Annotated in this window: 197 protein-coding genes and 3 pseudogenes (2 of these 200 only partly in view); 118 read left to right on the plus strand and 82 right to left on the minus strand. The window is 58.5% G+C overall.

The window, feature by feature from the left end; all coding sequences use genetic code 11:
* The 7 genes in view from ACM6IV_RS25945 to ACM6IV_RS25975 are tightly spaced (at most 45 nt apart) and all read left to right on the plus strand, a layout consistent with a single transcriptional unit that may run on beyond the window.
* Nucleotides 1–97: the end of an efflux RND transporter permease subunit gene (locus ACM6IV_RS25945; protein ID WP_414872217.1), read on the plus strand. It extends 2378 nt beyond the left edge of the window; only the last 97 of its 2475 coding nucleotides appear in the window; its start codon lies beyond the left edge, outside the window; its stop codon occupies nucleotides 95–97.
* On the plus strand, nucleotides 87–1328 hold the full coding sequence (locus ACM6IV_RS25950) for an MFS transporter (protein ID WP_414872218.1): 1242 nt from the start codon (nucleotides 87–89) through the stop codon (nucleotides 1326–1328). Before ACM6IV_RS25945 ends, ACM6IV_RS25950 begins: the two co-directional genes overlap by 11 nt.
* A gap of 13 nt (nucleotides 1329–1341) precedes the next feature.
* On the plus strand, nucleotides 1342–1923 hold the full coding sequence (locus ACM6IV_RS25955; RefSeq protein WP_414872219.1) for a cupin domain-containing protein: 582 nt from the start codon (nucleotides 1342–1344) through the stop codon (nucleotides 1921–1923).
* The gene (locus ACM6IV_RS25960) at nucleotides 1920–2903 is read left to right on the plus strand and encodes a fumarylacetoacetate hydrolase family protein (RefSeq protein WP_414872220.1); all 984 of its coding nucleotides are present in this window, start codon (nucleotides 1920–1922) and stop codon (nucleotides 2901–2903) included. The genes ACM6IV_RS25955 and ACM6IV_RS25960 overlap by 4 nt, the downstream gene beginning before the upstream one ends.
* A gap of 9 nt (nucleotides 2904–2912) precedes the next feature.
* Nucleotides 2913–3914, plus strand: coding sequence for an NAD-dependent epimerase/dehydratase family protein (locus tag ACM6IV_RS25965; RefSeq protein ID WP_414872221.1), 1002 nt, complete (start codon nucleotides 2913–2915; stop codon nucleotides 3912–3914).
* Nucleotides 3892–4686, plus strand: coding sequence for a cyclase family protein (locus ACM6IV_RS25970; RefSeq protein ID WP_414872222.1), 795 nt, complete (start codon nucleotides 3892–3894; stop codon nucleotides 4684–4686). The genes ACM6IV_RS25965 and ACM6IV_RS25970 overlap by 23 nt, the downstream gene beginning before the upstream one ends.
* Nucleotides 4687–4731: 45 nt before the next feature.
* Nucleotides 4732–6363 (plus strand): arylsulfatase, encoded by a 1632-nt coding sequence (locus ACM6IV_RS25975; protein ID WP_414872223.1) that lies wholly within the window; start codon nucleotides 4732–4734, stop codon nucleotides 6361–6363.
* Between the two features lie 59 nt (nucleotides 6364–6422).
* Here the strand turns inward: ACM6IV_RS25975 and ACM6IV_RS25980 are convergent, their stop codons facing one another.
* A complete protein-coding gene (locus ACM6IV_RS25980) occupies nucleotides 6423–7496 on the minus strand; it encodes a Rieske 2Fe-2S domain-containing protein (protein ID WP_414872224.1) in 1074 nt (357 codons plus the stop codon).
* Nucleotides 7497–7532: 36 nt separating this feature from the next.
* Complete coding sequence (locus tag ACM6IV_RS25985) at nucleotides 7533–8486, minus strand: PDR/VanB family oxidoreductase (protein WP_414872225.1); 954 nt, start codon at nucleotides 8484–8486, stop codon at nucleotides 7533–7535.
* Nucleotides 8487–8779: 293 nt separating this feature from the next.
* Between ACM6IV_RS25985 and ACM6IV_RS25990 the strand changes: the two genes are divergently transcribed.
* Entirely contained in the window at nucleotides 8780–9250 is a 471-nt protein-coding gene (locus ACM6IV_RS25990; protein WP_122692564.1) for a MarR family winged helix-turn-helix transcriptional regulator, read from the plus strand.
* A gap of 135 nt (nucleotides 9251–9385) precedes the next feature.
* Nucleotides 9386–10126, plus strand: a complete 741-nt coding sequence (locus tag ACM6IV_RS25995; protein ID WP_414872226.1) for an NAD-dependent epimerase/dehydratase family protein — start codon at nucleotides 9386–9388, stop codon at nucleotides 10124–10126.
* Between the two features lie 53 nt (nucleotides 10127–10179).
* On the opposite strand, the pseudogene ACM6IV_RS26000 reads toward ACM6IV_RS25995, so the two are convergent.
* A pseudogene (locus tag ACM6IV_RS26000) lies at nucleotides 10180–10293 on the minus strand (MerR family transcriptional regulator); the annotation flags it as partial.
* A gap of 127 nt (nucleotides 10294–10420) precedes the next feature.
* Entirely contained in the window at nucleotides 10421–10813 is a 393-nt protein-coding gene (locus ACM6IV_RS26005) for a tautomerase family protein (RefSeq protein WP_414872227.1), read from the minus strand.
* Between the two features lie 110 nt (nucleotides 10814–10923).
* Here ACM6IV_RS26005 and ACM6IV_RS26010 point away from each other — a divergent pair, with 110 nt between their 5' ends.
* On the plus strand, nucleotides 10924–11790 hold the full coding sequence (locus ACM6IV_RS26010) for a LysR family transcriptional regulator (protein WP_414872228.1): 867 nt from the start codon (nucleotides 10924–10926) through the stop codon (nucleotides 11788–11790).
* A gap of 142 nt (nucleotides 11791–11932) precedes the next feature.
* Here ACM6IV_RS26010 and ACM6IV_RS26015 read toward each other — a convergent pair.
* Nucleotides 11933–12114 (minus strand): annotated as a pseudogene (locus tag ACM6IV_RS26015) (oxaloacetate decarboxylase); the annotation flags it as partial.
* A gap of 363 nt (nucleotides 12115–12477) precedes the next feature.
* Between ACM6IV_RS26015 and ACM6IV_RS26020 the strand changes: the two are divergent.
* A complete protein-coding gene (locus ACM6IV_RS26020) occupies nucleotides 12478–13002 on the plus strand; it encodes a hypothetical protein (RefSeq protein WP_414872229.1) in 525 nt (174 codons plus the stop codon).
* An 82-nt stretch (nucleotides 13003–13084) separates the two neighbouring features.
* On the opposite strand, the gene ACM6IV_RS26025 is transcribed toward ACM6IV_RS26020, so the two are convergent.
* Genes ACM6IV_RS26025 through ACM6IV_RS26035 form a run of 3 tightly spaced genes read right to left on the minus strand, consistent with a single transcriptional unit; the run spans nucleotide 13085 to nucleotide 15742 of the window.
* The gene (locus ACM6IV_RS26025) at nucleotides 13085–13702 is read right to left on the minus strand and encodes a hypothetical protein (protein ID WP_414872230.1); all 618 of its coding nucleotides are present in this window, start codon (nucleotides 13700–13702) and stop codon (nucleotides 13085–13087) included.
* A gap of 5 nt (nucleotides 13703–13707) precedes the next feature.
* A complete protein-coding gene (locus tag ACM6IV_RS26030; protein WP_414872231.1) occupies nucleotides 13708–14523 on the minus strand; it encodes a hypothetical protein in 816 nt (271 codons plus the stop codon).
* Between the two features lie 49 nt (nucleotides 14524–14572).
* Entirely contained in the window at nucleotides 14573–15742 is a 1170-nt protein-coding gene (locus ACM6IV_RS26035; RefSeq protein WP_414872232.1) for a PD-(D/E)XK nuclease family protein, read from the minus strand.
* A 353-nt stretch (nucleotides 15743–16095) separates the two neighbouring features.
* Between ACM6IV_RS26035 and ACM6IV_RS26040 the strand changes: the two genes are divergently transcribed.
* From ACM6IV_RS26040 to ACM6IV_RS26050, 3 genes are read left to right on the plus strand one after another with little or no spacing between them, the layout of a single operon-like run.
* The gene (locus tag ACM6IV_RS26040) at nucleotides 16096–18345 is read left to right on the plus strand and encodes a sugar kinase (protein WP_414872233.1); all 2250 of its coding nucleotides are present in this window, start codon (nucleotides 16096–16098) and stop codon (nucleotides 18343–18345) included.
* A 1-nt stretch (nucleotide 18346) separates the two neighbouring features.
* The gene (locus ACM6IV_RS26045) at nucleotides 18347–20311 is read left to right on the plus strand and encodes a hypothetical protein (protein ID WP_414872234.1); all 1965 of its coding nucleotides are present in this window, start codon (nucleotides 18347–18349) and stop codon (nucleotides 20309–20311) included.
* A 54-nt stretch (nucleotides 20312–20365) separates the two neighbouring features.
* Complete coding sequence (locus ACM6IV_RS26050; protein ID WP_414872235.1) at nucleotides 20366–21313, plus strand: hypothetical protein; 948 nt, start codon at nucleotides 20366–20368, stop codon at nucleotides 21311–21313.
* Between the two features lie 745 nt (nucleotides 21314–22058).
* Here ACM6IV_RS26050 and ACM6IV_RS26055 read toward each other — a convergent pair.
* Complete coding sequence (locus tag ACM6IV_RS26055; protein WP_414872236.1) at nucleotides 22059–22931, minus strand: WYL domain-containing protein; 873 nt, start codon at nucleotides 22929–22931, stop codon at nucleotides 22059–22061.
* 249 nt (nucleotides 22932–23180) lie between these two features.
* Between ACM6IV_RS26055 and ACM6IV_RS26060 the strand changes: the two genes are divergently transcribed.
* Genes ACM6IV_RS26060 through ACM6IV_RS26075 form a run of 4 tightly spaced genes read left to right on the plus strand, consistent with a single transcriptional unit; the run spans nucleotide 23181 to nucleotide 29664 of the window.
* Nucleotides 23181–26906: an ATP-binding protein gene (locus tag ACM6IV_RS26060; protein ID WP_414872237.1), complete on the plus strand. Its 3726-nt coding sequence runs from the start codon at nucleotides 23181–23183 to the stop codon at nucleotides 26904–26906.
* On the plus strand, nucleotides 26903–27565 hold the full coding sequence (locus tag ACM6IV_RS26065; RefSeq protein WP_414872238.1) for a hypothetical protein: 663 nt from the start codon (nucleotides 26903–26905) through the stop codon (nucleotides 27563–27565). Before ACM6IV_RS26060 ends, ACM6IV_RS26065 begins: the two co-directional genes overlap by 4 nt.
* Nucleotides 27562–28809, plus strand: a complete 1248-nt coding sequence (locus ACM6IV_RS26070; protein ID WP_414872239.1) for a hypothetical protein — start codon at nucleotides 27562–27564, stop codon at nucleotides 28807–28809. The genes ACM6IV_RS26065 and ACM6IV_RS26070 overlap by 4 nt, the downstream gene beginning before the upstream one ends.
* Nucleotides 28810–28812: 3 nt before the next feature.
* Complete coding sequence (locus ACM6IV_RS26075) at nucleotides 28813–29664, plus strand: hypothetical protein (protein ID WP_414872240.1); 852 nt, start codon at nucleotides 28813–28815, stop codon at nucleotides 29662–29664.
* Nucleotides 29665–30073: 409 nt separating this feature from the next.
* On the opposite strand, the gene ACM6IV_RS26080 is transcribed toward ACM6IV_RS26075, so the two are convergent.
* Both ACM6IV_RS26080 and ACM6IV_RS26085 read right to left on the minus strand, forming a co-directional pair.
* Nucleotides 30074–30307, minus strand: a complete 234-nt coding sequence (locus tag ACM6IV_RS26080) for a hypothetical protein (RefSeq protein ID WP_414872241.1) — start codon at nucleotides 30305–30307, stop codon at nucleotides 30074–30076.
* Nucleotides 30300–31001 carry a hypothetical protein gene (locus ACM6IV_RS26085; RefSeq protein WP_414872242.1) on the minus strand — a complete coding sequence of 234 codons (702 nt, stop codon included), beginning with the start codon at nucleotides 30999–31001 and terminating at the stop codon, nucleotides 30300–30302. The genes ACM6IV_RS26080 and ACM6IV_RS26085 overlap by 8 nt, the downstream gene beginning before the upstream one ends.
* Before the next feature lie 1261 nt (nucleotides 31002–32262).
* Here ACM6IV_RS26085 and ACM6IV_RS26090 point away from each other — a divergent pair.
* Together ACM6IV_RS26090 and ACM6IV_RS26095 are read left to right on the plus strand one after the other, a co-directional pair.
* Entirely contained in the window at nucleotides 32263–33957 is a 1695-nt protein-coding gene (locus tag ACM6IV_RS26090) for an Eco57I restriction-modification methylase domain-containing protein (protein ID WP_414872243.1), read from the plus strand.
* Nucleotides 33947–34975, plus strand: a complete 1029-nt coding sequence (locus tag ACM6IV_RS26095) for a hypothetical protein (protein ID WP_414872244.1) — start codon at nucleotides 33947–33949, stop codon at nucleotides 34973–34975. The genes ACM6IV_RS26090 and ACM6IV_RS26095 overlap by 11 nt, the downstream gene beginning before the upstream one ends.
* A 419-nt stretch (nucleotides 34976–35394) precedes the next feature.
* Here the strand turns inward: ACM6IV_RS26095 and ACM6IV_RS26100 are convergent.
* From ACM6IV_RS26100 to ACM6IV_RS26110, 3 genes and pseudogenes are all read right to left on the minus strand, one after another.
* Nucleotides 35395–36133 (minus strand): annotated as a pseudogene (locus tag ACM6IV_RS26100) (helix-turn-helix domain-containing protein); the annotation flags it as partial.
* Nucleotides 36134–36217: 84 nt separating this feature from the next.
* The gene (locus ACM6IV_RS26105) at nucleotides 36218–42439 is read right to left on the minus strand and encodes a DEAD/DEAH box helicase (protein ID WP_414872245.1); all 6222 of its coding nucleotides are present in this window, start codon (nucleotides 42437–42439) and stop codon (nucleotides 36218–36220) included.
* Nucleotides 42440–42464: 25 nt separating this feature from the next.
* Nucleotides 42465–45851 carry an STY4851/ECs_5259 family protein gene (locus ACM6IV_RS26110; RefSeq protein WP_414872246.1) on the minus strand — a complete coding sequence of 1129 codons (3387 nt, stop codon included), beginning with the start codon at nucleotides 45849–45851 and terminating at the stop codon, nucleotides 42465–42467.
* 1160 nt (nucleotides 45852–47011) lie between these two features.
* On the opposite strand from ACM6IV_RS26110, the gene ACM6IV_RS26115 reads away from it, so the two are divergent.
* The 4 genes from ACM6IV_RS26115 (at nucleotide 47012) to ACM6IV_RS26130 (ending at nucleotide 51966) form a co-directional block, all read left to right on the plus strand.
* Nucleotides 47012–47479, plus strand: coding sequence for a M15 family metallopeptidase (locus ACM6IV_RS26115; protein ID WP_414872247.1), 468 nt, complete (start codon nucleotides 47012–47014; stop codon nucleotides 47477–47479).
* Between the two features lie 317 nt (nucleotides 47480–47796).
* Nucleotides 47797–48930 carry a hypothetical protein gene (locus tag ACM6IV_RS26120; RefSeq protein WP_414872248.1) on the plus strand — a complete coding sequence of 378 codons (1134 nt, stop codon included), beginning with the start codon at nucleotides 47797–47799 and terminating at the stop codon, nucleotides 48928–48930.
* Nucleotides 48931–48940: 10 nt separating this feature from the next.
* On the plus strand, nucleotides 48941–50104 hold the full coding sequence (locus ACM6IV_RS26125; protein ID WP_414872249.1) for a hypothetical protein: 1164 nt from the start codon (nucleotides 48941–48943) through the stop codon (nucleotides 50102–50104).
* A complete protein-coding gene (locus ACM6IV_RS26130) occupies nucleotides 50101–51966 on the plus strand; it encodes a pYEATS domain-containing protein (RefSeq protein ID WP_414872250.1) in 1866 nt (621 codons plus the stop codon). Before ACM6IV_RS26125 ends, ACM6IV_RS26130 begins: the two co-directional genes overlap by 4 nt.
* Nucleotides 51967–52674: 708 nt before the next feature.
* Here ACM6IV_RS26130 and ACM6IV_RS26135 read toward each other — a convergent pair.
* The 4 genes from ACM6IV_RS26135 to ACM6IV_RS26150 all read right to left on the minus strand — a co-directional run bounded on the left by ACM6IV_RS26135 (nucleotide 52675) and on the right by ACM6IV_RS26150 (nucleotide 56824).
* A complete protein-coding gene (locus tag ACM6IV_RS26135) occupies nucleotides 52675–54105 on the minus strand; it encodes an IS1182 family transposase (RefSeq protein ID WP_414872251.1) in 1431 nt (476 codons plus the stop codon).
* Nucleotides 54106–54250: 145 nt separating this feature from the next.
* Entirely contained in the window at nucleotides 54251–54466 is a 216-nt protein-coding gene (locus tag ACM6IV_RS26140; protein ID WP_414872252.1) for a hypothetical protein, read from the minus strand.
* Nucleotides 54467–54766: 300 nt separating this feature from the next.
* Nucleotides 54767–55819 (minus strand): AraC family transcriptional regulator ligand-binding domain-containing protein, encoded by a 1053-nt coding sequence (locus tag ACM6IV_RS26145; RefSeq protein ID WP_414872253.1) that lies wholly within the window; start codon nucleotides 55817–55819, stop codon nucleotides 54767–54769.
* A 6-nt stretch (nucleotides 55820–55825) separates the two neighbouring features.
* Entirely contained in the window at nucleotides 55826–56824 is a 999-nt protein-coding gene (locus ACM6IV_RS26150; protein WP_414872254.1) for an AraC family transcriptional regulator, read from the minus strand.
* A 167-nt stretch (nucleotides 56825–56991) separates the two neighbouring features.
* Here ACM6IV_RS26150 and ACM6IV_RS26155 point away from each other — a divergent pair, with 167 nt between their 5' ends.
* Nucleotides 56992–57138 carry a hypothetical protein gene (locus ACM6IV_RS26155; RefSeq protein WP_401206220.1) on the plus strand — a complete coding sequence of 49 codons (147 nt, stop codon included), beginning with the start codon at nucleotides 56992–56994 and terminating at the stop codon, nucleotides 57136–57138.
* A 3-nt stretch (nucleotides 57139–57141) separates the two neighbouring features.
* Here the strand turns inward: ACM6IV_RS26155 and ACM6IV_RS26160 are convergent, their stop codons facing one another.
* Complete coding sequence (locus tag ACM6IV_RS26160; protein WP_414872255.1) at nucleotides 57142–57738, minus strand: TetR/AcrR family transcriptional regulator; 597 nt, start codon at nucleotides 57736–57738, stop codon at nucleotides 57142–57144.
* A 117-nt stretch (nucleotides 57739–57855) separates the two neighbouring features.
* Here ACM6IV_RS26160 and ACM6IV_RS26165 point away from each other — a divergent pair, with 117 nt between their 5' ends.
* From ACM6IV_RS26165 to ACM6IV_RS26175, 3 genes are read left to right on the plus strand one after another with little or no spacing between them, the layout of a single operon-like run.
* Nucleotides 57856–59013: a MexC family multidrug efflux RND transporter periplasmic adaptor subunit gene (locus ACM6IV_RS26165; protein WP_414872256.1), complete on the plus strand. Its 1158-nt coding sequence runs from the start codon at nucleotides 57856–57858 to the stop codon at nucleotides 59011–59013.
* Between the two features lie 27 nt (nucleotides 59014–59040).
* The gene (locus tag ACM6IV_RS26170; RefSeq protein ID WP_414872257.1) at nucleotides 59041–62172 is read left to right on the plus strand and encodes a multidrug efflux RND transporter permease subunit; all 3132 of its coding nucleotides are present in this window, start codon (nucleotides 59041–59043) and stop codon (nucleotides 62170–62172) included.
* Between the two features lie 3 nt (nucleotides 62173–62175).
* On the plus strand, nucleotides 62176–63585 hold the full coding sequence (locus ACM6IV_RS26175; RefSeq protein WP_414872258.1) for an efflux transporter outer membrane subunit: 1410 nt from the start codon (nucleotides 62176–62178) through the stop codon (nucleotides 63583–63585).
* 96 nt (nucleotides 63586–63681) lie between these two features.
* Here the strand turns inward: ACM6IV_RS26175 and ACM6IV_RS26180 are convergent, their stop codons facing one another.
* Complete coding sequence (locus tag ACM6IV_RS26180) at nucleotides 63682–64248, minus strand: TetR/AcrR family transcriptional regulator (protein WP_122609297.1); 567 nt, start codon at nucleotides 64246–64248, stop codon at nucleotides 63682–63684.
* A gap of 267 nt (nucleotides 64249–64515) precedes the next feature.
* On the opposite strand from ACM6IV_RS26180, the gene ACM6IV_RS26185 reads away from it, so the two are divergent.
* From ACM6IV_RS26185 to ACM6IV_RS26195, 3 genes are read left to right on the plus strand one after another with little or no spacing between them, the layout of a single operon-like run.
* Nucleotides 64516–64698, plus strand: coding sequence for a hypothetical protein (locus tag ACM6IV_RS26185; protein ID WP_414872259.1), 183 nt, complete (start codon nucleotides 64516–64518; stop codon nucleotides 64696–64698).
* Nucleotides 64699–64706: 8 nt separating this feature from the next.
* Nucleotides 64707–65354, plus strand: a complete 648-nt coding sequence (locus ACM6IV_RS26190) for a 3-hydroxyacyl-CoA dehydrogenase family protein (protein WP_414872260.1) — start codon at nucleotides 64707–64709, stop codon at nucleotides 65352–65354.
* Complete coding sequence (locus ACM6IV_RS26195) at nucleotides 65354–66136, plus strand: SDR family NAD(P)-dependent oxidoreductase (protein WP_414872261.1); 783 nt, start codon at nucleotides 65354–65356, stop codon at nucleotides 66134–66136. Before ACM6IV_RS26190 ends, ACM6IV_RS26195 begins: the two co-directional genes overlap by 1 nt.
* 8 nt (nucleotides 66137–66144) lie before the next feature.
* Here the strand turns inward: ACM6IV_RS26195 and ACM6IV_RS26200 are convergent, their stop codons facing one another.
* Nucleotides 66145–66726: a TetR/AcrR family transcriptional regulator gene (locus tag ACM6IV_RS26200; RefSeq protein ID WP_205993942.1), complete on the minus strand. Its 582-nt coding sequence runs from the start codon at nucleotides 66724–66726 to the stop codon at nucleotides 66145–66147.
* Nucleotides 66727–67131: 405 nt separating this feature from the next.
* On the opposite strand from ACM6IV_RS26200, the gene ACM6IV_RS26205 reads away from it, so the two are divergent.
* The 12 genes from ACM6IV_RS26205 to ACM6IV_RS26260 all read left to right on the plus strand — a co-directional run bounded on the left by ACM6IV_RS26205 (nucleotide 67132) and on the right by ACM6IV_RS26260 (nucleotide 83534).
* Nucleotides 67132–68556: a DUF1329 domain-containing protein gene (locus ACM6IV_RS26205; RefSeq protein WP_414872262.1), complete on the plus strand. Its 1425-nt coding sequence runs from the start codon at nucleotides 67132–67134 to the stop codon at nucleotides 68554–68556.
* 21 nt (nucleotides 68557–68577) lie between these two features.
* On the plus strand, nucleotides 68578–70221 hold the full coding sequence (locus ACM6IV_RS26210; protein ID WP_414872263.1) for a DUF1302 domain-containing protein: 1644 nt from the start codon (nucleotides 68578–68580) through the stop codon (nucleotides 70219–70221).
* Between the two features lie 8 nt (nucleotides 70222–70229).
* Nucleotides 70230–72632: an efflux RND transporter permease subunit gene (locus ACM6IV_RS26215; RefSeq protein ID WP_414872264.1), complete on the plus strand. Its 2403-nt coding sequence runs from the start codon at nucleotides 70230–70232 to the stop codon at nucleotides 72630–72632.
* A gap of 10 nt (nucleotides 72633–72642) precedes the next feature.
* Nucleotides 72643–73587 (plus strand): WD40/YVTN/BNR-like repeat-containing protein, encoded by a 945-nt coding sequence (locus ACM6IV_RS26220; protein WP_414872265.1) that lies wholly within the window; start codon nucleotides 72643–72645, stop codon nucleotides 73585–73587.
* A 242-nt stretch (nucleotides 73588–73829) separates the two neighbouring features.
* On the plus strand, nucleotides 73830–75113 hold the full coding sequence (locus ACM6IV_RS26225; protein ID WP_150370571.1) for an acyl-CoA dehydrogenase family protein: 1284 nt from the start codon (nucleotides 73830–73832) through the stop codon (nucleotides 75111–75113).
* Nucleotides 75114–75167: 54 nt separating this feature from the next.
* Complete coding sequence (locus tag ACM6IV_RS26230; RefSeq protein WP_122607415.1) at nucleotides 75168–76301, plus strand: saccharopine dehydrogenase family protein; 1134 nt, start codon at nucleotides 75168–75170, stop codon at nucleotides 76299–76301.
* Nucleotides 76302–76311: 10 nt separating this feature from the next.
* Nucleotides 76312–77871, plus strand: a complete 1560-nt coding sequence (locus ACM6IV_RS26235) for an AMP-binding protein (protein ID WP_414872266.1) — start codon at nucleotides 76312–76314, stop codon at nucleotides 77869–77871.
* Nucleotides 77872–77884: 13 nt separating this feature from the next.
* Nucleotides 77885–79123: a thiolase family protein gene (locus tag ACM6IV_RS26240; protein ID WP_414872267.1), complete on the plus strand. Its 1239-nt coding sequence runs from the start codon at nucleotides 77885–77887 to the stop codon at nucleotides 79121–79123.
* A gap of 11 nt (nucleotides 79124–79134) precedes the next feature.
* A complete protein-coding gene (locus ACM6IV_RS26245; protein ID WP_150370568.1) occupies nucleotides 79135–80502 on the plus strand; it encodes an NAD(P)/FAD-dependent oxidoreductase in 1368 nt (455 codons plus the stop codon).
* A 191-nt stretch (nucleotides 80503–80693) separates the two neighbouring features.
* A complete protein-coding gene (locus ACM6IV_RS26250) occupies nucleotides 80694–82166 on the plus strand; it encodes a flavin monoamine oxidase family protein (RefSeq protein ID WP_414872268.1) in 1473 nt (490 codons plus the stop codon).
* Between the two features lie 9 nt (nucleotides 82167–82175).
* Nucleotides 82176–82832 carry a c-type cytochrome gene (locus ACM6IV_RS26255; RefSeq protein WP_414872269.1) on the plus strand — a complete coding sequence of 219 codons (657 nt, stop codon included), beginning with the start codon at nucleotides 82176–82178 and terminating at the stop codon, nucleotides 82830–82832.
* A gap of 39 nt (nucleotides 82833–82871) precedes the next feature.
* Nucleotides 82872–83534: a hypothetical protein gene (locus tag ACM6IV_RS26260; RefSeq protein ID WP_122607410.1), complete on the plus strand. Its 663-nt coding sequence runs from the start codon at nucleotides 82872–82874 to the stop codon at nucleotides 83532–83534.
* A gap of 88 nt (nucleotides 83535–83622) precedes the next feature.
* Here ACM6IV_RS26260 and ACM6IV_RS26265 read toward each other — a convergent pair whose 3' ends face one another.
* The 5 genes from ACM6IV_RS26265 to ACM6IV_RS26285 form a co-directional block, all read right to left on the minus strand.
* Complete coding sequence (locus tag ACM6IV_RS26265) at nucleotides 83623–84279, minus strand: c-type cytochrome (RefSeq protein ID WP_122843982.1); 657 nt, start codon at nucleotides 84277–84279, stop codon at nucleotides 83623–83625.
* Nucleotides 84279–85763: a flavin monoamine oxidase family protein gene (locus tag ACM6IV_RS26270; RefSeq protein ID WP_414872270.1), complete on the minus strand. Its 1485-nt coding sequence runs from the start codon at nucleotides 85761–85763 to the stop codon at nucleotides 84279–84281. The genes ACM6IV_RS26265 and ACM6IV_RS26270 overlap by 1 nt, the downstream gene beginning before the upstream one ends.
* A gap of 187 nt (nucleotides 85764–85950) precedes the next feature.
* Nucleotides 85951–86613 carry a TetR/AcrR family transcriptional regulator gene (locus tag ACM6IV_RS26275; RefSeq protein ID WP_414872271.1) on the minus strand — a complete coding sequence of 221 codons (663 nt, stop codon included), beginning with the start codon at nucleotides 86611–86613 and terminating at the stop codon, nucleotides 85951–85953.
* Between the two features lie 90 nt (nucleotides 86614–86703).
* A complete protein-coding gene (locus tag ACM6IV_RS26280) occupies nucleotides 86704–87120 on the minus strand; it encodes a RidA family protein (RefSeq protein ID WP_414872272.1) in 417 nt (138 codons plus the stop codon).
* Between the two features lie 13 nt (nucleotides 87121–87133).
* Entirely contained in the window at nucleotides 87134–87967 is an 834-nt protein-coding gene (locus tag ACM6IV_RS26285) for a phytanoyl-CoA dioxygenase family protein (protein WP_122843979.1), read from the minus strand.
* Nucleotides 87968–88342: 375 nt separating this feature from the next.
* On the opposite strand from ACM6IV_RS26285, the gene ACM6IV_RS26290 reads away from it, so the two are divergent.
* Nucleotides 88343–89056, plus strand: coding sequence for a winged helix-turn-helix domain-containing protein (locus tag ACM6IV_RS26290; RefSeq protein ID WP_414872273.1), 714 nt, complete (start codon nucleotides 88343–88345; stop codon nucleotides 89054–89056).
* A gap of 486 nt (nucleotides 89057–89542) precedes the next feature.
* A complete protein-coding gene (locus ACM6IV_RS26295) occupies nucleotides 89543–89908 on the plus strand; it encodes a histone-like nucleoid-structuring protein, MvaT/MvaU family (RefSeq protein ID WP_122607403.1) in 366 nt (121 codons plus the stop codon).
* A gap of 1339 nt (nucleotides 89909–91247) precedes the next feature.
* Here ACM6IV_RS26295 and ACM6IV_RS26300 read toward each other — a convergent pair.
* Nucleotides 91248–91859 carry a dTMP kinase gene (locus tag ACM6IV_RS26300; RefSeq protein WP_414872274.1) on the minus strand — a complete coding sequence of 204 codons (612 nt, stop codon included), beginning with the start codon at nucleotides 91857–91859 and terminating at the stop codon, nucleotides 91248–91250.
* A 43-nt stretch (nucleotides 91860–91902) separates the two neighbouring features.
* Nucleotides 91903–93084: a XylR family transcriptional regulator gene (locus ACM6IV_RS26305; RefSeq protein WP_414872275.1), complete on the minus strand. Its 1182-nt coding sequence runs from the start codon at nucleotides 93082–93084 to the stop codon at nucleotides 91903–91905.
* Nucleotides 93085–93259: 175 nt separating this feature from the next.
* Between ACM6IV_RS26305 and xylA the strand changes: the two genes are divergently transcribed.
* The 4 genes from xylA to ACM6IV_RS26325 all read left to right on the plus strand — a co-directional run bounded on the left by xylA (nucleotide 93260) and on the right by ACM6IV_RS26325 (nucleotide 98585).
* On the plus strand, nucleotides 93260–94576 hold the full coding sequence (gene xylA, locus ACM6IV_RS26310; RefSeq protein WP_414872276.1) for a xylose isomerase: 1317 nt from the start codon (nucleotides 93260–93262) through the stop codon (nucleotides 94574–94576).
* Nucleotides 94577–94725: 149 nt separating this feature from the next.
* On the plus strand, nucleotides 94726–95727 hold the full coding sequence (gene xylF / locus ACM6IV_RS26315) for a D-xylose ABC transporter substrate-binding protein (protein ID WP_102899781.1): 1002 nt from the start codon (nucleotides 94726–94728) through the stop codon (nucleotides 95725–95727).
* A gap of 164 nt (nucleotides 95728–95891) precedes the next feature.
* Nucleotides 95892–97448 (plus strand): D-xylose ABC transporter ATP-binding protein, encoded by a 1557-nt coding sequence (xylG, locus tag ACM6IV_RS26320; protein ID WP_414872277.1) that lies wholly within the window; start codon nucleotides 95892–95894, stop codon nucleotides 97446–97448.
* A complete protein-coding gene (locus ACM6IV_RS26325; RefSeq protein ID WP_414872278.1) occupies nucleotides 97449–98585 on the plus strand; it encodes a sugar ABC transporter permease in 1137 nt (378 codons plus the stop codon).
* A gap of 10 nt (nucleotides 98586–98595) precedes the next feature.
* On the opposite strand, the gene ACM6IV_RS26330 is transcribed toward ACM6IV_RS26325, so the two are convergent.
* Nucleotides 98596–99513 carry a LysR family transcriptional regulator gene (locus ACM6IV_RS26330; protein WP_414872279.1) on the minus strand — a complete coding sequence of 306 codons (918 nt, stop codon included), beginning with the start codon at nucleotides 99511–99513 and terminating at the stop codon, nucleotides 98596–98598.
* A gap of 279 nt (nucleotides 99514–99792) precedes the next feature.
* On the opposite strand from ACM6IV_RS26330, the gene ACM6IV_RS26335 reads away from it, so the two are divergent.
* The 5 genes from ACM6IV_RS26335 to ACM6IV_RS26355 all read left to right on the plus strand — a co-directional run bounded on the left by ACM6IV_RS26335 (nucleotide 99793) and on the right by ACM6IV_RS26355 (nucleotide 106284).
* Nucleotides 99793–101073, plus strand: a complete 1281-nt coding sequence (locus ACM6IV_RS26335; protein ID WP_414872280.1) for a c-type cytochrome — start codon at nucleotides 99793–99795, stop codon at nucleotides 101071–101073.
* On the plus strand, nucleotides 101070–101543 hold the full coding sequence (locus ACM6IV_RS26340; RefSeq protein WP_093431633.1) for a (2Fe-2S)-binding protein: 474 nt from the start codon (nucleotides 101070–101072) through the stop codon (nucleotides 101541–101543). The genes ACM6IV_RS26335 and ACM6IV_RS26340 overlap by 4 nt, the downstream gene beginning before the upstream one ends.
* Nucleotides 101540–103774 carry a molybdopterin cofactor-binding domain-containing protein gene (locus tag ACM6IV_RS26345; protein WP_414872281.1) on the plus strand — a complete coding sequence of 745 codons (2235 nt, stop codon included), beginning with the start codon at nucleotides 101540–101542 and terminating at the stop codon, nucleotides 103772–103774. Before ACM6IV_RS26340 ends, ACM6IV_RS26345 begins: the two co-directional genes overlap by 4 nt.
* Before the next feature lie 170 nt (nucleotides 103775–103944).
* Nucleotides 103945–105057 (plus strand): alkene reductase, encoded by a 1113-nt coding sequence (locus ACM6IV_RS26350; RefSeq protein ID WP_414872282.1) that lies wholly within the window; start codon nucleotides 103945–103947, stop codon nucleotides 105055–105057.
* Nucleotides 105058–105324: 267 nt separating this feature from the next.
* Nucleotides 105325–106284, plus strand: coding sequence for an EamA family transporter (locus ACM6IV_RS26355; RefSeq protein ID WP_414872283.1), 960 nt, complete (start codon nucleotides 105325–105327; stop codon nucleotides 106282–106284).
* Nucleotides 106285–106374: 90 nt separating this feature from the next.
* Here ACM6IV_RS26355 and ACM6IV_RS26360 read toward each other — a convergent pair whose 3' ends face one another.
* A complete protein-coding gene (locus ACM6IV_RS26360) occupies nucleotides 106375–107292 on the minus strand; it encodes a LysR family transcriptional regulator (protein WP_414872284.1) in 918 nt (305 codons plus the stop codon).
* A 157-nt stretch (nucleotides 107293–107449) separates the two neighbouring features.
* Between ACM6IV_RS26360 and ACM6IV_RS26365 the strand changes: the two genes are divergently transcribed.
* Nucleotides 107450–108460, plus strand: coding sequence for a zinc-dependent alcohol dehydrogenase family protein (locus tag ACM6IV_RS26365; RefSeq protein ID WP_414872285.1), 1011 nt, complete (start codon nucleotides 107450–107452; stop codon nucleotides 108458–108460).
* Between the two features lie 89 nt (nucleotides 108461–108549).
* Here ACM6IV_RS26365 and ACM6IV_RS26370 read toward each other — a convergent pair whose 3' ends face one another.
* The 7 genes from ACM6IV_RS26370 to ACM6IV_RS26400 all read right to left on the minus strand — a co-directional run bounded on the left by ACM6IV_RS26370 (nucleotide 108550) and on the right by ACM6IV_RS26400 (nucleotide 112712).
* Complete coding sequence (locus tag ACM6IV_RS26370; RefSeq protein WP_414872286.1) at nucleotides 108550–109050, minus strand: ferritin-like domain-containing protein; 501 nt, start codon at nucleotides 109048–109050, stop codon at nucleotides 108550–108552.
* A 216-nt stretch (nucleotides 109051–109266) separates the two neighbouring features.
* Entirely contained in the window at nucleotides 109267–109713 is a 447-nt protein-coding gene (locus ACM6IV_RS26375) for a DUF421 domain-containing protein (protein WP_414872287.1), read from the minus strand.
* A 7-nt stretch (nucleotides 109714–109720) separates the two neighbouring features.
* The gene (locus ACM6IV_RS26380) at nucleotides 109721–110239 is read right to left on the minus strand and encodes a hypothetical protein (protein ID WP_414872288.1); all 519 of its coding nucleotides are present in this window, start codon (nucleotides 110237–110239) and stop codon (nucleotides 109721–109723) included.
* Complete coding sequence (locus ACM6IV_RS26385) at nucleotides 110239–110745, minus strand: CinA family protein (RefSeq protein ID WP_414872289.1); 507 nt, start codon at nucleotides 110743–110745, stop codon at nucleotides 110239–110241. The genes ACM6IV_RS26380 and ACM6IV_RS26385 overlap by 1 nt, the downstream gene beginning before the upstream one ends.
* A 70-nt stretch (nucleotides 110746–110815) precedes the next feature.
* Complete coding sequence (locus ACM6IV_RS26390; RefSeq protein ID WP_414872290.1) at nucleotides 110816–111637, minus strand: DUF3618 domain-containing protein; 822 nt, start codon at nucleotides 111635–111637, stop codon at nucleotides 110816–110818.
* Nucleotides 111634–112062 (minus strand): phage holin family protein, encoded by a 429-nt coding sequence (locus tag ACM6IV_RS26395; protein ID WP_414872291.1) that lies wholly within the window; start codon nucleotides 112060–112062, stop codon nucleotides 111634–111636. Before ACM6IV_RS26395 ends, ACM6IV_RS26390 begins: the two co-directional genes overlap by 4 nt.
* Nucleotides 112059–112712, minus strand: a complete 654-nt coding sequence (locus ACM6IV_RS26400) for a hypothetical protein (protein ID WP_414872292.1) — start codon at nucleotides 112710–112712, stop codon at nucleotides 112059–112061. Before ACM6IV_RS26400 ends, ACM6IV_RS26395 begins: the two co-directional genes overlap by 4 nt.
* 308 nt (nucleotides 112713–113020) lie before the next feature.
* On the opposite strand from ACM6IV_RS26400, the gene ACM6IV_RS26405 reads away from it, so the two are divergent.
* The gene (locus tag ACM6IV_RS26405) at nucleotides 113021–113458 is read left to right on the plus strand and encodes a low affinity iron permease family protein (protein ID WP_414872293.1); all 438 of its coding nucleotides are present in this window, start codon (nucleotides 113021–113023) and stop codon (nucleotides 113456–113458) included.
* Nucleotides 113459–113562: 104 nt separating this feature from the next.
* Here ACM6IV_RS26405 and ACM6IV_RS26410 read toward each other — a convergent pair whose 3' ends face one another.
* From ACM6IV_RS26410 to ACM6IV_RS26440, 7 genes are all read right to left on the minus strand, one after another.
* Nucleotides 113563–115053 (minus strand): aldehyde dehydrogenase, encoded by a 1491-nt coding sequence (locus tag ACM6IV_RS26410; RefSeq protein WP_414872294.1) that lies wholly within the window; start codon nucleotides 115051–115053, stop codon nucleotides 113563–113565.
* A 1-nt stretch (nucleotide 115054) separates the two neighbouring features.
* Nucleotides 115055–115957: a dihydrodipicolinate synthase family protein gene (locus tag ACM6IV_RS26415; RefSeq protein ID WP_414872295.1), complete on the minus strand. Its 903-nt coding sequence runs from the start codon at nucleotides 115955–115957 to the stop codon at nucleotides 115055–115057.
* A 71-nt stretch (nucleotides 115958–116028) separates the two neighbouring features.
* Nucleotides 116029–117345 carry an NAD(P)/FAD-dependent oxidoreductase gene (locus tag ACM6IV_RS26420; protein WP_414872296.1) on the minus strand — a complete coding sequence of 439 codons (1317 nt, stop codon included), beginning with the start codon at nucleotides 117343–117345 and terminating at the stop codon, nucleotides 116029–116031.
* 125 nt (nucleotides 117346–117470) lie between these two features.
* Complete coding sequence (locus ACM6IV_RS26425; protein WP_414872297.1) at nucleotides 117471–118529, minus strand: GlxA family transcriptional regulator; 1059 nt, start codon at nucleotides 118527–118529, stop codon at nucleotides 117471–117473.
* An 87-nt stretch (nucleotides 118530–118616) separates the two neighbouring features.
* The gene (gene proX / locus ACM6IV_RS26430; RefSeq protein ID WP_414872298.1) at nucleotides 118617–119639 is read right to left on the minus strand and encodes a glycine betaine/L-proline ABC transporter substrate-binding protein ProX; all 1023 of its coding nucleotides are present in this window, start codon (nucleotides 119637–119639) and stop codon (nucleotides 118617–118619) included.
* 43 nt (nucleotides 119640–119682) lie between these two features.
* Nucleotides 119683–120636 carry a glycine betaine/L-proline ABC transporter permease ProW gene (gene proW / locus ACM6IV_RS26435; RefSeq protein ID WP_414872299.1) on the minus strand — a complete coding sequence of 318 codons (954 nt, stop codon included), beginning with the start codon at nucleotides 120634–120636 and terminating at the stop codon, nucleotides 119683–119685.
* Between the two features lie 50 nt (nucleotides 120637–120686).
* Nucleotides 120687–121721 carry a quaternary amine ABC transporter ATP-binding protein gene (locus tag ACM6IV_RS26440; protein ID WP_414872300.1) on the minus strand — a complete coding sequence of 345 codons (1035 nt, stop codon included), beginning with the start codon at nucleotides 121719–121721 and terminating at the stop codon, nucleotides 120687–120689.
* A 367-nt stretch (nucleotides 121722–122088) separates the two neighbouring features.
* Here ACM6IV_RS26440 and ACM6IV_RS26445 point away from each other — a divergent pair, with 367 nt between their 5' ends.
* The 4 genes from ACM6IV_RS26445 to ACM6IV_RS26460 all read left to right on the plus strand — a co-directional run bounded on the left by ACM6IV_RS26445 (nucleotide 122089) and on the right by ACM6IV_RS26460 (nucleotide 127170).
* Entirely contained in the window at nucleotides 122089–123048 is a 960-nt protein-coding gene (locus tag ACM6IV_RS26445) for a LysR family transcriptional regulator (protein ID WP_034154055.1), read from the plus strand.
* A gap of 141 nt (nucleotides 123049–123189) precedes the next feature.
* Nucleotides 123190–124536, plus strand: a complete 1347-nt coding sequence (locus ACM6IV_RS26450) for an MmgE/PrpD family protein (RefSeq protein WP_414872301.1) — start codon at nucleotides 123190–123192, stop codon at nucleotides 124534–124536.
* A 109-nt stretch (nucleotides 124537–124645) separates the two neighbouring features.
* Nucleotides 124646–125878 (plus strand): aromatic ring-hydroxylating oxygenase subunit alpha, encoded by a 1233-nt coding sequence (locus ACM6IV_RS26455; protein ID WP_414872302.1) that lies wholly within the window; start codon nucleotides 124646–124648, stop codon nucleotides 125876–125878.
* Between the two features lie 140 nt (nucleotides 125879–126018).
* Entirely contained in the window at nucleotides 126019–127170 is a 1152-nt protein-coding gene (locus tag ACM6IV_RS26460; protein ID WP_414872303.1) for an MFS transporter, read from the plus strand.
* Between the two features lie 16 nt (nucleotides 127171–127186).
* Here ACM6IV_RS26460 and ACM6IV_RS26465 read toward each other — a convergent pair whose 3' ends face one another.
* Both ACM6IV_RS26465 and yddG read right to left on the minus strand, forming a co-directional pair.
* Nucleotides 127187–127741 carry a hypothetical protein gene (locus tag ACM6IV_RS26465; RefSeq protein ID WP_414872304.1) on the minus strand — a complete coding sequence of 185 codons (555 nt, stop codon included), beginning with the start codon at nucleotides 127739–127741 and terminating at the stop codon, nucleotides 127187–127189.
* 185 nt (nucleotides 127742–127926) lie between these two features.
* Entirely contained in the window at nucleotides 127927–128865 is a 939-nt protein-coding gene (gene yddG, locus ACM6IV_RS26470) for an aromatic amino acid DMT transporter YddG (RefSeq protein ID WP_414872305.1), read from the minus strand.
* Nucleotides 128866–129176: 311 nt separating this feature from the next.
* On the opposite strand from yddG, the gene ACM6IV_RS26475 reads away from it, so the two are divergent.
* Together ACM6IV_RS26475 and ACM6IV_RS26480 are read left to right on the plus strand one after the other, a co-directional pair.
* Complete coding sequence (locus tag ACM6IV_RS26475; RefSeq protein WP_414872406.1) at nucleotides 129177–130520, plus strand: MFS transporter; 1344 nt, start codon at nucleotides 129177–129179, stop codon at nucleotides 130518–130520.
* An 87-nt stretch (nucleotides 130521–130607) separates the two neighbouring features.
* Complete coding sequence (locus ACM6IV_RS26480) at nucleotides 130608–131741, plus strand: aminotransferase class V-fold PLP-dependent enzyme (RefSeq protein WP_414872306.1); 1134 nt, start codon at nucleotides 130608–130610, stop codon at nucleotides 131739–131741.
* A gap of 101 nt (nucleotides 131742–131842) precedes the next feature.
* Here the strand turns inward: ACM6IV_RS26480 and ACM6IV_RS26485 are convergent, their stop codons facing one another.
* Nucleotides 131843–132538 carry a B3/4 domain-containing protein gene (locus tag ACM6IV_RS26485; protein ID WP_414872307.1) on the minus strand — a complete coding sequence of 232 codons (696 nt, stop codon included), beginning with the start codon at nucleotides 132536–132538 and terminating at the stop codon, nucleotides 131843–131845.
* A 153-nt stretch (nucleotides 132539–132691) separates the two neighbouring features.
* Between ACM6IV_RS26485 and ACM6IV_RS26490 the strand changes: the two genes are divergently transcribed.
* Nucleotides 132692–133288 (plus strand): XRE family transcriptional regulator, encoded by a 597-nt coding sequence (locus ACM6IV_RS26490; RefSeq protein WP_414872308.1) that lies wholly within the window; start codon nucleotides 132692–132694, stop codon nucleotides 133286–133288.
* A gap of 38 nt (nucleotides 133289–133326) precedes the next feature.
* Here the strand turns inward: ACM6IV_RS26490 and ACM6IV_RS26495 are convergent, their stop codons facing one another.
* Complete coding sequence (locus ACM6IV_RS26495) at nucleotides 133327–134241, minus strand: LysR substrate-binding domain-containing protein (RefSeq protein ID WP_414872309.1); 915 nt, start codon at nucleotides 134239–134241, stop codon at nucleotides 133327–133329.
* A 198-nt stretch (nucleotides 134242–134439) separates the two neighbouring features.
* Here ACM6IV_RS26495 and ACM6IV_RS26500 point away from each other — a divergent pair, with 198 nt between their 5' ends.
* The 6 genes from ACM6IV_RS26500 (at nucleotide 134440) to ACM6IV_RS26525 (ending at nucleotide 140231) form a co-directional block, all read left to right on the plus strand.
* Nucleotides 134440–135189 carry an SDR family NAD(P)-dependent oxidoreductase gene (locus ACM6IV_RS26500; RefSeq protein WP_414872310.1) on the plus strand — a complete coding sequence of 250 codons (750 nt, stop codon included), beginning with the start codon at nucleotides 134440–134442 and terminating at the stop codon, nucleotides 135187–135189.
* A 100-nt stretch (nucleotides 135190–135289) separates the two neighbouring features.
* Complete coding sequence (locus ACM6IV_RS26505) at nucleotides 135290–136588, plus strand: MFS transporter (protein ID WP_414872311.1); 1299 nt, start codon at nucleotides 135290–135292, stop codon at nucleotides 136586–136588.
* A 17-nt stretch (nucleotides 136589–136605) separates the two neighbouring features.
* Nucleotides 136606–137454, plus strand: coding sequence for a transketolase (locus tag ACM6IV_RS26510; protein ID WP_414872312.1), 849 nt, complete (start codon nucleotides 136606–136608; stop codon nucleotides 137452–137454).
* A complete protein-coding gene (locus ACM6IV_RS26515; protein WP_414872313.1) occupies nucleotides 137451–138479 on the plus strand; it encodes a transketolase family protein in 1029 nt (342 codons plus the stop codon). Before ACM6IV_RS26510 ends, ACM6IV_RS26515 begins: the two co-directional genes overlap by 4 nt.
* Before the next feature lie 123 nt (nucleotides 138480–138602).
* A complete protein-coding gene (locus tag ACM6IV_RS26520; protein ID WP_414872314.1) occupies nucleotides 138603–139724 on the plus strand; it encodes an SMP-30/gluconolactonase/LRE family protein in 1122 nt (373 codons plus the stop codon).
* Between the two features lie 255 nt (nucleotides 139725–139979).
* The gene (locus ACM6IV_RS26525) at nucleotides 139980–140231 is read left to right on the plus strand and encodes a DUF2790 domain-containing protein (protein WP_414872315.1); all 252 of its coding nucleotides are present in this window, start codon (nucleotides 139980–139982) and stop codon (nucleotides 140229–140231) included.
* A 76-nt stretch (nucleotides 140232–140307) separates the two neighbouring features.
* On the opposite strand, the gene ACM6IV_RS26530 is transcribed toward ACM6IV_RS26525, so the two are convergent.
* Nucleotides 140308–141234, minus strand: coding sequence for a LysR family transcriptional regulator (locus tag ACM6IV_RS26530; protein WP_414872316.1), 927 nt, complete (start codon nucleotides 141232–141234; stop codon nucleotides 140308–140310).
* A 221-nt stretch (nucleotides 141235–141455) separates the two neighbouring features.
* Here ACM6IV_RS26530 and ACM6IV_RS26535 point away from each other — a divergent pair, with 221 nt between their 5' ends.
* From ACM6IV_RS26535 to ACM6IV_RS26545, 3 genes are read left to right on the plus strand one after another with little or no spacing between them, the layout of a single operon-like run.
* Entirely contained in the window at nucleotides 141456–142892 is a 1437-nt protein-coding gene (locus ACM6IV_RS26535; protein WP_414872317.1) for an NAD-dependent succinate-semialdehyde dehydrogenase, read from the plus strand.
* 11 nt (nucleotides 142893–142903) lie between these two features.
* Nucleotides 142904–143236 (plus strand): carboxymuconolactone decarboxylase family protein, encoded by a 333-nt coding sequence (locus tag ACM6IV_RS26540; RefSeq protein WP_414872318.1) that lies wholly within the window; start codon nucleotides 142904–142906, stop codon nucleotides 143234–143236.
* Nucleotides 143237–144238: an NAD(P)H-quinone oxidoreductase gene (locus tag ACM6IV_RS26545; RefSeq protein WP_414872319.1), complete on the plus strand. Its 1002-nt coding sequence runs from the start codon at nucleotides 143237–143239 to the stop codon at nucleotides 144236–144238.
* 75 nt (nucleotides 144239–144313) lie between these two features.
* Here ACM6IV_RS26545 and ACM6IV_RS26550 read toward each other — a convergent pair whose 3' ends face one another.
* Nucleotides 144314–144823, minus strand: coding sequence for a nucleoside deaminase (locus ACM6IV_RS26550; RefSeq protein WP_414872320.1), 510 nt, complete (start codon nucleotides 144821–144823; stop codon nucleotides 144314–144316).
* Between the two features lie 31 nt (nucleotides 144824–144854).
* Nucleotides 144855–146186: a nucleobase:cation symporter-2 family protein gene (locus ACM6IV_RS26555; protein ID WP_414872321.1), complete on the minus strand. Its 1332-nt coding sequence runs from the start codon at nucleotides 146184–146186 to the stop codon at nucleotides 144855–144857.
* Nucleotides 146187–146411: 225 nt separating this feature from the next.
* On the opposite strand from ACM6IV_RS26555, the gene ACM6IV_RS26560 reads away from it, so the two are divergent.
* Nucleotides 146412–147326, plus strand: coding sequence for a LysR family transcriptional regulator (locus tag ACM6IV_RS26560; protein WP_414872322.1), 915 nt, complete (start codon nucleotides 146412–146414; stop codon nucleotides 147324–147326).
* A gap of 52 nt (nucleotides 147327–147378) precedes the next feature.
* On the opposite strand, the gene ACM6IV_RS26565 is transcribed toward ACM6IV_RS26560, so the two are convergent.
* From ACM6IV_RS26565 to ACM6IV_RS26585, 5 genes are all read right to left on the minus strand, one after another.
* Entirely contained in the window at nucleotides 147379–150468 is a 3090-nt protein-coding gene (locus ACM6IV_RS26565; protein ID WP_414872323.1) for an efflux RND transporter permease subunit, read from the minus strand.
* On the minus strand, nucleotides 150465–151574 hold the full coding sequence (locus tag ACM6IV_RS26570) for an efflux RND transporter periplasmic adaptor subunit (protein WP_414872324.1): 1110 nt from the start codon (nucleotides 151572–151574) through the stop codon (nucleotides 150465–150467). The genes ACM6IV_RS26565 and ACM6IV_RS26570 overlap by 4 nt, the downstream gene beginning before the upstream one ends.
* 136 nt (nucleotides 151575–151710) lie before the next feature.
* Nucleotides 151711–152982, minus strand: a complete 1272-nt coding sequence (locus ACM6IV_RS26575; RefSeq protein WP_414872325.1) for an OmpP1/FadL family transporter — start codon at nucleotides 152980–152982, stop codon at nucleotides 151711–151713.
* Between the two features lie 198 nt (nucleotides 152983–153180).
* Nucleotides 153181–153807: a TetR/AcrR family transcriptional regulator gene (locus ACM6IV_RS26580; RefSeq protein WP_414872326.1), complete on the minus strand. Its 627-nt coding sequence runs from the start codon at nucleotides 153805–153807 to the stop codon at nucleotides 153181–153183.
* Nucleotides 153808–153869: 62 nt separating this feature from the next.
* The gene (locus ACM6IV_RS26585; protein WP_414872327.1) at nucleotides 153870–154754 is read right to left on the minus strand and encodes a LysR family transcriptional regulator; all 885 of its coding nucleotides are present in this window, start codon (nucleotides 154752–154754) and stop codon (nucleotides 153870–153872) included.
* A gap of 167 nt (nucleotides 154755–154921) precedes the next feature.
* Between ACM6IV_RS26585 and ACM6IV_RS26590 the strand changes: the two genes are divergently transcribed.
* Together ACM6IV_RS26590 and ACM6IV_RS26595 are read left to right on the plus strand one after the other, a co-directional pair.
* Complete coding sequence (locus tag ACM6IV_RS26590) at nucleotides 154922–156277, plus strand: MFS transporter (RefSeq protein WP_414872328.1); 1356 nt, start codon at nucleotides 154922–154924, stop codon at nucleotides 156275–156277.
* Nucleotides 156278–156292: 15 nt separating this feature from the next.
* Nucleotides 156293–156748 carry a type II 3-dehydroquinate dehydratase gene (locus ACM6IV_RS26595; protein ID WP_414872329.1) on the plus strand — a complete coding sequence of 152 codons (456 nt, stop codon included), beginning with the start codon at nucleotides 156293–156295 and terminating at the stop codon, nucleotides 156746–156748.
* 36 nt (nucleotides 156749–156784) lie between these two features.
* Here the strand turns inward: ACM6IV_RS26595 and ACM6IV_RS26600 are convergent, their stop codons facing one another.
* Complete coding sequence (locus ACM6IV_RS26600) at nucleotides 156785–157951, minus strand: MFS transporter (RefSeq protein ID WP_414872330.1); 1167 nt, start codon at nucleotides 157949–157951, stop codon at nucleotides 156785–156787.
* Between the two features lie 94 nt (nucleotides 157952–158045).
* Here ACM6IV_RS26600 and ACM6IV_RS26605 point away from each other — a divergent pair, with 94 nt between their 5' ends.
* Nucleotides 158046–158951 carry a LysR family transcriptional regulator gene (locus ACM6IV_RS26605; protein WP_414872331.1) on the plus strand — a complete coding sequence of 302 codons (906 nt, stop codon included), beginning with the start codon at nucleotides 158046–158048 and terminating at the stop codon, nucleotides 158949–158951.
* An 87-nt stretch (nucleotides 158952–159038) separates the two neighbouring features.
* Nucleotides 159039–160292 (plus strand): MFS transporter, encoded by a 1254-nt coding sequence (locus ACM6IV_RS26610; RefSeq protein ID WP_414872332.1) that lies wholly within the window; start codon nucleotides 159039–159041, stop codon nucleotides 160290–160292.
* 71 nt (nucleotides 160293–160363) lie between these two features.
* Here ACM6IV_RS26610 and ACM6IV_RS26615 read toward each other — a convergent pair whose 3' ends face one another.
* Nucleotides 160364–161794, minus strand: coding sequence for an aldehyde dehydrogenase family protein (locus ACM6IV_RS26615; protein WP_414872333.1), 1431 nt, complete (start codon nucleotides 161792–161794; stop codon nucleotides 160364–160366).
* 123 nt (nucleotides 161795–161917) lie between these two features.
* On the opposite strand from ACM6IV_RS26615, the gene ACM6IV_RS26620 reads away from it, so the two are divergent.
* The 4 genes from ACM6IV_RS26620 (at nucleotide 161918) to ACM6IV_RS26635 (ending at nucleotide 164888) form a co-directional block, all read left to right on the plus strand.
* A complete protein-coding gene (locus ACM6IV_RS26620) occupies nucleotides 161918–162820 on the plus strand; it encodes a LysR family transcriptional regulator (RefSeq protein WP_414872334.1) in 903 nt (300 codons plus the stop codon).
* A 125-nt stretch (nucleotides 162821–162945) separates the two neighbouring features.
* On the plus strand, nucleotides 162946–163770 hold the full coding sequence (locus tag ACM6IV_RS26625; protein WP_414872407.1) for an AraC family transcriptional regulator: 825 nt from the start codon (nucleotides 162946–162948) through the stop codon (nucleotides 163768–163770).
* Between the two features lie 72 nt (nucleotides 163771–163842).
* Nucleotides 163843–164229: a cupin domain-containing protein gene (locus tag ACM6IV_RS26630; protein WP_414872335.1), complete on the plus strand. Its 387-nt coding sequence runs from the start codon at nucleotides 163843–163845 to the stop codon at nucleotides 164227–164229.
* 176 nt (nucleotides 164230–164405) lie between these two features.
* Nucleotides 164406–164888: a GNAT family N-acetyltransferase gene (locus tag ACM6IV_RS26635; RefSeq protein WP_414872336.1), complete on the plus strand. Its 483-nt coding sequence runs from the start codon at nucleotides 164406–164408 to the stop codon at nucleotides 164886–164888.
* A gap of 100 nt (nucleotides 164889–164988) precedes the next feature.
* Here ACM6IV_RS26635 and ACM6IV_RS26640 read toward each other — a convergent pair whose 3' ends face one another.
* Nucleotides 164989–165996 carry an AraC family transcriptional regulator ligand-binding domain-containing protein gene (locus ACM6IV_RS26640; protein WP_414872337.1) on the minus strand — a complete coding sequence of 336 codons (1008 nt, stop codon included), beginning with the start codon at nucleotides 165994–165996 and terminating at the stop codon, nucleotides 164989–164991.
* A gap of 228 nt (nucleotides 165997–166224) precedes the next feature.
* Between ACM6IV_RS26640 and ACM6IV_RS26645 the strand changes: the two genes are divergently transcribed.
* Together ACM6IV_RS26645 and ACM6IV_RS26650 are read left to right on the plus strand one after the other, a co-directional pair.
* On the plus strand, nucleotides 166225–166821 hold the full coding sequence (locus ACM6IV_RS26645; RefSeq protein ID WP_414872338.1) for a glutathione S-transferase family protein: 597 nt from the start codon (nucleotides 166225–166227) through the stop codon (nucleotides 166819–166821).
* A gap of 149 nt (nucleotides 166822–166970) precedes the next feature.
* Nucleotides 166971–167726: a methyltransferase domain-containing protein gene (locus ACM6IV_RS26650; protein WP_414872339.1), complete on the plus strand. Its 756-nt coding sequence runs from the start codon at nucleotides 166971–166973 to the stop codon at nucleotides 167724–167726.
* Nucleotides 167727–167792: 66 nt separating this feature from the next.
* On the opposite strand, the gene ACM6IV_RS26655 is transcribed toward ACM6IV_RS26650, so the two are convergent.
* Entirely contained in the window at nucleotides 167793–168743 is a 951-nt protein-coding gene (locus tag ACM6IV_RS26655; protein ID WP_414872340.1) for a DMT family transporter, read from the minus strand.
* A 76-nt stretch (nucleotides 168744–168819) separates the two neighbouring features.
* Between ACM6IV_RS26655 and ACM6IV_RS26660 the strand changes: the two genes are divergently transcribed.
* Nucleotides 168820–169701: a LysR family transcriptional regulator gene (locus ACM6IV_RS26660; protein ID WP_414872408.1), complete on the plus strand. Its 882-nt coding sequence runs from the start codon at nucleotides 168820–168822 to the stop codon at nucleotides 169699–169701.
* 91 nt (nucleotides 169702–169792) lie between these two features.
* Here ACM6IV_RS26660 and ACM6IV_RS26665 read toward each other — a convergent pair whose 3' ends face one another.
* Nucleotides 169793–171001, minus strand: a complete 1209-nt coding sequence (locus tag ACM6IV_RS26665) for an MFS transporter (RefSeq protein ID WP_414872341.1) — start codon at nucleotides 170999–171001, stop codon at nucleotides 169793–169795.
* A gap of 229 nt (nucleotides 171002–171230) precedes the next feature.
* Here ACM6IV_RS26665 and ACM6IV_RS26670 point away from each other — a divergent pair, with 229 nt between their 5' ends.
* The 5 genes from ACM6IV_RS26670 to ACM6IV_RS26690 all read left to right on the plus strand — a co-directional run bounded on the left by ACM6IV_RS26670 (nucleotide 171231) and on the right by ACM6IV_RS26690 (nucleotide 177335).
* On the plus strand, nucleotides 171231–172163 hold the full coding sequence (locus ACM6IV_RS26670; protein ID WP_414872342.1) for an AraC family transcriptional regulator N-terminal domain-containing protein: 933 nt from the start codon (nucleotides 171231–171233) through the stop codon (nucleotides 172161–172163).
* Nucleotides 172164–172240: 77 nt separating this feature from the next.
* Nucleotides 172241–172696, plus strand: coding sequence for a (2Fe-2S)-binding protein (locus tag ACM6IV_RS26675; protein WP_027613020.1), 456 nt, complete (start codon nucleotides 172241–172243; stop codon nucleotides 172694–172696).
* Nucleotides 172696–174948 (plus strand): molybdopterin cofactor-binding domain-containing protein, encoded by a 2253-nt coding sequence (locus ACM6IV_RS26680; RefSeq protein ID WP_414872343.1) that lies wholly within the window; start codon nucleotides 172696–172698, stop codon nucleotides 174946–174948. Before ACM6IV_RS26675 ends, ACM6IV_RS26680 begins: the two co-directional genes overlap by 1 nt.
* Before the next feature lie 17 nt (nucleotides 174949–174965).
* Entirely contained in the window at nucleotides 174966–176318 is a 1353-nt protein-coding gene (locus ACM6IV_RS26685; RefSeq protein ID WP_414872344.1) for a c-type cytochrome, read from the plus strand.
* Between the two features lie 12 nt (nucleotides 176319–176330).
* The gene (locus ACM6IV_RS26690; protein WP_414872345.1) at nucleotides 176331–177335 is read left to right on the plus strand and encodes an XdhC family protein; all 1005 of its coding nucleotides are present in this window, start codon (nucleotides 176331–176333) and stop codon (nucleotides 177333–177335) included.
* A 9-nt stretch (nucleotides 177336–177344) separates the two neighbouring features.
* On the opposite strand, the gene ACM6IV_RS26695 is transcribed toward ACM6IV_RS26690, so the two are convergent.
* Nucleotides 177345–177932, minus strand: coding sequence for a TetR family transcriptional regulator (locus tag ACM6IV_RS26695; protein WP_414872346.1), 588 nt, complete (start codon nucleotides 177930–177932; stop codon nucleotides 177345–177347).
* Between the two features lie 149 nt (nucleotides 177933–178081).
* On the opposite strand from ACM6IV_RS26695, the gene ACM6IV_RS26700 reads away from it, so the two are divergent.
* The 4 genes from ACM6IV_RS26700 (at nucleotide 178082) to ACM6IV_RS26715 (ending at nucleotide 182006) form a co-directional block, all read left to right on the plus strand.
* Complete coding sequence (locus tag ACM6IV_RS26700; RefSeq protein WP_414872347.1) at nucleotides 178082–179182, plus strand: alkene reductase; 1101 nt, start codon at nucleotides 178082–178084, stop codon at nucleotides 179180–179182.
* A gap of 38 nt (nucleotides 179183–179220) precedes the next feature.
* A complete protein-coding gene (locus ACM6IV_RS26705) occupies nucleotides 179221–180009 on the plus strand; it encodes an SDR family NAD(P)-dependent oxidoreductase (protein ID WP_414872348.1) in 789 nt (262 codons plus the stop codon).
* A gap of 82 nt (nucleotides 180010–180091) precedes the next feature.
* Entirely contained in the window at nucleotides 180092–180961 is an 870-nt protein-coding gene (locus ACM6IV_RS26710; protein ID WP_414872349.1) for an alpha/beta fold hydrolase, read from the plus strand.
* Nucleotides 180962–181007: 46 nt separating this feature from the next.
* Nucleotides 181008–182006, plus strand: a complete 999-nt coding sequence (locus ACM6IV_RS26715) for an NADP-dependent oxidoreductase (RefSeq protein ID WP_414872350.1) — start codon at nucleotides 181008–181010, stop codon at nucleotides 182004–182006.
* A 119-nt stretch (nucleotides 182007–182125) separates the two neighbouring features.
* On the opposite strand, the gene ACM6IV_RS26720 is transcribed toward ACM6IV_RS26715, so the two are convergent.
* On the minus strand, nucleotides 182126–182641 hold the full coding sequence (locus tag ACM6IV_RS26720) for a hypothetical protein (protein WP_414872351.1): 516 nt from the start codon (nucleotides 182639–182641) through the stop codon (nucleotides 182126–182128).
* Between the two features lie 200 nt (nucleotides 182642–182841).
* Between ACM6IV_RS26720 and ACM6IV_RS26725 the strand changes: the two genes are divergently transcribed.
* A complete protein-coding gene (locus tag ACM6IV_RS26725; RefSeq protein ID WP_414872352.1) occupies nucleotides 182842–183654 on the plus strand; it encodes a DUF1206 domain-containing protein in 813 nt (270 codons plus the stop codon).
* Between the two features lie 21 nt (nucleotides 183655–183675).
* Here ACM6IV_RS26725 and ACM6IV_RS26730 read toward each other — a convergent pair whose 3' ends face one another.
* The 3 genes from ACM6IV_RS26730 to ACM6IV_RS26740 form a co-directional block, all read right to left on the minus strand.
* The gene (locus tag ACM6IV_RS26730; protein WP_414872353.1) at nucleotides 183676–184461 is read right to left on the minus strand and encodes an alpha/beta fold hydrolase; all 786 of its coding nucleotides are present in this window, start codon (nucleotides 184459–184461) and stop codon (nucleotides 183676–183678) included.
* Nucleotides 184462–184497: 36 nt separating this feature from the next.
* The gene (locus ACM6IV_RS26735) at nucleotides 184498–184737 is read right to left on the minus strand and encodes a hypothetical protein (protein WP_414872354.1); all 240 of its coding nucleotides are present in this window, start codon (nucleotides 184735–184737) and stop codon (nucleotides 184498–184500) included.
* A gap of 78 nt (nucleotides 184738–184815) precedes the next feature.
* Nucleotides 184816–185811: an NAD-dependent epimerase gene (locus ACM6IV_RS26740; protein ID WP_414872355.1), complete on the minus strand. Its 996-nt coding sequence runs from the start codon at nucleotides 185809–185811 to the stop codon at nucleotides 184816–184818.
* Nucleotides 185812–186416: 605 nt separating this feature from the next.
* Between ACM6IV_RS26740 and rfaH the strand changes: the two genes are divergently transcribed.
* From rfaH to ACM6IV_RS26820, 16 genes are all read left to right on the plus strand, one after another.
* Nucleotides 186417–186953, plus strand: a complete 537-nt coding sequence (rfaH, locus tag ACM6IV_RS26745; protein WP_414872356.1) for a transcription/translation regulatory transformer protein RfaH — start codon at nucleotides 186417–186419, stop codon at nucleotides 186951–186953.
* A gap of 37 nt (nucleotides 186954–186990) precedes the next feature.
* A complete protein-coding gene (locus ACM6IV_RS26750) occupies nucleotides 186991–188151 on the plus strand; it encodes an outer membrane beta-barrel protein (RefSeq protein ID WP_414872357.1) in 1161 nt (386 codons plus the stop codon).
* 12 nt (nucleotides 188152–188163) lie between these two features.
* Nucleotides 188164–188697, plus strand: coding sequence for a polysaccharide biosynthesis/export family protein (locus tag ACM6IV_RS26755; protein WP_414872358.1), 534 nt, complete (start codon nucleotides 188164–188166; stop codon nucleotides 188695–188697).
* Nucleotides 188698–188699: 2 nt separating this feature from the next.
* Nucleotides 188700–191012 carry a GumC family protein gene (locus ACM6IV_RS26760; RefSeq protein ID WP_414872359.1) on the plus strand — a complete coding sequence of 771 codons (2313 nt, stop codon included), beginning with the start codon at nucleotides 188700–188702 and terminating at the stop codon, nucleotides 191010–191012.
* Nucleotides 191013–191158: 146 nt separating this feature from the next.
* Nucleotides 191159–192550 (plus strand): undecaprenyl-phosphate glucose phosphotransferase, encoded by a 1392-nt coding sequence (locus ACM6IV_RS26765; protein WP_414872360.1) that lies wholly within the window; start codon nucleotides 191159–191161, stop codon nucleotides 192548–192550.
* A 58-nt stretch (nucleotides 192551–192608) separates the two neighbouring features.
* On the plus strand, nucleotides 192609–193949 hold the full coding sequence (locus ACM6IV_RS26770; protein ID WP_414872361.1) for a UDP-glucose dehydrogenase family protein: 1341 nt from the start codon (nucleotides 192609–192611) through the stop codon (nucleotides 193947–193949).
* Between the two features lie 13 nt (nucleotides 193950–193962).
* Nucleotides 193963–194667 carry a WecB/TagA/CpsF family glycosyltransferase gene (locus tag ACM6IV_RS26775; protein WP_414872362.1) on the plus strand — a complete coding sequence of 235 codons (705 nt, stop codon included), beginning with the start codon at nucleotides 193963–193965 and terminating at the stop codon, nucleotides 194665–194667.
* 2 nt (nucleotides 194668–194669) lie between these two features.
* Nucleotides 194670–195749 carry a glycosyltransferase gene (locus ACM6IV_RS26780; RefSeq protein WP_414872363.1) on the plus strand — a complete coding sequence of 360 codons (1080 nt, stop codon included), beginning with the start codon at nucleotides 194670–194672 and terminating at the stop codon, nucleotides 195747–195749.
* Nucleotides 195746–196858, plus strand: a complete 1113-nt coding sequence (locus ACM6IV_RS26785) for a glycosyltransferase (RefSeq protein WP_414872364.1) — start codon at nucleotides 195746–195748, stop codon at nucleotides 196856–196858. The genes ACM6IV_RS26780 and ACM6IV_RS26785 overlap by 4 nt, the downstream gene beginning before the upstream one ends.
* Nucleotides 196855–198168 (plus strand): O-antigen ligase family protein, encoded by a 1314-nt coding sequence (locus ACM6IV_RS26790; protein ID WP_414872365.1) that lies wholly within the window; start codon nucleotides 196855–196857, stop codon nucleotides 198166–198168. Before ACM6IV_RS26785 ends, ACM6IV_RS26790 begins: the two co-directional genes overlap by 4 nt.
* 17 nt (nucleotides 198169–198185) lie before the next feature.
* Nucleotides 198186–199139 carry a glycosyltransferase family 2 protein gene (locus ACM6IV_RS26795; protein WP_414872366.1) on the plus strand — a complete coding sequence of 318 codons (954 nt, stop codon included), beginning with the start codon at nucleotides 198186–198188 and terminating at the stop codon, nucleotides 199137–199139.
* A gap of 13 nt (nucleotides 199140–199152) precedes the next feature.
* A complete protein-coding gene (locus ACM6IV_RS26800; protein WP_414872367.1) occupies nucleotides 199153–200571 on the plus strand; it encodes an oligosaccharide flippase family protein in 1419 nt (472 codons plus the stop codon).
* A 30-nt stretch (nucleotides 200572–200601) separates the two neighbouring features.
* On the plus strand, nucleotides 200602–201657 hold the full coding sequence (gene galE / locus ACM6IV_RS26805) for a UDP-glucose 4-epimerase GalE (RefSeq protein WP_414872368.1): 1056 nt from the start codon (nucleotides 200602–200604) through the stop codon (nucleotides 201655–201657).
* Nucleotides 201657–203135, plus strand: coding sequence for a family 16 glycosylhydrolase (locus ACM6IV_RS26810; RefSeq protein WP_414872369.1), 1479 nt, complete (start codon nucleotides 201657–201659; stop codon nucleotides 203133–203135). Before galE ends, ACM6IV_RS26810 begins: the two co-directional genes overlap by 1 nt.
* A gap of 126 nt (nucleotides 203136–203261) precedes the next feature.
* Nucleotides 203262–204311, plus strand: coding sequence for an acyltransferase family protein (locus ACM6IV_RS26815; protein ID WP_414872370.1), 1050 nt, complete (start codon nucleotides 203262–203264; stop codon nucleotides 204309–204311).
* Between the two features lie 89 nt (nucleotides 204312–204400).
* Nucleotides 204401–205303, plus strand: a complete 903-nt coding sequence (locus ACM6IV_RS26820) for a bestrophin family protein (RefSeq protein ID WP_414872371.1) — start codon at nucleotides 204401–204403, stop codon at nucleotides 205301–205303.
* Between the two features lie 44 nt (nucleotides 205304–205347).
* Here the strand turns inward: ACM6IV_RS26820 and ACM6IV_RS26825 are convergent, their stop codons facing one another.
* Both ACM6IV_RS26825 and solA read right to left on the minus strand, forming a co-directional pair.
* The gene (locus ACM6IV_RS26825) at nucleotides 205348–206127 is read right to left on the minus strand and encodes a MetQ/NlpA family ABC transporter substrate-binding protein (RefSeq protein WP_414872372.1); all 780 of its coding nucleotides are present in this window, start codon (nucleotides 206125–206127) and stop codon (nucleotides 205348–205350) included.
* Nucleotides 206124–207302 carry an N-methyl-L-tryptophan oxidase gene (gene solA, locus ACM6IV_RS26830; protein ID WP_414872373.1) on the minus strand — a complete coding sequence of 393 codons (1179 nt, stop codon included), beginning with the start codon at nucleotides 207300–207302 and terminating at the stop codon, nucleotides 206124–206126. Before solA ends, ACM6IV_RS26825 begins: the two co-directional genes overlap by 4 nt.
* Before the next feature lie 373 nt (nucleotides 207303–207675).
* Here solA and ACM6IV_RS26835 point away from each other — a divergent pair, with 373 nt between their 5' ends.
* Both ACM6IV_RS26835 and ACM6IV_RS26840 read left to right on the plus strand, forming a co-directional pair.
* Nucleotides 207676–210081 carry a glucose/quinate/shikimate family membrane-bound PQQ-dependent dehydrogenase gene (locus tag ACM6IV_RS26835; protein ID WP_414872374.1) on the plus strand — a complete coding sequence of 802 codons (2406 nt, stop codon included), beginning with the start codon at nucleotides 207676–207678 and terminating at the stop codon, nucleotides 210079–210081.
* A gap of 104 nt (nucleotides 210082–210185) precedes the next feature.
* Entirely contained in the window at nucleotides 210186–211484 is a 1299-nt protein-coding gene (locus ACM6IV_RS26840) for a carbohydrate porin (protein WP_414872375.1), read from the plus strand.
* 61 nt (nucleotides 211485–211545) lie between these two features.
* Here ACM6IV_RS26840 and ACM6IV_RS26845 read toward each other — a convergent pair whose 3' ends face one another.
* The 9 genes from ACM6IV_RS26845 to ACM6IV_RS26885 all read right to left on the minus strand — a co-directional run bounded on the left by ACM6IV_RS26845 (nucleotide 211546) and on the right by ACM6IV_RS26885 (nucleotide 221035).
* Nucleotides 211546–211746 carry a hypothetical protein gene (locus tag ACM6IV_RS26845; RefSeq protein ID WP_414872376.1) on the minus strand — a complete coding sequence of 67 codons (201 nt, stop codon included), beginning with the start codon at nucleotides 211744–211746 and terminating at the stop codon, nucleotides 211546–211548.
* Nucleotides 211747–211925: 179 nt separating this feature from the next.
* Nucleotides 211926–212180: a hypothetical protein gene (locus ACM6IV_RS26850; RefSeq protein WP_414872377.1), complete on the minus strand. Its 255-nt coding sequence runs from the start codon at nucleotides 212178–212180 to the stop codon at nucleotides 211926–211928.
* 249 nt (nucleotides 212181–212429) lie between these two features.
* Entirely contained in the window at nucleotides 212430–213089 is a 660-nt protein-coding gene (locus ACM6IV_RS26855) for a carbonic anhydrase (RefSeq protein ID WP_414872378.1), read from the minus strand.
* A 121-nt stretch (nucleotides 213090–213210) separates the two neighbouring features.
* Nucleotides 213211–213777, minus strand: a complete 567-nt coding sequence (locus ACM6IV_RS26860) for a hypothetical protein (protein WP_414872379.1) — start codon at nucleotides 213775–213777, stop codon at nucleotides 213211–213213.
* 130 nt (nucleotides 213778–213907) lie between these two features.
* Entirely contained in the window at nucleotides 213908–216613 is a 2706-nt protein-coding gene (locus tag ACM6IV_RS26865; RefSeq protein WP_414872380.1) for an AAA domain-containing protein, read from the minus strand.
* Nucleotides 216614–216777: 164 nt separating this feature from the next.
* Nucleotides 216778–217155 carry a DUF5329 domain-containing protein gene (locus ACM6IV_RS26870; protein ID WP_414872381.1) on the minus strand — a complete coding sequence of 126 codons (378 nt, stop codon included), beginning with the start codon at nucleotides 217153–217155 and terminating at the stop codon, nucleotides 216778–216780.
* A gap of 86 nt (nucleotides 217156–217241) precedes the next feature.
* Nucleotides 217242–218816 (minus strand): phospholipase D family protein, encoded by a 1575-nt coding sequence (locus ACM6IV_RS26875; RefSeq protein ID WP_414872382.1) that lies wholly within the window; start codon nucleotides 218814–218816, stop codon nucleotides 217242–217244.
* A 356-nt stretch (nucleotides 218817–219172) separates the two neighbouring features.
* Nucleotides 219173–219907, minus strand: coding sequence for an SDR family oxidoreductase (locus tag ACM6IV_RS26880; RefSeq protein ID WP_414872383.1), 735 nt, complete (start codon nucleotides 219905–219907; stop codon nucleotides 219173–219175).
* 183 nt (nucleotides 219908–220090) lie between these two features.
* The gene (locus ACM6IV_RS26885) at nucleotides 220091–221035 is read right to left on the minus strand and encodes a helix-turn-helix domain-containing protein (protein ID WP_414872384.1); all 945 of its coding nucleotides are present in this window, start codon (nucleotides 221033–221035) and stop codon (nucleotides 220091–220093) included.
* Between the two features lie 218 nt (nucleotides 221036–221253).
* Here ACM6IV_RS26885 and ACM6IV_RS26890 point away from each other — a divergent pair, with 218 nt between their 5' ends.
* From ACM6IV_RS26890 to ACM6IV_RS26900, 3 genes are all read left to right on the plus strand, one after another.
* On the plus strand, nucleotides 221254–222018 hold the full coding sequence (locus tag ACM6IV_RS26890; RefSeq protein ID WP_414872385.1) for an SDR family NAD(P)-dependent oxidoreductase: 765 nt from the start codon (nucleotides 221254–221256) through the stop codon (nucleotides 222016–222018).
* Nucleotides 222019–222185: 167 nt separating this feature from the next.
* A complete protein-coding gene (locus ACM6IV_RS26895; RefSeq protein WP_414872386.1) occupies nucleotides 222186–222443 on the plus strand; it encodes an Atu4866 domain-containing protein in 258 nt (85 codons plus the stop codon).
* A gap of 81 nt (nucleotides 222444–222524) precedes the next feature.
* The gene (locus tag ACM6IV_RS26900; RefSeq protein WP_414872409.1) at nucleotides 222525–223442 is read left to right on the plus strand and encodes an AraC family transcriptional regulator N-terminal domain-containing protein; all 918 of its coding nucleotides are present in this window, start codon (nucleotides 222525–222527) and stop codon (nucleotides 223440–223442) included.
* Nucleotides 223443–223453: 11 nt separating this feature from the next.
* On the opposite strand, the gene ACM6IV_RS26905 is transcribed toward ACM6IV_RS26900, so the two are convergent.
* Genes ACM6IV_RS26905 through ACM6IV_RS26925 form a run of 5 tightly spaced genes read right to left on the minus strand, consistent with a single transcriptional unit; the run spans nucleotide 223454 to nucleotide 228783 of the window.
* Nucleotides 223454–224800, minus strand: coding sequence for a glutamine synthetase family protein (locus ACM6IV_RS26905; protein ID WP_414872387.1), 1347 nt, complete (start codon nucleotides 224798–224800; stop codon nucleotides 223454–223456).
* A 21-nt stretch (nucleotides 224801–224821) separates the two neighbouring features.
* Nucleotides 224822–225379 carry a helix-turn-helix domain-containing protein gene (locus ACM6IV_RS26910; RefSeq protein WP_007913292.1) on the minus strand — a complete coding sequence of 186 codons (558 nt, stop codon included), beginning with the start codon at nucleotides 225377–225379 and terminating at the stop codon, nucleotides 224822–224824.
* 25 nt (nucleotides 225380–225404) lie between these two features.
* Nucleotides 225405–226694 (minus strand): NAD(P)/FAD-dependent oxidoreductase, encoded by a 1290-nt coding sequence (locus ACM6IV_RS26915; RefSeq protein WP_414872388.1) that lies wholly within the window; start codon nucleotides 226692–226694, stop codon nucleotides 225405–225407.
* Between the two features lie 56 nt (nucleotides 226695–226750).
* Entirely contained in the window at nucleotides 226751–228079 is a 1329-nt protein-coding gene (locus ACM6IV_RS26920) for an ATP-binding protein (protein ID WP_414872389.1), read from the minus strand.
* Entirely contained in the window at nucleotides 228076–228783 is a 708-nt protein-coding gene (locus ACM6IV_RS26925; RefSeq protein ID WP_414872390.1) for a response regulator, read from the minus strand. Before ACM6IV_RS26925 ends, ACM6IV_RS26920 begins: the two co-directional genes overlap by 4 nt.
* A 162-nt stretch (nucleotides 228784–228945) precedes the next feature.
* Here ACM6IV_RS26925 and ACM6IV_RS26930 point away from each other — a divergent pair, with 162 nt between their 5' ends.
* The 3 genes from ACM6IV_RS26930 to proP all read left to right on the plus strand — a co-directional run.
* Complete coding sequence (locus ACM6IV_RS26930) at nucleotides 228946–229263, plus strand: hypothetical protein (RefSeq protein WP_414872391.1); 318 nt, start codon at nucleotides 228946–228948, stop codon at nucleotides 229261–229263.
* Nucleotides 229263–229922, plus strand: a complete 660-nt coding sequence (locus tag ACM6IV_RS26935; RefSeq protein ID WP_414872392.1) for a DUF3313 domain-containing protein — start codon at nucleotides 229263–229265, stop codon at nucleotides 229920–229922. Before ACM6IV_RS26930 ends, ACM6IV_RS26935 begins: the two co-directional genes overlap by 1 nt.
* 137 nt (nucleotides 229923–230059) lie before the next feature.
* Nucleotides 230060–230686 carry the start of a glycine betaine/L-proline transporter ProP gene (proP, locus tag ACM6IV_RS26940; RefSeq protein WP_414872393.1) on the plus strand. The gene runs 876 nt beyond the window's last position, so 627 of the gene's 1503 nt are visible here — the first part of the coding sequence; the start codon lies at nucleotides 230060–230062; its stop codon lies off the right edge, out of view.

The raw sequence follows: 230686 nt of genomic DNA on the forward strand, positions 1-230686 counted from the left end.
GACGCCGGAGGAGGCCATCAATCTGGCCGTGCCGGCGCGAGCCGTGGCGGTAGATGTTCATCAAGCACGTCATCGGGAGACCTGTCATGGCCGTTGAGTCCTCATTGGAAAACAGCGGCCGCCACGCTGGCTTGACGCAATCGTTGCTGTTGCTGCTCGGCAGCTGTCTGCCAGTGCTTGGCGCGGTATTGCTCGCGCCGGTATTGCCGCGCATGCAGGCCCATTTTGCCGAGGTCGCGGGCAGTACGGTGCTGGTGCCGATCGTGCTGACCTTGCCGGCCCTGATGATTGCATTGCTGGCGCCGTTTGCCGGGGTCATTGCCGACCGGCTCGGACGCAAACCGCTGTTGTTGGCGAGCATGGCCCTGTACACGCTCTGCGGTGTGTTGCCGCTGTGGCTGGATTCGCTGCCGGCGATTGTCGCCAGCCGGGCGGGGATCGGTCTGGCGGAGGCGGGGATTATGACCTGCTGCACCACGCTGATGGGCGACTACTACAGCGGCGCGCGCCGTGAACGCCTGTTTGCGCTGCAGATGGTCGCGACCTCGCTGTCCGCTGCGGTGTTTATCGCCCTGGGTGGTTTTCTCGGACAGGACGACTGGCGCACACCGTTCGCGCTGTACGCGGTCGGGCTGATCTTCCTGCCGCTGATGGCGTGGAAACTCTGGGAACCGCAATCCCGCGTGCAACCGGCAGCGCCGGTGCCAGTCCAGCGCCTGTTTCCGTGGCGCGCACTGACGCCCCTGTATGCGTTGTCGCTGCTTGCGGGCCTGAGCCTGTTCATCGTGCCGGTGCAGGCCGGCTATTTGCTCAACCTGTTGCACGTGGATGCTCCGCAGCAGATCGGCATGACCATGGGCGCCAATCAACTCGGCGTGCTCGTCGGGGCGTTGAGTTTCCGTTTGTTGAGCGGTCTGCGCAGCCAGCATCTGTTGCTGATTGCCTATGGCCTGGCCGGCATCGGCGGCCTGTTGATGGCCGCCGCCGGCAGTCACGCGCAAGTGGTGGTCGCGGTGCTGGTCAACGGTCTGGGCATCGGCCTGATGTTGCCAACGTTGATCACCTGGATCATGGCGCAAGTCGGTTTTGCTCAGCGCGGGCGAGCGGCGGGGTGTTTCACCGCAGCGATTTTTGCCGGCGAGTTCATCAGTCCGCTGGTGGTGCTCGCCATCACCTCCGGGGTTTCCACGGCGTTGCCGCAGGCCTTGACCATGATTGGTTGGCTGCAACTGCTCGTGGCGCTGTTTTGTCTGTCCGTGCCGAGGCTCGGTGGACTGTTGACCCGCACCAATGTCGGCGGGCACGACTCCATCAGCAATGGCCATTGAACGAGGAATTTCCATGCAAGCGCTTCCCCCCTTCAAACGCGTGGTCACCGGGCATGATGCCCAGGGCCGCGCGGTCGTCGCCAGTCACGCAGCAACCGCAAACGTCTTCGCACTGCAAGCGGTGCCAGGCACGGTATTTCATGAAATATGGAACAGCAGCGGCAGTCCGGCAATGCTGGACAATGCCGATGATCCAACCCGCAAACCCTTGCAGCTGAGCCCCGACCCGCTGGGCAGTGTGATTCGTGTCGTCGACATTCCGCCAGACAGCGTGCAGAACCAGGTCAGCGAGGCCGATGCAGCGGCTGCATTCGCCGAGATAGGCCAGGCGCATGCCGGCACCGGCCAGGCGAACTCGCGGCACAAACTGATGCACCGCACCGAAACCCTTGATTACGGCATCGTCACCGAAGGCGAAGTCTGGCTGGTGCTCGACGATGAAGAAATCCACCTCAAACGCGGCGACGTGGTGGTTCAGCGCGGCACGAATCACGCGTGGAGCAACCGTACCGAGGCCATGGCGCGCATGGTCTTCATCCTGCTGGACGGGCGTTTCGCCGCTGAACTGCAAGATTGCACGGGAGAAAAAGCATGAAGCTCGCAACCCTGAAAAACGGCAGCCGTGACGGCCAGTTGGTGGTGGTTTCGCGCGACATGGCCCAAGCGCTGGACGCCCGCTCGGTCGCGCCGACCTTGCAGCAGGCCATCGAAAACTGGCGCGAAGCCGAGCCGCGTTTGCAAGCCCTGGCGCGTCAGCTTGAAAACCACGATTGCCGTGAGGCCTTCGCCTTCGACCCCGCACAGGCCATGGCGCCGTTGCCGCGTGCTTATCAATGGTGCGACGGTTCGGCGTTTCTCAGTCACGGCGCACTGATGCAGAAGGCGTTCAACCTCGACCCGATCGAAGGCGCCGACCGTACGCCGTTGATGTACCAGGGCGCCGGTGATGACTTTATCGGCGCACACGATGACATCGAATTGCCGAGCGAAAGTCAGGGCATCGATTTCGAAGGTGAATTTGTCGTGCTGGTCGATGATGTGCCGATGGGCTGTTCGGCCGAAAGCGCGTTGCAGCACATCAAGCTGATCCTGCAGATCAACGATGTCAGCCTGCGTGCACTGGCTCCGCGGGAAATGCGCACCGGGTTCGGATTTCTGCAAGCCAAACCGTCCTCCAGCTTTGCCCCGTTGGCGATTACCCCGGATGAACTCGGCGAAGCCTGGCGAGACGGTCGCGTCAATCTGCCCCTGCAAGTGCAGTGGAACGGCGAGTGGTTTGGCCAGCCGCAAGGCGCGCAGATGAACTTTCATTTTGGTGAGCTGATCGCCCACGCGGCCCTGACCCGTCGCCTGCGCGCCGGTGCGCTGATCGGTTCCGGCACGGTGTCGAACGCCGAGCGCAACGTCGGCTCGGCGTGCATCGCCGAACGTCGGGCCATTGAGATGATCGAGCAGGGCGCGCCGGTGACAGGCTTCATGCGTTTCGGCGATCGCGTGCGCATGGACGTCACCGGCAGCGATGGTCGGTCGCTATTCGGTGCGATCGATCAACGCGTCGTCAAGGCCCACGGCTAAGGAACGCCCATGCGTGTACTGATTACCGGAGCCAATGGCTTTGTCGGTCGCGAACTGCTGCGTTGTCTGCTTGCGCGCGGCAGTCTGCGCGGGCAAGTCATTCGTTCGTTGCTGGTGCTGGACACCGATGTCGAAGGCCTGCCCGACGACCCGCGTCTGCGTCGGCACAGCGGCAGCGTGACGGATGCGGCGTTGATGCGCCGTGTCCTGGCCGATGGCATCGATGTGGTGTTTCACTTGGTCAGCATCCCCGGCGGAGCGGCGGAGGCGCATTACGAATCGGGTTATCAGGTCAACCTGCTGGCCAGCCTCGAACTGCTCGATCAACTGCGCAACAAGGCACGTCCACCGGTGCTGGTGTATGCCAGCAGCGTTGCGGTGTACGGCGCCGATCTGCCGGCAAAAATGAGCGAGCAGGCTGAATTGCACCCGCAATTGTCGTACGGCACACACAAGGCGATGGTCGAGCGCGCGCTGATCGATCTGGGTCGGCGCGCTGAAGTCGATGGCCGCGCGGTGCGCCTGCCGGGGATTGTCGCGCGCCCGAGTGAACCCAACGGCTTGCGCTCGGCCTTCATGAGCGACTTGATGCGTGCATTTGCCGAGGGCGCTGAGTATTGCTGCCCGGTATCACCGCAGGCGACGGCGTGGTGGATGTCCGCGCGCTGCTGCGTGAACAACCTGATCCACGCCGCCGAACTGGATGACGCCGCCGCGCAACAGCGGGTCTGGCAACTGCCGGTGCTGCGTTTGTCCATCGCCCAGGTCATTGATGCGCTGGCGGCGAATTACGGCGAGCAACGGCGTGCGCTGATCAGTTTCGCCGCGGACCTTGATCTGGAAACCCTGTTCGGGCGCATGCCGCCCATGAAAACCCCGCAGGCCCGCGCTGCCGGCTTCAGCCATGACGGCAATGTCGCCACGCTTGTTCGCAACGCCCTCAACCCAGCCCCTTATCGGCCTCTGCCGTTGAACGGAGATACGCCCCATGTCACAACCCATCCAGCGTAAACGTCGTCTGGTCGACCTTTCGGTGACCCTCGATAACAACCCGTACACAGACCCGCCACCGCTGTTGCCGAAAATCGATTACATGGATCACCAGCAAGGCTGGCCGGAGATGGCGGCAATGTTCCCGGGTTTGCAGCTTGAGCAGATGCCCGGCAATGAATCGTGGGCCGCCGAGCGCTTGCAGATCACCACCCACAGCGGCACCCATATGGATGCGCCGTGGCATTACGCCTCGACCACCGATGGCGGCGAGCCGGCGTTTGGCATTGACGAGTTGCCGCTCGACTGGTGTTTGCAACCGGGGGTCAAACTGGATTTTCGCCATTTGCCCGACGGTCACGTGGTGACGGCTGAAGAGGTCGAAGCGGAACTGGCACGTATCTCGTACGTGCTGCAACCGCTGGATATCGTGCTGATCAACACACGCGCCGGCGCGCTGTTCGGTCAGCCGGGGTATCTCGATGCGGGAATCGGCATGGGGCGCGAAGCGACGATGTATCTGCTGGAGCGCGGCGTGCGCGTGGTCGGCACGGATGCCTGGAGCTGGGACGCGCCGTTCAAATACACCCGTGAACGGTTTGCTGCCAGCGGCGATGCCTCGATCATCTGGGAAGGGCACAAGGCCGGGCGCGATATCGGCTACGGGCAGATGGAGAAACTGGCCAACCTCGAATCCCTGCCAGCGAGCGGCTTCACGGTGTCGTGCTTTCCCTACAAGATCCGCCGTGCGTCTGCAGGTTTTGTGCGTGCGGTGGCTATTTTCGAAGAGTGACCGGGCTGTTCGAGACATTCCTTCAACAACAATAAGAGAACACCGATGGCACTCACGCGAATTCCGCTGACGGCACTGTTTTGCGCCCTGGCAATGGGCGGCGGCGCGGCCATGGCGGCCAGCCAACCGAATATTCTGCTGATCGTGGCGGACGATCTCGGGTACTCGGATCTGGGCAGCTACGGCGGCGAGATTCACACCCCCAGGCTGGATGAACTGGCGCAACAGGGCGTGCAATTCACCAGCATGTACGCGGCGCCGACCTGTTCCATCACCCGCTCGATGTTGCTGTCCGGCACTGACAATCACCTTGTCGGGCTGGGCACCATGGCCGAAGCATTGCAACCGTTTCAACAGGGTAAACCGGGGTATGAGGGGTACCTGAATGGGCGGGCCTACTCGGTTGCCGAGCTACTTAAAGCGGGCGGCTACAACACGCTGATGGTCGGCAAATGGCACTTGGGGCTGGAAACCGACCAAGGCCCGGATCGGCGCGGTTTCGCGCAGTCGTTCACGTTGCTGGAAGGCGGGGCGACGCACTTCAAGCCCGCCAGTGTTGCACCCACACCGTTGGAGCAAGTGCATTACCGTGAAAACGGCCAGCCGGTTGAGGTGCCCGACGCGTTCTACTCCACAGACTTTTACACCGACAAGCTGATTGGCTATCTGCAAAACACCCAGCGCCAAGGCAAACCGTTTTTTGCCTATGCCGCCTACACATCACCGCACTGGCCATTGCAAGCGCCCAAGGAATACCTGGACAAATACCGCGGCCGCTTCGATCAGGGCTACGACACCGTGCGCTCGTCGCGCATTGAGCGGCTGAAAAAGCTCGGCTTGCTGGACAAGGACTTTCAGCCCGCGCAACCGTTGCCCGTTAACCCGAGACTGCCCGGTTGGCAGCAACTCACGGCTGAGCAGCAGAAAGTCGAAGCGCGGAAAATGGAAATCTACGCGGCAATGGTCGATAACCTCGACCACAACATTGGCCGGGTGATCGACTACCTGCGCCAAAGTGGCCAGTACGACAACACGATGATCGTGTTCATGTCCGACAACGGCGCGGCGGCGGAAAACCATGCGCAGTTCTATCCACCCGGCGCGAACACCGATAACAGCCTGGCCAATCTGGGCCAGCGCGGCTCGCAGATCGACTATGGATTGCGCTGGGCGGAAGTCAGTGCCGCGCCTTTTCACTTGTTCAAGGGCACCACGGCCGAAGGCGGAATCAGTGTGCCGGCGATCATTCAACTGCCCAAGACACTGCGTCGTCAGGGCGTAGAAAGGGGCGTGGCGCGGGTGGATGATCTGGCACCGACATTCCTTGATTTGGCGGGCATCGCTTTGCCGAGCGAAGCGGACAAACTGCCGATTACCGGCCGATCCATCCTGCCCATGCTTGAAGGCAAAGGCAGCCCCCACGACGCTGAGAGTCTGGCCGGCGAGTTGTTCGGCAATGCTTATTATCGTGAGGGCAGTCTCAAATTGTTGGGCATGCGCCCGCCAGCAGGTTTTGGCGATCACACGCAGCCGCCGCAATGGCAGTTGTTTGATGTTGCGCAGGATCGTGGTGAAACCCATGACCTGGCGGCTGCCCAGCCGCAGACGGTCGAACGGCTCAAGGCCGCATGGCTGAAGTATGCCGAGCGCGTCGGCGTAGTTTTTCCGCCGCGTTAGCAGGGCAGAGGCTTTGTACACAGTGGGCGGCGTTTGCCGCCGCCACTGTTTTAAGGCCTTCAACTCGTCGGGTTGCGCAGTCGTTCGATGATTCTGCGGGCACGATTGGCGCCGACGTCGACGTGAATATCAATCATCGGGCGTGTACCGAACCGGCACATGTTCTGGTACTGCGCTTCGATCACCACTTTGTCTTCGTCGAACGTCAATCGCGTCTGGTGCAGAACTTTGGCTGTGACGGCCTCGGGATCATGTTCAGGGTTGGTGGCCATGGTCCAGAAATAGTGGCTTGTGGTGTCTGTCTCCGGTGTCACGCCGTGAAAACCACGCATATGAAAACCGCCTCGATCCGGGTTGTTCAGATCGTCCGTGCCCGCGTCTATCGCGCCAGTCCAGATGCGCAGGTGATTGAAGTGAAATTCGATTTCCTGCCAGCGGTCGATGTTGCCTTTGAACGGGTAGGCCGCGGTGTAGGTCGGCGGCGGAACGGAGTCGGGCATGTGGCGAACCACGCGAACCATCGAGTCGTCGCCGTCCACGCTCATCTGCGCATTCATGTGAATGCTGGCGTTGCCGCCAATGGTGTGCAGATGGACATAACCCAGGTGGCTGAGATCCATAAGATTGTCGTGGATGAGTTGATAGGGCGCGTCGTAGTGATAGACATCACCGTCGAACAGGTATTTACCGCTGCTGTGCACGTCGTAGACCGGTGGTGCGAATGTCGGCTCTGGATGCTCAGCGCTGCCAAACCAGATCCAGATGATCTGATCCTGCTCCCGGACGGTGTAGGCAGGGACTTTGGCTTTGCTCGGGATCTTGTCCTGGCCAGGAATTTCGATGCATTTGCCGCCTTCATCAAATAACAGACCGTGATAACCGCAGCGCAAACCGCGTTCCTCTACCGTGCCGCCGGACAGCGGCAGTGCCCGATGGCAGCAACGGTCCTCCAGCGCGGCGACCTGGTTATCCGCCGTGCGGAAAAGCACCACCGGTTTATTCAGCAACGTACGGCCAAGGGGCTGGTCATTCAGCTCCCGGCTCAAGGCCGCGACGTACCATTGATCGAGCGGGAAACTTGGCGCATTGGCCGGGGCAATTTCGTGTGCGAGAGGTTGGGCTGCGGTCGTCATGATGTTCTCCAGCGAGCGTTCGATGCTCGGTTCAGGTCAAAGATCCAATACCAGGCGGGGCGATTTGGCACGTGAACAGCACGGGGTGAAACGGTCATTGGCTGCGTGTTCTGCAGCCGTCATGAACTGGTCACGATGATCAGCAAAGCCTTCGAGCAAAACCGTGACACAGGTGCCGCAGACGCCTTGCTCGCACGATGACTCGATGGCGATCCCGGCCTCATCGAGCACTTCGAAGACCGTGCGATCGGCGGGGATGTAAAAAATCTGCCCGCTGCTGGCGAGCTGAACTTCGAACGGCGTATCCGCGCTGTCATCGACGGGAGCTGCGGCGAAGAACTCTCTGTGCACGCGGTCTTCCGGCCAGCCAGCGATCTGCGCGGTGTCGAGGATGAAATTCATGAAACCGGCGGGGCCGCACACGTAAAGGTGAGTAGTGGTATCTGGCGCGGCGAGGAGGGCGGTTGCATCGAGTTTCTGTTCGGGCGATCCGCTGTCGTCATGCAAGTGCACGTGGCTGGCGAACGGCGCTTGCCTCAGGTATTGGATAAACGCGGCACGCTCGCTGGATCGAAAGCTGTAATGCAGCTCGAAATCCGCGCTTTGATGATGAAGTTCGTGGGCCATTGCCAGCATCGGCGTAATGCCAATACCACCGCCAAACAGCAGGTGACGCTTGGCTGAGTTCGCGAGTGGAAAGAGGTTGCGGGGTTCGCTGATGCTGAGAATCTGCCCCTGGCTGATGGTGTCGTGCATCGCAGCAGAACCGCCGCGCGAGGCAGGATCCTTCAGCACACTGATCACGTAGCGATGACGCTCTCTGGGGTCATTGCACAGTGAGTATTGGCGGATGAGACCTGCGCCGATGTGGATGTCGATGTGTGCACCGGCGTCGAACGGTGGTAACGGCTGATCGTCCACTGCGCACAGCTCGAAACTGCAAATACCCTCGGCCTCGACGACCTTGCGGGTGACGTTGACTTGAAGCATGACTTCTCCCTCCACATCGAAGTGGCTGCTGAAAAACGAACGGCAAAAAGGGGGGCGAGCGGGTGACGAATCAGCCGGGCGCGAAGAAGTAGAAACGGTAGGTATTCATGGGCGCCACGGAAGGGCACGGCTGGCGAGGGTTCATAAGCAAGACCTGTTAATTATTTTTTTGAGGTGGTGCTACGGCGTATCATGCGGCGCATTGTCCGCAATGATTGGCTGAGTGAATCCTCAGATAAATTGGTTGCGGTGTCAACCAAATTGCAGGATCTTCGATCTACGGTGTTTTATCGATGGCTACCGATACACAACTGAACCTGTCGCGTTATGTACCTGGCCTGGTGACGTTCCTCGCGAACAAGCTCGCCACCGGGGCTTCCCAGTGTTATCGCAAACACTTCGGCATCGGCGTGGTTGAATGGCGCATGCTTTCCATGCTCGCCGTTGAATCCGACATCACCGCCAATCGAATCTGTCAGGCGATCGGTCTCGACAAGAGCGCCGTCAGTCGTTCATTGCAGACGTTGGAAGCGGCGGGGCGGATCACCAGTCAGCTGGATCCCAAGGACGCGCGGCGTTACACCGTGCGATTGACGGCCAGCGGCAAAGAACTGCATGACCGCGTGCTCAAAGTTGCACTTGAGCGAGAATCGCGTCTGCTCAGCGGACTGACCCCGGCGGAGGTCGACACGTTGATTGACTTGCTTGGGCGCCTGCATCTGCAAGTGCCTAATGTGAACAGTTACGACCCGAGTGAGGAGTAAGTCGCGGCAGACTGCAGCGTGAAATTGAGGGCTGCAGCCCGACGCGAGCTGGCGGGCTGCTGATTGGATCAGGGGTTGTAGACCGTCCAAAAGGCTGGGAGGCTAGCGTGACATCTACCATAAGGACATGCCGGAATGAGCTCAGGAAAAATCCTCGTCACAGGTGCGGCAGGAAAGATCGGCGCTGCTTTTTGGCAAGAGCGCGATGATCAATCCGATTTGCGTTTGGCCGATTTAGACGTAACTCAACTTCCGGAATCGGCACAGCGTTTCGCTCTGGATGTCACGGATCAAGCCAGTTGCCTTCGAGCTTGCGAAGGTATCCATACCGTCATCCATCTAGCTGCTGACCCAAATCCAGACGCCGATTTCATGGCCTCACTGCTTCCAGTGAACATCGTGGGCACTTACAACATGCTATTCGCCGCAAAGGCACAAGGCTGCAAGCGTTTCATATTTGCGAGCAGTGCCCAAGTGATCGAAGGATATCCAACGGATGTTCAGGTACAGGAATGCATGGCCCCTAAACCAGGCAATCTTTACGGCGTCAGCAAGGCGTTTGGAGAAGCTTTGGCTTCGATGTATGCAAACGATGGACAGATGACAACCATCGCAGTCCGTATTGCCAACGTAGCCAAATTTCAACAAGGGCAGACCCACAGCCCCAGAGACGTCGCGGCCTTCATCAGTTTTAGAGATGTTGTCGCGCTACTCAATAATTGCGTTGAAGCCCAGCTGAAGGGTTTTCACGTTATCCATGGGGTCTCAGATAACCGCTATAAGCGTCTCTCTATTGATCAGAGCAGAAAAGTTGTCGGATATGCTCCCATTGATGATGGGTTCGAGATTCTGGAAGGAGGCGCTCAATCTGAGTGAACGCAAACTTCCTCTGAGAAGGTCACCTTGATGCGCCGGGAAAACGTGCTGGTTTAATGATTGGAAGCGTTGCTCAGTTGCTGAAGCTCAAGTTGCCTGGCGGCACTGGCTTCCAGAGTGGCGCGCTCTTCATCCAGATACCGATAAATGCTTTGGAGGTTGGCGATTGTCAGACAGGCCGAAGCTGACGCTCATGACGACCGCTTCCGATCCATAGCGGTCATCCCACTGAAGTCGCCACGCTGGTTCGATACCTATGTGAAGTCTAACAACACCAACGCGGCGGACGGGCTCTCAAGGGTGGTGGAGTTTGTACTCCTGGCTCAAACCGCCATAGCCGTAGGCGCTGGCGCGGCAGTCGATCACATGTATGTTTGAGTGCGGGTGTACATTTCCTATTGCTTTGGCCAGCAACTCGAAAGCCTCATGTTGATAGCGCGCTTTCTGGGCCTTGGTATTGCTTTCATCCGTGATGGTGACCTCCAGACGGAACGAGTTGCGTCCTTGTTCGGCCAGTGAAAGGTTATCGATGAACCAAAGTTCATGAGGCAGGAACTGCACCATCACCAGTGTCTGTTCCGGTCGCTTTTCCAGTACTTCACAGGTCAAGGCAGTGAGTTTGGGGACGATGCTATGGACCAGTTCAAGGTTCGGATCGCCAGAAATCTTGAGTGTAATACCGGGCATGTTGAACTCCTTTTTCGGGCAATGAATGTCAAGCGAAGAGTAAGAAGTTGCGTTGATGCTGAAAAGCCGGAAGATATGCATTCATCTATCGGAAAAACGGCAGGATCAACATGCGCCCCTTTGACCTGGATCTCTTGCGTTCCTTCACCGTTGCCATGGCTTCCGGTAGTCTTTCGGAGGCCGCGCCGCACCTGTGCCGGTCGCAATCAGCGTTGAGCGAACAATTACGCAAGCTGGAAGCATTCGCCGGTGTAACGCTACTGGAGCGGGGCAAAAAAGGTGTCCGGCCTACGCCCGCGGGGGAGCGATTGATGGTGCATGCACGAGAACTGTTGGCCATGAGTGATCGCGCTCTTGAAGACGTACGCGGAGTGACGTTTGCCGGCGAATTGAGATTGGCGATCACCGACTACTTCTTGCCCGTTTCGATTGCGGAGTTGTTGAAGCAACTGCGCCTGAGATATCCACGCCTTCGACTGCATGTGTCGGTGCGAAAGAGTATGCAGATAGAAAGCGGTGCAGATGCAGGCGACTTCGATATCGGCCTTTCAATGCGCATACTTGATGGCCGCAGCGTTCCCGAGGGCATTCCGGTACGTCGGGAAGCATTGCATTGGGTATCAGCCATGGGGTCTGAGCCGAGGAACGAAGAGGATGGCGCGTTGCCGCTATTGGTGCTACCGCAGGGGTGCAGTCTCCAACGTTTTACCCGAGAGACGCTGGACGCACATAAGGTGCCTTATGTGATTGCCCATTCAGCATCCGGAGTAGCAGGGCTGCAATCAGCACTGATGGCGGGGCTGGGCGTCGCTTGCCTGAATGCCTCGGCTGTGCCGGTGGGCGCAGAGATATGCCGGCCAGCCTTCCCGTTACCGGCTTTGCCCGACGTTGAGTTCAGCCTGTTGCCTGCGCGCACTGGCGAGTCTGATTTGGTCGGTGCTGTCCGGGAAATGCTTGCCAGCAAATTTGGGGGATGAGTGACAAATCCTTGAAGTGAAAACGCCGGTTTTGGACGCAATGGGGGCACAGAGAAGAGGCTGCTTTTGGCCGATTGCTTCCCTCACCGCCAAGCAAAAATCAAGCAGGGGAGTTCTCATGTCCACACTCACGCTGACCTCACAGCGTCAGTAGCACGATATCGGGTGCCCCTAATACTTGAAGCGAAGCGAAGGAACCTCTCTGGATGGCAACTTCAAATATCACCGATATGAGGTCGACTACGGAAGCGGCGAATTTGCAGACGGCTCCCTGGAGCAATCACCAAACGCCTTGCGCAACTCATGATGAGATCGCTCGATCATTTTTCGACTCCATCAAATTCATTCAGGTAGATTGCCGAGGCATGCCACTTAGATAAGCCGATTAGTCGTATCGGCTTTCTGCTGCCCCGCAGAACTACCTAAAAGTGTTCTCAATCCCGACATGGATTTTGAGCTTGTCGCCGAGGAACGGAACCAAGTGTCTGTTCATGACGAAGACTCTGTCATTGTGCCCCCAACATTGCGTCGCTTGGGCTGGCCAATACGAAGTTACGTGCACTCCTACCCAATTCGCTGACTCTTCCTACTTTTTTTCGGCCATGTCTTTGCTAGCGTAGCTGTCGCATTTGTTGGGTTCACGACAGCAAAGCATTCGGACTGGGACTCGTAGGGTAGGAGATGGGATTGAAGGATCACTTGAGCACTTCAGGGATCAAAGATTCGAAAGGGTATGAAGCGCTACGCACGCGGCTGGATGATTTAGGCTGTTCGGTTGAGTTTTTGGTCATGGACGTCGCTAGCCATGTCTCAGTGGATGAGACATTGCATCGACGGGTCCTTTCTGAACTCTATGACCGGATTATAGATGATCAGCGTAAGTGGCACAGAAAGGTCTTCGAAGCTTTACCACCAGCAAATTACTCAGAACCCACCATGCTTTGGAATGTTGCGCGCGCGTCTGGTCATGCCCTGAGTTCGGATGCGATTCTTAGTTTCCATCAGACTGAGTCCCTGTCCGATGCAAGGCCCTCGCTCTACGAAGATTTTTGTAACTCTCTGTACTTGGGGAAGCAAAGGATCGAGAGGGCTGAAATTCAGTCGCTATTCTCGAATTGGTTAGATGGACTGGGAATCAGAGATCAAAGCGGTATTGTTGTATTGAACTGGACCGACGCATTTGAGCTTCCTGCGTCGAATGACACCGCGTGACCGGAGCTCTTCCGATCTTGGTACGTTTTGGCTTCAACGGAGAAATCAGGGAGGGTAGGATTAATTAGCCCAAGTTCAGAAATCAAATTTGCTGATCAAGCTTCTCCGACGCACGTTTTCTCAGCCCGTTCAAAGCGGTACGGGTGGCGTTCTCATCGGTGCATACAGATAAGTCCAAAGCCTCTGCGTAGGCTCGATAGCCAGGATTGCCATCACATTCGAGTACCTCTCCCATTGCTGGATAGTACGTCAGGTCCCACACCTGGCTACGCCAGTTGTATGGCCCTTTGTGGGGGGCCACGCATTGGAAGATATAGATGCGCAACTCGCTGCGGCTGTTCTCGACGATTGATGCTTCTTCGGCGTTTTCACCATTGCCGGTGTCGTTGCGGACCCAAACGTCGAATAACAGATCCCCCTTCTCATGGCAGTGCACAGGATCTTCCTGCCCGCCGTTACGAAGCCATAGCACGGAGATGTCATTGAACGGCAGAAAACGTTGCCCCGCGCTGTTGCTGACCTCTAGCCCATCCAAGCTCCGGGGCACACGATTTCGCGGTATCTGAGAGTAGTAATCGGCGCTCAGCTCTTCACGTATGAAGCCCAGTAGCTCAAGAATCCGCTGTTGATAATCTGCCAGCAGGCGATAGGCCTTGCGAACATCCAGAAGCGCGTTGTCGATTGAGGTTGCAGTGGTCAAGTTAGTCAGCTCCAACGTGCAATGGGGAATTGGGTAATTTGAATAGAAGGTGCAGAAAGGTTGGTTAGGAAGCTGGATGTCGCTCCGCGGCTCGGGACTCGCTTGGCGCTAACGGTTGCGGGCGCGAAGATAGGCGCGCGCGTGGAGTTGATCGATACCGGGGCCAGTTGACCCAACCAGCGCCGGGGAAGAATGCGCAGCCCATGCCATTCGTAAGCGGCGGCAATATCATCCAGCAGACGCTGAAGGCCTGGCGATGAGTCCGTCGATGCATTGGAAATCGTTGCCTCTAGAGCCTGGAACAACTGATACCAACTGCAGCACGCCAACTCGTAATCTAAGCCTGCCCCGCACAGTTCTCTCTCGATTAGGGATCCCAGCTCAGAAGTGCTTTTCTGCGTGTAGCTGTGTAGGCCACCAATGGTAAGGAGTATCGGGTCTTCACCCAGATTTTCGCCTGCCCAACCAGCCCGCAACTGATTTGCCAGTTGTACAGCGTATTGCTGTTGCAGATCGTCGTGGCGCTTGGCCTCAATCAGCAGCGTACGCTCCGAGCCATACAGCACAACATCGGGTTCGACACGTCGGTCGTCCAGCCACCATGATGGCCAGAACTTGAAATTCTCCAAGGTGCCAATTGATCTGTCTGGCCCTAATAATTGGACGAAGAAGCTATCCCGAACAGATTCGGGAAGATAAATCAGGCGCTCGAATATGGTGGCGGTAAGGATGTCTTCCGCCCCAGTGGCATTTCCCAGGTTTGAATGCTTACCTTCAACGCCGCTACCTCGGCGCTTGCCGTTCAATATTGCAGCGAGCATGTTACCTCCAGGCTAAAGCGCCAAGGAGTTTCATCGTGCGATGTGAGCATCAGCGCAATCCTGGTAGGGTAGGGTCTAGAGCGCGGTCGATCTCTTCAATGCAGTCCCGGATTTTGCTCAGCGCTTGGTTGTAATGTGTATCTGTCGCTTCGTCACCCAAGTCAAAAATGCACCGTTCATGTTTAATTTGGTAGCCGCTTGAAGCCACATAATGCCCAGCCCAGTCAGGTACTTCCCGCGGGCTGGAGGTGAAGTCGGGTAGATGTTTTGCCAGCTCGGTGGTATCAGCGGCACGGAAGTAAGGAAAAACGCCAAGCCAGGTGTGCTTGTAGAGTTTGATCCAGAGACCATCGGGCCATTCTTTTACCCGCACGTCCAAGTCATACCGCTTTTTGTCGACATTGCATGTCGGCCTAGTTTCGATCTTACCGACCCAGTCGGCAAACATAGGCGCGGTTTTAACCTGGGTTTCCAGCCATTCGAAGCGCTCTTGTAGCTTGCGATTCTGGCAATAAACGAAATGTTCGTGGATATGACGATACGCCTCTTCGTTTTGCTGGAAGATCTCCCAGCACAGCTGTTTGAGCTCGGTGTTTCCCGACATGGTCTTCTCGATATGAGTGACAAACTGATGGATAAACAGGAGGACCCGCGGATCCACGCTCGTCTGTTGACGTAGAAGCTCGGCCAGCTGTCCATAAGATTGGTAATAGACGGGCGTCGGGGAGTCTGGATCGATCGTCGGAGACGCCCGGCCTTTGGGCGTCAGATACACCAGCGCCCTGTGGGTATAGTGGGGAAACAGTTCCTGCAATGCTTTCTGGTAACGGGCAACCTGACGGCTCTGGTCCAAGGCCCATATCTTGTTCTCGATTGCGATCACGAGTTTGAGGGATGGGTAATCGAGCAAGATATCGATATGTTCGAGTTCGCGCGCTACGTTCGCTCGCACGCCAACAGTGCTTGATAGTACGGCTTCCGGTAGCGGGCTCCGCTCGCAACGGCAGCCGAGAAGCGACCTTACGTAATCATCTCTGAAGGCGCTGCCCATGCCATGGGCTTCCCGGTCGTTCAAGAGGGAAGCAATGATGTTTGAGTGGACCAGCTCCTTTGTGCTCACACCCATGGCTTTGAAAAGATCAAAAGCCTTGGTATAGCCCGCCAGGTTATTAAACGCTGCAGATACGGACATTGCTGCTAGTTGTTCACGGGCATCCATGTCGATCTTCTCTCTAGATAATGCTTGTGCAGTCCGTTTTGCCTGCGCTTACATTTTCAATGTGTCTTCGTGCAAATGACGGTGGTTGACCATTGGAGCAGCGCGAGCTGTAGAATCCTGCCTGACCCCGAGGCAAATGGCCAGTATCTCGGTAGTGCTCTCCCTAAGCAAATTCATTGGTCCCAGATGAGAACGATGGGCTGGGAGAGACCTACGCAATGGACAAGTTCATAACTTTATGACTCGGAGCTTCTGCCAGTCATGTTTCTCGCCAGTCCGCCGATACCTCGGTAGACATATGTCCGCCGCAAGGGTCTGGCATCTAATTTCAAAGATGAACCGAGGAAGAAACAATGGCGATGGAATCACCCGCGCTCCTGCTGACCGATCTGAACAAGGCACTGCGTCGTCTACGCGGTGCCTGCACCGACCTTGGTAACGAGGAAATCGACGAAAAGCTGCTTGAGGTGATGCGCCGCCTGCTACTCGCCGAGGTGCTGGGTAATACCTGGATCGTTGTGATGGGCGGCTCTCAAGGCGCGGGCAAGACGACGCTGATGGCGAGCATCTATGACCTGCGCGGCGATGGGCCGAGGTGGCTGCAGAGCAATGAGGGCCGTGGCGAGAAAATGCCGGTACTCATCATCGAGGTAGAGGGCCTCGATCGCGCTCATGGATATGTTCGCAGGCTGGTTCCGGACTCGGCGGCGCAGGGCTACAGGCTGGATGACTTCGAAGTGGATGTTCCGGAGTTCCAGCGCGCCATCTGCGACCCCAATGCCGAGGATCTGCTGCCGATCCTGAAAGTGCCTCGCCGCTATTTCAAACGCGATAACCAGGCGTGGTTGCTGCTTCCAGGGTACGAAAAGCAGGAGCGCGACAACCGCGCATGGCAAGAGCTGATGCGCCAGGCGATGATCGCCGCAGGTGGCTGCATCATCGTGACCGATGAGACGCGCATGGCCAATCAGCAGCAGCTCGAGATCGTTCAGGACATGCTGAAGAACGAGCTTAAGGGCTGTAAGCCGTACGTTGTGGTCTCCAAGACCGAGTCCCATCGCAACGATCCCAAGCGCCAGGCCGATCTGCGCTCAAGCGCCCAGGCGACGTTCCAAGTGGCGCCCGAGCTGGCCGAAAAGAACATCATTCTGAGTGGTACCGACGACGTCGAGTACGTTGAACAGTGGATGCCCCACCTTCGTCGCGCCATTGACGACCTCAACTTCACCGGGGAATCGGATCGCCACTTCCAGATGAGTCATCTCTCTGAAATCGTGGGTAAGGATTTGACACGGGTGTTGAATGCGATCCGCAGCAAGGCGCGGCTGTATTTCACGAGCGATCAGGCGAGTGGGATTGATGGCGCTGAAGTGCTGGAGGAGGTTTTGGGCAGGTTTGATGAGGCAGCAGCGGAGCTTCGGAGCCAGCATAATCGGCTTGTGAGCGAGTTGGCTGGGCAGGCGTTTTCAAAAGCGTCGGATTCAATGAGCGCTCGGCTCATCGCCGATCACGAAGGTTTCGGCAACTGGTTTTCGAATGTCTTCGATACCACCAGCCAGACCAGAATGAAAATGCAGGATCTCGTCCAAGGGGCATGGCGCGAAGCGGCGCCGACGTTTTTTCATAATTACTCTCAAGGCGTATCGTCGTTAACAGCGAGTAAGCTTGAGCGAGTGCCCGAAGAGAAATCGGGGGAGGGCTCTCCCGCGCGCGTGCCACAGGCGAAATCTGAGAATCTGATCCAGATGGGCTTTGTGCACGCATCGGGGCAACCCGTTCGTTTCGCGAAGCTAACCCCTGAAGCGGTCAGTGATATCAGCATCCTTCTGGGCAATGGCCGCCGGGAGGAATGGCAGGCTAACCAGGATGTCAGCAAACAGGTGGGTACCAGTGCCGAGCTGATACCGGCGATGTCGCTGGAATACACCCGGCTTCTCTTCGCTGTGCCTGAGGTCGTTGGCGTCAAGCAGGACTTCGTGCCCACCGACAACACTTCTGGCGCGAATGCCGTCTCAGCGAGTGTCGAGAATCTCAGAATAGGCGTCGAGCTTGGCAAAACTACTATTCGTTCGCTTGCCACTGTACTGGCGGTAGACGTGGTCAGCGATGGAGACTCCGACATACTGGGTGCGCTCTTCGGCAAGACGACCGACGCTGATGCGGCCGATGCTGCGGATGCAGGCGATTCCAGCAATTCAGACAATTCAGGATCGGAGACCAAGCTCCCTATGCCGCTCACGCTGCACCCCGCTGCAGTAGCGGCCACCGCAGTCGTCGCAGCTGCGTATCTGACCGGCGTGGCGGTAACGCGGATTCGCAGCATCGAGAAAGCAGCAAGCGCCCAGGCGAGAGTCATGCTCGGCACGGTCCATGACCACCATGTTGAAAATCTTCGCACGTCTTTCGATGAGACCATGGCCGTGGCGCGTGCGCGCGTCTGCGCGAGGTTGCGTGCCCGCTATCGCATGGACGAACTGCTGATGCGCAAGGACCGCCTTGCCAAAGCCATCGCTGATGTCACCTCGATCACCAGTGACTTGCGCTATGAGTTGGACTCGTCGGCTTCTGGCTTGCAGCTGTTCATCGCTGACCGTGGTGTCTGACATGGTCAAGCAAGACGTGATGGACCATTGGCACGCTCTGCAGGCACATCAGTCGGACTGGGCGTTTCGTGCCTATGCACGGTTGATCAAGACGTTGAGCAAAGACGTCCAGGAAAAGCTGCAGCTCAAGGAGGAAGTGGCCGAGCCCTATGTGGTCATATTCGGCAAGACCCAAGTCGGTAAGACCACGTTGCTGCTCGACCTGATGGGCATTGACCCGGCTCAGTTGGGAAGGATTTCGCAGGTCATGCGTGGCGGGCGCGAGGCGGGCAAGTCGGCAACGGCCACCGCCATGGAGTATTGCCGCTCGGTCGACGGCCGCTGGGGACTGACTCTGCGCTCGAAAACGCATTGGTTCGAGGCCGAAGCCGATGTTACCCGGGCGCTTGGCCAGCTCAGGGAAGACATGGAGGCCGGGCAACTGGTTGCCGAGTCGCCCTGTGTGGTGCATATCCCAACGTCTTTCTTTGCCAGCCAGGCCGCCGAGGGGCCGAGCATTCGCATTTTGGACCTTCCGGGCGATAACCCTGCCAATGCCGCAGAGCAGGCGCATGTGAACCTTATGGCGAAGACTTATCTACCCTTCGCTGACCTGGTGTTGCTGGTTGGCCGGGGCGATGACCTGGTGTTCCTGAGGCCTGAGGCGCTGACGTTGCCTGGAATCGAAGACTGGCAGGCCATGCCGCACCGTTTTCGCATTGTCACAACCTATTCGTACTTCGCACAGTCGATCAAGGACGCTGCTCGAGAGGATGCGAGATTCGATGCTTCTAAATCTCGGCGCCGTCTCATCCAGCAGATCGAGCTCTTCGGTCGCCTAAGCGATCAGGCTCGGGATGAGCACCTGTACTTTCCGCTGGAATTCGGCACCAGTTGGATGAGCATGCAACAGAATGAGCCGGAACTGCATGCCCGGATAGCGCCGTTGATTGCCGGACTGCGCAGCGAGTTGCTGGAGCAGATCTCGCAATCCACAAGTCCGGTTGGCCGTCTGCGTAGTACGCTCGATAGTCATTTGGGCGTCGGGTATATCCAGAAAAAGAAGACAGAGGCTGTTGAACAGGCCATTAAACAACTGGAAAGCAAAAACACGACGCTTGTGCGCGAGATCGCCACCTGGACCGCAGCGATCAAGAAGGCGCAGGATAAGTTGAAAACGGCATTGCAAGACCTGCAAACCAATACATTGGAAGATGGCATGCAACTGATCGAGCACGCAGGCTCGCGCCCAATGTTCACTGTCTCCGGTAGCTATCCTCCCAAAGCGGGTGCGGTTAACGATGACTGCCAGACACTCAGGATTTTGGTTAACGACTATTACAGGCTACTCAAGGGGATGCGCCTGGAGGTCAAGGGCAATCCCCGATTGTCGAAGTCCTGCGCTTATTGGGAAGGTGTGCGTAGGCTCGTGAATGAGCCTGGCTCGGGGGTAATCGAGGATATTATCGACGACGCGTTCAGTTCCATTCGCTACATACTCGCGGACTACACCTTCGATACCTATCTGTTCTCATCAAACTATCAAGAAGACTTGAGGAAGGTTCACAACGCAGGCAACGAAGCCCTGCACGAATTGGTTCGCTTGTGGAAAAATCGTTTGCTCGGGGCACTGACGGTGCTTGATCAAGAGTTCAAGCGCGACATGAAGGCGCTCGAAACCAGCCTCGAACTGCAGCAGCATGAGCAGATGCTTCTGATCAAGGAACGCGAGCGAGTCGAGCACGAGATCGCCCTCAAGTACGGCGAGTTGAAGCGCATTGCCCATAACTCGCAACAAGACCTCGATCGTTGCAAACGCTTTACTCACTTGCTCGACGAGGAATACCTTGCCGAACTCGGCCAGCGGATGAGTTCGGCGATGAACGAGCAAGATGATTTTGACGCGTTAATGCAACTGCTGGCCTGTGTGCAATTGAGCAACCAGCGGGTTGAACTGATGAGACTAAGCCAAGATGGCCGGGCCTGAAAAATGAGTACAGCTACAGAGATTCACAATAAAGAAAGGACCCTTGCCGAGTTGATGATCAAGATCCTGAAGGAGCCTCTCAAACCACTCGAAGTCTCGATCAAGGCAATGAGTGGTGACCTTGCGGACACAAGAGATTCCATCACTGAGATCAACGACACCTTGGGCGCTTCTGCGGGCGATGCGGAAAAAGCAACGAAGTCGTTGCTACAGGCGTTGCGCAAGATGCGCGAAGAAGATGTCCCTTCGTTGCTCACCAAGCTTCAGAAACACATCACAGACCAGAGCGCGAGTGACGCTCGTGCAGTCGAGGCCTTGCTCGTGCGATCTACGGCCGTTCACACCTCTAGCCTGAGGTCGACTGAGGCGGTGCTGCTCGAAGCACTCGCTGGTGCGACCCGCCACCAAGGGGATCTGGCACAGTCTATCGAGGCGTTACGTCCGCACATCGAAAGCTCGGCTGCTGAAGTGGCGCGTCAGTTGTCGTCATCGCACAGCTCAAGTGTCATCGATTTCAAGGCAGTGGTCGTTGACGTCGGCGTTCGCATCGCCGAGCAGCAGCAAGCTTCGCAGGAAACGCTCCTGGCCGGGCTTGAAGCACTCGGGCGTGAAGACCAAGCGGCCAAGGTCGAGCGCGCCGAGGTGGTGGAAAAGGTCTTGAAAGAAATTGCGTTGAACCGGGAATTCAGCAAGAGGTTAAACTCGGTCTTGGCGACGCAAGTCACCACCCTAGGCACGGACATGGCAGGTGTATTCACCCAGCTGTCGGCGCAGGTCGAGGCCGTGGCGGCTGAAAACAAACGCTTTGTGCAACAGCTCTCGGCAGCGGCTACGAGCGAGCAAACCGCACTGGTCACGCTGCTGACCCAGCAGAATGCGGGCCTAGCTGCGCAGCTCTCAGCCAGCCAGCTTCATATGAAAAGACTGACAGTCATCACGGGCGTGTTTCTCGGATCGATGCTGCTATATGCGGGGTATGACATCTGGCGAACTTTGCTCTGAATGAACATGTAGCAATAGTGACCCTTTGGCTGCGAGCAGCCCACCGTGGGAAGCTGCTCGCGGCCAAAAGCACTTGCTAATGCCCGAATCAAGCCTTGCCGGGAAGCGGCTTCAGCCTGATGGAATTGAAAGTGCCCACCACCGACTATTAGGCAGGTTAGGAGGTCCGCGCGTACTGAACTATCACAGTTCCCTTTTACTCGTTGTGTTCTGGTTAAGCTCACCGCCTCCAGTGAGTATGCCCACTTCTAGATGCCTACCCGCAGCCTCAACTCAAGTAACAAATCTTCCCTTGAGCGGTGCACCAGGTTCGTATTCCAAAATAGCTCTGGCGTCTCAGAACCACTGAACTATGAGCTGTCACGTCCGAATTTTGACCTAACGCCGCCCCTTCATAGCTCTTCCGTTATCGCTCAAAGCGTCCCAGACAGAGTTATGAGCACGCCTTTAGTACTAAAGGCCGCCGTAACCAGCCGAACAGTCCTTGCGGACAATGCACATCTTAGCGGCAGCGGAGCTGCTTGCACCTGGGTCGCTCTTGATTTTGCGGCTGCATTTCACTGGCCGCACTTGTCTGGTTGAGCTCTGTCAGCAGGGAGACGGATCTGCCATAAGGGAAGGAGCATAACCGTTCATTTTGTTTACATATGGTTGCCTGACGGTAGCGATGGGTCACCAGACGCTGCACGTTGATCACCGTAATTTTTCTTGAATTTTGCCAGTCCGATCGCGCTGGCAACACCGACTAATACAACCAAGGCTGAAGCTCTTCCAAGTTGGAGACTACCAACTGCTGTGCACTCGGCTTGGTATGCACCTTCGTCGTATCGATCTGGTATCTCTGTAACACGTACTGCACCAGAGCACCGCGCGTTCGAATCACGAGCTGGCCGTTCTGCATCCCATAATCCGCGGCCAGAATTTCCCGCTGCTCAGGCTTGAGGCGAGAGTCAGGTTCAAGGATGACGGTAATTGAGGCATTCCATCCTGCATCCAGCTCGCGGCTGTGTTCTGACGGCTCATCCATGAGTTCAGGAATCCCCCGAAAGCGGCTGAGCACAAAATCACGGTATTCGCCGTTTTTTTCGCAGTAAGCCCTCACATGCCAGCGCATCCCGCTGTAGATCAGCGTGTGAGGGGCGATCAGGCGTGTTTCGCCACCTGGTGTCCTGAAAGACACGTATTCGACCTCAAATCTCAATCGCTCGCGACAAGCCTTGAGCAGCGGGCGCAGCACTTCTGGCCTGATTGACCTATCCGGTACATCCAGCACTTCTATGTGCGCGTACGCAAGGCTCAGGCCCTCGATATGCGGAGCACGTTCGTGGTTTTGGTTCAGCAGCTGCAGATAAGCATTAGCGCTGTCGGAAATGAACAGCGGGACGAAGCTACGCGTCGGTACATAGCCTTTGAGGTGCTTATCGTATGACAGGTTCTTCGGCGCATGCTCGTTGATGTAGGTGTTGATGTCCTTGGACGCTTGTTGCCGACTAATACCGAAACTCTGCATTAGATGATTCGTGGTCAAACGACCTTCCCACCATGCCACCGTTTCAATCAGCCGGTAGCGCAACGCTAAATCCCAACGTACAGATTCGATTGTTTGCCTACGCTTCATTGAAACCTCACCTGCTTGAAAAGTTTACCTGTACAGGTAAACACTCTAGATATGTCGACTGACTTTACATACCGTTGATTTCAGGCGCAAGCATACGAACGGCGGTGTAAGACCTCGACGTCGGCAGCGAAATCAAGCCTCTGATAGTAAAACTGCCCTGAGTTAGGTGCGAACCCCCTAGCTTGGTGATGCCCCATCGACGGTAGAGCGGATTCACGTTTAGAAGTCATTTCAACTTTGGGAAAAAATATGTCTCAGCTCATAAGAATCATATTGATTGACTCGCTTTGTGCAGGCGCCAAGGCTGAGCTCGCCATGGACAGTAATACCAGCGTCACTGGCACAAACGGTATCGGCAAATCTTCGTTCATGAAGCTGATTCCAGTGTTCTACGGCGCGGCACCGGGTCGATTGGTGAAAGCGAGCAGCAACCGGGAGAGCTTTGCCAACTGGTACCTACCCAATCTCTCCAGCTTCATCGTGTTTGAATACACCAATTACATGAGCGCTGCTCGTTGCGCGGTCATGCATCGCAGTGGGGAAGGCTACGCATACAGGCTGATCAACGCGGCCTGGCGTCCTGAGCTGCTTTACCGCGATTACGAAGCCGGAGAGCTGGTGCTGCCTGGCGAGCTGAATCGTCATCTTGCCGCCCAAGGCGCGCAGTGCTCACCCGAGCTGCAACCGATTCATTACCGGCGGATCATTCAGTTCAACAGCGGAACTGCTCACCTAGAGGATGTGAAGGACACCGCGAGGCGCAAGATGATCACCGCACTTCGCCCACAGTACTCACTAGCGCCCCGGCGCAAGGACTTCAATGGGATCGATAACGTGACGCTCGCACTTCTGGAGAGCGGCGGCACATTTGATACGATGAAGGCGACAATGGCGGAAATTCTTCAGCAAGAGAATGCTGATCCTAGCCGTACTTTGTTGATGCTCAACGCCCAGCTATTTAAAAATGTGATCGACAACCGCGCGGGCTATCTTTTGATGGACGCTCTCAAGTCGACTATCCAGCAAATGAATCAGGTCCGCCTGGAAGTTCATGCAGTTGTCCGGCAGCTTTGTCTGCAAAAACGCAAAGCGATGCTCTTAGATGATCATTTAAAGAAACGCGAGATAGAGCGCGATGAAGCCTTGGCGGCTCTTAGTCTCGAGCAAACCGCTTTGGGTGAGGCCAGCCTTGGAAAGCGTTCCACACTCGTCCATAAACGAATGGATTTAGAGGCTTCCCTAAAAACCGAACACGAATGGATTTCAAAGGTTGAAACCCAGCGGGATGAACATGCTGAAAAACGCATGGCTACGCTGTCGGAGCGCCTTGACCGGCTGCCGGCAATGCAAAGTCAGCGCGATCTGAAGCAAAACCATCTCGATCAACTCAGTCGCAACGGACTCGATATCCGTCGGGTTTATGAACAGTCGACTAAGCTGGCGGAAGAGGCTGCTTACGCTCAACGGGAGACAACGCGCGAACAAAGTGAGGCCTCCATTTTTCTTCTTCAACTGCGAAAAGAGGAGTTTGATGCGCGTCAAACCGCGCTGTACGACCAAGCACGAGAGCAGCAGTCATCTGAAATGGACAAGCAGCAAGTTCAGTTAAATGCCGCTCTCACGCAGCGGGTGAAAGAGATGAACACCCTGACTCATTTGCAGTCGAGCGCGGTGTTGCCGACTGATCAGGCATTGCTGAACCAGGCAAGACAGGAGATCGATGAGCAGCTCGGAATATTCAAGGAACACCAGAGCGGTATCGGCTCGCTTGAAGACGCTGAGCAAGCACTGCACACCGAGCAAGCAAAACTGGCTGCTGAATTTCAAGGCATTCAGAACCAGATCGAAGTCCTGCAGGACAGCCGCGAAGAGTTAAAGATCCAGCTCAATGCCAGTGCCGAAACCTTCCTTGGATTCCTACGCCGCCACCATCCGGATTGGTCGAGCAATATCGCGCGACTGGTACCGGCAGACATCTTGATGCGTACAGACCTCAATCCTGCGCTGCTCAACGTCACACAAAATAGCCTGTATGGCGTTGAGTTGTCTCTCAACGTGCTTCCTGCTGCGACCATTGCAAGCGTGAGCGAGATTGAAAGCGAAATTGCTTCGCTAAGCTCGCGGATCGACTCCTTAAATAATGAGCTCGAAAGTGTGCGCAGGCGGACGCGGAATCTGGAAGAGCGGGTCAGAATACAGTCAGCAACGCTAACATTGGCCCGAAATGATGAGCGACATGCGCACGCCGAACTGCTTTCTCGCCGGAGCGTTTTTGAAGGATTGCAGTCGCGGGCACTGGAAAATCACTCGCTTCAAATCGAATTGCAGACTCAACTGGTACAAGAAGCCAATGAACGATTCGACGTCATGAACGAGCGGCTTGATGCGCTCAAGGATGAGCACAAACGTTATCTGAGGGATCTGACATCAGCGTCTGAGCAGGCGAAGCACAACTTAAAACTGGAGATCAGCAGTGTCCAGGTTGCGCGCGATGCATCGCTTGCCCGCATCTCTGAAACCCTGACAGCGCAGTTACGTGAGATCAACGATGAGTTGATCGCTCGATTGCATGACGCCGGTATCGACGACCGCGTGAACCAGCGGCTGGCGGCGGAAATCGAAACGCTGAAGTTGGAAATCAAAGACGTAGAGGCCCTACGTTCGAAGATTGAAAGCTATCGACATTGGGCGTCGGATATTTACCCCCAACTCGCGCAACGCATCGAACGGAAAAATCTCCTGCAAGGTGATCTGGATCGCCAAAACCGTCTCATTAACGAACATGACCTAGAAACCAAAGAGGCGCAGGGCGTGCTCAGTAGCCGCCGCAGCAAGCTGGTAAAGGAAGGCGGGGAGGATGCTGATCAACAACGAACTTTGCGTAATATCCTTCACCCATTGGCGCCCTATGAGCCTGCAGAAACGGGTGCATGGAACCCCAATCTCAACGCGGCGGACATCGAAGTCGAGGTCAATGGGCTAATACGTCGGCGTAACGACTTCCAGCGACAAGGGAGCAATCTTTACCGGGTTGTGCGTGCGCGATTTCGTGAGGATTCGCTGTTGCACACTCCACAGGGGGCCGCCATCGAACAGATCGTCGCTCAGGCGAGCAACTCGGCACACGAACCTGAATTCGCCTGGCTGGACGCGGCGCCTCATTTGTATGAGTACATCGAGGTGTCGCACCCCGATCAAAAACTCAAATTGATCATCCAAGCCAAGAATCTTTCAGACGAACTCTGCGATAGTCGCGCCAAGCTTCAGCAACTGCACAAAAGCATTCAAAAGCTCGGGCGCGATGCGACCGAAAAGGCTGGCGAGGTACTAGGCGCCTTCGAGCAAATCCGTCAGTTTGAATTCAAGGTCACCTCGCGAATTCACAGCCTGACATTCTGGGATGATCTTTCCAACTACGAAACGCAATATCGCCGTTGGACAGCCGTGAACGACACGCAGTTGCCTTCAGATGCCTTCATGGACGCACTACGCAGCATCGCCCGACAAATCACGGAGGGCGCCTTCTCGTCTAACCTTTCAGATTGCTTTGACGTCAGCGTCTCATGCAACGATCAAGGTCGGCTTAAGGTGGCGACCAACAACGCTGACCTCATCGGTATGAGCAGCACTGGGCTGACAAAAATCATCGTAGCGATGATCTATGTCTCATTGTTCGAGCTGTTGCGCCAGGACGCAGACTTCCGCATGTCCATTCCCATAGACGAAGCATTAGAGCTGTCTGCTGAAAACTACGTCGCACTGGTCAATTATTTTAACGAACGTGGTCTTTCCATGCTTGCTTGTTTCCCAGGAGGGGCACCGGAGCTGCTGCGTCAGTTTGCCAACCGCTACACCCTCGAACGACGTGCTGATACGGGTGCCATTATCGTCAAGGAATACGCAGAAGAGGGTGATGACGAACTGGATGATCTGAATGAGGCGCTGGCGCCTGACCAAGCGGAATTTGCACTGTGACCCCTATCAGAGAAGTTTTGGAGGTCCTGCTTGGCGGCGGGTTCATTTGCCAGTACGCCTATCCCGAATTGCATCGGCGGATGAGGGTGCCAGAATTTACGCAAGAAATATCTGCCGCCCTCGCGCCTCTGGGGCGCGCATTAGGCACGATAGGCGAGGTCGAGACGCCCGACACTTATTTTGCGCGGTACGTCGATCTGAAAGAGCCCATGGACCGCAATGCTGCATCCTCTCAATTGGTCGTCATACGGGATCAACTGCGACCGTGCCTTGAGTTTATTCGATTGATCAGCCGGGCAGGGCGTAGCGATATTTGCCTGGCCCCCGGGGACGTCGTGTCTTTCGCAGACCTGTTGGACGCTATAGAAGGGCACATTACCTATCGGGATCAACTATGGGATCTCAGTGCGCACGAATTTTTCAGCAAGTCGAAGAACGCAAAAACCATCAAGGATCGCCTGACACTCGTTCTTCGCGCGCTGGAAGATACTGGCTATCTCGTAAAACGCAGCAGCGAATCTGCGAATTTCGTGGCCACCGGCAAAATGGGATACATCTACATGTTGCTGACTTGGCTGATCGAGTTCAATCACATTGATCTCGATATCGATGCGAATGGGGACTTTGGTGCCGATCAACAAGGAGGCCTGAATCTGTGAAAGCAGCGGATTGGGAAGAGTTGGGTAAGCATCTGCAGGCAAACGCAGCTTTCCTTGAAGAGCTTGCAACCGCGGACGAGACAGGAGTGCCTACACCGGACCGGATGACCAAAGGCATCTCGTGGATGATGTCCAAGGGTTTGGTAGAGGAAGACGGTGAATTATTTCATCTGAGCAGCTTACTGCTGGATGTGGGCGCGCAGATTTCCATTCAGGGGTTCGAGCGGGTTTCACCGGATTTGCAAGAGAGCCTCATCGTCATGGAGCAACTGTGCGAGGCGTATCACGATGCTAAGACAGCCAACCTCGTCAGCGAGACCGAGCGACATCTGAAAAGGCTGATGCACACCTCCCGGCAAGTGATCAACCACCTGCGCAATGAGCACAGCCAAACCCGCGCTTTCATCGAGGGCGGGTATGGTTACTCGCCACGACTGTCCGATCGCTTGAGAGAAATCAAAAACGCAATCAACCGCTTGAAGCGGCTGGACGATAAGCTGAGACTTTTCTCCCATGTCGGCTTGCTGAAGCTCAGCCGTAGCGATCGTGTGCTGCGCCGCGTGCTCATCGAGGGCCTGCTCGCGGCGGTGTCGAGGAATCGGTTGGCGCTTGATGAAATGATCGGCCGGCTGGATCGATTGAGTCTAGCGGTGCGAAAACGCAACAAGATGCGCCAAGTGGCACATGCGATGGACACGTTCCTGCAGGCCGGCAATGCGATAGATCTGGAGCCGTTGCTTGACAGACCTGACGGTGCTCAATGGGCCGGTGCGTCCTCTATGCCACTTAATGGTCATGTTTACTGCGATCTTCAGGCTGGCGAAAGCCTCGAAGAGCTGGAACTGCTAATCGGTGAGCTACCTGCGCCGAAAACAAGACCACCCGCCAACGAGCCTTCCCAAGCGCGCGGTTCCCGAGCCGTGCCGGCCCAAGCCAGCGAAACGCTGGAAATGGAAAAGCCTTTTGCCCGCGATTATTTGAAAGCCATGTTGAAGAAGCTGGGCGAGACAAGAGAACCTCAATCCGCTGTCGAGTTCTGGAAAACACATGGCGATCCTGAGGTAAGCATGGGTATATGGCTGTACGCGTTGGATGGTTACGTGCAGCTACAGGTCGCCTTGAGCAAAACTCAGGGAAAGAAACTTTTCTTCCGACTCAGCCCCACCTTTGAGCCCTTCTCACGAACGTCGGCGAACCGACGAGTGCTTGATCTAATATTGGAGCAGGCCAAACGGCCTAACTGACGCATGTTGACTAACAAACGATCCATCGAGACTGTGACTGTTGCATTGAGGCGGCACAGCAGCAAAGTCCAGCTTAATGCCACGTGGAAGCAGCTGAACACAGAACACGGCATTGGCACCCTCATCGGCAGCAGTGCATTGCAACTGAGCGACGCTGATCATGTTGAATTAAGAGCGATGTTGAAAAGAGACATGACGTTCGACCCTTTGGCTGAGGGTATGGATGCTTTTGAAGGTGACCGACTGAAGCGTGCTAAAAATACTAGGGATGAAAAAGTCGGTGGCGGAACGGTTGCAGACCACGTTGTGATGGTGGCGAGCTTATCGGGTGAATTGGATCTTGCGTCAGGAACGTACCGGCACCCTGTAGGCGGCACGCTCAGCGTGCCAGCTGACGAGCTCCATGGGCTTAAACAAGTACTCCTGATCGAAAACCTCCATGTCATGTTTGCGCTACATCATTACTGCTGGCCACAAGAGGTCATGCGCATACCCATGCTTTTTCGTGGCAGTCCCCAAATCACCCCGAGAGCTGTAAAGACTGCATTAAGCGGAATCGAGGAAATGATCAGTTTTCCGGATTACGACCCTCAAGGCTGGATGAACACGCTGACTGCTAAAGCACGAGCAATCATCGTGCCTACACCTGAAACGGTGAGTTGCATTGTTGGTGCAAAGCTAGACAAACCTAAAGATTTTGAGACACAAGTTGATGCACGGCTATGGCTTGCAAAGTCTAAGATAGAGCAGGTGCAGACTATGCTGCGCGACGAGCTCGCTATCTCGCAGGAGTCGATTGCAGGTATGCCGTTGGAAATTTTGCAACTGGGGCCCGCTGTCCTATCTACAGAGTAGAGGTTTTAGATGATCTTTCAGGCCGCGTGCGTGCTGCTTTCTTTCCACGGGCGCCACTACAATCGAACACCTCAGCCTGACACCTGGAAACATCTTGAGCTGCGTGCGGATTTAACATTCGCTGAGTATTCAGACGCCCTGTACCCGTGCTCTCTGTCGCAGAGCCGGCGACTTATTTCACCGACAAATCCGCCTACTTAATCCAGAAGGTTGGAATCTTTAATAAAAATTATTATGTGGCCGGTGATGCGTTCATCGAGTTGGCCAGATAATGCTGTTGCTTCGCCATGACCTTCTGCGTGTAGTCCCCCAAATCAAGGAATGGTCATTGCCATTGACCACGTTCCAGCGTCGAGTTTCACGATCAAGCACCATGCCCCGACGCTTTGCTTGCTGAATGATTGCGATGTCACCGAAGGAACAACCCTGAAAGTTTGGTGTTCTCGGGGTCGTGTTCACGGCTAAGGTCGAACCAATGGAAGGAGAGATCTAAAAGAATGTCGCTGTTGATGTGAGTTGTTATCTGTTGTGGAATCCATTTCAAGCCGTTGCCTTCACGGTATTTTCCAGAAGTGTCCAAAACCAGTCTTGAATTTGAGTTTTTGTCTATACGGTTGGCGTCAATATCCGCAAATTTAGACATCGATCTCCGTTCGCAAATTCTTGATTAAGTCTTTATCCGGTACGTCTGAATAAGCGAAATCACCAGCGAGAAAGAATTTGCGAAGCGGAACGTATTCTATGCCTTCGCGCTTTATTAACTGTCGCAATGACGCTACTCCTTCAATTTCCCCTTTAATCTCAATACCCTCAGCATTACCAATCATTTCGAAAGCCAAATAGTTCGGCCCCCAGTTGATCCACGGTGTTATATTTGGAGTTGGATCATATATTGCGCATTGAAGCACAGTCTGCCGAAACACTCGGTGCGTTAGCTCGACAAAGAGAATAGTTGTATCGACTGCTAGCTCAGCTTGTTCTCGGGTCGGATTGACGAAGTCATGCTCAATCGCATTTCGCAATTTGTTGATTTTTTCTAAAATACGTGGAGCCACCAGACCGATCTTTCGGATTGCGGCTAACCTGGACGGGAAGCTCTTACCGCCGGGAAGCCCAAGTGTCTCCATGACCGCTTCAATTTGGCAGTCGATTGCTCTCTTTGCATTTGCCACTGCTTCACGGTCACCTCCGAGAGTCAACCTCGATAACGATGCCTCTGCTTCGCTCAAATAGTTGTGAGGGGTTACTTCGTAGGGAAATACGAAGTCGCGAAATGCACAGCGCTCATACTCCGTCAACAAAGGGTGGAATTCATTCAGGAAGCGTTTCAAATCCATGGTGTGCTACCTAAAGCATAGTTAATTTGCGCCTATGAATGCACAGACGTATTTCGATATTCAGCGTTTCCGCGCATGCGACATAAGCTCATGCCCAGTCATTCGACTCTTAGAATCGGCACCTAAAACAATGCCGCTGAGTGCTGGTGAGCAAACCTCATACTACGTTGGTCTTTATAATAACGCATGATGGGTCACGGCCATATTGCGAGGCAAGATTTCCGCTAACGTCAGTCCGATACCAATGGATATGATCAGGGGGAGTACGTCGGTGGAGCTGCGCAAGCCGGAACTCAAGAAATCGGGCATCGGATCATAGTCGCCCAAGGAAATTCTTTCATCAAAGAACTACTATGCGACAGCGGCACCAAGAATCGGAGTAACTAGGGAGATTTCGCGAACAATTTAGATGCTGCCTTTGATGAACAAGTCATCACCAAGGGAAAGCTGGAAGCCTAGCTTGCAAAGGTAGAAGGCTGAGGCGATCAGCACTTCCACTTATTCCAACCTCCAGAAGGCGATGCTGCCGCGCTTGCCAATGGCATCGCCACTAGTCCTCATGGTAGCGTTCTTGGCTCCCAGAGCTAGCCTCTATTTTCCCGATGTACTTGAACTCAAGCATATCGGTTCGGATACGCCGGATTATCGATGAATGGCACCAGTGCAAAGAACGATGGAATCGCTGGAAGCCGAAGGGTCTTATCGTGGAAAAGAGCACGAACGGTTTCGATTCGATGCCTATGGTCAAAGCTTCGATCATAGTGTTAGTCGATACGAATGGCGTTTCGGTGATAGCTACTCGCGTTCTTGATTCACCGTAACCCGCAGAGCGACGACGATGAAGTTCTCCCCGATACCCATGACGTATTGGTGGGCATTGGCTGCCCCAATATTCCTCGGAAGATAACGCTCAGCCAAGCGGAAGGTGAACGTCAGGGATGAAAGGGGCGTGCAATCGACTAGGTTCGAGCTACACAGAGGCGATGTGGAGATGGTGTGAACTCTGGCTGAAGGGGGAATCGAATCCGTGGAAGCAGTTTGGGCGTGTACTCCATGCAATGCATGCGGGCCAATCCGGTGCTGTGAAGTGTCTATACCTCGGCCCATGCTGAGTCCACATACCTCTCGTGGCGTGTGGCAAACTCGACTTGAGCTTGGCGAACCGGATAGACTCGTATCAATCTGAAAAGTCTCAGGTTTGGATCCTCGTCTAGAGCTATCCTCCATCGTACTCTCTGCGCCAAGCCTTTTGGTTTGACTTATGCATGCTGTTTTCCAGGATTCGCCATTGACGCCCGTACCTTCTATTGATTCAGCTGATACCCCCGCCCTGCGCAAGGAGCGAGGAGCATTCTTCACACCTGAGGAAATCACTCAGTTTGTATCCCTGTGGGCTATTCGCAAGCCGGATGACTTGGTTATGGAGCCTTCAGCTGGCGATGCTGCGTTTCTGGTAGCTGCAGTGACGCGGCTCAAAGATCTAAGCTTAAGAGACGATGTTCGACCAATAGTCGATGGCGTAGAGATCCACGAGCACAGTGCTAAGGTCGCAATTCAGCGTGTGCTTGACGCTGGCGGTGAGGCCAAAATTAGGCACAGCGACTTCTTTGAAGTGGAACCTGAGTCCCTATACGACACTGTTATTGGAAACCCACCGTATATTCGCTATCAAGACTTTTCTGGGAGCGCCCGCGCCCGCTCTCGCGAGGCCGCTCTCAGAGCCGGCGTGTCCCTGACGGGCCTTGCGTCCAGCTGGGCTGCCTTTACCCTGCACTCTGCAATGTTCTTGAAGCGAGGAGGGCGCCTCGGGCTGGTTCTTCCTGCCGAGTTGCTCTCCGTGAACTATGCGGCTCCTGTACGCCGTTTCCTGTTCAGTCATTTCCGGCACGTCCAGCTCGTACTCTTTGATGAGCAGGTTTTCCCTGAAGTAGAGGCTGATATCGTATTGCTTCTTGCGGACGGCTACCAAGAGGGGCCTGCGGATCATGCGACCATTCGGCAGGCGAAAAATGCCAAGGAGCTTCACACCCTCGGTGAAGGGCTCGTATGGACACCAAGAGATCCAGGCGCGAAATGGACGAGCAGCGTTATTGATCCAAGGGCGGTGAAGCCTGTAGATAATCTTCTTCACGCAGGTCATTTCACGAGTCTGGAGAAATGGGGGGATACGACCCTCGGCATCGTCACCGGCAATAACAAGTATTTCACGCTTTCTCCTCAGCGTGCGAAAGAGCTTGGCCTGCGTAAGCAAGAGTTGCTTCGCCTGTCGCCTCCAGGAAGTTCCCACTTGCGCGGTCTTTCGCTTTCCGAGGCCCAACTCAATAAGTTGGGCGCAAGTGGGCAAGCGACCTATCTGTTCTACCCCAATGACCCACCCAGCGCACAAGCGCTTGCCTATATTGAAGATGGGCATCGAACCGGCGTCGATACTGCTTACAAATGCCGGGTGCGCAAGACATGGTACAAAGTGCCTCTAGTACCTGCACCGGACCTATTCCTGACGTGCATGAATGCGGACACGCCAAGACTGACAGCTAATGATGCCGGTGCGCGTTACCTCAACTCCGTTCACGGCGTTTTCTTGAAGAACAATCTTCGCGATCTCGGTCGCGAACTTTTGCCGCTTGCCAGCTTGAACTCGGTCACGCTGCTACACGCCGAAATGGTCGGACGCACTTATGGCGGAGGAATTCTGAAAATCGAACCAAAGGAGGCAGATGCTTGGGGAATGCCTTCACCAGTATTGATTTCAGAAAACGCCGATGCGCTTCGTGCAATAAAATTGCAGGTCTCGAAGCTTTTAGAGGAGAGTAGACTGCTTGATGCCGTAGAGATCGTGGATCGAGTCCTACTTCAAGATTCCGGCAAGCTAACCGCAGAACACCTTGAATTTATCCGAGAAGCGCGGGAAGCGCTTGCTCAACGCCGCACATTAAGGGGAGCCAGTGGCCGCTAAAGAAAGTAAATCGACCAGAGCGGAAGCATGGGCACTCTTTGACCGAATCGTCGCGGTTGCTGCACCTGGTGGTACGCATTCCAATCCATGGATGAAGACCTCCGACGGATCGCTGCGTTTTGAGCCTGACTACAATACACTCTCAAAACTACTGGGCGTTCCGCTATTTTTGAAAGCGGGAACACAATCTGGTGTGCCGGCGCTGGCGCTCGATGTTTGGCTCAGCTATGAGCTGCGGCGAGCAGGTTTCGATGCTGATCAAGCCTGGCCACGCCCATTACCTCCCCGCATCCTCCCTGCATCTGTAGCGTCATTGCTGAAGTGGTTACCGCGGACCATGCGCGATACCGTGTTAGATCGTATGACCAAGGAAACATCAATCCCAAATGTAATGTCATCCAGTGCCAAGATCCTCGGGAAGAACTACCTTAAGCAAGTCGACGTGATAATCACGGATTGGTTTACTGGGCCGGAACTACTGATCTCGACAAAACGCATGGACTCGTCATATGGCAAGAACGCTCCAAATCGAGTCGAGGAGTCGTACGGTGACGCCAAGAATCTACGCTTGCGGCATCCCCTTGCAGCCCTTGGGTTTGCGTTCGGGTTGCGCTCCGACATTCTTGAGAAAGAACCAGCAGTTGCCGAATGGTTGTTTGACCTTCTCGCCAAGTTGGGACAGGAAGATGATGCCTATCACGCAACGTGTCTAATATTGATGGATTATGCAGCTGAAGTTGTAGTCCCCGACACCGGCGAGGATGTGTCCGAAGTCGGCGTTCCAGAACCCGGGACAGAGTCCGATGATGAGGAAGATAGGCCGGCACCCGCCGCTTTAAGCAAGGTTGACCGCGATATTAAGGAATTGCCGATGGTTAATATTCTCACGGAAAAGACGCCAGAGGATCTTGATCCAGGACGTTTCCTCGCTGCGATGGTCAAGCGTGTGCTTGGAGCAACGCCGGTCAACATGCATAAGGACGCGCGGCAACGTCGCGCGTCTCCAATGCCAATCTGATTGAACAGCAAAGCGTTCGGCTGCTGGCATCGTAAGAGGAGTATGTGCCCCGATACTCGAAAGTCGCCCGGGCTAACTGGTTATAACTCTTCATTAGCGTGCGCTTCACCAGCGGATGGGCAAACACTCCTCATGTCCTCGGTAGCGAATGTCCGAACCTCGCGGGAAGCCCCAATGATTAAAGGCTGAGGCCAATAAACTATCGAGCCGCAGCTAATGCCTTCACCATGTCGCTTGTCGTTACAGGCATTGATGAGTGCCGTGGATCTACAACTGCAATCCATTGTGTCGACGGGGGACTTGCCACAACCTTGCGATAACCAGTAAAGGGAAAGCGTCTGGCGAACACACCTATGAATGTGTTGCACCGAAGATAACGGCATCAGCATTTTAATTGTCCATAGGTTCGGGCCATGACTTTCCCAGGTTTTCGCGTCGACAGGAATCAGATGCTCAACACGCAACGACTCCATCGTAATGTCGAGAAGCATGCCAAATGTTGTAAAAGTTGACATGAATTTCAGTTCCCCCGTGCCTTTAGTCGAGCTGCGTTAGTACCAACGGAGGGAGTTCATTTGTCAACGTGGAAGCCTCTTGAGGCGTGGGGAGGCTTTTCAGAAGCGAAGCGAGCCCAGGGTTGCTCGGGTCCTCTCTAGCTGCCCCTTTGCCAAGCAATCAATCTGATTTCCTCGACGTTGTTCAGATGATCGCCCAACCCTCCAGGCTTCAGCAGCGTTACCAACAGATTTAGGCCTTCTGCCGCATCGGCACTCAGGCCGACCAGATCGAACAGCACTCCAGTGCTGGCGTTGGCTGCCAATGTCTCCCACTGACTCCCCCAGACAATCGCTGGTGCTGGGTTGTTGGCATGAAGCAGGTGAGTTGTAGCGTCACGAACAGCCTCCCATGTTTAGCGAGGTAAGAGGTGTTGCTTCGTAGCGCGTTGCACAACCACTGGCGAGAAAGACACTATTGCAGTGATCTAGAGTCGCATCGAGTGCCATGAGTGGTTTATGCAGAGTCAGTTTGCTTGGCGCGCCCTGTCTCGATGCAGCTGAGGTGGCGCTGAGAAATACCTGACATCAAGGCTAGGTCGAGTAGGCTCAATTTTGCCTGACGTCGCAGTTGACGCAACAAGCTGGAAGGATTCCCTGACAGCCATTACACAGCCAGAACTCACTGCCTGCACGGTCGGTATGCCGTTGAAGAGTACCAAGCCACTCTCCAACGGCTACTCCTCGATTACAGCCCTATAAATATCTGTGTATTCCCGATCTCGGGCGCAGTCAACACGACGGCAATGTGATGCAGCGCCTTACCCTGCACGACTGAGTCTTTTTTGAAGTCGAAAAGCTGCTGCTGCCGGTGACTCATGTTGCGATCCACTTGCCAATATGAGAAGCCCTGATCGAGACGAATCCGGATTTGTTTGCCAGACTCGAAAATCAGCTTCAACATGCGCCCATGTTCGATGCCTGGCTCACTCCTGACCTGAGCGTCAAAGCCTACGTAATCCAGAGCTTCCTGAAGCGCGTGATCACGGTCGACATCACTGAGCCAGTCATGCCAAATCCGCTGAGGGGCACGGCTTTTCGACTCAAATTCTCTGCCGGTTATTTCTACAGGCAACGTGCCAGACTCCACTGTCGCGCGATCTCTCAAGGCCGTCAGGGCTTCGAGCAGCAAAGCGGCTGCCAATGGCGTCACCACATAGCGGTCAGTGTATGCCACAGATTTGAGGGGATCGTTTCCTTCCAGGGCCGCACGTAATCCCGGCGATTTATCACAAAGCAGAGCCCAGAGCTGGTCTCCGAATCGGGCGATGGTTCCATCCAAATCCTTGTGGATATCGACCTCGATGTCGCCAGTTTTGGGTCGTACTTCACTCAGGGTGTAGGGTCGGGTAGGTTCGGATTCACGGCTGAGCAATCCTCGCACCAGTGGGCTTTCCCCGTCGCTTTCTCCCCAGTGAGGGTTGGCGATGCCTATATGGGGTTGTCTGCTTGCCCAAGTCAGTGCGCCGTCTGTACCGCTCAGCCCGACTAATAAGTGATGGCCACCCTGAAGATTCATGCGCCCAGGATCGCTTTCCTCGTAGGTAATGCCTACGTCGACCCAGGATGCTAAGCTGTAACGACTGGCTTCATCGAGCAGGGCAAGAGTGCCTTTTTCGGCGATGAGCGTTACATCGATCTTTCTATGGCATTGCCATCCGAGCACTTTATCTCTCAACACTGTGGCCATCGGAAGATCCCAGAGCGAAACAGGGCCTTGAAGATAGAGGGTCACTGCACCGTATTTATCCTGAGCAAGATACCGCTCTACAGCTTCAAGAAGCGTTGAGGTTTCAGCGACAGAATCCGTTCCAAAGGCCGCTTCGTCATCTGGAAGTACGAGGAATGTTCTCCAATCGTTGGATATCCATTCCAATGCCTTGTGACGATCAAGCTTTTCGCCATCAAACCGGGTGTCAAATCCGATCAAACATTCTTGACATGCCCCGGTGCAATGGCATGACAGGCTATCCAACACATTATCCCAAAGAATTGGGCTGTTCATCAGGTGAACAGCTTGGGACGTATAGCCGCCACTGCGCAGGTCGAATACTTGTATGAGTCGAACGGGCTCTCGTTGCCACTGAACGTGCTTGGTACCAAAACCGAGCTCGTCGGACATCACTCCCATTTGATCAGCAATTGCATCGCGCAGAGCAACCGCAATGCTGAAGGCGGCAATTTCGTCATTGAGATACTCGCCCGTCATAGGATTACGGATCATCACTTCCAAGGCATCTGCGACACTGTCATGTCCTAAATGAACATTGCGTTGTATTTTCCAACTGTCGGAGCTGCCTGCACAAATGCTCTCACCATCGTCGGTGCGACCGCCCCTGAGCCTTCTGTGTTGTTCGCCGCTGCGAAATTTGTGCGGAAGAAATTTCTCGTTTTTGGCAGCTTGCTCATCAGGGTACTTAAGCATTGCCTCGGCACGACCACACTCTAGGCAGAGTGCAAACCCTTGCCCACCATCCCCGCTAGTATGGTTGAACAAGCGTGCTTTGGCGCTTGCTCTGAATGCGCCATTGGCTGGATTCGCGAACGTCAACCAAGGCTCGTTTACGCTTAGCCAAGGCCGCTGAACGGGGATATAGGTGGGTTTGCTGATATCTGTGTGTGGATCCTTGCCGTAGAAGTCCACAGCGAATCCTGAAGGCACCAAATAGCGCACAACATCCTCCTGCTCTTCCAGAGCATTTCCACACTGTCCGCAGTCGCCCGGTTGTTGGGAAAACGTACTCCCGCTTGCGCCGCAATGTGAGCAACGCCACGCATACTTGAAAAGCTGCGCTTCACGCAGTATCTCTTCGGACGCGGGGAGCCTCCAGTTGAGTGAGATGCCCCGCGACTCATAAACCAATCCATCCATGACCACTTCGGCGCCGGGCGCATATTCCCGCAGCCCGGTTACACGGTCTCGTGTCGCGAGATCCAGATAGCGTCCGCGGTTATCTTCGCGTGAATATTCCCGAGCTTTGTCAGGCGGCTGTCTGATTATGTTGTTGAAGCTGACGATGTCTGTGGGGAAACCGTAACCTGGAAGGAACCGGCGAGTTGCCAGCTCACTCAGCAGGTATTCACCCGTGATCCGCTCGAGCTGAGCGTTCAGCGCGCGCAATGCGGCGCTTTTCTTTTCTGAGCAGCCTTTGAAGTAGCCGAGTTCCTGGCTGGCGTTGCTATAGTCGTCTCTCCAGCTCTGCGCGGCATCTCGCATGGCGGTTGCGGTGTGGCGGGTTAGCGTTTCAGGATTCATGTCCACTAGCGGACTGCGATGAACCAGCTTCTCGATGCCTTTTATGACCGCAGGCACGCTGCCCGCGGAATTGGCGCACCACGCTTCGAATCGACCCGCCAATGAATCGCCTCGTTCCTCCATACAGAAGGGGCCTATGGTCATGCTTTTGAGCTCCTCTCGCCCTAATACTGTCTTGAGCCAGTAGGACAAAAGGTAGGAATTGACGTGGCGCGCGACCAAGTCAGGGCTTCGCAGGGAGACGGCAGGAATGATCATGTTCGTATCGAACGGCCAGCGAGGCTTAGCGAACACGTGCTGGTCGTGGGGTGTCTTGCGGCAAATGGTCAACGCAACTGCGCGTCCTTCTCCGCGTCGTCCCGCCCGGCCTGCCCGCTGCAAGTAGTTTGCCGTCTGGGGCGGTACGTTATTCATCGCGACGGCCGTAATACCGCTGATGTCGATCCCCATCTCCATGGTGGTCGAACAACTCAACAGATTGATATGACCTGAACGGAACTGAGCCTCGTAGGATTTGAGCTTGGCTTTCGGTTGTTGGGCAGAGTGCTCCGCGGTACGGAAGTAAGACGCCCCCTCGATAATCCGGTCATGCAAGTCCGACCAAAGCCCCTCATCACGAAGTCCGATCACCTGTGGTTCTGAATTTAGCCAAGCGCGGGCGTTGAGGATTTTCTCTGAAGCATCTACATCTCCGCCGAATGCCTGAGGATAACGAGGCATTGAGACAGGCCGTATTGGCCGCAAAGGATTCTGCCCGCCAGGCGCTGAATAAGGAGAAAGGTTGCTGAACGAGGTGTCCAAGAGCCGCCGGGTGATGGGGCACAGAAACACGTCGGAGCTCAATCGAAAATGGAGAGATTCAAGGTGCAGTTGATAGCCTGTTTCACTGCTTCGCAGAATCGTCGAAGTCGTCGTCAGGGCAACCCAGGCTTCTTGAAGAAGGTGGTTGATCTTGTCCTGATTATCTTGCGCGTCCCAGCTGAAAGCATTGCAGAGGAGCTGGATTGGTCGCGATTGGCGCTTAGAACCTAGATTAACCTGCGGCCAAGTCTTGATCCTTGAAGTGTTTTTTTCCTTGGAGGTTGGTGCGAGGAGCCATTTTGGGCTGATCTTTGCGCCGATGAAACGTTGCCACTCCTGGTCAAGGTGCAGGAAGCTGTTCTCGCGAACATAAAAGTCGAGCAGAATCTTCAGGTAGGCCCGCCAGCTCACAATGTTGCCTGTAGGCCATTCAAGGGGGGCTTTGACGACGTGCGCAAGGGCAGGGTAGGTGATCTCCACCAAGCCCATGGTTTCCAGATTGTTCTGTCGTTTGGGGCGACGAACAAACTCCCTCGCAAGCATCACCCCTGCAAGGGTTCTCGCACCGCTGGCTTCAGGAAATGCGGTCTTCGATAGGGTGCTGTAATAGCGCAGCAATCCCTCCTGCAGGTCCTTATTCGTGGTCAAGCTGCTCACCATCTCTGCCCAAGGCAGTTCAACACCTTTGGCTAGACTGGCCTTGCGATCCTTCAGCTCCTGAAGTCGGCGCACATCACGTGGTCGGATAGTACCTGCGCGCTCTTCTTCCAGATAATCCTGCAAATCCTGCTCGTCTTCTTCGGACAGCGATGCTGATGGCGTCGCGCCTAACAGCGAGTGGTACACCAGACTGCGGATTCGATTTCGTTCGGAGTCCTGCTGTAGCTTCACCGCGATGCGGGCAGTGCCTTGTCTGCTGTCGGTAAACGAAATCATTTTCCGACCGCGGAAGGGTTTGTTTAAAGGATCAATTTTGTCTTCGGGGCAGAACTCGAGCACTGTCGAGATAACGGTGCTCAGCATGAATGGGGTGCCAATTGACGCTCTGCGAAATTGTCGGCTTGAAACCGACTCCTGCGCACAACAAGGGCATTGGTCTCGCTGTATCTGATTAAAGACCCTCATCTCGATTGAATTGGGTGTAGACGCACGGCCTTCCACCTGCTTTTTGACGGGATTGAACCAAAGCCGTTCTGTCTGAACGCCAGCGACGCGGTTTACGATCAGCATATGTACATCTGAAGTGGCGCCGGAGGACTCATCCCCATCCAACTCCGTTTCTCCATCGAGGTTGATGGAAAACTCATCTTCCGAATGATCGTCAGCAGTTGTCAGCGAAAGATTGCCACGTCGATGCGCAAGCAAAAATGGCTGGTTGCAATCGTTGCAACTGACTAGGCCAATCAACGGACAGCCGCAATCGCAGCTCAACCGCTCGGCCGTGTACACCATTCCGTAAGGCCAATCGGGCGTGTCTAGGACGGTTCGAAGCTTGTGAGCGCATTTGGGGTCGATGCAGACCATAATGCCTGACAACACGTTGTGAAACAGATGTACGCGCAGAGGAAGGAAGAACGGGTCATCATCCGTGCTACCACTTCGTGTGCCGGAAAGGATATCCAGCATGTTCAGGATATCGGCGGGGCTCACCTCTCCTTTTATCGAGCGATGAATATCTGCAAGCGTGTTTACGCGAGTACCCCCTGGTTTCAGGAATTCAGCTCGGATTTGGCGTGCCAATGGATGCTGCGTGAGCGCGTGATACCGCTCTTTACTGATCTCCTGACCGTTCCCGATTTCCATCAGCTCATTTATGGACTTATTCGACAAATGTTGCGTCTGTATGGGCGCGATGTCGGGAACGTGCCGGGAACCGTGAACAACATAGATCTGGTCAGGCTCAATGCCGGCCATGTCAGCTAGGAAGGATTGCAACGACTCAACGGTCTTTTTATCCGAACCAAACGTTGCGGAGGTAGCGATGAACCGGACGTCACGAGGATCTACATCGAATGCGAGCATGACCCGACGTAGCAGGAGCGCCATTTCGGCGGCTTGCGAGCCAACATAAGTGTGTGCTTCGTCCAGAACGATCCAGCGAAGCTGCCCCTTGGACTGCTCAAGAATGGGGGCATCTTCCTTACGAACCAGCATGTACTCAAGCATGGTCGCGTTAGTGACTAGGACCGGGGGGGCGCTGGCGCGAAGGGAGGTACGATCTGCCACATGGCCGGCAGACTGTTTTGCAGTGCTCTTGACTTCGTTCTCTAGAGCACCGGTATAAAGGCAATAGCGCAGATCACCGTCAAACCCATCTGTCCAGGCGTCCAGACGGCTCTGCTGGCTGTTGATAAGCGCGTTAAGCGGGTAGATAAAAAGGGCTTGAACACCCTGCAGTCTACCCCTGCGTTCGATATCACGGGCCAAACTGTTAAGAATTGGGACGAGAAAGCATTCGGACTTGCCCGACCCCGTGCCGCTGGTAACAACAAGGGATGCCGGTTCTTCCTGCCCCAAGATCTCCCATGCTTCCAGTTGGTGGGTAAATATCTGCCTATCGCCTGGAAACGTATATTCATCGGCGAAGACTGCAGGCGGCCGCTGCATGCACTTTACCAGTTGTGAGCTGAGCAGCCCGCCTGACAAGGACTGCAAGGTTGCGCCGCTCTTGAGCCATCCGAAGGTGGGCTCAAACACAGGGTCGGCCAGCAGAGCATCTTTTGATCCGGGTGTTGCGGCCAGCTTCTCGTTCAAAAAGTCACGAAGAGGTTTGCTTTCGAGCGAAAGGAGACTCTGGATCGCCCGGGTGCTCCGGGTTTTGAGTTCAGTGATCAGTGATTCAAAATAAGCCATGGTTTTCCGTCCAGATGGAATGCTGTTATGCCGGTTTGAAGAAGTGAACGAGCGAATAGTGGTAGGCCGCGTCGAACCATGCCGGATCAAAGCTCTGATAGGTTCGAAGTGCATGCAGCCTGTCTGGTCGCGCTAACCAGTCGAGGGCAGCGCCTCGGGTAACCTCGTAACCGACCCACATAGGAAAGGCGATTGTCAGCCGCTTGAAATCTCCCAATACCGGTGGAAACTTGGAGAGGATCGACTTGCCTGACGCGCTCCCGATGAATTTAGAAATGTCCTGATGAAGCTCGTTAGGCCACATGTCGCCACGGTCAGATTGGCGTACCAGTGATTGGAGCGGGCTGTGCTCAATTTCTACCAAAGCTCGAAGGAGATGGTCATCGAGCACAGCGTTGTGGTTCAGTAAAAGCTTTGTTTCCTGAGTCGGAAGGCTCATGGCTTCATGACAGGCCAAGTCGATTCCAAGCACGGTGCCAGGTTGCGACATACTCATGCTTTGTTTGATCGCCTCCAGGTTTCGCTTCAACGCGCGAACACCTCGATCGCCGTCATCCTGATGGTAATACTTCCTCAGTATTACGACGCTGCTGACCCAGTCTTGGGGAGAGGCTAAGACCCATTCGAAAGGAAGCTCTTCGGTGATCCGCTGTGCGACGTGCTCGGCGAATCCTTCCAGGTGAACCAGGGCGGTGATCATGGCGGCGGGGCGGCGGGCGAAAACCCGCCATATGTCCAATCCCGCTAGCGGAAGGTGAGAAGTATGGATAAGCAGTTCTTCCAGCAGCCGCCAGTCAGCATGGCGAGGATCACTGGTCATCGTGTCCACGGCAGTTGTCAACGCCGCGAAGCGCGCTCCTGAGGACTCAGCAGCCAGTGCTGCACGTAACCCTTCAAGAGGGATGACAGGTTGCGCGCTTGGTTGACCATGCGTACTCCACGCGAGGGGCCTGAACGCATTTCGCGACTGGGCATCCGGATAGATCAGCCATGCGCCTTCTGGTTTGGTCTCGGGGTTAAACCACCATCGCTCCAGGCTGTCTTCTTTGGATCGGGCGCGCGTAAGAGTTTCGGGCCCGTCTTCGGGGTGAGTAATGCACAGCGCGAGTACATCAAGCTGCTTGAGCGCGTCTTCATCAGGCGCCAGCGCATGGTCTGGATAGTGCACGCTGCCGTTGCCTCTATCGATTTCTAGCCGTGTGGCATAACGTCTGACCAGCAGCTTCGCACGCAGGGAGCCGCCCTCCAAGGCTTCTATCTGAACGTACGCGTCCAGATCCTCGGTGCAGGCCAGCATTTGTCGGATCGGTCTCATGAACTCAAAGAGCCGAACCTCGCAGGAACGACCATAACTGAACACACGAGTTGCCAACTCCTGGCCGCCTCGTTTTGACTTCAACGACAAACACACCTTCCAAGTGACACCATGGCGGCCTGGCATCAGTGTGAGGCGCGAACCCAGGAGATTGTTGACGTCAAACTCCGCATCAGATGCTAGGCGCGTGCCTGCCGAATCAAGAAACACTGCGCCCTTTCCAGGAAACGGCAGGGTTATCTTCTGCGTTCTTCCACCCGCCCACGCCAGTTGCAGACTGACGTGCGAGGGAATCTGGTTGGGCTGCGCGGTTACTGCTACTCGCCAGGACATGCCATCTGGAGATGCGTCCACATGGCATTCGTTCCCAGCTGATACAACAGCCTGTGCTGGCCAGCCTCTCAGGTGAATTATCCCGGTCGAAGCAGATGCACCCGCTTCGGATTCGATCACGGCGTTGCTGGGTAGGCATACTGCTGTCTGGCGGATCTGAGTTTCCTTATCCAGCTTCCATGACAACGTGCCCATCCCCAATGCCGGGCGTGCGTCCGAAACGACGCGTTCTTCGCCAGCGACTGTGCTCCACACTATCTCTCCATCGGTTACGCGCGAGGAGGAGCCATCCTTGTGAACGCGGTGTAGTGATGGCATGCCTGCATATACAAATGCAGGTTCCGCTTGAACGTCGAGAATTCGGCCGCGCCACTGCAGCAGCTCACTTTCGTTCCCTTGAACGCCACAGTGGATACGATACACATCGCCCTTGTATGACATTCGAGAGGTGCCAGAGGTGAGCAGCTTCAGCGATCTGCCCTCCACGGGGCTGAGTCTGGACTCGAATTCACCTTCTTCACTGAAGAAAAATGCGGCGCCAGGGATGCAGGCTAGGGCAGTAGGTGCGCCGATACGTAAGCTCCCCACCTTCAGCAACCGGGCAACTGGGAATGTGTTTTCGAATACCCACGGTGCGTTTTCTTCCAGTCTTTCGCCGCCGGGGAGCATGGCGGTGTGGAGTGTTTCTCCATACCGGCTGAGCTGTAGCTGTGCAAAGGACATATGGCAATCATCAGGGAGCTGAACGTTCTGCACAGCCATGCGTATGCCTTGGCTACGCACCACGCACTCAGCTAACGCAAAGCGATTACCGCCTACGATCAACGAGATTTGAAATGACGCAGGCAGTTCTTCCGGTGCGCATCCGAACAGCTGCGCTACAATGGCGGGGGTGCTCGTGGGCAGCACTTCGACCCTGGTCTCAAGAACGCACGAGCCGTCAACATCGAAGCTCAATTGGCGTCGCATCCAAAAGGGTATACGGCGATCACATCGCTCAGTTTCACCCGCTTCGCGTACCAAGCCACGAAGCAGTTGCGATGCTGCTTCCCCGTCTATGCGTAGCGGGAATTCGTCGGCCCATTCAGGGTAAGCTCGCTGAAGGGAAATGATGGGATCATCGGCGCCTTTGAGCGCGTAGCGATACCGCAAATCCTTGACGACATCTACCACTTTACCCAGCAAGTCGTAGATCGCAGGTTGACGATAGCTTCGGGGAAGGAGAGGGTGCAGATTTTGGACTTCAGCCCTTATCGCGGCTGAGGACAGATCGAATAGGATCGTCTGACGCAGCACCGCATGAAGCAGCCGAGATACGTTTCCTTGCGCAGTCTCAATTAAGCGAAGGGGAAGTCCGCCCTGAATGGCGACCTCACCAATGTATCGCTTCCCTCCATTCATTTCGCCTACGAGATGCCAATACTTTCTGCCCGATGCAACCAACTGCCGAATATGTTGATGCGATGGTACGGGCGTATTGATGCTATCGAAGAGTGGCTTCCATGCCCAGGCACCGCCTCCATAGCACCGCTTCCACCATTCTGCGGCATAGAGCAGCCAGCAGGCTGCATATGTTGAAGGCTCGGCGGGCTGAAATGCCCCGGTGAATTGATGTTTGAGTTCATTGCGCAGGGACGCAAACTCGTCATCCGTTACCTTCAGAGCGTACAGCGCGGAACCTGTCGGTTGCTCAGCACCTCGCGCTTTAGCAAACACCTGTAGCCAATCTCGCAGGCCAGATCGCGTCAATACACTCGATTCCATTCGTGTCCATCCTAATCGCCATTTTGCAAAGGCTGGCACTATGCTAGCCATCTGGGGCGCAGCGGTACTACGCCAAATTTTCAGCAAAATGTCGAGCGATAACTACTATCCCAGGTACTGACCACATTCTCACTCGGCGGACTTCCGAAGTCCGGTGAGACAGAGGATGAATTCGTGTTCCGCGCCAAAAAAGCAATGTTCAATATGCTGCAAGGCAAGTTCAAGTGACGAGAGGCCCCGCAAAGTGGGGCCTTTTTGAAACACAGAAGGGATGGCCGACGCTCGAAGTATACGAATTCTCCTGACGTATAGCTGCATAAAAACTGGACTAGGCCTCCAGCTTGAGTTCGTAAAGCATTTGTCCGGCCTCTTACCACCGAATTGCTGGACTTTGTAGTCTTGACCAAGCGAAACCGCCGGACGCGCAGTGAAGCGTTTGCCGTATTAGCGGACGCTTACAGTTTTTTTGTATTTTGGTATCAGCCTGCAGGCGAGCTGGATAATAGGCGATTGACTTAGCATGGTTCATCCTTACGGGAAGCGTCCATTGCCAGACACCCACTATGCATCTAGTTGCGATAAACCAGCCCTGCTGAAGACCACTGTCTTTAGCAAAAATATCTTTTCCTTCTGCTAGATTGATATCGAACATTTTGCGAGGGCGGGGGCTAAAGAACGAATTCTAATGACATTGAGCCTGACGCGTCATCTTTTGGTCTATGCGATACACGTTTTTGGTATACCGCTCACGTGTAAACTGCATGAAACAATTTCTTATGACGACAGTTGGAGTGGCAGAGGCTTTTCGAGTGATGTGCTTCCTAACTAGTTAAATGTATTGAGTATTTTGTTTTTTTCACTGGCGGCCCAGCTCAGTGGTGCATTGATCAATAAAAAATTGTGAATCATTAACTTAACAGGCTGCATCATAAAGCGCTTGCACTTAAAATATTAAGCCTTGACAGATCCGGGACAAGCTACTATTTATTGATTGGCGATATCTTCGTAGAAAGAATTCTGGTTTTGCAAGCTGTTTCAATATCTTTACAAATGCTATGAGTAGATGCTGTTGTCGAACTCCAGAGCGCCTCCGCAGCCTTTCGCGTTGTGAGAATGAGAGCGTAGTTGAATGCTGCAAGTGTTCCCATGAGGAGAGCGCTATGAGTGATTTCAAGTTTGGTCCGGAGTCCCTGAAAGAGTTGAAGAACGTACACCAAGATTTGGTTGCAGTGGTCAAGATGTCTCTGATTTACTCGGTACAGGATTTTTCGGTACACGATGGGATTCGGTCTTTGGAAGAACAGAAACAGCTTCTTGCCAAAGGTGCGACCAAGACGCTTGACTCTCGTCACATCACTGGACACGCAGTTGATTTGGTTCCCTATATCAACAACAAACTAAGATGGGAGTGGCCTCCCATTTTTCTGATTGCTGAAGCTGTCAGAATGGCGGCAAAGGAACTCAACGTACAGTTACGATGGGGCGGCGCATGGGATCTGGATTTCACTTACTCTGATGTGGCGCCTGAGGATTTGATGGCGGAATATAGCGCGCGGATCAAAAGACAAGGTAAACGACCGTTTTTAGATGGACCTCATTTTGAACTAAAAAGATCGCAGTACCCATGACCCTGTCACCAATACGTACATTGTATTGTCGTGATCTGAATTGAGGTTGACAACGAACTATCCTGCCTACAATTAAGTCGTTGTGCCCAACATCTATAAGAAGGAGCTACCCCATGTCCGAAAGCCCGACGTTCGATGCGCCCGCCACTCCGGATGGTGCGTGATCAGGCATGCAAGTCTTTTCATAAAATGTATTTAATTCGTCGATGTAGAGTTACATATTAAATAAAATTACGTTTGGGTATGTGGAAGGCGTTAAAAGGTTGTGCTACATACATTAATCCCCAGCGCCTTTACATTTCGTGCACGGAGGATCTATGGCGCAGTTAGTGTTTGTACATGGTGTCGCAACTCGGGATTCGCCTGAGTATAAGAATTCGGTGAAAAACCGAGAGGCGCTCTTTCGCGAGCTGCTATTTTCCAATAAAGCGGTAACATTTCAATCGCCAATGTGGGGGCATTTCGTACCTGAAGTCCCATCAGAAGTTTTCAAAACCAATGACAAAAAGCTGGGCACTTTCTCTCTGAACGTTGAGGCGCTTCCCAGCATGGGGGGTGGCCTTATGGGGGGTGGTAAAGGCGGTGGAAATGTTGACCTCTCCGTTGGTGCCATTGGTAAGCAGGATCCGATCGCTGCACTTGACGCAATTTGCTCTCAGATCGCGGATCAGGCGGCAGCACAGAATCGAGCGTTGAAGCCTGAGGAGATACAGGCGTTTCGTCTTGCAGCTGAACTCATAACCTCGAATAAAGCCTCTGTTCTGTTTGATGGAAACGCGAGTCCTCAATCCATTACTGCTCAGTTCAACGCGAATGCGCCTAAATCGTTAGGTATTGGCAGTTTCATCGGCGATGCAGTGACTGCGGTCACTGATCGAATTCGCAATGCAGCTTCGACGCTCGGATTCAATGCAGTCAGGGGGAATCTCACTCCGGCGATTGGGTTGTTTATGAGTGACGTATTCGTCTATCTAAAAGACGGTGATGCGCGGAAAAATATTCAGAAAGTCGTCGCAGAGTCCTTAATAAAGGCTCATCAGCAAGCGAAGAAGGACAATGGCCCACTCGTGGTCGTAGGGCATAGCATGGGAGGCGTAATTCTCGTCGACATGTTCAATGATCCTGCAGCAGTAGGCCTTCCCGATGACCTTTCTGTGGATGCACTTCTAACGGTTGGGTCGCAGCCCGGCTTCTTCGCTGCTCTTGATCTTATTGCGCAAAATTTACCTACCCAATTGGCCCGCCAGAGAGCCGATTGCGTCCGGCATTGGATGAATGTTTTCGATCCGATCGATCCGCTGGCCTTTCGTTCCGATATGATTTTCAGGGATGTCATCGACCTTGAATTCAATTCCGTAGCAGGGATCTCGGAAGCGCATTCAAAATACTTCCAGCGCCCACAGTTTTACGCTCGGGCGCGTAAGCGCTTGCAGGAATTCAATGTTCTATGAGGACGAGTTGATGACATTGCTGATTGATCGTCCCCTTGCCGGTCCTAAAACCCACGCCTTCGTCATTGGCGTGGGTGACTATCCTTACGCTAAAGAAAACGAGGGGATTCAGGAAAACCTTCGAGGCGTCAACAACCTCCCCAGTGCAGCGGATAGCGCAAAGCTGATGTGTGATTGGTTGATTGAAAATCAAGAAATACTTACAGCTCCTCTAGCGACATTGGAGGTTCTGATTTCAGATCCTCAGGACACTGCAGGCCGATATCCATGGAACCGTGGTCCGGTGGATAGGGCTACTGAAGTGAATGTTTTGGAACGAGGGGAGGCCTGGTTCAATCGGGTAAGTGCCGAACCAGGAGATATTGCTTTTTTCTACTGTTGCGGCCATGGCGCGTCGCATTTGCAACAGCCGGTTTTATTCCTTGAGAATCTCAACCAAACCGCGATTAACGTCTGGAAGCACATTGATCTAGGTTCGCTCGCCAATTCGCTAAGAAAAAACCAATCTATATCTGCCGCTTTTCTGTTTTCTGACACCTGCGGTGAATATTTGCCTGGTTTCGAGCTCGGCAGGGCTCAGGACTGCCGTTTTTATCCTGATCCAAACCTCTTTGCAGTCAGCCGTAATCAAGTATCTCTACTATGCGCTGCGGCTGAGGGCATGCTTGCTTACGAGGGGTGTTCGGTTGAAGACGGGACCTTAAAATTTGGCCGCTTCACTCAAACGTTAATCAAAGGCTTGAGTGGCTCCTCTGCGCGATGGCTTCAAAACCGTTGGGGTGTGATACCTCACCATCTACTGATGGATCTCAAATCCCTGCGGCGTGTGTTCTTCAATCACTGGGACGAGAATTTGCCATTCGAACCCTACCAGGCAGTGATGCCATCTGAACTGACGCCTATCGTTTTCCCGCAACAGTTTGAGCTTCCCATCGTGGTCATGACTGATCCGCCAGATAGGATGGCGCATTTCAATTTCGTTATCAGCCAGCAGAATGATCCCACGCTACCGTCGTTGAAGTGTCGAGACGCTGGCGACCCAAGTGCATGGTTCACGACGGTTCCACCTAGTTGCAACGCACTGTATGCCATTGCAGTGGATGGTGCCGATTACTACCCAGCTCTTTTTCAGCCGAATGCGCCGTTGTTTGATCAGAGGGTCATCGTGCGATGAAAACAAGCCTGCATCTAGAAGCGCCCAATGACTTGTCTGTCGGAACTGTCCGTATCGAAGGAGAGGGGCAGGAGATTGCCGATTGGGTAGCCACTCCCAACAACCGGACATTTGAGCAGGATGATGTTAAGCCTGGCCTCTATTCATGCGTGATCACCCCGGCAGGTGTGCCACCTCAATCCGTGTTTTTTGAAGTGCGCGAGGGCGTTGCTAACACGGTTATCCTGCCGTCTTTCTCAGCATTGTCGTCATCGGGGGGTAATTCCAGCTTTTTCGACGTGGAAACACAGCAAGCGACCGGGGAGTTTATATACCCGACGACTGAACGAAGCGTCGCTGAGTTTAGGCTGCGGGGAAATACGAGCTTTGAATCATTCAATAGCGAGAGATACTCCAACGACGGGTCCAGAAAAATCAATATCTCTGAAGAGAGAAAACGGATCTCGATCGGGCTGTCAGAGGAAAATCGCAAGTGCGAATCTTTCGATCTTTTTAAAGGACAGTCGACCTTAGAGCTTTTTGCAGGACGGTTGGAAATTGAGTTGCCTACAGACTTGGGTCGTGATCTTTGGGCGGACTATCGGGTGAGAATGTCGGTTGCGATTGAGAAAGCGCGAGTCGAAAGATGCCTTCTTCCGATGTATCGGGGAGGTACAAAAATCACCGTTGCTGCGCCGTCTTTTTCACCGGCCGACCTCGAGTTTGTGATCATGCCCGCCGATCCCAAAGTGCGAGCACTGGTACGCGCTTTGGACGCCGGGTCTTCTGCTGAAGTGGCGGCCATTCGCGATGACGTGATTGGGAATGTTGATCCTGCGACGTTACTCCTCCAAGACGCTGATCCTTGGGCCGCAATCCTTGTAGGGCTGATCTCTATTCGCTTTCCAGAGCATTTTCCACAAATTGGACTGGCTTGGGCAGACAAACTTGCAGAGCAGGTGGGGTGGTCCTTTGATGCAAATGTTATCCGGGCGAGTTATGCCCTTACGGCGGCCAGCACGACTGCAACTGGAAATCAAAATATTGAGAGTCTTCAGGATGCCGCTATTGGTAAAGCCATTGCTTCTCTGGCTAAAGCACAGATAGCGGGATCACCGTACTACAGCTCCACAAACAACCTATTTTCAGAGCTCACGATAGGCATCTCTGACTATCTGAAGAAAAAAGAAGCGAGTCTTGATCTTGAAACGGTCAAGAGGTTTGATCGTATTCTGACCCGCTGGCATCGCGAGCTGCCACTACAACGCGGAGCGGGTGCGACGTTCACTTGGTTGGCTCGTGATCTTGATGCATTAAAAAGTCTCAAAATCCTTGTGCCAAAACGAAACTCGTCTGGAATGCTGCGTCATCGAGACTCGCTGGTCATATTTGAAGGACAGGTAAGCGCCGGTCAGATTGCGATTTATGGCGGTAGATCGAATGCATATAGCGATATGCATGAGAACTACAATTCCAATGCATTTGCGAAAGATGGATATCTCGAAATGCCGGCACTCCGTCGTGCCCCAGGACCTGCCGACGATCCCAATCGAGGTCGGTTTGGCGAGCGTGCCAGTCGTAGCGGTTATCGATTGAGCGCTACATTTGAGCCGACGGAGAGCCGAAACTGGGTCACCATCAACCTGGACCTAGAAGCTGATCGTTCGCGCATAGTTCAGCTAGGTGATTTTGCGTGGTTTGTGCTTCATCCTACTTTTTCTCCCTCGTCGATGAAGGTGACGTTCCGGGGTAGTCGCGCGACGCTGCGCCTTCGAGCTTGGGGTGGATTCACAGTTGGCGTATGGATGCCGAAAGCGGGCATCGAGCTTGAATGTAATCTCGCCGAGATTGAAAATGCGCCACACATCATAAGAACGTTGTGATACGCCTAACATTTTGCATTTACGCAGAAAGTCGATGAGCTCGTGTTGCGGAGGTATCTAGGCGCCCTATGGCTAAGCTGCAGATCCTTCGGCCTTGATAACCCTTAAGGCCAGTAAAGGCTGCCGGTCCGGTGGCTGAGAGGGTCTCCAGTAGATCGAAATGTCCCTCGTTGTGAGCGTCGGCAATCAGTTGAGCAATCGCATCGAAGTGCTGGTACCGACATTGCCAACGCTCGCTGAAGACGGCCTCTAACAGCGTTCCATTTTTAGCTAGCTCGACGACATCTTCGAGGGTGGGAAGGATCATCAGTGGCTCCTCAGGTGGACGCAATTTGATGGCAAATTCTATTGGTAGCGAGGGTATGGTTAGAATGTGATTTGCGTCGTCTGAGGTAAAGATTTTGCGCCGCGACCACTTTCTTTATACCGGAGCTGTGAAGCGTGTACTTTCAAATGGAGTCTAAGTTTTTACGCCGCCGAGGTTAATAGCTGCGAGTGGTGGATGACCGTTATTGGCCGATTTCTGGCTGTCCTCACCGGCCGCTTAGGGCCCAGAGTGTGTAAAAACGCGCTGATGCACTGTCGGCGCGCAGCGCTGACCGGTTGTTAGCTGAGTAATTGCTCGCAATAAGTCCTGCGGATCATCACGAGGGCCTGGGAGCCCTAGTGACGCGTCTACCTTACGGGGTGGCCAAAATACAGACCTTTTCAGGCCGAAAGCGCCTTCATTAAACCGCTGGTACCGAGGATTTTCATGACTCGTTTCAAGTTGTAGGCGAGGACGTTCAAGCTCATCTCCGCACTTACTCCGTTCAGCTTTCGTGTCAGGAAATGCGTGGCGCCCATCCATTGTTTGAGTGTCCCGAAGGGATGCTCTACCGTACGCTTGCGGACTCGCATCATGTCCGGCGCGTTGCTCAGCCTGTTCCGCATTTCCTCCAATACGGCTTCATGCTCCCATCGCCGAACTCGCCGTTGCTTACTCGGTGTGCACGTCGATTTCAGCATGCATCCCTGGCAATTAGAACTCCAGTAACGGTGCAACTTCAGGCCCTTTTCAACGCTGGAAAAGCGCCAGATCAACGCCTCTCCAGCGGGACAAATGTATTCGTCTTTTGCCGAGTCATAGATGAAGGCATCGTTATTGAAACGCCCGTCCGCCTTGGCTCCAGATGTCATCGGTTTGGGCACATAGGCGGTGATGCCTGCATCGTGGCAAGCCAGGATTTCTTCGCTTTTGAAGTAACCTCGGTCCGCCACTACCGAAAGCGTTTCTGACGCCATCGCTTCGCGGGCCTGCTTGGCCATCGAGCTGAGTTGATCGCGGTCGGAACCGACGTTGGTAACCTCATGGGCAACGATCAAATGGCGCCGGGTATCGACCGCTGTCTGCACGTTGTAACCGACGATTCCAGTGCCGCGAGTCATCATGGAACGGGCGTCTGGATCGGTCAGTGAGACCTGTCTATCCGGCGATTCATTGAGTTTGATTTCGATCGTTTGAAGCTCCTTCATTTGAGTTTTGAGCTTGGCGATTTTCTCTTCCAGCCGCACGGCACTGGGCTCGGAAGCTGTGGGTTCTTGCTGGTCGGCTTTGTCGAGCGTAGTCAGATATCGATTAATACTCGATTCAATTTCTTCCATTCGCCGCTTCAGTTTGGCGCTGGTGAAATTGCGGTCGCGGTTGTTGACGGCTTTGAATTTACTTCCGTCGATGGCGACCAGATTTTCTCCGAATAATCCCAACTGCTGGCACAGCACCACGAATTGGCGGCAGACGCCTCGGATGGCCTTGCTGTTGTCTTTTCGGAAGTTGGCAATGGTCTTGAAATCGGGCATCAAGCGGCCGGTTAGCCACATCAGTTCGACGTTACGCTGGGCTTCTCGCTCCAGGCGCCGACTCGACTGAATGCGGTTCAGATAGCCGTAGATGTAGATCTTCAGGAGGATCGCGGGATGGTAAGCAGGCCGGCCAGTATCGGCTGGAATGGCACCTTCAAAACCCAGTTTGACCAGGTCGAGTTCGTCGACAAAGACGTCGACTACGCGCACCGGGTTGGTATCGCTGACGTAGTCGTCGAGGCTCTCGGGAAGTAAGGTGCCTTGGCCTCGATGTTCACCTTGGATAAAGCGTTTCATGGGCGATCCCTACGATGAAATCCTCAGAAATCATAGTAAGGGTTCGCAAAAGCGTTCACACACTCTGAGCCAACGCAGTCTCTTATGAGAGGCGACTATTGACCCAAGGCTGACCCTGCTCTCGCGAAACGCGGGGTCGGAGTTATCAGACTTGGAACAGGCGGGAGATCGCGGTCATGGCCTTGTCTCCGTCAGTTTCATAGAGACCGAACAGGCACGTTTGGTCGCTCAGACGATGAAGCCGAAAATGGTTATAGAACGCTTGGCCTAAGCGCTGATTATCGAACGCTCCGCGTTCCCAAAGAGTTAAAAACTCTTGATACGCAACGCGCTCAATTTCCATTCTCGGCATGCTTTCCATATACACATCCATTTATGTCAGTGATGACCGAATCCTACTGACGCCGGACAGATGCGGCAATCCGCATTTGGAGGCAATTTTTAATCATACGAGCTGGTTTTGGAGTTTTTACACACTCTGGGCCGATAGCGGCCCCCAAGAGAAGGAGTGACTGCTGGCCGGATGCGGTACGTTGTCAGCGACGGCTCGTGCAATGACTTCCTGTCACGAGCGTCCGTTTTTTGCCGTTACTTCCCCTAACTACATCCCGTTTGCTGTAAGTGTTGACATCCAATACAAAACAGTTCAGTGCAAATACGCTCAAGGTCGCTCTTTCACTCGATTCCGAAGCAACAAGGGCTGCCTGTTCACTCCGGACTGTCTACACCACTCCAGCACCGAGACACCAAACCATCGATGAAAAGCCCGCGAAAATGTACTGACGTCGGCGTAGCCAAGCAGGTGCGCTACTTGCGGCGGACTGATCGTTGGGACCTGCAGGTATTTGCGCACCAATTGCTGGCGCGTCTCGTCCAGCAACTGCTGAAATGAAGTATTTTCCTCCGCCAGGTGGCGCTGCAAGGATCTTGGGTTGACGGACATGCAATCGGCCACTCTGTCGATCGTTGCACGTCCGCTGGGCAAAAGATTGCGCAGCAATTGCCTGACGTAGCCCGGCATCGCGTCGGTCGACAGGCGTTCAATCCCTGCCAAATGTTCAGCGATGAGCTGATGCAAGGCTTCACTGGCGCAATCTAGCGGCTGCGCCAGCGCACTGGCGTTGAAGAGCAATCCCGTGTGGGCGGCTGAAAACGTCGGCGTGATGCTTAGTGCCTGCCGATAGAGGCCTTCATCCGCCAGCGGGGCATGGCGGAGCATGATTGCCTCGGGTTGCCATTGTTCGCCGGCCAGGTTTTGCATCAGGCGTAAACCGATCCCGCACGCCAGTTCTTCGGCCTGAGCCAGGCCGTCGATCTCCTGCTCATCGGCTCGATAACCCAGCAACGCGATACCGTCTGCAATCTCCAGATAGAGATGCGCAGCGCCGTTGTACAGGGCGAAATTGGCGCGCAGTTCGAGCAGCGCGTCGCCGACGGTACGGGTGTTGTGAATCAGGAAAAACATGTCACCGAAGACGTCGACTCCCTGATGGAGGCCGAACTCCAGACCGAACAATGCGTTGTTCGAGCGCTGCCGACATTGAGCCAACAAGCGACAGTAATTGCGAAAGGACAGGATATCTTCCGGGCGCTGCAGTGACGCGACAGGCAGACACGCCTGGCGTAGCATCCGGTTCGGCTCCAGTCCTTGACGCCGGGCGAACGGATCGAAGCCTGTCAGGCTGATGGCGCGAATGAACGGGTTGCAAGCCATGTCGATTTACCGAGGTAAGTGTTGCATGCGTTGTTTCCACTGCTGCGGGCTGACCCCGTTCCAGCGCGCGAATGCCCGGGAAAACGCGCTCAGGTCGGCGTAACCCAACAGACCGGCCACTTGCGTCAGATTGAGCGACGAATCGCAGAGGTAGCGTGCGGCCATCGCCCGGCGCGTCTGGTCCAGCAGCTCCTGAAATCCCGTGCCCTGCGCTCGAAGATAGCGCTGCAGGGTGCGTGGACTGATCATCATGTACTCGGCCATGTCACGCAGCGTGACCGGGCCGTGGGTCAGTTCATTGCGCAGCCTTTTTTGCAGGTAAGACGGCACCTCCTCCAGCGTCACGCGGGCCAGTTCGTCGATATGTTGCAGGGCCAATTGTTGGTATCGGGCGTCGGTCGCGCCCAGCGGTAGCGCCAGTAATGACTCATCAAACACCCAGGCGTTGACCAGGCTGTCGAAACGCGGCGCCACGCCGAGTAACGCGCGATAGGCCAGGCGGTTGGTCGAAGCACTGTGGCGCAACAGCAGCGCTTTCGGTTGCCAGGCGTGTCCGAGCAGTTCGCGCAGCAGGCAACTGGCAATGCTCATCGCCAGTTCCACGGTCTGACGTACCGAGATCAAGGTGCCATCCGTCACGTCGTAAAGCAGCAGGGCGCTGCCGGCCTGCCGCTCAAGCTGCACGAGCGCGCCGTCGCTATGGATATGAAAATAACGTGTCAGCAAGTTCAGCGCCTCGCCGACAGTGGCTGAACTGCGCATGGCGAAGAGCAGGGTGCCGAGACTCTGCGTACCTTGGCGCAAGCCGAACTGCACGCCGAATAGCGGGTTGTTCGATCGCTGCGCGCACAATTCGATCAAGGCATTGAACTGCACGCCGGAGAGTCCAGCATTCAGTGGGTCTTTAGGCAGATCAACCGCGGCCAGCGCCGAATCCGGGTCGATGCCCTGACTGGCACAAAATGCCTTGAACCCCAGCAGCGCTATACCCCGAACCGTAGACATCCGCTCAACCCTCAGAATGACCGACCGCTGGCCGGAAAAGAACTGGCACGATTTGCAAAATCACTGGCGTGATCTGCCAAGCTTTCACCTCGCTCCAAGGACCAGACTCGAAGCACCAATAACAATAAAACTGCGTTCGGCCCGCGGCTGGACGGTGGAGGTGTTCGATGCGTCGGTTCCTGTTTGCTTTGCTTGCGATCGCACTGGTTTCGGGTGCGCTGTATTTTCAGTCCCGGCCCGCAGGCCACACAGTTGTCCATCATTCCAGTCACCCTCCGGTCGCCAGCATCAGCGATGCCTTCACCCATTTTTGATCGTTAGAGCATTTTTTCCGGAACGCAGGCGTGCTCGCGCAATTCACCACCGGCCAGCGCGCCATGCAGGAACATTTGCTCAAGGATCCGTGCCGAATCGGCGTTGGCGGCACGCCCGCGCTGTTCGGCATCCACCAGGCCATACACCAGCGTGATGAATAGCTCGGTGAAAATCGCGGCGGTGATGTCGATGCGAAACAACCCTTGTTGCTGCCCCCTCAGGAAAAAACCCTCCAGCGCCTCTAGGTAAAACTGCCAGCGTGTGTCGCCCCGTTCGAAATCGAGAAAGTCGGGGCGGTAATGCGCCATCAGAAAGGCCAGCAGCTCGCGGTGGGCGAGGTGCTCGCGGATCAATCGACGTAACGCGTCCAGCGGCTGCAAGTGCTGCAAACTGGCGCGGCGGATAATCAGATTGAGCGTTGCTTCGGCGTGTTCTTCCAGTCTTTGCACCAGGTTTTCCCGTGTTCCGCAATAGCGGTGCAGGGTGGCCTTGCTCACGCCTGCCAGTTGCGCCAGCTCCTTCATGGTTGCCCGCGGCCGGTTGACGACCGCCACGGTCAACGATTTGAGCAGATGTTCTTCATGGGAAATCAGGTTCATCACCAAGCCTCAAGCGATCGTCGCGCGATTCACACATTTCTCATATGAGACAATATTGACTCATTAGGGTTTTGAAAGTAGCATTCGCACCAAATTCAATCAAGCCTCGGGTGAGTTATGGGCAATTTGCGTGCAGTAGGAATGGCGGGGTCGTTGGCAATCGCCATCACGCTGGCCGGATGTGGGCCGGCGAATGAACAGGCGGATGTGGCCGAAGTGGCGCGTCCGGTAGAAGTGTTGGCAGTGAAGACCGAACCTCTGGCATTGACGTCGGAGCTGCCGGGCCGGGTGGAACCGATGCGCGTTGCGGAAGTGCGTGCTCGGGTGCCGGGTATCGTGATGCAGAAGCGTTTTGAAGAGGGCGCTGATGTCAAAGCCGGCGACCTGCTGTTCCAGATCGACCCGGCACCACTGAAAGCAGCCCTGGCTCGCGCCGAGAGTGAACTGGCCCGTGCGCAATCCGTTGCACTTGAGGCTCAGGCACGGGTCAAGCGTTATGAACCGCTGGTGAAGATCGAGGCGGTCAGCCAGCAGGACTACGACAGCGCCATGGCTGAGTTGCGCAGTGCACAGGCGGCCACGCGTTCGGCCCAGGCCGATCTGCAAAGCGCCCGGTTGAACCTGGGTTATGCCTCGGTAACAGCGCCGATTTCCGGGCGTGTCGGCCGCGCCCTGGTCACCGAGGGTGCCTTGGTCGGTCAGGGTGACGCAACGTTGATGGCGCGGATTCAGCAGCTGGATCCAGTGTATGTCGACTTCACCCAATCGGCCGCTGACGCGCTGCGTCTGCGCGAATCGCTCAAAGGCGGAAAACTCTCCGCCGACGACAACAAGGCGTTGTCGATTCGTGTCGACGGCACTGCTTACGAGCGTCAGGGAGCACTGATGTTTACCGATGTCGCCGTTGACCGCGGCACCGGCCAAGTCTCGTTGCGTGGCAAGTTCGCCAACAGCGACGGTGTGTTGCTGCCGGGCATGTTCGTGCGCGTGCGCACACCTCAAGGCACCGACAACCAGGCCATTCTCGTGCCGCAGCGCTCGGTGCAGCGCGGCAGCGATGGCGGCGCGCAGGTCATGCTGGTCGGCACCGACGGCCGCGCCGAAGCGCGCAATGTGGTGACCGGTTCCATGCAGGGTTCGCGCTGGCAGATCAGTGAAGGCCTGAAGGCTGGCGATCAGGTGATTGTCAGCGGCCTGAGTGGCCTGCAGGCAGGCGCCAAGGTCGTGCCGGGTCAGCCCCAAGCCCAGGCGCAGGCGCCTGAGTCGAAACAGTAAGGGCGCCGTCGCCGCGAGGATATTCCGATGTCTCAGTTTTTCATCAAACGCCCGAACTTCGCCTGGGTGGTGGCGTTGTTCATCTCTCTGGCCGGTCTGCTGGTCATTTCGATGCTGCCGGTGGCGCAGTACCCCAACGTCGCGCCGCCGCAAATCAAGGTGACGGCGACCTATCCCGGTGCCTCTGCGAAGGTGCTGGTGGACTCGGTCACTAGCGTGATCGAAGAGTCGCTCAACGGTGCGAAGAACCTGCTGTATTTCGAGTCGACCAACAACTCCAACGGTATCGCCGAGATCGCAGTGACGTTCCAGCCGGGTACCGACCCACAGCTCGCTCAGGTTGACGTGCAAAACCGCCTGAAAAAAGCCGAAGCGCGGATGCCGCAAGCCGTGCTCACCCAGGGTCTGGAGGTGGAGCAGACCAGTGCGGGGTTCCTGCTGATCTATGCGCTGAACTATAAGGAAGGCACCCAGCACAGCGACACCACCGCACTGGGCGACTACGCCGCGCGCAATATCAACAACGAGCTGCGCCGGGTTCCGGGTGTCGGCAAGCTGCAGTTCTTCTCCTCCGAAGCGGCGATGCGCGTCTGGCTCGACCCGCAGAAACTGGTGGGCTACGGGCTGTCTATCGACGATGTCAGCGCGGCCATCCGTGGCCAGAACGTGCAAGTACCGGCCGGCAGCTTCGGCAGTACGCCGACCAGCAGCCAGCAGGAACTGACCGCCACCCTGGCAGTGAAAGGTACGCTGGACAATCCGGAAGAATTCTCACGCATTGTCCTGCGTGCCAACGAGGACGGTTCCACAGTCAAACTGGGCGACGTCGCCCGCGTGGAAATCGGTCAGGAAAGTTACAACTTCAACTCGCGTCTGAATGGCAGACCCGCCGTGGCAGCGGCGATCCAGTTGTCGCCTGGCGCCAACGCCATCCAGACCGCAACTGCGGTCAAGCAGCGCCTGGCCGAACTGTCAGCCTACTTCCCGGATGACGTGGAATATTCCGTTCCTTACGACACCTCGCGTTTCGTTGATGTCGCGATCGAGAAGGTGATTCATACCCTGATCGAAGCGATGGTTCTGGTATTTCTGGTGATGTTCCTGTTCCTGCAGAACATCCGCTACACCCTGATTCCGTCGATTGTGGTGCCGGTATGTCTGCTCGGCACGCTGCTAATGATGTACGTGCTGGGCTTCTCGGTGAACATGATGACCATGTTCGGCATGGTTCTCGCCATCGGCATTCTGGTGGACGATGCAATCGTCGTGGTGGAGAACGTCGAGCGGATCATGGCCGAAGAGGGCTTGTCGCCGGTCGACGCCACGGTGAAAGCCATGGGGCAGGTATCGGGCGCGATCATCGGTATCACCCTGGTGCTGTCGGCGGTGTTCATGCCGCTGGCATTCATGTCCGGCTCGGTCGGTGTGATCTACCAGCAGTTCTCGGTATCACTGGCGGTGTCGATTCTGTTCTCCGGTTTCCTCGCACTGACTTTCACCCCGGCGCTATGCGCCACGCTGCTCAAGCCGATTCCACAAGGGCACCATGAAAAGCGCGGCTTCTTCGGCGCCTTCAACCGTGGCTTTGCCAAGCTCACTGATCGCTATTCAGTCCTGAACAACGGGCTGGTGGCGCGTTCCGGCCGGATGATGTTGGTGTACCTGGGCATTATCGCCATGCTCGGTTACTTCTACCTGCGCCTGCCGGAATCGTTTGTGCCGGTGGAGGACCAGGGCTACATGATCGTCGACGTCCAGCTACCGCCGGGCGCGACCCGTACCCGTACCGAATCGACTGGCGAACAACTGGAGCGTTACCTGGCTACCCGTGACGCGGTTCAGTCGACGTTCCTGGTGTCCGGCTTCAGCTTCTCCGGGATGGGCGATAACGCAGCGCTGGCATTCCCGGTGTTCAAGGACTGGTCGGAGCGTGGCGAAGATCAATCGGCCATGGCAGAAGTCAATGCGCTGAACGAGCAATTTGCCGTGGCCAACGACGGTGCGGTGATGGCCGTGCCACCGCCGCCGATTGACGGGCTGGGCAACTCCGGTGGTTTCGCCTTGCGCCTGCAGGATCGTGCCGGTCTGGGCCGTGAAGCATTGCTCGCTGCCCGTGATCAGGTGCTTGGCCAGGCCAACGGCAACCCGAAAATTCTCTACGCGATGATGGAAGGGCTGGCCGAGTCGCCGCAATTGCGCGTGGTGATCGACCGTGACAAGGCGCGCACCCTGGGGGTGAGTTTTGAATCGATCAGCAGTGCGTTGTCTGCCGCGTTCGGTTCGGAGGTGATCAACGACTTCACCAACGCTGGCCGCCAGCAGCGCGTGGTGGTGCAGGCCGAGCAGGGCGACCGGATGACTCCGGAAAGCGTGCTCAAGCTGTATGTACACAACACCGCGGGCGATCTGGTGCCGTTCAGTGCCTTCGTCACCACGCATTGGGAGGAAGGTCCGGTGCAGGTAGTGCGCTACAACGGTTATCCGTCGGTGCGCATCGTCGGTGATGCCGGGGGGGGCTACAGCACCGGTGAAGCCATGGCAGAAATGGAGCGTATCGCCGCGCAGTTGCCGGCCGGTTTCAGCTACGAGTGGACCGGTTTGTCCTACCAGGAGAAGGTCTCCAGTGGTCAGGCCACGCAACTGTTTGCGCTGGCCATTCTGGTGGTGTTCCTGCTGCTGGTGGCGCTGTACGAGAGCTGGGCGATTCCGTTGACCGTGATGCTGATTGTGCCGATCGGCGCCATCGGTGCGGTACTCGCGGTGATGGTCGCCGGCATGCCTAACGACGTGTACTTCAAGGTGGGTTTGATCACCATCATAGGTCTGGCGGCGAAGAACGCGATTCTGATCGTCGAGTTCGCCAAGGAACTTTGGGAGAAAGGTTACAGCCTGCGCGACGCCGCAATCGAGGCCGCACGGCTGCGCTTTCGACCAATCGTGATGACGTCCATGGCGTTCATTCTCGGCGTGGTGCCGCTGGCACTGGCGACCGGGGCAGGGGCCGCGAGTCAGCGGGCGATCGGTACCGGGGTGATCGGCGGCATGCTTAGCGCGACGCTGCTGGGGGTGTTGTTTGTACCGATCTGTTTTGTCTGGGTGCTGTCGATGTTGCGCAGTAAACCAGCGCCCATTGAACAACCCGCTTTGACTCAGGAGTGACACATGCGTATTTCAGGATTTTCTGCGCTGGTGATCGCCATGCTGCTGGCCGGTTGCTCGTTGGCGCCGACCTATGATCGGCCCGTTGCACCGGTCGCGGACAACTGGGCGGGCGAGTCGCTGAAACAAGGCGTTCCGATCAACCAATTAGCGTGGCAGGCGTTCATCGTCGATCCCGACCTGCGCCGTCTGGTGGAGGTTGCGTTGGATAACAATCGCTCATTGCGCCAGACCCTTCTGGACATCGAGCAGGCTCGGGCTCAGTACCGCATTCAGCGGGCCGATCGGGTTCCCGGGCTGAATGCAAGCGCGTCCGGCAATCGCCAGCGCTTGCCCTCGGACCTGGCCAGCGACGGCCGGGCAGGGGTGGCCAGCCAGTATCAGGTCGGCCTGTCGCTGCCCGAATACGAGCTGGATCTGTTTGGCCGGGTAAAAAGCCTCAGCGACTCTGCGCTGCAGGAATATCTGGCCACCGAAGAAGCCGCCCGCGCCGCGCAGATCGCGCTGATCGCCGAAGTCAGTCAGGCCTATCTGGTTCATGACGGCGCCCAGCGTCGTCTGGATTTGACTCAACAAACCCTGAGCAGCCGCGAATACTCGTTCGCGTTGATCAGCCAGCGCCGCTCCAGCGGCACGGCGACTGCGCTGGATTATCAGGAAGCACTGGGGCTGGTGGAGCAGGCGCGGGCCGAGCAGGAACGCAATCTGCGCGAGAAGCAGCAGGCGTTCAACGCGCTGGTTTTGCTGCTGGGGACAAAGGATGCAGGGAAAGTGATTCCCGAGCGGCTGACGACGCAGCCGATGCTGGTGCAGGACATCGCCCCGGATACCACCTCGACGCTGATCGAGCGCCGGCCGGACATTCTTGCCGCCGAGCATCGACTGCAAGCGCGCAATGCCGACATCGGCGCGGCACGGGCGGCGTTCTTTCCGCGTATCAGCCTGACCGGCAGCTTTGGTACTTCCAGCGCGCAAATGTCCGGTCTGTTCGACGGTGGCTCGCGCTCCTGGAGTTTCGTGCCGAACCTTTCGCTGCCGTTGTTTGATGCCGGTCGCAACAGTGCCGGGCTGAGTCTGGCCGAAGCCCGCAAGGATTCAGCTGTGGCGGCCTATGAACTCACGATTCAGACGGCGTTCCGCGAGGTCGCCGATGCATTGGCTGCCACCGACACCTTGCGCCGGGAGGAGGCCGCGCGCCGAGCACTGGCCAACACCAGCACTGAAACCCTGAGTCTGGCCAGGGCTCGGTATGAAGGCGGTATCGACAGCCACCTGCGTTATCTCGATGCGCAGCGCACCAGCTTCGTCAACGAGATAGCGTTTATTGAGATCAGCACGCAACGGCAGATCGCTTTGGTCGATCTGTTCCGTTCGCTGGGCGGTGGATGGTCCACGCCGACAACCGTCAGGTAACGCCCTACCGGAGCTCCTTTGGGTTGGCGCATCCAACCTTTTTTTGCCCCGTGAACCGATAGGTCACGGGGCTTTTTTTGCGGGAAAAAATGAGGATCAGGGGGCGGGCGTGGCGGTGGCGGCGCCGTGCAGAAACATCTGTTCCAGCACGTTGGCCGAGTTGGCACTGGCCGCGCGTCCACGGCGCTCGGCATCGACCATGCCGAAGATCATGGTCAGGAACAGTTCGGTGAACACCGCTGCGGTGACATCGATGCGGAACGCGCCCAATTGCTGGCCACGCAGGAAAAAGGCATCGAGTGCATCGGCATAAGTCTGCCAGCGGTCGCCCTCACCATTTACCGCAAACGTGTCGGGGCGGTACTGAAAGAGTAGGAAAACCAGCATTTCCCGATGCGCCAGATGCTCGTTGATCAGACTGCGCAACGCCTGCACCGGCTCGCCGTGCAACAGGTCAGTGGTGGTGGTGATCTGGTTCAGCACCGTCTCACCATGGCTTTCCATCATCTGAACCAGATTGTCACGGGTGCCGCAAAAGCGATGCAGGGTAGCCTTGCTGACGCCAGCCGCTTCAGCCAGTTCCTTGAGTGTCGCCCGGGGGCGATCAACGATGGCCAAGGCCAGCGCCTTGATGAGTCGTTCATCTTGAGGAGTCAGGGACATCAGTCGGTCTCGAATCGAATTTCAATACGCTGAATTGTGCCCGAAAAGCTCATTACTGCAACGAAAACCACCGAAATAGAGCAAATGAGTTCATCTGAGACAGTTTTTGTTCATCGCGCAGGTCGAAATACAGAGCGTTCGACTGTCATGAACTGCAAAAAACCTGGCGCGATCTGCCAAGCTTTTGCGGCGCGCGCTACCCAGAATCAAAACCCTCAATAACAAAAGACACTGCATTTGGCCCCAGCCAGATGACGGAGGTTAGTGATGCGCCCAATTGTTTTTTCCTGCATGACCGTGACTCTCGTCTCACTCGCCATTTACTCGATTTATAGCTTTTACTCGACCGGCTCGTACGGCGCGTTCAGCACGGTGAGTTCGACGCTGCCGGCGCGCGCGCAGCCTGGTTTGCCGGTTGCCAGCATCGGCGACGTATTCCGCAAGTTTTGAGATACGCCATGTCTGACCAGGTCTATTACCGTTTCGAAGACGGCCTTGCGCTGTCCGCTCTGAACCGTGCGCCGTACAAGATCAATAAGGTGGCGGTGATCGGTGCCGGCACGCTGGGTGGTGGCATCGCGATGTGCTTCGCCGATGTCGGCATTGCCGTGGCGATGATGGATGTGGACAGGCGCACGCTGAACCGTGGCCTTCGACGCATCCACGAAAATTATCAGCTCCACGTCCAGCGCGGGCAGCTCATCGCCGCACAAGTACAGCCGCGGATGGAGCTGTTATTCACCACGTTCGACTACGCAGATCTTTCGGATGCCGACCTGATCATCGAGGCGACGTGCGAAAAGCTGGAGAGCAAACACCAGGTGTTCCTCGCGCTGGATCAGGTCTGCAAAGCGGGCGCCATTTTCGCGACCCATACGTCGTCGCTGGATATCGAAGCGCTGGCGAACACGGTTTCGCGGCCACAGGCTTTGATCGGCCTGCGTTTCTTCGGTCCGGCCACCGATATGCGACAGGTGGAAATTGTGCCTTGCCAGGCCACGGCGGCGGATGCGGTAACGGCGGTCGTGGAGATCGTCCGGCGTATCGGAAAACGGCCGGTTTTGTGCTGCAACGCTGCCAAGTCCAATTTTATCGAGGTGCACTGATGACTCACGATTTCGCCCAGAACTTTTCCCTCGCCGGCCGAACGGTATTGATCACCGGCGCCTCCAGCGGCATTGGTGCGCATCTGGCGCGGGTCGCTGCGCATGCCGGCGCCCGGGTGGTGCTGACTGCGCGGCGCGTGGAAAAGCTTGCGCAAGTGGCCAAGGACATTGAGTGGGATTGCGGGCAGGCGCTGTCGGTTGAACTCGACGTGACCGATCGCAGCAGTGTCGAAGCCGCGTTCGATACGGCCCAAGCGCATTTTGGCGTGGTCGACGTGGTGCTCAACAACGCCGGAATCGGTAACGGTCAGCGCCCGCTGGAGATCAGCGAAGAACAGTGGCGCGCAATGCTGTCGACCAATCTGGACGGCGTCTGGCGTGTGGCCCAGGTTGCCGCTCAACGGCTGGCCAAGGCCGGGCGCAGCGGCAGCATCGTCAACGTGGCGTCGATTCTCGGATTACGCGTCGGCACCGGTTACAGCCATTACAGCGCCGCGAAAGCCGGGGTTGTCCAACTGACCAAATCCCTGGCGCTGGAACTGGCGCGGTACAACATCCGGGTCAATGCCATTGCGCCGGGCTACTTCAAGACCGAGATGAACCAGGCTTTTTTTGAAGGCGAGAAGGGCAACAACTACATCCGCGACCTGATCCCGATGCGGCGCCTGGGCCAGTTGCATGAACTGGCCGGACCGTTTTTGCTGTTGGCCAGCGATGCCGGGGCGTTCATGACCGGCAGCGTATTGGCGGTGGATGGCGGCCATCTGGTCAGCAGCGTGTGAGGATCGACTCAGTGACTGGCCACCAGCAAGGCCAGTGCCGTGCAAGCGGTCTCGGTTTCGGTTCGCAATCGATCCAGATCACCGTGGGCCGACCAGGCAATGGTCAGCCCGTCTACCAGTTGGATCAGCAAGCGACTGGTCGCCTTTAAAAAAGCTTCGTCCAATTCAGTTCCCATGGCCCGCTGCAGCGCCTGCTCGGTGGCTTCAATCGCCACCGAGTAAATCTTGCTGGCCATTTGCGGGTCATTGCGCATTGCCCAGAAGAACAACTCGGTCTGAGCCCTGGCCGCATCCGGATGATCGATGAACCAGGTGATTAACTGGCGCAGAACTTCGGCAGCCGTTGCCGCAGCAGTAGTGCCGGCCGGTACCCGTTCCAGCGCTTGCGGGGGCAGGCTGAACAGCGATTCGTAGACGGCATAAAACAGGTCGTTCTTGGTATGGAACACGTAGTGCAACGAGGCCAACGGACAGCCGGCCTGCGCCGCGATACGGCGGGTCGTGGCATTGGCTACGCCGTGCTCGGCGATCACTCTGATCGTAGCTTCGACGAAATCCTGCCGGCGTAATTCAGCGCCCATTCTGGCCATGGTTCAGCAATCTCCCTTATTCCTGGCGCCCCCGAAAACGAAGAGGGCGATGTCGACGCTTGCGGATCCTACAGCAACAAATCGCTAGACGTCATGAATGAAAACGGTACGTGAAATGGCTGCACCAATAATGGTAACAACTGTTTCGTTATTTCCCGTATTGGTGCGTTCCGACGAAACAAACGGAAACACTCTCCGGCAGTTTCCTCGCGTCGTCGTTCCGGTGATCGCGCAATCGATTGATAAGAAACGACTAATTCCGGCCCGGCGAATCTTGGCACCGGGCTTGCTTTGATCGCATGACTTGGTCATTTGATCAAGTCAGTTGATTAGGTTAGCGCAGGCATCGGGTTGCCACCGTCAAGACGACCCCGTTGCTGATCAAGGCCCACGAGGATCCCTCCCATGAACACAGTGATTGAGCGCCCCCATAACAATTTTTCTACCGGCGCCGTAATCCGGCACCTGGTCGCAGCCGTCGCCGCCTCGGCGTTTTTCTGTACGGCACAGGCGGCAGACAAGGATCCTGCATTGCTCGGCAGCAAACTGACCCCGCTGGGAGGCGAGGCCGCGGCCAGCTCCGACGGGGTGATTCCCGCCTGGACTGCGCCCGGTCCTCAAGGTGGCAGTTGGAGCCACGGCCAGGTGCGCGGCCAGCAATGGAAATTCAAGGATGACAAACCGCTGTTCAGTATCGACTCGGGCAACGTCGCGAAGTACGCCAGCAAGCTTTCACCTGGGCAGGTGGAAATGTTCAAGAAGATTCCGGGCTACCGCATGGACGTGTACCCGACGCGACGTAGCTGCGGCGTGCCGGATTTCGTCGCGGACAACACCAAGAAGAACGTCGGTTTCGCCAAGCTCGACGGCGACGGCCTAGCGTTGCAGGAAGCCTACGTGCCGGGCATTCCGTTTCCATTTCCAGCCTCGGGCGCCGAGGTCATGTGGAACATGAAAATGCGCTATCGCGGCGTGGGTTTCGATATGTCGAAGACCGTGTCCGGCATTTCGCCACGCAAGGGCAGTGAGGACTGGCTGCGAACCTCCACCGACTGGTTCATGTACACGCCATGGGGCGTGAAGGGCAGCGCACTGTTCTCGTCATTCGATCGTCTGGAAGTCGCCACCTACTTCAGCTACACCGACCCCGCCGCACTGGCCGGACAAGCCGGAGTGGTCACGACCAAGGCTGGCGAGCAAGCCACCACGTTCTATTACTTCCCGGGCCAGCGCCGCGTGCGGCGCATGCCGGCGTATTCCTACGATGCACCGCAGATCGGTCTGGACAATCAATACACCATCGATGAATCCAATGTGTTCTTCGGCCCCATGGACCGCTTCGACTGGAAGCTGCTGGGCAAGCAGGAAATGCTCGTGCCCTACAACTCGTTCGGGGCCTACGACAACTCGGCGAAGATTGAGGACGTGGCCAAGCGCGACTTCATCGCTCCCGAGTCGCGTCGCTATGAGCTGCACCGCGTGTGGGTGGTCGAGGCCACTGTTCGCCAAGGCATGCGTCATCAGGCGCCGAAGCGTCTGTTCTACATCGACGAAGACAGCTGGAACGCGCTGATGGCGGTGGACTACGACAAGCAGGGGCAAATCTGGAAAGTCCGCGAGGGCTACACAATCCCGGTGTACGAGACCGGCACCTGCGACATGGAAGCCCAGGCGCAATACAACCTGGTTGACGGTCGCTACCTGTACGACATGACCTCCATCGGCACCGGCAAGAATGACCATCGCTGGCTGACCGACGGGGCGAGCAATCCGCGCCTGAAACGTGACTTCTACACCTCAGACAACCTGCGCGCCACCAGCGAACGCTGACAGCGGCTTTCGGGAACAGACATGAAAAAAATAATCAGTAGAACCTCAGGTCTTGTCATCGCGTGTGCAACCCCATTTGCCATGGCGTTCACCTTTGAAACCGAAAACATTCGCGGCTCATTCGACTCCACCGTCGCCGTGGGCATGGGTCTGCGCACCGAATCGCGTGGCTGCAACCTCATTACCAGCAGCCCCGGCGGGCACAATCCACCCAGTGGCTGTCTGGCGCCCAGCGCCGGGATTGGTGATCAGGGCGACTTGAATTACGACCGGGGCGACCTGTTCACCAATTACATAAAAGGCACCCATGAGCTGGTGCTGAAATTTCCCGAGGACTACACGTTCATGGCGCGCGGCAGCTGGATCCGCGACTTTGCCGCGACCGACACCAGCGGCGCGTTGTCGGCGGACCGCCCTGCGGGCGTCCGTAGCGACGGCCTGACGAGCAGCGCCCGCGACGATCTGGAGTTCAAGGCGCGGCTGCTGGATCTGTGGGTGAGCAAGAGCTTTGATGTCGGTGACCAGCGGGTCCGCGCTCGCCTGGGTAATCAGGTGATCAACTGGGGCGAGAGTCTGTTCGCGGCCGGCGGCATCAACAACACCAACGCCTACGATGTCATGGCCTTGTCGCGCCCCGGTACCCAGCTCAAGGAAGCCTTGCTGCCGGCGCCGATGCTCAGCCTCGCGTCGGGGCTTGGCGCCGGGGTGAATATCGAGGCGTACTGGCAGTTCAACTGGAACAAAAGCGAATTGCCGCCAGTGGGCAGCTATTGGTCCACGACCCATGCGCTGGGCGAGGGCAGGGGTGCCTACGGGTACGATGAAAAAGAGGCGCGCAACGGCGGCCAATGGGGCGTGTCGCTGCGCTGGCAGCCTGACAACACCGATCTCAACCTGGGTCTGTACGTGATGCGTTATCACGACAAACTGCCGTCACTGAGCGTGCAGGTGGATCCGCGAACCTTCGCCGTGGCGCCGACCTGGGAATATCCGGAAGACCGCATGATGTACGGCATCAGCGCCAACATGCCGGTCGGCGACTGGGCCTTGGGCACCGAGTTGTCCTACCGCCCCAAAGATGCGGTACCGCTCAACCCGGTCATCGATGCCTGCGCCGCCAACGGCGGCAAATGCTGGAAAGACGCAAAGAAACTGCAGTGGCACCTGACCGGCATCTACAGCATGACGCCGTCCAACTCGCCAACCTTGCTTGAATTCACCGGTGCTAGCACCGGCACCTTGTTGAGCGAACTGGTGGTCGTGAAATACCCCGGCCTGCATAACGACTACGCCGGGGAACCGATCGCCGCGGGCCTCAATACCTGGCAACTGGATCCGGCCATTGCGCCAAGCGCCAAGGGCAACAAAACCTCTTCCGGCATCAGCCTCGATTTGAGCCTGACCTACGACAACACGCTGATTCCCGGCTGGCAGGTCACGCCCGGCGTGTTCTATTCGCGCTCGATCAACGGACGCACCCCGAACCTGTCGGCCACGTTCACCGAAGACGCCAGCAGCATGAACCTGTACCTCAATTTCGTGCGCAATCCGGCGAGCTGGCAGATCTCGGCCAACTACGCAAAGTTCATGGGTGGCAAGACCCCTTACGATCAACTGCTGCGTGATCGCGATTACGTCGGCCTTGTGGTTTCCCGAACCCTGTGAGGCGCGCCGTGAACAGTTCCCTGAACCTCAAGCAAAACCCCGTGCGCGGCGTCCTGCCGCGCATCGAACAATGGCTGTTCTCGCACCGCCTGCTGACGTTGGCGGGTCTGGCGCTGTTCACCCTGGGCATGGCCTGGTTTGCGGTGCAGTTGCGCATGGAAGCCGGGTTTGAAAAGCAGTTACCCATCGGCCACGAATACATCGAAACCTTTGAGACCTATCGCAATGACTTGCTCGGCGCGAACCGGTTAACGGTGGTGGTCAAGGCGCGCCAAGGGACGATCTGGAGTCAGCCAGCGCTCAAGCGTCTTTATGACGTCACCCAGGCGCTGATCTTTCTGCCCAACGTGTCACGCAGCAGCGTGCGTTCGTTGTGGACGCCCAACGCGTTCGTCAATGAAATCACCGAGGAGGGCTTTCGTGCAGACCCGCTGGTACCGGGGACGGTAACCCCGGAAAGTCTCGATGAGGCGAGCATTGCGATGATCGCCAACTCGACGGCGCAGGGCGGTTTTATCGGAACGCTGGTGGCTCGCGACCAGAGCAGCGCGATGATCACGGTCGATCTCAACGAATTCGATGCCAACGGCCAGCGCCTGGATTATGTGGCGTACAACCAGGTGCTGGAGCAGCAGATTCGCCGTCAGTTCGAGGACACGGATTTCGAGATCCAGATCATCGGCTTCGCCAAGCAGATCGGGGACATTGCTGTGGGTGCGTCAGCGGTTCTCGAGTTCTGTCTGCTGGCCTTGTTGCTGACGGCGGCTGCGGTGTACTGGTACTGCCATTCGCTGCGCTTCACCTTGCTGGCGGTGGGGTGTTCGTTGGTGTCGCTGATCTGGCAGTTCGGCGCCTTGCGTCTGCTCGGTTACGGCCTGGATCCGCTGGCGGTGCTGGTGCCGTTTCTGGTGTTTGCCATCGGCGTGTCCCATGGCGTGCAGCAGATCAACTTCATCATTCGCGAGATCGCCTGCGGCAAATCGGTGGAGGGCGCAGCGCGGGCCAGTTTCAGTGGGTTGCTGATTCCCGGCACGCTGGCGTTGGTCACCGCATTTGTATCGTTCGTGACGTTGCTGTTGATCCCGATCCCCATGGTGCGGGAACTGGCAATCACCGCGTCACTGGGGGTCGCGTTTAAGATCGTCACCAATCTGGTGATGCTGCCGGTGGTGGCCTCGATGCTCAGCGTGCAGGACGGTTACGCTGCCGCCGAGGAAGTTTCTCGCCAGCGCCGCGCTCGTTGGTTGCACGGTCTTGCGCGTTTGAGCGAATGGCACAGCGTGCGCTGGGTGCTGGGCATGGCGGTGCTGATCTTTGTCACGGCCGCCTGGCAAAGCCATGATCGAGTCGTCGGTTCCTTGCAGGCCGGCGCCCCGGAACTGCGCGAGGATGCGCGATTCAATAGGGATGCGCTGTCGATCGCCAGCCATTACGACATCGGTCTGGACTGGCTCAGTGTGGTGTTCGAGGTCAAGGTCGAGGGCGGGGCGAACGACTGCGAAAACGTTGCGCTCGGCCAGTATCAGGACCGCTTCGTCTGGGCCATGCAAGGGGTGCCTGGTGTGGTCTCGGTGACCTCGTTTTCCAACAGCCTACGCCAGTTCAACGAGGGTTATAACGAGGGCAATCCGAAAATGAACGCGGTGCCCATCGACCCGACCAACTATTCGTCAATGGCCGCCGAGGTGGCTCGCGTGCCCGGCATGATGCGGCCCGATTGCAGTATGACCGCGGTGCATCTGTTTCTCGCCGATCACAAGGCGACCACCATTCACCGGGTGATCGCCGCGGCCAAGGCGTTCCGCAGCCAGTTCACTCAGCCCGGAGTGAGCGTACGTCTGGCGTCCGGTAATGCCGGCGTGATTGCGGCGATCAACGAAGAGGTGGAACGCAGCGAGCTGCCGATGATGCTTTACGTCTACGGCGCAATCGCGCTGCTGGTGTTTGTCGTTTATCGCGACTGGCGCGCCGTGCTGGTCTGCTGCTTGCCGCTGACCCTGGGCACCTTCATCGGCTACTGGTTCATGAAAGAACTGCAGATCGGCCTGACCATCGCCACCTTGCCGGTCATGGTGCTCGCCGTCGGCATCGGCGTGGATTACGCGTTCTACATCTACAACCGTTTGCAGTTGCATCAGGCCCTCGGCCAGCCGATCACCAAAGCTGTCGAGCACGCGTTGCTGGAGGTCGGCGTCGCCACGATTTTTACCGCCATCACCCTGGCGGTGGGCGTCGCCACCTGGGCGTTTTCCGATCTGAAGTTCCAGGCAGACATGGGCAAGCTGCTGGCTTTCATGTTTCTGGTCAACATGATCATGGCCATGACCGTTCTCCCAGCCTTCGCCGTATGGCTGGAGCGGACATTCCCGCGGCGGCGCCCAGTGCGTCTGATCGGCTCACTGGTGCATTGAGGACATAGCCATGCGAAACCTGATGCCTTTACTGGTTCTGATGTTGCCGACGCTGTTGCAGGCGTCATCCTTGCCGGCGGTTCCGGCGGCCGTGACGGCCAGCGCCACAGCCGCGACGCTGTTGAGCGTTGCCCGCGCCGGGGAGCGAACCGTTGCCGTCGGCGATCACGGTGTGGTGCTGCTGTCGGACGATCACGGCGGGCATTTCCGTCAGGCTGCGTCCGTGCCGTTGTCCACGCCTCTGACCGGGGTGTCCTTCGTCGACGCCCGTCAGGGGTGGGCCGTGGGTCACTGGGGGGCGATTCTGGCCACTACTGACGGCGGCGATACCTGGCAGGTGCAACGCCTGTCCAGCGCGGAAGATCGGCCGCTGTTTGCCGTGCACTTTTTCAATCCGCAGCAAGGGGTGGCGGTGGGGCTATGGTCGCTGGTGCTGACCACCGATGACGGCGGCAAGACCTGGACCGAGCAGCAACTTGAAGCTCCGCCAGGGTCGAAGCGCGCCGATCTGAACCTGATGGGGCTGTTTGCCGATCGAGAAGGGCGCTTGTACGCCACCGCCGAACGCGGCCAGTTATTGCACTCGGACGATCAGGGCAAGCACTGGCGCTACATGGATACCGGTTACAGCGGCACTTTGTGGACGGGGGCGGTGCTGGGCGACGGCTCGCTGCTGGTGGGCGGGCAACGCGGCACGTTGCTGCACGGCTCCGCCGATGGCGCACGCTGGCAGCGCGTACCGCTGCAGAGCAAGAGCTCGGTCACCGCCATCGATGTTTCCGGGCAGACAGTCATTGCGGTAGGGCTCGACGGCTTGCTCGTGCGCAGTGACGACGGTGGTCAAAGTTTCCATGAGCAACCCAGCGGCGACGGGGTTTCGCTCACGGCGACACTGCTGAACGGGGATGGCTCGCCGATCGTGTTTTCCCGTAGAGGCGTCGTTCCTCGGCGCTGATACCCGGGTGGATGTCGGGAGGCGGGCGCCATGCCGGTTTCCCGGCAGTTCAGCTCGATTTTCTCAAACAAACTGCTGATTTCCGGCCGGTTTTCCCGTGCCTGAAGAAGTCTTTGCAAGCTCGAAATAATAAACATAACGTATGTTGCGTTAAATAATTTTGCTTGTTAGAGTCGATGACAAATAACAAGACGCAGCACGTTGCAAGCGCAGCGGTTGCCACTCTCGATGGAGGTACTTCGATGATCTCGCTCAAGTCGACACTCACCCTGCCAGCCGCCGGACTCACCGGTTTCGAAACCCCGCTGACAGAAGAGGAGGCTGCGATTCAGGCCTCCGTGCACCGCTTCGCCAAAGAAGTGTTGCGACCATTGGGTCGCGAGCTGGATCGCATGACCGCCGAAGAGTTGGTTGCCCCCGGCTCGCCTTACTACTCGCTGTTTGCCGAATTCGCCAAACTCGGCCTCGACCCGGCGCTGTTGGCGCAGCTGCCGCCGGACATGGCGGTGCGGATCGAATCGCTGATCGGTGAAGAACTCGGCTGGGGTGATGCCGGGCTGGCGATCTCTTTGGGCTGCGCCGGTTTCCCTCTGCAAATGGCCGTTGCCGCCGGCAATGCCGAGTTGGTCGAACTCTGCCAGGGCCGGATCGGCTGCTGGATGGCCACCCAACCCGACCGTGGCAGCGACAACCAGATCTTCGACATGGCGCGAGACTGGCCAGCGGGCAAGCCCGGCAATATCGGCAACTTGACCGCCAAAGTGGTTGGCGATGAAGTCATCCTCAACGGCCAAAGCTCGGCGTGGGTCTCCAACGGCGTCATCGCCCAAGTGGCACTGGGCTTGATCTGTGCTGATTACGGTGACGGTTTTTACGATGAGAACGGCCGGCCGCACGGGATTGCGCTGATTATTCCGCTCGATCTCAAGGGCGTGTCCAAGGGCAAGCCGCTGGACAAGATCGGCCAGCGCTCCTTGCCCCAAGGCGAAATCTACTTCGACAGCGTACGAGTGCCCCGGCGCTTTGCTATTGCCGAGCGCGACAACTACTACGGCGCCGTCAGTTCTTCCTGGTCGTTCGCCGGCACCCACATGGGGCAGGTGTTCACCGGCGTCGCACGTGCCGCCTTCGAAATGGCCCTGCAGTACTGCCATGAACGCCGCCAGGGCGGGCATCCGTTGATCGACCACCAGATGACCCGACTGCGTTTGGGCGACATGTTGCGTCGGGTCGAAACGGCCCGTGCGGTCGCCCGCCGTTCGCTGAGCTTCGCGCGCCTTTCACCGCAAACCCATCCGTACGCTACCGCCTCCGCCAAGGTCACGGTGACCGAAGAGGCAATGGCTGTTGTGCAGGAAGCTTTCCGTCTGTTCGGCGGCAATGGCACCACCCGTGAATACCCGATCGAAAAACTCTTGCGTGACACCCAGTCGTCATTGATCGAGGACGGCGAAAACCGCGTCCTGACCATGCGCCTGGGGCTGCTTGCCCAGCAGCTGTACGCCGAAGGTTGGGCCAACAACTGATTCTGCATTCACCCGACATCACTCATCCAAAAACAACAAATGAGGTAAATCCCGATGGCCAAATATCCTGTCGTTGTCTACGGCGCCAGTGGTTACACCGGCATGCTGATCATGGACTGGTTGATCGACCAGCACATCCCGTTCACCGCCGTTGCACGCAACGCCGCGCGGGCTCAGGAAATGATGGCGCAACGCGTCGTCGGTCTGGAGTCGGCCACTTACGAAATCATTGAATGCGCCCACGAGGTCGACGCGCTGGTTTCGGTGTTTAAAGGTGCGCGCGTGGTGTGCAACACAGTCGGCCCGTTCATCAATTTTGGCCTGACTGCCGTGGAAGCGGCCTTGAAAGCTGGCTGCCATTATCTGGATCCGGCCGGTGAGCAGGCGCACATCCGGGCCTTGCGCGACCAGTTCGGTGAGCTGTATCGCCAGGCCGGGCTGCTGCTGTCGCCATCGTTGGCGTACATGTACACCTACGCCGAAATCGCCGCCGAACTGGCCCTGGAAACGCCGGGTGTCGATTCGCTGGAAACCGCGACCCTGACCCGTGGCCCGCGCACCGGTGCTGCCGGGGTGACTGTCGGTTCTACGGCGACCATTTTCGAAGGCGTGCGTTACCCCGGTGCCTACCTGTGGGAGAAGGAACTGGTGCCTTATGCACCGAACGCCAGCTTCAACGTGGTCTGCCCCGATCTACTGGAAGCGGTGTTCTGCCTGCCTTGGGGCGGCACCTCGCTGCCGGTGTTCTTCGAAGATGATGGCCGCGTGCGAAGCTGCATGTCCTGTGTCGGCTTCTACGACAACCCGGTGATGAAAATGGTCCACGGCCTGGGCGAGAAGTGGGAAGCCGAATACAAGCACCTGCCCAAGGAACAGCAGGACGCGGTGATTCAGAGCCTCGTGCAATCGACCACCCCGAGCATGCCACCGCGTGAGCGCAGCACCCTGCAACGCACCGTCGACTTCGCGATCGGCCGCGGTCAACTGACAGCAGTGCGTGCCACCGTGCATGGCATCACGCCGTACATCGCCACCGGCGCCTTGCACGCCGCTGCCGTGGTCAAGCTGTTGAATAACGACACCGCCAGGACCGGTTTCGCCTCGTCCTCGAAAGCCTTCGGTCATCGCTACCTGCTGGGCTTCCTTGAACAGCGTGGCCTGGCCCGCGCAACCGTTACTCAACTGTGAAGTGACCGACATGGCGATTATCGATTTCTTCGACCGTGGCTGGCGGATCAATCCGCACGGCGCGGCGTACATCCAGGACGATCGGGTGTTCACCTTCACCGAAGTCCGCCATCTGTCCTGCCGGATCGCCAACGCATTGCTGGCGGCCGGTTTGCCGAGCGGCACCAAGGGTGCGGTCTGGTCGGCCAACGACGCGGTGGCCTGGACCTGCACCCTGGGACTCTGGCGCGCCAACCTGTGCTGGATTCCCGTCGGCGCACGCAACAGCGCCGAAGAGAACCGGCACGTGCTCGATGCCTTCGACTGCGAGGTGCTGTTTTTTCAGCGAGAGTTCGCGCCGATCATCGACGCCTTGCGTCCGAGCCTGCCGAAAATCCATTTGTGGATCTGCATCGACGAGCACCTGCCGGGCGCACCTTCGCTCAAATCCTGGATTGAGGATCAGCCGGTCACGGCACCGAAGGTCGAGTATCAACTGGACGATGTCGTGGCACTCTCGCCAACCGGCGGCACCACCGGGCTGCCCAAGGGGGTGATGAACACTCATCGCAGCATCCAGACGTTCTGCGCGCACTTCATGATCAATTTCCCTTACGGGGATGACCATCCGCCAGTCAACCTGGCGGCGGCGCCGATGACCCACACCGCTGGCACGCTGTCGCTGCCGTGCACCTCGCGCAGCGGCACGGTGGTGATCATTACCAAACCGGATCCGGCGCTGATGCTGGCAATGATCCCGAAGTACAAGGTCACCGAAACCTTTTTGCCGCCGACCGTGATCTATCGACTGCTGGATGTGCCGGATCTGGCGCAGAAGGTAGATTTCAGCTCGCTGAAGTATTTCCTGTACGGCGCGGCGCCGATGTCGGTGGACAAACTCAAGCAAGCCATCGAGACCTTCGGCCCGGTGATGGCCGGCGGTTACGGCCAGACTGAAGCCCCGGCCTCGATCTCCAACCTGCCGCCCGCCGAGCATTTGCACGGTGGACGTCTGGCATCGGACGAACGCCTGTCTTCGGTGGGCCGGCCCAATCCGCTGGTGCGCGTGGAAATCCTTAACGACGCCGGGGACATCCTCGGTCAGGGGCAAACCGGCGAAATCTGTGTACGCGGCGATCTGGTGATGAAGGGGTATTACAAGGACCCGCAGAAAACCGCAGAAACCATCATCGATGGCTGGCTGCACACCGGCGACATCGGCCACGTTGATGCGCACGGCTACCTGCACATTACCGACCGCAAGAAAGACATGATCATCTCCGGCGGATTCAACGTTTATCCCAGTGAAGTCGAGCAAGTGCTGTGGAGTCATCCGGCGGTGCAGGACTGCGCGGTCATCGGTGTGCCGGATGAGCAATGGGGCGAGGGCGTGAAAGCCGTGGTCGAGTTGAGCGCCGGGCATACCGTCACCGCCGAGGAGTTGATCGAGCTGTGCAAGAGCCGGCTCGGCTCGGTCAAGTCGCCGAAAACCGTGGATTTCATTGATGCATTGCCGCGCAGCCCGGTCGGCAAGGTGCTGAAGAAAGATCTGCGCGCCCATTACTGGCAAAACGTTGAGCGGCGTATCTGAGGGGAATGATCTGATGGAACCTATTTACATCGCCGGCATTGCCATGACCCAGTTCGGACGCCACCTCGACCGCAGTCTCCAGGATCTGGCGCTGGAAGCCTTGCAGGGCGCACTCGCCGACTCCGGCGCCTTGCGCGCTGATATCGGTGCGGTGTTCTACGCCGGCATCACCAACGGTCATCTGCAAGGACAACTGTCTATTCCCGGGCAGGTGCTGTGCAGCAAGATCGGCCTCGAAGGGGTGCCGGTGTACAACGTCGAAAACGCCTGCGCCTCGGGCAGTACTGCGGTTCATCTGGCAGTGCAGAGCTTGCGCTCGGGGGCTACCGATGTGGCCCTGGCGTTGGGCGCGGAGAAAATGAACGTGCCGGACAAGACGCGGGCGCTGGCCCTGTTCGAAACCGGTTGGGATGTTTCCACCGCCGAGGAAAACTACGCGACTCTGGTGAAAATGGGCGAGGGCATCGTGGTGCCGCCGGGCTCGGAATCCGATCGTCCGTACAGCAAGTTCATGGCCATCTATGCCGCGATGTGTCGCTGGCACATGAAGACCTACGGCACCACTCAACGACAGATTGCGGCGGTATGCGCCAAGAACCATCAACACTCGGTGCACAACCCGTATTCCCAATTTCGCAAGACCTTCACCATCGAAGAAGTGCTCGCCGCGCCGCCGATCACCTATCCGATCACGCTGCCGATGTGTGCGCCGTTATCCGACGGCGCGGCCGCCGCGATTCTCTGTACCGAGGCGGGACTGAAACGCATCGGTGCCGACCCGAAACGTTGTGTGCGGATCGCCGCCAGCGTGATCCGCAGCTTCAGCCTGCGCGGGCTCGACGAGCCGCACAAGCACGTCAGCCTATTGGCAGCGCGTGAAGCCTACGAAATCGCCGGCCTCGGCCCGCAGGACATGCACGTGGCCGAAGTGCACGACGCCTCGGCCATGGGCGAAATCATCCAGGCGGAAAACCTCGGGCTTGCGCCGCTGGGGGAGGGTGGGGTGTGTGCCGAACGCGGCGATTTCACCTTGGGTGGCCGCCTGCCGATCAATCCCTCTGGTGGCCTGGAATCCAAGGGCCACCCGCTGGGTGCGACGGGGATCGGCCAGTTGTACGAGCTGACCACGCAGTTGCGCGGGGAGGCCGGTGCACGCCAGGTACCCGGTGCGCGGCTTGCCATCCAGGAAAACGGTGGCGGTCTGCAAGGTGTCGAGGAAGCCGCCGTCGCTATTCACATCCTGAGTCGATAGGAGCACATCACATGTCCATGACTTACCAATCACGAGAGCTGGAAAGCCACTTCGCCGGCGGGCATTTTCGTCGGCTGGGTGGCTGGGTCGAAACCCCGGCGGATCTGCAACCCGAGCTCGAGGGCGATGTCAGCGCGGACGTCATCGTGATCGGTGCCGGTTTCGCCGGGCTGTCCACCGCCCTGGAACTGACGGCGTTGGGGGCCAAGGTTGTGGTGCTGGAGCAGGCGTTTGCCGGTTTCGGCGCCAGCGGGCGGAACGCCGGCTATCTGGGTGGCAGCATCGGCATTGAGTTCGAGCTGTTCTTGAAACGTGTCGGCAAGGAAAAAGCGCAAAACATCGTCAGGTTCTATGACGAAGCTGTCGCCTACGTCGAAGGTCGATTGCGCGAACTGGGGATCGACTGCGACTACAACGCCTCGGGCATCATCAGGGCGGGCATCCATCCGTCGCAGGAGAAAAGGCTGCGCAAAAGTATGGCCGTGGGCCACGAATTGGGTTCGCTAACCGAGTTTCTGGATCAGGCACAAATGCGCGCGCGGGGGATTCCACCGGCCTTTCTGTTTGGCTGCCTGCAACGCCACGGCGGTACCCTGGACCCTGGCAAATACGTGATGGGCCTGCGCCGCGCTGCACTCCAGGCGGGGGTAAGGCTGTATGAAAACACCACGCTTGAGTCGTTCTCCGACGGGCCGACGATCACCTGCCGGACGCCACGCGGGCGGGCGAGCGCGCCAATAGTAGTGCTGGCCACCAATGCCTATACGCCGCAGCTCGGACTTCTGCGCGACAAAGTCGTACCGTTTCGGGTGTCGGCGGTCGAAACCGAGCCATTGACACCACAGCAGTTGGCATCGCTGGGCTGGGCAGGGCGGGAAGGGTTGACCACGCCGCACCTGGTGATGGAAAGCCATCGCCTGACCGCACGCAATACGCTGCTGATGACCACCAAACGGCTGGGTTATGCCTACGGCTCGAAAACCCCGAACATTCCTGATGAGGTGACCTACCGAGCGTTGCAAGACAACCTGGGCGTGCGTTTCCCGACGTTGCGCGGTGTCGGCATTCAAGCGTGCTGGAGTGGTTACGTCAGCATGGCCTACGACGCGTTGCCGGTGGTGGGCGAAACCGGGTCGCACCACAACATTCTCTACACCGCGGGTTGCTCCGGACACGGCGTCGCCTCGCAGTCGCTGATCGGCCATCTGCTGGCGGAAAGAATCGGCGGTATCGAGCATCCGCTGCTCGGCGCGCTGCGGCATAAAACCCCGAAAACCCTGCCCGAACCGCTGCAGTGGTGCGCCATGAATGTGGCGCTGGGGGGAGCACATCTGCTGGACGAATACACCAACCGCAAAGTTGCGCGCCCTCATGCCTGACGGTTGAGGCTTATAGAACCAACACGCTGATTTTCCGTGGTGACGCTGACCTTGAAGTCCTGGGGCCGGCAGGCATTCGCCTGCAGAAAGACAAACGAATGTTTGCGTTTTCGTCGCCACTTTTTTACTGCCACACCCACGCTCGGCCACGGGCGTTCAATCCAACAATAACGTGATGTGAGGCATCGAACATGAGCACTGACGCCCCTCCCGATCTGAAGCGAAGACAATTGCTCAAACTGGCCGGTGCCACCGCCGCCGTGGGATCGATCGGTTTGAACCTTGGCCTGGCCAATGCCGCCGATGCGCTGCAAAAAGACAGTCCGGACGATGTGTTTGATGTGGTGATCATCGGTGCCGGCCTGGCTGGTTTGACCGCCGCCCGTGATCTGCATCTGGCAGGTTGTGAGTCACTGCTGGTGCTTGAAGCGCGTGATCGTGTCGGCGGCCGCACCCTCAATCATGACTTGGGTTCCGGCTATATCTCCGAAGCCGGCGGTCAGTGGATCGGCCCCGGACAAACCGCCGTAGCGGATCTGGCCCGTGAGCTTGAGGTCGGCACCTTTCCCAGTTTCTATGACGGGGAAACCGTGATCCTCGGGGGCGATGGACGTGTCGCCGTAGATTTGAAAGGCACCTTCGGTACCGACGAAAGAGTCTCGGCAAAACTCAGCGAGCTGTCGCGTGATGTGCCGTGCGGTGCGCCATGGAAATCCCCCAGGGTGACCGAACTGGACAAGCTCTCGGCGGGCGACTGGCTCGCTCAGCAAAACATCAAGCCGGAAGACCGCGCAGGGTGGAATGCCAGCTTCCTCCTGACCTGCGGTGTCACGCCGGCGAAGATGGGCTTCTTGCACTTTCTGTCGATGATCAATTCGGCCGGCAGCGAATACATGCGGCTCGACTCGATCAAGGACAGCGCGCAAGGCACGCGGATCGTCGGCGGTTCACAGGTTCTCAGCAGCAAAATGGCGCAATTGCTGGGCGACAAGGTTCGCTTGTCGTGCCCGGTGCGCAAAATTGCTGACTGGAACCGCGACATCGTCAGACTGCAAACGGATCAGGGCGAGATCCGCGCGCGCCGGGTGATCATGGCGATTCATCCCGCGCTTTGCCAATGCCTGCAATTCGATCCACCGCTGCCCGAAGCTCGCGCCGCCCTGCAACGGGCCTGGCCAGCGCACTCGCCGGCACGCAAGACCGCAATGGTTTACCCGCGGCCTTTCTGGCGCGACAAGGGTTTGAACGGTCACATCATTCAGGTCGGCGGGCCAGTCATCTGGGCTTACGACAACTCACCGCCAAACGGCGAAATCGGCGTGATCAACGCATTCATTCTGAATTCCGCAGCCCCCACCGACCCCGAAGCCGCGAAGCGTGTGCAGACCGAAATCTATGCACGCGCCCTGGGGGATGCAGCGCTTGAGCCGGTTTCCTACCACGATCACGACTGGGCGCATTTCGACCCGTGGACCATCACATGCGTGTCGCCGATTCCCCCTGGTTTCTGGTCGACACATGGCGAGGCACTGCGTCCGCCGTGCGGCAACCTGTTCTGGTCGGGCACCGAAACCGCTGACATCTGGGCAGGTTACATGGACGGCGCCGTGCGCGCCGGACGCCACAGCGCCTTGCAGGTGCTCAACGCGTTACGTCGGGCATAGGAGGCGGCAATGAAAAAAATCATAGCGCTTGGCGTCATCGCGGTCATTACGGTGCTGGTGGCGGTTTTCGGCCGTGATCTGCTCGACCTGTATCGGCTGCAGACTTACATCACGACCTCCACGGAGGCCTATCAGGCCGACCGCGGAAACTGGCCACACCTGACCGATGCCTGCACCGGTTGCCATGGCAGCCACGGTAACTCGCTGAACCCGACGTATCCGAGCCTGGCCGGGCAACCCGCCGCGTATCTGTCTGCCCAGTTGCGCAACTTCGCGAGCGGGCAACGGCTTGCGCCCAACATGGGGCCGCTGGCGATGACCCTCAGCCCGGATGAAGTTGATCTGCTGGCGAAGTTCTACGCCCGGCAATCGGTCGTTGCTCATGCGGCTGTCAGCCCTGACGACGGGCTGAAGGATCAGGGCAAACAACTGGTGAAAACCCGAGGTTGCACCGCCTGTCATGGTGCCGAGCTGATGGGCCACGACGCCTTCCCGCGCCTGGCTGCACAAGGCCAGGACTACCTTTTGGCCCAGCTCAACGCTTTTGCCAGCGGCGAGCGCATTGAGCCCACTGGCGCGATGCAAGCCATGGCAGCGGCGCTGTCAGCGCAGGAGCGCCAGGCGATTGCGGCTTACCTGGCTGCACTGGTTCCTCAATCCCGCTAACCCATCAAATTTTCTGTCAGCTGTACCGAGGCTATCGTTATGGAACCGAGAAATATTGTGCTGTGCCTTGCCTGTTTCTTGCTGCTTGCCAATGGTCTGACCTTTGGCATCAGGTTTCTGAAGAAGAGAAACCTGCTACTGGCTCTGGAGTGGTTTGTGGTTGCCTTTTCCGCGACAAACTTCTTGATCTTCTTCCTGACAGGATCGGAGCATGCGTACCTGATTTCATACTTCTGCGACGCGTTCTCCAGAGCCTTCGGGATTCCACTGATTACCGTGCTCGGGCTGATGGCGGTAACGCATGCGTACAAGCCCTCCGTGAGCAAGGAGCTCATGATGTTTGCCGGCGCTCTGTTGGGCACGCTCGCGTTGATCTCTACCAAGGTCCTGGTCACGCTCCTGCCGTATTTCTACGTGCTGATGTGGGTGATGTTTTCGGTCTACCTGGTATATTTCGCGGTACGCCTGGCAAATGCCGGAGAGTCATTGCATGCGATCGGTGTGATGTTTGGCATGCTCGCCTCACTGACCATTGCCTGCATCTACGACTTCTACAAGATCCCCGGCGACGACAGCAATGTGCTGCTCAACTTCTACGTGCTTGCACTGACGACCTGGGCTTATCTGCTGGTGCACCTGTATTACGCGTATTGCGCGCTGGAGCGCGCGAAGGGCGCAATGACAGTTCTGCAAACGCGCTGAGGGGGAATTGAAGTGCTCGAAGCCGCCGTTCTGGCGGCTTTTTTGCGGGATGCGGAGTAGGGCGGTGGGCATCCTTGCCCGGGCAGGATCAAGGCTTCAGCTTGGCCAGATAATGCGCCACGGCCTTGATGTCCTCGTCGGACAGGGTGCCCGCCATGGCATTCATGGCCTGCGTCGGATCGGTGCGTTGGCCACGTTTGTAAGCGCTCAGTTGATCGCTCAGATAAAGCTGCCCTTGTCCGGCGATACGCGGAGCCAGGGGGCCGCCAGAGAGTTTTTCGCCGTGGCAGGCTGCACAACCATTGGCGGCGACCACACGCTGACCGCGCTGGTCCAGTGCATCATCCTTCGCCGGGACTTCAGTCACGCCTGGTTGCTGTTCGGCAAAATAACTGGCCAGGCGCTTGATCTGCTCGTCGGTCAGATTGGCCGCCAGCGGCTGCATCTGGGCATTGTGGCGACGCCCTTCGGAAAACGCGCGCAACTGGCTTTCGATGTACGCCGCGGGCTGCCCTGCAAGCGCTACGTATTGAGCGTCGCGGGGTTGACCGTTGGCGCCATGGCAAAGTGCGCAGGTGTCCTGCAACTGTGGCCACGCTCCGCCATTGGCCTGGTATGTAGCGTCGCGCTGATCCACGGCCTGCATGAAACGATAGCCCGCCCACAGTTCCGGCCCGTAAATCGCTATTGATCCGGCCAACGCTGCGCTCACGGTGATGGCTCCAAACACCATAGTCCGCTTCATCAGGCGTTCCTCCGTGTTTGAAGCAACGCCTGCAGCGCTTCCATTGCCGCGCGATGTCCAGCGCGGACCGCACCGTCCATTGCCCCGGCCCAGATCTCCGCAGTTTCGGTACCCGACCAGATCAGGCGACCGACCGCCGGCGTCAGGTACTCGCCCCATTGCGTCCAGAAACCGGGGGGCATGGGGGAAATACAACTCAAACTCCACGGGTCGATCTTGCCCCAGTCCAGATCATGAAACTGAATCGGGTGCAGGGCTTGTTCGCCCATGGCGCTGGCGTAAATCGCCGACAGGGTGTCCTGCGCCGTTTTCGGGTCATGGGGTAATTGGCCGGTCCTGACGAAGCCGCTGAGCACACCCAGGCTGCCGTCCGCGGGGGAGTTGTCAAAGGCCCAGATCAGCGGACCGTCCACTGGCACAATCTGCCCGTTGAGGTCTTGGTCGCGCCAGAACGGGCGCTCATAGACGTGCACGGTCTTGCGCATCGGTGCATGGGCCGGCCAATGCCGCTGCAGCTCGGCACGCCCGGATGGCAGGGGCGGATCAAAGACGATCTGATTGCACAGCGCCGGACTCAGCGCAGCAATTACCTGCCGCGTGCGGATGATGCCCTGATCGGTGTGCAACTCGACGACATCACGTTCCCAACCGACAATCTTGCGCACCGGGCACGCCAACCGGACTTTATCTCCCAGCGCCTGAGCCATCTTCAAACTGAGAATTTGCGAGCCGCCAGCCAGGCGAGATTCCTGCGCACCGCCCTGGACCCCTTCGAGCTTTTCAAGGCGGCAGTCCGACGAGTTGATCATCGCCAGGTAATGCAGGAGTCCCATGCCGGCCGGCGTGGTACCGAAGGTGAGGCTCACGGACATGTTGAAGCCGATCTTGTCGACGTTGCTGATGCCTTGTCCGGCCAGCCACTGGCCAATCGACAGTTTGTCCAGCTCAGCCGCGTCCTTGGCTTCCCACGGCGCTTTGCTGGGGACGCCTTCGGCGAGCTTGTTCAGTTTTGCGACGACTTCTGTATTGGAATTCGGCCCGTCGCTGAGATCTTCCTGGATGTTGACCTCGTCGATCAGATACACCGCCTTGCCCTTGTAGTAGGTGGGGAAGGTGGCGACATCGAGCTGTCTGGCCAGGTCGGCGATCGACGTTTGCCCCGGGCCGATCCATTGGCCACCGGCCTCGGAAATCACGCCATTGCCCAGATCATGGTTAAGCGTGCGACCACCGACGCGGTCGCGTGCTTCAAGCACGGCAAACGACTCGCAGCCAGCGGCCTGGAGGTCCCTGGCGGAGGTGAGCCCGGAAAGCCCGGCGCCAATGATCACCACATCCAGTATCGAGGTATCTACAGCTTCGGTTTGCGCCATCGCACGACCGGTGACACCGAGTCCTCCGGCGAGGGCTGCGCCTCCGATCGCTTGCAATAACAATCGTCGCTGTCGTGATTGCGTCGACAGTTCATCGAGATCCGCATTCATCTTCACCTCCGTCTTTTATTTATAATCACAGATGTTATGCGAATATATGACGGAACAGGGATTCAGCAAAGTGAAATCGGCGCGATGTCGATTAACCGTGGGTTTTGAGTGAAATGCGGGCGCGACAAAGCAGGGTTCGCTGCGCAAATGAAGCGAAACTTGTTGATGCCGGAGGGCAGGGCAGGGTTTAGCGAGCGGGGCTAATCAGTGTGATGACCGCATCCATCAAAGCCTTGCTGCGTTTGGCTTCAAATCGCTCAGGCTCGATTGGCAACATCATCATCCAGCCGTCACTCAGCGCACTGAGCTGATCGGCAAGCAGATCGGCAGCAATGTCCTTGCGAATGATGCCTTGGGTTTGTCCCTTACACAGAATGCTTGCGAGATCCTCGCGGAAGCGCGAATAACGTTTCTGGATAACGTCGGCAAATACCGGTTCGTGTCGGGCGTGGGCAAGCATCTGAAACAAGGCCAGCCAACGCGCCGAGTCGTTGGCTTGAGTCAGGTTCAACCATTGCTCGATCATCGCCCTGACGTCGACTTTCTCCTGATCGGCATCCAGCAAATGGTCAAACTCGTCGAACAGACTCTGCGCCGCCGCCGTGATCATTTCTTCTTTATTGGCAAAGTAATAGGTCACGGCGCCGGTGGTGCAGCCGGCATGACTGGCAACCTTGCGCAGAGACGTTCCGGCATAACCTTCCTGAGCAATGACTTCGATGGCTGCGGTCAACAGTTCACCGCGTTTTTCCAGACGATTACCTACGGGACGACCGCGACGTGGAGCGGGCGCGGAATCACTGTCAATGGAGTGCTGACTATCCGTGGAAGGCGCTTGAGCATCATGCATGAGAGAAAGTGATTCCGTTGGTTGAAGGCGTTGAGCCGACAGTGGCTGCGAACGCCATTTTGGCTTGGCACGTCGCGATCATGCAATCGTTCAGAGTCGACCGCTGCCAATCACCGCGACGGCCCGGACTTCCACGCGCAAGTCCGGCATTGCCAGCTGGGAAATGCCGACAGCGGTCCAGGCTGGATAACGTTCAGGGAAATATTCGTCCTTTACCTGTCCAAAGGCGTGCACTTCGGCCTGCAGATCGGTATGAAACGTCATCAGCTCGACCACATCGGCCAGACTCGCGCCCGCAGCTTCGAGGATGGTCCGCAAAGACTGAAACGCCAGATGGGATTGCGCCTGGATGCCCTCGGCGGGAACCATGGTCTCGTCGATACCGACCTGGCCGGACACCCAGATCATGTTGCCGACGCGTGTTGCCTGGGAAAAGTGGAAGTTGTCGTAGATCGCCTGGGTGTGGCCAGGGTTTAAGGATTGACGCTGCAGTTCTTGAGTGCTCATCGCGGTGCTCCTCTTATATCAATTGGCGGAAGGTTGGGTGGCGGAAGGCGTCTCCCGCTTTCAACGTCGACAGCTCTTCAGTGAAAAGCACGCCTTGCTGCGGATAACCGCCGGCGCTGTATTCTGGCAAGGGATGGAAGGTGGCGTCGTCGCCAAAGAAACGGAAAACGAAGGTGTGACGGTCCGGGAAGGCGTCATCCACCGGAGCGCCGCCATGCAGCGAACCCGGATGCAGCAGGAGGATGTCGCCAGGCTCGGTGGCCCACGAAATGATCTCGAATGCCTCGGAATCGTTTTGCCGCAAAGCCTCAATGTCCGGCAGGCGTGGCAATGCATCGCCGCCATGCAGCGGCTGAGTCGGATCATTCGGATCTCGAAACGTGGTGCCGTCGTAGCGTGGTCCTTTGTGCGAACCTCGAACGATTTCCAAAGCGTTTTTCTTCGGCACTGATTCAAAACTGATCCAAGCATTGGCCCAGTGGTTTCCGGCCCACGGCAGATAAGACGTGTCCTGATGCCAAAGCGTGCGAGATCCACGCCCACCAGCTTTGAGAAACACCTCTTCGGCGAAGTACCACACGTTCTCCGAGCCCCAGAGCTGCGCAAACAGCTGGCCAAAGGGCAGGGAGGTCACCAGTTCTTCGAGACGGGCCTTGGCGACGGGGTTGGCATTGTCGACGTGCGACTGTTGCTCCGTTCCGTCGAACATGCGAGTCGCATGAGGGCCGTGATTCTCGACAGCCCAGTCATAGGCCGCCCGGCACTCGGCCAATTGATCTTTGTTCAGAAAACCTTTGATCAGGACGGCCCCGTCTTCCAGGAACGCCTTCCGCACAGAGAGTTGCATGAGAGCTTTCTCCTCGAAAATGCCACTTGGCGATTTCGATGCTAGCAGGCGACCAGATTAAACACAACGATCGTTATTTTAATATTGCGTACAGATTGCGGTTGCTGGTTTTGGAAGACGATCACACACCAGCAACGGCGCCGTCAGAATCAGACATGCGAGGGTTTCAGCCCGTATTTGCTCACTCGGCCACAGCATCGTTGGGAGTGCGACAGTTCGAGATTGTTAACATAACGTATGTTATTATTAATGAATGCCTATGCAGACGCACTTCGGCAAGGCACCCGGTGATCACCCTGCTGATGATGGGTCGTTCAACCGTGCCGTGGGTCTGAGGCGGCACACACTTACTCAAGGTCTTAATGCTGAGCTTCTATGGAAAACCCAGGTTTCGTTAAAACACTGCTAGTAGAGGACGATCAGAGGCTGGCGAAACTCATCACTAAATTTCTGGCCCGGCATGGTTTTGCAGTGCAGGTTGTCCGCCGGGGCGACGAGGCATTGGCGGCCGTCGTTGAACTCAAGCCACAAATCGTCGTACTTGAGCTTCTGCTGCCGGATCAGAACGGACTGCACCTGTGCCGTCGGATTCGTGATGTTTCCGATATCCCCATCATCATTTTGACTGCCAAGGGAGATGACAGGGATCAAGTTCTCGGCCTGGAATCCGGTGCCGACGACTATGTAATCAAACCTGTCAAACCATTGGTATTCCTGGCTCGATTACGCGCTCTGCTGCGACGCCATATACCCACGAAGCAACCGACAGCGTTGGACATCCTTGAATTCGGTCAGTTGTCGATCGATCGCAGCGGCCGGATAGTGAGCCTGGCCAATCAAAGGATCGATCTGACAACTATGGAGTTCGAACTGCTGTCCTTGTTGGCCAGTGCGGCGGGCACACTTTTTTCTCGTGACGAAATCCTCAACCGTATCCGCGGCATTCCTTTCGACGGGATCAACCGCAGCGTCGATGTTCACATCAGTAAATTGCGCGGAAAGCTCAATGACAACCCTCGAAATCCAGAGCTCATCAAGACGATTTGGGGCAGGGGGTACCTTTTTAATCCGTTTGCTTGGGAAGCATAGATAAGTATGAAAAAGGACGTGCTGATTTTACTGTTTTTTGTCTGGATTCCGGCGTCGCTGTATTCGGTTTATGGCTGGCATCAGACACAGGGAAAACAGATCGTCGATGTCTATCGGTCAACGACGGCGCCGGCTATCACGTACCAGTCAACAAGTAACAAAACGAGTGTTCATGATTCAGCGACTTTCTTGTGCACGATCAGCAAATTGCCACATGGCATAGAAGAGCCGGATAAATAAAATGCAGTAGGCTAGGCTTACCAAAAACTGTTCATGATCGCGAACGGATTGAACGCCGGGGGTGGTCGAACTCATAGTGCAAGGAACCGCGCTTTATGGCTCGCGTATCCCACTTGTGGATGTGCCTGGATGGGTCACGATGGAGGTGGTCAAGGGGGGATATTTCGGTAGTCGCTAAATCATAAAGCGCGCGCAAATCATAGATCTGCAATACACTCTTAGTAACCTATCTACTCGAGACCTGTCATGTCCAAACTAGCAGAATTTCGCCAGCTTGAAAAACACCTCGCCGAACAGTTGCAAGCGCTCGAAGCCTTAAAAGGTGACGCGGGTCTCAAGAAAGAAATTGAGTTCGAAACCAAGCTGCGCGATTTGCTCGAAAAATACGATTACAGCTTAAAGGACGTGGTCAACCTGCTTGATCCGCAAGCCGGTCGTCGTGCACCAGCGGCTGAATCCAAAACCGGAAGTCGCAAGCCTCGCCAGTTGAAGGTATATAAAAATCCGCACACTGGAGAATTCGTTGAAACTAAGGGCGGTAATCACAAAACGCTGAAGGATTGGAAAGCAGAGCATGGCTCTGCGACCGTTGAGTCTTGGCTGACCAAGTGATTTATTTTGGAAACAAAAGGGCCCGTACGGCCCTTTTTGGTATCGATTTTTAGCAACTCGAGAGGGGATTTTGTAGATCTAAATGCAGTACCGACCGCATTGGCCCTATCCAAGCGTTTCGTGAGGAACAAGGGTATGAAGAACCTGCTCAGGGATCTGCCGCGTTAGCATATGGAATACGTGTTTATGACTCGAAGATTTGCGGGGCAGGGTGCTGGCTTTAATATGATTGCCGAGTGCAATTAATGTCAATTTGGAATCTAACTCAACTAAATGAATGTTTAGTTGAGTTAGAGAATATTTCACGCAGAGATTGTTAAGTGTTCACTTTCGGCGAGAGCGCCCTCAAGAGTACATACCTCTGCAGACATACGCCAGGGCGCCTTCCGGCAACTGGGAGCTTTGAAAGCCTAGGTGTGCTAGACGAATCAAGGTTCACACATGATTCAATATTACTCTGTAAACTCGTTTTTTGACTTGTTAGCTACAGCGGCTAACAAGTCAAAAAAGCGGTTAACAGAGGCGTCGGGCGGGCATTCCACTGAGCTATTTATGCAATCAGGTAAGGCCGGCTTCCCAAGATATTTGGAGGTCGGAGAGCTCAATGGGATTCAAGCGAAACGGTTTCGTTGCCAAACTTGTGAGTAAAGAACTCAACGGTCTTCAAAAGCAACGGGAGCATTGCCAAACCGTCAGCGCCGGCAAGCAAAGCAATGGACGTTTGTGTTTTCCACGAGTGGCTGCCCTTGAAATCTGCTCACTAACTCCACGCTGAACGCTGCAGATTTCACACAGCGACGCGTTTACAGGTGGATCTGTGATGTATGCAATGCCGTAAACGAACGAACGCTCACCAAAAAGATTCCTTAAATCAAACGAATAGACGATTTCGCATGCGATGTGAGATCACGCCAATCGAAGGCAATGTTTTTGAATTCGCTGTGCATGACGTAAAATCAGGCATTACTGCGCTGACAATGGCCGCGCCAGAGCCCATAGCACTAAGATGTTTACCGATCAGATGATCCGCGAGTGAAACCGTAAACGAGAGACGAAAGGCTCGATTCACGCGATTACTTCCCGTTTTTTCACACGTTTACTTCTGAGAACTCGAAATGATCGAGTCAGAGCGCGCGGAAGTGATTTTCTGAAATTGGGACGAAACCGCCGTTTCAAAGATTTACTTTCCAAAATTTCAAAATTTCACTTCAGAGCGCTTTATTTGCATATTTAGCAAATCTCGACAGGGCAACGAGGCTAATCTCGAAACATCTTGTTACGTGTAATGTATATTATGTTAAATCATGTATTGCGCCATGCGCTCCGTATAGCTACACAATCACTCCAGCACTTTATAGATCTCAGCAACCACCTGCCTCGTAGCCTCTTCAATCGTTCTCTCGTTACGACATAGAACCCAACCGTGATCCGCAGCAGCTTTCTCGAACATTTCTGTACACGCCACATGCTCTGCGTGTTTCTGAATCACAGTGCCGCCCAGTCCTCGTGATCGTGTTGCAGCCCGGGCCCATGAAATATCCGCATCTGTCACGACGCCGACATGCAGGTCCGGCACTCGCACGTCTCGCTCCATATTCAACTGAAGAATCTGCGCAAACGGGATGGTTTGGCGAAATGCGGCATCCGACGGATACCAGCGATCGATCAGGATAATGCTGTCCAACGGTTGCTTCGTCAGTACGTTGCTGGAGATCCACCGCCGGCTATCGGCAAGGCGCTGACACACAGCCCATTCCAGATCCTGGGATGGATTTCTCGCAAGTGTGTTCACCAAGGCCATGGTTTCACCCCTGAACGGATCGCTTTTCCTTTCGCAAAGCCGGATGACTTTCCGATTGCCTGCCCTCAGCACTTGCGTAACGGCCTCCAACAGCGTGGTTTTGCCGGTGCCTTTAGGCCCATCCAGAGAAACGAACAGCGGACGATTCATTGTTCACGCAACCATCAAGATATTGATGACCACTCTAACCTCATTAACGCGTCCCTGCCCCTTGCTGATACTCCCGCGGCGTACAGCCAAACTCCCGTCGAAACACCGTGTGCAAATACTGCGCAGATTTAAAGCCACAACTGCGCGCCACGTCGGCTATCACTGAGTCAGTATTTTTCAGACCGCTGGTGGCCGCTGCCAGTTTGAAACGCAGAATCTCGTCATGCACGCTGCAGCCGCGCTCGGCGCGGAAATGCGCTTCGAGTGATGAGCGCGACACGCCGACATAAGCCGCCACCTGCGCGGTTTTGATCCCTTGGCAAGCGTATTGGCGGATGAACAGCAGCGCTTGCATGACGTAGGGATTGCCCAACGGTTGGTGCAAGCTCGACACCTGCACATTGACCGCATCGGGCGGGATCAGGATTTGCGTGCCGGTGGACGGCATGCCGTGCAGCATCTGATGAAGTAGTTGCGCGGCGGTACGGCCCATGGTTTCCGTGCCCTGGATGACCGAGCTCAGCGGCACTCGCGTCAGGCTGCGGGTCAGCGGGTCATTATCGATGCCGATCAATGCCACTTGCTCCGGCACGGCGATCCCGGCAGTCAGACAGGCTTGCAGCAACTGCCGCGCGCGGGCGTCGCTGACGGCGATGATGCCGATGGGCTTGGGCAGGCTTTGCAACCAGGCGATCAGTTGTTCGACGGCGCTGTCCCACAGCGGTGCGCTGGTGCCCATGCCGCGGTAGATTTCGCCGTGCAAGCCGTCGCGCTGCATCAGTCTGCGAAAGGCCTTTTCCCGCTCCTGCGCCCAACGATTGGCCTGCGCTTCAGGCAGGCTGAAGCAGGCAAAACGTTGCAACCCTGCCTCAATCAAGTGCGAGTAAGCCAAGGTGATCAGCGCGTTGTTATCGGTGGCGACGTACGGAATCGCTTTCGGATAGGCGCGTTTATCCTCATACGAGCCCCCTACTGCTACCACCGGCAAGTGAATATCAGCCAGCGCTTCGCCAATCAGCGGATCGTCGAAGTCGGCAATGATCCCGTCACCCTGCCAGCGCTCGATCCCTTTCAAACGACAGAGAAAATCCTCTTCCAGAAACAGGTCCCAGGAAGCACGGGTGCTGCTCAGGTAGTTGCCGATGCCGCTGATAATCCCACGGTCGTAGATCTTGCTGCCGTTGAACAACAGAGCGATGCGGTGAACAGGCGGTACGGTTTTCATTGTTTTTATGCTTGTTCTGAGCCCCTTGTCACAGAGGCGACTGGCACAGACTAGGCGCCTGGCCGAAGAAGCTCAATACGCAAAATCGCACTCCGTGTTGATGTTTTTCATAATCAGCGGGGTCGGAGCCGTTGCTAGTATCGAGACACCGCCAAGAACAACAAGGACAAGGTCCATGCAGTATTTCCCCGATGTCGAGCCGATTCGCTTCGAAGGCCCAAACAGCGATTCTCCCCTCTCCTTTCGTCACTACGACGCCGACAAACTCATCCTCGGCAAACCCATGCGCGAACACCTGCGCATGGCTGCCTGTTACTGGCATACGTTCGTCTGGCCGGGTTCCGATGTGTTCGGCGCGGGGACGTTCAAGCGCCCTTGGCAACACGCCGGCGATCCCATGGAGTTGGCGATCGGCAAAGCAGCCGCTGCCTTCGAATTTTTCTCCAAACTGGGTATCGATTATTACTGCTTCCATGACACGGACGTCGCCCCGGAAGGCAGCTCTCTGAAGGAGTACCGCAACCACTTCGCGCAGATGGTTGATCACCTGGAGCAACACCAGGAAGCCAGCGGAATAAAGCTGCTGTGGGGCACCGCCAATTGCTTCAGCAACCCGCGCTTCGCCGCAGGCGCCGCGAGCAACCCGGACCCCGAAATCTTCGCCTGCGCCGCTGCGCAAGTGTTCAGCGCCATGAACGCGACCCAGCGCCTGAAAGGCGCCAACTACGTGCTATGGGGTGGTCGCGAAGGCTACGAAACCCTGCTCAACACTGACCTGAAACGCGAACGCGAACAGCTGGGGCGCTTTATGCGTATGGTGGTCGAGCACAAGCACAAGATCGGTTTCACCGGCGATCTGCTGATCGAACCCAAACCACAGGAGCCGACCAAGCATCAATACGATTACGACAGCGCCACCGTGTTCGGCTTTCTTCAGCAGTTCGGGCTGGAGCACGAAATCAAGGTCAACATCGAGGCCAACCACGCGACGCTGGCCGGGCATAGCTTCCATCATGAAATTGCGACGGCCGTCTCGCTGGGGATTTTCGGCAGCATCGACGCCAACCGGGGTGATCCGCAAAACGGCTGGGACACCGATCAATTCCCCAACAGCGTCGAAGAAATGACCCTCGCGACCTATGAAATCCTCAAGGCCGGCGGGTTCAAGAATGGTGGATTCAACTTCGACTCCAAGGTGCGCCGTCAAAGCCTTGATCAAATCGATCTGTTCCATGGTCACGTCGGCGCCATGGACGTTCTCGCCCTGTCTCTGGAACGCGCAGCGGCCATGGTGCAGAACGACGAACTGCAACGGCTCAAGGATCAACGCTACGCCGGCTGGCAGCAGCCGTTCGGGCAGGCGGTACTGTCCGGTGACTTCAACCTTGAATCGTTGGCCGAGCACGCCTTCACCAACGAGCTGAACCCGCAAGCCGTCAGCGGCCGCCAGGAAATGCTCGAAAACATCGTTAACCGCTACCTCTATCGTTGATCGCCACGGGGACTCTGCCGGCGCCACGGTGCTGTGACAATTGCACGACAATTCTGTGCCTGCGGCGCCTGCGGATTCTCTACAGTTTTACCAGCCCGATACTCATCGTCAGGCCGTGTCTTTCCAACAACAATAAAAGGACGCCCCATATGAAGAATGTAAAACGCACGCTGTTGGCCACTGCCCTGGCGTTGCTGTCACTGCCGGTAATGGCTGACGCTGCCCACCCGAAAATCGGCTTCTCCATCGATGACCTGCGCCTGGAACGCTGGTCGCGTGACCGTGACTATTTCGTCGCGGCGGCCGAAAAAATGGACGCCAAGGTTTTCGTACAGTCGGCCGATGCCAACGAGCAGAAGCAGATTTCCCAGATCGAAAACCTGATTTCCCGAGGCGTCGACGTCATCGTCATCGTGCCGTTCAACGCCACGGTGCTGACCAACGCGGTAGCCGAAGCGAAGAAAGCCGGGATCAAGGTTGTGTCCTATGACCGGCTGATTCTCAACGCCGATGTCGACGCCTATATTTCCTTCGATAACGAAAAAGTCGGTGAGATGCAGGCCAGCGGCGTGCTGAAAGCGGCGCCCAAGGGCAATTACTTCCTGCTCGGCGGCGCGCCCACCGACAACAACGCGAAGATCCTCCGTGAAGGCCAGATGAAAGTGCTGCAGCCGGCCATCGACAAGGGCGATATCAAGATCGTCGGCCAGCAGTGGGTGAAGGAATGGAACCCGACCGAAGCACTGAGCATTGTTGAAAACGCCCTGACCCGCAACGACAACAAAATCGACGGCATTGTTGCCTCCAACGACGCCACGGCAGGCGGCGCCATTCAGGCGCTGGCGGCACAGCAACTGGCCGGCAAGGTGCCGATTTCGGGGCAGGACGCCGACCTTGCCGCAGTCAAGCGCGTGATCGCCGGCACGCAAACCATGACCGTGTACAAGCCGCTGAAACTGATTGCCTCCGAAGCGGCCAAGCTCTCGGTGCAACTGGCGCGCAACGAAAAACCCGCCTTCAGCTCGCAGTACGACAACGGCAGCAAAAAAGTCGACACCATCCTGCTCACACCCACCCCGTTGACCAAGGACAACATCGACCTGCTCGAACAGGACGGCTTCTACACCAAGGCGCAAATCGCCGGGAAGTGACCCATCACAAATCTCCGGTAATGCGAAAACCCTTGTGGGAGCGAGCTTGCTCGCGAAGACGGCAGCACATTCAGTATCGATGCCAGCTGAACCACCGCTTTCGCGAGCAAGTTCGCTCCCACAGGTTTCGTGGTGTCTGAGTCCTTGTTATACGAGCCCTCTCCATGTCCGACTATCTGCTGCAAATGAACGGCATCGTCAAAACCTTCGGCGGTGTCAACGCGCTGAACGGCATCGACATCAAGGTCAGGCCGGGTGAATGCGTTGGCCTGTGCGGCGAGAATGGCGCCGGCAAGTCCACGCTGGTGAAGATTCTCTCGGCGGTCTACCCCTATGGCTCCTGGGACGGTGAAATCCTCTGGGACGGGCAACCGCTCAGGGCGCAATCGATCAGTGAAACGGAAGCCGCCGGCATCGTCATCATTCACCAGGAACTGACGCTGGTGCCCGACCTGTCAGTGGCCGAAAACATCTTCATGGGCCATGAACTGACGTTACCCGGCGGCCGCATGAATTACCCGGCGATGATCCACCGCGCCGAAGCGTTGATGCGCGAATTGAAAGTGCCGGACATGAACGTATCGCTGCCGGTATCGCAGTACGGCGGCGGTTATCAGCAACTGGTGGAAATCGCCAAAGCCCTGAACAAAAAGGCCCGCCTGTTGATCCTCGACGAGCCTTCGTCGGCCTTGAGCCGGTCGGAAATCGAGGTATTGCTGGACATCATCCGCGACCTCAAGGCCAAGGGCGTTGCCTGCGTCTACATCTCGCACAAGCTCGATGAAGTGGCCGCCGTGTGCGACACCATTTCGGTCATCCGCGACGGTAAACACATCGCTACCACTGCCATGGTCGACATGGACATTGCGCAGATCATCACCCAGATGGTCGGGCGGGAAATGAGCAACCTCTACCCCACCGAACCCCACGACGTTGGCGAGGTCATTTTCGAGGCTCGCCACATCACCTGCTACGACGTCGACAACCCCAAGCGCAAACGGGTCGACGATATTTCTTTCGTCCTCAAACGCGGCGAAATCCTCGGCATCGCCGGGCTGGTCGGTGCCGGCCGTACCGAGCTGGTTACCGCGCTGTTCGGCGCATACCCTGGCCGCCACGAGGGCGAAGTCTGGCTGGACGGGCAACCCATCGACACGCGCACGCCGCTCAAATCAATCCGCGCAGGCCTGTGTCTGGTACCGGAAGACCGTAAGCGCCAAGGCATCATTCCGGACCTGGGCGTCGGCCAGAACATCACCCTCGCCGTGCTGGACAACTATTCGAAACTGACGCGCATCGATGCCGAAGCCGAACTGGGCAGCATCGATCAGGAAATCTCGCGTCTGCACCTCAAGACCGCGAGCCCGTTCCTGCCAATCACCAGCCTGTCCGGCGGCAACCAACAGAAAGCCGTGCTGGCGAAGATGCTGCTAGCCCGCCCCCGTGTGCTGATTCTCGATGAGCCAACCCGAGGCGTGGACGTCGGCGCCAAATACGAAATCTACAAATTGATGGGCGCGCTGGCGGCCGCCGGCGTGTCGATCATCATGGTTTCGTCGGAGCTGGCCGAAGTGCTCGGCGTGTCCGACCGCGTGCTGGTGATCGGCGAAGGCCAGTTGCGCGGTGACTTCATCAACCATGAACTCACCCAGGAACAGGTACTCGCCGCCGCCCTCAGCCAGCCCGGCAGTCATAACAATAATGATCGGAAAACCGCGTAAATGAATCAGGTCAAACAACTGTTCACCCGCTACAAAATGCTCGCGCTGGTGTTTGCCGTGGTGCTGATCTGGCTGTTCTTCAGCTGGCAGACCGAGGGCGGATTCCTGACCCCGCGCAACCTCTCCAATCTGCTGCGGCAAATGTCGATTACCGGGATTCTTGCCTGCGGCATGGTGCTGGTGATCATCAGCGGCGAGATCGATTTGTCGGTCGGCTCATTGCTCGGCCTGCTCGGTGGCCTCGCGGCCATTCTCGATGTGGTCTACCACATTCCGCTGCTGGCGAACCTCAGTCTGGTCGCCCTGTGCGGCCTGATGATCGGCCTCGCCAACGGCTACATGGCGGCTTACCTGCGCATCCCTTCGTTCATTGTCGGCCTGGGCGGCATGCTGGCGTTTCGCGGGATTCTGCTAGGGATTACCGGCGGCACGACCATCGCGCCGGTCTCGCCGGAGCTTGTCTACATCGGCCAGGGTTACCTGCCCCACGCGCTCGGCACCGGCCTGGGCGTTGTGCTGTTCGCGCTGACCGTGTTCCTGACCTGGAAACAACGGCGCAATCGCGCCCTTCATGGCCTGGCGGCGCATTCGTTGGTACGTGATGTCGTCCGCGTGTTGGTGATCGGCGCCGTGCTGGCCGGGTTCGTGCAGACACTGAACAGCTATGACGGCATTCCCGTGCCGGTCTTGTTGCTGTTGATTCTGTTGGGCGTGTTCAGCTACGTGACCAGTCAGACCGTGTTCGGCCGGCGCGTGTATGCCGTGGGCAGCAATATGGAAGCGACGCGCCTGTCCGGGATCAATGTGCAGGCCGTGAAGCTGTGGATCTTCGGGATCATGGGCGTAATGTGCGCCCTCGCCGGCGTGGTCAACACCGCGCGTCTGGCCGCCGGTTCACCTTCGGCCGGGAGCATGGGCGAACTCGACGCCATCGCCGCCTGCTTCATCGGCGGCACCTCCATGCGCGGCGGTTCCGGCACGGTGTACGGCGCCCTCCTCGGCGCCCTGGTCATCACCAGTCTGGACAATGGCATGTCGATGCTCGACGTCGACAGCTATTGGCAGATGATCGTCAAGGGCAGCATTCTGGTGTTGGCCGTGTGGGTGGATGTGAGTACGCGGACCGGTCGCCGCTGAGCCGCAGACATCACGCTGCGGGCGCGGGCGCCGGGCTGAGAATGTCCATCAGGAAATCGATAAACACATTGATCCGGCTGGAGCCACGGTGATTGGGCAAGTACAACGCGTTGATGCAACTGCTGGCATTGCCGGGATTGACCTCGTACTGCTCAAGCAACCGGGTCAGCCGGCCGGCTGCCACGTCGTCGCGCACCAGCCAGTCGGCCAGCAGCGTCACCCCGCCGCCACCGATGGCGGCTTCGCGCAGGATGTCGGCGTTGTTGCTTTGCAGGCGCCCGTGGACATTGAGCTGAATGGGCGCGTCTTCATTCTGAAAGGTCCAGTGCTGGTGGGTGCCGCCGTAATCGAAACGCAGGCATTGATGCTCCAGCAAATCCCGTGGATGACTGAGCGCCGTGCTACGCGCCAGATACGCCGGACTGGCCACCACCCAGCGTTCAAAATGCCCCACGCGTTTGCTGACGATGTCTTCACTGACCACCGACGATCCCAGTCGCACCGAAACATCGATCTGCTCGCTGAGCAGGTCACTGACCTGATCGCTCAGCGACAGACTGATTTCCAGACCCGGATGCCGCTCGAGCAAGCGACTCAGGTGCGGCGCGATCAGGCGCCGGCCGAACTCCACCGGCACGCTGATGCGCAGACGGCCCTGTGCTTCGCTGCCACGATCGGCGACAACGGCATCGGCTTCGTCGATCGCGTCAAGAATCGCCACAGCTTTTTCGAAATAGGTCTGGCCGGCAACGGTCACGCTGGTGTTGCGCGTGGTGCGATTGAGCAGGCTCGCGCCCAACTCGTGCTCCAGCCCCGCCACTTGCCGTGTCACCGACGACGTGGAGATCCCGAGTTTGCGCGCCGCCGAGGAATAGCCCCCGCAGCGCACGGTTTCCACAAACATCTTCAGTGCCAGCAACTTGTCCATAAGCGGGATCCGGTCAAAAGGGAACGCGGATGATTGTGCATCACTGCTCCCCTGTCGTCTTGTACCACCGTGCTTCCACGCAAAGTTGACGAGGGCGTTGCTTGTCACGCAACGCGCTGTTGCGTGTGGCGGTGATTCTCCCGCGCAAGCGGTTTCTCTACGCTTCGGCCTTTGCCGCCGTCGTCCCCCTCGGCGCCCGTCCCCGGCTGTCACAAGGAGCGTTGTCATGACCCGAACCCTTTCCGTTCTGCCATTGCCTGCCGCGTTGTTTCCTGTCCCATGAGCCGCCATTGGCTGAAGTCCAGAACACTATGGATCAGCGTGGCCGCTGTCGGTGTACTCGGCTTGATCGGCGCTGTATGGCTGATGTGGCGCCCGGCGATTGCGCCCATCGAGCGCCCGCCGGCCTTCGCTGCCGCGCAGTTGCAGCGCGGGGCGCGGGTGGTCGAAGCCGGCGATTGTGCGGTCTGCCATACCCGCCCCGGCGGTGAGTATCTGGCCGGCGGGCTGCCGTTGGTGACGCCGTTCGGCACGCTGTACAGCACCAACATCACCCCGGACGCAGAAACCGGTATCGGCCAATGGTCGCTGCCGGCCTTCGAGCGGGCGATGCGTCAGGGCATCGCTCGCGATGGGCATTTCCTCTATCCGGCGTTCCCCTACGTGCACTACCGGCGCATGAGCGCAGCGGACATCGCCGACGCCTATGCCTACTTGATGAGCGGCCCCGCCGTGCACGCGCCGGCCGAGCAGAACCAGATGAATTTTCCGATGAACATTCGTCCGCTGGTGGCTTTCTGGAACCTGCTGTTCCTGCACGGTGAGCCACTGACGCCGCTGGCGGGGCGCAGCGAGGCGTGGAATCGCGGGCGTTATCTGGTCGACGGCCCGGGCCATTGCGCCGGCTGCCATTCGCCGCTGAACCTGATCGGCGCGGAAAAATCCTCTGAATATTTGCAGGGCGGCAGCGTTGACGGCTGGCACGCGCCCGCGCTGGTCGGCATGGGCCAACGTGGCAATCCGTGGAGTCGCGAGCAACTGGCGGGCTATCTGCGCGCCGAGATCGTCGATGGTCACGGCACGCCCGCGGGGCCGATGCGTCCGGTCAGCTTGAGCCTGGCCCGCCTCCCCGCCAGTGAAGCCGAGGCAATTGCCGAGTATCTGCTCAGTCTGGAAAACCCGCGCGCGGTGACAGAGACGACAACGAAGCCCCCCGCCAGTGAAGCGGCCGACCACGCGAGCGGCGCCCTGCTCTTCAGCAGCGCCTGCGCCGGCTGCCATGGCGCGGCAGCACCGATGCGCACTATCGATGGTCGCCCGGGCCTGCAAAACACCTCGGCGCTGCAAGCGGCCAGTTCACGCAACTTCCTCAAAACCGTGCTTGAAGGTTTGCCCGCCACGCCCGGATCGCCCGGCCCGGTGATGCCGGCGTTCGCCGCCAGCCTGGACAACGCGCAACTCGGCGCACTGGCCGCGTACCTGCGCGAGCAAGCCAGCCCCGATCAGCCGTGGGCCGACCTCTCTTCCACTATTGAAGCGTTACGTCAGGAGACGAAATGAGCCAGATCACTCTCAACGTCAACGGAGCCGCGCAAGCGCTTGAGCTGGAGCCGGACATGCCGTTGCTGTATGCGCTGCGCAATCACTTGAACCTCAACGGCGCCAAGTACGGCTGCGGTCTCGGTCAGTGCGGCGCGTGCACGGTCATCGTCGATGATCAACCGGTGTTCGCCTGCCTGACGCCCTGCGCCGGCCTCGAAGGCAAAAAAATCCGCACCGTGGAAAGCCTCGGCAGCGCGGTAAAGCCCGGCCCTCTGCAAGCGGCGTTCATAGAGAAGCAGGCCGCGCAATGCGGTTACTGCATTGCCGGCATGCTGATGCGCGCGCAGGCGTTGCTTGAGCGTAATCGCCACCCGGATGAGGCAACCATTCGCGAGCACATGGCCGGTAACCTGTGCCGCTGCGGCACGCACTTGCGGATCATCGAGGCGATCAAACAGGTCGCCGGGCATAACGGGAGCCTGACATGAGTGAGTCGAACGGGTTGCAGCCGAGTCGGCGCGCCTTCCTGCGCGGTGGAGCGTTGCTGATGGCGTTCACCTTGATGCCGGTCGCGCGACGTGTATTGGCGGATACGGAAGTCGATACGCTCGGCACCGTGGTCCTCGCGCCCGACCTTCCCGGAAGCCTGCGCACCAACCCGTTTCTCGACGCCTGGATCCGCATCGGCGCTGACGGCATCACCGTCTACACCGGCAAGGTCGAACTGGGTACCGGGGTGAAAACCGCGTTGCTGCAAATTGCCGCCGAACGCTTGCAGGTGCCGGCAACCGCTATCAACCTGCTCACCGCTGACACCGCGCTGACGCCCAATGAAGGCTACACCGCCGGCAGCCACAGTATTTTCGACAGCGGTACCGCGTTGTATAACGCCGCCGCGCAGGTGCGCGAAATGCTTGTCGAGGCCGCCGCGCGCCGTTGGCAGCTGGATGCGGCGCTGCTCGGCACTCACAACGGCGTGATCGAAGGCCCGGCCGGGCAGCGAATGAGTTACGCCGAGGCGGTCAAGCATGTCGATGTGCACCAATACGCCAAAGCGCAGTCACTGACGATGGCTGCCGCTGACTTCAAACTGATCGGCCATTCGTTGCCGCGCCTCGACATTCCGGCGAAAGTCAGCGGCGGTGCGGCATTCGTCCAGGACATGCGCCTGCCGGGCATGCTGCATGCGCGGGTGATCCGCCCGCCTCGTCCGGGCTGCACGCTGCAAGCTCTCGATGCGGCGGCCATCGAAGCGCTGGCTGGCGTGGTCAAGGTGATTCGAGACGGTAACTATCTGGCAGTGGTCGCCCGTGATGAGTGGCAAGCGATCAAGGCCATGCGCAAGGCCAGCGAGGTGACGCAATGGAGTGGCGGCGAGGCGATTCCCGAAGCGGCAGAGATTCATGACCTGCTCAAACGCCTGCCGTCACGGCGCTACCCGATCAGCCACAACGGCACGCCCAGCGGCACGGCCGACACGCGTTTTCAGGCGCGGGTCACCAAGCAGTATCTGATGCATGGCTCGATCGGCCCATCCTGCGCGGTAGCCTGGTTCAAGGACGGCACGCTCACCGTCTGGACCCACACCCAAGGCGTCTACCCGCTACGCGCCGGCATTGCCGAAATGCTCGGTCTGCCACCTGAGCGGGTGCGTTGTATTCATACCGAAGGTTCAGGCTGTTACGGGCATAACGGCGCCGATGACGCCGCCGCCGATGCGGCGTTGATCGCGTTGCGCGTGCCCGGTACGCCGGTGCGCGTGCAATGGATGCGCGAACAGGAAAATCTTTGGGAGCCGTATAGTTCGGCGATGGTCACTGAAGTCGACGCCGGCCTCACTCAGGGGCGCTTGCAGGACTGGGCCTACGAGCTATGGACCACGCCGCACAACGAACGCATCGTCAACGCCGGACGCCTGTTGCCGGCACGCTTGCTTGCGCGGCCCTTCGCCTCGGCGCCCTCGGTGCCGATCGCCCAGCCCGAAGGCGATGGTGATCGCAACGCCGTGCCGCTGTACGAGTTGAACTCGACGCGCATCAACATGACCTTCGTTACCGAAATGCCCTTTCGCACCTCGGCCATGCGTTCGCTGGGTGCGCACATCAATATCTTCGCCATCGAGGCGAGCATTGATGAACTGGCGATCAGGGCCGGCATCGACGCGGTCGCGTTGCGTCTGGCCCACCTCAGCGACCCGCGTGCCCGTGCGGTCGTGGAGCGTGTGCGTGATGAGATCGGCTGGCCGCAAAAAAGCAGCGAGCCCGGCGCCGGTATCGGTTTCGCCTTTGCCCGCTACAAAAACATCATGGGTTACTGCGCCATTGCCGTGAAGCTGCGGGTGCATCCGCAGACCGGCGAGATCCGCATTGATCATGTGGTGACGGCGGTCGACGTCGGCCAGATCGTCAGCCCCGATGGTCTGCGCAATCAGGTCGAGGGCGGGATCGTGCAGTCCGCGAGCTGGACCCTGTACGAAAAAGTCGCCTACGACGCGGGGGGCATTCGCAGCTACGACTGGAGCGGTTATCCGATTCTGCGCTTCACGCAACTGCCGAAAAAAGTCGATGTGCATTTGCTCGACCAGCCGGGAGAACCCTTCCTCGGCGCTGCTGAAATCGTCCAGGGGCCGATGGCCGCCGCCCTTGGCAACGCCGTCGCCAACGCCACCGGCCGGCGCTGGCTGAACCTGCCGCTGACCCGCTCCAACCAGTCCGCCTGAGCCACGCCCGTGTTCATCACCGATGAGCACGGGCGCCGTTGCGCCCTGCGCAAAACAGCGTAGCGCCGGTCACCGATTATCAGCCCCGCTGCACCCGGTTAAGTTACCGGCACTGGTTCGCGGCACCGCTGCCGCGCTTGAATCCCTTCGATTGATATCTGGAGTTCCCCATGACCCGCCGCCTGTTCCAACCCATTGCACTCGGTCCTTACACCCTCGCCCACCGCGTGGCGATGGCGCCGTTGACGCGCTCCCGCGCCGGCCAGCCGGGCGATGTGCCGACACCGATGAACGCCGAGTACTACCGCCAACGGGCCAGTGCCGCGCTGATCATCACCGAGGCCACACAAATCTCCCGCCAGGCACAGGGTTACGCGTGGACCCCGGGCATCTACAGCCCCGAGCAAGTTAAGGCGTGGCGTGACGTCAGCGCGGCGGTGCATGAGGCCGGCGGTCTGATCTTCATGCAACTGTGGCACGTCGGCCGGGTGTCTCACCCCAGCTTTCAACCGGATGCCGGCCTGCCGGTTGCGCCCAGCGCGCTGCCGGTGCCGGGCAAGACGTTTATCGTCGACGAACACGGTAACGGTGTCTGGGGTGATGTGCCGGTGCCACGCGCACTGGAAACAGCGGAAATCGCCGGCATTGTCGAGGACTACCGCGTGGCCGCGCGCAACGCCTTGCAGGCGGGCATGGACGGTGTGGAAATTCATGCCGGCAACGGTTACCTGCTCGACCAGTTTCTCAACAGCAACAGCAACCAGCGTGACGATGCCTATGGCGGCAGTGTGGAGAACCGCGCGCGGTTTCTGCTGGAAGTGGTCGCGGCCGTGGCTGAAGAAGTCGGTGCCGAACGGGTCGGCGTACGCCTGACGCCGATGGGGCGCTTCATGGGCATGGGCGATGACACCCCGGAGGCCACCTTCGGCCACCTCGTCGAGGCGCTCAACCAATGGAATCTGGCCTACCTGCACCTGGTCGAGCCAGCGATGGTCGGCACCGTCAAAGATGAGAATTTCGACCCGCGCTGGGACGCGATCATTGCCCAGTTGCGCAAGACCTGGAACGGTGTGCTGATCCTGGCCGGCGGCTACGATGCGCAATCTGCCGAACAGGCGCTGATCGCCGATCGTGCCGACATCATTGCGTTTGGCCGCCCGTTCCTGGCCAACCCGGACTTGCCGCGCCGGCTGCACGATGGCTTGGCGCTCAATGTGCCAGACCCGAGCAGTTTTTTCGGCGGGGATCAGCGTGGGTACGTTGATTATCCGTTTCATGCCTGAGCAGCAGGCGACTCGCACCTGATGACGGTGTAAATCGCCTGAAAGCGAGAACTGTGGAAGGGGCCGACGCGCCCCTTTTTTCTTGGTCATACGATCTCTTCACTTAAACAAAGATGCAGGAAATTCGCTACAACGGTGGCTTGCTGCGTCTTTCTGCGTTTTCAGGCCTGTTGCCGGGCGACTCTAAATACGTTAAAACCGTCTAGTTGTACGACAACATAATAAAAACTTCAGTCGCCTGAACGGCTAACAATCCTGAGATCTGCCATGCCTCGTCCTACCGTTGCGCAAACCGTACCGCCGCCCTACCCTCGTTATCTGGCTGTGATCATTCTGTTGTGCATGGGCTGCGCGTTTGCCGGCAACCATGTCGCGGCGCGGGTCGCCTTTGATGATGGCGCGGGTGTCCTGCTGGCGATCCTGATGCGTTCCGGCGGAACCTTGCTGGTGCTTGCCATCCTGGTGCTGTGGCAAAGACAAAGCCTGCGTTTGCCAGCGGGCGCGTGGCGCTGGCAACTGTTGCTGGGGCTGCTGATCACTGCGCAGAGTCTGTGTCTGTATTCCGCTGTCGCACGGGTGCCGGTGGCGCTGGCGCTGCTGGTGGCGAACGTGTTCCCTATTCTGCTGGCATTGCTCACCTGGGCGCTGGGTGGTCAGCGACCGAGCGCCCGCACCGCGACGCTGATGGGCTTGATTCTACTGGGCCTGGTGTTTGTGCTGGATGTCCCCGGGCGGCTCTCGACGACGACAGACGTCAGTGCGCAATGGCTGACCGGCGTCGCGCTCGCGTTCTGCGCCGCCAGCGTGTTCGCCTGCGCGTTGTGGATCACCGATCACAAGTTGTCTCAGGTACGCGGTTCGGTGCGCAGCCTGCTGACCATTTTTATCGTGTTCAGCAGCGTCAATCTGGCAGGGTTGACGGGCGCCCTTCCCGGCGGACTGAACCTGCCCGCCACCTCGACCGGATGGCTGGCCCTGGCCACCCTGGTGGTGCTGTACGGCACGGGTTTTATCGTCCTGTTCATTTCGGTACCTCGACTGGACATGCCGCGCAATGCGCCGGTCATGAACATCGAGCCATTGGCAACGCTGCTGATGGGCTGGATTGTGCTGGACCAGATGCTCAGCAACGGACAGATACTCGGCGGGGTGATCGTCGTCACGGGCATCGTTTTGCTGACGTACCGTAAGTCGGTGGTCAAGGCTGAGGTCGAAGCCGAGGTGTGACGGCTGTCTCGCCGGCGTTTTTTCACAGGCGCGTTCGTGCGGCGCTGGCGGCAGGCAGGAAAAACCCGGAAACGGACTGCCCTGCTGACGTCACCTGCCCGCCAGCCAGCGTCCATAGAGCTTTGGAAACTGTTCGCCAATCCATTCGACGAACGCTTCAACCTGCGGGGCCAGGTGCGAACGACTGGGATACAACACTGATACGGGACGTGGATGCGGGCGATAGCCCTGCAGCACTTCAACCAGTGATCCGTTGGCCAGAAACCGATCCAGGGCGATGCCGGGTGCCTGAAGAATGCCAAAACCGGCAACACCGCATTCGACATAAGCGTTGGACTCGTTAACGGTGATCCCTTGGCGACAGATGTGTGATTGCTCGCGGCCGCCCTCCACGAATTGCCAAGCCAGCGGACGCTGGTTCTGCCCCGACAGGAAGGTCACCCCACGGTGTTTGCCGAGATCTTCCAGGGTTTCAGGCTCACCGTACTCTTCCAGGTATCGCGGCGCCGCACAGGTGACCATGGTGGCCAAGCCAATGCGCCGTGCGATGAGACTTGAACTGGGTAACTCGCCAATGCGCAACGCACAGTCCACACCTTCTGCGACGAGGTCGACCGTTCTGTCCGTCACCCCCAGAGCCAGTTCGATTGAGGGATAGCGCGTGGAAAATGCTCGCAAGCTTTCAATCAGCCCAGGCTGCGAAAAAGCAGTGGGTAGATCGACGCGTAATCGACCCCGCAAGTTTGAATCCGGCGTCGAGAACATCGCCGTGACATCGGAAATCTCCCCGAGAATGGTTTTGACCCGCGAATAGAATTGCTCACCCTCCGAAGTCAGTCTCACTGTCCGGGTGGTGCGCTGAAACAGGCGCACGCCAATCGAGGTTTCGAGTTCCTGAATAGCACGGGTTACCTGCGGCCGGCCGATCTGCATCGTGTCGGCTACCCGGGTAAAACTGCTGAGCTCGGCCAATCGGGCGAACACCTGCAAGGACTGCAGCAGTTCCATAACGTCCTCTGACGATTTATTTTGTTGCCGCCAGCCTAACAGGTATCGGTTTGATTATTGCTTTCAGAAATAACAATCCTGTGCTGTGCCAGGCATTTATCGAGGCGCCCTCCCCGGGAACAATGTCTTCAAAACCTACCCACTGGAGACAACGTCCATGAAAGCCTGGCTTCTGCATGATTTCGGCCTCGACAACCTCGCACTCAGCGACACCCCTTCGCCTCAACCCAAGGCCGGCGAGTTACTGGTCAAGATCGGCGCGGTTTCGCTCAACTTTCGAGACAAGGCCATCGTTGAGGGCTTTTATGAGCCGCACTTGGTGCCCAAGCCATTGATTCCGGTCAGCGATGCGGCAGGCACGGTCATCGCTGTGGGTGAAGGCGTCAGCCGATTCAAGGTGGGCGACCGCGTCAACTCGCACCTGTATTCACGCTGGCTTGATGGCGAGCCGGGGCCGGACGAACCGGCCTACTGCTTCGGTATGCCGCTGCCGGGTGGCCTGGCCGAATACATGATCATTCACGAGCAAAGTGCAGTTCGTGCGCCGGACAACCTGTCCGACGAAGAGGCCTCGACATTACCGATCGCAGCGCTGACGGCGTGGTACTCGCTGGTCGATTACGGCCAGATCCAGCCGGGTCAGACCGTGCTGGTGCAAGGCACCGGCGGCGTCTCGATCTTTGCTGTGCAATTGGCAACGGCCCTTGGCGCCAAGGTGATCGTAACGTCCAGCAGCGAAACCAATCTTGAGCGAGTGAAACAGCTGGGCGCAGTGGCCGGCATTAACTATCGGACCTTTCCGCGCTGGGAAGAGGAAGTGTTGAAGCTCACGCACGGCAAAGGCGTCGACCTGCTGCTGGATGTCGCCGGGGGTGAGGGTCTGAACCAGTCCATCCTGGCCACCAAGGCTGCTGGGAAAATTGCGCAAATCGGCTTTCTGACCGGACAAACGACCACGCTGAGCCTGATGCCGCTGATCTTCCGCCAGACCACAATCCGCGGTATCGCCGTGGCTCCTCGTTCATCGTTTGATCGCATGAACGCGTTCCTCGACAAGCACGCGATACGCCCGGTGATCGACGCGACCTATGCATTCGAAGACGCGCACAAGGCGTTCGAGCATTTGGCCCGTGGCGCTTTCGGAAAAGTGGTGATCAAGGTTGCGTAACTGACGGTCAGTAAGCAACGCGCCATAAATCTCGGTGACGGTGTTCACACCGCCACCGAGTGCTGGATCGCTGGAGCGCAGCCTGATGATTATTTCTTTTTCAGGGTCGCGGCCTGGTTACCGCCTTGCTCGGCGATCTTGCTGAGCTTCTCGTCCGCGCCCTTTTCTTCAGCGAGCGTAGCGGCCAACAGCGCGGCGGCGTCGTCGAGTTTGAGATGCTTGGCCATCGCAATCAGGGTGCCGTAAGCCGCAATTTCGTAGTGCTCGACTTTTTGCGCCGCCCCAATCAGTGCCGCGTCGAGAACCGCGCCCTTGTCGATTTCTTCCAGCAGCTCTTTCGACTCTTCGACCAGTCCTTCCATGGCCACGCACTTCATGCGCTTCAATTTGATACCGGTCAGCTCCACCAACTGATCGATGCGCTCAATTTGCCCGTGGGTCTCCTCCAGGTGGGACGTAAAGGCGTCTGCCAACAGTGGATTGGTCGCGGCCTTCGCCAAACGCGGCAATGCTTTGGTGATTTGTTTTTCCGCACTGTAGACGTCAGAGAGTTCATGGATAAACAAGTCTTCGACAGTTTTTCTAGCCATTTCAAAACTTCCTTCTGGTCAGTATTGGCGTCGCCTGGTGGGCGTCCGCGAGGGATCAACAAGCAGGCAAAACTTGCCGTGCATGAGGACTGACCTGCCGGATTCAGAGGCTGTTCCGAAAATTTTCACGGTGACGGATAAAAGGTTGCAAGCTGACCGCAGGTGGTTTCCAGGCACCTTCAAAATCAGCGTGCCAGCCGCCAAAGTGTCACGGCGTCAGTCTTCCCGGGCAATGAAGGAAATCTTGCCGTTGCGCTCAATGATCGCGAACTTGATCTCTTCCAGTTTCTCGATGCCCTGACTGGAACGCGCCGCTTCCATCACGTCAGCTTCAACCAGGCGAGCATGACGCAGGCGCTTGTGCAGGAGCTTGCCGTTCTCGACGATGATCGTCGGTTCGCCATCGATCAACTTCGAGACCCATGCCGAGCGTTGTTTAAGCAGGGACAATCCGACATCGATCGCGATCAGGGTGACGATGACGATCATGGCGTTGGTCAGCGAAAAATCATCGCCCAGCAAGGCTTGCTGAGTGGCCTCGCCGATCATCATCAACAGCACGAAATCGAAGGTTGTCAGCTCCGCCAGCGAGCGCCGTCCGGCGATCTTGAACAACACCATCAGCGCCAGATACATGGCCCCTGCACGCAATACCGAATCCATAACTCACCTACGGGAAAATGAACTGATCAAGCTTTACGCCAGGGGTGCCGGGCGTTGCGATATGACTGCGAAACAAGCCGAGGCCATCGCCGCGCAAGGTCATGTAGAGCGTCGCTCGACCGTCACGGTCGGTTTGCAGCCACAGCGTGATGCCTTGCGCAGAACTGCGTGAACGCAACGGTTGCGGTTGCAGCGTTTCGATGCTGAAACCGTCCAGCATCTCCCCAGCGAGCTGCAACTCCACCGCTGCATCCGGGGTTGAATTCAGCGTTATTTTCATCGCATTGGTCGAGCCGTTGCGATGGAACATTTCATACGCCACACGAAGCTGGCCGTCCTCGCTACGCACCTCTCTTGAACTGAGCCAGCCTCTGGAAAAAACGCCCGCCAACGCCATCACGACGACCAGCACCAACACGTACCAGCCAACGCGCTCGAAACGCCAGACCTTCAACTGATAGGTCATGTCTTCGTGAATCGGTCGCTCGCGGCTTTTCAAGTCCGGATGATCTGAATCTTCGCTCATCAAGCGTCTTCCTTTTCGCCCGCTCGTGCACGGCGATGAAAGTGTGGCAACCACTGCAATGCATACTCCGTCGCCTCGGTCTGAACCTGGCAACGGTCCCCGGAGAAACGATGCTCACGACTGAACACGTAACACTCATCCGCCGATTGAAAGGCCCAGGCAAAACAGATCGTGCCCGCCGGGATGCCATCGACATCGTCCGGACCCAGAATCCCGGTGGTGGCAATGGCAGCTTTTGCGGTGCTGTCGCGTAACGCGCCGGTGGCCATTTCTCTGGCGACTTCAACGCTGGTCAGATTGAACGTTTCAATGGTCTGCGGGTTGACGTGAAGCAGGCGTTGTTTGGCTTGTGGCGAGTACACGACATAACCACATTCGATAAATTCGCCACTGCCCTCCACTTCCGACAACAACGTGACAATTTTGCCGGCCGTGCAGGACTCCGCCGTGGTCACCACCAAGGCGTTGTCGCGCAGGTATTGAACAGTGTCATCGGCGATGGACATAAGCGCAGTGCCCTCCTCAGTGATAATCCTCTGCCGGGAGGCCTGTTGCCGGCCTCCCGGTGCCGAACGGTCAGGAGGTGCCTAACCCGTCAGATAGATCAGCGCTGGTGGCCGTTGTGCCTGTTGAGGCCGTTGCGCCTGGACCGGCCTGCGCATGCTCGGTGGTTTTGGTCACGGTATCGCGCACCGCTTCGTAACCCTCGTGGGCCTGTTTTTTCACTTTGTCGACCAGCCCTGCGCTGGTGCGCCCCATATACCGTTGCTCAGTCCGGGTAGACGGCAGCGCTGCGCCGAGCAAGGCGCCCAAGGCAATGCCGGCCGCCGCCACCACCAACGGCTGCTCCCTGAGCAACTGATTGAATTGCTGCCCCAACATGTGCGAATTGTGGCTAAGCCGATCGCTGACGTCGTGCACGGTGTGACTGAGGTTTTCGCTGGCCGCGCTGACGTTCTCGCTCAAATGAGCAGCCTTGCCCTTCAGCGACTGGTAACCCCCTTTGAGCGTGTCAGCGGTCTGGTGCAGATGCTCGCGAGCAGAGTCCAGACCTTCTGCCAAACCGTCAGCCCACTCCCCGGCTTTATCCTGATCCGGCCCCGTGCGATAGACCGGCTGCACCACCGGTGGCCGATTCTGGCCCATCATCAGCCAGAGCAACCCAACCGATGTCAGCACGGCAGGTACCGGGTTGTTGCGCACGCTGGTGCCGAGATTGCTGACGAAGGTCGAGCCATTGTTCTGCATCATGCCCCACGCCTGATCAAACATCTGGCCGGGGGTGAACTTGCTTTCCAGCTTGTCGACGATGTTGCCGATACTGGCGCGCTGCGCGTCTATTTCCCGCTCGATCTGTTCGGGACTTTTTTGCGACTCGATATCCAGTTCAGTGTTCATGAGACTTTCCTCCGCAGCGCTTCCTGATCTTTGTTCAAGGCATCCAGCGTGCGATCAGGTTTGAAGTGGGATGGCTCGAATTGTTTCTTGCCGGATTGCACCATGGCGAAGCCAATGATCATCACCACCACACCGACGATGAGGGCCGCCAGCCACGGCGCCATGAACAGACTCAAACCGTAAACCACCGCCAGCAGCAGAATGATGAAGCCCGCCAGAAACACAATCGCACCCCCCGCCACGGCCGCGATACCGGCCTTGAGCGTGGTGAGGCTGTTGTGAAGTTCGGCTTTGGCCAACGCCAGTTCCTTGGTAAACAAGGCGGGGACTTCGCGGGACAACTGCCGCAGCAGGCCCACCACTGAAGCGTCATCCGGTTGCGCGAGCGGTCTGGTGCCCGGCAGATCCTGATCGTCTCTGTTCATGACAAGTCTCCTCTCGCGTTGGGCGAAACAGTGGCTGATGCGCCCGCAAAATCAGCGGGATGATCGTGGGCATCGGGCGACGCAGGTGTGATGCCGGTCGCCAGTCCTGGGCTCGGGTCGCCAGACGATGCGGGGGACGTTTCATAAGGCCGATGCGCGCCATAGCCTGCCGAGGGTGGTGTCGAGCTTCCTGCCGCCGGATCCTGCTCCGCACGGACGGTGGCCGCTGCCGAGGTCCCCGTTTTCAGGAACCGCGACAAACCAAACCCGATAGCCACGCTGCCGGCAATAAACAGCGCTGGATTGCTGCGGGCCAGATCGGTGGCGTCATGCAACAGTTGCTCGGCGCTTTTACCGCGCAGATTGCCGGCAAGCCCCGTCATCGACTCCGCCATGTCCGTGAGATAGTCGGACATGCCCAGGGTGTCTTTGTCCTCCAGTTCAGAGACGAAGCTTTTTGCGCCCTGTGCCAATGCTTCGATTTGCTCGGCTGCGGTGTCGCGGTATTGGCCGAACTGCGCATCGGCTTGCTGTCTGGCGCCACCGAGTGCTTCGGTGACTTCTTCCTTCAAATGCTCAAAGTCTGGTCCGGACTTAACGTCGGCAGGATCGTCTGCCTGAGATCCCGCCCTGCTGTCTGAAGTGTTCATGTGGCCCCTCGCTTCCTGTGTGAAAACGTCGATCGGGACTACGCAGCAGTATTGCCCTGAGCCCCTCATAGCAGAGGACGGAAGAGGTTGAAGAAGAGTTCAAAGAGGATGATGAGCGTCGATAACGGCCACTGTGTTTCGCGCGCGGCCAACGCCTGCTCCCGGTTGGAAAACCGTTGATACGCCAGAGAGGGCAGTTGCCGAAGTTGGATTCAGGGGTGAGCCACGCCCGATGAACGGTTGAATTGTAAAAAAGAATTTCAAGAGTCTGACGTGGTCCATCAGTGACCACCACCAGAGACCCCACTATGAAATTCGCACGTTTCTGCCAGGCACTTTCCAATTGGGCTGGCAGCTCAAAGACCTTTCTTCTGGCCATCGCACTCATCGCAGTCTGGGCGCTGACCGGGCCATGGTTTCATTACAACGACACCTGGCAGCTCATCATCAACACGTCGACCACCATCATCACATTCCTGATGGTGTTCCTGATCCAGAACACGCAAAACCGCGACAACGACATTTTGCATCTGAAGATCGATGAGTTGATTCGCGCCACCAAGGACGCGCAAAACGCGACGTTGGGTCTGGATAAAATGCGATCACGGGACCTTCGCAAGCTGCGGGATCACTACAGTTCTCTGGGTGAACATGCTGAGGTTGACCTCGACATGCACGCCGAGGACGAATCACTTCCTGCTGCCGTGGCGCCGCAACCGGAGAAAACCCAATCAGCGGGTCAGTAAAAACTTCATCCGCACTTCACGGTACAGCTTGATGCTGTCGCCAAATCGCCCCGCCACTCCATCCCGTGGTCGCGGCGATCTGGCCTCTTGCAGCAAGGCTGCTGTCAGGATGCGTCAATCCAGATGGTTTTGATTTCAGTGTATTGGTCATGCGCCCAGATCGATTTGTCGCGCCCGCCGAACCCCGACTCCTTGTAGCCGCCGAATGGCGTCGAGGCGTCGCCCTCCCCGAAGCAGTTCACCGTGACAATCCCGGCGCGGATCCCGCGTGAAAGTTTCAGGGCATGGCGCAGGTTGCCGGTATAAGCCGACGCCGCCAGGCCGTAGGCGGTGTCGTTGGCCAGCGCAATGGCCTCGTCAACGGTCTGGAACGTGGTGACGCTCAGCACCGGGCCGAAGATCTCTTCCTGGAACAGGCGGCTGTCGCGGCTCACGCCATCAACGATGGTCGGTTCGACGAAGATCTCGTGGCGGGTGTTGCCGCCCACCAACACGCTGAGGTTTTCGGCGCGGGCCAGGTCAAGGTAAGCACTGACCTTGTCGAAATGCGCCTTGCTGATCATCGAACCCAGGCGGTTTTCCGGGTCCAGCGGGTCGCCCATTTTCCAGTCGCCCAGATGCACTAGCACACGCTGCAGCAGTTCATCCTTGATCTCGGCGTGGACGATCAGCCGCGAGGAGGCCGAACAGTTTTCACCCATGTTCCAGAACGCGCCATTGACCACATGCTGGGCGACGAGGTCGATGTCTTCGACATCATTCATCACCACGGCCGGGTTCTTGCCGCCACATTCCAGCACGATGCGTTTGAGGTTCGATTCGCTGGAATATTTGAGGAACAGCCGCCCGGTGTCGGTTGAACCGGTGAAGCTGACCATCGCCACGTCCGGATGACGCCCGAGCGGCTCACCCGCCTCCTTTCCGCCTCCGGGCACGACGTTGAATACACCGGCGGGAATCCCCGCCTGATGCGCCAGTTCAGCGACGCGCAAGGTGCTCAAGGTGGTTTCCTTGGCCGGTTTGACCACGATCGAACAGCCTGCGGCCAGCGACGGGCCGATTTTCCAGGCGAGCATCAGCAGCGGGAAATTCCACGGCAACACCAGGCCGACCACGCCGATCGGCTCGCGTACGACCATGGTCACCGCACCGGATCCGACGGGGGCCGTTGCGTCGTAGATCTTGTCGATCAGCTCGGCGTGCCAACGCAACGTATGAATGGTTTCCGGCACGTCGATGTTCTGGCATTCACGAATCGGCTTGCCACTGTCCAGGCTTTCCAGCACTGCCAGTTCATGGGCGTTGTCCTCCAGCAATTGGGCGAAGCGCAGCAAAACCGATTTGCGTGCGGACGGCGCCAGTGAATGCCAGCGTGCGTCTTCGAAGGCTTCCTTGGCTGCCGCCACGGCGGCGTCGACGTCGTCGGCATTGCACGCACTGATCTCGGTCAGTACCTGTTCGGTGGCCGGGTTGGTCGTGGTAAAAGTTTTGCCCGATCGGGAGGCGCAAAACTGGCCATTGATGAAGGCTTGATTGCGGAACTCGAGCTTCGCAGCCAGTTCACGGTATTGCTCTTGACTCAGCAGATCAGCCATTTCAAGCCTCCTCAACAATGCGGGCGACGTTTTTCTGAAGGGTTTTGATCACGCTTTCCAGCGCTTGCTTCTCGGACGCCTCCAGCGGTTGCAATGGCGCTCGCACACCGCCGGCACGCAGACCGCTGAGTTCGCTGCCGTGTTTGATCGACTGCACGAATTTGCCGCTCTCAAGGAAATCCATCAACGGCAGCATCGCCGACATGATCCGTCGACCCTTATCGAAGTTTTTTTCGACGACACAGGCCTCGTAGAGCGCGATGTGTTCACGCGGGATGAAGTTCGAGCCGGCACAAACCCAGCTGCGCGCACCCCAGGCGAAGAACTCCAGCGCATGATCATCCCAGCCACAGGACAGCTGGATCGCCGGATGGGCATGGGCCAGACGGTGCAGTCGACTCATCTCGCCCGAACTTTCCTTGATCGCGGCAATGTTCTTGCAGCCGGCAATCGCTTCGAAAAAATCGTCGCCCATTGCCACGCCCATTCGCGACGGATAGTTGTAGAGCATGATCGGCAGCCCGGCTGCCTTGTCCACGGCGAGCACATGGGCGGCGATTTCCTTTTGCGTCGGCAAGGCATACGGCGGCGAACCGACCAGGATGGCATCCGCTTCGAGCGACTTGGCCTTTTCGGCGAAGTACACCGAGTCCTCGGTGCGGATGCCGCCGGTGCCGATGACCAGCGGCAAGCGCCCGCGGATTACGTCTTTGGCTCGCTCGGCGACAGCCACGCGCTCCTCGGCGGTGTGCGCGTAATACTCGCCGGTGGAGCCGCCAATAACGATGCCGTGAACCTTGGACTCGATCAGGTATTCGAGCACCTCGGAGAACGCCGAGTAGTCGATCTGGCCATCAGCGGACAACGGGGTAATGGCAGGGGTAAAAATTCCGTCAAAGTTCATAGCGTTTTCTCCAGTGGTTCAATGTTCAATCCGTATGCCAGAGGGCATGTCGAGCACATCGTGGTTAAGCCTCAGCTTTCTCTCCCGGCGCGGTATTGCCCCCACTTGAGGTTCATGTTCACCCCAAGCGAAAGGAACGGTTCCGGCGGGTTGCTGTTGGGACCCGGCGCCTGCAACAGAAAATCAATCAGTGGGTCACGCTGTCCCGCCAGCCAGTCGGCGAGCAATTTGCCGGTGACGGTTCCGCGCGTGACACCCAGACCGTTGCAGCCCAGCGCGCCATAAACATTGGGCGCCAGTTCGCCAAAGAAACCGTTGTGATTGCGCGACATGGCCAAAGCGCCGCCCCAGGTGTATTCGAACGTCACGTCCGGCAACATCGGGAAACGCTGATCGAAAGAAGCCTTGTGCCGGCGCACGAAACGTTCGTTGTATTTGCTGTTGCTGCGACCATCCGGGTTGAAGGTGAAGCTGTTGCGGATGAGCAGGCGGTTATCCGGGGTGCGGCGAACGGTTGTGCCGAACGGATCGGCCGGAATGGCGCCCCAGAACGGTTTGCCACCGAGGCGCGCCTGTTCCTCTTCGGACAGCGGTCGCGTGATGCTCGCGTAGGTGTAGATCGGCAACATGCGCCCTTGCAGGAAACCGAAGCGCATGCCGAACGAGTTGTTCGCCAGAATCAGCTTGTCGGCGGTGATACTGCCGTGGGCATGTTTGAGCAGCGTTTTGGCGCCGTATTCCACTTCCAGAATCGGCGTGCGCTCATACAGCGTGACGTTCGACGGCAGATGGTCGGCCAGGCCTTTCACCAGTCCGGACGGTTGCAACAACACTGCACCCGGGGTGAACAATGCCTTGCGGTAAAACCGCGTGCCCAAGTGTTCGGGAAGTTCATCGGCATCGATCATCTGAAAAGGCTGATCGAGTTTCTCCAGACCGCGACGATAGGCATCGAGGACGGCGATGCCGCGGTCCTCTACCGCCGCCTGATATTTGCCGCAGGCTTTCATCTGGCAGTCGATGCGGTATTGATCGACCAACTCGCGAAGTATCGATTGGCCGGCCAGATTGAGTTTCAAACTGGTGCGGGCCAGCGCGATGTCACCGATGTAATCATCGGCGCCAATGTCATGGGGCAGATCAATGGCAAAACCGGCATTACGCCCCGACGGCCCCAGTCCGACTTCCTGCGCTTCGATAAGCACCACTTCGTCGTCGGGAAAATTCAACGCCAGTTGCCGTGCGCACGCCAGCCCGGTGAAGCCGGCACCAATGATCACCCACCGCGCTGAACGGTGCCCACGGTGAGCCGGCTCGGGGCTGCGTGGCTTGCTCAGGTGAAACCAGCCACAACTATCATCATCGGCAGGTAATGAACTGACTTTCATAGTGTTGAACCGTTAATCGTTGAAGTTGCAAAACGCACGCGGCACAAAGCAAACGCACGCAGTGGCGTTGATCCGGAAACTTGCAAAACTGGCTCTTGCTCAAACAGTTAGATTGGCTGTTTGTTTTAAAAACTGGCTGCCACGGCATAGCGTCCGTGACTGGCATAGTCGCTGGTGTAGTAATAATCCCTGAAGGTCATGGGCGGTAAGCCGAACAGGTCCTTGAAGCGTTTATAGAAGTGCGGATAACTGACGAACCCGGTGGCCAGCGCTACATCCGTCAACGAGCGATCACTTTGCACGATCAATTGCCGCGCTCGCGTCAAACGCAGTTCCAGGTAATACCGATTGGGTGCTGCATTCAGATAACGGGCAAACCGTCGTTCCAGTTGCCGGCGGGACACGCCGACCTGGCTGGCGATGGCGTCGATTTCCAGCGGCTCTTCAATGTTTTTTTCCATCAAGTCGAGCGCGATGTTCAAAGGCTTGGGAATCGCGGAACAGCGGATGCTGTCGGTATTTCTCGGTTGAACGTGTCCAGGCTGGTGAACCCGTTTTATTTCATCCACCAGTGCCGCATCGTTACGCGCCCCCAGTTCCTGCATGATCGCCAGAGTCATATCCAGCGCCGAATGAGCGTTGGCGCAGGTGGCTCGGCGCTCTGCGCAAACAAACGCGCGAGCCGAGACTTTCAACTGCGGGAAATATTCATTGATCAGTCCGCAACTGTCGCTGTGACAAGCAAAATCCCCGGCCTCGAGCAAACCGGCATCGGCCAGATAAAACGCGGCATTCCAGCAACCGGCAATGATCGCTTTACTGGCGGACTTCTTCAGCACGCGCCGCAGCAACGGCTGCGCGGCAAGCCTCACACGCTGGCCACCGACGACAATCACCGCATCATGACTGAAGCCTTCCGCCACCAGCCTTTGCGAGGACAGCGACACGCCGATATCACTTTCAACCTGCCCGCCCCGAAGGGAGTAGGTCGACACCGTGTAGATCGTCTCACTGTTGATCAGGTTTCCGCTGGCCAAGGCATCCATTGCCGTGGAAAGGGTCGTCAGCGAAAAATGGTCGAGCAGGATAAACGCCACCCGCACCACACGTTCATGACCCGACATCACGGTGTTTTGGCGAAAACCGATGTTCTGTTGCTTCAACGGACTCTGGAAAGTTTCCATCCTGCGTCACCCGCTCGCCTTCACTGAAACGACAATCTATTGGTTTGGCGACCGGCACCGCCCGCCGCCAGCCCGTGGTCGAACCGATTACTTCGCTGCCGCCCGCGCATCACTCAACCAGCCGTCATAGGCTTGCTGATTGGCCTTGATCCACTCCGCGGCATGGCGCTTGATGTCGGCGAGGGATTTTTCACCCTGCTGCATACGCAGGTTTTGCGCACTTTCAGCCGCCGTAGGGATGCTGACTTCAGAGAGGAACTTGCGCGCCACCGGGTTTTTCTCGGCGAACTCTTTGCTCATGACGGCATTGATCGTGTCCACCGGGAAGCCGAGGTTCTTGCCGTCATGGAAGGTGTCCTTGCTCTCCTGGCCATCCGGCAGCGAAGTGAAAGGCACCGGCAACCAGACCACGTCGCGCCCTTCCACTAAAACACTGGCGATCCACTGCGGAACCCAAGTGAAGAACAGCACGGGTTTGCCTTGCTGAAAGCGCGCAATGGTGTCCGCCATCAAGGCGAAGTACGAGCCGCGGTTGTCGACTACGGTTGGCCCCAGACCATAGGCCTTCATGTGGTGTTCGACCATGATCTCGCAGCCCCAGCCCGGGTTGCAGCCGGTCAGGTCAGCCTTGCCGTCGCCGTTGCTGTCAAAGAGTTTGGCAATTTCCGGTTTCTTCAGATCCGACAGATCCTTGATCTGATAAGCCTCGGCGGTCTTCTTGTCGATCATGTAGCCCTGCAGTACACCCTTCATGACTTGCCCGACCTTGACCATTACGTCATCGCCGCCGGCCTTTTCATAAAACGCTTGGTGCAGGTGTTCCCACTCATGCACGGTGAAGTCTGCGTCGCCGTAAGACAGCGCGAGAAACATCGCCGGGTAATCAACTTCTTTTGGCTGTTTGACGTCGTAGCCCAATTCCTTCAGGCCGGCGATCACCACTTCACCACGGAAGCGCTCTTCGGCAATCGTCGGGAAAATCGGCGTGATCGAAACACCGGCACCGGGCTTGTTGGCATCAGCGGCGTAAACCGCCGAGCACAACAAGGCGCCAAACACTGAAGCCACCACGCTCGCAACTACGCTTTTCTTGAGATTTGTCAGTTTCATGTTTCACCACGCTTGGAATTTTTAATGGGGTGAGCAGGCCAACTCAATTCGTCACTGGACGTGCAACGTGCTTCTTTTTCTTCAGTTTCATGACCAGCCCTACCGGGCCGCTTTCATACCAGCGCTGACCGGTGGCCAGATCGCTGCTGCGCTCACCCATTGCCTGGGTCAGGCGGTCGAGGAATACCGCGAGCAGCACCAGCCCGGCACCGCCGACACTGGCCAGGCCCATGTCGAGACGGCCGATGCCGCTCAACACCATCAAGCCGAGACCGCCCACCGAGATCATCGAGGCAACGACCACCATCGACAGCGACAGCATCAAGGTCTGGTTGAGGCCGGCCATCATGGTTGGCGCCGCCAAGGGCAACTGCACCTTCATCAGCATTTGCGTGGCGGTGCAGCCAAACGCTCGGGCGGCTTCGACCTTGTCGGCCGGCACCTGACGAATGCCGAGGTTGGTCAGCCGCACCAGCGGCGCGACGGAAAAGATGATGGTGACGATCACGCCGGGGACATTGCCGATACCAAACAGCATCACCACCGGCACCAGATAGACGAACGCCGGCAGTGTCTGCATGGCATCCAGCACCGGGCGGATGATCATTTCCGTGCGATCACTGCGCGCACACAGAATGCCCAGCGGTATGCCGATGACCGCGCAAAACAACAGCGACGTCAGTACCAGGGCCAGCGTGACCATCGCATCGTTCCACACCCCGATCAGTCCCAGCCCGGTGAGGGTGGCGACGCTGAAGATGGCGATGCGCTTGCCGCCAATCTGCCAACTGATCAGCCCGGCGATGATGATGAACACCGTCGGCGGAACCGACAGCAGTCCCCACTGGACACCGTCCAGCACTTGATCGACCGGCCAGCGGATCGAGCGAAACACTTCCCTGAAGTTATGCACCAGGTATTTAAGGGCGGTCTCCACCCACGAACCCAAAGGGATATTTAAACTTTGAAAAGGATCCAGAAAGTTGAAGTCTGACATGGTGCTACCTCGCCCTCAGAAGCGGTAATTCAATTCTGATTATTCGCAGTTCAGCTGTTACACAGGCAGCTGAGAAGATGGCCTTGCGAAATCGAACCTTTATAAAGTCCAACTTCGTCCACCACCGGCATGGGAGTAGCCGAGGCAGCCACAAGATGAAAGATGTCGCGAAGAGACGCTTCCGCTTTGATCGGTGTTTGCCCGCCCGGTATATAAGCGATAGTTGAATCCTGCTGGGCGATATCGCCCGCTTTCAGAATGCGACTGGTATCAAAGCCATTAAAGAAATCGCGCACATATTTATTCACCGGTTTGCACAGAAGTTCACGCGGCGTGCCGATTTGCACCACGCGCCCGCCTTCCATGATCGCAATGCGGTGCCCGATGCGAACCGCTTCTTCTATATCGTGGGAGATGAAGATGATGGTGCGATCCTGCTCGGCCTGAAGCTTGATCAGCTCGCCCTGCATCTCGCTGCGAATCATCGGGTCGAGTGCCGAGAAGGCTTCGTCCATCAGCAGAATGGCCGGATCGTTGGCCAGTGCCCGGGCCAACCCGACACGTTGCTGCATGCCGCCGGAGAGTTGGTGAGGAAAACTGAATTCCTGCCCGGACAGCCCGACCTGTTCCAGCGCGCCCATCGCCCGGCAATAGCGTTCTTTCTCGCTGACACCGCTGATTTCCAGGCCGAAGCTGACGTTGTCGATGACGCTCATGTGCGGCATCAGGGCAAACGACTGGAAGACCATGCCCATGTCTTTGCGGCGAACCTGCAACAAGTCCTTGTCGCCCAGGCCGGTGATTTCCTTGCCATTGAGAAAGATCTGCCCGGACGTCGGTTCGATCAACCGGTTGAACAATCTGACCATGGTCGATTTGCCGGAACCGGACAACCCCATGATCACGAAGATCTCACCGCGGCGAACGGAAAAGTTGGCATCGAATACACCAATCGCCTGACCGGTCTTTTTGAACACTTCAGCTTTTGATGCGCCCTCTTCAATCATCTTCATGGCAAGTGCTGGCTGCGTACCGAAGACTTTGAAAACATTCTTTACGCAGATGATCTCGTCGGAACTTGTCATACCATGCCTCCTTCGCATCGCACATCTTTCGCATTAAGCGACAGGCAAACGAGCAAAAATAATGTTAAGCGGCAGCGGTAATGAATAAATGTCTTCACGACGGGCTTCCTTTTATTATTTTTGAGGACCCTGGAAAAAGGGATGTTTCAAATCTATTAGCATCACCCCGCTTAATCCAACTACATTTACAGGGACAATTCGATAACGTCAGGTTATCGGAGTCGGTGAGGGTCGCGAATGACAGTCGCCGTCGTACCCTGAGCGACCGGGTCTATCCCCGCAGCGACGCTGGCATAGCCCTCCCCGCACGGTTCCGTTACCCTCCTCGCGCTTCGTTGGGGAGCTGTATCGTTAGGAGAGTGTACGAATGAGCAAGCATGTCGACCCTGACACCATCCTGCTGAAAATGCCGTCCTTGAGGGCTGTGAAGGCATTTGTCGCCGCGGCCAAATACGAAAGCTTCACCCGTGCGGCGGAGGCATTGTGCGTTTCTCAAGCGGCCATCAGCCGGCAGATCCGTGAGCTGGAAAGCTATCTGGGCGCGCAGCTGTTTACCCGGGTCGGCCGTGCGGTGGAACTGACGGCCGCCGGCGCGGTGTTCTTCGATGCCGCGCAACTGTCGTTCGTCAACATCGCCCAGGCCGCCGAACGCATTCGCAGCAGCCAGTCGACCAAGAAAGTCCTCACCGTGTGTTGCTCACCGGCCTTTTCCGCACTGTGGCTGTCGAATCATCTGCAGGAGTTCTTCGCCCAGTGCCCGGATATCGAACTCAACCTGATCACCACGCAGAACTTTCTGACCATGGAACCCGGTGTGCAGCCGGACATTTTCATCACCAAGATTTCGCGGATCCGTGACGGTTATAGAAGCTACCCGTTGTGCCACGACGTGATTTATCCGGTGTGCACCCCGCAGTACCTGGAAAAACACCCGGAAATTGCGACGATCGAAGGCGTGCGCGATTCGGCATTGCTCAACCTCAGTCCCTACGGCCGCTCGCAGGTCGCCGAGCATGTCGACTGGGGCGTGTGGCTGGCGTTTCAGGCCATCGATATCGACGATCGTCCGCCGAACAGCCCGCAGATCTTCAATGCCAACGACTACAACCTGCTCATCAGCATGGTCTTGACCCATCAGGGCATTGCGCTGGGCTGGAATCACCTGGTCACGGGGTTAGTGCAGCAAGGCTTGCTGGTGCGACCGATCGAGCAACAGGTGCAATTGCGCAACAGCTGGCACTACCTGAGCTGCCGCGAAAGTTCCGAAAACGAAGACGAGCTGCGGCGTTTTCGCGAATGGATTCTGGCGAAGTTTCCCCGCCGATAATCCGCTCGGCACAGGCGTCGGGCGATTTGGTTATCAATAGCCCGACGAAAATGTTGCTGGAGCGGCCCCCTGTCCCTGGATCAATGTTGAGCCGCGCCGACCATGACCGGTTCGGCTCAACTCACAGGAAGGGATTGTTGAATGTCACTCTTCGAATTCTGTCGCGACTTTGATTTCCTCGATGCCCCGCGCAAGACCCGTGCAATCGTGCAGGACAGTCTGCTGGACATCGTTGGCGTCATGGCCGGCGCGGCCAGTAATGACACCAGTTGCGCGATGCGGCATTTTGCCGAACTGCATTACCCGGCGGGCGCCTATGGCAGTCGCCTGATCTTTGCCGGGCAACGTGTCAACGTGCTCGGCGCGGCCTGGGCCGGAGGGTTCAGCGCTGACAGCCTCGACGCCCACGAAGGTCACTTCAAATCCAAGGGCCATGCCGGCGCCACCGTGGTTCCCGCCGTGCTTGCTCTGGCCGACGCGCTGCATCATCAAGGCCGGTCGATCAGCGGCCATGAACTGCTCACCGCCCTGTGCATCGGTTATGAAACGGCGCTGCGGGCGGGCTCCGCTTTGATGGCGACTTCGCCGACTTATCACGCATCGGGTGGTTTTTCCGCGCTGGGCGTTGTCTGCGCCGGGGCACGCTTGCTGGGCTTTGATGAAGCGACGTTTCGCCACACCCTGGGGATTGCCGAGTACTTCAGCGCACGCTGTCCGATGATGCGCGTGGTGCAAGCGCCGACGATGCTGCGCGATGCCCACGGCGCTGGGGCGTTTACCGGGTTGAACGCGCTGCTCATGGCCCGTGAAGGTATCACCGGTGCGCCGGCAGAAATCGTTGAAGACGTCACCGTCGCCGAATACTGGACCGACATCGGTCAACGCTGGGAGATCGACAGTCAGTACTTCAAACCCTGGCCAGTCTGTCGTTGGGCGCAACCGGCGCTGACCGCCATGCTCGAACTGCAGCGGGAACACCCTCAACTTGATGCCGACTCGATTGAAACCGTTCGCGTCGAAACGTTCTACGAGTCGATGTGTTTGCAAGGGCATACGCCGAGTGACGCCGACCAGGCGCAGTACGCCCTCGCCTTTCCGCTGGCCGCCCTGATTGTCCGGGGTAAGGTCGGTCCGGAAGAAGTCACCGGGGCAGCGATTTTTGCTGAAGATATTCTGGCACTGAGCCGCCGTATCGAAGTCGTCGAAGCCGCCGATATCTCCGCCCGATTCCCCGACGAAATCCTCTCCAGATTGACCATTACCCTGAAGAACGGTGCGGTGCTGGTCAGTCCGGTCACCGCCGCGCGTGGCGATCCCGAAACGGCGCTCAGCGCTGAAGAGCTGGATCGGAAATTTGATCTGTTCGCCAGCGGTCTCGGTGTAGAGCGCAGTGCCGAGGTGAAAACGGCGATCAAGCACATGGCTCAATCCAGCTGTGCCATTACCACCCTGGAATCGATTTTTCACCCGGTGCCGGCACGCCAGTAAGGCCCTCATCGATAACGCCAACGCATGAATTGCCCACAGCAAATGTCGTTTGTGATGGCTGTGCTGCGCCCTATAGGCTGAGGGCTATGTCGCCCCTGGGAGGATAACAATGAATAAAGAAAGCGTTTTTGACCTGATCGCACAGCGCAAACCCTGGCACTCGCTGCCGGGTGTTCTTTACAGCAATGAAAGCGTTTACCGTCAGGATCTTGAGCAGATCTGGCACAAGGAGTGGATCTTCGCCGGCCACACCTTTGAAATTACCAAACCGGGGCAGTATTTCACTCTGCAGATCGGTGACTATCCCGTCGCTGTGGTCCGCGGCAAAGACGGCGAGGTTCGGGCATTCCATAACGCCTGCCGGCACCGTGGCGCAAAAATCTGCGAGGCCGATCACGGCAAAGTGGCGAAGATGGTTTGCCCTTATCACAAGTGGACGTATGAGCTGGATGGCAACCTGTTGTTCGCCGGCAACATGGGCCAGGATTTCGACAAGTCCCAATACAGTCTGAAAAGCGTTCACTGCGAGATCGTCGATACCTACATTTATGTCTGTGTGGCCGCCAAGGCGCCCGACTTCGAAGGATTCCGCAAAGCCGTCAGCCCTTTCGTAGCGCCGCACTATCTTGAAAACTGCAAAGTGGCGTTCGAGTCGAACATCGTCGAGAAAGGCAACTGGAAACTGGTCTTCGAGAACAATCGTGAGTGCTACCACTGCGACGGCTCTCATCCGGAACTGCTGCACTCGTTCGTCGATAACCTGTCGGTGGGCGGCATCAGTGGCGAAGACGATCCCGAACTGTCGGCCTACTGGTCCAAGTGCGAGAGCGCCGGGTTGCCAAGCCGTTTGGTGATGGATATCAACGGCCAGTTCCGCATGACCCGTATTCCGCTGTCATCCGGTGCCGTCAGTTACACCATGGACGGTAAACCGGCCGTTGCCGGGCGCCTCGACAAAACGTCTGAAGCAGACATCGGCGCGCTGCTGTACTTCCACTACCCCTCCACCTGGAACCATTTCCTCGGTGACCACGCGTTGAGCTTTCGCGTGCTGCCGATCAGCGCCACCGAAACCTTGGTTACGACCAAATGGCTGGTACCTGACAGCGCAGTGGAAGGCGTTGATTACGACATCGAGCGCCTGACCAAAGTCTGGATTGCTACCAACGATCAGGACCGCACGCTGGTCGAGGGCACCCAGCGCGGCGTGACCTCGCCGTCGTACGAACCCGGCCCGTATTCGGAAACCGCCGAGACCGGTGTTTGCCAGTTCGATGACTGGTACTGCGCGACCATGATGGATAGGCTCAAAGGCCCGATTCCGTTGAAGTCTGTTGGCTGATCGGCGCTCTCTTACGAGTTGCACCCTCCTCCCTTCAGCGTCCCGACGGATGCTGAAAGGGAGTTTTTCGTCTCTAAAAGCTGTTATTCCGGTTCGTAGCCAAAAAAAACCGGGAAACACCGATAAGGATGTCCGCCTCAATGAACACCTCGACATCATCCCTGGCGGCTTTTGCAAACTACGGCGAGCGTGTGTCGACGCGCATCGTGTTTTTGATCACCGGCATCGTGATGTCGGCCTGGGCGCCACTCGTGCCGTTGGTGAAAGCGCGCACCGGGCTGGACGATGGCGGACTGGGTTTGTTGTTGCTGGGATTTGGTATCGGCTCGATCGTCGCCATGCCGTTTGCCGGTTACCTGACCGCGCGTTTTGGCTGCCGTCCGGTGATCATCTGTTCGACTGTCGCGTTGTGTGCCGTGCTGCCGATGCTCAGCCATCTGACCTGGCTGCCGGGACTGGCGCTTGCGGTGTTGGGGTTTGGCGCCAGCATGGGCATGCTCGATTGCGCGATCAATATCCAGTCCATCATTGTTGAAAAGAACAGCGGTGAAACCCTGCAATCCGGTTTCCACGGGCTCTACAGTGTCGGCGGCATTGCCGGCGCGGGGGCAATGACGGCGATGCTCAGCCTGGGGCTGGATCCACTGCTATCCGTGCTTTGCCTGGTGGCGATCATCCTCGCCGCGCTGTACAAGGCTGCGCCGAGTCTGCTGGCCTATGGCACCGAGAGAGACGGCCCGCTGTTGGCGATTCCACGAGGAATCGTGCTGCTGTTGGGCTGCCTGTGTTTCATTGTTTTTTTGACCGAAGGCGCCATGCTCGACTGGAGCGCGGTTTTTCTCGCTTCGCAACGCGCCATGGAACCCAGCTACGCAGGCCTGGGCTATGCGAGCTTCGCGGCAGCGATGACGCTCGGACGCCTGACCGGCGATGCCGTCGTCAGCCGGCTGGGTGGCATTCGCGTGGTCGCGCTGGGCGGGATCTGCGCGGCGGCCGGCATGCTGGTTTCGCTTGTGTTTGACAGTTGGCAGGCGTCATTGCTGGGCTATGCCCTGGTCGGCATCGGCTGTTCGAACATTGTTCCGGTGCTGTTCACCGCCGCGGGTCGGCAACAGCGCATGCCGCAACGCACCGCGATTCCGGCGATCATTTCCATGGGCTACGCCGGCATTCTCATGGGGCCGGCGTTCATCGGCATGGTTGCCCACCTCAGTACGCTGGTGATCGCTTTGGGTGGTTTGGTATTTCTGCTGCTGTTCGTCAGCTACGCCGCGAGATTTCTGAAGGCCTGATGCGCGGGTCGCACAATCAGGAACATTGATCTTCTTGAAGGAAATCTTTCAGCGCAGTCTGATAAATCGTCAGTGGTCGATTGGCGGGTTCAAACAGCGCAAATGGAACCATCACGAGGTGTGAATACGTTGTGGCGCTTACTGAATAGGTTTTCTGCCGGCAAAAGCCGTTATCTTTATTCAGAATGAAATCAAACTTGTACAGATTGCTCCTTGTACACCAGCTCGGAATCAAACCGAAACTCAAACCGGTCAAGTAATCTTGTACGCAAGCGCCGCCCATTGAAAATTCCGAGATTTTTATCTCCAGTGCAGGGAGGCCGGAAGCTGCGTGCTGGGCGCCATGATCTTGTGCCTGTGGAATCAGGCTTTTTGTCAGTGCGTAGGCGTCCTTGCCAAGGCGACTGCCTTTGAAGGGAGAGTCTATTTCGTAACTGAAGCTGGAAATGTTTTCCTGTGTTCCGGTTCCGCCGTGTTCGTTGATCGTCGGCACGGTCGCATAGGAGGTACATCCTGAACACAGCATTGCAACACTGACAACAACACATCCATGAGCTATTAAGCGGCGCATTCTTGTTTTCAGTCCCGATTATTGATTAGCGAAGGGTTTAAACAGCAGTGATAAGCCCGGTACTGCCAAGGAACGGTTCCGGGCTGAACGGGCTACCGGCGTGGCTTCCATGCTGTTCTGCATAAACCCGCATGATTGCGGGAGACTTGCATCACAACGGTAATCTAGCACCCGGTAGGCCTCTTTCAGTGAGGGTTTTCGCCCACGCTGACCTTGATCGGCGTTGCCAGGGCAACGTCGCGTTGTCGGGTTGCATGCCAACACAATAGCGAGCCCGCCGTCACCAGCACGGCACCCTGCCAGAACTGCATCTGCAAACTGACGCCCAGCCACACCGCCGCGAACGCTGACGACAGCACGGGCGCGGAGTAGGACGCTGTCGCCAGCAAGGTCAGATTTCCCCGCAGAATGCCGATGTTCCAGAGTGCGTAACCACCGGCCATGGCGATGCCCGCCGCCAGCAGTTCCAGGGAATTTACCCAAGTGAATACCGGGATCTGCTCATTGCTGACGTACCACTTCAACCACAGCACGGCAGACGCCAGCGCGAAAAACAGCACCACCAGATTTTGCCCGCCGGCGTAGCGCCGTGTGACATTGCAATACAGGGCAAAGGTGACCGCACAGGTCAATGCAAGGCTGTAGCTCAGCGGATTGGACTGAACATTGCGCACAATCTCCGGCAGCGACAACCCCTCGCCACTGACCACCCACAGAATGCCGAAAATCGCCAGCGCGGAGCCTGGAATGATCAACCACCGGGTCTTTTGCCCATTCATGACAATCGCCAGCACCACGGTCAGGCATGGCCAGAGATAATTGACTACGCCCAGTTCGATGGCTTGTTGACGATCACTGGCAAATCCCAGCGCCAACGACAGGCACACCTCATAAGCGACGAACAATGCGCTGCCGAGCAGCAGATAGAGCTTCGATGTCGAACGAATGCGCGGGCGGCCGAGAAACACCAGCAACAGCACGGCGCCCAGCGAATAGATCAGCGCAGCGCCACCCAACGGCCCGAAATGTTCGCTGACGCCCCTGATCAATCCGGCAGCGGTACTCCATAAAACAATCGCCACCAACCCACACGCCGTGGCGGCCCGCTCACTTCTGATCTGCATCATGACTCCTGGCACACATGGCCATCCGACCGCACAGGCTAACCAGCGCATGAGGATCCATAAAGGAACATTTTTGCCGTGCAAACGATGAGCTGTGGTTATGTCTCGACCTTGATTGACCTGCGTCCAACTGTCGCAGCAAACAACCATTGGAAAATTCCGCACAAGCCTTAGAATCCGCGCGCTCTTGCCGTCGCCAGAGTTGGCCCGGCTTGAAGGGCTAGCCACACCTCGCTCACGAGTGACCGACTCAAGCGCCCCGCCCGTCCGGCAGGCACTCGCACCACACACTTTTTCGGCTTGGCAATCACCTGCGCAGAGGCGCACGTTGTGCTGTTCGATCTCCAGAGGTTCTTATGTCTCCGCGTTTGCTGGCCATGGCGCTGGCGCCCCTGCTCGGGCTGTTCATTGTTGCGCTGGGCAACGGTTTCATGTCGTCGCTGACCACCCTTCGACTGGACGCTGCCGGTGCGTCAACCACGATGATCGGTATCGTTTCATCGGCCTACTTCATCGGCCTGACGCTAGGTGCAGTGTTCAATGACCGTTTGATTCTGCGCATCGGCCATATCCGTGCCTATGGCAGCTTTGCCTCGCTGATCGCCGTGACCATCCTGTTGCAGGGCTTGTTCTATGACACGTGGGGCTGGTTCGCCCTGCGCCTGATCAACGGCTGGGCCACGGTCGGCGTGTTTCTGGTGATCGAAAGCTGGTTGCTGCTGGCGGGCGACGCGAAGATTCGCGGGCGCTTGCTCGCGCTGTACATGATCGTCTTGTACGGTGCCGGTGTGCTGGGCCAGGCAACGCTGGGGAAAATCACCGGGTTGAGCGACAGCGCACCGTTCATGGTCGCTGGCATGCTCGCCTCGCTGTCGGTGTTGCCGATCGTGATCCTGCCGCGCGTGTCGCCCCTGCTTGATCAGGTCGAACCGCTCAAGCCACGGCAACTGTTGGGCGTGACACCTACCGGACTGGTCGGCTGCTTCGGCTCGGGCATCACCATCGCGGCTATTTACACCCTGTTGCCGCTGTACCTGCAACGCAGCGGTCTGAATGTCGGTGAAGTCGGCAGCATGATGGCCTGGACGATTCTCGGTGCGATGCTCCTGCAATACCCGGTCGGACGCTGGTCGGATCGCAAGGATCGTTTGCAGGTGCTGACGATTTTGACGGTGGCATGCACGCTGTTGTCGCTGGTGATTGTCGCGCTGCCGTTGTCCTCGACCCTGCTCGCGGTGATGTTGTTTCTGCTCGGCGGCGGTGTGTTCGCGCTGTACCCGGTCGCGGTCAGCCACGCCGCCGACCGCGCCCCGGCCGAAGCTTTGGTGCCGATGATTCAGGGCTTGCTGCTGATCAACTCGCTGGGGTCGGCGCTGAGTCCGATGATGATCTCGCCGGTCATGAACTCGTTCGGTGCCAATGGTCTGTTCTGGGTGTTTGCGCTGGTCAATCTGTGCATGGTCACCTTCTTCCTGTGGCGCCGCGGCAAACGCCCGGTTCCGGCCAATCCCGCGCCGTTCGCAGCGGCAGCCACGTTCTCGCCGACAGGTGCGGAACTGCGCGTGACCGAAGATTTGCGTCAGGCGGTGCAGGAGCATCCGCCGATGGTAGATGCGTTGAGCGGCGAGCCTGCGACGCAATGTGAAGCTCGTTGATTCATTGCACAATTCGATCAGCTCATCCCTGCCCTTTGCCTACACTTGCTTGCCAATGATGTTTCTTCTCTGCCGAAGGAGTCACCCATGTCAAAGCTCTATCCCAGTGTCGATCCCGAGGGGCTGATCGAGTACTCGGTGGTCTACACCGACCGCTCGCTCAATCACATGTCGCAGTCCTTCCAAGGGGTGATGAAGAATATTTCCAGCACCCTGAAACAGGTCTACAACGCCGAGGCGGTGGCGGTGGTTCCGGGCAGCGGCACCTTCGGCATGGAAGCGGTGGCGCGGCAGTTCGCCACCGGCCAGCAGTGCCTCGTGATTCGCAATGGCTGGTTCAGTTATCGCTGGAGCCAGATCCTGGAGATGGGCAACATCCCGGCGGCCACTACAGTGCTCAAGGCCCGGCCGGTCGAGTCAGGTCGCCAGGCAGCCTACGCTCCGCCGCCGCTGGACGAAGTGCTGGCAGCCATCGCGGCGCACAAGCCGCAGGTGGTCTTCGCCCCCCACGTGGAAACGTCATCCGGGATCCTCCTGCCCGACGAGTATCTGCGCGCGGTTGGCGACGCTGTGCATGCGGTGGGTGGCTTGTTCGTGCTGGACTGCATCGCCTCCGGCACGATTTGGGTGGATATGCACAAGTGCGCCGTCGACCTGCTGATCAGCGCACCGCAGAAAGGCTGGAGCGCTTCCCCTTGCTGCGCCCTGGTGATGTTCAGCGCTGCAGCCCTTGCGCGCATCGAACAGACGCAAAGCAGCAGCTTCGCCTGCGACCTGAAAAAGTGGCTGCAGATCATGCAGGCCTACGAACAGGGCGGACATGCCTATCACGCGACCATGCCCAGCGATTCCCTCGCGCGGTTCAACGAGGTGATGAAAGAGACGCAAGCCTACGGGTTCGACAAGGTCCGCGATGAACAGCAGGCGCTGGGTGATCGGGTGCGCGCCCTGTTGACCGGCAAAGGCTTCAAAAGCGTCGCCGCTTCGGGCTTTCAGGCCCCGGGTGTTGTGGTCAGCTACACCGATGATGCCGACATCAAGAGCGGCAAGAAATTTGCCCATCATGGCCTGCAGATCGCTGCCGGCGTGCCGCTGCAATGCGACGAACCGGCCGACTTCCAGACCTTCCGCCTCGGGCTGTTCGGACTCGAGAAGCTGCAGAATATCGAGCGCACGGTCAGCCTGCTTGAACAGGCACTAAATGAGGTGATGGTTGACTGATACCCAATGGTGCCCGCAGCAGATTCCGAACGTTTGAACTCGAGAAGGGCATCACGGCGAGCGCCCTTCTTTCATCGAGGCTCTTTTCATTGGTCTGTCGGCTAGTTGGCCCCAGGGCCAATCAGCGAGCTTTCAATCTGCACGCCGGGCATCATTTGCTGCAAACCTGCGATCAGCTTGTCCCCCGCTTCAGTCAGGGCTTCAAGTGGCATCGCGGGCAAACTCTCCAGAATGAACCACATGTTCTGCGCATCGGCCCCAAGGCGCGTTCTGACACCTTGCCGCCAATTCCAGCGGCGGCAGGTCACGCCTTTGTCATCACGCCAGACCACCTCGCCGGCATCCGGATACTCGACAGCAGGAACGCCCTCTTTCATCGTGTCAAACGGCTCGCTGCCACCGGCGACGACAAGCTGCGGAGCGCCTGAATAGGCGTCTATGTTTTCCCCGCCCACCGGAATGGCGTACTCGATACTGATGGCGTTGTAGAGATCGACGATGGGATCGAGGCTCGGCAAGGTCCCGTCACGTAAAACCCTTTTACGCAACGCTTCGGCTGAACAAGGCGTGCGCTGCGGCTTGGCCCCGAACTTTCTGAAGGCGTCGGCCCAGGCGGCAAGGTGAGCTTCGCCCCAGCTTGGCCCACCCGCCTGCACGGCCTTGCACGCATGATCCAGAGCAGCCCGGGCAACTTCAGGATGAGTGAGTGGTGCAGCCTCCACCACAATGCTCAGGGCCCGGAACTCCGGCGCCAGTTCTGCAACGGCTTGATCGATCAACGGCAGTACGGACAGCATCAAAAACCTCCAGGATTCAAATATCGTTTCATGCTAGCCAGTGATGACCAATACAGTCAATATAATGACCGTCGTGCGGGTGAGCCGATTGACGCCACGTCCGGTAAAGACCGAGAATTCCGCCACATTTTTTTCTGAACCTGATCAATGACCATGAATGCCAGCTTGTCGACTACCCCGGGGGCTGATGCTCAAGCCGTCAGCCTGGCCGTCGCGCGCACGCTCAAACAAGCCCGCAAGGCACAGAAAATCACCTTGGACGAGCTTTCTCGCCGCTCAGGAGTGAGCAAGGGAATGGTCGTCGAAATAGAAAAATGCACGGCGAATCCCAGTATCGGCATTCTTTGCAAAATCGCCGCCGCGCTGGGCCTGTCGGTTGCCGACATCGTCAATGTGAGCGAAGCCCCCTCTGCTCATATCATCGAAAGCCAGGATATCCCCACGCTCTGGACCGGCGACCTTGGCGGGACCGCGCGCCTCCTGGCAGGAACGTCCGGCCCGAACATGATCGAGTTGTGGCGCTGGGAAATGCATCCCGGTGAATCGTTCGCTTCAGCGGGGCACCCTCAAGGCACGCTTGAACTGTTCCATGTGGAGAAAGGCACGTTGAAATGCACGGTTGGGGAAACCGAGCTGATCATTCCGGCCGGGAGTTCGGCAGTGGCGAAAACCGATGTACCTCACTCCTATTCCAACGCGGGCAGATCCAGATTGGTGTTCACCATGTCCGTGACCGAGATACATCAGTAGATACCCGACATTCGGGCACAGGCTTCATGACATAACTGTCAGTAGTTGAAGTCGTGCCCCAGCTCATTCTGCATCCACTCCAGAAATCGCCTGACCCGCGGAAAACCGGCGTGCGCTCTCGGGAACACCAGGTGGTGTGCGGTGATCGGGGCACTCAGCCCCGGCGCTACCTCGACTAAAGCACCACGCGCCAGATAATCCTGCGCAAGCAGCGTGCTTTCCAGCGCAAACCCAAGACCGTGGCTGGCCGCCTCCAACGTCATGTACGAGCGGTCAAAGCTGAGTGAATAGGGTTTTTCCGGACGCGACAGGCCATGTTGAGCAAACAGCTGCGGCCACTTGATCAGCGTCGCTTCCGACAGGATCAGATTGCAGTCGAGCAGATCCGCGACTGTGCGGATCGGGCGTTGCTGCAGCAGTTTCGGCGACGCGAGCACCGCGATCTTTTCATTGCGCACCGTACGGACTTCGAAACTTGGCCAGTTCGGCATGCCGTGACGGATGTCGACATCGATCTTGTCGCGACTGAAATGCAGGGATTCGTAAGAACAGGAAAGGTTGAGCTGGATATCAGGATGACTCTGGCGAAACTGTTCCAGCCGCGGCATCAGCCACAGCAGCCCGAAGCTGGGTGACGAATGCAAGCGCAGGCAATCGAGGCTGACATCGCTGGCGGCGCGTTCTGTCGCCACCGCGAGGCTGTGCAGAATGCCGGACACTTCGGTCAGGTATTGCTCGCCCACTGGCGTCAACGTCACGCCTCTGGCTGTTCTGAGAAATAACTGACGCCCGATCATCGCTTCCAGTTTGGCCAATTGATGACTGACCGCTGACGGGGTCAAGTCCAGCACTTCGGCCGCGCGGGCAACGTTGCCGAAGCGTGCCGTTTGTTCAAAGGCCTGAATGGCTTTCAGGGGTGGCAGGGTCGCAGGTGCATCGCCAGATGAACTCATGATGATTGTTTTTCCGCTGCAAGGGGCTTGGGCCGGGATTATGGCTATTCAAGCATTGGCAGACAGCGCTGGCGAGCGCTGAATTTTTTTCAGCACCCAGTGAAGTTTGCGTTATTGCTCAGGGCCGGTCTGGAGGACAAGCTGAGTCATCGGTTCATTGCGAACCGGGCCAATAAAAACAATTCGAGGTATTCCTCCATGCTTCTCCAAGGCAAAGTCGCAATCATTACCGGTGCCGCATCTGCCCGTGGCATCGGCCGCGCTACAGCGACAACGTTCGCACAACAAGGCGCTCGTGTCGTGATCCTTGATCTGGATGCATCCGCAGCGCGTGACGCCGCTGCGTCGCTGGGCGAAGGTCACCTGGGACTGGCGGCTAACGTCGCGGACGAGGCGCAGGTTCAGCAAGCCGTTGCCACCATCATCGAGCACTTGGGTCGTATTGATATCCTCGTCAACAACGCCGGCATCACCCAGCCACTCAAAACCCTCGACATTCGTCCTTCGGACTACGACAAGGTGCTGGACGTCAGCCTGCGTGGCACCCTGCTCATGTCCCAAGCGGTGATTCCGCACATGCGTCAACAGGCCTGCGGCAGCATCGTCTGCATGTCGTCCGTGTCTGCCCAACGCGGTGGCGGCATTTTCGGCGGCCCGCATTACAGCGCGGCCAAGGCCGGAGTGCTGGGGCTGGGCAAAGCCATGGCGCGGGAGCTGGGCCCCGACAACATTCGCGTCAACTCCATCGCGCCGGGCCTGATCCACACCGACATTACCGGCGGCCTGATGCAGGATGAGCGCCGTCACGCCATCATCGACGGCATTCCGCTGGGTCGCCTGGGAGAGGCGCAGGACGTCGCCAACGCTGCGCTGTTTCTCGCCAGCGACTTGTCCTCTTATCTGACTGGCATCACTTTGGATGTGAACGGCGGCATGCTGATTCACTGAGTACTTCTGGGCGGGCCTGTGCGGCCCGTGCGGTTCTGGATCGATGACGCAGCCGGGCCTGATGGCCTGGCGGTCAATAAAAACAAGAGATCAGACCATCATGACTACCCTGTCGCTCGAAGCGGTTTCGACCGTGCGCTCCTCTGCCTATCGCAAAACGGCCTGGCGCCTGATGCCTTTCTTGATGCTGTGCTATTTGTGCGCCTATCTGGATCGGGTCAACGTCGGCTTCGCCAAGCTGCAAATGATGAACGATCTGGCCCTCAGCGAAACGGTCTACGGACTTGGTGCTGGCGTGTTCTTCATCGGTTATTTCCTCTGCGAAGTGCCCAGCAACATCATTCTGCACAAGGTCGGTGCGCGTGTATGGATCGCGCGGATCATGATCACCTGGGGCATCGTCTCGGCGCTGTTCGCCTTCGTCGAAACCGCGTGGCAATTCTATGCGCTGCGCTTTTTGCTGGGGATTGCCGAGGCCGGCCTGGCACCGGGCCTGTTGCTCTACCTCACCTACTGGTTTCCGTCCTACCGTCGGGCACGCATGACCGTGTTGTGGTTCATCGCCATTCCGCTGTCAGGCATGGTCGGTGGCCCGCTCTCCGGCTGGATCATGAACCACTTTGCCGGCGTGCACGGCTGGGCCGGCTGGCAGTGGATGTTCGTTCTGGAGGCGGTGCCAACCGTGGTCGTCGGGCTGCTGGTGCTGAGCTATCTGAAAGACGGCGTGCATCAGGCCACTTGGCTGAATGACGAAGAAAAAGCCTTGATCAGCCGCGAGCTGGCCGAAGACGATCAGCAAAAGGTCACTCACGCGTCGGTTGGCGAATTCATTCGCGATCGCCGCTTGTGGCTGCTGGCGACCATCTACTTTTGCGTGGTGATGGGCCAGTACGCAATCACCTTCTGGCTGCCCACGCTGGTGCGCAATGCAGGGGTTTCCGACCCGTTGCACATCGGCTTCATGACCAGCCTGCCCTACCTGTGCGCCATCGTCGCGATGTTGTTGGTGGGCCGCAGCGGTGACAAACATCGCGAGCGCCGCTGGCACCTCATCGTACCGATGATTGCCGGGGCGATCGGTTTGAGCCTGGCGGCGCTGATGGGCGGCAATTCGACGCTGTCGATCCTCAGTCTGTGCCTGGCCGCTTCCGGCATTTTGTCGGCGACGTCACTGTTCTGGATGCTGCCCACCACGCTGCTCGGCGGGGTCTCTGCCGCCGCCGGCATCGCAGCGGTCAACAGCTTCGCCAATCTCGCCGGGTTCTGCTCGCCTTATCTGATCGGCTGGATCACCACCCTGACCGGCTCCAGCGCCATCGGCATGTACCTGATCACGGGCGTGCTGTTCCTCGGTGCCTGTCTGGTCCTGCGCATTCCCGCCGCCCTGGTCAATCGTTGAGTTAACGGAGTTTCATCATGACGACTAATCTTTCACACGCTGCATCCCTGAGCCTGACGGAGCGCGCGCACAACATTCGCCGCCATGCGCTGCGCATGGGCCAGGTCCAGGGTCAGGGCTACGTCGGCCAGGCCCTCGGCGCTGCCGATCTGCTGGCGGTGTCTTACTTTCATGCGATGAACCATCGCCCCGCAGACCCAGAATGGGAGCAGCGCGATCGCTTCTACCTCTCCATCGGTCACTACGCCATTGCGCTGTACGCAGCGCTGATCGAAGCCGAAATCATCCCGCTCGATGAGCTGGAAACCTACGGCTCGGACGACAGCCGCTTGCCGATGTCGGGCATGGCCGCCTACACCCCGGGCATGGAAATCACCGGCGGCTCGCTGGGCCAGGGGTTGGGCATCGCGGTCGGCGCCTGCCTGGGACTCAAGCGCAAAGGTTCGCCCTCCTTCGTCTACAACCTGCTGTCCGATGGCGAGTTGAACGAAGGCTCGACGTGGGAAGCGATCATGTCGGCTTCGCACTGGAAGCTCGACAACCTGATCGCCATCGTCGACGTCAACAACCAGCAAGCTGACGGTCACTCCAGTGAAATCCTTTCGTTCGAACCCATCGTCGATCGCTGGCAGGCATTTGGCTGGTTCACCCAGCGCGTCGACGGCAATGATCTGGAGGCGCTGGTCAGCGCATTCGATGCCGCGCGCAATCATTCTGGCAGCCAACCACGAGTGATCATCTGCGACACCAAAATGGGCAAAGGCGTGCCCTTCCTGGAAACCCGCGAAAAAACCCACTTCATCCGTGTGGAAGAGCACGAATGGGACCTGGCGCTGCGTAATCTTGAAGAAGGAAAAAACCAATGAACAACGCCGTCAAAACACCCATGCCGACTGCCGAGCCGAGCAAGAAACGCCTGACCACGTCGGCGATGATCGCGTCCATTGCTTCGGAGGGCCAAGCCACCAAAGCCGCACCCTTCGGTCATGCGCTGGCGGCGCTGGCCGATCAGCGCCAGGACATCGTCGGCCTGTCCGCCGACCTGTCCAAATACACCGACCTGCACATCTTTGCCAAGGCCCACCCGGACCGGTTCTATCAAATGGGCATGGCCGAACAACTGCTGATGAGTGCAGCCGCAGGCATGGCCCGTGAAGGTTTCGTACCCTTTGCCACGACCTATGCGGTGTTTGCTTCGCGGCGCGCCTATGACTTCATCTGCATGGCCATCGCAGAGGAAAACCTCAACGTCAAAATCGTCTGCGGCCTGCCCGGCCTCACCACCGGTTACGGCCCCAGCCATCAGGCCACCGATGATCTGGCTATCTTCCGTGCCATGCCCAACCTGATGATTGTCGACCCCTGCGATGCCCTGGAAATCGAGCAGGCTGTACCCGCCATCGCCGCGCATCAAGGGCCTGTATACATGCGTTTGCTGCGCGGAAATGTACCGCTGGTTCTTGACGAATACGGCTATCAGTTCGAGATCGGCAAAGCCAAAACCCTGCGCACCGGTAACGATGTGCTGATCATCTCCACCGGCCTGATGACCATGCGTGCACTGGAGGCAGCCAAGGAACTGCAAGCCGATGGCGTCGATGTCGCCGTGCTGCACGTACCGACGATAAAACCGTTGGATGAGCAAGCCATTCTTGCCGAGGCTCGCAAATCCGGTCGACTGGTGGTTACCGCAGAAAACAGTTCGATCATTGGTGGTCTTGGCGAGGCCGTTGCCGGGGTGCTGCTGCGTAACGGGGTCACCCCAACGTTCCGGCAGATCGCCTTGCCCGATGCGTTTCTGGACGCGGGGGCATTGCCGACATTGCACGATCGTTATGGCATATCTACACAAGCTGTCTGCGCGCAGATCAAAGGCTGGCTTGACCGCTAATCAAACAGGGCGCTTATGGACAAGCGCCCTACAACTCGCGGACAACGAACAACTTGTACGATGTCCTATCACAAGGTATTACTACGTCTCCCCGAAAATAAATAAAACCACGGAGATCGCTACATGGACTCATCCCTGTCCGCTCGACCTGAAAGCCCTGACCGAGCGCAAGGCAATACCCGCCGCAGCTTCCTGAAAAAATCCCTCGCCGTTTCCGCTACGCTCGCCACCGTCGGCAGTGCCACACTGCCCCGACTCGCCGAAGCCGCCGAACCCTTGAGTCAGCGCTACCCGGATCCGCTGATTCATATCCTCGACGACAGCTTCCTCGACCTACGTGTTTTCAACGCCAGTGTTGAAAAACTTGCCACCGGTATGCGCTGGGCCGAAGGACCGGTGTGGGTTGGTGATGGCCGCTATTTGTTGGTCAGCGACATCCCCAATAATCGCATCATGCGCTGGGACGAAATCACCGACACCTTCAGCGTGTACCGCGAACACTCCAACTTTTCCAACGGCATGTGCCGGGATCGCCAAGGGCGTCTGATTGTCTGCGAAGGCTCCACCACCACCAGCGAAGGTCGGCGCATCACGCGCACCGAAGCCAATGGCACGATCACCGTGCTGGCCGACAGCTTCGACGGCAAGCCCTTCAACTCGCCCAACGACATCGTCTGCAAAAGTGACGGCTCGATCTGGTTCACCGACCCGCCCTTCCAGACCGGCAACAACTACGAAGGCCACAAGATCACCCCGAGCCAGCCCCACGCGGCGTACCGCATCGACGGCGAGAGCAAAAAAGTCACGCGGGTCATCGACGACCTCAACGGCCCCAACGGTCTGTGCTTTTCTCCCGATGAGAAAACCCTGTACGTCGTTGAAGGTCGCGCCAAGCCCAATCGCCTGATCTGGGCGATTGCGGTGAAGGACGACGGCACACTGGGCGAGCGCCGCAAGCACATCGAAGGGCTGGAATATGCCGCGATCGACGGCATCAAATGCGACGAAGCCGGCAATCTGTGGTGCGGCTGGGGCGGCAATGGTGATCCCAAGGCCGACCTGGAAAAACTCGACGGCGTGCGCGTGTTCAATCCGCAGGGCAAGGCGATCGGGCACATTTCCCTGCCAGAGCGCTGCCCGAATTTGTGCTTCGGGGGACGCGAAGGCAATCGGCTGTTCATGGCTAGCAGTCACTCGATCTATTCACTGTTTGTGAATACCCGGGGGACTACGTTTGCGTTGTAAAAGCCAGGTTCGTCTCGCGACAGTTTCGTGAGCGTCGAAACACTGCTTGCCGCGCATCCGAAGGTGCGCGGCACTCTAGCCCGGTTACTGTCACCGCCACGCCGGACCTTGTAGAGCGCCCGTAACGTCAGACACTGCACGATTGTGTTCGGAATTGATAAAAGTCTTTCCCTGATCCGCGCCTGTTTCCGCAAAACCCTCGAGCCTAAAGTTCGTCCTGCCAGCAAGACCAAACTTACTTTAGGAAATCTCATCATGAAAACGGCAATGATCATCGTCGCACTGTTGGGCTTCAGTTCAGTGGTAGCGGCACAGGACGGTTCTGCAAAGACTCAACAGGTCGAGCAATATCGCTACGGCACCCATCTGGATGTCGCCAAGGTCATCTCTGAAGACCCGGTGCCGGATGTTTGCGCAGTGGTACCGACGCACATGACCTACCAGGATTCGCAGGGCAAACAACACGTACTGGCCTATAACGTCATGGGCCGTTGCAGCCAGGGCTAAGTCAGCTGTTCGCCCATCATTGCGCCTCGGAGAGTGGTCTCATCGAGGCGCAAATACCTTTTTGCCCCACAGCGTTTCAATCGATCAGTGCTTGGGCCGTGGCTGCCAGTCGACTGCCAACCCGATCTTTCAGCGTTTCAATAAACCGGGTGATTTTTGCATCGACAAACTGCCGAGAGGTATAGACGGCATACACGTTGCGCTCATAGGTATGGTAGTCAGGCAAAACCCGCACGAGCTTGCCGGAGCGCAAATCATCGATGGCCGTAAACCCGGCCAGCAAGCCAATCCCCGCGCCCTCTCGGATGGCCAGCGCCATCGCATCCATATCGTTAACGCTGAAACTTGGCCCTGTCGGGACAAACGTCGCGTCCCCGGCCTTGCTCTTGAGCTGCCACTCGTCCCGCACATAGTCCACGGTGCCCAACAGCAGACACTGATGATCACGCAGGTCTTCAGGCGTTTCCGGGGCCGCATGCCGCGCCAGATAGTCTGGCGACGCCACCAGCACACAATGGCTGACACCGATCTTTTGGCTGACATACGCCGAATCGGGGAGCGCGCGGGCAATCAGAATCGAAACATCCAGTTGGTCTTCCAACAGGTTCGGCATGCGTTGCGAGAGCAATAAATCCACGGTCACCTCCGGGAATTGCTGGCGGTACTCCAGCACAGCCCCGGTGACCAGATGCCGGGCCAGTCCGGGAACGCAATGCACCCGCAGTGTTCCCCGAGGCTCCAGCGCGGCATTGCTGGCTTCGGCTTCGGCACTCTCCAGATCAGCGAGGATCTTCGTGCAGCGCTCATAGAAGCGTCGCCCCGCATCGGTGACCGACAGGCGTCGGGTCGAGCGTTGCAGCAGGCGTGTATCGAGCACGTTTTCCAGCGCAGATACAGCACGCGATACGTTACCTACAGTGGAGTCCAGATGATTGGCCACGGCCGTGAAACTGCCCATCTCGACAACCTTTATGTACACCGACATGTTCGAAAGCTTATCCATCGCGACCTTCCTGTAGATCTGACGCTTACCCGTGATAACACGCATTTTTCCCGGATGCTACACGTTCGGCCTGCGGCTCGATATTACCTCTGGCGACAACAATGATTCCCTCTGGCTCGTCTAAATCAAGGGACGCACCTTCCATAGACTTGGTTGCACAGGCCGCCTGAACAGGCGCCGGGTTTCTTACGAATCTGTGACAACCAACTGAAGGGCACATCATGAAGACTTCCTACGACCCGCTTTATCTTTTCATCGGTGGTGAATGGATCAGTGCCGAAGGGCGCGATACCGCCGCCGTCGTCAACCCGGCCACCGGCCGGGAAATCGGCCGCGTCCCTCTCGCCACCGCGAGCGACCTTGATCACGCCCTTGAAGTGACTCGCCTGGGCTTCGAGCAATGGCGCCAGACCGTGCCTGACCAACGCGCAAAAATCCTCAAGCGTGCCGCCGACCTGATCCTCGAACGTGCACCGCAGATCGCCGCGCAGATGACCCTGGAGGAAGGCAAGCCGCTGAATGAAAGCCTGGATGAAGTGACCCGTGCGGCGGAGTACTTCGAATGGTTCGCCGAAAGCGCCCGGCGTATCGATGGCCGGGTGGTCCCGGCCAACCGGCCAGGCGTGTTGCAACTGGTCAAACGCCAGGCCATCGGCCCGGTGGCCGCATTTACACCGTGGAATTTCCCGGCCATCACCCCGGCACGCAAGCTCTCGGCAGCACTGGCCGCCGGTTGCAGCGTCATCCTCAAACCGGGTGAGGAAAGTCCCTCCACAGCACTGGCCCTGGCGCGTGCACTCGACGATGCAGGATTGCCCAAGGGTGTGCTGCAAGTGGTCTTCGGCGTACCGGATCAAGTGTCCAGCCATCTGATCGCCTCGCCGACCATTCGCAAAGTGACCTTCACCGGCTCAGTGCCTATCGGTCGCCTGCTGTCTGCACGCGCTGCCGAAGGCGTGAAGCCCATCACCCTTGAACTGGGTGGGCACGGACCGGTGCTGGTGTTCGAAGATGCCGACATTGAAAAAGCCGCCGTCGAAGGTGTCGCCAATCGCTTTCGCGGCACCGGGCAGGTGTGCATTTCATCCACTCGGTTTCTGATCCAGCGTGGCGCCTATCAAGCTTTTGTCGATCACTTTGTCGCGGCGACCCAATCCCTGAGAATCGGTGACGGTCTGCATCCGGATACTCAAGTCGGACCTTTGGCCAACCCAAGGCAATTGGCAAAAATGGAAGAACTGGTCGCCGATGCCGTTGAAAAAGGCGCTCGGGTATTGGCCGGTGGCGAAGCTTTGTCCGGCGAGGGCTACTTCTTCCAGCCCACCGTTCTGGCGGATGTGCCGATGAACGCCCGCGTCATGCACGAAGAACCCTTCGGCCCCATCGCCGTGCTGATGCCGTTCGATGAACTGGCCGATGGACTGCAAGAAGCCAACCGTCTGCCCTACGGACTTTCGGCCTACGCGTTCACCTCCAGTGCGCGCACGGCCATTGATGTCGCCGACGGATTGGAGGCCGGGATGATCGGCATCAACCAATACCGCATCGTCGCTACCGAACTCCCATTCGGTGGCATGAAAGAAAGCGGTCACGGCTCCGAAGGCGGTATTGAAGGCATCGAGCACTATCTGACCCACAAATTCATCAGCCAGGTTTAAGGAACTCGCCCATGTCCAAGCTCAATTTCAGCAGTCCTCGCGAAGCCGCGCGTGCGTTCACGCCAAAGCTGGCGCAATTCGTGGACTCGACGCTTTATCCGCAAATCTGGAGCGATCCCGCGCTGTCCCCGCGCGACCGTAGCCTGATCACCGTGGCGGCATTGATTGCCGCTGGTCACTCGGAAGAGTTGCCTGCCCACTTACGCCGCGCGGCTGGCAACGGAGTGACCCAAGACGAACTGGCGGCAGCGATCATGCACCTGGCTTTCTATGTGGGCTTCCCTGGCGCCATCACTGCGTCTGCTATCGCCAACGCCACGTTCAGAGAAACGGAGAACAACTGAATGAAAGCCATCAACATCAGAGAATTCGGTGCGCCAGACGTCCTTGAACTCGTCGAAGTCGCCAATCCTGAAGTGCGGCCTGACGACCTGCTGGTGCGTGTCTATGCCGCCGGGGTGAACCGTGCCGATCTGACGCACCGGACCGGTGGCTACGGCCATCCGGATTTCGGCGACTCGCTGATCATCGGCCTGGAAATCGCCGGCGAAGTGATCGGCAAAGGTAACGCAGTGGCCGGGTTCGAGGTGGGAGATCGCGTCATGGGCGTGGTCGGCGGCGGTGCCTACGCCGAGCTGGCGCGTATCGATTACCGCATGGCCATGCACATCCCTGCGCAGCTGGACTATGTACACGCGGCAGCCATTCCCGAGGTCTTCGTCACCGCCCATGAAGCGATGATGCACTTGGCGCGCCTCAAGTCCGGCGATTCGGTGTTGATTCATGCGGCCGCTGGCGGCGTCGGGTCTGCTGCGGTGCAGTTGGCTTACGCCACCGGCGCTACGGTGTATGCGACCACCGAAGGCAGCAAGTTGGCGCGTGTCGAGCATTTGGGCGCAGACGTGGCGATCGACTACAAGACCGAGGATTTCGCTGAGGTGATCGCCGACAAAACCCAGGGTCGCGGCGTCGATGTGATCATCGATTTTATCGGTGAGCCCTACTTCGCCCGCAACATCGCGTCCCTTGCCAAGGGTGGCCGTCTGGTTCAGGTGGGGATTCTCGGCGGTGGCGGCAACGTGACGGTAGCGCTGGAGGACATTCTTTACCGCCACCTGCAAATCATCGGCACGGTGATGAAGTCGCGCACGCAACCGGAGAAGCACGCCATGATCAAACGCTTCCGCGAGCACTGGCTTGATCGCTTCGAGGGTGCCGGAAGCCTTGAGCCGGTGGTCGATAGCACGTTTGCGCTAGCGCGGGCTGCCGATGCGCATCGCAGAATGGAATCTTCCGCAAACGTCGGGAAGATCATTTTGACCATGCAGCCCCACGACCTCGTTTAGTGCCGCTCATCTTTCAGTGAAACTGAAAAGGTGCCTGTGACGGGCACCTTTTGCCGGTGAGAAATTAATCTCTCCTCAAGACCAGAAGCCTTTGTGCGGTTCAGCCGCCTCGCCTTCCAGCATCGGCCCCAACACACTGACCTTGCGCTGCCCCTTGGCGAACACCTCGCGGCACGGCAGCGAGAACGTCGGGTTCTCCGGATGGTCACCCGTCAACCCCAGCAACGCATGCTCCGACAAGGCATAAACCACCCGCCCGATCCCCGTCCAATACACCGCGCCGGCGCACATGCAGCAAGGTTCGGCGCTGGTGTACAGCGTGCACAATTCCAGCTCTTGCGGTGTCAGCAGCTTGGCCGCTGCAGCCGCTGCAACCAGTTCGGCATGTTGGGTAGGATCGCCTTCCGGCGGCATCGAGTTGTTCCCCGCTTCGACAATCACCTTGCCGTTGCGGTCGGCCACCAATGCCGCGAATGGATGGCGACCGCGTTGCTTCGATGCCTCGGACAAGGCGATGGTCTGGCGCAGCAAGGTCAGATCAAGCTCGCTGACGCCGGCCGGGATGAGCTGAGTGAATTGATTCATGGGTAACTCCTGGGCAGTGGTAAACAAACAGTCAGTCGGCCAGTTCAGCGCCGATGGTTTCGGTCGATTTTTTGTCGTTGTTGAGCAGGATGTTGAGGACGATGGCCGTGATCGCGCCGAGGAAAATCCCGCTGTCGAGCACCAGTTTCAGGGTCGGGCTGACGTGTTCGAACAATGCCGGAAACGACATCGGCAGCACGCCGACACTCACCGACACGGCGACAATGATGCCGTTGCGCGTGCCTTCGAATTGCACTCGCGACAGTTCCTGAATCCCCGCCACCGTGGTCATGCCGAACATCACGATCGCGCAGCCACCGAGCACCGGAGTCGGTACCGCGGCGATCAAAGCACCGAGTTTCGGGAACAAGCCCATCAGCACCATGATTGCCCCGGCCGCGGCCACGACGAAGCGGCTTTTCACGTTGGAAAGCGCGATCAAACCGGTGTTCTGAGTGAAGGCGTTGTAGGGAAAGCTGTTGAACAAACCACCGAGCATGGTCGACAAACCATCGGCGCGGAACGCGTTGCCGAGGGTCTGTTGCGTGGTCGGTTTGCCGGTCAGTTTGCCGATCGCCAGGCAATTGCCGGTGGTCTCGGCCATGATCACCAGCATCGCCAGGGTCATGATCAGAATCGGCACCGGTGAGAATTCCGGTGCGCCGAATGCCATCGGCGCACTCAGCTCAAACCACGCGGCTTCGCTGACACGATTGAAGTGAGTCATACCGCAAGCTGCTGCGATCAGGCTGCCGACGAACAGACCAATCAGCACGCTGAGGTTGCCGAGAAAGCCCTTGCATTTGGCGTATATCACTAGAGTCACGCTGACCGTCGCCAAACCGAGCAACAGGTTCGCGGGATTACCAAAATCCGCCGAGTCGGGATTGCCGCCGCCCAGCCAGATCGCAGCTGCCGGCATCAGCGAGATGCCGATAATGGTGATCAGACTGCCAATCACCACCGGCGGAAAAAACCGCAGCAAGCGGCTGAACACCGGTGCCAGGGCAATGGTGATAAAGCCAGCGGCGATCACTGCACCGAATATCTGACTAAGGCCGAATTCCTTGCCGATCATGATCATCGGCGCCAAGGCAATAAACGAGCAGCCCTGAATCAGCGGCAGCCGCGCGCCGAATTTCCAGAAGCCTAGGGTTTGAATCAACGTCGCTACGCCAGAGGTCAACAGGTTGGCGTTGATCAGCAACACCACCTGCGCCGAGGTCAGCCCCATCGCACTGCCAAGAATCAGTGGCACAGCCACCGCTCCCGCGTACATCACCAGCACATGCTGCAAGCCAAACGTGAACAACTGTCGCAGTGGCAAAACTTCGTCCACCGGATGAATGCGTTGTGTGGTCATTTCACACGCTCCTGAAGGTGCGGCATCTGTTGAGATCGCGGGCATGCTCAGGGGCGCTTGAAAGTCAGATCCGCCCCGGAGATCGTTTAACGCGGGGCCATAGTTGAACGTTTATTGCGATGAACCAAATTAGCAACCATCGCTTTTTTCGATGGCACGAATCTGGCATTGGTTTGGATTGGTTATCTGCTTTAAACCTCCATCCTCGACCCAGGAGTTCACCGCTTGCGCTTCTCACTCGATCAACTGTTGATGTTCGTCCAAGTGGTCAAAAGCGGATCGTTCTCCGCCGCCGGGCGCAAACTAGGCAAGACTCAATCGACCATCAGCGCGGCGATTGCCAATCTGGAAACCGACCTTGGCGTCGAGCTGTTCGACCGCAGCAACCGCAGCCCGGCCCTCACCGCCAGCGGCCACAAATTGCTGGTGCAGGCCGAATCCGTGCTCGAACGCTGCATGACCTTCGAAGCCCACGCTGACTGCCTTTCGGACAACGTCGAAACCAGCCTGACGCTCGCCATTGAAACGCCGTACGGGCCGATCATGCCGGTGCTCAAAGCCTTCGAAGCCGCGTTCCCCTTTGTCGACCTGATCATCCGTCATCCGGTCTATGGCGACGTCAGCGAACTGGTCAGCAGCGGTGAAGCGGTACTCGGCGTGGCGTTTTCACAACCCGGCTATCCCAAGGAACTGGCGTTCCAGCAACTGGGCAAACTGATCATGCTGCACGTCTGCCATCCCGACCATCCACTGGCGCAGCTCGATAACGTCACGTTCGATGACCTGCATGTGCATCGGCGCCTGGCCTTCAGTGCCCACGCGAGCAAACTGCCGAGCAGCGAATACCTGCGCTCGACCCAGTTGTGGCAAGCGGAAAGCTATCTGGCGTTACTGGAAATGGTCCGTGCCGGGCTCGGCTGGGCCACCCTGCCCCGCCAGCTTGTTCAGCGTGAACTGGCCAAGGGTGAACTGGTGGAACTGCAGCTATCGGCGTATCCGCATACGGACTGGCAGATTGGTGTGGATTTGCTGTGGGCGCGACAACGGCCGCTGGGAAAGGCGGAACGGTGGCTGAAGGAGAAGTTGCAGGGCAACAAGGTGTATGAACTGGATCGCAACGGGCAGATCACCACGCTTTGACGTGGGGGACAAAGAGGCCCGCCAGAGCGGGCCTCGATTTCAGGCTTTGTAACTACGCCAGTCTGACTGTCTCAGTCTGAGCCTTGTGTTCAGGACGGATCTTGAACCAGATGGAGTACATCGCCGGCAGGAACACCAGCGTCATGATGGTACCGACGAACGTGCCGCCAATCAGGGTGTAAGCCAGCGTGCCCCAGAACACCGAGTGTGTCAGTGGAATAAACGCCAGGATGGCCGCCAGCGCCGTCAGCAGGACCGGCCGCGCACGTTGCACCGTGGCTTCGACCACGGCGTGAAACGGGTCCAGCCCTTCCTGCGTGTTGTGGTGGATCTGCCCGATCAGAATCAACGTATTGCGCATGAGGATCCCCGACAGCGCAATCAGCCCGACCAGCGCATTGATGCCAAACGGCTGATTGAAGATAAGCAGCGTTGGCACCACACCAATCAAGCCTAACGGCGAGGTGAGGAAGACCATAATCATCGCCGCGATCGAACGCACCTGCACCATGATGATCAGCAACGTCATGGCGATCATGATCGGCAGCAAGGGCAAGATCGCCTTGCCCGCCTTGCCGGACTCCTCAATGGCGCCCGCCTGCTCAATCCGGTAACCAGATGGCAGTTTTTCGATGATCGGCTGCAACTGCTTGAGGATCACGCTCGAAACATCTGGTGGCTGCAAGCCTTCGGCAATGTCGCCACGCACGGTGATGGTCGGCGTGCGGTCACGGCGGCGCAGAATCGGATCTCCCATGCGTACATCGACCTCGCCGACCTGCGACAAAGGGATGCGCTGTCCCGCCGCGCCGACCAAGGTGAAACCTTTGATCTGCGCCGGGTCGAGCCTGATATTGCCAGCGGCACGCCCGACGACCTGCACAGAGCGAATATCCTCGCGAACCGCTGTGATCGGCACTCCGCTCAGCAGGAACTGCAGTTGCTGGGCAACCGCATTGGAGGTCAGCCCCACGGCTTGCAGACGGTCCTGATCGAGACTGAAATGCAATGTCGGGGTCAGCGGCCCCCAGTCAGTGTTCACCGTTCTCATCATCGGGCTGTCTTGCAATACGACGCGGACCTGCTCGGCGATATCGCGCAGCTTCGCGGGATCAGGTCCCATCACCCGGTAGGCAACGGGAAACGGCGAATAGGGACCAAACACAATTTGCGTGGCCCGTACGCGAGCCTCCGGCGCAAGGCCTGCTGCAACCGCTTCGCGCAAGCGCAACTTGAGGGTCTCACGCGCCTCCTGACTGTCTGTCAGCACGACGATTTTGGCAAACGAAGGGTCGGGTAATTCCGGCGCCATCGCCAGGAAGAAACGTGGCGCACCCTGGCCGATATAGGCCGTGACGATTTTGGCCTCCTCCTGCTTGTGCAACCAGGCTTCGACCTTGGCGGCCGAGGCGCTGGTCTGCTCGATCGAAGTCCCGTAAGGCATCTGTACCTCGATCATCACCTCGGGGCGGTCGGAGGTCGGAAAGAACTGCTTCTTCACCAGCCCCATGCCGGGAACGGCGACGAAAAACAGCGCGACCACCGTGCCAGCCACCAACCATTTGCGAGCGATCACTGCGGTCAGCAAACGGCGAAAGCGGTTGTAATTCGGCGTGTTGTAAATAGCCGCGTGGCCACCTTCGACCTGCTTGATGTCCGGCAACAACTTCACGCCCAGATACGGGGTGAACGCCACCGCGACGACCCAGGACGCGATCAGCGCGATGCCGACAATCCAGAACATGTTGCTGGTGTACTCGCCGGCAGTCGACTGGGCAAAACCGTTCGGCAAAAAGCCGATCGCCGTCACCAGCGTACCGGACAGCATCGGCGCCGCCGTATGGCTCCAGGCATACGCGGACGCTTTGATGCGGTCGTAGCCCTCCTCCATTTTCACCACCATCATTTCAATGGCGATGATCGCGTCATCCACCAACAGCCCGAGCGCGAGAATCAATGACCCGAGGGTAATGCGATCAAAGTTCTTGCCGGTGGCGGCCATCACCACGAACACGATCGCCAGGGTCAACGGCACAGCCGCGGCGACCACCACCCCGACCCGCCAGCCCATGCTGAGAAAGCACACGAGCATGACCACCAGCAGCGCGACAAAAAACTTGACCATGAACTCGCCGACAGCGGAGTCGATATTGACCGCCTGGTCGGTGACTTTGGCGAGGGTCATGCCCAGTGGTATTTCCGCATTAATCCGCGCGGTCTCGGCATCCAGCGCCGTGCCCAGATCCAGACCGTTCCAGCCCTCGCGCATGACCACGCCCAGCAGCAGCGCGTCTTCACCGTTATTGCGCACGACAAAGGTGGCCGGGTCCTCGTAACCGCGTTCAACCGTTGCCACATCAGAGAGCTTGAGCGTGCGGCCCTGCACGGAGACCGGTGTGTCGCGAATTTTCTGTACCTTGTCGAAAGCACCGTCCAGACGCAGAAACACCTGTGGCCCATTGGTTTCGATGGAGCCGGCGGGCGTCAGCACGTTCTGACTGTTCAGCGCGGCGAAGATCTCCTGCGGTGACAGGCCGAGGGTCGCCAAGCGGTCATGGGAAAACGAAACGTAGATGCGCTCGGCTTGCTCACCGATGATGTTGACCTTCTTCACCCCCGGCACGTGCAGCAAACGCTGGCGCATGGCTTCGGCATCACGCACCAGCAAGCGCTGTGGCTCGCCTTTGGCTTTCAAGGCGAACAGCGCGAAGGTCACGTCGGAAAACTCATCGTTGACCATCGGCCCGATTACACCGGCCGGCAGCCTGATGGCTTCGTCGTCGAGTTTCTTGCGTGCTTGATAGAACTCTTCCTGCACTTGCGAGGGTGGCGTGCTATCGAGCAGCGACACCATCGTGAACGCCAGTCCCGGACGGGTATAGGTTTCCGAGCGGTCGTACCACTTAAGTTCTTGCAGGCGCTTTTCAAGGGGTTCGGCGACCTGATCCTGCATCTCTTGCGCCGTCGCACCGGGCCACGCGGTAATCACGGTCAACTGCTTGACCGTAAACGGTGGATCTTCCGCACGTCCCAACTTAAAGAACGACAACGTCCCCGCAACAGCGATCAGAAAGATCAGGAACACCGTGATCGCCCGCTCGCGCACGGCGATGGCCGAAAGGTTGAAGCGCCCCTGGCTCATGGGCGACTCCCGGCAACGCTGGCTTCGTTCTGCTGCGGCAATCGCACCTCTTCGCCATCGCGCAGTAGGTGGGCGCCCAACGCTACAATCTGCTCACCGGCAGCGAGGTCGCCGGCGATGCGGGCCGAATCATCGCTCAACCCCAGCACCTGCACCGCTCGCCAGGTCACTGTTGCCGGTGTTCCAGCGATCACCCACACACCCGGACCTTTGCCCGGGTCGTAAATCGCGGCAATGGGGACTTGTAACGCCTGTGTCCGGGTGGCGCCCTCGGCAATGCTGAGGGAGACGGTCGCACCGATCGGCGCATTGGCCAACGGTCCCTCGAGCACATACCGCGCTTCGAATGTGCGCGTCGTGCGGTCTGCGGAGTCCGAAAGCAGCCTGAGACTTACCGTGACAGGAGCTGAGTTCACTCCGTAAAGGCTGGCTTGCGCGGTGGAGCCGACTGCCGGGCGTAGCGTTTCGGGCAGATGCACGATGGCTTCACGCTGACCTGCGCGCGCCAATCGAACCACCGGTTGTCCCGGGCTGACTACTTGTCCCGGTTCAGCGAGGGTTTCCACCACCACGCCGTCCGCATCAGCGACCAGCAGCGCATAACCCGAAGCATTGCGGGCCACGTCGGCTTGCGCTTGCGCGGCGTTGAGCTGCGCTTTTGCAGTCTCTGCGGCGGCTCTGAACTGATCGTAGGCTGATGCCGAAATGGCGCCAACGCCGACCAGTTTGCGATAGCGAGCCTCATCGTCGGCTGTCTGTTTGGCGCTGGCGCGAGCTGCGATGACCGCCGCCTGCTGCGCCCGCGCTTGCAGTCCGAGGTCGATCGGGTCGAGACGCATCAGCGGCTGCCCTCGCTTGACGACCTCCCCCGTATCAACCAGACGTTCGAGCACCTTGCCCGACACGCGAAAACCCAAGTCGCCCTGAACGCGCGCCGCGACCACTCCGGTGAAAGAACGAGCGACATCGGGTGACGCTTGAACCGCAGCGGATCTGACCAGCGGCGCCTGGGTACGGGGATCTGCAACGCTTGAAGATTCGCCACAGGCAGTCAGGGCAAGAGGCAACAAGCATGCGGCAATGGGGAAAGGTCGGAGCCGGCGCATAGATTCCCTTACTGAGGAATAGGATGATCATCATATTCTCAGTCTTGTGACCAACATCGTCAATAGTCACTACCTGAGAAATAACTGTATCCTGGCCATCAGCAACATCGGACTACGGATCGACTGACAGCCCCGACTAAAAACGGTAGCTCACAGAAGTCCCAAGCCCGCTCGCACTGTTCTTGTATCTGGCACTGTAGGCACCTCTCGATGCCGAGGTGTCGTTGACCTCCACGCTCTCCTCCCAAAGGTAGGAATAAGCCAGGTCGATCGTGACATTTTCCACCGGCGTCCAGCCGGCACCGAAGCTGAGCACCTTGCGGTCGCCCGTCGGAATGCGCGGCCCCCGATTAGTGTTGTTGGCCGGTGACTGATCAACCGAAAAACCGGCACGAAGCACCCATTGGTTATTCAGTTGATAGGCCGCACCGATCGCGTGAGCCCAGGTGTCGTGCCAGTTCTGCTCTTCGCTGATCGTCCCCAACTGGCCACTCAGCAACGGCGGCAAGCCACTGTTCTCGATCGTCAGCTCCTTGAAGCGGCTCCAGCGCGTCCAGGTACTGCCCAGATAAAGCGTCCAGTCGTTATTGAATTGGTGCGTGACCGAAAAGTCCACCGACTCGGGCGTGTCGACGTCCAGCGATGCGTCATAGCTGCGGCCGCTGACGCCCAGCACGCTGAAGATGCCATCGGTGACCTTGGTTTTCGCGTCCAGGTGGTAACTGACTTTGGAGTGATAGGTCAGCCCCAGGCGGGTCTGATCTGTCGCCTGCACCAGCACACCGGCGTTGAAACCCAGCGCGGTGTCATCGCCGGTGCTTTTCAGCTTGCCGTCATTACGCCCCGGGCTGAGAGGATTGGGCACCATGCCCGAAATCTCTCCACCAATACGGTTGATGGTCGGGCCGAAGCCGATCGAGACTTTTTCGTTAAACGCATAGCTGATGGTCGGCTGGAAAGTCAGCGTGGTGACTTCGCTCTTGTTGGCGTAATAGCGCCCGGCAAAACCACTGCCATAGTCGGTGATCAGCCCGAACGGTACATAAAATCCGACGCCGAATGCCCAGTGTTCATCAATGGGTTTGACGTAATACCCCATCGGCACGGTGGTCGTCGGCACCATGTCGCCGTCTTCCTTGCCGCCGAACGTACTGCGCGTCCGGCTGATATCAGACTTGGCGAACAGCGTCGCCGCGCCCACGCTGACCTGCTCTTGTTTAAGCCGCGCCATGCCCGCCGGGTTGCCGTAGATCGTACTGGCGTCTTCGGCTGAAGAAGAGCGCCCGGCAAAACCGGAGCCCATCCCGCTGATGCTTTGTTCGTTGAGTGCAAAGCCACCGGCAAACACATTGGAAGACGCAAGCACGAAGGCCAAGCCCACGGGGCTCTTGAGCATTGTTTTTTTCATTATTGGACTCTATGGAGATCACTGGAATAGAACATCGAGCACTACAGCGAACCCATATTATCCATGTGACTAATACAGTCAATGGTCACATTACAGAAAACTCAAAGCGCTCCCGGCATGCACGTGCCGGGGGCGGGAAAACTAATGAGGGGGTGTCGCCTTGGCCCGAATCGACTGAAAATTCTACTCAGCGACAGGTCAAGGCATAAGGCTGCGCAGGATGAGATTGGTGGTCAGCGTTGGCGCTTGTTCGATCAGATCCAGATTGTGTTGCAACAGCAGCGGATTGACGAAAGGTCGCAGCGCCAGATTGATCGCCTCGACGGTTTCGTCCAGCGGGGTCTTGCGCTCGAACTCCCCCGCTTCTCGCCCCTGACGCACGATGTCGAGGATAAAGCCCTTGATCTGTGCTTCGTACACCTGAGCACTGTTCCAGCGCTCCGAAGCGGAAAACGCCGCAATGTCGTAGAGCTTGCGATCATTGAAAAACAGGTCAACCCCCGTGGCGATCACGGTTTTGACCAACCTGCGCAAACGCTCGGTGGCTGAAACCGGTTCTGCGTTTATCGCTTGTTCGACCGCGGCAACGATTTGCCCCAGGCAGTTGGCGCAAATGGCCTCGCCAATCGCCTGCTTGGAGTCAAAGAATTTATAGATGTACGCCTTGGAAAAACCGATGGCCTTGGCCAGGTCGGAGACCGTGGTTTTACCGTAGCCATATTGGCTGAAGTGCTCGTTGGCCGCGGCGACAATCTGGTCACGAATGTCGTGTTCGGCGGGGCCGCGAGTGCTCGGCGAGGAGGTCGATACGGTTGGCTGATTCATGGGCGCAGCTTACTCAGCCTGTCGGCGACTGACAATGTGTGATGCTCTATGAACAGCGCATTTCATCCCCAACCCTGTGCCTCTTCAATGAAGTGCAGCACCGCGCTGGACCTTTCATCAATCCGCGAAATCAGCGAAAGCTCACTGACCATTTCCGCTTGAGCCAGCGGCACGATGCGTATGCCGGGCATGGTCAAGCGCGTCATGGTTTCCGGGACGATGCTCAGGCCGATGCCGGCCGCCACCAGCCCCGGAATGCTCATCAGCGATGGCACGTGCATGATGTTCTCGGGGTGCAACTGGTTCTGCCGGCACGCCTGGAGCGTATGTGAGGTCAGGCCGATGCCGGCGCTGTCCTGCAGAAATACGAATTTCTCATGGCGCAGCGTCGCCAGTTCGCCGGTAAAACTGTGCGCCATGTCATGGTTGTCCGGGATCAGCAGGACCAGCCTAGACTGGCTGAAGTGATGAGTGCGCAGACGGTCCGGCAGGTGATCCTTGAAGACCCGGGCGAAGGCCAGGTCAAGCTTGTGCTCGAGCAACATGTCGAACTGCGCGCGGATACCGGCGTCCACCAGCGACACTTTGACTTCCGGGAAGGTGCTGAAGTAATGCCGCAGCAACTGCGGCAAATTGGCCTCGAACAGCGCCGAGTGATAGCCGATGTTGATCTCGCCCACTTCACCACGGCGCGCCCGCCGAGCAGCGGCAATCGCCAGTTCACTGGATTCGATGGACTGCCGCGCATGGGGCAGAAATGCCTCGCCGGCAGCGGTCAATGCGACACCGCGGTTTTCCCGCCGGAACAAGGTCAACCCCAGCTCGGACTCCAGGGTTCGCATCAACTGGCTCAGTGCCGGTTGCGCAACGCCCAACTGCTCAGCCGCCCGACTGAAGTGCTGCAAGTCAGCGGCAACGACAAAGGCTTTCAGATGACGCAGTTCCATACTTGCTACCCATAAGGCTGGCTTATCTATTTATCGTGATTTCGATAATTATTCTGCAAGCAGGATGCGCTAACGTCTAGCCACCTCGACGATCCCTGCCCATTGCGTGGTTACTGCGCAGACCGTCCGGGCATCCCGACACTATAAAAATAATGACGAGCACCCTTATGAGCACAATCAGTCACGAGACTCATGATTCGCGCATGCCTCGCAAAGCGGTGACCGCTGCGACCATTGGCACGGCCCTGGAGTGGTTCGACTTCACGCTGTATGGCGCGATGTCCGCGACCATTTTGCCCAAATTGTTTTTCCCGGCCATGGAGCCGACCGCTGGCCTGCTCGCCTCCCTGGCAACCTTCGGCGTCGGCCTGGCCGCGCGGCCATTGGGCGCTATCACCTGTGGCTACCTGGGTGACAAACTCGGCCGGCGCAATCTGATGCTGGCCACCGTGACCATGATGGGCCTCGCCTCGGTGCTGATGGGCTTGTTGCCCACCTACGCTCAAGTGGGTATCTGGGCGCCGATCCTGCTGGTGCTGCTGCGGATCGTTCAAGGCTTCGCGCTGGGCGGCGAGTCCACCGGTGCGCAACTGATGGCGCTGGAACACGCCTCCCCCGATCGCCGCGGGCGCTATTCCGGCATGCTCGGCTTGTGCTCACCGCTCAGCCAGATATTGGCCAACGGCGTGTTGATGGGCCTGGCGGCGACACTTTCAAGCGAGCAGTTTGAAAGCTTTGGCTGGCGAATTCCTTTCCTGATGAGCTTCGTGCTGGTGGTGGTGGCCATCTTCATCCGCCTGAAGGTCGATGAGACCCCGGCGTTCGTGGCCTTGAAAAAGACCCCGGTCAAACAGGAAAAAAGCCCACTCAAATCCGCTGTCGGCAGCCACTACAAAACCATCCTGCGCCTGATGCTGTTTTTCTGCTCGCCCGCTGCGCTGTTCTATCTGATCGTGATTTTCTCACTCAGCTATCTGACCAAGCACTTGGGCTTCAGTCAGTCGACAGGCTTCATGTCGCTGATGGTGGCTAACGTCTGCGCAATTTTCGGTGCGCTGGCCGGCGGTTATCTGTCCGATCGCTGGGGCCGGAAAAAGGCCTTGGCACTGGGTTCATGCATGACCTTGCTGATCCTGTTCGTGTATTTCCCGATCCTCAACACACTGAACGTTGCGGCCATCATGGCAATCATGGGGCTGTTCCTGGGCTTCACCCAGTTCCAGAGCGGGATTCAACCTGTGGCTTTTGCCGAGGCGTTCCCGACCCAGGTCCGCTATTCGGGTTCGGCACTGGCCTACACCGGCGCCAACCTGGTGATTGGCGGGCCGATGCCGATGATCGCCGTATGGCTGATGAGCCAGTCAAACAACTCGCCGTGGCCGCTGGTGACCTTGTGCGCGGTGATCAACCTGGTCTCCCTGGCCATGATTGTCATCGGCCCGGAAACCCGCGGCATCGACCTGAACGCCGTCGCCAGCGACGAGGCCCTCGACACTCGCGCTACCGCCCTTCTTTCCAAATAACGCAGCAGGACCACCATGAACCGCACCGTATTCATCCTCAACGGCCCAAACCTCAACCTGCTCGGTCGCCGCGAGCCGCACATTTACGGCCACACCACCCTCGAGCAGATCCGCCAGCGCAGTGAAAGACTGGCCGAGGAACTTGAGCTGATCTGCGATTTTCGCCAAACCAACCACGAAGGTGTGATGGTCGACTGGATTCAAGAGGCGTTCGAGCAAGGCGCGGCCGTCATCATCAACCCGGCCGGCCTGTCGTTCCACTCGATTCCGGTACTGGATGCGCTGAAGCTGCTCGCCACACCGCTGATTGAACTGCACCTGTCGAACATCCATGCCAGGGACGAACTGCACCGTCACTCGATCATGTCGGGCGTGGCCAACGCGGTGATTTGCGGCATGGGCGCCGACGGATATGCCCTGGCCATCCGGGCCGTCGATGACTTGTTGCGTCGTCAGGCAGGCGATCACTGACACCGCTTCGCCCTCGCCTGCCACCCGAGCAAATCGTCACACCACGGCGGCTTCAATTGTTCTGGTGCGCCAAGCAAACGCCAACACCATCAGCAGTCCCAGGCCGGCCATTGCTGCGCCGGCCAGGGAGATCGCCGGATAACCCAGCCCGCTGCTGATCACCGCGCCGCCCAGCGCCGCGCCAATCGCGTTGCCGAAGTTGAAGGCGCCGATGTTCACCGCCGAGGCCAGATTGGGCGCGTCCTTGGCCGCTTCCATCACACGCATCTGTAGCGGCGGCACCAGGGCGAAGCTGGCGATACCCCAAATCAGAATGGCCACGGCGGCCGGCAGCGGCCAGCGCATCAGTACGGTGAACGCCAACAGGATCACAATCAGTACGCTCAGCGAGACGATCAGGGTGCGATCGATCGAGCGGTCAGCGGCTTTGCCGCCCCACATGTTGCCCAGCGTCAACCCGACACCGTAAAGCATCAGCATGGCGGTGATGAAGGCGGTGGATGCATGGGTCTCGCTGCTGAGGATCGGCGCGATGTAGGTGAAAACGGTGAACATGGCACTCGAGCCGACAACGGTCAGGGCCAGCGCGGCCAGCACCGGGCCGCGCCCCAAGACGCGGATTTCCGCCATGACACCGACGCTTTGCGGCGCCCGCACATTGGGCAAGGCGAACCACAGCGCGGCCATGGTCATCACGCCAAGGCCGGTAATCCCCCAGAAAGCCGTGCGCCAGCCGAAGAGTTCGCCAAACCAGGCAGCCAGCGGCACGCCGCCGATGGTCGCCAAGGTCAGGCCCATGAACATCGCCGCAACCGCCCCGGCACGTTTTTCCGGGGCGACTAGGGTGGCGGCGACGACGGAGCCAACGCCAAAGAAGGCACCGTGGTTCAGCGAGGTCACGACTCTGGCGACCATGAGACTGTAGTAATCGGTGGCCAGGGCCGACATCAGATTACCCAGGGTGAAGATCGCCATCAGCCCGATCAGCAGATAGCGTCGGGGAATCTTGCCGGTGGTCAGGGTCATCAGCGGTGCGCCGAGCAATACGCCCAGCGCATAAGCGCTGACCAGCAAACCGGCTGCGGGAATGGACACGCCCAGATCCGCAGCGATACCCGGCAACATGCCCATGGGGGCGAATTCTGTAACGCCGATGCCGAAGGCACCGATGGCGAGTGCAACAAGTGGTGGATTGATACGCATGGAAAGCTCCTTATCTATGCCGCCAATGCTACGATCCCGTCTTTTCCGGCGGTAGATGGCATTTTTGGCAATCACCTTTGCGTAGGAGGCACAAGTGGATTTCAACGGCAGGTCAGGTGAAATGAGCGTGTTCACCACCGTGGCGCAGGAAGGCAGCCTGTCGGCGGCCGCGCGTGCTCTGGGCCTGACACCCTCGGCAGTCAGTCGGATCATCGCCCGCACCGAGCAACGGCTTGGCACTCGCCTGCTATTGCGCACCACACGAGCGCTCACCTTCACCGCCGAGGGCGAAGCGTTCCTGCGCGGCGCCCGGCGTATCCTCGCCGACATGGACGAGGTCGAAGAAGCCATCGCCGATCAAGGCGTGCCCAGAGGAAGATTGCGCGTCAGTGCCGCCCTTGGCCACGGCCGTCTGGCCATCGTTCCCTTGGTCGCAGCCTTCAGCGCCCGCTACCCGAACATCGTCATCGACCTCAGCCTGGGCGACGAAGTGGTCGACATTCTTGGCGGGCAAGCCGACGTCGCGATCCGCTTTGGCCATCTGCCCGACAGCCCGCTGACCGCCCGCAGGATCGGCGACACCGGCCAGGTCGTGGTGGCATCACCGGAGTATCTGCAGCGCCACGGCATCCCGCAGGAACCGGAAGACCTGCTGCAGCACAACTGCCTGCGCTTCAACTTCCGGCGGGCCGAATCCAACTGGCCATTTACCCGCGATGGCAAAGCGTTTTCCCTGAAGGTCAGCGGCAACATCGAATGCAGCAGTGGTGAAGCGCTGGCACAACTTGCGCGAGTGGGTGCCGGCATTGCCCGTATCGGAGAGTTCAGCGTGAGCGAAGATCTGCAGCGCGGCGACCTGATTGCGCTGCTGCAAGCCCGGAACCCGGGGGACCAGGAACCGATTCATGCGGTGTTCGTCGGCGGTGCGGCAATGCCGGCGCGGGTGCGATTGTTTGTGGACTTCCTGCTGGAACATCACCGGATGTCAGCGCAGGTATAAGCTGATATGTGCGCAGCGGCATTGCGGATAATTCGAAGCGGGCGAATGACATCCCAAACACAAGGTGCGGAGCAAGGAACCGACTAATTGAGTACATTTCGAAAGTATCTTTGCCTGGACTTGTTACTTTGGATCTACCTCGGCTGTTGGAATACCACGCTACCGCTGATCATCGTGCAGCGAGGAAGCCTGCTGGAGCTGGCAGCCTACGAAACAGCACTCGCACTCGCGGCGATCATTTCAATGTTGTGTCTGGCGCCGCGTGTTGAGTCAATGCGCCGCAGCACGGCGCTCAAGGTAGGCTGTTTTGCGATCTTGATGGCGAGCGTATTGCGATACTTTTTTGCCGCAAGCTGGTATTCCCTTGATGCGCTGATACTGATCGACGTGATCGCTGCATCAGCATTTGGAATGATCCAGCCTCTTTTGGGTATCTATCCTGCGGAAACCGTTGATAAACATCGTACGGACGCTGCATTTCGCGTCCGGCGCATCGTTGTTACTGTCGGCCGGGTTGCTGGACCTTTGTTGGCGGGTATCGTAATTACGGTTTATTCACTGGAAATCTCGCTGCTATTCGTGTCGATAGTGGGATTCCTCATTGTGGTTTTAGCCATGGCGTTACCGGTGAGTGCAGCCCCTTCCCTGCAACCCAGAAAATCATCAGCCGATCTTGTTAATGACATGCTCTTGGGGCTTAAACTCAAATGCGTTCTACCGCCAGAACAATTTTTGACGTTTTCCGGATTACTGCTTGGTCTGGCCGTTACCGCGACCGTACCGATGCTGGTGCCAGCGCTCATACACACTCGGGGTCTAGCTGAAGGTAGCGTTGGCCTGTTCAATGCGGTATTCGCGGGTGGAGCCGTTGCAGGCTTGTTCTTTTTAAGCCCGCTGATTACCAAAAAGGAAAATCAGCGCGACAAGTATCTTGGATGTTGGGCCCTATTAACGTTTGCACTCTGTGCAGCGACGCAAGCCGACGAAATCTGGGAGTTGAGTACTTGCCTGTTTTTCGCCGGGGCAGCGAGTGCATGCATTACGATGGTCGGAATGGACAAGAGGGTCATGTCGATCCCCTCCGGCGTACGCGTGCGACTAATGGCATCCACGTTAGTGATCAGTCAACTAGGAAGCTCGGTCTCATTCATGATGACGGGCGCCATCATGTCCAGATCCGGCGCGACCAGTTTGATGTGGCTTTATCTCGGGGTATTTCTGATTATCGTCATGTATTCCGTGCGATCAAAAAAGATATGGCACTTCCTGGAAGATGACGCTGAGTCAGAGCTGTATTACGCGAAAAACCATCCGAAACTGGCTGCGATCATGACTCCATGAAATGTCTCCTGAGTATGTGCCCGGTAGCCCGGACGACGGATGCAGTGCCCCCAGACAGGAACCTGACCCAGTCATTTCACCGGGTCATTGCTGATCAACGTCTTCGGCTCCAGATACGCGCTCATCCCCCACCTGCCCATTTCGCGCCCAAGGCCTGAATGCTTGAATCCACCGAATGGGGCACGTGGTTCGTGGGCCAGAGTGTTGATGAGCACGCGTCCCGCGTCGATCTGACGGGCGATATTCACACAACGTTCAGCGCTTTTCCCCAGCACCAGGGCGCTCAGCCCATAGTCCGTATCGTTGGCAATGCTGATCGCATCGGCGTCGTCCTCGTAGGGGATGATTGTCAGCACGGGGCCGAAGATTTCCTCGCGCGCGATGCGCATCCGGTTGTTGGCATCAGTGAAGATCGTGGGCTTCACGAACCATCCGGCATGCAAGCCTTCCGGGCGACCTTCGCCACCCGCCAGCAACCTCGCGCCTTCTTCCTGGCCGGTACGGATGTAGCGCTGCACCCGTTCCCATTGTTTCTGGCTCACCATCGGACCGATGTCGGTGTCGGTGTTACGCGGATCGCCCGATCGGACCTGTGAGACGCCCTCCTTCGCAATGCGCTCGAACTCTGCCAGCCGGCGGCGCGGCACGAGGATGCGAGTGCCCGCGATGCAAGCCTGGCCGCTGTTGAGAAATCCGGCTTGCAGCACCAGCGGCATCACGGCTTGGAAATCCGCATCGTCAAGCACCACGGTGGGCGACTTGCCGCCGAGTTCAAGCGTCACGCGCTTCATCGTGTCAGCACCGGTTTTGACCAGATGTTGGCCGATAGCGGACGAACCCGTGAACGAGATCTTGGCAACGTCGGGATGACGGGCGATCTCCTCGCCAACCACATCGCCTCGCCCGTTGACGATGTTGAATACACCCGGTGGCAGCCCCGCCTCGTGCAACGCACTGACCACGACCTGCGTCTGTAACGCGCTCATCTCGCTAGGCTTGATGACGGCGGTGCAACCCGTCGCCAGCGCGGTGGCCAGTTTGTTGCAGATGAAACCCGCATTACTGTTCCAGGGCGTGATCAGACCGGTCACACCCACGGGCGTCAGAATGACCTTGGCCATGCCGACCTGTTCCTCGAAATCGAACGCCTCCAGTGCATCGATTGCTTGCGCGATCACCTCGGCCGGATAAGTCGCCATCCAGCGACCGCGAACCGCAGGCGCGCCGTACTCCACGAGGATGGCTTCCAGCAACTCCTCCTCCCTTGCCGCCATGGCCCGGTGCATGCGGCGCAGTGCCGCAATGCGCTCCTCCCGGCTGGTACGGGCCCACGCCGGGAACGCAACCTTGGCGGCTGCGATCGCGCGCTGTGCGTCCAGTGCATCGCCCAGCCGAACCTGGCCGATGACTTCCTCGGTACTCGGATCATGAAGGTCGAACCATTCCTGACCGTGTGGAAGGACGAACTCGCCGTTTATGTAGATATGTTCAATGCGTTGCATGGCGACTCCTCGCTCAAAAACGACTCGCCTGAATCGAGCCTCTGTGATGGAGTCTAAGAAGGGTTCATTATTCCGATAAGCCATCCTTTGGCTGATGAAGCATCCTTATATTCAGGACAATCCATGCACAGAACAGCAATGACCGAGCTGGAAGTGGTACTGGCCGTGGCGCGCCGCAGCAGTTTTCGCGGCGCAGCCCAGGAGTTGGGCATGTCCACTACCGCCGTGAGCAGCGCGGTGGCCGGCCTGGAAGCACGCCTGAAAGTGCGCCTGTTCAATCGCTCCACGCGCAGCGTTGCCCTCACCGACATCGGCCAACGCTATGTGGCCCGCATCGCCCCTGCGTTGGCACAGATCAAAAGTGCCGGCGAAGAAGCCAGCGTCGGCCCCGATGAACCCAGCGGCACATTGCGCATCAATGCACCGCATGGCGCGGCCTGCCTGCTGTTGGATCCGCTATTGAAGCAGTACGCTCAGCGCTATCCCGAAGTGCGCATCGACATCGTCAGCGAATCAAGCATGGTCGACATTATCGCCGGTGGTTTCGACGCCGGGATTCGCCTGGCAGAATCTGTGCCGCAAGACATGATTGCCGTGGCACTGTCAGGTGACATCCGGATGCTTGTGGTGGCCACGCCCGAGTACCTCGAACGCCACGGCGTGCCCGAGCATCCGCGAGATCTGCTCACCCACCGGAGCATCGGCATGCGCATGGCCCATGGTGGCCTCTACCAGTGGGAATTGGAGTGCGATGGCCAAAAACTGCAGATGGATCTGCCGGTGTGCTTTGCGTCCAACGAGTTGCTGGCCATCAAACAGGCCGTGGTGTCGGGCCTCGGCATTGGGTTCATTTCCGAGTGGTTCATCCAGGAGGAACTGGCGAGCGGCGCCCTGGTGCCAGTGTTGATGCCGTGGTGCCCGTCGTTTGGCGGGTTGAGGCTCTACTACTCGGGCCATCGCTTCGTGCCGGCGCGATTGCGCGCACTGATTGAACTGGCGCAGCAGTTGCGGCCCACTGTGGCTTGATCTGGGCTGAGACTTATCTGAAGGTCGCCGGCAAATTTGATGAGGTTGAAGGGTTGCTGTGGGGAGATGATTTCCGCCAGACAAATCTTCACCACCAACGCGCAGAATCGGGAAGCCACACATTCATGGATCAGAAAAACGGCCAACCAGGCAGCGCCGACTGGGTCATCCGCAGTGTTCAACCAGGAGGCATCGAGCGTATCGAAGCGTGGTTCGGCAGCCACGGCTACGATCCCCATCGACACGACACCTACTCGATCGGCCGCACATTGGCCGGCGTCCAGAGCTTTCACTACGGAGGCTCGTTGCGCCACGGTATCCCCGGCAATACGCTCGTGCTTCATCCAGACGAACTTCACGACGGCATGGCCGGCACCGACGCAGGCTTTCGTTATCGAATGGCCTACGTTGATCCGGCATTAATCCAGAACGTCCTGGGTGGGCAACCGCTGCCCTTTATCGCCGGGGGACTTTCGAGCGATCCGCGTCTGTTCCATGCCAGTGAAGCATTCGTGCAAGCGGTGGATCATCCACTGGAAACACTGGAGGAACAGGACGCGCTGTATGACCTGGCGATGGCGTTGCGTGCCGTCGGGGGCAAGCCGCGCGGACGCAAGCGTCTGGATTACCGGGCCGCCGGGCGCGCCAGAGCATTCATCCTGGAACATCTGCATTCATGCATCACCCTGGAGATGCTGGAACATGCCAGTGGGCGCGAGCGCTGGAGCCTGTCACGCGATTTCAGAACGCTTTACGGGACGAGCCCTTACCGATTTGTCACGCTGCGCCGCCTGGATCGGTTTCGCGAAATGGTGCTTGAAGGTTTCACCTTGGTAGATGCGGCCCTCGTCGCGGGTTTCCACGATCAAAGTCATATGACACGTCACTTCACCCGCTGCTACGGAATCCCGCCGATGCGCTGGCTGGAACGATTGCGGGCCGCGCGCTGACTTGCAGGATCGTACAAGAGCGCCCTGTTCCATGCGCTATAGGCTGGCGACTCCAAACACAGAGGATCCGTCATGGCAGAGCTCCGTCATCAACAATCATCAGTTCCTGTAAACCTGGCACGTAAAGCTTCGCTCATCGACCAGCACTGGAGCCCCAGGGTTGTTGCAGAGATGAATGACTACCAGTTCAAGGTTGTACGAATAGAAGGCGAATTCATCTGGCACTCCCATCCTGAGACCGACGAAGCATTTCTTGTCCTGGAAGGCACCTTGCGCATCGACCTGCCGGAAGGCTGCGTCTATGTGAATCCGGGTGAACTGTATGTGGTGCCCCGTGGCGTGGAACATCGGACGGCTGCAGAAGGTGAAGCAAAACTGATGATGATCGAGCCACGAGGCATTTTGAACACAGGGCATGAAGATGGCGAGAGAACGGCTTTGAACGACATCTGGATATAAACCGACTACATCTTATCGACTGGTCGCCCGGACGTGTTCGCAGTTGGCCCTTACAGCCCAGCGCTGGTGGGGACGATCGTCACAACGGCCAGCAGTGAAAACTGGCGCTGTTGAAATTGCCCCACACATCAGGCTCTCTATACTGGCCTTCCAGGATGGTAAATAGAGCGCAAAATATGCCCGTCGTACCCAATCAAAATTCTTTGGTCATTTTGGTCCCAGCTCAACAAAGCGACGTGGACAATCTTGTAGCCATTCGAATCGAGGCCATGCGCGAAAGTCTGGAGCGTGTCGGGCGATTTGATCCGGTGCGTGCGCGTGAGCGGTTTCTTAGCGGTTTTGAAGCTCGCAACACACACTACATCGAGGTATCCGGAGAGAGGGTTGGTTTTGTGGTGGTCAAGCATCATCACAATGAACTCTTGCTCGACCACTTGTATGTGAAACCGAGCGCACAAGGATCAGGTATAGGCTCTGTTGTTCTTGCTCAGATTTTCAAAGTGGCGGATGCGGCTGCGCTCCCTGTTAAAGTTGGAGCGCTCAAAGAAAGCGCTTCGAATCGCTTTTACATCCGCCATGGCTTCCAATTCGTCGAAAGCGGTGAATTCGACAATTATTATGTTCGTCAGAGCGTTCCGGCGGTTGGCCCGGATTGCTAGCTGGACAGGATGAACCTCAAGGTACGCTTCACACACTCTGGGCCAGAAGCAGACGTGCATGGGCACCGCCGTGAGGGGCCGATCGTTTCTTCCCTGAGCCTTATGCGTTAACGCGTCGCCATTCACCTGGTGAAATCTTTTCCCATTGCCGGAACGCCCGAAAGTAAGAATTGGCGTCCTCGTACCCGAGTAGATAGGCCACTTCTTTCAGTTCAAGGCTTGTATCAGCAAGCAAGTGAAAGCCCACGTGGCGTCGGGCCTCATTGAGCAGTTCGCTGAACGTTGTGCCCTCTGCTGCCAACCGTCGTTGCAGCGTCCGTTCACTTTGCAGCAGCTCTTGAGCCAAGTGTTGCAGGGTTGGTCGTCCGTCGGCCAAGGCTCGTTTCAGCAAGCCGATTACCTGCTCACGGAATCCAGCTGGCGCGCCGATCTCTTGCAAGGCGGCAGTCATGCCAGGGGTCAGGACGTGGAGCATTTCCGGGTTATGTTCCAGAAACGGCAGGCTCAAGTCGCTGGCGCTGATTGTCAGTTGGTCACGAGCTGCGCCATAGCGAATGGGACAGCCGAAATAATGCGCATGGGTTTCCAGGTTTTGCTCCGGGCGTCGCAGGCTTACTGTCAGAGGCACCAAGTGCGTCCCCGTGCCGCGCCGACCGAGCTCCAGCAAAAAAGCAAAACATGCCTCCACCGCGAGATGAGGCTGTGGGCCGCTGCCAGCCGGCCAAAGAATAGTGAACAACACCTCGCCGTCACGCTCCTCGACACAGATCTGGTCGGGGCTGCATAGGCGCATGAAGCGGGAATACCTCGCCACCCCTTCGCGAAAATCGGCGGCATATAACGCGGCAAGGAACGCCAGTTTGTGTTTTCCGCTGGGCGTGTCGCGGACCATTTTTATGGCGAAAGCCGGGTCTGCCGATAACGCCTCAATGGCCCGCCAAACAGCGAACAGCTGATCGATCGTGACAACGGCGTCGTTCCGGTGAAGGTCGCTTGGCAGTTGCGCATGTTGTTGAACCGCCACCGGGCTGAGACCCAGTCGCTCTATCGCCTGCCAGAATACTTTGGGTAGTTTGCACCGCTCGGAGCGGATCTCAGGTTGGGACATTTCAGGCTCCGAGCCGCACGTAAGCGGCAACGCGTAATGCAGCGCCAATCTATGGCGCGTTTCGCAAGTGTTCTGACGCAAACCGCCCACGAAGGAATGCACCCTCGCGCTTAGCATGATCGTTAATGAAACGAGCTGAGGTGCTCACGATGGCAACAACGTTCTATACCAATCCCAATTCTCGCGGCCGCATGGTGCGCTGGATGCTAGAAGAAATCGGCTGCACCTATGACGTGGTCATTCTGGATTACCAGTCGGCCAGTGGAGCTGACCGCTGGGGCGGCGCTGCACTGGAAGTACCCGTGCACACCAGCGCTGATGATCCACATGCAGTTTTTTTTTCGCGACGTGAACCCGATGGGAAAAGTCCCCGCGCTGGTGCACAACGGGCAGACCATAACAGAAACTGCTGCCATCTGTGCCTATCTGGCTGACGCCTTTCCCAAAGCCGGACTGGCGCCTGCGCCGGAGGACCGGGCGGCGTATTACCGTTGGCTGTTTTTTGCAGCAGGCCCCGTGGAGCAGGCCGTAACCAACCACCGCGCGGGCTTCAACCCTGAGCCTGAGCAAGAGTTCTTCTTTGGCTATGGAAGCTATGCACGCACAGTGGACCAGCTTGAGCGCGCGGTGCTGGCCAGCCCTTTCATTGCCGGTGAGCGCTTCACCGCTGCGGACGTGTATGTCGGCTCGCACATCGGCTGGGGACTTGCCATGAACACCTTGCCGCCCCGGGCCGCATTTCTCGCCTACGCCGAGAAACTTACCGGCCGCGAGGCGTATAAACGTGCGGCAGCAAAGGATGAGGCGCTGCTCGTGGCGGGCTGATTAACGGAAACTGCCGGAGCGCTACCCGAAGGCGCCATGCAGGTGCAACCACCTGAGAAAAGCGCCTTCGCCCGCAACGCAATGGATGGCGCCGCCAGAACCTGCCGATGGGGCGGCGCACATTTGCAACACACTTGAGGAGCTTTGCCATGTCGAACACTTCACCGGACTTCACCGAACGCCTGCTCGTCGATGCCGGAATCCGCGAAGGCATGCGCGTACTGGACGTCGGCTGCGGTTCAGGCGATGTCACCTACTTGCTTGCGCGCCTGGTCGGCAGCACCGGGGCGGTGGTGGGTGCGGATCACGACGCCAATGCACTGGCCATTGCACGCCAACGCAGTACCCCGACGGGCCATGCCCAACCTGAATTCATCGATAGCGATCTGCTCGGACTTGCCGAGTCGCTTGGCGTGTTTGACGCAATCGTTGGTCGGCGGGTGTTGATGTATCAGACTGATACCGTCGCGGCTGTACGGGCACTGGCGCGACACTTGCGGCCTGGAGGCATTCTCGTATTTCAAGAACACGACACCACTCTGGTGCCGGCGAGCCTGGACGGATTTGCGCTACACAAACGCGCCCAGGGCTGGATACAACGCATGATCGAGCGTGAAGGGGCTGATCTGCATATCGGTTTCAACCTTCATCGCATCTTTACCCAGGCCGGTCTAGCCGTAGAAGCGGTACGTGGAGAATGCCTTATTCAGACGCCCGGCAGCCCCTACGCGCTGGGACATATCGTACGAGCCTGTCTGCCGCGAATCCTTGCGCACGGCGTCGCCACGGCAGAAGAGGTCGAAATGGAAACCCTGCAAGCACGGCTAGACGATGAACGCACCCAATCTGAAGGTATCTATATTGGCGACATGATCTTCGGCGCCTGGGCGAAAAAATCGCAGTGAGTGGGCAACCGGGTTTGACCGACAGCCACCCTCTCCAATCGCGGCTATACACCACGAACGGCCGACCTACTGCGAGTTTCGATTTAGCTGTTTGTCGCTTTCACGCTCGGCACGCACCACTATCCAGACACCCAGCACTGAAATTGCGGTTCCGACTGCCATCAGCCACGACAAAGGTTCGCCGAAGGCGACCCATGCCCACACCAAGGTGACCGCCGGGCTCAGGTACAGCACGCTGGCAACTCGGGTAGCGCTCGAACGCCGCAAGCACAGCCAGTACAGACCATAACCGCCAACCGTCGACACGGCGGCGGTCCACAGCACACTTATCGCCAAACCTGCGGTCAGCTGCGGGACAAGACTGCCCTGCCAGCTCTGATGCACACCGAATGCAATTGCCGAAACGGCGCATTGCAACCACAGGTTAGGCAACAAGGCCATCATCGTGCGCGGGGACAATTGCTTGCGCCACAGCGTCGCCAGGGCCAGCGAGCCCATGCCCAGTAGAGGCAGCGAGTAGGTCCAGAGAGGAGCGTCACTCAGCGTCAATGCATCTCGGCCTACCAGTATTACGCCGACCAGGCCGGTGCCAAGGCCGAGCCAGACCCGCCATGAGAGGCGGTGACCTGGCATGACTGTGGTCAGCAGCGCCATGCCAATGGGCAACATGTCGGCCAGCAACGCAGCCAAGCCTGCGGGTACGCCCAAAGCAATACCTTGCACCACACCCCACAAATATCCGGTCATCGCCAAAAACCCGATCCCTGCGTTTTGCAAAAGTGCTTTGGCTGACGCATTGCGCAGCGCCTTGGCAACGAACGGTAGTAGCACCAGGCAAATCAACGCGCAGCGCCAGAACACCACCAGCAACGGCGGCGAATAATCGATGGAAAAGCGAGCGCCAATGAAGCCCGAACTCCAAGCCAGGACCAATCCCGCTTCCAGGACAAGTATTGGCAGGCGATCGAACCATGGCCGATGGATGGATGAGCAGGAAACCGCATTCGTGATGTTCATAGGGGACAACCCTACGCACGCCCTATAATCTTATAAATCAAAATAATCTACACAAGTACTTCAAGGTTATTGAATGATGGCGACCACTCTCGATATTGATCTGCTGCGCACGTTTCATGCGGTGGTCCGCTTGGGCAAGTTCAGTGGGGCGGCACAAGCTCTGCACAAAAGCCCGGCAGCCGTCAGTGTGCATGTCCAGCGGCTCGAGACGCTGGCCGGAGGGCGTCTGCTGCATCGGGATAACCAAGGGGTGACGCTGACACCGCTGGGCGAGCGGCTGTTGAAGTCGACGGTGGACCTGTTGCACACCCATGATCGGGTGCTGGCGCAACTGCAGGGCGCGCAGCTCAACGGGCAGATAACGCTGGGCGTTCCCGACGAGTATGCGGCGCATGTGATCCGCGACATTTTGCCGGGCTTTACCGCGGCGTGGCCGAACGTGGTGCTCCGGGTGCTGACGGCGCCGAGCTATACGCTCAGCGACTGGGTACAGCGAGGTAAAGTGCAGATGGCGCTGGTGTCACGTCCAAGAGCATCGCGGCCTGATGTGGAAGTCGCCACTCAAGCACAGGTGTTGGCTGTGACCACGCCGGTATGGGTGGCCGGAACAGCGGGACCCACGCCCACTTTCAGCCAGACCTCTGCCCCCCTGCCACTGGCGCTGTACGCCGACGATTGCCCTTACCGGCGGGCGATGCTCGATACATTGCGGGCCAAGGGGCGCACCTGGCGGGTGGTGCTGGACAGTCCCTCGACCCAGGCCGTTCGAGCGTGTGTGGAGGCCGGGCTAGGAATTGGCCTGATAGACCGGGAAGCCATCACTGCGCAAATGCAAGTGCTTGAAGATTTTCCGCCCGTTGGCGAGCACGAGGTGGTTCTGGCGCGCGCCGTTTCAACCCCGAATGACGAAGCAATCGAATTGCTCACCCAAAGCCTTCATCGGCATTTTCGGTTGTAGTGCAACGCCGTCTCCAATGACTGGAATCGTGGACTGCGGCCAATTACATTCATCGAGTTCCAATACTGCCTCATGAAGAACGGCGGACGCCTCAGGCCGTCGCATTCGACTCAACAAAATGAACCTGCGTGGCATTGCGCCCCGCCAACCAGGCCAACACTGAGGCGACAACCAAGACAGCGGCGCTGAGCTCGAATGTAGCTTTGTAACCGCTCAGATCGAAGGCCAGCCCACCAATGATCGCGCCTCCTGCGATCGCCAGTTGAACAATCGCCACCAGCAGTCCACCTCCGGCCTCCGCATCATCCGGCAGCGTTTGCGCCAGCCAGGTCCACCAGCCGACCGGCGCGGCGGTAGCAACCAGTCCCCAGAGGCCGAGCAATACCGCGGTCAGCACCGGTGATTTGCCGAAGCTGACCAACGCCAGCGCGATGGCCGCCATGATCAGCGGGATGACGGTCAATGTGCGGTAGAGGCCGCGACCCATAAACCTATCAATCAGAAAGGTGCCGATAAAACCGGCCAGTCCCAGCCCCAGCAGCATCAAGGACAAGGTCGAGACACTGACGCCGGTCACGCCTTCAAGAAAGGGCCGCAGGTAGGTGAATAGCATGAACTGGCCCATGAAAAACACGCTGACGGCGACCATGCCCAAGGCCACTGGCAACTGCTTCATCAGCCGCAGCACGTTACCGCTACCGACCTGACGCTCGGCCTTGAACGACGGCAGGCTGATCAGCAGCCACACGGCGGCCAGCACTGCGACCGGAACCACGCAGAAGAACGCGCCCCGCCAGCCGATCAGCGAGCCGAGAAAGCTCCCCGCCGGAGCGGCGATCACCGTCGCCAAAGCGTTACCACCATTGACGATGGCCAGCGCACGCGAAACCTGTTCAGGCTTGACCAGACGCATTGCGGTCGCCGCCGAGAGTGACCAGAAACCACCAATCGCGATCCCGATCAACGCACGTCCGAACATGAATGACGGGTACCCCGGCGCGACCGCTACGACCGTACCGGAGACAATCATCAGCAAGGTCAGGCCCAGCAGCAATGTCTTGCGTTCGATGCGCGCGGCGACCGAGGCGATCAGCAGGCTGGTGATCAAGGCGAAGGCACCGGACACGGAGATCCCCTGCCCGGCCTGGCCCTCGGTGATGTGCAGATCGGCCGCAATCGGCGTCAGCAGGCTGACCGGCATGAACTCTGAAGCGACCAAAGCGAAGGCGGCCAATGACATGGCCAGCACGGCGCTCCAGCCGCCTGTTTTTTTAGAAGGATCTGTAGAAGGAAACGTCATGGGAACTACCTGTGGTGCAAAAAACCTGTGGATGTGATGCGCAGGGGCAAGCAGTTTGTCGCTCTCGCGAGCACTGCCCCTGTAACAGATAGACACATTCTCCCGGTCAATCCGGCCCTGCCCTAGTGCATTCCTCTTGAATGCTTGCCTGATTCTCTGGCGATGCAGGGTGATGGATAGGAAACGTCTCGCGTGCGCATTAGAGTTCGATCAACCGGAGTGAGCCCAGATGATCCCTACCGCCCTGCCCCAACAATCGCCATTGGCATTGCACATTGACCCGCGCGTGAGCGCACCGGGTGACTTCGCCACGGCGATACCCGGCTTGTCGCTGTTTCGTCGCGACCAACCAGCGCCGCCCGTGGTGTGCATGATCGAACCGAGCCTGATTCTCGTCGGTCGCGGCGAGAAGCGCTTGTGGGTCGGTGGTGAGGGCTACAGCTATGACCCTTCGCGGTTTCTGGTCACCTCGCTGGACCTGCCCGCCAACTCCGAAGTGACGCTTGCCAGTCCTGAGCAGCCCTGTGTCGGTCTCGTGCTGAAACTGGATGTCGGCATGCTCGCTGAGGTCATCACCAAGAGCGGCTTGCCGGCCAGGCGCCAGCCATCAACAGGCACGGGCGCCGCGATTGGCAGCCTGTCGTCTGCGCTGGAGGACGCGCTCGATCGCCTGCTGGCATTGCTCGATGAACCCGAGGCAATCCCGGTGCTGGCGCCGCTGATTCTGCGCGAAATCCACTATCGGCTGCTGCACACCGACCAGGGCGCACGGCTGCGGCAGATCACAGCCGTCGATGGTCAGGGCTACCGCATCGCCAAAGCGATTGACTGGCTCAAGGTCAACTACACCGATGCCCTGCGCATCGACGATCTGGCCGCGCGGGTGCAGATGAGCGCGCCGACCTTTCACCATCATTTCCGTCAGCTCACCGGCATGAGTCCGCTGCAATACCAGAAATGGCTGCGACTGAACGAGGCCCGCCGACTGATGCTGGTCGAGCGCCTCGACGTTTCGCGGGCGGCGTTTGCCGTCGGCTATGAAAGTCCTTCGCAGTTCAGTCGCGAATATGGCCGCCTGTTCGGCACCGCGCCGAGTCGTGACATTGCCCTTTTGCGCGGGCAGCCATTCGATGCCGAAGCCCTCGGCACAGTCGCGAATTGAACGAAAACCGGTGATGCGCCTCGCCGCGTGCCACCGCTCATAACAATGCACGTCAACCGATGATCAGCGGGTGAATCATGGAACTACGAATCAACCAAAAGACCTATCAGGTCGATGCCGACGCCGATACGCCCTTGCTCTGGGTGATCCGCGATGATCTGGGCATGACCGGGACCAAGTACGGCTGCGGATTGGCGCAATGCGGCGCCTGCTCAGTGTTGGTGGACGGCAATGTGGTGCGCTCGTGCGTCACGCCGGTGGCCGGTGTGGTCGGCCGCGAGGTCACCACCATTGAGGCGATCGAGGCCGATGACGTGGGCAAACGGGTGGTCTCGACCTGGGTCGATCTGCAGGTCGCGCAGTGCGGTTACTGCCAGTCCGGGCAGGTGATGGCCGCCACCGCGCTGCTCAAACAAAACCCCAAACCGAGTGATGCGCAGATCGAGGCGGCGATGGTCAATCTTTGCCGCTGCGGTACCTACAACGCCATTCATGCCGCCGTGCATGAGCTGGCCGGCAAGGGAGACGCGTGATGACCGTTCGAATCGACCCCTCACTGCAAGCCTCGGTACTGGATTTGCACGAGCCGATCAATGTGTCGCGCAGACGTTTCCTGACTGGCACTGCCGTCGGCGCACTGGTCCTCGGCTTCGGTCTGCCGCTGGGGGCGACACGCGTGCAAGCTGCCGTTGCAGCGGCTACGGCCGAACGCGGCACGCAGGTGCCGGCGTTTCTCGAGATCCGCCCGGACAACCGCGTGCGTCTGCTCTGCCCGTTCATGGAAGGCGGACAAGGTACGTTCACGGCGATGGCGCAGATTGTCGGTGAAGAACTCGATGCCGATCCGTCGACCTTTCTGGTCGAGGCCGCCCCGCCTGGCGAAGCCTATGTGGTGTTGGAAAACGGCATGCGCATCACCGGCGGCAGTATGTCGGTGCGCATGAGTTACCCGGTCATGCGTCGCCTCGGTGCCCTCGCCCGCGCCATGCTGTTGCAGGCGGGCGCGCAGCAACTCGGCGTGCCGGTGAGCGAGTTGAGCACCGAGCCTGGCAAGGTCGTGCATGCCAAGTCGGGCCGCTCGTTGGCCTACGGTGAACTGGCTGAGCGCGCGATGGATCTGCCGGTTCCCGATCCGGCTTCGGTGCAACTGCGTGATCCGAGCCAGTTCCGCTGGATCGGCAAACCGGTGAAGCGCCTCGATGCCTATGACAAATCCACCGGCAAGGCGCTCTACAGCATCGATCTGAAGGTCGATGACATGCTTCATGCTGCCGTGCAACATGCCCCGCGCCTGGGCATGACCGTGGGCAACCTGCGCAACGAAGATCAGGTCAAGGCGATGAAAGGCGTGCATTCCGTGCATCGTCTGCCGGGCGCCGTGGCGGTGGTCGCCGAGCGCTGGTGGCACGCCAAACGTGCGGTCGAGGCGATTCAGGTCGACTGGCAAGAACCAACGGCCGACAGCCCAGTGCGGCCGATGCCCGCCGACTTTTCCAGCGATGCCTGGTTCAAGCGCCTCGCTGAAGACAAGGGCCCGGCCAAAGATGATGAACATGAAGGCGACGTGGCTGCGATTCTCAAGGACACCAAGACCCGCATCGACGCCACTTACCACAACCAATACCTGAACCACGGCCAGTTGGAGCCGCCTTCGGCACTGGCCAGATTCAACCCGGACGGTTCGCTGGAAGTCTGGCTGCCGAATCAGGCGCCGGACATGTTCCGTGCCGACATCGCCAAACGCACCGGGCTGGACCCGTCGCGCATCACCTTGCATTCGCCGCTGCTGGGCGGGTTCTTCGGCCGGCATTTTCTCTACGATTCGGCCAGTCCCTATCCGCAGGCGATCGCGCTGGCGAAAGCGGTTGGCCGCCCGGTCAAACTGATCTGGAGTCGCGAGGAAGAGTTCCTGCGTGACGTGCTGCGCCCGGTTGCCGCGGTGAATTTCCGCGCTGCGCTGGACAGCGATGGCTGGCCGCTGGCAATCGAAGCGATCAGTGCCACCGAAGGCCCGACCGAAGCCCTCGCCGGCAAGCAAGGTGACAAGCTCGACCCGACGGCGCTTGAAGGGTTGTCCGGCAAGTCCTACGCAATCCCCAACAAACGCATCGCACAGATCTACGTCAAAGGCCCGGCCATGCTCGGTTATTGGCGTTCGGTGGGCAATTCGCTCAATGACTTCTTCTACGAATCATTCCTTGATGAACTGGCCGACAAGGGCGGCAAGGACCCATTCGACCTGCGCCTGCATTTGCTGCGTGACAACAAGCGCCTGACCACACTGCTACAAGCGGTGGCGGAACTGTCGGGAGGCTGGAAGCGCGGCCCGTTTACCGCCGAGGATGGCAGTCGGCGTGCACGCGGTGTGGCCATGGCTTCGCCGTTCGGTACGGAGACGGCGGTGATCGCCGAGGTGTCCATCGAAAACGGCCAGGTCAAGGTGCACGACATCTGGCAAGCGATTGATCCGGGCAGCATCGTCAACCCGGCGATTGTCGAGGCGCAGGTCAATGGCGCCGTGGCGCTGGGACTGTCGCAAACACTGGTGGAAGAAGCCGTGTGGGTGGATGGCAAGCCCCGGGCGCGCAACTACGACTTGTACCCGATCCTGCCGCCTGCGCGGATGGCTCGGGTCCATGTGCGTGTGGTCGAGAGCGGGGAAAAAATGGGCGGCATCGGTGAACCACCGTTGCCAGCGGTCGCGCCCGCCGTCGCTAACGCGGTGGCGACGCTAACCGGTCAGCGGGTGCGCAGCCTGCCCATGAGCCGACACACCTTCACTTGATCAGCGCCGGAGCGTCCATGAATAACAGCCGATTCGCAAGAACCGCAGGCTGGCTGGCAGTGCCGTGCCTGGTCGCGGCAGGCCTGCTGGCCTGGTATGTCACCCGCGAGCCCGTCTCGCGCCTGGAAAACCATCAGATCGCCGTGGCCGACATCGAACCGGCGCTGGTCACTCGTGGCGAATACGTCGCCCGGCTCAGCGATTGCGTGGCCTGCCACAGCGTGCCGGGCGGTGCGCCGTTTGCCGGCGGCCTGGAAATGGCCACGCCGCTGGGCGCGATCCATGCGACCAATATCACCCCCGACACGGAAACCGGCATCGGCCATTACAGTCTCGCGGACTTCGACCGAGCAGTGCGTCACGGCGTGGCACCCGACAGTCGCCGTCTGTATCCGGCAATGCCCTACCCGTCCTACGCCAAGCTCAGTGACGACGATGTGCGTGCGCTGTATGCGTTCTTCATGAAAGGCGTGGCGCCGGTGAAACAGGCGAACATCCCCAGTGCGATTCCGTTTCCGCTGAACCTGCGCTGGCCGATTGCACTGTGGAACGGCGTGTTTGTCGACGCCGAACCTTACGCGGCCAAACCGTCGCAGGATGAAGTATGGAATCGTGGCGCTTACCTCGTTCAAGGCGCCGGGCACTGTGGCAGTTGCCATACACCGCGCGGCCTGGCGTTCAACGAGAAGGCACTGGATGAAAACGGTAAGCCGTACCTCGCCGGCGCCCTGCTCGACGGCTGGTACGCACCGAGCCTGCGTGATGATCACAACACCGGGCTAGGCCGCTGGAGCGAGCCGGAGATCGTGCAGTTCCTCAAGACCGGACGCAATAAACATGCGGTGGTCTACGGCTCGATGACCGAAGCGTTCAACAACTCCACGCAGTTCATGAGCGATGAAGATCTGAGCGCGATTGCCCACTACCTGAAGTCGCTTCCCGGGGATCGCGAACGGGACGGCGCGCCGTGGCAGTATCAAACGGTATCGGCAGCGGAACGTCTCGATTCGCCCGGTGCTCATACCTACGTGACGCGCTGTGCTTCCTGCCATGGTCTGGACGGCAAGGGCCAGGCCGAATGGATGCCGCCGCTGGCGGGCGCGACTTCGGCCTTGGCCAAGCAAAGCGCCTCGGCGATCAACATCACCCTGAATGGTTCGCAACGGGTGGTGGCGGCCGGCGTGCCGGATGCCTATCGCATGCCGGCATTCCGTGAGCAGCTGTCGGATCAGCAGATCGCCGAAGTGCTGACCTTTATGCGCAGCACCTGGGGCAATCAGGGCGGTGCTGTCGATGCGCAGACGGTGGGCAAGCTGCGTGAACACACCGATCCGGCGAGCAGCAGCCCGATCATTCTGCAGATGCGCTAAGAGGAGTTTCTGATGGAAAGCATCGACTTGCTGGTCCTGCGCACAGCGCGGGACTGGCTTGCCGGCGGCGAGCGGATGTTGCTCGCCACGGTGGCGCGCACTTGGGGTTCATCACCACGGCCGACGGGTTCGATGATGGCTTTGCGTGACGACGGCCGCGTAGTGGGCAGCGTGTCCGGCGGCTGCATCGAGGACGATCTGATCCATCGCTATACCACGGCCCATGGCGGCAGCGCATTTAGCGACAGCACGCCGCAAGTGGTGCGCTATGGCGTCAGCGCCGATGAAGCGCATCGCTTCGGCTTGCCCTGCGGTGGCACGCTCGAACTGATCCTTGAGTTCAACCCGGCGTGGCAGTCGCTTGATGCGCTGCTGACGCAACTGGACACCGGGCAACTGGTTCGCCGTCGCCTGGCGCTGGAATCCGGTCAGGTGATCCTCGAACCGACCGCAACGCCGGAACAGTTCAGCTTCGATGGCGTGCAGATGCTCAACACCTTGGGGCCGGGCTATCGGATGCTGATGATCGGTGCCGGCGCGCTGGCCGAATATCTGGCCACCATGGCGTTGTTCAACGGTTTCAAGGTGGCGGTGTGCGATCCGCGTCCCGAATACATCGAGACCTGGGCGGTGAATGGCGTTGAGCGCATTGTCGGCATGCCGGATGACGTGGTCCGGGATTTCGCGGTCGATCTGCGCACCTGCATCGTCGCCTTGAGTCATGATCCCAAACTTGACGATCTGGCCTTGCTCGAAGCGCTGCACAGCCCGGCGTTCTACATCGGTGCGATCGGCTCGCGGCGTAACAGCCAGTTGCGTCGCGAACGCCTGATCGAGCATTTTGGCGAGACCGAGGCGTCGCTCGAGCGCCTGCACGGGCCGATCGGCCTGTACATCGGCAGCAAGACGCCGGCGGAAATCGCGGTCAGCGTGATGGCCGAGATTCTTGCCACAAAGAACGGCGCACATCTGCCGCAAGTGCTTTCAATCGCCAAGGCCAAAGCGCTCGCGGAGTGAGCTGTACTTCTACTGCACGTCGGCGTTATCGGCCGGCAACGAAGCGAGCATTTGCGCGCGGCACACTTCCAGGATTTCATCTGCCAGCGCGGAATCGTCCGGGCAGGCACGCGACAGGATAATCGCGCCGACGGCCCGCGACAGCAGGTCGATCATCTGCCTGCGCCCCTCTCCCGCCTCGGCCCCCGACGCTGTCGGGTATTTCTCGCCCAGGGTTTGCAGGGTCTGCTCAATGCCCTCGGCAAACGTCGCTTTCACCTCATCCGACTGGCGCGCCGCGTCGCCGCCCAACGCAGCCATGGTGCAACCGTCGCCACGTCCGTCGCGATGCTCTCTGTTCACGTAAATGTTGATGAACCCTGGGACATCCAGCGCCTGGGCGGCTGTCAGCGATTTGGCCAGACTGCACGCCGAGGCTTCGGCCATCAGGTCGGCCTTCGACCCGAAGTGTTTGTAGAAACCACCATGGGTGAAACCGGCGGCCGCCATGAGATCCGCCACGCCGACGCCGTCAAAGCCGCGTTCACGGAACAGCTCCGAGGCGGTTTCAACGATGTGTTCTCGATTGGCCTGCGCCTGGGCCTTGGTCACTCTCACGTGCAATACCTCGTGTTTCCGGGGAAATCCTGCGTCCGATGATACATAGATGTTGGCCATAATCAAAACCATTGACAGTTTAGATTTCGATCATCATCCTAATTGCTCGCACCATCGATCTTCATCAACCGGCACGGAAGAAACATCAGATGACCGAGCAAACCCTGTTCACCCCTTACACGCTGGGCAATCTCACGCTGTCGAACCGCGTCGTTCTCGCGCCGCTTACACGTAACCGCGCCGGCCAGGGTTTCGTCCCCAGCAAATTCGCGGCGACCTATTACAGCCAGCGCGCCAGCGCCGGTTTGCTGATCAGCGAAGCTACGCAGATTTCCCGACAGGGCCAGGGTTATCAGGACACCCCGGGGATCTACACGCAGGCACAGGTCGACGGCTGGCGCGCCGTGACCGATGCAGTGCATGCCAACGGCGGAAAAATCTTCCTGCAACTGTGGCATGTCGGCCGCGTCTCGCATGTCGACCTGCAGGAAAACGGCGCCGCGCCTGTGGCCCCTTCTGCGCTGCGCGCCGCCACCAAAGTGTTCGTCAACAACCGCTTCGAAGACGTTTCCGAGCCGCGCGCACTGGACATCAGCGAACTGCCTGGGATCGTCAACGATTTCCGTCAGGCAGCGGCCAACGCGATCGCCGCCGGCTTCGATGGCGTGGAAATTCACGGTGCCAACGGTTACTTGCTCGATCAATTTCTTAAGGACAACGCCAATCTGCGCACCGATGCTTACGGCGGTTCGATTGAAAATCGTGCACGCCTGCTGCTGGAGGTGACCACGGCAGTGATCGGTGAAATCGGCGCAGATCGCACCGGTGTAAGGCTGTCGCCGGTGTCGCCGGCCAATGGCGTATCCAGCAGCGATCCGCAGGCGCAGTTCGATTATGTGGTCGAACAACTCGACGCCCTCAACGTGGTTTACCTGCACGTGGTCGAAGGCGCGACCGGTGGCCCGCGTGATGTGGCGCCCTTCGACTTCGCCGCCCTGCGCCAGCGCTTCAAAAACACCTACATCGCCAACAACGGCTATGACCTCGACCTGGCGACTTCGAAACTCGCTGAAGACCAGGCCGACCTGATCGCGTTCGGTCGCCCGTTCATTGGCAATCCGGATCTGGTGGAACGCTTGAAACTCGGTGCGCCGTTGTCCGCGTTCAATCCCGCCACCCTCTATGGCGGCGGCGCGGCAGGCTACATCGACTACCCGACACTGGCTGAATCAAGCGTCAGCACACGCTGAGCGCGTTCTGTTTCTCACACCTTGAAAGAGAGATACCCATGAGCACTCGCCCTACTGTTCTGATCACTGGCGCCTCCACCGGCATTGGCGCCGTCTACGCCGAGCGCTTCGCGCAACGCGGCCACGATCTGGTGCTGGTCGCCCGTGATCAGGCGCGCCTCGACGCACTGGCCGTGCGCTTGCGCAGCGAACACGACGTCGCCGTCGATGTGATCCCGGCAGATTTGACCCAACCCGGCGACCTGACCACCGTTGAAAGCCGTCTGCGCGAGGACGCCCGCATCGGCATCCTCGTCAATAACGCCGGCGCCGCGCTGTCCGGCCACTTCGTCGAGCAAAGCACCGAGAAAGTGGCGCAACTGGTCGCGCTCAATACCACCGCGCTGGTGCGGCTCGCCAGCGCCATTGCTCCACGCCTGGCCAAGGCCGGTGATGGTGCGATCATTAACATCGGTTCGGTAGTGGGTCTCGCACCGGAATTCGGCATGACGGTCTACGGCGCGACCAAGGCATTCGTGCTATTCCTGTCCCAAGGATTGAGCCTGGAACTGTCGCCTCTGGGCGTCTACGTGCAGGCTGTCCTGCCGGCCGCCACGCGCACGGAAATCTGGGATCGCTCCGGCGTCGACATCAACACCTTGAGCGAAATCATGGAGGTGGGCGATCTGGTGGATGCCGCCCTCGTCGGTTTCGATCGTCGTGAACCGGTGACCATCCCGCCGCTGCACGAAGCGCAGCGCTGGGATGTCCTGCAGGACGCACGCCTGGGCCTGATCGGGCAAATCCGTCAGTCAGCGGTTGCCGAGCGCTACCAGACGCCACAGTGACCTTTCGCTGACGAGCATGTGCGGCGGATTCGATGCAGGCGTAAGGCGCGGCATCGAATCCGTCCTGCAATCCGGAGTCGTAATGAATTCAGCACAGACCAATCCCCCTTCGGCGTCGCCGACGTCGTTCATCCACGCCGCAAACCAGTCCATCACGGTCAACGGCATCCCCTTCGCCTACCGCGACACCGGACCCGCTATCGGTGTGCCCCTCATACTCTTCAACCACTGGGGCGCAGTGCTGGACAACTTCGACCCGGCGATCATTGATGGTCTGGCGCAAACCCGACGCGTCATCACCACCGACTATCGCGGTATCGGTGGCTCCGGGGGAACCGCGCCGCTGACCGTCGGCGAAATGGCTGACAATGCCATCCAGTTGATCCGCGCGCTGGGGCTGGAAACCGTGGATGTGCTTGGCTTCTCCCTCGGTGGCTTCGTCGCTCAGGACATCGCTCTGAAAGCGCCTGACCGGGTGCGGCGTTTGATTCTCACCGGCACCGGGCCGGCCGGCGGCAGCGGTATCGACAAGGTTGGCCCGGTGTCGTGGCCCTTGATCCTCAAGGGCTTGCTGACCCTTCGCGATCCGAAGTTCTATCTGTTTTTTACTTCCACGGCCAATGGCCGTCGAGCCGCCTCGCAGTATCTGCAGCGCCTGCGAGCACGTAAAAAAAATCGCGACAAAGGTCCGACGCCCCGCGCTTTCCTGCGGCAGTTGCAAGCGATCACCGCGTGGGGCCAACAGGCGCCGCAAGACCTTGGGCGCTTGCGCACGCCAACGCTGGTCGTCAACGGCGATAGCGACATCATGGTGCCCAGCCTCAATTCATTTGAGCTGGCCAAGCGTATCCCCCACGCAGAGCTGGTGATTTATGAAGATGCCGGACATGGCGGCATTTTCCAGCACCACGTTGATTTCGTGGCCAAGGCGCGGGCGTTCCTCGATGCCTGACCACCCACCGGCTACCCTCCCTCTAACCGATAAGAGCCGCACCACGATGAAAGCATTTCTGATTGATCGCTACGGCAAGCAGCCCGGGCGCATCGGCGAAGCGCCCGTGCCCGCAGTGGGTCCTCACGACGTCTTGATCGAAGTGCATGCCAGCAGCGTCAACGTGCTGGACTCGAAGATCAGCGCAGGCGAATTCAAGCTGATCCTGCCCTACTCGTTGCCGTTGATTCTGGGCAACGATCTGGCCGGCGTGGTGATTGAAATCGGCTCGCAAGTGACACGCTGCAAACCGGGAGACGAGGTGTACGCTCGCCCGCCGGAAACGCGGATTGGTACCTTCGCTGAGTTGATCGCCGTGAACGAAAACGCGATCGCCCTGAAACCGGCCAACACCAGCATGGCGCAAGCCGCGTCCCTGCCGTTGGTGGCATTGACTGCCTGGCAAGTGCTGGTCGACACCGCCCGCCTGCAAAAAGGCCAGAAGGTGTTGATTCACGCTGGCTCCGGCGGCGTCGGCAGCGTTGCCATTCAGCTTGCCAAACACCTCGGTGCCTTTGTCGCCACAACCACCAGCACCGCGAATGTCGAATGGGTCAAGGCGTTGGGGGCTGACGTGGTGATCGATTACACGCAGCAGAACTTCGACAGTGTTTTGCACGACTACGACGTGGTGTTGAACAGCCTCGGCTCTGATGTCCTGGAGACGTCACTCAAGGTGCTCAAGCCGGGTGGCCAGCTGATTTCCATTTCAGGCCCGCCCACTGCGCAGTTTGCGCGGGAGCAAGGCTTGTCCTGGCCCCTGCAGCAGGTCATGCGCCTGCTGAGCTTCGGCATTCGGCGTAAAGCACGCGAGCAGGACGTCAGTTACACCTTTGTGTTCATGCGCGCCAACGGCGCCCAACTGCAACAGATCAGCGCACTGGTTGAGGCCGGTATTATCAATCCGGTGATTGATCGAACGTTCCCCTTTGAAGCAACGGCTGAGGCGTTGAAATACGTCGAGCAGGGACGCGCCAAGGGCAAGGTCATTGTGTCGATCAAATGACTACGCGGCCATTGATGCACTAACCGAAGACCTCCTTGTGATGAAAAGCGCGAATGCATAAAAAAGGGCGCCTTTTCAGGCGCCCTTTTATGTGTATTGCGTGTTGCAGGGACAGCGGATCAGTGTGACTTCTTGGCTGTCGATGTCCCGGCTTTGCTCAACCCTTTCGAGTTGTGATCCCCTGGCGTCGTGTCCGAGATGGCCGTTGCTTTGGCCACGCCGCGCGTGTCTTTGGAATGGGCAACGCCTGAAGTCGTTGCACCATGACCGCGATCGCCATTGCGATCACTGCCATAGTGGTTGCCGCTTTCGCCGTGGTCGCGAACCGCTTTGCCGGCATGATCACTGCTGAGCCCATCACCACGGCCGTTGCTATTGGCACTTCCGTGATCCGAGCCGGCATGACCGCCGCCCGTACCGCCACCGTGACCACCGCCATTGCCGCCGCCATTACCGCCACCACCGCCACCGCCGTTGCCACCACCACCACCACCACCACCACCACCACCACCACCACCACCATCCTTCGCGTAGGCAGCGTTCATGGCAGAGAGGTCAGCGGGGAGTAATGGAGCGGCTGCGAGCATCAGGGCGCAGGACATGACCGCGAGGAGACTCTTGTTCTTCAAAAGCATGATTGCTTCCAGTGGGTGGGTATCGTGTGTTGTAAGACGCAATCGGCCCTTTCTAGTTCAAGTCCTGCGACAGACGGAAGACGCTGGTCCCAGGCGCCATCAGCAGTCCGGAATGCGACTTGGCAGCAGTCTTCGACGGCTATAGAACCCCGCCCGGCAAGAAAGGTCTGCTCTCGTATCACCTCTCAGGAATACGTCCCATGTCTGCGCAACGCAACCTTGTCATCCTCGCTCGCGGCGGCTACGCCGCCCGGGGAATGCTGTATTTGATCATCGGTATATTTGCGTTGCTGGCAGCCCATGATTCGACCAGACCGAAGGACAGTCACAAGAGTCTGGAGGCCTTGCTCAGTCAGCCATTCGGCTATTTTCTGGTTGGACTTGTTGTTGCGGGGCTGCTTGCATTTGCGGCGTGGCGTGTCCTGCAGGCCACGCGTGATGTCGATCATCACGGCAAAAAGCTCAAAGGTCTGGTGATTCGCATCGGCTTGTTTGTGGGAGGTCTGGTCAACGCTGCTCTGGCGTTCTTTGCTTTGGGCCTGCTGGTAAGCGGGATCAAAAGCTCGGGCAATTCCGCAGGACACACCAAAGACTGGCTGGCGCATCTTCTGTCCTGGGAACACTCCAACTGGCTGGTGTACCTGATCGCCCTCGTGCCACTTGGGGTTGGCATAGCCCACATCATCAAAGGATGGAAGGCGTCGTTCGAGCAGTATTTCGAGGCCGACGAAGAAGTCATGCGTTACGTCCGCCCGGTTTCGCGGTTTGGTCTGATCGCGCGTGGAGTCGTGTTTATCGAGATCGCGTTGTTGTTGGCAATCAGCGGCTCCGCTTATCAGGCCATGGATCCACCGGGTATGAAAGAAGCACTCGATGCGCTGCAAAATCTACCCGCCGGCTGGTTGATTTTGATGGTGATAGCGTTGGGACTGATTGCTTTCTCGGTCTACAGCCTGTCGGAAGCGTTCTGGCGCAAGATCAATATGGATGTGCCAGGCGTCGCGAGAACATAGGGTGTAACCCTTTGGCAATGATCATCCCGACGCTTCATCTGCGTGTTGCTTACAAAGGAACGTGCGGATGGCTTCGGCAGTCCGCACGGCGCTCGTCACCACGAAAAAATGCCCCTCGCCCTCTAATACGTGAAGCTCGGCACGGCGAATGGTGCGGCGCAGGATATGCGCGTTGTACCTCTGCACCAGGATGTCGCGATCGCCGGTGAGGACCAGCGTGGGTTTGCGCAGACGGAACAGCCGCAGCAGGCTGGTCCAGCCCACCAAGGCCGCGAGCTGGTGGTAATAAGTCTGCGGATCAACGCTGAGCATGCCTCTCGCCACACCAAAGCGCAGCAGCGCCTGTATCGAATGAGACGACCCTTGTTGCTTACGCTGCGCGGTGCTGTTGCTCTTGTGAAAAAAATCGACGATGTCGGAGGGTTTCACCAGCAGCATCGGGCCGGCCGAGGTCGCCGCGAGGATCAAACGGCGCACCCGGCGCGGATAACGCAGGGCAAATTCTTGTGCAAGAGCCCCGCCCCAACTCACACCGAACACATCGACCTGATCAATTCCCAGCTGTTTGAGCATCTTGGCGACCATGTCAGCATGCCGCGGCAGACGCATCGGCCAGCGCGGCATTTGCGATTTGCCCACGCCCGGCACGTCCAGCGTAATGGTCGTGTAGTCCGGCAGTTGCTCGCGCAGCGCATCGAACGTACGGATCAAACCACCCAGGCCATTAAGCAGGAGCAGTGGCGGGCCTTCACCGCGGATTGAAACGTTCAAATGCAAGCCATCAATGCTCAGTTTGCGCGTGGTCATAGCGTTCCTTGCAGGTCAATGCGTGCTGTTATCCCGTCAGCGAGGATCCTGCTGATTATCCATCACCGCGTTGTCAGTCTCTTCCCGTACGCGCTCGGGATCGAGTCCGGCATCGTCATCGTCAAGCGGACGCTCGCCTTCGTTATCCGGCAGTTCGTCAATGCCTCGTTCCTTCATCGGGTCAACCTCAGTGCGGCCAGGACTCAGTGGATCGGGTGACGTTGGCATGGGGTCATCCTGTTCTTTAGCGCCTTGGCGGCTCGGATCGTTGTTCATACTCACCTCTCATTCCCCGCGATGTTGGGGGGATGTAGCTTGGAGAGGATTGGCATTCAGCGCGTTCGATTTATCGGCTTACCGACCGTCGACATCCGGCTGCCGATAATACTCGCGATACCAGCGCACAAATTGCGCGACACCGGCTTCAACTTCCACCTGCGGCGAAAAACCGGTCCAGTCTGTCAACGCTGACACATCGGCCCAGGTCTTGATGACATCGCCGGCTTGCATCGGCAACAAATTGCGCCGGGCCTTAATGCCTAATGCCGTCTCCAGGCAATCGACAAAATCCAGCAGTGCCACCGGCCTGCCCCGGCCGACATTGAAAATCCGGTGGCTGCCCGTGCCGTCCTTGCTCGGCGTCGGCGGCTTTGGACACAGACGGGCAATGCTTTCGACGACGTCATCGACGTAGGTAAAGTCCCGCGCCATTTGCCCCTGGTTGTAGATATCAATGGGCCGGCCCTGCAGAATCGCTTCGGTAAACTTGAACAGTGCCATGTCCGGTCGGCCCCACGGCCCGTACACGGTAAAAAAACGCAGTCCGCTGGCCTTCAGACCGAAGAGATGGCAGTAGCTGTCGGCCAGCAGTTCGTTGGCGCGCTTGGTGGCGGCGTACAGTGATACCGGGTGCTCGACCGGGTCCTCGACGCTGTATGGCTGCTTGCGGTTGGCGCCGTACACCGAACTGCTCGACGCGTAGAGCAAGTGGGCGGGTGGATGGTGGCGGCAGGCTTCCAGCACATTGAGGAAACCCAGCAGGTTCGACTGCGCATAGGCATCCGGATGGTCGAGCGAATAGCGCACGCCTGCCTGCGCGGCCAGGTGCACAACTTGGGTGAAACCCTCCTCGGCGAACAGGGCCATCAAGGCGGGTTTATCGACAATGTCCATGGCGTGGAAGCGAAAACCGCACAGACTGCGCAATTGCAGGAGTCGCGCGTGCTTGAGTTCGACACTGTAATAATCATTGAGATTATCGATGCCGATAACTTCATGGCCTGCCAGACTCAATCGTTTTGCCGTGTGATAGCCAATGAAACCCGCCACACCTGTAACAAGAATGGACATAGTTCCTGCTCCACTCCAGCGAATAGGTGCTTAGTTATAGCGCTCGACGAGTTAAATCGTCCAGATTTATAACACTTCCAAACTATGGGCATGAGTGCCACATCTGCCCGTGCGAATGACGACTGTCATACTATGGAAAAGTTTCTTGCGGTCCGACAAAAGGAAATCAAGTTTGAAAACAATAAGTTGCGCACAAGCGAAAGCACTATTGGATAAATGGCGTGTTTTTTGACTGAGATCGTTTGACAGACCCCAAAGACTGGCCGATAACTACCGAGGTCAGGTTTTACAGGGCGCGGGCAATTAACTACTCGTGCCCTGTCGCTTTAGAGACAACTACTTAGTTTCCTATCAATAGCGCTGCGATGAGCAGACCGTGCGGTAGCTTTGCCCCTAACAAAGTTAACTCGCAGCTTTTTTCCATATACGCCGTACTTTATAGCGTCATGTCGCAGCCTGGCGCACCTTGATGAATCACCGACTGATTCAAGTTTGAAACACTTCAACGTTAAGTCATAAAAAACCATGTTTCGCCATTAGCCACTACTTAGCCCTTGATAGAGCTTCTGCCTGCCTAAACTTCGATAATCACAGAGTTTACCCGCATGCCAGCCATCAGCTCGGAAAGACCTAATTGGTACCTGTTGCAATGCAAGCCACGTCAGGATGAGCGTGCCCACCTCAACCTTCTGCAACAGAATTACGTGGTATTCCACCCGCAAATCCTCACCGAACGCGTCATTCGCGGAAAACGCCAGCGTCTGCGCGAATCGCTCTTCCCCGGCTATCTGTTTATCCAGATCAGTCGCCACGACAACTGGGCCCCCTTGCGCTCGACCCGCGGCGTCAGTCGCATTGTCGAGTTCAATCACGGTCCTGCAATAGTGGCAGAGCACATCATCGAGCACCTGCGTTCACGTTGTTTCGAAGCGTCAACGACCAAGCCGGATGAGGCGCTGAAACCCGGGGAAAACCTGCAGATCGTCAGCGGTCCGCTCGCACCGCTGGAAGGTGTATTCCTCGGTCTGCATGGAACCGATCGCGTGATGATTCTGTTGCAGTTTCTTAATCGGGAACAACCGGTTTGCCTGCCACTCAGCGTGATCGAGCGTCAACAAGCCAGCTTTCAGACTTACAACTAACGACCCGCCTTATTTGCCTCTGCTCAGGAGCTAAAACATGGCCTTGAAGTCACGCTGCCCTGTCGCACTGATGATGGCCTCTCTCTATCCTGGAATGGCCTGGAGCATCAATCCGCAAGCCATTGATGTTTACGGATTTGATTTCACGCCCTCTTTCTTGTTTTCAGAAAGTTATGACGACAACTTTCGCGAGGTGGAAAACGGCAAGCAGTCTTCAATGGTCACCAAGCTGGCGCCCTCCTTCGAACTCAAGGCCGAAGATCGCAACAGTGCGACGCGGCTGATCTGGCAGCCCACGCGCTACATCTATCACGACGAGTCGGATGCCTCGAACACAGCCCAGCGGGTCCGTGCGGACAGCATCATGGAGTTCACCGATCGGCATCGTCTCAAACTCGATGCCGAGTACCGCAAATGGGAGCGTACGGAATCGACGGCAGTCGAAGGCATCAACGACAAGCTCAATAACAAACGCGTGGGGGGTCTGTACACGTTCGGCGCTAAAAGTGCGGACAACCAGATCGATGTCGGCGCCAGTTACGCGCAACTGCGCTACGACAATGCCGACGGCATCAACGACGACAAGGAACGCAACACCACCGCCCTCACCAGCACCTGGTATCACCGCATCGGCAGCAACACCCGTGGTTTGTTGGAATATGACCACACCGACTTCGATTACCAGCAAGCCAACAGCCCGCGCAGCAGTAAATCCGATGCCGTCCTCGCCGGTGCCGTGTGGGATTTCACCGCCCGCACCACGGGCAAGGTGCGCCTCGGTTATGAGCGAAAAAACTTCGACAACAGTGAGTCCAAAGACCTCAACAACCCGACCTGGCAAGTGGACTTGCAATGGAAGCCACGCACCTATTCGACCTTTACCTTTGTCGCTCGCCAGGCCCTCGCTGAAGGCGACGATGGCGCGGATGCCGTGAAGTCGACATTCACCCAGGTCGGCTGGCGTCACGGCTGGACCGAACGGATCACCACCGTGGCCCAGGCCGGGTACGGTCGCTATGTCTACGAAGGCCAGAGCCGTACCGACAACCTTCAGGATTACAACCTCGCGGTGGTGTACGCGATGCGCCGATGGCTGGATATCGAACTGGGTTACCGCTACCGCGACAACGATTCCGATGCCGACAATGAAAGCTTCACCCGCAACGTGTTCCAGATCAGCTTCAACGTCAGCCTTTAAGAGGGTCTCGACATGAACACACGCATGCTTGTCTTGCTTATCGCGCTGTTTTTTCTCCCTCATGCCTACGCAGAAGACCCCGGTACTCAGTACAAACTGGCCGCTGGCGATGTCCTGCGCATCATCGTCTTTGGTGAGCCGGAGTTGAGCCTGAAAAAAATCCGCCTGAGTGACGCCGGGACCTTTTCCTACCCTTTTCTGGGGGAGATTTCCGCCAAGGGCCTCACTCCCGGACAAGTCGAGAAAATCATCATCGACGGTCTCAAGCAGGGTTACCTGATCGACCCGAAAGTCAGCCTCAGCCAGATTGAATACCGCTCTTTCTATATCAATGGCGAAGTCAAGAAACCCGGCAGCTATCCGTTTGTGCCCGGCCTGACCCTGGAAAAAGCCATCGCGTTGGGCGGAGGTCTGACCGAGCGAGCCTCGATCAAGCGCGTGACCATCCTGCGCGGCGACGGTGGCGCGACCCTTACCGATAACGTGACGCGCAACACCACGATTGCCCCCGGCGACACCATTTCCATTGCACAAGGCTTTTTCTAATCATGGACAACAGCCCTAGCACTTACGTCGAACGTCCTCTGCAAGCCCATCTGCATCAGCAGAGCGCCGAAAACAAGGACACCATTGATCTGCTGAAACTCTGGCGGGTGATCTGGCGCGCCAAATGGAGCATCGCCTGGCTGGTCCTGGTGAGTGGTTTGCTGGCGGCCATTGTGGTCTCGAACATCACGCCGCAGTACATCGGCAGCACCACTTTGCTGTTCAACGATAAAACACCGCCGCTGATGTCCTTCCAGCAAGTCAAGGAGTCGGGGAGCAATGCCACCGAGTACCTGCAGACCCAACAGGCACTCCTGCAATCGCGCGATCTTGCCGAACGCGCGGTGAAAAAACTCGGACTCACGACCCACCCGGTCACCGACCCGCGCCAGCAACCCCAACCGTGGTTCACCCCGCGTCAATGGCTGGCCGATCTTGACCTTGACCAGTGGATTCCGGGGCTGGAGCGCTTCCTGCCAAAGGCAAAAGAGCAGCCTACGGAAGAGGATGTCTTCAATCAGGTCACGCAGAACCTCATGCAGCACACCAGCGTGAAGTTCGTGGGCAAGAGCCAATTGCTCGAAATCGAGGTCGAGTTGCCGGACCCTGCACTGGCGGCAGCGGCAGCCAATGCCCTGGCCCAGGGCTTCACCGACAGCCAGCTCGACACCAGTGAGAAATCCACACAAACCACCACCGCCTGGATGAACACAAGGCTGATCAAACTGCGTGACAACCTGCGTGCGGCGGAGAAAAAACTGCAGGGTTACCGCGAAGAACAAGGTCTGGTCGACGTCGGTGGCGTGGCCACCATCAGTGCCAATGAACTGGAAATGACCGGCAATCGCATGGTCGACGCCCGGCGCAACCGGGCGGAAGCCGAGAGCGAATATCGGCAGGCCAAGGCGTTGGGCAATGGTGATCTGAGCCGGCTCTCCAGCGTGCCTGCGGTGCTGAGTAACCCGCTGGTGCAAAAATTCCAGGCGGACCGGGCCGTGGCCCAGGCCAAGGTGGATGAACTGGCGGGACGCTATGGGCCCAAACACCCGAGCCTGATTTCTGCGCAGTCCGAATTACGCACCGCCACCACCAGTCTGCAATTGCAGGTGCAGCAAGTGGTCGCCGGTATCGAGCGGCAATACCAGCTCGCCACCGCCAGTGAAGCCTCGCTGCGCCAGTCCTTCAACAGCAACAAGGCGCAGATTCAGGACATTGCGCGCAAGGAGTTCCAGTTGCGCGAGTTCCAGCGTGAGGTCGACAGCTCCCGCGCGCTGTATGAAACCTTCGTCACCCGTTTGAAAGAAACCACCGCCACTGCCGACATGGATTCGACGAAAGTGCGCATCGTCGACCCGGCCATCGTTCCGGTCGACGCGAGCAAACCGCGCAAGACCTTGATTGTCGCGATCGTCGGTTTGATCGCCGCAGTGATCGGCGTCGGCCTGGCGCTGCTCTTCGACACGCTGAGCAACACCTTCAAAACCGACGAGTCGATCGAAAGCGCGCTGAATATTCCTCTGCTCAGCGTCGTGCCGTTGGTGACCAAGAAAACCCGCCGGCAACTGGCGCGCCTGTTTGCAGACAACGACAACCCGAGGTTCTCCGAGACCATCCGCAACCTGCGAACCTGGCTGATGCTGCAAAGCAGCGAAATGCCCTCGCAAGTGGTGCTGGTGACCTCGACGGTGGCCGGTGAAGGCAAGAGCACCATTGCCAATAATCTGGCCAGCTCGCTGACGTCGTTGGAGCGCGTGCTGCTGATCGATGCCGACATGCGTCAGCCCACCCTGTCGCTGAACTTCGACTTTCCACCGGACAGTCCCGGACTGGCGAATGTCATTGCCGGCACCGCCAGGCTCGAAGACTGCATCGTGTCGGTGGGCAATCTGGACATGTTGCCGGCGGGCAAAGTGCTGCCGCCTTCGCGGGATATGTTCACCGCCCCGCGCCTGCCTTCGCCAGGCGATACGCTCAACGCGTTGCAGCCACCGCCGCAGGATCTGCTCAGCTCGCCGCGCATGGCACGCATGCTTGAGGCGCTGCGGTCGCGTTACCGCCACATCATTATCGACTCGCCCCCTGCGGAGATGATCAGCGACGCGCTGTTACTGGCCCGGCATTCCGATGCCGTGATTTATGTGGTCAAGGCCGACAGCACGCCGATCAGCCAGGTTCAGCGAGGCATTGCCATGCTGCAACAAAGCCATGTGGCCGTATTCGGCACTGTGCTCAACCAGGTCGACCTGCGCAAGGCGCGCAAGTATGGCTATCACCACTCCCGGGCGTTTTATAACTACGACTTCGCGCCCAGGTAACACCCGGCGAACACGCCTGCCGCAACGCCCCATCTGCCATCGCACAACTCGCTTCACCTCTGCCGAGCTACGGAAAAGCCATCGGGCGACAGGTCGTGCCTGCCCGATTAGCACTGATGCATGTCTGCTGCCTTGAGGTTAAGCCCATGACACCCGTCTATACCGCTCACATGACGCATCGCCGAGGTCTGACGTTCTGGGGCCAGTGGTTGTGCGCACTGTCGCTCGCCACGTCGTTGCTGATGTTGCTGGTTTACTGGCGCGTCGGCAGCCTGACCAGCGAATACCGCATCCTGATCATTCTCGCGGTACTCGGCTCGGTGCCGATTTACAGCGTGATGCAGGTCTACCACAAACGCCATGGCCTGCTGGTCGGACTTGGCCGATTACTGGCCGGCTGGCTGATTCTGCTGGCGGTGCTGGCGGCGATTGCCTTCATCACCCAGACCAGCGCGATTTATTCGCGTCAGGTAATCATCGTCTGGGCCGTGCTGGGTTTCGTGGTCCAGGCTGCAAGCTTTCTGCCCCTGCACTACTTCGCCCGGCTGCATTCGCGCAAGATTTGCAGAGAACGCCGTTCGGTGATCATCGGCACCTGCCCGACCGCCCACGAGCTGGCGAAAAAACTCTCTCAGCCTAACCGCGCACTGGTGCTGGGCTTTATCGCCGCCGCCGACGACAGCGGCCCGGCGCCGAGCATTCTGCCGCTGCTCGGCCACGTTGCCGCGATCCGCGAGATCATCACGCGCCTGGAAGTGCGCCGCGTGTATATCGTGCTGACCATGGCGCATGCCGCTACCATCGAAGCGCTGTACATCGACCTGCTGGACATGAACGTCGACGTGGTGTGGATTCCGGATTTCGGCAGCATGGTGTTGCTCAACCATTCGATCTCGGAAATCGAGCGGATGCCGGCGATTTACCTCAACGAAAGCCTGATCAGCTCGCACCCGGCGAGCCTGTTTTGCAAGGATCTGTTTGAACGCAGCCTGGCCGGCGTGGCGATTATCCTGCTCAGCCCCTTGCTGCTGGCGGTGGCGGTCGCCGTCAAGCTGACCTCTTCGGGCCCGGTGCTGTTCAAGCAGGCGCGGCACGGTTGCAACGGTGAGGTGATCAAGGTCTGGAAGTTTCGCTCGATGCACGTCCACGACGACCGTGAGGTGCGCCAGGCGACCCGCAACGATAACCGCCTCACCCCGATCGGGGGCTTTCTGCGGCGCACGTCCATCGACGAATTGCCGCAACTGTTCAATGTCGTGTCCGGGCAGATGGCCCTCGTCGGCCCGCGCCCGCATGCCGTGACCCACAACATTTATTACACCGGCAAGGTGCGCGCCTACATGGCCCGCCATCGCCTCAAGCCGGGGATCACTGGCCTGGCGCAGATCACCGGCCATCGCGGCGAAACCGAAACGGTGGAAAAGATGCAGCTGCGCGTCGCCCAGGACCTCAACTACATCAACCAATGGTCGCTGTGGCTCGACATCAAAATCCTCGTCAAGACGCCCTTCACGCTGTTCTCGAAAAACATCTACTGACGCCCTGCCCCCGCCCAGCCCCTTTGTTGCCCCTCGTTACACGACCTGAGGTCTGACCATGAATGTGAGCGTATTCGGTATCGGTTACGTGGGCCTTGTCCAGGGCGCCGCCCTGGCCGAGGTCGGACACAACGTGCTCTGCGTCGATGTCGACGCGGCCAGGGTCGAGGCACTGCAGGAAGGCACGCTGCCCATCTACGAACCAGGTCTGAAAAGCCTGGTGCGGGACAACTATCAAAGCGGTCGGCTGCGCTTTGATACAGACCTGGCGGCTGCCGTTCACCATGGCGATGTACTGTTGATCGCCGTCGGTACTCCGCCGGACGAAGACGGCTCGGCCGATCTGCACTACGTGTTGAGCGTGGCGCAAACCATCGCGCTGAACATGGACCGCCACCAGATCATCGTCAACAAGTCCACGGTGCCGGTCGGCACCGGCGATCAGGTGCGTGCACAGATCGAACAGGTGCTGGCCGACAACGAGCGCAGTGACCTGACGTTCGATGTGGTCTCCAACCCGGAATTCCTCAAGGAAGGTTGCGCGGTCGAGGATTGCATGCGCCCGGACCGGATCATCATCGGCACCGACAGTCCGCGCGCCGAAGAGGTCATGCGCGAACTGTATGAGCCATTCAATCGCAACCGCGAAAAAATCATTGTAATGGACCTGCGCAGCGCCGAGCTGACCAAGTACGCCGCCAACTGCATGCTGGCGACCAAGATCAGCTTCATGAACGAGATGGCCTGCCTCGCCGAAAAGCTCGGTGCCGACATCGAAAACGTGCGCCACGGCATCGGTGCCGACCCACGCATTGGTTATCAATTCATCTACCCGGGCCTGGGCTACGGCGGCTCGTGTTTTCCCAAAGACGTCAAAGCGCTGATCCACGCAGCGACCAATGTCGATATCGATGCTCGGTTGCTCAAGGCCGTCGAGGCACGCAACCAGGATCAGAAGGCCAGCCTGTACACCAAAGTGTTCAATCACTTCGACGGCCAGTTGCGCGGCAAGACCTTCGCCCTGTGGGGATTGAGCTTCAAACCCAACACCGATGACATGCGCGAAGCGCCCAGCCGCGTCCTGATGGAAGCCTTGTGGCAGGCCGGCGCGAGCGTTCAGGCGTTTGATCCCAAAGCCATGGAAGAGGCCCAGCGCCTGTACGGCGCGCGCGATGACCTGACCCTGACAGGCACCAAGGAAGCGGCGCTGAAAAATGCCGACGCGCTGATCATCGTCACCGAGTGGCAAGCATTTCGGGCGCCGGACTTCGACCTGCTCAGTCAACGCCTCAAACAACCGCTGATTTTCGACGGACGCAATCTGTTCGATCCGCAGCGCTTGAGCAAACGCGGCTTCACCTACGTTTCCGTGGGGCGGCAGACCCCTTCAGTGATCTGAAAGGAGCCGGGCCATGTTCACGCTGGAAATTGTCGAGCAGTACTCAGCGAAATTACTGGACGCCAACCAGGCGTATTCCTTTATCAACTTCGCCTCCATCGGCCGGGTTTTCGAGCAAACCCCGGGCACCGTCGCCTACTTTTGCGACGGCATGCTGATGTCGACTTTCATGTCCCGGGTGACCGGGAGGACGATCGGCCGGGTCAGCTTCGACTTCACCTCGATCGCCGACCTGGTACTGGGCAATGCTGAACAATCGGGCAAGCGCGTGTACTTCGTCGGCGCCCGGCAAGCCGAACTGGACCTGTTCATCGTCAAGATCAAGGCGCTTTATCCGCAGCTGACCATCGCCGGCCATCACCACGGCTATTTCAGCGCCGCCCAGGCTGAAGGCATCCGGGCCGACATTTGTCGCAGCGGTGCAGACATCCTGATCGTCGGCCTCGGCGCCGGACTGCAAGAGCAGTTCGAGCTGGAGGCCCTGCGCGCCGGCTTTCGCGGTGTGGCGTTCACCTGTGGCGGGTTCATTCGCCAGGAAGCCCTGGCCACGCGGCAGTACTACCCGGCGCTGATCAACCGCCTGCACCTGCGCGCGTTCTATCGAATGTACCGCGAGCCCCACACGATCAAACGCTACCTCATCGATTACCCCGGCAACTTCTTGCGCCTGCTGACGCTGCTCGCTCGGCACAAAGTCGCCATCAGCGTTGGGGAGTGACCATGCACATTCTGTTTATCCTCAAGGATTTCAAGGCGGGTGGCGGCGTCGAACGCGTGCAGCAACGCTTGTCAGAACAGTTTCTCAGGGACGGTCGGCGCGTGAGTTTTTTCGTCATCAACGCCGACATGCCCGACACGCCCGGTGTGCAATGTTTCAACGGCGGCGGCCGCGGGTTCGCCGGTATGCTCAAGTCCGTGGTGATGTTGCGTCGACTGGTGCACCGTGAAGGCGTCACTCACCTCATCTCGGCCAAAGAGCAGGCCAATCTCTGCACCTGGTTCGCCACCTTGGGCAGTGCCTGCAATGTCATCTACAGCCGTCACGCGACACTCGACTGCAGTGAACAGAAAACCGGTCCGTCGAGCCTGCGCCTGCTCTACAGTTTGTACCTGTGCGGCAGTGGCAAGGTGGTGACGGTCTCGACGGCGCTGCGCCAGACCCTCGTCGATTTGCTGCCATGGGGACGCCAGCGTATCCGCTATTGCCCGAATGCCGTGGTCACCGAACAGCTTTTTCACGCTTCACGGGCGCCCCGACCTCAAGGGTTGCCTGACCACTACTGGCTGAGCGTAGGTCGTCTGGTCGAACCCAAAGGTTTTCACCTGTTGCTCGACGCCTACGCCACGGCGTTGCGCAGTGCAGTGCTGCCGGATCTGGTAATCGTCGGCGACGGTCCGTTACTCGACACACTGACCACTCAGGCCGAACGTCTGGGCATTGCCCGGCGGGTGCACTTCACCGGTTTTCTCGGCAACCCTTATCCACTGCTCCGGCAGGCCCGACTGTTTATTTTGAGTTCCCTGCAGGAAGGCATGCCGACCGTGCTGATCGAGGCGCTGGCACTGGGCACGCCGGTGCTGGCCTGCGACTGCGAGACCGGGCCCCGGGAGTTGCTGGACAACGGTCGCCTTGGGCAACTGGTCAAGGCCAATGACGTACCGGCCCTGGCCGACGGAATGCTGCGCAGCCTGACCGCACACCCTGCCCCTGCGCCGAGCGAAAAACGGCTCACCGACACCCTGCGCCCCTACACCAGCCAGTACGCGGCGCAGGCGTATTACCAGGTCTGGAACCAATGAAAAAGCTACTGATCATCCTGCATGACCTCGGTGCCGGCGGCGCCGAAAAAATGATGGCGCGCCTGGCTACCGCGCTGGTGGACGCGGGCAATGACGTGACCTTGCTGATGCTCACCGGCGGCGGCATTCACGCCGCCAGCCTCGACCCGCGGGTGAAAAAGGTTGAATTGCACAGCCCGCGCACCGTGCGTGCAGTGCCGGCCCTCACGCGGTTTCTGCGCGCCAATCGCTTTGACGCGCAATTGGCGGCACTCACCCACGTCAACGTCGTGGCGATTGCGGCAGCGACGCTGTCCGGCTCGCTGAAACGCCTGCACGTCAGCGAGCGCAATGCCTTTTCCCATGACAAGCACGTCAATCCCGACTTCATGGTGCGCATTGCCTATCTGCTGGCGCCGCTGCTGTATCGGCTGATTCCCAACCCGGTGATCTGCGTCTCGCGCGGCGTCGCTCAGGATCTGGTCGACACCACCATTGCCCGCCGCCGGGACGTGACCATTGCCGATAACCCGGTGCTCGATGACGACTTTCGCGAGAAGGTGCCGGGGCCACCCAGCCACCGCTGGCTGCTGGAGAAGTCCGGTGCGGTGATTGTTGCCGTGGGACGTCTGGCGCCACAAAAAGGCTTCGATACCCTGATCACCGCATTCGCCGCCTTACCGGAGAGCAACGCCCGCCTGATCATTTTTGGCGAAGGTGCGCTCCGGGCCGATCTGCTGGAACAGGCGCACGCACTGGGCGTGGCGGAGCGCGTCGATCTTCCCGGTTATGCCCATGATCCCCTGGCAGAAGTGGCTGCAGCCGATTGCTTTGTGCTGTCGTCGCGTTTCGAGGGCAGCCCCAACGCGCTGGTCGAAGCCTTGTCCACGGGCACACCGGTGGTGGCCACGCGCTGTCCCCATGGCCCGCAAGACATCCTCGGCGGTGGCGTCGTTGCGCCGCTGGTCCCGGTCGAAGATCCGCTCGCCCTGGCGCAGGCAATCGCTCAGCAACTCGCCACGCCACGGGACTTGCAGCGTCATTCACGCCTTGCCGCCGCCGCCCGGTTCATGAATGCCAGTGCGGTGCAGACCTACCTCAACGCGATGATCGGGAGCCCGTCATCATGAGCACACTGGCAATCAGGTATACGACGTTACGCGACGGCTTCACCCTGTTCGGCGTCCTGTTTTACATCCAGGTGATTACCTTTGTCCTTAACCTGGGTGGAGCTTCGAGTTTCGGCGATATCAATAAAGACCTCGAAGGCAACGTCGCCAATCAGATCTGCGGGCTGATCACGCTGTTGGTGCCGCTGTTCTTTTTCATCCGCAACAAGGTGTTCCTCAGCAAAACCTTTTATCGCAGCAACTTCTTCCTGCTCGCGTTCATGCTGTGTGTCATTGCCTCAATCAGTTGGTCCCATGACCCGATGCTGAGTTTCAAGCGCTTTATCGCGATGCTCAGCATGGTGTTCTTCGCCGGTTTCATTGCCTACAACTACTCCCTGGAAAAAATCACCTTCATGCTCGGCTGCGCCATTGGCGTGGCGGCGTTGATCGGTTTGATCCTCGCCGTGGTCATGCCGGAAGTGGCGTTTCTGTCCGGTGGCATTCGCGACGGTGCGTTCAAGGGGGTGTTTGCCGAAAAGAATGCCGGCGCCCGGCTCAACGCGATCGCCATCGTGTTGTTGTTGCCGATGATTCGCCAGCGCAATCGCTGGGCCCTCACCTGCGCGTTCTTTTCGCTGGTCGCCATCTTGCTCGCGCAGTCGGCCACCGGTGTGGTGCTGATTATTTCCGGCACGATCAGCTACTGGTACTTCCTGACGATGATCCGCCTGGGCATCCATCGCTCGCGTTTGATGTTCCTCGGCTGCACCCTGCTCTACTTGCTGGTTTGCCTGTTTCTGTACAGCAATTTTGCGGTGCTGCTGGAAATGGCCGGTCGTGACCCGTCACTGACCGACCGCACGCTGATCTGGGAACTGCTCGAGCCCTACATCGATAGCCAGTTTCTCAAGGGCTACGGCTTCGGCGCCTTCTGGTCGAGCCCCGATGCCGATGCCTTCATTACCCGGTGGGGCTATATCGGCAACGCACACAGCGGCTACATGGAAACCCTGCTCAACGGCGGTGTCATTCAGCTCGCGGCACTCGCGCTGTTGTTCGGTGAAGCCCTGCTCAAGCAATACCGCGCCGTGACCGCGAACCAAGCGGCGCAGTTTCGCGCCAGTGCGCTGGTCATCATCGGCCTGTTTGCCGTGACCAATTATGTGGCCTACGTGATTCCCAACTACCGCTCGGCCGAGTTTCTGGTGTTTTGCACCCTGGCCCTGTCCTTCCGCCATCACCACGCGACCTACCCCGAGTCCTCACCGGCATCACTGCGTCAGCGCTCACCTGCACGAGCACTGCCGGGCGACTCAGCCAACGCTTGACCCAAGGAGAACCAACCGTGCCCAACCCAGCCCTCTCTTCAGCGGATTCAGTGTGCGTCGTGATTCCGATGTACAACGGCGCCGACAGTATCGAGCAAACCCTGGCGTCCCTGGCCGGGCAAACCCGACTGCCCGATCACGTTATCGTCATCGACGATGGCTCGACCGATGACGGACCGCAGCGGGTCAGAGACTTCGTCGCACCGTTTCGCCTGACGCTGCTGCAGCAAGCCAATGAGGGCCAGGCTAGCGCCCGCAACCACGGCATGCGCCACAGTGAAGAAACGTTTGTGGCAATGCTCGATGCCGATGATCAATGGTGTCCGCAAAAGCTCGAACTGCAACTGGCCCTGTATGACGAACTCACTCGTCAGGGTCGGCCGGTGGGGTTGATCGACTGCTACGCGCAGGTCAATTACAGCGACGGCCGGCGGCAACTGGACAACCTGCGCAAGAGTGGCAGGCATTTCTACGATTTCATCCGTGCCAACGTCGTCAATGGCGTCTCCACGGCGCTGGTCAAACGTGAGGTAATCATGCAGCTCGGCGGCTTCGATGCCAGCCTGCGCTACTCCGAAGACCGCTTCATGTGGACCCGGATCGCCGAACATTGGGAGATCCACACGGTGCCGCAGGTGTTGCTGGAGCGCACGGTCAACGGCGGCAATATGACCGCGCAACCGAAAAAGTACTACCAGAACAAGATCCGCTTCATTGAGGTGTACCTGGCCCGCTACAGCGCGCAGTTAACCGAGCAGCAACGGATCGATTTCGTGCTGAGCAATCACACCGATTTTCTCGAGGCGTTTTCCCGGCGCGGCGAGCATGACGAGGTGATCGGCGTGTACCGACGAATGCTCGAATGTTCGTGGCAAGCGCTGATCTTCGCCAACGGCAAAGCGACCTTGCGCTACCTCTATGCCCGCGCGCGGACGTGGCGCAAGGCAACGGCCTCGACCCCTGCCCATTGAATCGGTAACCGCCATGGCCAACCACCGTCTGGTGACATTGACCTGGATCTTCACCGAGAAATTCGGCCTGATTTTCCTGTCGATGATTACCTTTGTCGTCTATGCGAAGCTGCTGTCGCCGGTCGAGCTGGGTGTGGGCACGGTGATCATTGCGATCATCGAATTGATCGGCCTGGTCTACTCATCGGTGCTGGAAGACCCGCTGGTGCGGCTCGAACGGCTGGAGGACAAACACATCTCCACCGCCTACTGGGCGGCGGTCCTCGTCAGTCTGGCGACCATCGTGGTCATCTCGGGCGCGGTGCTGCTGTACACGTCCGACCCGCTGTTGCGCTGGATGACCGCGGTGGCCTCGGTGAAAATCCTCTTCACCATGATGGCGCGGGTCTATGTCGCGCAAATGCGCCGCAGCAGCAACTTCAAGGCGCTGGCGTCGCGCACGTTATTGGGCAAGGTGGTCGGTGGCGTCGGCGGTATCGCGGTGGCGCTGTGGGGATTGGGCGCCTGGGCAGTCATTGCCCAGGCGCTGATCATGGAGTTCGTCTCCATCGTAGTGTTGATGCGCGCAGACCCGCGACGCATCGCCTTTTACATTGACCGCCCGTTCTTGCGCGAACTGTTGAAGGCTGGCACACCGGTTGCCATCAACTCGCTCAGCTCGCAAACCTTGCAGCGCGGAGTCAACGTGGTCCTGGGCATGGCGGCCGGCGCGAGTGCGGTGGGCATGTTCAACATGGCGATGCGCATCATCGAGCTGCCGCGCACCGCGATTTACAACGGCCTGCTCAGCTATGCCCTGCCAGCGTTTGCCCGACGCAGCGCAGAGCCTGCGCGATTACTCGGGATCATTGGCGATTCAACTGCCGTGAGTGGCTTTCTGTTGACGCCGCTGTTCATTGGCCTCGCCCTCACGGCCAGCGACTTGATCCTGTTGATCTTCGGCGCCAAGTGGGCTGAGGCCATCCCGTTGCTGCAAGTGCTGGCCTGCACGGCCGCCATCGGCAACACCGCCATGTACGCCACCACCGCGCTGGTGGCCGTGAACCGCAGCCACCTGACGATCAAGGCCGAAGTGCTCACCACCGCCCTGGCCCTGGCGCTGGTGTACGTCCTTGGTCAGCGCTATGGCGCAATGGCTGCAGCGGCTGCGCTGCTCGCGCGCATGTTGCTGATCACGCCGCTGCAAATCCGCGGCTTGAACGCGGCCATCGGTTACAGCTGGGGGCGTTTCTTCGAGGCCAATTACCGCAGCGTGATCGCGTCAGTGGTCATGGCGGCAACCGTCCTGCTGGTGTCGCCGCACCTGGGTTTAAACGGCTACCTGCATTTGATCGGCAGCATCGTGCTCGGCGCGCTGAGCTACGCCGTGGGCTACAGCGTCATGCACCCGCGCTGGCCGCAAGAATTCAAATCGGTTTTCACCTCCCGCTGAATGCAGTCCCTGAGACAGGAAGACCTCACCATGCGCAAAACTACGTTGATCACGGGCGGGGCCGGTTACATCGGCTCGCACACCGTTTGGGCGCTTATCAATGCCGGGCACCCTGTGCTGGTGCTCGACAACCTGTGCAACAGCTGTCGCGAGTGCATCTCACGCCTTGAGCAATTGACCTGCAGCCATGTCGATTTCATCAAGGGTGATATTCGCGACCCGAGCCTGCTCGACGACATCTTCAGCCGCTACGACATCGAGGCCGTGGTGCATTTCGCCAGTCTCAAATCCGTCGAAGAAAGCATGCGCAAGCCGCTGGACTACTACGTCAACAATGTCGCCGGCACGCTTGGCCTGTGCCAGGCGATGGCGCGCAATAACGTCTTCCGCCTGGTGTTCAGCTCATCGGCCACGGTGTACGGCGAGCCCACGCGCACACCGATTGCCGAAGATTTCGGCACCGGCAAACCGGCCAATCCCTATGGCCGCAGCAAGTTGATGATCGAAGAGTTGCTCACCGATCTGTGCCACTCCGATCCCCGCTGGAGCATCGGTCTGTTGCGCTACTTCAACCCGATCGGCGCCCACGAAAGCGCCATGATCGGCGAAGATCCCAAGGGCCGCCCCAACAACCTGTTGCCGGCCCTGACACAGGTCGCCATTGGCCGCCTGCCAGAGCTCACGGTGTACGGCAGCGATTACCCCACCGTCGACGGCACCTGCGTGCGCGATTACATCCACGTGGTCGACCTTGCCATCGGCCACCTCAAAGCGCTGCACCTGTTGCAACACGACAACGGCATTCACTTCTGGAACCTCGGCACAGGCGTTGGCTACAGCGTGCTGCAGATCATTCACAGTTTCGAAGACATCACCGGCATCAGCATTCCCTTTCACTTCGCCCCGCGCCGCCCCGGCGATATCGCCAAATGCTGGGCCGATCCGGGCAAGGCCGGACGTGAACTGGGCTGGAGCGCGCAGCGCGGGCTGGAGCAAATGATCAGCGATGCCTGGCGTTGGCAGTCGTGCAATCCGCAGGGTTATCAGTCTTCCTTCACGCTGCCGGCGGCCCTTGAGGTGAAGTGATGGCGATACTCAAGACCTGGCTGCTGGCACTGTTGTTGACGGTTTCATTCGTTTGCGCCGCCGCTCAGGCGCCTTCCGGCCCCCCTGCGAGCGGGTTAGTGCTGTGGCTGGATGCGGCCGACCCGGCCACCCTGACCGTGGATGCGCAAAACCAACTCAAGCGCTGGACCGACAAATCCGCTCATTCCAATCACGCCACCGTCGATGAAGCCGGCGCACCGCCACAACGAATCGAGAACGCCCTGAATGGCCATTCGGTCGTACGTTTCAGCGGCTCGTCAGGAATGCTGGGCAGGTCCATCCGCGCGGTCAAGGGGCCTGCCACTGTCTTGATTGTGTCCCGTCGATTGGCCGAACAGGGCGATGTCGATCCCTGGCAACGCTTGTTCAGTTCGCGCCCGCAAACCGCCAACAACGATAACGTGCTGCCGAATTTCGCGATCAGCCTGGCGCAAACCGGCGCCTATGAACCGACGGTTTCAGTCCTTGAACTGTTCGACGTACCGATCGGGCCATTCGCCGTAGGCCGCAATGCCGTCGGCACCGCCGAAAACTTTCGCGGCGACATCGCCGAAGTGCTGGTGTACGACCGCCCCTTTGCTTCCCTCGCAGATCGCCAGCGAGCCTTTCAATACCTGGCAGACAAATGGTCCGTGGCGGTTCCAGCCAGTGCCGATACCTGGACTCGCGTCGGCCCGCTCGGCCCGGTGCCGCCCCTCGTCGATCCCGGGCTGCCGCTGTCCGACCAGGCCAATGCCGGCCGCTGGCTGCTCGACACGACACTGTCCGACGATTTCAATGGCGCCACCCTCGACCGCACACGCTGGCACGTCAACAACGGCATCGGTAACGAGTCGCTGGGGCGCAAACCGGCGTTGTTCACCGAGCGCAATGCCAGCGTCAACAACGGCAACCTGAACATCGTCTTTCGCAAGGAAACCCTGGCACAAAAGTATGTGGCGCTCGGTTACAAGGACTACACCTCGGCCATGGTCCGGACCAATGAACGCGGCTTTTACGGTTATTACGAAGCACGCGCCAAACCGATGAACAGCGCGGCGTCCAGCGCGTTCTGGCTGGCGTGGACGGGCATGGCCGACAACGCCACCGAAATCGACATCTTCGAAATCGGCGGCAAGACCAAAAACGCCGCCTCGGACCGCTCCTACAACATGAACGCCCACCTCTGGGCCACGCCACACAGTACCGAACACATCGCCGACGGCAGTACCTGGACCAGCCCTTGGCGCCTGGCCAGTGATTTTCATGTCTACGGTTTCGACTGGCAGCCCGACACACTGCGCTGGTACGTCGACGGTGTGCTGGTCAGGGAATCGAAGAACAGCCACTTTTTCTTTCCCATGCAGATCGTCTTCGACAGTGAGGCCATGTGGAAATGGTTCGGTGTGGTCGACGACGCCGACCTGCCCTCCACCTTCGAGGTCGACTACATCCGCAGGTGGCAACGCGGTTCATAACCATCACACGAAGCCCGGGGCAAGCCACTGAGCGCCCCCGCTGTCATCGCTTTCGTCTTGGGTCGAATGTCATTCGCCAGAGTCGTCAGTCTTCAATCCGCGCTAACACCTCTGGAGCGCATGAACATGCACAACCGACGGCTGAAGGAGCTGGATCTGCTGCGTTTTCTGGCAGCAATCGGCGTGGTGTTGTTTCACTATGCGTTTCGCGGGTATGCACGGGGCGACATGTCGGAAATGCCCTACCCGCTGCTGGCTGACGTGGCCAAATACGGTTATCTGGGCGTCGAACTGTTTTTCATGATCAGCGGGTTCGTCATTCTGATGACGGCGTCGAGCAACAATCTCAAAGCGTTTTTCATTTCCCGCGTCGTGCGCCTCTGCCCCGCGTTCTGGGTGTGCTGCACGATCACGTTTCTGATCACCCTTGCCATCGGCCAGCCCAGATTCAGCGCTGATCTCTATCAGTATCTGGTCAACATGACCTTTCTTGGCGATTTGATCGGTGTTGCACCGATCGATGGCGTTTACTGGTCGCTGTTTGTGGAAATCAAGTTCTACCTGATGATTTCGATTCTGCTGGGACTGAGGAAAATAGAGAGCATCGAAATCTGCCTGGTGATCTGGTTGCTGATCTCTGCCACCGCAGAATTGCTGGCGTTTGAAAAGCTGCGTTCGATCCTGATTACCGATTACGCGGCTTATTTCATTGCCGGTGCAACGTTCTACCTGATCTGGGCCAAGGGCTTCACCCGCAACCGCGTTGCCCTGTTGGTGGCGGCGTTTACCCTCGCCGCTTTTACCGCCATGGCCTGGGCCGAATCGATCGAAGTGAAATATTCGACTGACTACAGTCCTTCGATCATATGCAGCACGATTTTCCTGTTTTTCATGACGTTCCTGTTGATCGTGACCAACAAAACGGCGGCCCTGGGCCGACTGAACTGGACCGCGTTGGGGGCGCTGACGTACCCGCTGTACCTGTTGCATCAGATGATCGGCTTCATGATTTTCAACATCGCTTATCCGGCGGTAAATCCGCATCTGCTGCTGTGGGGCACCGTCGCTTTGATGATCGGCGCGTCCTGGCTGATACACGACAAAGTCGAGACGCCGATTGCCAGGCTCATGAAAAGATCCCTTTCCTTCTCCTTCAAACGGGTCAGGGCCGATTAGTCCAATGTCGTGGTCAGGTGCGAACCTTTCCCGGGAAAACACCGTCGGAGCTAAAGCGCTAACGTTTCTGCTCGCCACGAGGTTTCCGTTTGAAAGCTGCCATCGTCAAAAAGTACCGTCTGATCCTCAAGACCCTCGGCTACGTTGGCTGGGCGTTGTTCTGGTTGTTGCTCTGGGACATCGCCGTCACCGTGGACTTCATGCTGTTTCTCAACGCCAAGCTGAATCTGCCGCTGATGCCCCTGACTTTGCTCGGTTCTGCGCTCATCGTGTTGATCAGTTTCCGCAACAGCAGCGCTTACAACCGCTGGTGGGAAGCGCGGACGCTGTGGGGTTCGATGATCAACAATTCGCGCAGCTTCGCCCGGCAGGTGCTGACTCTGCTGGATGACGCCGACAGCGAGGTCAACCCGGTCAAGTCGACCCTCCTGCGCCGCCACGTCGCCTATGTGAATTGCCTCGCGGCACATCTGCAGGGTCAGCCGTGCCCTGAAGAGGTGCGGGCGTTTATTCCCGCCGATGAGTTCGCCCGCAGCAGCACCACCAATAACTTTGCCAACGATATCCTCACCGGCTCGGCGACGTTGCTCGCCCGGGAATACAAGGCGGGACGTCTGGACAGCATTCGCCTGGCGCGGCTGGAGTCGACGCTGGTGGACCTGTCCAACAGCCAGGGCGGCATGGAGCGGATTGCGAATACGCCGCTGCCCTACCCCTATGTGTATTTTCCGCGTCTGTTTATCTCGTTGTTTTGCCTGATCGTCCCGGTGGGACTGGTGGAATCACTGGGCTGGTTCACACCGCTGGCGTCGACCGTGGTCGGATTTATGCTGTTGGCCATTGAGCGCATCGGTACGGACCTGCAAAGCCCGTTTCGCCATAGCGAACACCAGATTCAGATGGAAGCGCTGTGCGAAACCATTGAGAAAAACCTGCAGTCGATGCAGCGGGACTCTTTGGGGCACGTGCGGCGGATTGAAGAGAACGCTTGAGAGTATCGGCCGCCGTCAGCATTTCAGACGGCGGCCGAAATGAATCAGAAAGCAGGCACCACGTCGCCGTGATAACGCTCAAGAATGAACTGCTTCACTTGCGGTGAATTGAGCAATGCGCCGAGTTTCTGCACCGCCGGATCGTTGGCCTTGTCGCGGCGCACGTACAGGTAATTGGCGTACGGTGACTCCGAGCTTTCGATAAACAGCGCGTCTTTGTGTGGCACCAGTTTGGCTTCCAGCGCGTAGTTGGCGTTGATCAGCGCCATGTCTACCTGATTCAACACCCGCGGCAGCATGGCCGCTTCGAGTTCCTGAAACTTCAAATGTTTGGGATTGCTGACGATATCCAGGCGCGTCGCCATGATGTCGTCGGGATCCTTCAGGGTGATCAGCCCTTGTTTGGCGATCAGCAGCAGCGCACGGCCGGAGTTGGTCGGGTCGTTGGGAATGGCAATGGTCGCGCCATCCTTGAGTTCGCTAATGTTTTCGATCTTCTTCGAATAGGCGCCAAACGGTTCGATGTGCACGGCCACCACTGGCACTTGATCGCTGCTCGGCCGGTCTTTTTTGTACGCTTCGTAATACGGTTTGCTCTGGAAATAGTTGGCGTCGAGCAAGCCTTCATCCGTCTGCCGATCAGGCTGGATGTAATCAGAGAAGACTTTGACATCCAGCGTCACCCCTTCTTTGGCCAGCTCCGGTTTCAAGAACTCCAGAATCTCGGCATGGGGCACAGGCACCACGGCGACTTTCAGGGTTTCGGCCGAGGCCGTGCCCATGGCTGCCACCAGCAGTGCTAAGGAGAGCGCGACGCGTTTCACGATAGTTTTCCTTCGAAGCGTTTCAGGGAGAAAGAGGACAGATCAAGGTCAGTCGAGCCACGTATGCACCATTGTGCAAACGCCTCGCCGAGTGCGGCGGAATGCTTGAAGCCGTGACCGGAGCAGGCCGACACGAACAGGGTGTGTTGCAGCGACGGATGCTCGTCAATGATGAAATGACGATCCGGCGTCACGGTGTAAGCGCACACCGCGGACTTGAGCACTGTCGAGGTCACACCAGCGATACGGCCTTGTACCTGGTGCTCGTACATGTCCTGCGCTTCGGCCGCTGAAACTGTCCGGTCGATAGCCTGCGGTAACGTAGAGGTGTGGTACTGCGCAGTGGCGATTTTCATGCTGCTTTCGCCGGGAAGTGCGGGAAAGCCGTAGTTGATTTTGTCGTCACCACCGCCGTGCGTGAGGATGAATGTCGGTGAATGGCCAACCAGTCCGGCGTTCTCTTCCAGTTCGAACCAGAACAGCTTTTGCCGGTAAACCCTCAACAAATGCTCAAACGGCTCACCGAGCCACTCGCCACTCCAGTTACCGGCGCTGATCACTAGCTTGTCGGCGTGTAGCGTGCGCTGGTTGGTCGTGACCGTAACCCCTTGTTCGTTCGAGCTGACCGCCGTAACGGTCTCGCCTTTATAAAGCGTTGCACCGTGTTGCCCGGCCAGTTTGAGCTGCACGTCAATGCAACGCTCCGGACGCACAAAGCCTCCACCCGGTTCGAAATAACCGATGGCCGAATCGCGCACGTGGGCAAATTGCGGGAAACGCTGGCGAATCTGCTCGGCGGACAGGACTTCGTGCTCAATGCCGTAAGTCTGCGCGAGGCCAATGGTGCGCAGGGTGAAGTCGGTCGGGTCTGCAGGGTCGAACTCGGCGCTCGACGTCAGTACCAGCAGACCCGATTGCTCAAACAGCGATTCCCCGGTCAGCGCCTCAAGTTCCCGCCAGATGCGATGAGAATTGCGCACGATGGGCACATATTGCGCACCTTCTCCAACTGAAAGCCGGGTAATGCGGGTATCGCCGTGGCTGGAACCGAGGTTGTGCGGTGGGTGATGACGGTCGATGCCGACGACGTTCACGCCCGCTTTCGCCAGCTGATAAAGCGTCGCCGCGCCCATCGCTCCCAAGCCTAAAACCACCACCTCACATCGCTCGGACATAAATAGCCACCTATCAAAAAGGTGCCAGTTGAGCGGTAAAACACGGCGAATTCCAAGATTAAAAAAGCATATCCATATAGCTCGATGCGTCCCCTGACCGCTCTGGGCTGCGCTATCGGGCGGTTATTCGTCGCATTTACAACGCAGCGCAAATGATTTAAGCCTGATGGCGCAACATCCTATATCTGTCATAAATCACACCAAATCTTACAGAAAAGCTTTTTTTTCGCGGGTTTTGACAGACATTTCCACATTTGAGGTCCCCCCAGGCGAGAGTCGGCACGGCGAACTACGCTTCACGTTGAAATTTGTGATTTAACTAGGTAGTTACCTAACGATATACTGCGCGCCTCATTTCAACGGGACATTCAACGTGAAGCAGAGTCAAGGCCTCTCGGGCATATCAAAATTCATTCTGGTCGGGCTTGGGGTGATCATCGCCCTGCTCGGCTTGGCGCTCGCTGCTGGCGGCGTGAAGTTGGTCAGCCTGGGAGGGTCGTGGTACTTCCTGGTGGGTGGTCTGGTGATGGCCGTCTCCGGTCTGCTGATCGCCCGTTTCAAACCGGCCGGCGCGTGGTTGTTCGCCGCGTTCCTGGTCGGCACGGCGATCTGGGCGGTAAGCGATGCCGGTCTGGTGTTCTGGCCGGTGTTCTCGCGCCTGTTCATGTTCAGCGCCGTCGGCCTCGCCGTGGCGCTGGTCTACCCCCTGCTCAAGCGTGCCAGCGGCGGCGTTCCAGGTCGCGGTGCCTACGGCGTTGCCGCGGTGCTGGCGATTGGTCTGGCGGTCGCTGCGGGCAACATGTTCGTCGCGCACCCGACCGTTGCCGCCACCGGCACTGGCCCGGGCCTGACCCCGGTCACACCGGACAAGGCGCAAAAGGATTGGGCGCACTACGGTAATACCGAAGGTGGCAGCCGCTTCGCTGCGCTGGATCAGATCAATCGCGGCAACGTCGACAAATTGAAAGTGGCGTGGACCTACCACACCGGTGACGTCGCCGAGAGCGATGGCAACGGCGCTGAAGACCAGCTCACCCCGTTGCAGGTCGGCAACAAGGTGTTCATCTGCACCCCGCACAACAACCTGATCGCTCTGGATGCCGATACCGGCAAAGAACTGTGGAAGAACGCAATCAACGCCCAGTCGAAAGTCTGGCAGCGTTGCCGTGGCATGGCCTATTTCGACGCCACGGCCGCCATCGCTCAGCCGAGCAATTCGACGATCATCGAAGCCAAGCCCGCGCCGGCCGCCAACTGCCAGCGCCGTCTGCTGACCAACACCATTGATGCCCGTCTGATCGCGGTCGACGCTGACACTGGCGAGTTCTGCCAGGGTTTCGGCAACAACGGCCAGGTTGATCTGAAAGCCGGCCTGGGCGATGTTCCGGACAGCTACTATCAGTTGTCGTCCGCGCCGCTGATGGCCGGCACCACCGTGGTGGTGGGCGGTCGTGTGGCTGACAACGTACAGACCGACATGCCCGGTGGCGTGATCCGTGGCTTCGATGTGATCACCGGCGCCATGCGTTGGGCCTTCGACCCGGGCAACCCGCAGGATCGCAACGCGCCGGCAGACGGCAGCACTTACGTGCGCAGCACGCCGAACAGCTGGGCACCGATGTCCTATGATCCGGCGACCAACACCGTGTTCCTGCCGATGGGCAGCTCGTCCACCGACATTTATGGTGTCGAGCGCAGCAAACTCGATCACACCTACGGTGCGTCGATCCTCGCGCTGGACGCCACGACTGGCGCTGAACGCTGGGTATTCCAGACCGTGCACAACGATCTGTGGGACTTCGACCTGCCGATGCAGCCGAGCCTGATCGACTTCACCAAGGACGGCAAAACCGTACCGGCCGTGGTCATCGGCACCAAGGCCGGGCAGATCTACGTGCTCGACCGGGCCACCGGCAAACCCTTGACCGAAGTTAAAGAAGTACCGGTCAAAGCGGCAAATATCCCCAACGAGCCGTACTCGCCAACTCAGCCAAAATCGCTGGGCATGCCGCAGATCGGCGCACAGCACCTGACTGAATCGGACATGTGGGGTGCAACCCCTTACGACCAGTTGCTCTGCCGCATCGACTTCAAAGGCATGCGCTACGACGGTCTGTACACCGCACCGGGTACCGATAAATCGCTGAGCTTCCCGGGTTCGCTGGGCGGCATGAACTGGGGCAGTATCTCCACTGACCCGGTGCACGGCTTCATCTTCGTCAACGACATGCGCCTGGGTCTGTGGATTCAGATGATCCCGTCGCAGAACAAAGGTCAGGCCGCTGGCGGCGGCGAAGCGCTGAACACTGGCATGGGCGCCGTACCGCTGAAAGGTACGCCGTACGCCGTGAACAAAAACCGCTTCCTGTCGGTGGCCGGCATTCCGTGCCAGGCGCCACCGTTCGGCACACTGACTGCGATCGACATGAAGACGCAGAAAGTCGCCTGGCAGGTTCCGGTCGGCACCGTTGAAGACACCGGTCCACTGGGCATCCGCATGCATCTGCCGATCAAGATCGGTCTGCCAACTCTCGGCGGCACCCTGTCGACCCAGGGTGGCCTGATCTTTATCGCCGGCACCCAGGACTTCTACCTGCGCGCCTTCAACAGCGGCAACGGTGAAGAAGTCTGGAAAGCACGTCTGCCAGTCGGCAGTCAGGGCGGCCCGATGACCTATGTTTCGCCGAAAACCGGCAAGCAATACATCGTCATCACCGCCGGTGGTGCACGTCAGTCGACCGATCGCGGCGACTACGTGATGGCTTACGCCCTGCCGTAACCCACTGCGTCCACGGTAACCGCGGACGCTTGCTTTGAGCGCGGCACCTTCGGGTGCCGCGCTGCTTTTCCCCTATTGCTCAAGTTTTCAGCAGGAAGATTTACATGCTATCGGTTGTTCGTTTTTCTCGTTCTGACCTGTTCAAAGGCCTGTTGCTCGGCCTGACCTGCACCACCGCCCTCCCCGCGCTGGCCGACAATGATTCCGATCTGCTGACCCGCAGTACCCTCACCGGTGACTGGGGCGGCTTGCGTCAGCAGATGGACGAACAAGGCATCAAATTCACCGGTGATTACAGCGGTGAAATGGCATACAACGCCGATGGCGGTTTGCATCGCTCGGCGCGCTACTCGCAGAACATCAAGCTCGGCGTGCAGTTCGACCTGAACAAACTGTACGGCGTCGACAACGCCGGCAAGGTCCAGTTGACCATCAATGACCGTCGCGGCAACAGCGCCTCGGAAGACCTCGTCGGCAACCGTCTGCCGATCCAGGAAAACTACGGTGGCCTGTACACGCGCCTGACCGAACTGAGTTACGAACGCAGCCTGTTCACCCCGGCGCTCAATGTGAAACTCGGCTACATGGCCATGGGCAACGACCTCGGCGGCCTCGACAGCGGCATTCTGTGCAACTTCATGAACGCCGGTTTCTGCGGCCATCCGCTGAACATGTCCGGCGGCAGCGGCTGGACCAACTACCCCAACGCCCATTTGGGTGTGCGCGTGAAATACGATCTGTCGTCCTCGTGGCAACTGCGCGTGGCTGCGTTCAACGTCGACCCGGAAAGCAACGGCAACTCCAGCCGCGCCTGGCACTTGGGGCCAAAACACACCACTGGCACCGTGGTGCCGATCGAGCTGGTGTACAAGCACGCGGGTGAGCTGCCCGGCGAATACAAGCTCGGCTACTACTACGACAGCTCCGACGTAAAACGCATCGGCAGCGATAAAGAAGTATCCGGTCGCGGCGGTCATTATCTGTTGATCGATCAAGCTGTCTGGAGCTCGCCGACGTCCGAAGGCCGCAGCCTGCACGCCTTCGGTCAATACTCGGCGGCCAGCGAAGCGGCCTCGCCGTTCAGCAAGTGGTACGGCACCGGCGTGGTCCTGTACAAACCGTTCGAAGGTCGCCCGCGTGACACCGTCGCCCTGGGTTACGGCCGCGCCGTGCCGAACCCGCGTAGCCGTGACGTGTTGCAGGACGCCGCCGTGAACAACGGCACGCCGTTCCCGAACCTGGACAGCGCCGAGCAATTGATCGAACTCGGCTACGGTTATCAGGCCACGCCGTGGCTGACCCTGCGCCCGAATGTGCAGTACATCATCGAGCCGGGCGCGTTTTCCGGGCAGGACATCGACAATGCGCTGGTGTTTGGTCTGCAGGTCAAAGCGGCGCTCTGAACCCTGAATGACAGACGATAAAAAACCCGGTTCGAATGCCGGGTTTTTTATGGGCTTTGGATTATTTCGGCTCTGGATGTTCGCTCGAGACCGGGTTGGTCGCCTCCACGTCACTCATGTCTTCATCGACCGGCGAATCGTCGTCCGCCGGCAGCGGCACTTCAGGCTCATCGCGCCGCGGGTCATGGCCCGTCTCGTTGTCCGTGGTGCGGGTGACTGGCTGCTGCGAGATGTTGCCCTGCGCTTTCTCATCAATGTCCATGCTGGCTCTCCTGCTGATGCGCGGAAACTCCGCGCGTAAACGTCAGAGACGATCCGTCACTTTTGAATGCCAACCAATGGACGAATGGCACTCGCCATGGCTTTAGCCATCAAGAAGTCTGTGTCGTTGAAGCGGTGCCGAGGCGCAGCCAGGGCGTCACGCCCTGGCAGATAGCAAGATCACTTTTTCTTTTTAGCCGGCTTGTCAGCCTTCTTTGAATCCTTGGCCTTCTCAGGTTTGCTGTCCGCCTTTTTGGCCGACTTCTTCGGCTCGGCGTCTTTTTTCTTGTCTTTCTTGTCTTTCTTGTCGGAAGACTTTGAAAGCGCCGAGGCTGCCGCTGATTTCTTCTCAGGTGATGACTTTTTGTCTTTCAAATCCTTGCTGGCTTTCGAAGCGTCACCTTTCTCTTTGCTTTTCTTTTCGTCTTTAGCCACGTTGACCACCTCTCGGAGTGTGCCGGTATTGGCACAGCGCCTGTGCGATTGACGACAAGCTAATCATTAGGCGAGCAGGTCCGACAGCGGTTCAGATTATTTTCGGGCGTCGGTACAAGCCTTGTTGTCCGTCGAGCTCACCGAACTGCTGATCGAGTACTCGGGCGAATCTCCGCACCTCACGGTACAGCCGCTGTCACAGCACGATGAAGCGCCGGCGTTCAGGTCAGGAAAGATCAGTGCGTGCCATCACATCTGTCTGCCGTTGCGCGCAGAGATCGCAACGGTGGTCGGCGAATCAGCAAGCGGAACGAAGCGTCGCGTTGCGCCATCGAGCGCATCGATGCACCCTGCCTCGATGTCGTAGACCCAGCCATGCAGATTCATACGTCCCTGCTCGAGTGCGAGGGCCACCGATGGGTGCGTACGCAGGTTCGCCAGTTGCGCAATCACGTTCTCGCGCACGAGGCCGTCGAGCTTGGCGCGTGGCGTATCGAACTCATGTGCCGCGTTAATCGCTTTCGCAGCGTCCGCATGACGCAACCAGTTAGCGACCGCAGGGAGATGGTCCAGACATGTGCAACGCGAAATCGCCCCCATCGCTCCGCAGTCCGAGTGGCCGCAAATCACGATGTCCTGGACCCCGAGTACTGCGACCGCGTATTCAACGGTGGCCGAGACACCCCCTGGTTCGGGGCCATACGACGGCACAATGTTGCCGGCGTTGCGAATCACGAATAATTCGCCCGGTTCGCGTTGCGTCAGGAGTTCGGGCACCACACGACTGTCCGAGCAGGTGACGAACAACGCCTTGGGGTTTTGTGCCGTCGCAAGCTGCTTGAACAGCTCGACGCGTTGCGGATAAACCTCGCGCTGAAAGCGCAGAAAGCCGTCAATTATGTCACGCATGAAATCCTCCAAAACCGAATGTCGAATGCTGGCACGAGCATTTGAACCGCAATCATGCCTTTGTGGCCGCCATTATCCCAGACGCGCGCACCGCGGCTTTATTCGATCAACGATCGTGGTTTTACTTGTGGAAAAATGTATAGCCGACGATGTAGCTACCTATTTTGCTTGCCCGAGCCCTCACCCACACGGCGTTCGTGCCTTGCGTTATCTTTTCATTCAAGTCCGCTTTATTCGTGCAAAGCTCAATCTTGCGGTGCGTGTGTGAATCTTCGATCCATAGACCTGCTTCGCAATGACCAAACCTTGAAGAGGAAGGCCCTGGATAAGTTATTTCATAAGCGGATTCATATTCAATGATCTCGCCTGGCAGAAGGTAGGCGGCGGCATCATAACTATTTATAGAAAACATAATCCCTACACAAAACCAGCCAACAAACGCGTCTAACACTTTTCTGGCTGTTTTACCGTCAGGATGTCCGTAAATTTTTCGACCCGCCGCAACAAGTCCAGCGATAGCGCTGATCAGCAGATACGTCTGCCATTCGGGGACTTCAGGCATTAAGACTGTTCGTGCTGAAATTCCAACAGTCCAGAATGCATAAGTAATCCACGCCCCAAAAAGCAAAAGCACGATCACCCTGACAACTATTGTTTTTGGTTTTTCCTCAGGTGAGCCGAGTGTCATCTATGTATGCTCTGCGATGGTTGAATATTTTTCAAAGCTTCATTGGAGTGAGAGATGGATTTCAGGGACAGACCACTTCACGAACACATGGGGACAGCGCCTCAGCGACTGACGGCCTCTGCCCCTGTGCTTAAGCGCCCTGCGCAGAACTGGCCCACTGCCCGATAAAATCGCCAATTCTGCGTTCAATGTCACTTTCGACTGTCCGCAGCCGCAGAATGGGGATGCCACTTCTAGCCAGAATCTCATTTTTCATGGCGTCACGAGCGGCCTGCACCGGCCGGTCGTGGTAGCCGCCATCGACCTCGATCACCCCGATCGGTCGCTTGCCCACTTTGAAATAGATCACGAAATCGCAACTGGCGCGCCGCATGAATCCCAGCTGCGGCGCCGTCCAGTCGAGGCCAGCCGGCGATGCAAGCTTATCCAGCTGGATCTGTGTGTGGTACTTCAATGCCTGGCATGCCGGGGCGGACAGCGCTTCGCGCAGCAACTGTGCGACGATCTGTTCGGACTTGTAGCGTGAATCCTCTGGCCGCAGCCGGGCGTTCAGGCGCGCCAGAGACTGGTCGTATTCGCGGTAAAGCAAGTCGAAGGCCGACACCACCGGCGCACGTACGATGTGCTCGTCCTGCGCGTAATAACTGATGTAGCGAATCAGCGCGGCGATGTGGCCATTGTTGTCCGTGAACACCTCGTCACCGGTCACCAGGGTGAAACGATGTTTGGCCCGCGAAACAGCCACGTTGATCATGCGGGGGTCGTCGACGAAATCCAGGCGTGTTCGCGCCTGGTTGTAGCGCTTCTTGTCGAGCACGGTGGAGAACACGATCTCGTCGCACTCGCGCCCCTGAAACTTGTGCACGGTGTCCTTGACGAAATCCGTCGGCAAGTGCGTGCCGGACAGATTGACCTGTGCCCTGTACGGGGCAATGTAACCTCGGCCTTCAGCGTCCATTCCGACGGGTTGCCCCTCCTCTTCAAGCACCTTCAGCAGGGAGTCCAGCTCGCGAAGGTTGGTGTTATTCCTGGCGTGGTTGCCCTTGGCCGTCACTACCAGGCGCAGGGGCGCTTCGCCGTTGTCCTCGGTCATCGGCACCAGTGCGTTGTCGTAGAACTGCTGGTTGCAGAACTGGATGATCCTGGGGTGGCAGCGGTAATGCTCTTTCAACAGGGTTCTGGGCAACGCGTCCTGGAACACCGCAATGCACGAATCGAGCAAGCTGTAGCGCTCGCAATCGTAGGCCTCGGCGGGCGCTTGCAGCCCCAGCGTCACGGGGATATGCGGCAACTGGCGGTTGTCGCCCACGACGATCAGATTCTTGGCGCAGCCCAGCGGCAGGATGCCCGGCACGATGTCCTGCAAAGAGGCTTCGTCGATGATCACGTAATCGAGGACCGCTCCCGGCGCGATCGAATTGACGATGGAGTGCGTGCCGCTGCCCAGGATCGGGAAGCGCTGCATAAAGGTATCGAAACGCTCGCAGTAGGTTTTGGCATCAAAACTGTCCGATGGCGGGACCTGAAGTTGCAGATGGCGCTTGAGATGCTGCATCGATGCTGTGGTCAGTTCTTTGAGCAGGGCCGTGAAATTCGCGCGCGCCAACGAATCACGGCACGCCTGCAGCTGCGCTTGCTTGTCCCGGAGCGACTTGTCGTAGTAATGCATTTGCAGCGCATGGAAAACGGCCATGCGCGCCTCGCCGTCGGCGAATGGCCTGGTGCGAAAGATCCTGAATTTGAACAGGAGCTCGATCCGGTCTTTGAGATGAATGCGCTGCTCGCCGAGGTAAGCCAGGTAGGCCATGAGGTCCGCAGTCTTGCGCGGTGTCAGGCCGTACTTGTCGAGCGAGCCTGTGGCCTGCACATCGTTTTCTGTCTGCCACTGCTGCAGGTAGCGCCGCTCGATGACCAGCTCGTCCAGCTCGATTTGCAGTTGCGCCGCCCTGTTGTGGTCTTGCAGATGCTGCTGCAAGCGGGCCAGCAAAGCCTGGATCTCATCGAGGGACGGTGCCGCCTCGGGTGCGCTTGACGGCCACGCAGGCAGGTCGGCGAAGAAGGCCTTGCGTTTGTCCTGATTGCCAAGCTTGGCGACCAGGTGGCCCAGGCCGTATTTCTCCAGTTTTTCGTAGACGTTTTCCACGGCAGCGTTGTTGTTCGACAACACGGCGACTGTCTGTCCGCGTAACAGAATGTTGGCGAGGATGTTGAGGATCGTCTGGGTCTTACCGGTCCCTGGCGGCCCTTCAATCACGCTGACTTGCGCGCTGAACGCCCGCTCGACGGCCTTCAGCTGACTCTCGTTCAACCCGAACGGATAGATCAGCCCCTGCTGCGGCGCCAGCGTGCCATTGCGTCCCGTACAGTAGGCTTGCAAGGCAGTGCCAGCGATGGCGGGCAGTTTTTCGAGCTGACGCACCACATTGTCGGCAATGTCACGATCACCCTGCGACTTGGCGTGACTCTGTCGGGCTTGCGCCACGGCAGTGAGATAGCGGAAGACCGGCGTGTCCCTCATCGCTGTCGGAGCGGTAAAGCCGATGCCGTCCATTTTGTAGACATAAGGCTTTTTGCCGCCCGGGTAGCGCACGACGGCATAGCGCTCGCCGTAAATCGTAGCGCTGGCGATGGGCTTGGTACTGCCGCGCCTGTGCAGCAAGACATTGGTCAACTCGCGGGTGGGCGAAACCAGACAATGACTGAGCGGGCGGGTGTATGTTTTCCTGGAGGGGAAGTGACAGGTCAGCTGCAGAAACTCGTCCTTGTCGCTCCAGCGAATCGCCCAGTCGCTGATCTTTGCAGTCTTGTCCTCACCATCCACCTGAATCGAAGCCATATTCCTCATCCCTGAACACATGACATCCGGCCTCACCTCGCGCCGGATGCTATTTCTCCTGAAGTGGCCATATTGCCATCATTGCGTACAGGGTCGATAGCCGGTTCATGCGTTAAGTCATGCCGAAATCCTTCACTCTGGCTGTTATCGGACGGCAGACAAGATCAATGCAGTTGCCGCTGTCTCCGCAGTTCCCTCTTCAACCAGGTGCCCGCCGGCTCTACGCTCTGCTGGCACCGCACCTCATAGGCGCGGCCACTCAGGCTGCTTTCGGTGGCTGCAAGATCGATAAAATCTTCCGCGCTGTGCACCCTGTTTTTGCCTTCCAGGTAATCCAGCTTCTGCTGCAGATGCGCCCGAGCGCGGGGGCCCGGGTATTCAAGACCGTTGCGCACAAACTGACACGGACTGTGTTCGACAAAATCCAGCAAGGCCTTTATCTCTTGGGCAGTTTGAGGGGTGGTTTGACTCAGCGCATCCGGAACGATGGCAATAAGGCCACTCCCTGCAACCCCTAGCAACAGACTGAAAAGCCGCTGCATGTTCCTCATCCCCCTATCCTCTTGCTGACAGTGAAAGCATCAGGATGACCGCCAACCACTGCCATGGAGCACAGCGGACATAGCCTCTATAACATTTTCTCCAGCCCGATCGTGCTGCTGAGCCACGCATTGAAATGCCGCCACCAACTCCCCGGTTCCTGGGTCAACGTATGCTGTTTGCCCTCATCCTCGGTAACCCAGACCATCTGATTGTTTTCCAGCACGGTGTGGTAACTGAGCGCCGGCGCCATACCTTCCAGGGCCAGTTCACGCACGCGTCCGGCGAGTTGCGGATTATCGACCAGCACCCCGACTTCGGTGTTCCACAAGAGTGAGCGCGAGTCGAAATTGAACGAGCCGATAAACGCTTTCTGCTGGTCGAAAATCATCGCTTTGCTATGCAGGCTGGAGTCGGAACTATTGGAAGATCCGCTGTGAAACAGGCGCGGTCCGCCGCCGCTGCCGCCGTTGTCACCGGACTGGCGCCGCAACTCGAACAACTGCACACCATGCTCCAGCAAGGTTTGCCGATAAGGCGCGTACGCACCGTGCGCGGCGGGCACATCGGTGGCTTCAAGCGAGTTGGTCAGCAAGCTGATCGACACGCCGGCGTCGGCACGGTCGGTCAAGTACACCACCCCCGGCTGGCCCGGCACCATGTAGGCCGACACCATGATCAGTTCCTGAGTAACCCCATTCAGCTCGGGTGCCAACTGGGTCGCCAACAGCAAGTGCGGATCGGGTTCGCCTTTGGACAAGACCTTGCTCGGTGCATCCCACAGCGCTTTGTTCCAGGCCCAGATCAGCTCCCGCCGCCAGACCTGCAGGCGTGGATCTGTGGTGTAGGTCATCAGTTGCTGATACAGCGCATGATTCTGCTTGCGCGTTTCCTCCAGCGATTCCTCCAGCCGCGTCCGGCTGTTTTTCAGGTCGTTGATCGTCGGGTGGATCGAGAGGAACTGCTCGATCGGCTTGCTCAGCGCACTGTTCCAGTACTCATCAAAGCTATGCCCCAGCTGCTCTGCAACCGGGCCGACACTGAGCATGTCGATGTCTTTGAAATTCTTGTCGGGCTGCGCGTCAAAATACTCATCGCCCAGATTACGTCCACCGACGATGGCGACGCAGTTGTCCACCACCCACAGTTTGTTGTGCATGCGTCGGTGTTGCTGCGACAGGTTGAACAGCCGGCCCATCGTCCGCGTTACCACGGTGCTGCGGCCCAGGTGCAGCGGGTTGAAGACGCGGACTTGAATCTGCGGGTGCGCAGCCAGCGTGGCAATAATCCGGTCGAGATCATCGCTGGTGGTGTCATCCAGCAGAATCCTCACGCGCACGCCACGGTCGGCGGCATCCAGCAGTTCGCTCACCAGTATTCGCGTGCTGATGCCGTCGTGGACGATGTAGTACTGCAAGTCGAGGCTGCTTTGCGCCTTGCGAATCAGCTCGGCGCGGGCCGAGAACGCCTCGGCACTCTCGGATAACAAGCGAAAGCCGGATTGGCCCTGATGGGGAGCGGCCTGGGCCAGGATAGAACGACCGAATGCCGAATCGCGCGCTGGCAGGGCCTGACTGGGTTCGTGAGAAACATTGACGGTCGCACAACCGGCAAAGAGCAAGACAAGCAACAGAAAGATAAACAGTGGCTGTCGGGTTTTCACGGAGCGTACTCCGATGGTAACGATCAGGGATGCCGGATCCCGAAGAACGGCCTGTTGGTTCCCTCCATCACTCTGGTCGTCTCGACCTTGCGCACTGTTTCTTCGATCTGCGGAGTTGTTTCAGGAGCGTAGTTCATCTGCTGTCAATTGCGGGAATCGCCCAAGGTGGAAAAGCGCGTATCAACAGCCAGCCGCCGGAAAAAACACAACTGGCAAAGCTGATGAAAATGACACCGCAACTCATTTTCGTATCCGCTACGATTTGCCGCCCTATCACACCGACAGCAACGGGTCCGGAAGCGGCCGTTAATCAACGACCGCCGCCGAACCGCAGCGCACCTTGCTGTCAGGATTTCTCAATGAGGACTGGCCGTCGGACGAACCACAATTTCACTTACATCCACGTCGTCGGGCTGGTCGATGGCATAGGCGAGTGCTCGCGCGATGGCGTCGGCATTGAGCGCGACACGCCGAAAGGCTTTCATTTCCTCGCGGGCCACTTCATCGGAGATGGTATCGGCCAGTTCGGACTCGACGACGCCCGGGCACACCACGGTGACGCGGATCTTGTCCGTTTCCTGACGCAAACCATCCGAGATCGCCCTGACCGCGAACTTGGTCGCGCAGTACACCGCGGCAGTCGGAGAAACCGCGAGGCCGCCAATCGACGAAATATTGATAACCTGGCCGAAACCTTGCGCTTCCATGTCCGGCAACACGGCGGCAATACCGTGCAGCACGCCGCGAACGTTGACATCGAGCATCTGGTTCCACTCATTGACCTTCAACGAAGTCAAAGGAGACAGGGGCATCACGCCGGCGTTGTTGATGATCACATCGACCTTGCCATGTTGCGCCTTGGCGAATGTCACGAACGCCTGCATCGACTGCAGATCCGTCACGTCCAGTGCGCAGGCGCTCGCCGAGCCACCTGCGGCGTGGATCTCGCTGACCAGTTTGTCCAGACGTTCGGTACGGCGGGCGCCGAGTACCACGTGGGCACCTTTGGCGGCGATCAATCTGGCCGCCGCTTCGCCAATCCCACTGCTTGCACCGGTAATCAGCACGACTTTGTTTTGAATGTTCGACATATCCGTAGCTCCTGCTGTTTGCATTGAAGTTCAGCTCCGACCGCTGAGGGCGCGGGCGTTGCTGCGGGGTACGTCGAAAAGATTAAGGGCACTGGCCAGCCCGGCGCGTGCCGAAACCTGCGCAACGTTTGCCTATTCGTGTCTGTAAACACTGAGCGCCTGCACAACGTGACGCGACGTCAATTACGCCCCACGGAACTCGCTGGGCGTTACGCCCACCTCGCGGCGAAATACCTGGGAGAAGTGACTGGCGCTGGAGTAGCCGACCTCCAGCCCGACGTCGATGACACTAAGCCGGGTCTCCAGCAACAAGTGCCGTGCACGAACCATGCGCAAGCGAATGAAGTACTGCGACGGCGAAAGCCCCGTCGCACGTTTGAACAGGCGGCTGAAGTGGTACTCGCTCAATTCGGCCAGCCGGGCCAGCCTCGCCAGACTGAACTCAGCGCTCAGATCGGCATTCATCGCGTCAGTGACTTTGCGCAGCTTGTAGGCTTGCAAGGCGTTGACCCGACGCCCGGGCTGGTTTTCGCCGAGATAGCTGCGCAGCAGATGCACCGCCAGCGCCTGCGCCAGAGACCGGACGAACAAAGCGCTGGGCGAGCGCTCCACCACCAGTTCGCTGCGCAACTGCTCCATGACATACGCGACGCGCCCGTCCCGTGCCCCGGAAACGTCGCGAAATCGAACAGCCCCGGCATGCTCACCCAATAGCTCCCGCGACGCTTGCTCGATCAGCGGCAGCCCCAGATAAAGATGCATGACTTCGAAGGTATCGCCTCCGTGCGTCTGCCAACGCATTTCATAGGGTTCTTCGGAACTGGTAAGGAAAAAATCGCCGGCGCTGACCTCGGCCGCCTGCCACGCCCCACCCGACACGCGCTCCTCCACCCTCGCCGCCCCCGTCAGAACCAGCACCAGCAGCGGTTCCACTACCGCGGGCACGAGAATGGGTTCAATGACGCTGCGATGGGTAAACAGCTGAATCACAACGTCCTTGATGGCCAGGCGCGGTGGAATCGCCTGCGGTTCGCCCGGCAGGTATTCACGCATCGACTCCCCGGTGATGCGCAAGTCCTGACTGGATATCGACAGGGATTGCGGAGACGTTCGCCCGTTAGTTGCCATGAACAGGTCCTTTTCATAAGGGAGACCGGATCGATGATATCGGGCTTTTTCCGCCGGCTGAACCGAGCAAAGAACCGTACTCACTGATATTCAGCGCAAAACCCCGACAGCGTGGGCAATCCCGCGAAAGCCGGCTGCGCCACGCTGCGAGACAGTAGACCCGTCGCCGTTGAAAGACACGGCTTATCCCCTACTTGATCACAACGCTGGAGAACATCATGACCACTATCAACAACAGCACCCCAAACGAAGTGGCCGGTAAAGTGGCCCTGGTTACCGGCGCGGCCAGCGGTATTGGCAAGGCCATCGCACTGCTGCTGCATGCCCGCGGCGCCAAAGTCATCGCCGAAGATATAAACGCTGGTGTGGAAGCGCTGGCCCGCCCTGGTCTGGTGCCACTGGTGGCCGACATCACTCAGGACGGCGCCGCCGAGCGTGCGGTCGCGTTGGCCGTCGAGCAATTTGGCCGGCTGGACATCCTGGTCAATAACGCCGGCATCATCATCAACAAACTGGTCATCGACATGACACGCGAGGACTGGGAACGCATTCAGTCGGTCAATGCCACGGCAGCATTCCTGCATAGCCGCGAAGCGGTCAAAGCGATGATGCCCAACAAGTCCGGCTCGATCGTCAACATCGCGTCCTACGCCTCCTACTTCGCCTTCCCCACCATTGCCGCCTACACCGCCTCCAAAGGCGCACTGGCGCAACTGACACGCACTCTGGCGCTTGAGGTCATTGGCCACGGCATCCGCGTCAATGCCGTCGGTGTGGGAGATGTGGTGACCAACATCCTCAACCATGTGGTTGACGATGGCCCTGCATTCCTCGCCCAGCATGGCGAAGCCGCACCGATCGGCCGCGCCGCACAACCGGAAGAAATCGCCGAAGTGGTCGCATTCATCGCCTCGGACCGTGCCAGCTTCATGGTCGGCTCGGTGGTCATGGCCGACGGCGGCATGACGGTCACGGCCGGGTGAGCCACTGCAGAAGGAGCCGCGGGCAAGCCCGAGAGGATCAGGCAAATCTGCGGCAGTTTCGTCCTTACACCGCTGCGCTCGGCTACGTAATCTGAACCCACGCAACGGATGCAGACACAGGCCACGGCAGGCCGCCCGGATTCAATGAGGACTGAGGAGAAAAGCTCATGAAAAATGCCAGACACACCACGCCTGACCATCGTTACGCAGGCATGTGGGTCACCGCTGATGGATTCATCCGTCACGAGCTGCTGACCACTGGGCGTTACGACGAGGCCCGTGGTAAAAATATCAGCGCCTGGCAAGGCCGCTACGAAATAGTCGGTGACTACATTCAGTACTGGGACGACACCGGCTTCACCGCTGACGGACATTTTCGTGACGACGTGCTGTATCACGCCGGCATGATCCTCTATCGGCAATGAGCACTTTAATGATGTCGGGTGAATATCGTCTGCCTGGACCGTACCGGGCAGGCGCTCATGAACACTGGTGAGAGCCTTGAAATGGAACAGAGTGAAGCGTCCATCCTGCAAAACACGGACATCTACCGTGATGAACTGGTTCGCCTGCTGACTCAACGCTTTACCACGCCCGGGATCCATGAAACCGCCATAGCGCCCCTGCATGTCATCCGTTTTGACACGCCGTCGGAGCTTATCCATACCGTGCACAAGCCGGCGCTTTGCCTGATCGTGCAAGGACAAAAGGAAATCGGCCTGGGTGACGACCATTTCCTGTACGACCCGCTGAGTTACCTGGTGGTCTCGGTGACGCTTCCGGTTGCCGGGCGCGTGCTGGTGGCCAGCCCGGAGGCGCCCTACCTGTGTATCCGTTTTGATTTCGAGGCCACGGATATCGCCCAGGTCATCGCCGATGCGCCTGCAACGGGCGTCCCCGATGAGCCGGAGCTGGGTTTATTCCTCGAGAAAGTCGATGTGCCCTTGCTGGAAACAATGCTGCGTCTGGTACGGCTGCTGGAAACACCGAAAGACATCGGCATGCTCGCGCCGCTCGCGTTGCGAGAGTTGTACTACCGCCTCCTGCGCGGCGTGCACGGACGTCGGCTGTACGAACTGGCCCTGGGTGATTCGCAAACACGACGAATCACCCGAGCAATCGACTGGTTGAATAACCATTACACCCAACCCTTGCGCATCGAGGAGCTTGCCCGGGTCGCCAACCTGGGCAGCTCGACGTTGCATCATCGCTTCAAGGCCGTGACCGCGATGAGTCCGCTGCAGTATCAAAAGCAACTTCGCTTGCAGGAAGCCCGCCGGCTGATGCTCGGTGAAGGGCTGGATGTGGCAAGCGCCTGTTATCGAGTGGGCTACGAAAGCCCCTCGCAATTCAGCCGCGAGTACAGCCGACAGTTCGGCTGTCCGCCCTCCAGAGACGCCAGCCGGATTCGGCGTCCTGCGTGAGCCGGCGCCCTTCACAAATACCAGCGATACTCCCGCGCACTGATCTCCTGCATAAACGCCAAATGATCCTGGCGTTTATTCTCGCAATACACATCGACAAACTCCGCGCCCAGCCCCTCACGCAATTGCGGCTGATGCTGCATCGCGCGCACGGCCTCGAACATTTCCTTGGGAAAATCGATCCCGCTGCTACGGTCTTCATTCAGCGGTGCAATCGGTTCTTGAGCCGATTCCAGCCCATGTTCCAATCCCACCAGAATCGCCGCCAGCACCAGATACGGATTGGCGTCTGCACCGGCGAGGCGATATTCAACCCGCAGGTTCTTCGCGTCCGACTCGGGAACGCGCAAGCACGCATCGCGATCTTCAAAACCCCAACTGGCTTTGCTCGCGGTGTTTACCGTGCCGCCCAAACGGCGCATGGCGTTCTGGTTCGGGGCGAAGATCGGCATGCTGTGCGGCAGCAATTCAAGACATCCGGCGATTGCATGGCGCAGCGGCTGCTGGTCATTGGCCGCCAACCGATTATTCCCGGCTGCGTCGTACAAACTGACATGCACATGCATTCCGCTGCCCGGATGCTGCAAGTACGGCTTGGCCATGAAGCTGGCGCGGTAGCCGTGTTTGAGCGCGACGCCGCGCGTGCTGCGGCAGAACAACGCCGCCCAATCCGCCGCCTGCAAACCGTCGTCGAGATGGCCGAAGTTGATTTCAAACTGACCGGGGCCGAGTTCAGCGGTAATCACCGTGGCATCAATGCCCTGCGCCCGCGTCGCTTCGACCATTTCATCGAGCACCGGCGCGAAACGCGAGAGCCGTTCGATGTGCAGGTTCGGTTGATCATCGGCATCCTCGGTCAGGTCGTCGCGAGGGAATTGCGGCAAGCCATCGCGCAGCTTTTTATCGAACAGATAAAACTCCAGTTCGAACGCCACCACCGGATGAATGCCTTTTCGCGCCAGACGCTTGAGCACCTGCGCCAGCACTTCACGGGGTTCGAACTCGATCGGTTTTTCAGTGCCGTCCGAGGTGATCAGCATCTGCCCCAGCGGCTGCGCTTCCCAGGTCACCGGCTTCAAGGTGCCCGGCACGAGGCGGCGCACGGCATCCGGGTCGCCGTCGTTGAAGCAGTAATCGCCAATGGGGAATAAACCACCCTGCACGCCCAGCAGCACGCAGTTCTGCGGCAGTTTCAGCACGCTGCCGGCGGCGACTTTTTCGAGCATGTCGACCGGGTATCGCTTGCCGTAAAAGTGCCCGGGAATGTCCAGGCAAATCAGGTCGACATAGCGCACCTCGGGGTAGCGTTGGCGAAACGCACGCACTTCGGCGAGCAGGTCAGCGCAAACAGCGTCCATCGTGTTCATCCTTTGTTGTGATCAGGTGTAGACCCAGAGCACGCGGGTCAGCTGCTCGGTGAGGTTGCCGTAACGGCAGCGGGTATGACTGTCGAATTGAAAGCTGTCGCCGGCCTTCAACGTGGTCGGTTCTTCGTCGTCGCCCAGCCACAGGGTCAGTTCGCCTTCGAGGACGTAACCGCCCTGCTCCGAGCTGTCAGTCAAGTGACGGTCGCCGCTGCTCGCGCCGGCTTCAAGATGGCTTTCGAGCATGGAGAACGAGGCGCGGATCTGCGGCGACACCAGAATGTCGGTGATGCCGTTGGCGTAATACAGCGTGCGGCGCTCGTCCGGACGCGTCACCCACGGCAACTCTTTGGGCTTGGGCAGGCTATAGAAATAGGTGGTCGGCACGCCGAAGGTTTCGCTGATCGCGGTCAAGTCCGCCACGGTGGGCCGCGACAAGCCGCGCTCGACCTGCGACAGGAAACCCACTGAACGGCCGATCTTGTCGGCCAGTTCCTTCAGGGTCCATTTCTTGTGCTTGCGCAAGTCGTGGATGAGGATCGCCAGCGCGGCGATTTCTTCTTGCTTGTTCATGCTTGGAATTCCAAAAGATGTTTCATCAAATACTGTCGCGCAGCCGGTACCAGGCTTTGCCGATGGCTTCCAGCGGTGCCGCGAAATGCTTGCCACCGGGAAAACGGCCATTGCTCAAACCCTGGTACAACGCCAGTTCATCGGCGTCACCGAGAATCGCATCGGACACCGCGCGCGCAGCGGCCAATGTCGGTAGAACGCCGTGGCCCGAGTAACCTTGCAGCCAATAACGGTTGCCCTCGCCGCCAACGTCCGGCGTGCGATTGATCGTCAAATCGATATGCCCGCCCCAGGCAAACTCGATGCCGACGCCTTTGAGCTGCGGGAACACCCGCTCGAGAAACGGCCGCGTCGCCGCCGCAATGTCCTTGGGCATGCCGCCGAGATAGGTGCAGCCACCGCCGAACAGCAGCCGGTTATCCGGTGTGCGGCGAAAGTAATCGAGGACGAACTGGTTGTCGGTCACGCACACGTTGCGCGGCAACAGCGCACTGGCCTGTTCGGGCGTCAGCGGTGCGGTGGCGACCTGGTAAGTGCCCACCGGCAGAATGCGCCGCGACAATGGCGGGTCGAGTTCATCGAGATAAGCGTTGCAGGCCAGCACCAGCACATCGGCGCGCACCGAACCGCGCGCGGTGTTGACGCGAAAACCGTCGCCCTCGTGCCGATAACTCAATGCCTTGCTTTGTTCATGGATTCGCCCGCCGGCCTGCTGGATGGCGGCCGCCAGGCCCAACGCCAGTTTCAGCGGATTGAGGTGCGCACCTTGCGGGTCGTAAAGCCCGGCCTGATAGCGCTCAGTGGCCACCCATTCCGGCAGTTGTTCACGAGCAATAAACTGCAACCCATCGTAGCCCCACTTGCGGCTGGCCTCGTGTTGCCATTCGCTGAGCAGACTGACCCGCCGGGGCATCACCGAAGTCCACAAATGCCCGGGCCGATAGTCGCAATCGAAACCATGTCGTCCGGGCAACTCGCGCAACTCCCCGGATGCCCAACGCATGCCGTCCCAAAGCCGCTTGGCCCGCTCATGGCCCAGCGCAGTTTCCAGCGGAGGCATATCGCACGACCAACCGAGAATTGCCTGGCCGCCATTACGCCCCGAGGCCGCCCAAGCCACGCGACTGGCCTCCAACACGATCACGCGTTTGCCCGCCAAGGCCAGACGCAGCGCGGTGTGCAGGCCACTGAAACCGGCGCCGATGATCACCACGTCGGCGTCATGTTCACCTTCCAGCCCTGGCCGATGGCTCAGAATATCGGCGCAACTGTGGGCGTAATAGCTGTCGACGTGCTGGCTGGACTGCTGAAACATTCGCGACCTCATGAAATTATCTTTTTATAATTTCATGAAAATCTACAGAATAAATTTCACACAGGCAACTCGACCTTCGCTAGCAACCCTCCGCCCTTGCGATTGCTCAGCGTGAGTTCGCCGCCCTGCTCACGGGCGATCGCCCGCGCCGCCGAAAGCCCCAACCCCACACCTCCAGTGTCTCGATTGCGCGAAGCTTCCAGACGAAAGAACGGATCGAACACCTGCTCCAACGCCGCCTCGGGAATCCCGGGGCCTTCGTCGCTGACTTCGATGCGGATCGAATGCTCGTCGCGCCTCAACACAATGCCCGGACACTGCGCATACTTGCGCGCATTCTCCAGCAGATTGACGATCACCCGCTTGATCCCCAGCGGTCGCCCTTCGTACACCAGATGCGCCGGGCCATCGAAGCCGACGTTGATCTGCTGATCGCGATAATCGTCGACGATGGTCTGCAGCAGCTCCGACAGATCGAACGCTGTGGTCTGCTCGCGGTGGGTGTCTTCGCGGAAAAACGCCAGCGCGGCATTGATCATCGACTGCATCTCTTCAACGTCGCGAATCAGTTTGCCCTGATGATCGAGGTCTTCCATGAATTCACTGCGCAGGCGCATGCGCGTCAGCGGTGCGCGCAAATCGTGGGAGATCGACGCGAGCATGTGCGTGCGTTCGGCGATGAAATGCTGGATCTGCGCCTGCATGGTGTTGAAGGCGATGATTGCCTGACGGATTTCGTCGGGACCTTCAAGTTTGATCGGCGGTGCGCGCAGATCGGTGCCGAAACGTCTGGCGGCGCGGGCGAATCGCTGCAAAGGGTTGGCCAGTTGGCGCGTCGCGACCCAGGCGACCAGCAGCGTGGCAATCAGCCCCAAGGCGATGACGATCACGATACGCACGCCAAATGCCAGGCCCCAACTGCGCTCGGGCGGGATAAATGACAACCAGCTGCCATCGACCAACTGCACGAGTGCGGCGTAATGCGCCTGAGGATTGTCGTCAGACCAGTCGCCGGGGTTGAACACCTCGATTTTTCGATCGTCCCCCAGCAGTTGCTCCAGTACCGGTACCCGGCTCGCTGGCAGGCGAAGGCCGTCACTGGGCAGATCGAAATCCGCGCGCTGCGCTTGCCACGACACCTGCAACATGGCGCTGCTCGCCGCTGCGGCCAATTGCGGGCGCAGGTTGGCCGGGGCGGCTTCGATCACCCGCGAGGTCGCCGCGATCTGCTCCAGCAGGCCGGTGCGTTCAATTGGTGGCCGCGCCCAGATCCCGGCAACTTGTACGAACAATGCGTTCAACGCCAGCGACGCGACCATTGCGGCGATGATGGTCAGGGCAATGCGCCGACGCAGGGTGTCGCCACGCCATAGTCGGCGGATCACGAGCGGCTGACCTTGGCGGTGAACAGATAACCACCGTTGCGCACGGTCCGAATCAGGTCCGGGCGCTTGCTGTCCGGCTCGATCTTGCGCCGCAGGCGGCTGACTTGCACATCGATGCTGCGATCAAACGCGTCGTGACCGTGGCCGTGGGTCAGGTCGATCAACTGTTCGCGAGTGAGGATGCGCTGCGGATGATCGAGGAACACCACGAGCAAATCGAACTCGCCGCCGGACAGCGGAATCATCACGTTGTCCGGCGAGCGCAGTTCGCGACAGGTGATGTCCAGATGCCAACCGGCGAAGGTGATCACCGGGCGTGAAGGCTCAACCGGATTGCGCTGTTCACCGGCGCGCCGCTGCAAGGAGCGCACCCTGGCGAGCAACTCCTGTGGGGCGAACGGCTTGGTCAGGTAATCGTCGGCGCCCAGTTCCAGGCCGACAATGCGATCACTCAGTTCGGCCATGGCCGTGAGCATGATGATCGGAATGCCCAGTTGCGCGCGCACCTTCTGGCACAGGCTCAGGCCGCTCTCGCCGGGCATCATCAGATCAAGAATGATGGTGTCCGGACGGTTCAGTGCGATCGCCGCCCACATGGCCTCGCCGTGGGGCGCCACGTCGACTTCATAGGCGTGCTGCACGAAGAATTTCTTCAGCAGCGCGAGAATTTCCACGTCGTCGTCGACGAACAGCAGTCTGCTCACGGTTACAGATCCATGCGGCGAAAAAACGCCAATCTAAAGCCATTTCGCCGCCCGGGTCATTTATTTCAATCGAGCAACATTTCTACGCGCCATACATCAAGCGGACATTCTCTGGCAAAACCGCGCGGGCATTCTGCGGCCATTCCAATCCAGGGGGTTCGCATGAAGCTATTGAACGACAACCACTGCGCCGAGGGGCACAACCTCAACCGTCCCTTGATCCTCAGCCAGCGCACCGCCGCACTCGGCCCTGATACGCCGATCGTGTTTCAGGAGTCGTGCCTGAGCGTTTCCGGCGATCAAAGCCGGATCGTCCTGCGCCGCTACTTCGAGCAGTTCAGCCCGACCAACGCGCACTGGGTCGAGTACGTCCACAGCATTGCCGCGGCCGACCTGATCCAATGGATCATGAGCCACGGCCAGTTGCACATCGAATGTTCCGACAGCATAGCCACGCAACAGCACAAGGAAACCCGTTGATGACCCGCATTCGTTCGCTGTCGCTGACCCTTGCGGCCACCCTGAGCCTGTCGGCCTGCAGCAGTACCAAGGTCGAACACAGCGGTTTTCTGCATGACTACAGCGTGTTGAGCGAACGCCAGTCGCCGTCCGGCCAGCCTGTGCTGGCGTGGGTCAGCCCGGCACTTGCCCGAGGTCGATACACCCAGGTGTATCTGGCGCCGAGTCAGTTTTACCCGAGTGCCGAGCCGACGCCGCGGATTCCGCTGAGCACGTTGTCCGGCGTTACCGACTACTACGACGCGGCTCTGCGGCTGGAATTGGCCAAGGTGCTGCGTCTGGTCAATCAACCGGGGCCGAACACTTTGGTGGTGCGCCCCGCTATCACCCAAGTGGCCACCAGCACTCAGGGTTTGCGCTTTTATGAGTGGCTGCCGGTGACCCTCGTCGCTGCCGGTGTGAGCACGGCGACCGGCATCCGTGATCAGGACAGCCAAGTCGCCACCGAGGTGTCGTTCGAGGACGGTTCGACCGGCGAAGTGATTGCCGAAATCGTGCGCAAAGGCACCGGGGTGCCACTCGAGAACGACAAGCAGGTGCTGACTGCCGACGACGTCAAGGTCGTGCTGGATGGCTGGGCCAGCGACCTCGGCAAATCCTATGCGACCCTGCGCCGATAGCCCCACACGGGGGCGCAAGGAAAAAAAGCGCCGAGCAGTGAATTATTTCGTGTCCTCATGTATCTGAGCCAAAGAGTACGCGCCATCAAAAGAATGGCATCTACGCTGTACGATGGATCAGCAAAGAGAAGACCCGGATGAAATCACGCAAGAAAACCGTCAAGCCGATCGGCCTGAACGACATCACCATTGTCGACGATGCCAAGATGCGCAAGGCGATCACCGCCGCCGCACTGGGCAATGCCATGGAATGGTTCGACTTTGGTGTCTACGGCTTCGTCGCCTATGTGCTCGGCAAAGTGTTCTTCCCCGGCGCCGACCCCGGCACGCAAATGATCGCCGCGCTGGCGACGTTTTCCGTGCCCTTCCTGATCCGACCGCTGGGCGGCTTGTTCTTCGGTGCTCTGGGCGACAAGTACGGACGACAGAAAGTCCTCGCCGCCACCATTGTGATCATGTCGCTGAGCACCTTCGCCATCGGCCTGATTCCGTCCTATGCCTCGATCGGCATCTGGGCGCCGATCCTGCTGTTGCTGGCGAAAATGGCCCAAGGCTTCTCGGTGGGCGGTGAATACACCGGCGCGTCGATTTTCGTCGCTGAATACGCACCGGACCGCAAGCGCGGCTTCCTCGGCAGTTGGCTGGACTTCGGCTCGATTGCCGGTTTCGTCCTCGGCGCCGGTGTGGTGGTGCTGATCTCCACCACGCTGGGCGAAGCCAGGTTCGAGGAATGGGGCTGGCGTCTGCCGTTCTTTCTCGCCTTG

The sequence above is a fragment of the Pseudomonas sp. IT-347P genome (assembly GCF_949768005.1).
Taxonomy (GTDB): domain Bacteria; phylum Pseudomonadota; class Gammaproteobacteria; order Pseudomonadales; family Pseudomonadaceae; genus Aquipseudomonas.

Bases quoted from the DNA above. Each gene is read 5' to 3' on its own strand.
- ACM6IV_RS26510 (WP_414872312.1), top strand. From the start codon at position 136,606: ATGACGACTAATCTTTCACACGCTGCATCCCTGAGCCTGACGGAGCGC.
- ACM6IV_RS26625 (WP_414872407.1), top strand. From the start codon at position 162,946: ATGGATCAGAAAAACGGCCAACCAGGCAGCGCCGACTGGGTCATCCGC.
- ACM6IV_RS26935 (WP_414872392.1), top strand. From the start codon at position 229,263: ATGACCCGCATTCGTTCGCTGTCGCTGACCCTTGCGGCCACCCTGAGC.
- ACM6IV_RS26665 (WP_414872341.1), bottom strand. From the start codon at position 171,001: ATGACGTTTCCTTCTACAGATCCTTCTAAAAAAACAGGCGGCTGGAGC.
- ACM6IV_RS26440 (WP_414872300.1), bottom strand. From the start codon at position 121,721: ATGACAAGTTCCGACGAGATCATCTGCGTAAAGAATGTTTTCAAAGTC.
- ACM6IV_RS26755 (WP_414872358.1), top strand. From the start codon at position 188,164: ATGAACACACGCATGCTTGTCTTGCTTATCGCGCTGTTTTTTCTCCCT.
- ACM6IV_RS26445 (WP_034154055.1), top strand. From the start codon at position 122,089: ATGAGCAAGCATGTCGACCCTGACACCATCCTGCTGAAAATGCCGTCC.
- ACM6IV_RS26845 (WP_414872376.1), bottom strand. From the start codon at position 211,746: ATGGACATTGATGAGAAAGCGCAGGGCAACATCTCGCAGCAGCCAGTC.
- ACM6IV_RS26285 (WP_122843979.1), bottom strand. From the start codon at position 87,967: ATGCAACTCTCTGTGCGGAAGGCGTTCCTGGAAGACGGGGCCGTCCTG.
- ACM6IV_RS26650 (WP_414872339.1), top strand. From the start codon at position 166,971: ATGTCGAACACTTCACCGGACTTCACCGAACGCCTGCTCGTCGATGCC.
- ACM6IV_RS26005 (WP_414872227.1), bottom strand. From the start codon at position 10,813: ATGCCCGGTATTACACTCAAGATTTCTGGCGATCCGAACCTTGAACTG.
- ACM6IV_RS26890 (WP_414872385.1), top strand. From the start codon at position 221,254: ATGACCACTATCAACAACAGCACCCCAAACGAAGTGGCCGGTAAAGTG.
- ACM6IV_RS26145 (WP_414872253.1), bottom strand. From the start codon at position 55,819: ATGGCTTGCAACCCGTTCATTCGCGCCATCAGCCTGACAGGCTTCGAT.
- ACM6IV_RS26775 (WP_414872362.1), top strand. From the start codon at position 193,963: ATGTTCACGCTGGAAATTGTCGAGCAGTACTCAGCGAAATTACTGGAC.
- ACM6IV_RS25965 (WP_414872221.1), top strand. From the start codon at position 2,913: ATGCGTGTACTGATTACCGGAGCCAATGGCTTTGTCGGTCGCGAACTG.
- ACM6IV_RS26200 (WP_205993942.1), bottom strand. From the start codon at position 66,726: ATGGCCAGAATGGGCGCTGAATTACGCCGGCAGGATTTCGTCGAAGCT.
- ACM6IV_RS26670 (WP_414872342.1), top strand. From the start codon at position 171,231: ATGATCCCTACCGCCCTGCCCCAACAATCGCCATTGGCATTGCACATT.
- ACM6IV_RS26230 (WP_122607415.1), top strand. From the start codon at position 75,168: ATGGCCAAATATCCTGTCGTTGTCTACGGCGCCAGTGGTTACACCGGC.
- ACM6IV_RS26060 (WP_414872237.1), top strand. From the start codon at position 23,181: ATGTCTCAGCTCATAAGAATCATATTGATTGACTCGCTTTGTGCAGGC.
- ACM6IV_RS25970 (WP_414872222.1), top strand. From the start codon at position 3,892: ATGTCACAACCCATCCAGCGTAAACGTCGTCTGGTCGACCTTTCGGTG.
- ACM6IV_RS26205 (WP_414872262.1), top strand. From the start codon at position 67,132: ATGAACACAGTGATTGAGCGCCCCCATAACAATTTTTCTACCGGCGCC.
- ACM6IV_RS26185 (WP_414872259.1), top strand. From the start codon at position 64,516: ATGCGCCCAATTGTTTTTTCCTGCATGACCGTGACTCTCGTCTCACTC.
- ACM6IV_RS26790 (WP_414872365.1), top strand. From the start codon at position 196,855: ATGAGCACACTGGCAATCAGGTATACGACGTTACGCGACGGCTTCACC.
- ACM6IV_RS26155 (WP_401206220.1), top strand. From the start codon at position 56,992: ATGCGTCGGTTCCTGTTTGCTTTGCTTGCGATCGCACTGGTTTCGGGT.
- ACM6IV_RS26865 (WP_414872380.1), bottom strand. From the start codon at position 216,613: ATGGCTTCGATTCAGGTGGATGGTGAGGACAAGACTGCAAAGATCAGC.
- ACM6IV_RS26345 (WP_414872281.1), top strand. From the start codon at position 101,540: ATGAGTGAGTCGAACGGGTTGCAGCCGAGTCGGCGCGCCTTCCTGCGC.
- ACM6IV_RS26375 (WP_414872287.1), bottom strand. From the start codon at position 109,713: ATGGATTCGGTATTGCGTGCAGGGGCCATGTATCTGGCGCTGATGGTG.
- ACM6IV_RS26495 (WP_414872309.1), bottom strand. From the start codon at position 134,241: ATGAGTTCATCTGGCGATGCACCTGCGACCCTGCCACCCCTGAAAGCC.
- ACM6IV_RS26710 (WP_414872349.1), top strand. From the start codon at position 180,092: ATGAATTCAGCACAGACCAATCCCCCTTCGGCGTCGCCGACGTCGTTC.
- xylG (WP_414872277.1), top strand. From the start codon at position 95,892: ATGTCCGACTATCTGCTGCAAATGAACGGCATCGTCAAAACCTTCGGC.
- ACM6IV_RS26585 (WP_414872327.1), bottom strand. From the start codon at position 154,754: ATGGAACTGCGTCATCTGAAAGCCTTTGTCGTTGCCGCTGACTTGCAG.
- ACM6IV_RS26675 (WP_027613020.1), top strand. From the start codon at position 172,241: ATGGAACTACGAATCAACCAAAAGACCTATCAGGTCGATGCCGACGCC.
- ACM6IV_RS26840 (WP_414872375.1), top strand. From the start codon at position 210,186: ATGCTATCGGTTGTTCGTTTTTCTCGTTCTGACCTGTTCAAAGGCCTG.
- ACM6IV_RS26225 (WP_150370571.1), top strand. From the start codon at position 73,830: ATGATCTCGCTCAAGTCGACACTCACCCTGCCAGCCGCCGGACTCACC.
- ACM6IV_RS26725 (WP_414872352.1), top strand. From the start codon at position 182,842: ATGTCTGCGCAACGCAACCTTGTCATCCTCGCTCGCGGCGGCTACGCC.
- ACM6IV_RS26505 (WP_414872311.1), top strand. From the start codon at position 135,290: ATGACTACCCTGTCGCTCGAAGCGGTTTCGACCGTGCGCTCCTCTGCC.
- ACM6IV_RS26390 (WP_414872290.1), bottom strand. From the start codon at position 111,637: ATGAACACTGAACTGGATATCGAGTCGCAAAAAAGTCCCGAACAGATC.
- ACM6IV_RS26655 (WP_414872340.1), bottom strand. From the start codon at position 168,743: ATGAACATCACGAATGCGGTTTCCTGCTCATCCATCCATCGGCCATGG.
- ACM6IV_RS26685 (WP_414872344.1), top strand. From the start codon at position 174,966: ATGAATAACAGCCGATTCGCAAGAACCGCAGGCTGGCTGGCAGTGCCG.
- ACM6IV_RS26885 (WP_414872384.1), bottom strand. From the start codon at position 221,035: ATGGCAACTAACGGGCGAACGTCTCCGCAATCCCTGTCGATATCCAGT.
- xylA (WP_414872276.1), top strand. From the start codon at position 93,260: ATGCAGTATTTCCCCGATGTCGAGCCGATTCGCTTCGAAGGCCCAAAC.
- ACM6IV_RS26690 (WP_414872345.1), top strand. From the start codon at position 176,331: ATGGAAAGCATCGACTTGCTGGTCCTGCGCACAGCGCGGGACTGGCTT.
- ACM6IV_RS26330 (WP_414872279.1), bottom strand. From the start codon at position 99,513: ATGGACAAGTTGCTGGCACTGAAGATGTTTGTGGAAACCGTGCGCTGC.
- ACM6IV_RS26300 (WP_414872274.1), bottom strand. From the start codon at position 91,859: ATGAATCGTCCGCTGTTCGTTTCTCTGGATGGGCCTAAAGGCACCGGC.
- ACM6IV_RS26720 (WP_414872351.1), bottom strand. From the start codon at position 182,641: ATGCTTTTGAAGAACAAGAGTCTCCTCGCGGTCATGTCCTGCGCCCTG.
- proX (WP_414872298.1), bottom strand. From the start codon at position 119,639: ATGAAACTGACAAATCTCAAGAAAAGCGTAGTTGCGAGCGTGGTGGCT.
- ACM6IV_RS26210 (WP_414872263.1), top strand. From the start codon at position 68,578: ATGAAAAAAATAATCAGTAGAACCTCAGGTCTTGTCATCGCGTGTGCA.
- ACM6IV_RS26425 (WP_414872297.1), bottom strand. From the start codon at position 118,529: ATGGAAACTTTCCAGAGTCCGTTGAAGCAACAGAACATCGGTTTTCGC.
- ACM6IV_RS26770 (WP_414872361.1), top strand. From the start codon at position 192,609: ATGAATGTGAGCGTATTCGGTATCGGTTACGTGGGCCTTGTCCAGGGC.
- ACM6IV_RS26855 (WP_414872378.1), bottom strand. From the start codon at position 213,089: ATGCGTGACATAATTGACGGCTTTCTGCGCTTTCAGCGCGAGGTTTAT.
- ACM6IV_RS26735 (WP_414872354.1), bottom strand. From the start codon at position 184,737: ATGAACAACGATCCGAGCCGCCAAGGCGCTAAAGAACAGGATGACCCC.
- ACM6IV_RS26630 (WP_414872335.1), top strand. From the start codon at position 163,843: ATGGCAGAGCTCCGTCATCAACAATCATCAGTTCCTGTAAACCTGGCA.
- ACM6IV_RS26030 (WP_414872231.1), bottom strand. From the start codon at position 14,523: ATGCTCGCTGCAATATTGAACGGCAAGCGCCGAGGTAGCGGCGTTGAA.
- ACM6IV_RS26740 (WP_414872355.1), bottom strand. From the start codon at position 185,811: ATGTCCATTCTTGTTACAGGTGTGGCGGGTTTCATTGGCTATCACACG.
- ACM6IV_RS26270 (WP_414872270.1), bottom strand. From the start codon at position 85,763: ATGAATGCGGATCTCGATGAACTGTCGACGCAATCACGACAGCGACGA.
- ACM6IV_RS26645 (WP_414872338.1), top strand. From the start codon at position 166,225: ATGACGTGGTCATTCTGGATTACCAGTCGGCCAGTGGAGCTGACCGCT.
- ACM6IV_RS26600 (WP_414872330.1), bottom strand. From the start codon at position 157,951: ATGCGTATCAATCCACCACTTGTTGCACTCGCCATCGGTGCCTTCGGC.
- ACM6IV_RS26780 (WP_414872363.1), top strand. From the start codon at position 194,670: ATGCACATTCTGTTTATCCTCAAGGATTTCAAGGCGGGTGGCGGCGTC.
- ACM6IV_RS26415 (WP_414872295.1), bottom strand. From the start codon at position 115,957: ATGAACTTTGACGGAATTTTTACCCCTGCCATTACCCCGTTGTCCGCT.
- ACM6IV_RS26615 (WP_414872333.1), bottom strand. From the start codon at position 161,794: ATGCAACGCATTGAACATATCTACATAAACGGCGAGTTCGTCCTTCCA.
- ACM6IV_RS26870 (WP_414872381.1), bottom strand. From the start codon at position 217,155: ATGCAGCGGCTTTTCAGTCTGTTGCTAGGGGTTGCAGGGAGTGGCCTT.
- ACM6IV_RS26380 (WP_414872288.1), bottom strand. From the start codon at position 110,239: ATGAGCGAAGATTCAGATCATCCGGACTTGAAAAGCCGCGAGCGACCG.
- ACM6IV_RS26170 (WP_414872257.1), top strand. From the start codon at position 59,041: ATGTCTCAGTTTTTCATCAAACGCCCGAACTTCGCCTGGGTGGTGGCG.
- ACM6IV_RS26055 (WP_414872236.1), bottom strand. From the start codon at position 22,931: ATGAAGCGTAGGCAAACAATCGAATCTGTACGTTGGGATTTAGCGTTG.
- ACM6IV_RS26590 (WP_414872328.1), top strand. From the start codon at position 154,922: ATGAGCACAATCAGTCACGAGACTCATGATTCGCGCATGCCTCGCAAA.
- ACM6IV_RS26035 (WP_414872232.1), bottom strand. From the start codon at position 15,742: ATGGATGCCCGTGAACAACTAGCAGCAATGTCCGTATCTGCAGCGTTT.
- ACM6IV_RS26130 (WP_414872250.1), top strand. From the start codon at position 50,101: ATGAAAACAAGCCTGCATCTAGAAGCGCCCAATGACTTGTCTGTCGGA.
- ACM6IV_RS26905 (WP_414872387.1), bottom strand. From the start codon at position 224,800: ATGGACGCTGTTTGCGCTGACCTGCTCGCCGAAGTGCGTGCGTTTCGC.
- ACM6IV_RS26565 (WP_414872323.1), bottom strand. From the start codon at position 150,468: ATGAGCCAGGGGCGCTTCAACCTTTCGGCCATCGCCGTGCGCGAGCGG.
- ACM6IV_RS26350 (WP_414872282.1), top strand. From the start codon at position 103,945: ATGACCCGCCGCCTGTTCCAACCCATTGCACTCGGTCCTTACACCCTC.
- ACM6IV_RS26760 (WP_414872359.1), top strand. From the start codon at position 188,700: ATGGACAACAGCCCTAGCACTTACGTCGAACGTCCTCTGCAAGCCCAT.
- ACM6IV_RS26785 (WP_414872364.1), top strand. From the start codon at position 195,746: ATGAAAAAGCTACTGATCATCCTGCATGACCTCGGTGCCGGCGGCGCC.
- ACM6IV_RS26460 (WP_414872303.1), top strand. From the start codon at position 126,019: ATGAACACCTCGACATCATCCCTGGCGGCTTTTGCAAACTACGGCGAG.
- ACM6IV_RS26105 (WP_414872245.1), bottom strand. From the start codon at position 42,439: ATGGCTTATTTTGAATCACTGATCACTGAACTCAAAACCCGGAGCACC.
- ACM6IV_RS26265 (WP_122843982.1), bottom strand. From the start codon at position 84,279: ATGAAGCGGACTATGGTGTTTGGAGCCATCACCGTGAGCGCAGCGTTG.
- ACM6IV_RS26595 (WP_414872329.1), top strand. From the start codon at position 156,293: ATGAACCGCACCGTATTCATCCTCAACGGCCCAAACCTCAACCTGCTC.
- ACM6IV_RS26410 (WP_414872294.1), bottom strand. From the start codon at position 115,053: ATGGCTGATCTGCTGAGTCAAGAGCAATACCGTGAACTGGCTGCGAAG.
- ACM6IV_RS26580 (WP_414872326.1), bottom strand. From the start codon at position 153,807: ATGAATCAGCCAACCGTATCGACCTCCTCGCCGAGCACTCGCGGCCCC.
- ACM6IV_RS26705 (WP_414872348.1), top strand. From the start codon at position 179,221: ATGAGCACTCGCCCTACTGTTCTGATCACTGGCGCCTCCACCGGCATT.
- ACM6IV_RS26500 (WP_414872310.1), top strand. From the start codon at position 134,440: ATGCTTCTCCAAGGCAAAGTCGCAATCATTACCGGTGCCGCATCTGCC.
- ACM6IV_RS26255 (WP_414872269.1), top strand. From the start codon at position 82,176: ATGAAAAAAATCATAGCGCTTGGCGTCATCGCGGTCATTACGGTGCTG.
- ACM6IV_RS25960 (WP_414872220.1), top strand. From the start codon at position 1,920: ATGAAGCTCGCAACCCTGAAAAACGGCAGCCGTGACGGCCAGTTGGTG.
- ACM6IV_RS26110 (WP_414872246.1), bottom strand. From the start codon at position 45,851: ATGGAATCGAGTGTATTGACGCGATCTGGCCTGCGAGATTGGCTACAG.
- ACM6IV_RS26175 (WP_414872258.1), top strand. From the start codon at position 62,176: ATGCGTATTTCAGGATTTTCTGCGCTGGTGATCGCCATGCTGCTGGCC.
- ACM6IV_RS26335 (WP_414872280.1), top strand. From the start codon at position 99,793: ATGAGCCGCCATTGGCTGAAGTCCAGAACACTATGGATCAGCGTGGCC.
- ACM6IV_RS26150 (WP_414872254.1), bottom strand. From the start codon at position 56,824: ATGTCTACGGTTCGGGGTATAGCGCTGCTGGGGTTCAAGGCATTTTGT.
- ACM6IV_RS26340 (WP_093431633.1), top strand. From the start codon at position 101,070: ATGAGCCAGATCACTCTCAACGTCAACGGAGCCGCGCAAGCGCTTGAG.
- ACM6IV_RS26525 (WP_414872315.1), top strand. From the start codon at position 139,980: ATGAAAACGGCAATGATCATCGTCGCACTGTTGGGCTTCAGTTCAGTG.
- ACM6IV_RS26620 (WP_414872334.1), top strand. From the start codon at position 161,918: ATGCACAGAACAGCAATGACCGAGCTGGAAGTGGTACTGGCCGTGGCG.
- ACM6IV_RS26250 (WP_414872268.1), top strand. From the start codon at position 80,694: ATGAGCACTGACGCCCCTCCCGATCTGAAGCGAAGACAATTGCTCAAA.
- ACM6IV_RS26465 (WP_414872304.1), bottom strand. From the start codon at position 127,741: ATGCGCCGCTTAATAGCTCATGGATGTGTTGTTGTCAGTGTTGCAATG.
- ACM6IV_RS26120 (WP_414872248.1), top strand. From the start codon at position 47,797: ATGGCGCAGTTAGTGTTTGTACATGGTGTCGCAACTCGGGATTCGCCT.
- ACM6IV_RS26240 (WP_414872267.1), top strand. From the start codon at position 77,885: ATGGAACCTATTTACATCGCCGGCATTGCCATGACCCAGTTCGGACGC.
- ACM6IV_RS25955 (WP_414872219.1), top strand. From the start codon at position 1,342: ATGCAAGCGCTTCCCCCCTTCAAACGCGTGGTCACCGGGCATGATGCC.
- ACM6IV_RS26815 (WP_414872370.1), top strand. From the start codon at position 203,262: ATGCACAACCGACGGCTGAAGGAGCTGGATCTGCTGCGTTTTCTGGCA.
- ACM6IV_RS26640 (WP_414872337.1), bottom strand. From the start codon at position 165,996: ATGTCCCAACCTGAGATCCGCTCCGAGCGGTGCAAACTACCCAAAGTA.
- ACM6IV_RS26370 (WP_414872286.1), bottom strand. From the start codon at position 109,050: ATGGCTAGAAAAACTGTCGAAGACTTGTTTATCCATGAACTCTCTGAC.
- ACM6IV_RS25995 (WP_414872226.1), top strand. From the start codon at position 9,386: ATGAGCTCAGGAAAAATCCTCGTCACAGGTGCGGCAGGAAAGATCGGC.
- ACM6IV_RS26195 (WP_414872261.1), top strand. From the start codon at position 65,354: ATGACTCACGATTTCGCCCAGAACTTTTCCCTCGCCGGCCGAACGGTA.
- ACM6IV_RS26355 (WP_414872283.1), top strand. From the start codon at position 105,325: ATGCCTCGTCCTACCGTTGCGCAAACCGTACCGCCGCCCTACCCTCGT.
- galE (WP_414872368.1), top strand. From the start codon at position 200,602: ATGCGCAAAACTACGTTGATCACGGGCGGGGCCGGTTACATCGGCTCG.
- ACM6IV_RS26040 (WP_414872233.1), top strand. From the start codon at position 16,096: ATGGCGATGGAATCACCCGCGCTCCTGCTGACCGATCTGAACAAGGCA.
- ACM6IV_RS26490 (WP_414872308.1), top strand. From the start codon at position 132,692: ATGAATGCCAGCTTGTCGACTACCCCGGGGGCTGATGCTCAAGCCGTC.
- ACM6IV_RS25980 (WP_414872224.1), bottom strand. From the start codon at position 7,496: ATGACGACCGCAGCCCAACCTCTCGCACACGAAATTGCCCCGGCCAAT.
- ACM6IV_RS26545 (WP_414872319.1), top strand. From the start codon at position 143,237: ATGAAAGCCATCAACATCAGAGAATTCGGTGCGCCAGACGTCCTTGAA.
- ACM6IV_RS26880 (WP_414872383.1), bottom strand. From the start codon at position 219,907: ATGTCGAACATTCAAAACAAAGTCGTGCTGATTACCGGTGCAAGCAGT.
- ACM6IV_RS26260 (WP_122607410.1), top strand. From the start codon at position 82,872: ATGGAACCGAGAAATATTGTGCTGTGCCTTGCCTGTTTCTTGCTGCTT.
- ACM6IV_RS26810 (WP_414872369.1), top strand. From the start codon at position 201,657: ATGGCGATACTCAAGACCTGGCTGCTGGCACTGTTGTTGACGGTTTCA.
- xylF (WP_102899781.1), top strand. From the start codon at position 94,726: ATGAAGAATGTAAAACGCACGCTGTTGGCCACTGCCCTGGCGTTGCTG.
- ACM6IV_RS26730 (WP_414872353.1), bottom strand. From the start codon at position 184,461: ATGACCACGCGCAAACTGAGCATTGATGGCTTGCATTTGAACGTTTCA.
- ACM6IV_RS26930 (WP_414872391.1), top strand. From the start codon at position 228,946: ATGAAGCTATTGAACGACAACCACTGCGCCGAGGGGCACAACCTCAAC.
- ACM6IV_RS26360 (WP_414872284.1), bottom strand. From the start codon at position 107,292: ATGGAACTGCTGCAGTCCTTGCAGGTGTTCGCCCGATTGGCCGAGCTC.
- ACM6IV_RS26715 (WP_414872350.1), top strand. From the start codon at position 181,008: ATGAAAGCATTTCTGATTGATCGCTACGGCAAGCAGCCCGGGCGCATC.
- ACM6IV_RS26660 (WP_414872408.1), top strand. From the start codon at position 168,820: ATGGCGACCACTCTCGATATTGATCTGCTGCGCACGTTTCATGCGGTG.
- ACM6IV_RS25985 (WP_414872225.1), bottom strand. From the start codon at position 8,486: ATGCTTCAAGTCAACGTCACCCGCAAGGTCGTCGAGGCCGAGGGTATT.
- ACM6IV_RS26915 (WP_414872388.1), bottom strand. From the start codon at position 226,694: ATGTTTCAGCAGTCCAGCCAGCACGTCGACAGCTATTACGCCCACAGT.
- ACM6IV_RS26180 (WP_122609297.1), bottom strand. From the start codon at position 64,248: ATGTCCCTGACTCCTCAAGATGAACGACTCATCAAGGCGCTGGCCTTG.
- ACM6IV_RS26530 (WP_414872316.1), bottom strand. From the start codon at position 141,234: ATGGATAAGCTTTCGAACATGTCGGTGTACATAAAGGTTGTCGAGATG.
- ACM6IV_RS26165 (WP_414872256.1), top strand. From the start codon at position 57,856: ATGGGCAATTTGCGTGCAGTAGGAATGGCGGGGTCGTTGGCAATCGCC.
- ACM6IV_RS26550 (WP_414872320.1), bottom strand. From the start codon at position 144,823: ATGAATCAATTCACTCAGCTCATCCCGGCCGGCGTCAGCGAGCTTGAT.
- ACM6IV_RS26305 (WP_414872275.1), bottom strand. From the start codon at position 93,084: ATGAAAACCGTACCGCCTGTTCACCGCATCGCTCTGTTGTTCAACGGC.
- ACM6IV_RS26220 (WP_414872265.1), top strand. From the start codon at position 72,643: ATGCGAAACCTGATGCCTTTACTGGTTCTGATGTTGCCGACGCTGTTG.
- ACM6IV_RS26910 (WP_007913292.1), bottom strand. From the start codon at position 225,379: ATGAACAAGCAAGAAGAAATCGCCGCGCTGGCGATCCTCATCCACGAC.
- ACM6IV_RS26455 (WP_414872302.1), top strand. From the start codon at position 124,646: ATGAATAAAGAAAGCGTTTTTGACCTGATCGCACAGCGCAAACCCTGG.
- ACM6IV_RS25990 (WP_122692564.1), top strand. From the start codon at position 8,780: ATGGCTACCGATACACAACTGAACCTGTCGCGTTATGTACCTGGCCTG.
- ACM6IV_RS25950 (WP_414872218.1), top strand. From the start codon at position 87: ATGGCCGTTGAGTCCTCATTGGAAAACAGCGGCCGCCACGCTGGCTTG.
- ACM6IV_RS26520 (WP_414872314.1), top strand. From the start codon at position 138,603: ATGGACTCATCCCTGTCCGCTCGACCTGAAAGCCCTGACCGAGCGCAA.
- ACM6IV_RS26395 (WP_414872291.1), bottom strand. From the start codon at position 112,062: ATGAACAGAGACGATCAGGATCTGCCGGGCACCAGACCGCTCGCGCAA.
- ACM6IV_RS26385 (WP_414872289.1), bottom strand. From the start codon at position 110,745: ATGTCCATCGCCGATGACACTGTTCAATACCTGCGCGACAACGCCTTG.
- ACM6IV_RS26575 (WP_414872325.1), bottom strand. From the start codon at position 152,982: ATGAAAAAAACAATGCTCAAGAGCCCCGTGGGCTTGGCCTTCGTGCTT.
- ACM6IV_RS26050 (WP_414872235.1), top strand. From the start codon at position 20,366: ATGATCAAGATCCTGAAGGAGCCTCTCAAACCACTCGAAGTCTCGATC.
- ACM6IV_RS25975 (WP_414872223.1), top strand. From the start codon at position 4,732: ATGGCACTCACGCGAATTCCGCTGACGGCACTGTTTTGCGCCCTGGCA.
- ACM6IV_RS26555 (WP_414872321.1), bottom strand. From the start codon at position 146,186: ATGACCACACAACGCATTCATCCGGTGGACGAAGTTTTGCCACTGCGA.
- ACM6IV_RS26045 (WP_414872234.1), top strand. From the start codon at position 18,347: ATGGTCAAGCAAGACGTGATGGACCATTGGCACGCTCTGCAGGCACAT.
- ACM6IV_RS26400 (WP_414872292.1), bottom strand. From the start codon at position 112,712: ATGAACACTTCAGACAGCAGGGCGGGATCTCAGGCAGACGATCCTGCC.
- ACM6IV_RS26750 (WP_414872357.1), top strand. From the start codon at position 186,991: ATGGCCTTGAAGTCACGCTGCCCTGTCGCACTGATGATGGCCTCTCTC.
- ACM6IV_RS26140 (WP_414872252.1), bottom strand. From the start codon at position 54,466: ATGGAAAGCATGCCGAGAATGGAAATTGAGCGCGTTGCGTATCAAGAG.
- ACM6IV_RS26235 (WP_414872266.1), top strand. From the start codon at position 76,312: ATGGCGATTATCGATTTCTTCGACCGTGGCTGGCGGATCAATCCGCAC.
- ACM6IV_RS26420 (WP_414872296.1), bottom strand. From the start codon at position 117,345: ATGAAAGTCAGTTCATTACCTGCCGATGATGATAGTTGTGGCTGGTTT.
- rfaH (WP_414872356.1), top strand. From the start codon at position 186,417: ATGCCAGCCATCAGCTCGGAAAGACCTAATTGGTACCTGTTGCAATGC.
- ACM6IV_RS26405 (WP_414872293.1), top strand. From the start codon at position 113,021: ATGAAATTCGCACGTTTCTGCCAGGCACTTTCCAATTGGGCTGGCAGC.
- ACM6IV_RS26160 (WP_414872255.1), bottom strand. From the start codon at position 57,738: ATGAACCTGATTTCCCATGAAGAACATCTGCTCAAATCGTTGACCGTG.
- ACM6IV_RS26135 (WP_414872251.1), bottom strand. From the start codon at position 54,105: ATGAAACGCTTTATCCAAGGTGAACATCGAGGCCAAGGCACCTTACTT.
- ACM6IV_RS26125 (WP_414872249.1), top strand. From the start codon at position 48,941: ATGACATTGCTGATTGATCGTCCCCTTGCCGGTCCTAAAACCCACGCC.
- ACM6IV_RS26325 (WP_414872278.1), top strand. From the start codon at position 97,449: ATGAATCAGGTCAAACAACTGTTCACCCGCTACAAAATGCTCGCGCTG.
- ACM6IV_RS26895 (WP_414872386.1), top strand. From the start codon at position 222,186: ATGAAAAATGCCAGACACACCACGCCTGACCATCGTTACGCAGGCATG.
- ACM6IV_RS26765 (WP_414872360.1), top strand. From the start codon at position 191,159: ATGACACCCGTCTATACCGCTCACATGACGCATCGCCGAGGTCTGACG.
- ACM6IV_RS26295 (WP_122607403.1), top strand. From the start codon at position 89,543: ATGTCCAAACTAGCAGAATTTCGCCAGCTTGAAAAACACCTCGCCGAA.
- ACM6IV_RS26190 (WP_414872260.1), top strand. From the start codon at position 64,707: ATGTCTGACCAGGTCTATTACCGTTTCGAAGACGGCCTTGCGCTGTCC.
- ACM6IV_RS26700 (WP_414872347.1), top strand. From the start codon at position 178,082: ATGACCGAGCAAACCCTGTTCACCCCTTACACGCTGGGCAATCTCACG.
- ACM6IV_RS26275 (WP_414872271.1), bottom strand. From the start codon at position 86,613: ATGCATGATGCTCAAGCGCCTTCCACGGATAGTCAGCACTCCATTGAC.
- ACM6IV_RS26860 (WP_414872379.1), bottom strand. From the start codon at position 213,777: ATGACACTCGGCTCACCTGAGGAAAAACCAAAAACAATAGTTGTCAGG.
- ACM6IV_RS26365 (WP_414872285.1), top strand. From the start codon at position 107,450: ATGAAAGCCTGGCTTCTGCATGATTTCGGCCTCGACAACCTCGCACTC.
- ACM6IV_RS26115 (WP_414872247.1), top strand. From the start codon at position 47,012: ATGAGTGATTTCAAGTTTGGTCCGGAGTCCCTGAAAGAGTTGAAGAAC.
- ACM6IV_RS26480 (WP_414872306.1), top strand. From the start codon at position 130,608: ATGTCAAAGCTCTATCCCAGTGTCGATCCCGAGGGGCTGATCGAGTAC.
- ACM6IV_RS26485 (WP_414872307.1), bottom strand. From the start codon at position 132,538: ATGCTGTCCGTACTGCCGTTGATCGATCAAGCCGTTGCAGAACTGGCG.
- ACM6IV_RS26900 (WP_414872409.1), top strand. From the start codon at position 222,525: ATGGAACAGAGTGAAGCGTCCATCCTGCAAAACACGGACATCTACCGT.
- ACM6IV_RS26090 (WP_414872243.1), top strand. From the start codon at position 32,263: ATGCATGCTGTTTTCCAGGATTCGCCATTGACGCCCGTACCTTCTATT.
- ACM6IV_RS26080 (WP_414872241.1), bottom strand. From the start codon at position 30,307: ATGTCTAAATTTGCGGATATTGACGCCAACCGTATAGACAAAAACTCA.
- ACM6IV_RS26635 (WP_414872336.1), top strand. From the start codon at position 164,406: ATGCCCGTCGTACCCAATCAAAATTCTTTGGTCATTTTGGTCCCAGCT.
- ACM6IV_RS26280 (WP_414872272.1), bottom strand. From the start codon at position 87,120: ATGAGCACTCAAGAACTGCAGCGTCAATCCTTAAACCCTGGCCACACC.
- solA (WP_414872373.1), bottom strand. From the start codon at position 207,302: ATGTCCGAGCGATGTGAGGTGGTGGTTTTAGGCTTGGGAGCGATGGGC.
- ACM6IV_RS26570 (WP_414872324.1), bottom strand. From the start codon at position 151,574: ATGCGCCGGCTCCGACCTTTCCCCATTGCCGCATGCTTGTTGCCTCTT.
- ACM6IV_RS26010 (WP_414872228.1), top strand. From the start codon at position 10,924: ATGCGCCCCTTTGACCTGGATCTCTTGCGTTCCTTCACCGTTGCCATG.
- ACM6IV_RS26540 (WP_414872318.1), top strand. From the start codon at position 142,904: ATGTCCAAGCTCAATTTCAGCAGTCCTCGCGAAGCCGCGCGTGCGTTC.
- ACM6IV_RS26680 (WP_414872343.1), top strand. From the start codon at position 172,696: ATGACCGTTCGAATCGACCCCTCACTGCAAGCCTCGGTACTGGATTTG.
- proW (WP_414872299.1), bottom strand. From the start codon at position 120,636: ATGTCAGACTTCAACTTTCTGGATCCTTTTCAAAGTTTAAATATCCCT.
- ACM6IV_RS26290 (WP_414872273.1), top strand. From the start codon at position 88,343: ATGGAAAACCCAGGTTTCGTTAAAACACTGCTAGTAGAGGACGATCAG.
- ACM6IV_RS26085 (WP_414872242.1), bottom strand. From the start codon at position 31,001: ATGGATTTGAAACGCTTCCTGAATGAATTCCACCCTTTGTTGACGGAG.
- ACM6IV_RS26515 (WP_414872313.1), top strand. From the start codon at position 137,451: ATGAACAACGCCGTCAAAACACCCATGCCGACTGCCGAGCCGAGCAAG.
- yddG (WP_414872305.1), bottom strand. From the start codon at position 128,865: ATGCAGATCAGAAGTGAGCGGGCCGCCACGGCGTGTGGGTTGGTGGCG.
- ACM6IV_RS26800 (WP_414872367.1), top strand. From the start codon at position 199,153: ATGGCCAACCACCGTCTGGTGACATTGACCTGGATCTTCACCGAGAAA.
- ACM6IV_RS26535 (WP_414872317.1), top strand. From the start codon at position 141,456: ATGAAGACTTCCTACGACCCGCTTTATCTTTTCATCGGTGGTGAATGG.
- ACM6IV_RS26450 (WP_414872301.1), top strand. From the start codon at position 123,190: ATGTCACTCTTCGAATTCTGTCGCGACTTTGATTTCCTCGATGCCCCG.
- ACM6IV_RS26075 (WP_414872240.1), top strand. From the start codon at position 28,813: ATGTTGACTAACAAACGATCCATCGAGACTGTGACTGTTGCATTGAGG.
- ACM6IV_RS26245 (WP_150370568.1), top strand. From the start codon at position 79,135: ATGTCCATGACTTACCAATCACGAGAGCTGGAAAGCCACTTCGCCGGC.